Origin of the sequence: Vibrio sp. St2 (assembly GCF_947311885.1) — a bacterium.
Lineage (GTDB): Bacteria > Pseudomonadota > Gammaproteobacteria > Enterobacterales > Vibrionaceae > Vibrio > Vibrio coralliilyticus.
The window spans coordinates 1-230,686 of sequence record NZ_CAMZNA010000001.1 but is presented as its reverse complement, the minus strand read 5'-3'; the positions used below and the strand labels follow the sequence as shown (position 1 = coordinate 230,686).

General features: G+C 45.9%; 204 protein-coding genes, 1 tRNA gene, 2 pseudogenes and 2 riboswitches (1 of these 209 cut by a window edge). Of the genes and pseudogenes, 96 read left to right on the top strand and 111 right to left on the bottom strand.

All coding sequences use genetic code 11. The features are described from left to right. Together nrdB and yfaE are read left to right on the top strand one after the other, a co-directional pair. On the top strand, positions 1–320 hold the 3' end of the coding sequence (gene nrdB / locus QMA41_RS01035; protein ID WP_006962487.1) for a class Ia ribonucleoside-diphosphate reductase subunit beta. 814 nt of this gene lie to the left of the window's left edge; only the last 320 of its 1,134 coding nucleotides appear in the window; the start codon falls outside the window, past its left edge; it ends in the stop codon at positions 318–320. Further along, positions 320–598 (top strand): class I ribonucleotide reductase maintenance protein YfaE, encoded by a 279-nt coding sequence (yfaE, locus tag QMA41_RS01030; protein ID WP_006962489.1) that lies wholly within the window; start codon positions 320–322, stop codon positions 596–598. The genes nrdB and yfaE overlap by 1 nt, the downstream gene beginning before the upstream one ends. 52 nt (positions 599–650) lie before the next feature. Here the strand turns inward: yfaE and QMA41_RS01025 are convergent, their stop codons facing one another. Beyond that, positions 651–902 (bottom strand): hypothetical protein, encoded by a 252-nt coding sequence (locus QMA41_RS01025; RefSeq protein ID WP_006962492.1) that lies wholly within the window; start codon positions 900–902, stop codon positions 651–653. Between the two features lie 232 nt (positions 903–1,134). Next, the gene (locus QMA41_RS01020) at positions 1,135–2,376 is read right to left on the bottom strand and encodes a CinA family nicotinamide mononucleotide deamidase-related protein (protein WP_281628597.1); all 1,242 of its coding nucleotides are present in this window, start codon (positions 2,374–2,376) and stop codon (positions 1,135–1,137) included. 193 nt (positions 2,377–2,569) lie between these two features. On the opposite strand from QMA41_RS01020, the gene QMA41_RS01015 reads away from it, so the two are divergent. Next, positions 2,570–3,466 carry a DUF3943 domain-containing protein gene (locus QMA41_RS01015; protein WP_006962496.1) on the top strand — a complete coding sequence of 299 codons (897 nt, stop codon included), beginning with the start codon at positions 2,570–2,572 and terminating at the stop codon, positions 3,464–3,466. Positions 3,467–3,649: 183 nt separating this feature from the next. Then, positions 3,650–4,162, top strand: a complete 513-nt coding sequence (locus tag QMA41_RS01010; protein WP_019275135.1) for an ACT domain-containing protein — start codon at positions 3,650–3,652, stop codon at positions 4,160–4,162. 39 nt (positions 4,163–4,201) lie between these two features. Here QMA41_RS01010 and nspC read toward each other — a convergent pair whose 3' ends face one another. The 4 genes from nspC to QMA41_RS00990 form a co-directional block, all read right to left on the bottom strand. Next, entirely contained in the window at positions 4,202–5,335 is a 1,134-nt protein-coding gene (gene nspC, locus QMA41_RS01005) for a carboxynorspermidine decarboxylase (RefSeq protein ID WP_281628596.1), read from the bottom strand. 97 nt (positions 5,336–5,432) lie between these two features. After that, the gene (locus QMA41_RS01000; RefSeq protein ID WP_006962502.1) at positions 5,433–6,677 is read right to left on the bottom strand and encodes a carboxynorspermidine synthase; all 1,245 of its coding nucleotides are present in this window, start codon (positions 6,675–6,677) and stop codon (positions 5,433–5,435) included. A gap of 18 nt (positions 6,678–6,695) precedes the next feature. Then, positions 6,696–9,593, bottom strand: coding sequence for a pyridoxal phosphate-dependent class III aminotransferase (locus QMA41_RS00995; RefSeq protein ID WP_281628595.1), 2,898 nt, complete (start codon positions 9,591–9,593; stop codon positions 6,696–6,698). Between the two features lie 513 nt (positions 9,594–10,106). Beyond that, positions 10,107–15,425 carry a cadherin domain-containing protein gene (locus QMA41_RS00990; protein WP_281628594.1) on the bottom strand — a complete coding sequence of 1,773 codons (5,319 nt, stop codon included), beginning with the start codon at positions 15,423–15,425 and terminating at the stop codon, positions 10,107–10,109. Between the two features lie 307 nt (positions 15,426–15,732). On the opposite strand from QMA41_RS00990, the gene QMA41_RS00985 reads away from it, so the two are divergent. Together QMA41_RS00985 and QMA41_RS00980 are read left to right on the top strand one after the other, a co-directional pair. Further along, complete coding sequence (locus tag QMA41_RS00985; protein ID WP_021456791.1) at positions 15,733–17,046, top strand: TolC family outer membrane protein; 1,314 nt, start codon at positions 15,733–15,735, stop codon at positions 17,044–17,046. A gap of 2 nt (positions 17,047–17,048) precedes the next feature. Next, a complete protein-coding gene (locus QMA41_RS00980; RefSeq protein ID WP_021456792.1) occupies positions 17,049–17,666 on the top strand; it encodes an OmpA family protein in 618 nt (205 codons plus the stop codon). 57 nt (positions 17,667–17,723) lie between these two features. On the opposite strand, the gene nhaA is transcribed toward QMA41_RS00980, so the two are convergent. The 5 genes from nhaA to QMA41_RS00955 form a co-directional block, all read right to left on the bottom strand. Beyond that, positions 17,724–18,905: a Na+/H+ antiporter NhaA gene (gene nhaA, locus QMA41_RS00975; protein ID WP_281628593.1), complete on the bottom strand. Its 1,182-nt coding sequence runs from the start codon at positions 18,903–18,905 to the stop codon at positions 17,724–17,726. A 254-nt stretch (positions 18,906–19,159) separates the two neighbouring features. Beyond that, positions 19,160–20,185 carry a lipocalin-like domain-containing protein gene (locus tag QMA41_RS00970; protein ID WP_281629150.1) on the bottom strand — a complete coding sequence of 342 codons (1,026 nt, stop codon included), beginning with the start codon at positions 20,183–20,185 and terminating at the stop codon, positions 19,160–19,162. Between the two features lie 100 nt (positions 20,186–20,285). Further along, positions 20,286–22,739 (bottom strand): FtsX-like permease family protein, encoded by a 2,454-nt coding sequence (locus tag QMA41_RS00965; protein WP_006962514.1) that lies wholly within the window; start codon positions 22,737–22,739, stop codon positions 20,286–20,288. Further along, positions 22,720–23,391, bottom strand: coding sequence for an ABC transporter ATP-binding protein (locus QMA41_RS00960; RefSeq protein ID WP_006962515.1), 672 nt, complete (start codon positions 23,389–23,391; stop codon positions 22,720–22,722). The genes QMA41_RS00965 and QMA41_RS00960 overlap by 20 nt, the downstream gene beginning before the upstream one ends. Before the next feature lie 123 nt (positions 23,392–23,514). Beyond that, positions 23,515–24,891: an MATE family efflux transporter gene (locus tag QMA41_RS00955; protein ID WP_038158925.1), complete on the bottom strand. Its 1,377-nt coding sequence runs from the start codon at positions 24,889–24,891 to the stop codon at positions 23,515–23,517. A 103-nt stretch (positions 24,892–24,994) separates the two neighbouring features. Between QMA41_RS00955 and QMA41_RS00950 the strand changes: the two genes are divergently transcribed. After that, positions 24,995–26,431 (top strand): DUF2867 domain-containing protein, encoded by a 1,437-nt coding sequence (locus tag QMA41_RS00950; RefSeq protein ID WP_281628592.1) that lies wholly within the window; start codon positions 24,995–24,997, stop codon positions 26,429–26,431. 35 nt (positions 26,432–26,466) lie between these two features. Here the strand turns inward: QMA41_RS00950 and QMA41_RS00945 are convergent, their stop codons facing one another. From QMA41_RS00945 to rsuA, 3 genes are all read right to left on the bottom strand, one after another. Beyond that, entirely contained in the window at positions 26,467–27,126 is a 660-nt protein-coding gene (locus QMA41_RS00945; protein ID WP_281628591.1) for a DUF2913 family protein, read from the bottom strand. Beyond that, positions 27,126–28,331, bottom strand: coding sequence for a Bcr/CflA family multidrug efflux MFS transporter (locus tag QMA41_RS00940; protein ID WP_006962519.1), 1,206 nt, complete (start codon positions 28,329–28,331; stop codon positions 27,126–27,128). Before QMA41_RS00940 ends, QMA41_RS00945 begins: the two co-directional genes overlap by 1 nt. A 159-nt stretch (positions 28,332–28,490) precedes the next feature. Continuing rightward, positions 28,491–29,192 carry a 16S rRNA pseudouridine(516) synthase RsuA gene (gene rsuA / locus QMA41_RS00935; RefSeq protein WP_038158914.1) on the bottom strand — a complete coding sequence of 234 codons (702 nt, stop codon included), beginning with the start codon at positions 29,190–29,192 and terminating at the stop codon, positions 28,491–28,493. 73 nt (positions 29,193–29,265) lie between these two features. Here rsuA and QMA41_RS00930 point away from each other — a divergent pair, with 73 nt between their 5' ends. The 6 genes from QMA41_RS00930 (at position 29,266) to QMA41_RS00905 (ending at position 35,663) form a co-directional block, all read left to right on the top strand. Then, positions 29,266–31,005, top strand: a complete 1,740-nt coding sequence (locus QMA41_RS00930) for a DEAD/DEAH box helicase (RefSeq protein WP_281628590.1) — start codon at positions 29,266–29,268, stop codon at positions 31,003–31,005. A gap of 354 nt (positions 31,006–31,359) precedes the next feature. Next, complete coding sequence (locus QMA41_RS00925) at positions 31,360–31,758, top strand: PepSY domain-containing protein (RefSeq protein WP_019275441.1); 399 nt, start codon at positions 31,360–31,362, stop codon at positions 31,756–31,758. 12 nt (positions 31,759–31,770) lie between these two features. After that, a complete protein-coding gene (locus QMA41_RS00920) occupies positions 31,771–32,430 on the top strand; it encodes a response regulator transcription factor (protein ID WP_021456799.1) in 660 nt (219 codons plus the stop codon). Continuing rightward, positions 32,420–33,763 (top strand): ATP-binding protein, encoded by a 1,344-nt coding sequence (locus QMA41_RS00915; protein ID WP_281628589.1) that lies wholly within the window; start codon positions 32,420–32,422, stop codon positions 33,761–33,763. Before QMA41_RS00920 ends, QMA41_RS00915 begins: the two co-directional genes overlap by 11 nt. A gap of 253 nt (positions 33,764–34,016) precedes the next feature. Then, a complete protein-coding gene (locus tag QMA41_RS00910) occupies positions 34,017–34,760 on the top strand; it encodes a DUF481 domain-containing protein (RefSeq protein ID WP_031342848.1) in 744 nt (247 codons plus the stop codon). A gap of 99 nt (positions 34,761–34,859) precedes the next feature. After that, positions 34,860–35,663 (top strand): N-acetylmuramoyl-L-alanine amidase-like domain-containing protein, encoded by an 804-nt coding sequence (locus QMA41_RS00905; RefSeq protein WP_281628588.1) that lies wholly within the window; start codon positions 34,860–34,862, stop codon positions 35,661–35,663. A gap of 53 nt (positions 35,664–35,716) precedes the next feature. On the opposite strand, the gene QMA41_RS00900 is transcribed toward QMA41_RS00905, so the two are convergent. The 8 genes from QMA41_RS00900 to QMA41_RS00865 all read right to left on the bottom strand — a co-directional run bounded on the left by QMA41_RS00900 (position 35,717) and on the right by QMA41_RS00865 (position 44,536). Then, positions 35,717–36,169, bottom strand: coding sequence for a hypothetical protein (locus QMA41_RS00900; protein ID WP_006962528.1), 453 nt, complete (start codon positions 36,167–36,169; stop codon positions 35,717–35,719). Next, a complete protein-coding gene (locus tag QMA41_RS00895; protein ID WP_281628587.1) occupies positions 36,162–36,851 on the bottom strand; it encodes a winged helix-turn-helix domain-containing protein in 690 nt (229 codons plus the stop codon). Before QMA41_RS00895 ends, QMA41_RS00900 begins: the two co-directional genes overlap by 8 nt. 3 nt (positions 36,852–36,854) lie before the next feature. Further along, positions 36,855–39,923, bottom strand: a complete 3,069-nt coding sequence (locus tag QMA41_RS00890; RefSeq protein ID WP_281628586.1) for an efflux RND transporter permease subunit — start codon at positions 39,921–39,923, stop codon at positions 36,855–36,857. After that, positions 39,910–41,112, bottom strand: a complete 1,203-nt coding sequence (locus tag QMA41_RS00885; RefSeq protein ID WP_281628585.1) for an efflux RND transporter periplasmic adaptor subunit — start codon at positions 41,110–41,112, stop codon at positions 39,910–39,912. The genes QMA41_RS00890 and QMA41_RS00885 overlap by 14 nt, the downstream gene beginning before the upstream one ends. A 191-nt stretch (positions 41,113–41,303) precedes the next feature. Next, on the bottom strand, positions 41,304–41,753 hold the full coding sequence (locus tag QMA41_RS00880; protein ID WP_006962532.1) for a hypothetical protein: 450 nt from the start codon (positions 41,751–41,753) through the stop codon (positions 41,304–41,306). After that, complete coding sequence (locus QMA41_RS00875) at positions 41,746–42,405, bottom strand: winged helix-turn-helix domain-containing protein (protein ID WP_021456804.1); 660 nt, start codon at positions 42,403–42,405, stop codon at positions 41,746–41,748. The genes QMA41_RS00880 and QMA41_RS00875 overlap by 8 nt, the downstream gene beginning before the upstream one ends. 109 nt (positions 42,406–42,514) lie before the next feature. Further along, the gene (locus QMA41_RS00870) at positions 42,515–43,789 is read right to left on the bottom strand and encodes an LssY C-terminal domain-containing protein (RefSeq protein ID WP_281628584.1); all 1,275 of its coding nucleotides are present in this window, start codon (positions 43,787–43,789) and stop codon (positions 42,515–42,517) included. An 18-nt stretch (positions 43,790–43,807) separates the two neighbouring features. After that, the gene (locus QMA41_RS00865) at positions 43,808–44,536 is read right to left on the bottom strand and encodes a glycosyltransferase (protein WP_281628583.1); all 729 of its coding nucleotides are present in this window, start codon (positions 44,534–44,536) and stop codon (positions 43,808–43,810) included. 339 nt (positions 44,537–44,875) lie between these two features. Between QMA41_RS00865 and rplY the strand changes: the two genes are divergently transcribed. From rplY to QMA41_RS00830, 7 genes are all read left to right on the top strand, one after another. After that, positions 44,876–45,154, top strand: a complete 279-nt coding sequence (rplY, locus tag QMA41_RS00860) for a 50S ribosomal protein L25 (protein ID WP_006962536.1) — start codon at positions 44,876–44,878, stop codon at positions 45,152–45,154. 410 nt (positions 45,155–45,564) lie between these two features. Then, positions 45,565–46,050: a DUF3015 family protein gene (locus QMA41_RS00855; protein WP_281628582.1), complete on the top strand. Its 486-nt coding sequence runs from the start codon at positions 45,565–45,567 to the stop codon at positions 46,048–46,050. A gap of 17 nt (positions 46,051–46,067) precedes the next feature. Next, complete coding sequence (locus tag QMA41_RS00850; RefSeq protein ID WP_281628581.1) at positions 46,068–47,906, top strand: DUF4105 domain-containing protein; 1,839 nt, start codon at positions 46,068–46,070, stop codon at positions 47,904–47,906. Between the two features lie 231 nt (positions 47,907–48,137). Continuing rightward, a complete protein-coding gene (locus QMA41_RS00845; protein ID WP_281628580.1) occupies positions 48,138–48,866 on the top strand; it encodes a GntR family transcriptional regulator in 729 nt (242 codons plus the stop codon). Positions 48,867–49,073: 207 nt separating this feature from the next. Continuing rightward, the gene (locus QMA41_RS00840) at positions 49,074–50,438 is read left to right on the top strand and encodes a PTS transporter subunit EIIC (protein ID WP_281628579.1); all 1,365 of its coding nucleotides are present in this window, start codon (positions 49,074–49,076) and stop codon (positions 50,436–50,438) included. A gap of 45 nt (positions 50,439–50,483) precedes the next feature. After that, positions 50,484–51,920, top strand: a complete 1,437-nt coding sequence (locus QMA41_RS00835; RefSeq protein WP_281628578.1) for a sucrose-6-phosphate hydrolase — start codon at positions 50,484–50,486, stop codon at positions 51,918–51,920. Positions 51,921–51,998: 78 nt separating this feature from the next. After that, the gene (locus tag QMA41_RS00830; protein WP_281628577.1) at positions 51,999–53,117 is read left to right on the top strand and encodes a carbohydrate porin; all 1,119 of its coding nucleotides are present in this window, start codon (positions 51,999–52,001) and stop codon (positions 53,115–53,117) included. Between the two features lie 202 nt (positions 53,118–53,319). Here QMA41_RS00830 and QMA41_RS00825 read toward each other — a convergent pair whose 3' ends face one another. Beyond that, positions 53,320–54,219, bottom strand: coding sequence for a LysR family transcriptional regulator (locus tag QMA41_RS00825; protein WP_281628576.1), 900 nt, complete (start codon positions 54,217–54,219; stop codon positions 53,320–53,322). A 107-nt stretch (positions 54,220–54,326) separates the two neighbouring features. On the opposite strand from QMA41_RS00825, the gene accD reads away from it, so the two are divergent. Beyond that, positions 54,327–55,193: an acetyl-CoA carboxylase, carboxyltransferase subunit beta gene (accD, locus tag QMA41_RS00820; protein ID WP_281628575.1), complete on the top strand. Its 867-nt coding sequence runs from the start codon at positions 54,327–54,329 to the stop codon at positions 55,191–55,193. 171 nt (positions 55,194–55,364) lie between these two features. Continuing rightward, complete coding sequence (locus tag QMA41_RS00815) at positions 55,365–56,696, top strand: MFS transporter (RefSeq protein ID WP_281628574.1); 1,332 nt, start codon at positions 55,365–55,367, stop codon at positions 56,694–56,696. A gap of 57 nt (positions 56,697–56,753) precedes the next feature. On the opposite strand, the gene rcnR is transcribed toward QMA41_RS00815, so the two are convergent. Continuing rightward, entirely contained in the window at positions 56,754–57,026 is a 273-nt protein-coding gene (gene rcnR, locus QMA41_RS00810; RefSeq protein ID WP_171347743.1) for a Ni(II)/Co(II)-binding transcriptional repressor RcnR, read from the bottom strand. Between the two features lie 181 nt (positions 57,027–57,207). On the opposite strand from rcnR, the gene QMA41_RS00805 reads away from it, so the two are divergent. Next, positions 57,208–57,645: a hypothetical protein gene (locus QMA41_RS00805; protein WP_021456815.1), complete on the top strand. Its 438-nt coding sequence runs from the start codon at positions 57,208–57,210 to the stop codon at positions 57,643–57,645. A gap of 30 nt (positions 57,646–57,675) precedes the next feature. Beyond that, positions 57,676–57,852 carry a DUF1289 domain-containing protein gene (locus tag QMA41_RS00800; protein WP_006962545.1) on the top strand — a complete coding sequence of 59 codons (177 nt, stop codon included), beginning with the start codon at positions 57,676–57,678 and terminating at the stop codon, positions 57,850–57,852. Positions 57,853–57,969: 117 nt separating this feature from the next. On the opposite strand, the gene QMA41_RS00795 is transcribed toward QMA41_RS00800, so the two are convergent. Further along, complete coding sequence (locus QMA41_RS00795) at positions 57,970–58,881, bottom strand: LysR family transcriptional regulator (protein WP_281628573.1); 912 nt, start codon at positions 58,879–58,881, stop codon at positions 57,970–57,972. 114 nt (positions 58,882–58,995) lie between these two features. On the opposite strand from QMA41_RS00795, the gene QMA41_RS00790 reads away from it, so the two are divergent. From QMA41_RS00790 to QMA41_RS00770, 5 genes are all read left to right on the top strand, one after another. Continuing rightward, a complete protein-coding gene (locus QMA41_RS00790) occupies positions 58,996–59,841 on the top strand; it encodes a type 1 glutamine amidotransferase domain-containing protein (RefSeq protein ID WP_281628572.1) in 846 nt (281 codons plus the stop codon). Positions 59,842–59,895: 54 nt separating this feature from the next. After that, the gene (locus QMA41_RS00785) at positions 59,896–60,762 is read left to right on the top strand and encodes an SDR family oxidoreductase (protein WP_281628571.1); all 867 of its coding nucleotides are present in this window, start codon (positions 59,896–59,898) and stop codon (positions 60,760–60,762) included. A gap of 313 nt (positions 60,763–61,075) precedes the next feature. After that, the gene (locus QMA41_RS00780) at positions 61,076–62,635 is read left to right on the top strand and encodes an ethylbenzene dehydrogenase-related protein (RefSeq protein WP_281628570.1); all 1,560 of its coding nucleotides are present in this window, start codon (positions 61,076–61,078) and stop codon (positions 62,633–62,635) included. Further along, positions 62,632–63,249 (top strand): DUF1566 domain-containing protein, encoded by a 618-nt coding sequence (locus QMA41_RS00775; protein WP_281628569.1) that lies wholly within the window; start codon positions 62,632–62,634, stop codon positions 63,247–63,249. The genes QMA41_RS00780 and QMA41_RS00775 overlap by 4 nt, the downstream gene beginning before the upstream one ends. Before the next feature lie 56 nt (positions 63,250–63,305). Then, entirely contained in the window at positions 63,306–65,666 is a 2,361-nt protein-coding gene (locus QMA41_RS00770) for a DNRLRE domain-containing protein (protein ID WP_281628568.1), read from the top strand. A 66-nt stretch (positions 65,667–65,732) separates the two neighbouring features. Here QMA41_RS00770 and QMA41_RS00765 read toward each other — a convergent pair whose 3' ends face one another. Continuing rightward, the gene (locus QMA41_RS00765) at positions 65,733–66,305 is read right to left on the bottom strand and encodes an NAD(P)H-dependent oxidoreductase (RefSeq protein WP_281628567.1); all 573 of its coding nucleotides are present in this window, start codon (positions 66,303–66,305) and stop codon (positions 65,733–65,735) included. After that, positions 66,305–66,703 (bottom strand): VOC family protein, encoded by a 399-nt coding sequence (locus QMA41_RS00760; protein ID WP_171347748.1) that lies wholly within the window; start codon positions 66,701–66,703, stop codon positions 66,305–66,307. The genes QMA41_RS00765 and QMA41_RS00760 overlap by 1 nt, the downstream gene beginning before the upstream one ends. A gap of 249 nt (positions 66,704–66,952) precedes the next feature. Next, positions 66,953–67,095, top strand: a riboswitch (FMN riboswitch). A gap of 93 nt (positions 67,096–67,188) precedes the next feature. On the opposite strand from QMA41_RS00760, the gene ribB reads away from it, so the two are divergent. From ribB to QMA41_RS00745, 3 genes are all read left to right on the top strand, one after another. After that, a complete protein-coding gene (gene ribB / locus QMA41_RS00755; RefSeq protein WP_281628566.1) occupies positions 67,189–67,848 on the top strand; it encodes a 3,4-dihydroxy-2-butanone-4-phosphate synthase in 660 nt (219 codons plus the stop codon). 18 nt (positions 67,849–67,866) lie between these two features. Then, a complete protein-coding gene (locus tag QMA41_RS00750; protein ID WP_281628565.1) occupies positions 67,867–68,580 on the top strand; it encodes a riboflavin synthase subunit alpha in 714 nt (237 codons plus the stop codon). A gap of 288 nt (positions 68,581–68,868) precedes the next feature. Beyond that, complete coding sequence (locus tag QMA41_RS00745; protein ID WP_021458701.1) at positions 68,869–69,834, top strand: hypothetical protein; 966 nt, start codon at positions 68,869–68,871, stop codon at positions 69,832–69,834. 35 nt (positions 69,835–69,869) lie between these two features. Here the strand turns inward: QMA41_RS00745 and QMA41_RS00740 are convergent, their stop codons facing one another. Both QMA41_RS00740 and QMA41_RS00735 read right to left on the bottom strand, forming a co-directional pair. Continuing rightward, on the bottom strand, positions 69,870–70,628 hold the full coding sequence (locus QMA41_RS00740) for a transporter substrate-binding domain-containing protein (protein ID WP_281628564.1): 759 nt from the start codon (positions 70,626–70,628) through the stop codon (positions 69,870–69,872). Positions 70,629–70,704: 76 nt separating this feature from the next. Beyond that, entirely contained in the window at positions 70,705–71,613 is a 909-nt protein-coding gene (locus QMA41_RS00735; protein ID WP_172850643.1) for a LysR family transcriptional regulator, read from the bottom strand. 132 nt (positions 71,614–71,745) lie between these two features. On the opposite strand from QMA41_RS00735, the gene QMA41_RS00730 reads away from it, so the two are divergent. Together QMA41_RS00730 and QMA41_RS00725 are read left to right on the top strand one after the other, a co-directional pair. Then, on the top strand, positions 71,746–72,801 hold the full coding sequence (locus QMA41_RS00730) for an HlyD family secretion protein (RefSeq protein WP_038511004.1): 1,056 nt from the start codon (positions 71,746–71,748) through the stop codon (positions 72,799–72,801). A 3-nt stretch (positions 72,802–72,804) separates the two neighbouring features. Next, positions 72,805–74,355: a DHA2 family efflux MFS transporter permease subunit gene (locus QMA41_RS00725; RefSeq protein ID WP_038511001.1), complete on the top strand. Its 1,551-nt coding sequence runs from the start codon at positions 72,805–72,807 to the stop codon at positions 74,353–74,355. 33 nt (positions 74,356–74,388) lie between these two features. Here QMA41_RS00725 and QMA41_RS00720 read toward each other — a convergent pair whose 3' ends face one another. The 13 genes from QMA41_RS00720 to QMA41_RS00660 all read right to left on the bottom strand — a co-directional run bounded on the left by QMA41_RS00720 (position 74,389) and on the right by QMA41_RS00660 (position 81,762). Then, on the bottom strand, positions 74,389–74,724 hold the full coding sequence (locus QMA41_RS00720) for a hypothetical protein (RefSeq protein WP_281628563.1): 336 nt from the start codon (positions 74,722–74,724) through the stop codon (positions 74,389–74,391). A 1-nt stretch (position 74,725) separates the two neighbouring features. Further along, on the bottom strand, positions 74,726–75,109 hold the full coding sequence (locus QMA41_RS00715; RefSeq protein ID WP_281628562.1) for a DUF4345 domain-containing protein: 384 nt from the start codon (positions 75,107–75,109) through the stop codon (positions 74,726–74,728). 27 nt (positions 75,110–75,136) lie between these two features. Then, on the bottom strand, positions 75,137–75,568 hold the full coding sequence (locus tag QMA41_RS00710) for a hypothetical protein (protein ID WP_281628561.1): 432 nt from the start codon (positions 75,566–75,568) through the stop codon (positions 75,137–75,139). 15 nt (positions 75,569–75,583) lie between these two features. Next, positions 75,584–75,979: an NUDIX domain-containing protein gene (locus tag QMA41_RS00705; protein WP_281628560.1), complete on the bottom strand. Its 396-nt coding sequence runs from the start codon at positions 75,977–75,979 to the stop codon at positions 75,584–75,586. 35 nt (positions 75,980–76,014) lie between these two features. Beyond that, positions 76,015–76,521 carry a peptide deformylase gene (gene def, locus QMA41_RS00700; protein WP_006962566.1) on the bottom strand — a complete coding sequence of 169 codons (507 nt, stop codon included), beginning with the start codon at positions 76,519–76,521 and terminating at the stop codon, positions 76,015–76,017. A 148-nt stretch (positions 76,522–76,669) separates the two neighbouring features. Then, positions 76,670–77,101, bottom strand: coding sequence for a GNAT family N-acetyltransferase (locus QMA41_RS00695; protein ID WP_021458371.1), 432 nt, complete (start codon positions 77,099–77,101; stop codon positions 76,670–76,672). Between the two features lie 105 nt (positions 77,102–77,206). After that, positions 77,207–77,581, bottom strand: a complete 375-nt coding sequence (locus QMA41_RS00690; protein ID WP_021458372.1) for an MmcQ/YjbR family DNA-binding protein — start codon at positions 77,579–77,581, stop codon at positions 77,207–77,209. A gap of 31 nt (positions 77,582–77,612) precedes the next feature. After that, positions 77,613–78,152, bottom strand: coding sequence for an AAA family ATPase (locus QMA41_RS00685; RefSeq protein ID WP_281628559.1), 540 nt, complete (start codon positions 78,150–78,152; stop codon positions 77,613–77,615). A 178-nt stretch (positions 78,153–78,330) separates the two neighbouring features. Further along, positions 78,331–79,533, bottom strand: a complete 1,203-nt coding sequence (gene lamB / locus QMA41_RS00680) for a maltoporin LamB (RefSeq protein WP_064487556.1) — start codon at positions 79,531–79,533, stop codon at positions 78,331–78,333. Positions 79,534–79,842: 309 nt separating this feature from the next. Then, the gene (gene bluB / locus QMA41_RS00675) at positions 79,843–80,487 is read right to left on the bottom strand and encodes a 5,6-dimethylbenzimidazole synthase (RefSeq protein WP_171352776.1); all 645 of its coding nucleotides are present in this window, start codon (positions 80,485–80,487) and stop codon (positions 79,843–79,845) included. Between the two features lie 90 nt (positions 80,488–80,577). After that, complete coding sequence (locus tag QMA41_RS00670) at positions 80,578–80,970, bottom strand: hypothetical protein (protein WP_281628558.1); 393 nt, start codon at positions 80,968–80,970, stop codon at positions 80,578–80,580. A 13-nt stretch (positions 80,971–80,983) separates the two neighbouring features. After that, a complete protein-coding gene (locus QMA41_RS00665) occupies positions 80,984–81,358 on the bottom strand; it encodes a hypothetical protein (RefSeq protein WP_281628557.1) in 375 nt (124 codons plus the stop codon). Positions 81,359–81,402: 44 nt separating this feature from the next. Continuing rightward, positions 81,403–81,762 carry a VOC family protein gene (locus QMA41_RS00660; RefSeq protein ID WP_281628556.1) on the bottom strand — a complete coding sequence of 120 codons (360 nt, stop codon included), beginning with the start codon at positions 81,760–81,762 and terminating at the stop codon, positions 81,403–81,405. A 288-nt stretch (positions 81,763–82,050) separates the two neighbouring features. Here QMA41_RS00660 and QMA41_RS00655 point away from each other — a divergent pair, with 288 nt between their 5' ends. Then, positions 82,051–82,908, top strand: coding sequence for a DUF2608 domain-containing protein (locus QMA41_RS00655; RefSeq protein WP_281628555.1), 858 nt, complete (start codon positions 82,051–82,053; stop codon positions 82,906–82,908). Between the two features lie 196 nt (positions 82,909–83,104). Here the strand turns inward: QMA41_RS00655 and QMA41_RS00650 are convergent, their stop codons facing one another. The 4 genes from QMA41_RS00650 to QMA41_RS00635 all read right to left on the bottom strand — a co-directional run bounded on the left by QMA41_RS00650 (position 83,105) and on the right by QMA41_RS00635 (position 86,073). After that, on the bottom strand, positions 83,105–83,635 hold the full coding sequence (locus QMA41_RS00650) for a GNAT family N-acetyltransferase (protein WP_281628554.1): 531 nt from the start codon (positions 83,633–83,635) through the stop codon (positions 83,105–83,107). Positions 83,636–83,669: 34 nt separating this feature from the next. Next, positions 83,670–84,209, bottom strand: a complete 540-nt coding sequence (locus QMA41_RS00645) for a GNAT family protein (protein ID WP_281628553.1) — start codon at positions 84,207–84,209, stop codon at positions 83,670–83,672. Between the two features lie 229 nt (positions 84,210–84,438). Then, complete coding sequence (locus QMA41_RS00640) at positions 84,439–85,368, bottom strand: hypothetical protein (protein ID WP_043008367.1); 930 nt, start codon at positions 85,366–85,368, stop codon at positions 84,439–84,441. Positions 85,369–85,554: 186 nt separating this feature from the next. Further along, positions 85,555–86,073, bottom strand: a complete 519-nt coding sequence (locus tag QMA41_RS00635) for a hypothetical protein (protein ID WP_281628552.1) — start codon at positions 86,071–86,073, stop codon at positions 85,555–85,557. 266 nt (positions 86,074–86,339) lie between these two features. Between QMA41_RS00635 and QMA41_RS00630 the strand changes: the two genes are divergently transcribed. Further along, positions 86,340–87,305, top strand: a complete 966-nt coding sequence (locus tag QMA41_RS00630; protein ID WP_281628551.1) for an integron integrase — start codon at positions 86,340–86,342, stop codon at positions 87,303–87,305. 1 nt (position 87,306) lies between these two features. Here QMA41_RS00630 and QMA41_RS00625 read toward each other — a convergent pair whose 3' ends face one another. The 4 genes from QMA41_RS00625 to QMA41_RS00610 form a co-directional block, all read right to left on the bottom strand. Further along, positions 87,307–87,696, bottom strand: coding sequence for a ribosome recycling factor family protein (locus QMA41_RS00625; RefSeq protein WP_064487564.1), 390 nt, complete (start codon positions 87,694–87,696; stop codon positions 87,307–87,309). Positions 87,697–87,746: 50 nt separating this feature from the next. Next, on the bottom strand, positions 87,747–89,525 hold the full coding sequence (locus tag QMA41_RS00620) for a bifunctional diguanylate cyclase/phosphodiesterase (RefSeq protein ID WP_019274575.1): 1,779 nt from the start codon (positions 89,523–89,525) through the stop codon (positions 87,747–87,749). 140 nt (positions 89,526–89,665) lie between these two features. After that, positions 89,666–90,403 (bottom strand): chromosome partitioning protein ParA, encoded by a 738-nt coding sequence (locus QMA41_RS00615; RefSeq protein WP_065741641.1) that lies wholly within the window; start codon positions 90,401–90,403, stop codon positions 89,666–89,668. 18 nt (positions 90,404–90,421) lie between these two features. Then, positions 90,422–90,580: a hypothetical protein gene (locus QMA41_RS00610; RefSeq protein ID WP_019274576.1), complete on the bottom strand. Its 159-nt coding sequence runs from the start codon at positions 90,578–90,580 to the stop codon at positions 90,422–90,424. Between the two features lie 284 nt (positions 90,581–90,864). Between QMA41_RS00610 and QMA41_RS00605 the strand changes: the two genes are divergently transcribed. Beyond that, positions 90,865–91,203: a 50S ribosome-binding protein YggL gene (locus tag QMA41_RS00605; RefSeq protein WP_019274577.1), complete on the top strand. Its 339-nt coding sequence runs from the start codon at positions 90,865–90,867 to the stop codon at positions 91,201–91,203. A gap of 45 nt (positions 91,204–91,248) precedes the next feature. On the opposite strand, the gene QMA41_RS00600 is transcribed toward QMA41_RS00605, so the two are convergent. Continuing rightward, positions 91,249–91,491, bottom strand: a complete 243-nt coding sequence (locus tag QMA41_RS00600) for a hypothetical protein (protein ID WP_019274578.1) — start codon at positions 91,489–91,491, stop codon at positions 91,249–91,251. 449 nt (positions 91,492–91,940) lie between these two features. Here QMA41_RS00600 and QMA41_RS00595 point away from each other — a divergent pair, with 449 nt between their 5' ends. After that, complete coding sequence (locus QMA41_RS00595; protein ID WP_281628550.1) at positions 91,941–93,491, top strand: carboxypeptidase-like regulatory domain-containing protein; 1,551 nt, start codon at positions 91,941–91,943, stop codon at positions 93,489–93,491. A gap of 283 nt (positions 93,492–93,774) precedes the next feature. After that, positions 93,775–93,879, top strand: a riboswitch (glycine riboswitch). Between the two features lie 109 nt (positions 93,880–93,988). Continuing rightward, a complete protein-coding gene (locus QMA41_RS00590) occupies positions 93,989–95,362 on the top strand; it encodes a sodium:alanine symporter family protein (RefSeq protein WP_281628549.1) in 1,374 nt (457 codons plus the stop codon). 32 nt (positions 95,363–95,394) lie between these two features. Here the strand turns inward: QMA41_RS00590 and QMA41_RS00585 are convergent, their stop codons facing one another. Further along, positions 95,395–96,009 (bottom strand): LysE family translocator, encoded by a 615-nt coding sequence (locus tag QMA41_RS00585; protein WP_281629149.1) that lies wholly within the window; start codon positions 96,007–96,009, stop codon positions 95,395–95,397. Between the two features lie 266 nt (positions 96,010–96,275). On the opposite strand from QMA41_RS00585, the gene QMA41_RS00580 reads away from it, so the two are divergent. Next, a complete protein-coding gene (locus tag QMA41_RS00580) occupies positions 96,276–97,760 on the top strand; it encodes a carboxypeptidase M32 (RefSeq protein WP_281628548.1) in 1,485 nt (494 codons plus the stop codon). A gap of 31 nt (positions 97,761–97,791) precedes the next feature. Here the strand turns inward: QMA41_RS00580 and QMA41_RS00575 are convergent, their stop codons facing one another. Further along, the gene (locus QMA41_RS00575; protein ID WP_281628547.1) at positions 97,792–98,349 is read right to left on the bottom strand and encodes a thiamine phosphate synthase; all 558 of its coding nucleotides are present in this window, start codon (positions 98,347–98,349) and stop codon (positions 97,792–97,794) included. 179 nt (positions 98,350–98,528) lie between these two features. Here QMA41_RS00575 and QMA41_RS00570 point away from each other — a divergent pair, with 179 nt between their 5' ends. From QMA41_RS00570 to QMA41_RS00560, 3 genes are all read left to right on the top strand, one after another. After that, on the top strand, positions 98,529–99,401 hold the full coding sequence (locus QMA41_RS00570; RefSeq protein WP_095572656.1) for a LysR family transcriptional regulator: 873 nt from the start codon (positions 98,529–98,531) through the stop codon (positions 99,399–99,401). Between the two features lie 79 nt (positions 99,402–99,480). Next, a complete protein-coding gene (locus QMA41_RS00565; protein ID WP_281628546.1) occupies positions 99,481–100,404 on the top strand; it encodes an AEC family transporter in 924 nt (307 codons plus the stop codon). Between the two features lie 172 nt (positions 100,405–100,576). After that, positions 100,577–101,887 (top strand): hypothetical protein, encoded by a 1,311-nt coding sequence (locus QMA41_RS00560; protein ID WP_006962597.1) that lies wholly within the window; start codon positions 100,577–100,579, stop codon positions 101,885–101,887. Between the two features lie 42 nt (positions 101,888–101,929). Here the strand turns inward: QMA41_RS00560 and QMA41_RS00555 are convergent, their stop codons facing one another. The 6 genes from QMA41_RS00555 to QMA41_RS00530 form a co-directional block, all read right to left on the bottom strand. Continuing rightward, positions 101,930–102,661 carry a DUF3726 domain-containing protein gene (locus tag QMA41_RS00555; RefSeq protein ID WP_019275076.1) on the bottom strand — a complete coding sequence of 244 codons (732 nt, stop codon included), beginning with the start codon at positions 102,659–102,661 and terminating at the stop codon, positions 101,930–101,932. Then, a complete protein-coding gene (locus QMA41_RS00550) occupies positions 102,658–104,394 on the bottom strand; it encodes a hypothetical protein (RefSeq protein WP_281628545.1) in 1,737 nt (578 codons plus the stop codon). Before QMA41_RS00550 ends, QMA41_RS00555 begins: the two co-directional genes overlap by 4 nt. A gap of 93 nt (positions 104,395–104,487) precedes the next feature. Continuing rightward, positions 104,488–106,089, bottom strand: coding sequence for a BCCT family transporter (locus QMA41_RS00545; protein WP_281628544.1), 1,602 nt, complete (start codon positions 106,087–106,089; stop codon positions 104,488–104,490). A gap of 114 nt (positions 106,090–106,203) precedes the next feature. Continuing rightward, a complete protein-coding gene (locus QMA41_RS00540) occupies positions 106,204–107,193 on the bottom strand; it encodes a membrane dipeptidase (protein WP_045984795.1) in 990 nt (329 codons plus the stop codon). 66 nt (positions 107,194–107,259) lie between these two features. Beyond that, complete coding sequence (locus QMA41_RS00535) at positions 107,260–108,720, bottom strand: aldehyde dehydrogenase family protein (RefSeq protein WP_038162947.1); 1,461 nt, start codon at positions 108,718–108,720, stop codon at positions 107,260–107,262. Between the two features lie 64 nt (positions 108,721–108,784). Continuing rightward, complete coding sequence (locus tag QMA41_RS00530; RefSeq protein WP_064487605.1) at positions 108,785–109,183, bottom strand: RidA family protein; 399 nt, start codon at positions 109,181–109,183, stop codon at positions 108,785–108,787. A gap of 155 nt (positions 109,184–109,338) precedes the next feature. Between QMA41_RS00530 and QMA41_RS00525 the strand changes: the two genes are divergently transcribed. Next, on the top strand, positions 109,339–110,235 hold the full coding sequence (locus QMA41_RS00525; protein ID WP_006962604.1) for a LysR family transcriptional regulator: 897 nt from the start codon (positions 109,339–109,341) through the stop codon (positions 110,233–110,235). Between the two features lie 172 nt (positions 110,236–110,407). On the opposite strand, the gene QMA41_RS00520 is transcribed toward QMA41_RS00525, so the two are convergent. Next, a complete protein-coding gene (locus QMA41_RS00520) occupies positions 110,408–111,502 on the bottom strand; it encodes a hypothetical protein (protein WP_281628543.1) in 1,095 nt (364 codons plus the stop codon). 671 nt (positions 111,503–112,173) lie between these two features. Between QMA41_RS00520 and QMA41_RS00515 the strand changes: the two genes are divergently transcribed. The 3 genes from QMA41_RS00515 to QMA41_RS00505 are packed head-to-tail and all read left to right on the top strand — an operon-like array spanning position 112,174 to position 114,937. Further along, entirely contained in the window at positions 112,174–112,995 is an 822-nt protein-coding gene (locus tag QMA41_RS00515; RefSeq protein WP_281628542.1) for a hypothetical protein, read from the top strand. A gap of 5 nt (positions 112,996–113,000) precedes the next feature. Next, positions 113,001–114,191: a YcaO-like family protein gene (locus QMA41_RS00510; RefSeq protein ID WP_281628541.1), complete on the top strand. Its 1,191-nt coding sequence runs from the start codon at positions 113,001–113,003 to the stop codon at positions 114,189–114,191. Between the two features lie 14 nt (positions 114,192–114,205). Next, positions 114,206–114,937 (top strand): SagB/ThcOx family dehydrogenase, encoded by a 732-nt coding sequence (locus tag QMA41_RS00505; protein WP_281628540.1) that lies wholly within the window; start codon positions 114,206–114,208, stop codon positions 114,935–114,937. A gap of 133 nt (positions 114,938–115,070) precedes the next feature. On the opposite strand, the gene QMA41_RS00500 is transcribed toward QMA41_RS00505, so the two are convergent. The 4 genes from QMA41_RS00500 to hisD form a co-directional block, all read right to left on the bottom strand. Continuing rightward, complete coding sequence (locus tag QMA41_RS00500) at positions 115,071–115,793, bottom strand: alpha/beta hydrolase (RefSeq protein ID WP_281628539.1); 723 nt, start codon at positions 115,791–115,793, stop codon at positions 115,071–115,073. A 10-nt stretch (positions 115,794–115,803) separates the two neighbouring features. Next, positions 115,804–116,799: a cupin gene (locus tag QMA41_RS00495; RefSeq protein ID WP_006962610.1), complete on the bottom strand. Its 996-nt coding sequence runs from the start codon at positions 116,797–116,799 to the stop codon at positions 115,804–115,806. An 86-nt stretch (positions 116,800–116,885) separates the two neighbouring features. Then, positions 116,886–117,620: an SDR family oxidoreductase gene (locus QMA41_RS00490; RefSeq protein WP_021456832.1), complete on the bottom strand. Its 735-nt coding sequence runs from the start codon at positions 117,618–117,620 to the stop codon at positions 116,886–116,888. A 1-nt stretch (position 117,621) separates the two neighbouring features. Beyond that, the gene (hisD, locus tag QMA41_RS00485) at positions 117,622–118,914 is read right to left on the bottom strand and encodes a histidinol dehydrogenase (protein WP_019277691.1); all 1,293 of its coding nucleotides are present in this window, start codon (positions 118,912–118,914) and stop codon (positions 117,622–117,624) included. 289 nt (positions 118,915–119,203) lie between these two features. On the opposite strand from hisD, the gene QMA41_RS00480 reads away from it, so the two are divergent. From QMA41_RS00480 to QMA41_RS00435, 10 genes are all read left to right on the top strand, one after another. Continuing rightward, entirely contained in the window at positions 119,204–119,953 is a 750-nt protein-coding gene (locus QMA41_RS00480) for an aldolase/citrate lyase family protein (RefSeq protein ID WP_281628538.1), read from the top strand. A gap of 149 nt (positions 119,954–120,102) precedes the next feature. Continuing rightward, a complete protein-coding gene (locus tag QMA41_RS00475) occupies positions 120,103–121,062 on the top strand; it encodes a substrate-binding domain-containing protein (protein ID WP_239876066.1) in 960 nt (319 codons plus the stop codon). 252 nt (positions 121,063–121,314) lie between these two features. Then, complete coding sequence (locus tag QMA41_RS00470) at positions 121,315–122,310, top strand: TRAP transporter substrate-binding protein (RefSeq protein ID WP_038510893.1); 996 nt, start codon at positions 121,315–121,317, stop codon at positions 122,308–122,310. A 63-nt stretch (positions 122,311–122,373) separates the two neighbouring features. Further along, on the top strand, positions 122,374–122,937 hold the full coding sequence (locus QMA41_RS00465; protein ID WP_281628537.1) for a TRAP transporter small permease: 564 nt from the start codon (positions 122,374–122,376) through the stop codon (positions 122,935–122,937). Further along, positions 122,934–124,214, top strand: a complete 1,281-nt coding sequence (locus QMA41_RS00460) for a TRAP transporter large permease (protein ID WP_277683723.1) — start codon at positions 122,934–122,936, stop codon at positions 124,212–124,214. The genes QMA41_RS00465 and QMA41_RS00460 overlap by 4 nt, the downstream gene beginning before the upstream one ends. Positions 124,215–124,675: 461 nt before the next feature. Next, the gene (locus QMA41_RS00455; RefSeq protein WP_006962615.1) at positions 124,676–125,650 is read left to right on the top strand and encodes an ester cyclase; all 975 of its coding nucleotides are present in this window, start codon (positions 124,676–124,678) and stop codon (positions 125,648–125,650) included. Between the two features lie 39 nt (positions 125,651–125,689). Further along, positions 125,690–126,685 (top strand): ester cyclase, encoded by a 996-nt coding sequence (locus QMA41_RS00450; RefSeq protein WP_281628536.1) that lies wholly within the window; start codon positions 125,690–125,692, stop codon positions 126,683–126,685. Further along, complete coding sequence (locus QMA41_RS00445; protein WP_198561159.1) at positions 126,678–128,417, top strand: sodium/solute symporter; 1,740 nt, start codon at positions 126,678–126,680, stop codon at positions 128,415–128,417. The genes QMA41_RS00450 and QMA41_RS00445 overlap by 8 nt, the downstream gene beginning before the upstream one ends. Before the next feature lie 127 nt (positions 128,418–128,544). Next, positions 128,545–129,552, top strand: coding sequence for a LacI family DNA-binding transcriptional regulator (locus QMA41_RS00440; RefSeq protein ID WP_198561160.1), 1,008 nt, complete (start codon positions 128,545–128,547; stop codon positions 129,550–129,552). Between the two features lie 48 nt (positions 129,553–129,600). Then, the gene (locus QMA41_RS00435; RefSeq protein ID WP_281628535.1) at positions 129,601–130,557 is read left to right on the top strand and encodes an AEC family transporter; all 957 of its coding nucleotides are present in this window, start codon (positions 129,601–129,603) and stop codon (positions 130,555–130,557) included. Here the strand turns inward: QMA41_RS00435 and QMA41_RS00430 are convergent. The 5 genes from QMA41_RS00430 to QMA41_RS00410 are packed head-to-tail and all read right to left on the bottom strand — an operon-like array spanning position 130,531 to position 138,273. After that, a complete protein-coding gene (locus QMA41_RS00430; protein ID WP_281628534.1) occupies positions 130,531–131,817 on the bottom strand; it encodes a HAMP domain-containing sensor histidine kinase in 1,287 nt (428 codons plus the stop codon). The two genes, QMA41_RS00435 and QMA41_RS00430, sit on opposite strands and share 27 nt — an antisense overlap. After that, entirely contained in the window at positions 131,814–132,497 is a 684-nt protein-coding gene (locus QMA41_RS00425) for a response regulator transcription factor (protein ID WP_281628533.1), read from the bottom strand. Before QMA41_RS00425 ends, QMA41_RS00430 begins: the two co-directional genes overlap by 4 nt. Before the next feature lie 40 nt (positions 132,498–132,537). Continuing rightward, the gene (locus QMA41_RS00420) at positions 132,538–135,699 is read right to left on the bottom strand and encodes an efflux RND transporter permease subunit (protein WP_281628532.1); all 3,162 of its coding nucleotides are present in this window, start codon (positions 135,697–135,699) and stop codon (positions 132,538–132,540) included. Between the two features lies 1 nt (position 135,700). Further along, positions 135,701–136,885, bottom strand: coding sequence for an efflux RND transporter periplasmic adaptor subunit (locus tag QMA41_RS00415; RefSeq protein WP_281628531.1), 1,185 nt, complete (start codon positions 136,883–136,885; stop codon positions 135,701–135,703). After that, on the bottom strand, positions 136,882–138,273 hold the full coding sequence (locus QMA41_RS00410) for a TolC family protein (protein WP_281628530.1): 1,392 nt from the start codon (positions 138,271–138,273) through the stop codon (positions 136,882–136,884). The genes QMA41_RS00415 and QMA41_RS00410 overlap by 4 nt, the downstream gene beginning before the upstream one ends. Before the next feature lie 198 nt (positions 138,274–138,471). On the opposite strand from QMA41_RS00410, the gene QMA41_RS00405 reads away from it, so the two are divergent. From QMA41_RS00405 to QMA41_RS00395, 3 genes are read left to right on the top strand one after another with little or no spacing between them, the layout of a single operon-like run. Then, positions 138,472–139,551: a cytochrome c peroxidase gene (locus QMA41_RS00405; protein WP_281628529.1), complete on the top strand. Its 1,080-nt coding sequence runs from the start codon at positions 138,472–138,474 to the stop codon at positions 139,549–139,551. Then, positions 139,544–141,904, top strand: a complete 2,361-nt coding sequence (locus tag QMA41_RS00400) for an ATP-binding protein (RefSeq protein WP_281628528.1) — start codon at positions 139,544–139,546, stop codon at positions 141,902–141,904. The genes QMA41_RS00405 and QMA41_RS00400 overlap by 8 nt, the downstream gene beginning before the upstream one ends. A 14-nt stretch (positions 141,905–141,918) precedes the next feature. Next, on the top strand, positions 141,919–143,787 hold the full coding sequence (locus QMA41_RS00395; protein WP_281628527.1) for a response regulator: 1,869 nt from the start codon (positions 141,919–141,921) through the stop codon (positions 143,785–143,787). A gap of 25 nt (positions 143,788–143,812) precedes the next feature. On the opposite strand, the gene QMA41_RS00390 is transcribed toward QMA41_RS00395, so the two are convergent. Both QMA41_RS00390 and QMA41_RS00385 read right to left on the bottom strand, forming a co-directional pair. Beyond that, a complete protein-coding gene (locus tag QMA41_RS00390; protein ID WP_281628526.1) occupies positions 143,813–145,393 on the bottom strand; it encodes an ATP-binding cassette domain-containing protein in 1,581 nt (526 codons plus the stop codon). A gap of 301 nt (positions 145,394–145,694) precedes the next feature. Then, positions 145,695–146,063: a response regulator gene (locus tag QMA41_RS00385; RefSeq protein WP_006962629.1), complete on the bottom strand. Its 369-nt coding sequence runs from the start codon at positions 146,061–146,063 to the stop codon at positions 145,695–145,697. A 482-nt stretch (positions 146,064–146,545) separates the two neighbouring features. Between QMA41_RS00385 and QMA41_RS00380 the strand changes: the two genes are divergently transcribed. From QMA41_RS00380 to QMA41_RS00355, 6 genes and pseudogenes are all read left to right on the top strand, one after another. Continuing rightward, positions 146,546–147,643 (top strand): acetylneuraminate cytidylyltransferase, encoded by a 1,098-nt coding sequence (locus tag QMA41_RS00380; protein ID WP_281628525.1) that lies wholly within the window; start codon positions 146,546–146,548, stop codon positions 147,641–147,643. After that, entirely contained in the window at positions 147,640–148,899 is a 1,260-nt protein-coding gene (locus QMA41_RS00375) for a DegT/DnrJ/EryC1/StrS family aminotransferase (protein WP_281628524.1), read from the top strand. Before QMA41_RS00380 ends, QMA41_RS00375 begins: the two co-directional genes overlap by 4 nt. Beyond that, positions 148,889–149,776 (top strand): phytanoyl-CoA dioxygenase family protein, encoded by an 888-nt coding sequence (locus QMA41_RS00370; protein ID WP_281628523.1) that lies wholly within the window; start codon positions 148,889–148,891, stop codon positions 149,774–149,776. The genes QMA41_RS00375 and QMA41_RS00370 overlap by 11 nt, the downstream gene beginning before the upstream one ends. Next, positions 149,770–150,948, top strand: coding sequence for an MFS transporter (locus tag QMA41_RS00365; RefSeq protein WP_281628522.1), 1,179 nt, complete (start codon positions 149,770–149,772; stop codon positions 150,946–150,948). The genes QMA41_RS00370 and QMA41_RS00365 overlap by 7 nt, the downstream gene beginning before the upstream one ends. 9 nt (positions 150,949–150,957) lie before the next feature. Further along, positions 150,958–151,797, top strand: a complete 840-nt coding sequence (locus QMA41_RS00360) for a glycosyltransferase (protein ID WP_281628521.1) — start codon at positions 150,958–150,960, stop codon at positions 151,795–151,797. A gap of 236 nt (positions 151,798–152,033) precedes the next feature. After that, positions 152,034–153,158 (top strand): annotated as a pseudogene (locus QMA41_RS00355) (nucleoside-diphosphate sugar epimerase/dehydratase); the annotation flags it as partial. A gap of 47 nt (positions 153,159–153,205) precedes the next feature. On the opposite strand, the gene iolG reads toward QMA41_RS00355, so the two are convergent. The 10 genes from iolG to iolE (QMA41_RS00305) form a co-directional block, all read right to left on the bottom strand. Continuing rightward, positions 153,206–154,189 (bottom strand): inositol 2-dehydrogenase, encoded by a 984-nt coding sequence (iolG, locus tag QMA41_RS00350; protein WP_281628520.1) that lies wholly within the window; start codon positions 154,187–154,189, stop codon positions 153,206–153,208. Positions 154,190–154,333: 144 nt separating this feature from the next. Next, entirely contained in the window at positions 154,334–155,164 is an 831-nt protein-coding gene (gene iolB, locus QMA41_RS00345; protein ID WP_281628519.1) for a 5-deoxy-glucuronate isomerase, read from the bottom strand. Between the two features lie 145 nt (positions 155,165–155,309). Next, complete coding sequence (locus QMA41_RS00340; RefSeq protein ID WP_172846818.1) at positions 155,310–156,143, bottom strand: sugar phosphate isomerase/epimerase family protein; 834 nt, start codon at positions 156,141–156,143, stop codon at positions 155,310–155,312. Between the two features lie 72 nt (positions 156,144–156,215). Continuing rightward, positions 156,216–157,061: a MurR/RpiR family transcriptional regulator gene (locus QMA41_RS00335; protein ID WP_006962640.1), complete on the bottom strand. Its 846-nt coding sequence runs from the start codon at positions 157,059–157,061 to the stop codon at positions 156,216–156,218. 93 nt (positions 157,062–157,154) lie between these two features. After that, positions 157,155–157,982, bottom strand: coding sequence for a class II fructose-bisphosphate aldolase (locus tag QMA41_RS00330; RefSeq protein ID WP_006962641.1), 828 nt, complete (start codon positions 157,980–157,982; stop codon positions 157,155–157,157). A 9-nt stretch (positions 157,983–157,991) separates the two neighbouring features. After that, on the bottom strand, positions 157,992–158,864 hold the full coding sequence (locus QMA41_RS00325) for a 5-deoxy-glucuronate isomerase (RefSeq protein WP_006962643.1): 873 nt from the start codon (positions 158,862–158,864) through the stop codon (positions 157,992–157,994). A gap of 119 nt (positions 158,865–158,983) precedes the next feature. Further along, on the bottom strand, positions 158,984–159,976 hold the full coding sequence (gene iolC, locus QMA41_RS00320; protein ID WP_065741587.1) for a 5-dehydro-2-deoxygluconokinase: 993 nt from the start codon (positions 159,974–159,976) through the stop codon (positions 158,984–158,986). A gap of 26 nt (positions 159,977–160,002) precedes the next feature. After that, positions 160,003–161,178, bottom strand: coding sequence for a Gfo/Idh/MocA family oxidoreductase (locus QMA41_RS00315; protein ID WP_281628518.1), 1,176 nt, complete (start codon positions 161,176–161,178; stop codon positions 160,003–160,005). A 61-nt stretch (positions 161,179–161,239) separates the two neighbouring features. Then, positions 161,240–163,111: a 3D-(3,5/4)-trihydroxycyclohexane-1,2-dione acylhydrolase (decyclizing) gene (gene iolD, locus QMA41_RS00310; RefSeq protein ID WP_006962649.1), complete on the bottom strand. Its 1,872-nt coding sequence runs from the start codon at positions 163,109–163,111 to the stop codon at positions 161,240–161,242. 148 nt (positions 163,112–163,259) lie between these two features. Further along, entirely contained in the window at positions 163,260–164,153 is an 894-nt protein-coding gene (gene iolE, locus QMA41_RS00305; protein WP_006962651.1) for a myo-inosose-2 dehydratase, read from the bottom strand. A 576-nt stretch (positions 164,154–164,729) separates the two neighbouring features. Between iolE (QMA41_RS00305) and QMA41_RS00300 the strand changes: the two genes are divergently transcribed. The 3 genes from QMA41_RS00300 (at position 164,730) to QMA41_RS00290 (ending at position 168,331) form a co-directional block, all read left to right on the top strand. After that, the gene (locus QMA41_RS00300) at positions 164,730–166,178 is read left to right on the top strand and encodes a sugar porter family MFS transporter (protein WP_281628517.1); all 1,449 of its coding nucleotides are present in this window, start codon (positions 164,730–164,732) and stop codon (positions 166,176–166,178) included. 57 nt (positions 166,179–166,235) lie between these two features. After that, positions 166,236–167,135: a LysR family transcriptional regulator gene (locus QMA41_RS00295; protein ID WP_281628516.1), complete on the top strand. Its 900-nt coding sequence runs from the start codon at positions 166,236–166,238 to the stop codon at positions 167,133–167,135. Between the two features lie 110 nt (positions 167,136–167,245). Next, positions 167,246–168,331 (top strand): AarF/UbiB family protein, encoded by a 1,086-nt coding sequence (locus QMA41_RS00290; RefSeq protein WP_281628515.1) that lies wholly within the window; start codon positions 167,246–167,248, stop codon positions 168,329–168,331. Positions 168,332–168,375: 44 nt separating this feature from the next. Here QMA41_RS00290 and QMA41_RS00285 read toward each other — a convergent pair whose 3' ends face one another. After that, the gene (locus QMA41_RS00285; RefSeq protein WP_281628514.1) at positions 168,376–169,125 is read right to left on the bottom strand and encodes a sulfite exporter TauE/SafE family protein; all 750 of its coding nucleotides are present in this window, start codon (positions 169,123–169,125) and stop codon (positions 168,376–168,378) included. 233 nt (positions 169,126–169,358) lie between these two features. Here QMA41_RS00285 and QMA41_RS00280 point away from each other — a divergent pair, with 233 nt between their 5' ends. Genes QMA41_RS00280 through QMA41_RS00270 form a run of 3 tightly spaced genes read left to right on the top strand, consistent with a single transcriptional unit; the run spans position 169,359 to position 171,896 of the window. Further along, entirely contained in the window at positions 169,359–170,573 is a 1,215-nt protein-coding gene (locus tag QMA41_RS00280) for an acetyl-CoA C-acetyltransferase (RefSeq protein ID WP_281628513.1), read from the top strand. A gap of 1 nt (position 170,574) precedes the next feature. Next, entirely contained in the window at positions 170,575–171,228 is a 654-nt protein-coding gene (locus tag QMA41_RS00275) for a CoA transferase subunit A (protein ID WP_095560362.1), read from the top strand. After that, on the top strand, positions 171,225–171,896 hold the full coding sequence (locus QMA41_RS00270) for a 3-oxoacid CoA-transferase subunit B (protein ID WP_045984834.1): 672 nt from the start codon (positions 171,225–171,227) through the stop codon (positions 171,894–171,896). Before QMA41_RS00275 ends, QMA41_RS00270 begins: the two co-directional genes overlap by 4 nt. A gap of 66 nt (positions 171,897–171,962) precedes the next feature. Here QMA41_RS00270 and QMA41_RS00265 read toward each other — a convergent pair whose 3' ends face one another. Both QMA41_RS00265 and QMA41_RS00260 read right to left on the bottom strand, forming a co-directional pair. Next, positions 171,963–172,505 (bottom strand): outer membrane beta-barrel protein, encoded by a 543-nt coding sequence (locus QMA41_RS00265; protein WP_095664801.1) that lies wholly within the window; start codon positions 172,503–172,505, stop codon positions 171,963–171,965. Positions 172,506–172,623: 118 nt separating this feature from the next. Beyond that, entirely contained in the window at positions 172,624–173,160 is a 537-nt protein-coding gene (locus tag QMA41_RS00260) for a TetR/AcrR family transcriptional regulator (protein WP_281628512.1), read from the bottom strand. 117 nt (positions 173,161–173,277) lie between these two features. Between QMA41_RS00260 and QMA41_RS00255 the strand changes: the two genes are divergently transcribed. Both QMA41_RS00255 and QMA41_RS00250 read left to right on the top strand, forming a co-directional pair. Next, complete coding sequence (locus QMA41_RS00255) at positions 173,278–173,472, top strand: hypothetical protein (RefSeq protein ID WP_082314101.1); 195 nt, start codon at positions 173,278–173,280, stop codon at positions 173,470–173,472. After that, positions 173,472–173,975: a DUF2867 domain-containing protein gene (locus tag QMA41_RS00250; RefSeq protein WP_172847011.1), complete on the top strand. Its 504-nt coding sequence runs from the start codon at positions 173,472–173,474 to the stop codon at positions 173,973–173,975. The genes QMA41_RS00255 and QMA41_RS00250 overlap by 1 nt, the downstream gene beginning before the upstream one ends. A gap of 89 nt (positions 173,976–174,064) precedes the next feature. On the opposite strand, the gene QMA41_RS00245 is transcribed toward QMA41_RS00250, so the two are convergent. The 4 genes from QMA41_RS00245 to iolC (QMA41_RS00230) are packed head-to-tail and all read right to left on the bottom strand — an operon-like array spanning position 174,065 to position 180,272. Further along, positions 174,065–175,576, bottom strand: a complete 1,512-nt coding sequence (locus tag QMA41_RS00245) for a CoA-acylating methylmalonate-semialdehyde dehydrogenase (RefSeq protein WP_281628511.1) — start codon at positions 175,574–175,576, stop codon at positions 174,065–174,067. Positions 175,577–175,597: 21 nt separating this feature from the next. Beyond that, positions 175,598–176,494 carry a myo-inosose-2 dehydratase gene (iolE, locus tag QMA41_RS00240; protein ID WP_281628510.1) on the bottom strand — a complete coding sequence of 299 codons (897 nt, stop codon included), beginning with the start codon at positions 176,492–176,494 and terminating at the stop codon, positions 175,598–175,600. A gap of 10 nt (positions 176,495–176,504) precedes the next feature. Further along, positions 176,505–178,352: a 3D-(3,5/4)-trihydroxycyclohexane-1,2-dione acylhydrolase (decyclizing) gene (iolD, locus tag QMA41_RS00235; RefSeq protein ID WP_281628509.1), complete on the bottom strand. Its 1,848-nt coding sequence runs from the start codon at positions 178,350–178,352 to the stop codon at positions 176,505–176,507. Positions 178,353–178,355: 3 nt separating this feature from the next. Next, positions 178,356–180,272: a 5-dehydro-2-deoxygluconokinase gene (gene iolC / locus QMA41_RS00230; RefSeq protein ID WP_043008496.1), complete on the bottom strand. Its 1,917-nt coding sequence runs from the start codon at positions 180,270–180,272 to the stop codon at positions 178,356–178,358. 616 nt (positions 180,273–180,888) lie between these two features. Here iolC (QMA41_RS00230) and QMA41_RS00225 point away from each other — a divergent pair. The 5 genes from QMA41_RS00225 to dld all read left to right on the top strand — a co-directional run bounded on the left by QMA41_RS00225 (position 180,889) and on the right by dld (position 187,710). Next, positions 180,889–181,899: a sugar ABC transporter substrate-binding protein gene (locus tag QMA41_RS00225; protein ID WP_227495657.1), complete on the top strand. Its 1,011-nt coding sequence runs from the start codon at positions 180,889–180,891 to the stop codon at positions 181,897–181,899. Between the two features lie 54 nt (positions 181,900–181,953). Beyond that, positions 181,954–183,447 (top strand): sugar ABC transporter ATP-binding protein, encoded by a 1,494-nt coding sequence (locus tag QMA41_RS00220; RefSeq protein WP_006962669.1) that lies wholly within the window; start codon positions 181,954–181,956, stop codon positions 183,445–183,447. Between the two features lie 80 nt (positions 183,448–183,527). Then, the gene (locus QMA41_RS00215; protein WP_006962670.1) at positions 183,528–184,547 is read left to right on the top strand and encodes an ABC transporter permease; all 1,020 of its coding nucleotides are present in this window, start codon (positions 183,528–183,530) and stop codon (positions 184,545–184,547) included. A 267-nt stretch (positions 184,548–184,814) separates the two neighbouring features. Then, positions 184,815–185,648, top strand: coding sequence for a MurR/RpiR family transcriptional regulator (locus QMA41_RS00210; protein WP_281628508.1), 834 nt, complete (start codon positions 184,815–184,817; stop codon positions 185,646–185,648). A 352-nt stretch (positions 185,649–186,000) separates the two neighbouring features. Continuing rightward, a complete protein-coding gene (dld, locus tag QMA41_RS00205; protein WP_281628507.1) occupies positions 186,001–187,710 on the top strand; it encodes a D-lactate dehydrogenase in 1,710 nt (569 codons plus the stop codon). A gap of 39 nt (positions 187,711–187,749) precedes the next feature. On the opposite strand, the gene QMA41_RS00200 is transcribed toward dld, so the two are convergent. Both QMA41_RS00200 and QMA41_RS00195 read right to left on the bottom strand, forming a co-directional pair. Continuing rightward, complete coding sequence (locus QMA41_RS00200; RefSeq protein WP_281628506.1) at positions 187,750–188,793, bottom strand: hypothetical protein; 1,044 nt, start codon at positions 188,791–188,793, stop codon at positions 187,750–187,752. Positions 188,794–189,062: 269 nt separating this feature from the next. After that, positions 189,063–190,019 (bottom strand): LysR family transcriptional regulator, encoded by a 957-nt coding sequence (locus QMA41_RS00195; protein ID WP_080749067.1) that lies wholly within the window; start codon positions 190,017–190,019, stop codon positions 189,063–189,065. A 104-nt stretch (positions 190,020–190,123) separates the two neighbouring features. Here QMA41_RS00195 and QMA41_RS00190 point away from each other — a divergent pair, with 104 nt between their 5' ends. Together QMA41_RS00190 and QMA41_RS00185 are read left to right on the top strand one after the other, a co-directional pair. Then, positions 190,124–191,464, top strand: a complete 1,341-nt coding sequence (locus QMA41_RS00190) for an MATE family efflux transporter (RefSeq protein WP_281628505.1) — start codon at positions 190,124–190,126, stop codon at positions 191,462–191,464. A gap of 36 nt (positions 191,465–191,500) precedes the next feature. After that, a complete protein-coding gene (locus QMA41_RS00185; protein WP_281628504.1) occupies positions 191,501–191,962 on the top strand; it encodes a hypothetical protein in 462 nt (153 codons plus the stop codon). Here the strand turns inward: QMA41_RS00185 and QMA41_RS00180 are convergent. Beyond that, positions 191,959–192,957 (bottom strand): LacI family DNA-binding transcriptional regulator, encoded by a 999-nt coding sequence (locus QMA41_RS00180; protein ID WP_281628503.1) that lies wholly within the window; start codon positions 192,955–192,957, stop codon positions 191,959–191,961. The two genes, QMA41_RS00185 and QMA41_RS00180, sit on opposite strands and share 4 nt — an antisense overlap. Positions 192,958–193,151: 194 nt before the next feature. On the opposite strand from QMA41_RS00180, the gene QMA41_RS00175 reads away from it, so the two are divergent. Continuing rightward, the gene (locus tag QMA41_RS00175) at positions 193,152–194,081 is read left to right on the top strand and encodes an aminoimidazole riboside kinase (protein ID WP_281628502.1); all 930 of its coding nucleotides are present in this window, start codon (positions 193,152–193,154) and stop codon (positions 194,079–194,081) included. A 98-nt stretch (positions 194,082–194,179) separates the two neighbouring features. Here QMA41_RS00175 and QMA41_RS00170 read toward each other — a convergent pair whose 3' ends face one another. The 3 genes from QMA41_RS00170 to QMA41_RS00160 form a co-directional block, all read right to left on the bottom strand. Beyond that, on the bottom strand, positions 194,180–195,385 hold the full coding sequence (locus QMA41_RS00170; protein ID WP_277683689.1) for an HDOD domain-containing protein: 1,206 nt from the start codon (positions 195,383–195,385) through the stop codon (positions 194,180–194,182). A 195-nt stretch (positions 195,386–195,580) separates the two neighbouring features. After that, on the bottom strand, positions 195,581–195,886 hold the full coding sequence (locus QMA41_RS00165; protein ID WP_038510775.1) for an NIPSNAP family protein: 306 nt from the start codon (positions 195,884–195,886) through the stop codon (positions 195,581–195,583). A 49-nt stretch (positions 195,887–195,935) separates the two neighbouring features. Beyond that, on the bottom strand, positions 195,936–197,489 hold the full coding sequence (locus QMA41_RS00160; RefSeq protein WP_038163097.1) for a methyl-accepting chemotaxis protein: 1,554 nt from the start codon (positions 197,487–197,489) through the stop codon (positions 195,936–195,938). A 442-nt stretch (positions 197,490–197,931) separates the two neighbouring features. Between QMA41_RS00160 and QMA41_RS00155 the strand changes: the two genes are divergently transcribed. Then, entirely contained in the window at positions 197,932–198,597 is a 666-nt protein-coding gene (locus QMA41_RS00155) for a YopT-type cysteine protease domain-containing protein (RefSeq protein ID WP_281628501.1), read from the top strand. A gap of 131 nt (positions 198,598–198,728) precedes the next feature. On the opposite strand, the gene QMA41_RS00150 is transcribed toward QMA41_RS00155, so the two are convergent. The 3 genes from QMA41_RS00150 to QMA41_RS00140 all read right to left on the bottom strand — a co-directional run bounded on the left by QMA41_RS00150 (position 198,729) and on the right by QMA41_RS00140 (position 203,251). After that, complete coding sequence (locus QMA41_RS00150) at positions 198,729–200,348, bottom strand: glycoside hydrolase family 32 protein (protein WP_281628500.1); 1,620 nt, start codon at positions 200,346–200,348, stop codon at positions 198,729–198,731. 227 nt (positions 200,349–200,575) lie between these two features. Further along, positions 200,576–201,955 carry a carbohydrate porin gene (locus QMA41_RS00145; protein ID WP_172846197.1) on the bottom strand — a complete coding sequence of 460 codons (1,380 nt, stop codon included), beginning with the start codon at positions 201,953–201,955 and terminating at the stop codon, positions 200,576–200,578. 306 nt (positions 201,956–202,261) lie between these two features. Further along, complete coding sequence (locus QMA41_RS00140) at positions 202,262–203,251, bottom strand: LacI family DNA-binding transcriptional regulator (protein WP_281628499.1); 990 nt, start codon at positions 203,249–203,251, stop codon at positions 202,262–202,264. A gap of 238 nt (positions 203,252–203,489) precedes the next feature. On the opposite strand from QMA41_RS00140, the gene QMA41_RS00135 reads away from it, so the two are divergent. Then, entirely contained in the window at positions 203,490–204,929 is a 1,440-nt protein-coding gene (locus QMA41_RS00135) for a sucrose-specific PTS transporter subunit IIBC (protein WP_019276257.1), read from the top strand. Between the two features lie 68 nt (positions 204,930–204,997). Here the strand turns inward: QMA41_RS00135 and QMA41_RS00130 are convergent, their stop codons facing one another. Genes QMA41_RS00130 through QMA41_RS00120 form a run of 3 tightly spaced genes read right to left on the bottom strand, consistent with a single transcriptional unit; the run spans position 204,998 to position 206,565 of the window. Then, positions 204,998–205,231: a hypothetical protein gene (locus tag QMA41_RS00130; protein WP_038163104.1), complete on the bottom strand. Its 234-nt coding sequence runs from the start codon at positions 205,229–205,231 to the stop codon at positions 204,998–205,000. A 2-nt stretch (positions 205,232–205,233) separates the two neighbouring features. Continuing rightward, positions 205,234–205,854: an isochorismatase family protein gene (locus QMA41_RS00125; protein WP_065741555.1), complete on the bottom strand. Its 621-nt coding sequence runs from the start codon at positions 205,852–205,854 to the stop codon at positions 205,234–205,236. Positions 205,855–205,884: 30 nt separating this feature from the next. Further along, positions 205,885–206,565 carry a pirin family protein gene (locus QMA41_RS00120; protein ID WP_172846195.1) on the bottom strand — a complete coding sequence of 227 codons (681 nt, stop codon included), beginning with the start codon at positions 206,563–206,565 and terminating at the stop codon, positions 205,885–205,887. Between the two features lie 106 nt (positions 206,566–206,671). Here QMA41_RS00120 and QMA41_RS00115 point away from each other — a divergent pair, with 106 nt between their 5' ends. The 6 genes from QMA41_RS00115 (at position 206,672) to QMA41_RS00090 (ending at position 210,483) form a co-directional block, all read left to right on the top strand. Continuing rightward, entirely contained in the window at positions 206,672–207,550 is an 879-nt protein-coding gene (locus tag QMA41_RS00115; protein ID WP_281628498.1) for a LysR family transcriptional regulator, read from the top strand. 274 nt (positions 207,551–207,824) lie between these two features. Continuing rightward, positions 207,825–208,331 (top strand): XRE family transcriptional regulator, encoded by a 507-nt coding sequence (locus QMA41_RS00110; RefSeq protein ID WP_021456021.1) that lies wholly within the window; start codon positions 207,825–207,827, stop codon positions 208,329–208,331. A 73-nt stretch (positions 208,332–208,404) separates the two neighbouring features. Then, entirely contained in the window at positions 208,405–208,638 is a 234-nt protein-coding gene (locus QMA41_RS00105; RefSeq protein ID WP_129542190.1) for a hypothetical protein, read from the top strand. Between the two features lie 3 nt (positions 208,639–208,641). Beyond that, positions 208,642–209,274, top strand: a complete 633-nt coding sequence (locus QMA41_RS00100) for a queuosine precursor transporter (RefSeq protein ID WP_006962692.1) — start codon at positions 208,642–208,644, stop codon at positions 209,272–209,274. Continuing rightward, complete coding sequence (locus QMA41_RS00095; RefSeq protein ID WP_281628497.1) at positions 209,252–209,980, top strand: metallophosphoesterase; 729 nt, start codon at positions 209,252–209,254, stop codon at positions 209,978–209,980. Before QMA41_RS00100 ends, QMA41_RS00095 begins: the two co-directional genes overlap by 23 nt. Beyond that, positions 209,977–210,483, top strand: coding sequence for a DUF2165 domain-containing protein (locus QMA41_RS00090; RefSeq protein ID WP_019277034.1), 507 nt, complete (start codon positions 209,977–209,979; stop codon positions 210,481–210,483). Before QMA41_RS00095 ends, QMA41_RS00090 begins: the two co-directional genes overlap by 4 nt. Before the next feature lie 67 nt (positions 210,484–210,550). Here QMA41_RS00090 and QMA41_RS00085 read toward each other — a convergent pair. Continuing rightward, positions 210,551–210,685, bottom strand: a pseudogene (locus QMA41_RS00085) (hypothetical protein); the annotation flags it as partial. Positions 210,686–211,059: 374 nt separating this feature from the next. Between QMA41_RS00085 and QMA41_RS00080 the strand changes: the two are divergent. Then, a complete protein-coding gene (locus QMA41_RS00080; RefSeq protein ID WP_281628496.1) occupies positions 211,060–212,568 on the top strand; it encodes a DUF3360 domain-containing protein in 1,509 nt (502 codons plus the stop codon). Positions 212,569–212,890: 322 nt separating this feature from the next. Further along, positions 212,891–214,159, top strand: a complete 1,269-nt coding sequence (locus QMA41_RS00075; RefSeq protein ID WP_281628495.1) for a phospholipase D-like domain-containing protein — start codon at positions 212,891–212,893, stop codon at positions 214,157–214,159. 467 nt (positions 214,160–214,626) lie between these two features. Here QMA41_RS00075 and QMA41_RS00070 read toward each other — a convergent pair whose 3' ends face one another. Beyond that, positions 214,627–214,899, bottom strand: coding sequence for a hypothetical protein (locus QMA41_RS00070; protein ID WP_281628494.1), 273 nt, complete (start codon positions 214,897–214,899; stop codon positions 214,627–214,629). On the opposite strand from QMA41_RS00070, the gene QMA41_RS00065 reads away from it, so the two are divergent. Together QMA41_RS00065 and QMA41_RS00060 are read left to right on the top strand one after the other, a co-directional pair. Continuing rightward, positions 214,890–215,825 carry a retron St85 family effector protein gene (locus tag QMA41_RS00065; RefSeq protein WP_281628493.1) on the top strand — a complete coding sequence of 312 codons (936 nt, stop codon included), beginning with the start codon at positions 214,890–214,892 and terminating at the stop codon, positions 215,823–215,825. The genes QMA41_RS00070 and QMA41_RS00065 overlap by 10 nt on opposite strands. A gap of 1 nt (position 215,826) precedes the next feature. Then, positions 215,827–216,792: a retron St85 family RNA-directed DNA polymerase gene (locus QMA41_RS00060; protein ID WP_281628492.1), complete on the top strand. Its 966-nt coding sequence runs from the start codon at positions 215,827–215,829 to the stop codon at positions 216,790–216,792. 279 nt (positions 216,793–217,071) lie between these two features. On the opposite strand, the gene pheT is transcribed toward QMA41_RS00060, so the two are convergent. The 7 genes from pheT to QMA41_RS00025 form a co-directional block, all read right to left on the bottom strand. After that, positions 217,072–219,477, bottom strand: a complete 2,406-nt coding sequence (pheT, locus tag QMA41_RS00055; protein WP_281628491.1) for a phenylalanine--tRNA ligase subunit beta — start codon at positions 219,475–219,477, stop codon at positions 217,072–217,074. A gap of 18 nt (positions 219,478–219,495) precedes the next feature. After that, on the bottom strand, positions 219,496–220,479 hold the full coding sequence (gene pheS / locus QMA41_RS00050; RefSeq protein WP_006962705.1) for a phenylalanine--tRNA ligase subunit alpha: 984 nt from the start codon (positions 220,477–220,479) through the stop codon (positions 219,496–219,498). Between the two features lie 220 nt (positions 220,480–220,699). After that, a complete protein-coding gene (locus QMA41_RS00045; RefSeq protein ID WP_281628490.1) occupies positions 220,700–221,842 on the bottom strand; it encodes a GGDEF domain-containing protein in 1,143 nt (380 codons plus the stop codon). Positions 221,843–222,033: 191 nt separating this feature from the next. Continuing rightward, entirely contained in the window at positions 222,034–223,215 is a 1,182-nt protein-coding gene (locus QMA41_RS00040; RefSeq protein ID WP_281628489.1) for a hypothetical protein, read from the bottom strand. Between the two features lie 8 nt (positions 223,216–223,223). Beyond that, positions 223,224–224,024 carry an outer membrane lipoprotein-sorting protein gene (locus QMA41_RS00035; RefSeq protein WP_281628488.1) on the bottom strand — a complete coding sequence of 267 codons (801 nt, stop codon included), beginning with the start codon at positions 224,022–224,024 and terminating at the stop codon, positions 223,224–223,226. An 11-nt stretch (positions 224,025–224,035) separates the two neighbouring features. After that, a complete protein-coding gene (locus QMA41_RS00030; protein ID WP_281628487.1) occupies positions 224,036–226,426 on the bottom strand; it encodes an MMPL family transporter in 2,391 nt (796 codons plus the stop codon). A gap of 181 nt (positions 226,427–226,607) precedes the next feature. After that, positions 226,608–227,396: a TetR/AcrR family transcriptional regulator gene (locus tag QMA41_RS00025; protein WP_006962710.1), complete on the bottom strand. Its 789-nt coding sequence runs from the start codon at positions 227,394–227,396 to the stop codon at positions 226,608–226,610. Positions 227,397–227,625: 229 nt separating this feature from the next. Between QMA41_RS00025 and QMA41_RS00020 the strand changes: the two genes are divergently transcribed. Further along, positions 227,626–228,717, top strand: a complete 1,092-nt coding sequence (locus tag QMA41_RS00020; RefSeq protein ID WP_281628486.1) for a PQQ-dependent sugar dehydrogenase — start codon at positions 227,626–227,628, stop codon at positions 228,715–228,717. Between the two features lie 30 nt (positions 228,718–228,747). On the opposite strand, the gene QMA41_RS00015 is transcribed toward QMA41_RS00020, so the two are convergent. Beyond that, on the bottom strand, positions 228,748–229,326 hold the full coding sequence (locus tag QMA41_RS00015) for a TetR/AcrR family transcriptional regulator (RefSeq protein ID WP_043008548.1): 579 nt from the start codon (positions 229,324–229,326) through the stop codon (positions 228,748–228,750). Between the two features lie 135 nt (positions 229,327–229,461). Here QMA41_RS00015 and QMA41_RS00010 point away from each other — a divergent pair, with 135 nt between their 5' ends. Continuing rightward, positions 229,462–230,502 (top strand): alkene reductase, encoded by a 1,041-nt coding sequence (locus QMA41_RS00010; protein WP_281628485.1) that lies wholly within the window; start codon positions 229,462–229,464, stop codon positions 230,500–230,502. A gap of 105 nt (positions 230,503–230,607) precedes the next feature. Here the strand turns inward: QMA41_RS00010 and QMA41_RS00005 are convergent. Continuing rightward, positions 230,608–230,683 (bottom strand) — tRNA-Gly (locus QMA41_RS00005). Between the last annotated feature and the right edge of the window lie 3 nt (positions 230,684–230,686).

The window sequence follows — 230,686 nt, the reverse complement described above, 5'->3', positions numbered from 1 at the left end:
AGTGTTTTGACCTGTTTAAAGATGCGGCTGAGCAAGAAAAAGAATGGGCGGAATACCTGTTTAAAGATGGTTCAATGATTGGCCTGAACAAAGATATCCTTTGCCAGTATGTTGAGTACATCACTAACATCCGTATGCAGGCAGTAGGACTGGATGCCGCTTACCCAGAGGCAACATCTAACCCGATTCCATGGATTAACGCTTGGTTATCTTCAGATAACGTACAAGTAGCACCACAGGAAGCAGAGATCTCCTCTTACCTTGTTGGTCAGATTGACAGCGATGTACAAGCGGACGACTTCAAGGACTTCGAACTGTAATGCCCAACATAAAAATCAACGGTATTACTGCGATTCAGTCTAATCCTTCAAACACCATCCTAGAGACGATGGAACAAGCGGGGATTGAACCTGAATATAACTGCCGAGATGGCCACTGTGGTGCATGCCGCTGTAAGCTCGTCAAAGGTGAAGTAGAATATGTTGGTTTTGCGATGGCGTACACTCAGAGTGATGAAATTTTGCCTTGCATCTGTAAAGCAAAGTCAGACATTGAAATTGAAGATGTCAACTATTCCCTGAAGGAAAAACGCGCATAAATATGCAAATTATAAAAAGCCCGGCTAGCATTGCCGGGTTTTATTTTATTATTTAGGCACGAATCTGAATACCGGATAAGAACTCATCGGCGGTCAACATAGACACTGCTTTGTCGGCAATCTCTCGCCCATCATCGTCAAATAGGGACAAGCGATAGCCTAATGAATTTTCTTGATTTTTTTCTTCCGGAGCATGAAGCCACATAGAGATAACGTCCTGTTTATCATCACTAAGTGCTTCTCCCAAAACAACTTTCTGACTCGCCACCTGATACCAAACCATTATTTTTGAATGATGGAACATGCTAACCTCCCTGAGCAAAACCTGCGACGAACTATCATTTTAAGCACAATTGCAACAAATGCACGTTGCAATTAGGAGACAAAGTTGGCATCTATTTAAAATCATCCATTTAAGCTATAGATGATTTTCTTCTAAGAAATAATTATGAAAGCATGCGAGTAATAAGAAACATATTCATTCACTTATTACTGCATGCCACTCGGTAGGAGTTTGACAGATATTCGGCTCTGTTCTAGCCAGAAATAACGCTTTGAGGGACATACATTTCTTTGTCCCGAGTTAGTGAACTGTAGTTAGGAAACATGGTTTTTCCTGACAAATAACGCCTTAACATGTCCGCAGCGACCGTTGTAATAATCGTAGTTTGATCTGCCCTTGAGAAGTGACGATTAAAGGTCAACGTCTGCCCCCACTCACCTTCTCTTGCAGAAATCGCTACTGAGAATGTGCGTTCTTTAACTTTTCCCGTTGCAATCGCTACATCGGTCGCACATTTATCTTTCGTGGCTCCAGCTAAAGCAAATACAGCCGCTAAGTCATCGTTATCGCTATTACCGACATCGACTTTATTGCCCAGAACCCAGCCATGTCCGCAGTAGTCTGCCGCTTCTTCGTTGGAGTGAAGCCATAATGATAAGTTACCGTGTGTAGACTGTTCTGCTGTTGAAATTGACCATTTCTTCTCGAGAATCAAATGACCAACATTGTCTTGCATGGATTCATCAACACTCACTACGTTACTTTCAATCAAGTTGTAGACTAGCTGGAGTAACTTAACGCGATTGTCCAAGTCATCCTTAGGACCAAACAGCTTGACCTCAATGTAAGGCATGTAGGAGCGGTAACCTAAAAAGTAACCTTCTGGAAGTTGTACTTTATCCAGCTTATCTGAAAGCGCAGATTCAGAAGTGCCAAAGGTATGTAGCTTACTGCATTCATAACCAACAACATCACTGTGATTTTGCTTGAGGTGCGGAATAATTTGCGCTTCAACCATCAACTTAAATTCACTCGGTACGCCAGGCGTAAAGTAAAAATCACAATCATTGAAATTCACTAAAAATCCGCAGGCCGTGCCCACTGGGTTGTCTAGCATGAGTGAGCCTTTCGGAAGCATCGCTTGCTTGCGGTTGCTTTCCGGCATAGGAAGCCCTCTTGCGGCGAAAAACTGCTCCAGCCTTTCTAACCACTCAGGGTAAAGCTCCAGCTCAGTCTCTGAAGCCTGAGCTGCCGCTTCGGCACTCAGGTCATCCGATGTTGGGCCAAGTCCACCATTCACAATCACTACATCGCAGTTGAAGCTCAGCATCATCAGCTCTTCCACCAACGCTGACTGACTGTCACCAACGGTTGAACGTTTCGACAGAGAAAAACCGTGCTGAAAAAATTTTTCAGACAACCACGCCGCATTGGTATCAACGATATCGCCGTGAAGCACCTCTTCACCGGTACTTAACATCGCTATTTTCAACATAATTATTTTCCTTTTCAGGAAACCTCTGGTCCTGAGTCACAAACATGAACAATCAAACTGATCATTTTCATTGTTTGAGTGTTTTTTAGAAACTAAGTTTCTTAATTAGGACAATTTCCGGTTTCCATTCCTCTTGCTTTGGTGGATAATTGTGAGCCTGATCATTATTAGAAATAGACTGTGGAGTTTATCCGTGTACAAAAAACACATCACCGCTTTGATGTTGTCGGCTTCTGCTTGCGCCAATGCCAATACCTACGATTCTCCGAAACACATTGAGTTTTCATACACCGTAGATAACACCGAAAACTACAGTCTTTTCAGCAACTCTTATTCTTATAAGCCTAGCAATAGTTATGCCTTAGGTTTAACTGAAAGCGAATTAAAACTGGAAGAGCCTGAGTTGCCTAAATACCTCACCGTACAAAGTGAGAAAGATTGGGACTACCTCAAAGGCCAAACTTACACGATTTTGGGTCTTAGTGTTGCGACCGTAGGCCTGATGACTCTCCTTCCAGAATCTATTACAAAATGGGATGAAGAAGACCGCGATTTGAGTGGCTTAGGCACAAAGTGGAAGGATAACGTAACCTCAGGGCCGGTTTGGGACCGAGATGACCATTTCCTAAACTATGTGATGCACCCTTACTTTGGTGGTGTTTACTATACAGCAGCCCGTCACGCTGGCTTCAATGAATTCGAATCTTTCCTGTATTCTGCAACTCTGTCGACCTTCTTCTGGGAGTATGGTGTTGAGGCTTTTGCTGAAGTACCTTCTTGGCAGGATCTGTTCATTACGCCTTTCTTCGGGGCTGTTGTGGGTGAGATGATGTTTGAGGCTGAACAAGAAATCGTTGCGACTGGTGGTGAAGTCTGGGGCTCTCAAACCATGGGTGATGTAACCTTATTCTTCCTTAACCCTGTTGGCCACATCCACGGGTGGGTAAGCGATGCTTGGGGCGGTAGCGCAGATTTCCAATACAACAGTAAACCTTGGTTTGGTAACCAAGACGCAGCGAAGTTTGCAATGGATGCTGGCGCTAGCTATGACAGCGTATTTTATGGTGTCGAGATGAAAATCAGTTTTTAATCTGACACTTGAGCAAAAAAAGCGGCAGCGAATTGCCGCTTTTTTTGTGTCTGCCATACCATAATGGTCAAGACAATCCGCTATCAGGTCAAAAACTTGACCTGAATCAAACCTAACTTCCGCCCTACTCCTACACTAAATTTAGCCCTATAAAAAGAATTGCTTGCATTCAGGAGGCCCGTTATGAATAGCACTTTTATCGTCAATTTCGTCGGTAAAGCGACACCTGCCACAATCAAGCAGCTGGCGGCTATCACTCATGAAAATGGAGGGAAGTGGCTGATCAGTAAAGTGAACTTTATCGAAGATCAAGTCGCGGCAGTCATCAAAGTCGAATTGCCAGAGGAAAAAGCGGAGTACGTTAAAGAAGCGTTTCGCAGCCATGACGACCTGCTGGTCCAGTTTGTCGATTCAGATAGCCACACACACAATGCCGATGCCATATATCAGGTCCGATTAGACTCCAATGACCGAGCTGGCATTGTTAATGAAATTACGCATGTTTTGGACAATCAAGGCATCAATATTCTGGATATGGACTGCCAACGAGTGTTCATCGCAGGTGGTGGAGGTGTGAGTTCCAGCTTGTTCACGGCAAATATCGCATTGAAATTACCGACCGAAGTTCAGATAGACGATGTAGCCAAAGAACTCGAAGCTCTCAGTGAAGATACACGAGTGATGGTTGAGGTGTAACAAAAAGAGCAGCTTATTCGGCTGCTCTTTTTCATTGGACTACTCGACGCTCCACTGAGAGAGCGAGCGTTTGAAGTCTGAATAATCAAACTCATTTAACTTCTGAATTTCACCGCCTGAGCGTTCACAGTACACGGAAGGCATTCTTAAGCCGTTAAACCAGTTAAGCTTCACCATTGTATAGCCCGCACTATCTAAGATATGAAGACGCTGACCTATTTCCAAAGGTTTATCAAAGCTAGCTTCACAGAACTGATCACCCGCCAAGCATGAACAAGAACCAATCACATACTCATGCTCACCTTTATCCACAGCTTCTAGAATAGAAGCTGGTTCATTGTAAATCAGCGTATCCAAGCGGTGTGCTTCAGTTGCAGAATCTACAATCGCGGTTTTTTTAACGTTCTCAACAATATCCACCACGGTCACAACCAAGTCTGTTGTCTTGGTAATGATAGCTTCACCTGGCTCAAGGTACATCTGAACACCGTGCTTCTCAGAAAACGCTTTAAGCGCTAAGCCAAGTTTTTCGATGTCGTATCCCGGCCATGTGAAAAACACACCTCCGCCCATACTGACCCAGTCAAGCTTATCCAAGTAGTGGCCAAACTGCTCAGAAATAGAGTCCAGCAGATCGATAAACGCATCGACGTCTTTGTTCTCACAATTCATGTGGAACATCACACCATCAATATCTTCAAAGACTTCTGGATCAATATGGTCCGCTTGCACACCAAGACGAGAAAACTGACGCGCTGGATTCGCTAAATCTTGCCCAGCATAACTCACACCTGGGTTAAGGCGTAAACCAAGTGAAACCTTTCCTTCTACAATGTGTCGATACGCAGCCAATTGATTTTGTGAGTTAAAAATCATTTTGTCGCAAATATCAGCCACATCACGTACATCATCCTCACTGTATCCGACACTGTACGCGTGAGTTTCACCACCAAAAGTTTCATGCCCCAGTTTAACCTCAAATGGACCAGAGCTCGTTGTGCCATCTAAGTAAGGCTTGATGATGTCGAAAACACCCCATGTAGAAAAACACTTCAACGCCAATACCAGCTTCACACCCGAGATTTCTTTGAGTTGCTTAGCTTTTTCTAGATTTTCGACCAACTTATCTTCATTGATCATAAAGTGTGGTGTTTTCAGTTCGTTTTTTTGCATTTTATATTCTGACCTAATTACTACCGTAAAAATCGAACAAAGCCGACACTAGTGCATCGGCTTAATCTTATAAATCCAAATTAAGAACAATAAGTGCTTACTTTAGTTTGTGGATAACAGGTTGACCCGGCTCTAGTTCCTGAACATGCCAATCAAGACCAATGCTTGGCATAGTCTCAAGGAATGGGTCTGGATTTAGCTGTTCCATATTGAACACACCTTTATCCGCCCACTCACCACGGAAGAACTGAAGTGCAGCGGTGATCGCTGGTACACCTGTGGTGTAAGAAATTGCTTGATGCTCAACGTCTTCGTACGCGACTTCATGATCAGCGTTATTGTAGATAAATACGCTACGCTGCTTGCCATCTTTCGTACCCTGAACCCAAGTACCGATACAAGTTTTACCTGTATAACCCGGAGCAAGAGAAGTTGGGTCTGGCAACAGTGCTTTAAGTACATGTAGAGGCTGTACAACCGTACCATCGTGAAGCGTCAGCGGATCTGGGCTTAGTAAGCCGATGTCACGCATGCAGTTGAAGTAGTTTAGGTATTTGTCACCAAAGCCCATCCAGAACTCGATACGTTTAGCTGGAATGAACTCTTGCATAGAACGAACTTCATCGTGCGCCATAGAGTACACTTTGTGCTTGCCCACTAGCGGGAATTCAAACTCAAGCATGCGCGAATGACACGGAACCTGTTTCCACTCTTCATTTTCCCAGTAGAAAGAATCACCTTGGATTTCTAACATGTTGGTTTCTGGGTCGAAGTTGGTTGCGAACTTCTTACCGTGATCGCCAGCATTCACGTCCATTACATCAATGGTGTCGATTTCATCAAACAGATGCTTCACTGCGTAAGCTGCAAATACCGAAACCACGCCCGGATCGAAACCAGCACCCAAAATACCTGTGATGCCCGCTTCAGCAAACTTCTCACGGTAGCCCCACTGCCAATCGTAAGCTTGAGGAACTTGCTGGCCTTCAGAACATAGATCAACAGCAACAGAGGTATCTAGGTAGTTCACTTTTGCTTGGTAACATGCTTCCATGATCGTCATGTTAACCCAAGGAGGGCCTGCGTTAATGACAAGGTCAGGCTGAACTTCTTTAATAAGAGCAACTAATGCATCAACGTCATCCGCATCAACAGCACGCGCTTCCAGTTTCTTCGATGGATCTTTCAGGTTGTTTTTCTTCTGAATAGATTCGATGATTTTTTCACACTTGCTCACGGTACGCGATGCAATGGTGATGTCACCCAGTACTTCGTTGTTTTGCGCAGCTTTATGTGCAACTACCCAGCCAACGCCGCCTGCACCAATCTGTAGAATTGCCATAGTTTTCCGTTACCTTAATTACGCCAGCTCAGCAGCTAGCTTATTGATTTTAATTAGTAAAGATTCAAAATCAGCCATCGTCAGGCACGGATTAAGAATCGTAAATTTCAATGCGGTTTTACCATCAACAATGGTTTCACCTAATACCGCTACGCCACGAGTCAACGCTTCTAGTCTTACAACTTTGTTCAGCTCGTCCAGATCCGCTACTTGAGCATTTGCTACGCGGAATAACACGGTCGACAATGATGGCTCAGCCAACAATTCTAGGTTGCCGTCGCTACGAACGAGGTCCGCCACTTGCTGAGTTTGTTCGAGAAGATGGTCATACATTGCACCCAATGTATCTGGACCAACATTCTGCATCGTCATAAAGACTTTCAATGCGTCGAATCGCTTCGTCGTCGCAATCGACTTATCTACCAAGTTAGGCAACTCATCATGCTCACGGTTGAGGTAATCCGCATGATGCAGCAGATACTTGAAGTTGTGTTTTTGTTTAAGTAACAAAGCCCCACAACTGATCGTTTGGTAGAACAGCTTGTGGAAGTCAACGCTGACTGAGTCTGCGCGCTCAATACCCGCTAGACGTTCTTTGTGGCGGCTTAAAATCAGTGCACCACCGTAAGCACCATCAACATGCATCCACATCTGGTGTTTTTGCGCTGCATCGGCAATCACATTCAAATCATCAATTGCACCATGGTCAGTGGTTCCTGCCGTCCCAACGATGGCAAATGGAATCAACCCTTGAGATTTCGCCTCGCTAATCACTTCATCAAGATGAGCGACATCCATCGTGCCGTTGCTATGAGCATCAACGGTCAGCACCGCTTTCTCGCCTAACCCCATCCAAGATGCAGATTTCTGAACCGTGAAATGAGATTTCTTCGAGCAAATAATACGCAGTTTGTCGGCGTAATCCGGCAATCCAAATTTCTGAATAGAGTGCCCTGACAGCTTGTCTGCAATGCAGTCACGAGCCAGCATTAAACCCATTTGATTACTTTGGGTACCACCACTGGTAAATATGCCATCAGCCTGTTTGCCAAGCTCGTATTTCTCACACAGCCAATCCACCACTTTCTGCTCAACATAAGTCGCAGAAGAGGCTTGATCCCAGGAGTCCATTGACTGGTTTAGAGAGGCAATCATCGCTTCTGCTGCCACTGCAGACATTAACGGCGGGGTATGAAGATGAGCGATACAGTCAGGATGCTGAGTGAAAATAGCATTCTTTGCGACTAGTTCAGCGGTATCCGTGATCACATCCGTCAGGCTGGCATTTTTGTTGTTTAGATCAACGGCATTAATCGCCTGTTCTAACTGCTTTGGGTCAAGCCCTGAATAAGGCGCATCGACTTGTTCAAAGACCTGTTTCATTGCCGCTGTTGTGTGGTTCATGACTTTGCTGAACTCATCACTACCAGACTCACCGGTATGAATGAAATGCTGTTTCCATTGTTGATTGGTGTCTTGTGGCTCAACATGGCTCCCACCAGCAACCAGAATCGCATCTTCCAGCACTCGAAGTGCAAAATCGATCTGCTCAAAGGTGATGATCAATGGTGGTAGGAATCGAATCACAGAACCATCACGCCCGCCTTTTTCAACCATCAGTCCGCGTTCAAGGGCAGCTCTCTGAATCGCCAAGGTTAATTCACCATCAGCGACTGGCTCACCAAACTTATTGCGCTCTGTACCGGGTTTGCGGATTTCCACACCAAGCATTAGTCCTTTGCCACGAACTTCAGCGATACAGTTGACGCGTTTCTGAATCGACTCGAGCCCTAAACGCAAGTACTGACCAGCAACATTCGCGTGCTCAACAAGATTATCTCGCTCGATGATTTCCAATGCTTTAGCACCAGACACCATAGCCAGCTGATTGCCACGGAAAGTGCCCGTGTGCTCACCTGGCAGCCAAGTATCATGTTTCTTATTGATGACCAGGAGCGACATTGGCATACCGCCACCAATCGCTTTCGATAAGCAAAGAATGTCTGGCACAATGCCCGCTTCTTCAAACGCAAAGTTGTAGCCTGATTTACCTACCCCACACTGAATCTCATCAAAGATCAGCAAGATACCGTGCTCATCGCAGATACGACGTAATTCTTTCAACCAAAACGCAGGAGCAGGTACAACACCGCCCTCGCCCTGAACAGGCTCAACAACAATAGCGGCTGGTTTCATGATTCCAGCTTCATCGTCATTGAGTAGGCGTTCAATATAGCGAATACCCGCTCTGGCGCCTTCGTCGCCGCCCAAACCAAACGGGCAGCGCAGACTGTATGGGAAAGGCATAAAATGTACGTCCGACATTAGGCCTGTGCGACGTGCTTTTGTCCCTAGATTACCCATCATGCCCATCGTGCCGTTTGTCATGCCATGATAAGCACCACGGAAAGCAAACATGGTATTACGACCTGTGGTTTGCTTTGCGAGTTTGATTGCGGCTTCTACAGCATCCGCACCTGAAGGGCCACAGAACTGGAGTACACAGTTATCACTCAGCTCTTGAGGAAGAAAATTCTTCACCGAGCGAATGAAATTCGTTTTTGCTTCTGTTGCGATATCCAGTGTCTGATAAGGAAGACCAGAGTCGAGCTGATCTTTGAGTGCTTGGTTGATTTCTGGATGGTTGTAACCCAGAGCCAACGTACCCGCACCGGCAAGACAATCTAAAAATATTTGACCGCGAGTGTCTTCAACCAGTGCGCCATAAGCTTGTTTGATCGCAATAGGAAGACGACGAGGATAAGAACGTACCGCAGATTCGTGCTCGGCCTGATCTTGTAATACCAGATCAGGTGTCAGATCATAAACGCCTTCTACAGCAGGAATCTGGGTGGAAAATGGTGTTGCGATAACAGTGTCGCTCACTGCATTATCGACTTCAAAGGCTGTGCTCATGATTTAATCCCTTTGAAATGTAATTCTCCTGCCATACGTGAAATGCAAATAGCAGGTACAGTTATCCATTTCGTGTTAGCAACTCAAATAGCGCGTACACGAAATCGCTCCATCATTTCGATGGACTACATGTTCAATAGGTAAATCAAGGTTCAGTAATGCTACTGTTTTGCAAAACAGGGCATTTAGGAAGAACTAAGCTGATTAATGGTTGTTTGTTATGTGAGTTCAATGTTGGGTTTCCCATAAACATGCCGCTACAGCGACAACAGTATCCCGTCTATCGACAAAAGGACTTGCCGATACCTACCCTACGGAGTGTTCACTCAGCCTGAATGCTCACTACGCGTATCCCCCAGAATGTCTTTTTGCGACTCACCTCCGAGATTGCGCGCGAAGTTATCACAAAATGAAAACGGTTCGCAACATTTTTTAATTTTTGGCTTTCCGATTATTTATCAACGTATCAAAAAGGCTGACTTAAAGTCAGCCTTTTTGTCATTTAACGCCTAATTATGCTGCGTCCGTTTTTAGTATTTGGGTTAGCATATTGAACTCATCGGTAATCGCGTCATTGACAATCAAACCCGCATCCTCAAACGAAGAAGTCACACCTTCCATAACAATGGTTTGTTCCTTTCCTTCATCTGTAACTGTCAATACAACATCATCTTCATCGACGGTTACTTCTATCTTATCAATCAAGTCCGCGACTTCGACATTATCGTCGTCATCCAAAATATCAGTAAGGTCGATTAAATCGCTGCCTAATTCAAAGTTATCGACAACATCCGTCCCACTATCCAGTGTTGAATCGAGCCAAGTAAAGACGTTGTCATCACTGTCACCAAGCATCATTTGATTGCCCAGTTGAGAGGTTAGTTCATCTCCCTGCTCAGCAGACAAGACTTCATATTCAGGTGAGTCTGATACATCAATTGTCACCGTGGCTTCATTACTCACAGCGAGATCTGAATCCACAGCCACATAGTCGAACGTAACGTCTTCGGTAATATCCTGAGTACCGGAAATATATCTTAACTCCCAGTTACCACCTGTTGATGACAGCTCCATTTGCACGATAGGGTTATCTGGCGACGAATAACTAAAATCATAAAGGATCTGGCTATTCCCTACATCGCCTTCATCTTTCTGATACTGCTCAACATGCGTGGTTCCATCTTCAAATGTATAGGTAACTTCAACATAAACATCGCTATTGGTATTGAACTCCGCACCCATACCATCTAACCCAAACGTAACAACATCTAGTGGATTTTCACTGAAGTCGATAATTAAGGTTTCTTGGTTGTTCATGCCGTTACCATCAGTATCCCCTATACCCCAACCTACATGCGGAACTCCTCCTGTGTATTGTTTTAGAGGTTTGTCGTTGTTGTCAGTGATGCTGATTCCAATCGTATTACCGTTCTCCAATGTAATAAGACGCTCTGTGTCGCTAACATATTCACCCCAATTGTAAAAACCATCCTCATCTAAAACGATGTCTTCAGAATCACCACTGTAACCAATTTCAAACGGGTCACCTACGCCTGGTACATAAGTGATGTTATCCGGGTTAAACAATTTATCGATATCAACTGCATCTCCTATTGAATGGAGGTCAGCTTCGGTGAGCACTCGTGTTTCACCAAATTCATCTGTATATAGTAAGGTTCCGTACTGTGGGAGTGATGTGATCATCACATTGAGCTGAACATCATTAAAGTCGTCATCCTCATCAGAGATGTGGTCTAACGCCTCATCATCTGAATCAAACACTATAGGGACAATAATTGCGTCACCGGCATCAACATCAAAATCTTCCGCCACTGGAATTTCATTCACATTGAGTTCGGAAAGAACAACGTCAATATCCGTGGCTTTCTGCGTGCCAAATCCATCAACTTCCGTCGCCGTTATGACGAGGTTATGAACGTTTGCCAATGCTTCGAAATTATTGGTAAATGCCAAGACGCCAGCGGATGTGAGCGAGATTGCTCCTGAACTTGGGTTGATGACAAAGAGAGGTTCATTTGAATCGTTAAATACATTGGTTTTGATGCTGTAGGTAACCGCTTCACCATCAGCATCCGTTGCAGAAACTGTACCTATAACGTATTCATCATTATTGTTTTCAAAATACGAGAAGGAGTATTGATCACCATCATTTGGATCAAATACAGGAGCGTTGTCATCTAAATTTATTTCCTCCAGTGTGACATTGACATCTGTAGCCTTCACTTCACCAAGACCCGCGACTTCAGTAGCGGTTACGACAAGGTTATGGACATTAGTCGCCAACTCATAATCGTTGGTAAAAGCGATTACCCCGGCGACAGTCAAACTGATCTCACCAGTCCCCGAATCAATCTCAAATAGAGCTTCATCTGCATCGTTGAACACGTTGGTTTTAATGCTGTAGGTTATCGCTTCTCCATCAGCATCGGTTGCACTTACTGTACCGATAACATAGGCATCAGTAGAGTTTTCGTCATAGCTAAAATAGTATTCGTCTTGCTCATTGGTGTTTTGGAATACTGGTTCATTATCATCAAGATTGAGCTCGGTTAACTGAACAGGAACATCGGTGGTTTTAACTTCACCTAATCCCTCATCTTCCGTAGCAGTGACAACGATATTATGCACATTCGCGGCCAGCTCATAGTCATTCGTGAATGCAGCAACACCCGCTGCCGTTAGACTGATTTCGCCACTGTTCGCATCGATTTCAAACAAGGGTTCATCGGCATCATTTAGCACATTTGTGGTAATGCTATAGGTGACATTCTCACCATCGGCGTCAATAGCGACCACCGTGCCAAGCACGTCACCGTCTGCTGAGTTTTCGTTATAACTGAACGCATAGCTCTCTGTTGGTTCTTCTCCGTCATAGAAGACAGGAGCATTGTCATCAAGATTGAGCTCGGTTAACTGGACTGGAACATCAGTGGTTTTGACTTCACCTAACCCTTCATCTTCCGTCGCAGTCACCACGATATTATGCACATTCGCGGCCAGCTCATAGTCGTTGGTAAAGGCAGCAACACCCGCTGCAGTGAGGCTGATTTCACCACTGTTTGCATCGATTTCAAACAAGGGTTCATCGGCATCATTTAGTACATTTGTGGTGATGCTATAGGTGACATTCTCACCATCGGCGTCAATGGCAACCACCGTGCCAAGCACGTCAGCGTCCGCTGAGTTTTCGTTATAGCTGAACGCATAGCTCTCTGTTGGCTCTTCTCCGTCATAGAAGACCGGCGCATTGTCATCTAAGTTAAGCTCGGTTAACTGAACAGGAACATCAGTGGTTTTGACTTCGCCTAACCCCTCATCTTCCGTCGCAGTCACCACGATATTGTGCACATTCGCGGCTAGCTCATAGTCATTCGTGAACGCAGCGACACCCGCTGCTGTGAGGCTGATTTCACCACTGTTCGCATCGATTTCAAACAAGGGTTCATCGGCATCATTTAGTACATTTGTGGTGATGCTATAGGTGACATTCTCACCATCAGCATCAATGGCAACCACTGTGCCGAGCACATCACCATCTGCTGAGTTTTCGTTGTAGCTGAATGCATAACTCTCTGTTGGCTCTTCTCCGTCATAGAAAACGGGCGCATTATCATCAAGATTGAGCTCGGTTAACTGGACTGGAACATCGGTGGTTTTGACTTCACCTAATCCTTCATCTTCCGTTGCGGTCACCACGATATTGTGCACATTCGCGGCAAGCTCATAGTCATTCGTGAACGCAGCAACTCCCGCTGCCGTTAGACTGATTTCGCCACTGTTCGCATCGATTTCAAACAAGGGTTCATCGGCATCATTTAGTACATTTGTAGTGATGCTATAGGTGACATTCTCACCATCAGCATCAATGGCAACCACTGTGCCGAGCACGTCACCGTCTGCTGAGTTTTCGTTATAACTGAACGCATAACTCTCTGTTGGATCTTCTCCGTCATAGAAGACCGGAGCATTGTCATCCAGATTTAATTCAGAAAGATTAACCGTGACATCCGTAGATTTGACTTCACCAAAGCCTTCATCTTCGGTTGCGGTAACCGTAATACTATGTTCGTTTGCCGCCAGCTCATAGTCATTGGTAAAGGCAGCAACGCCTGCGGCCGTTAAGCTAATCTCACCTGAGATAGAATCGATCTCGAACAAAGGTTCGTCAGCATCATTAAAGACATTGGCAGATATACTGAATGTAATGTTCTCTCCATCAGCATCACTTGCGCTCACTGTTCCGAGGACATCTGCATCTACAGAGTTTTCATTGTACTCAAAGTTGTATTCACCTGACTCATCAGTGTCGGCGAAAACAGGAGCATTATCATCAAGATCCAGTTCTTCTAGGTTAACGGTCACATCCGTAGACTTAATGGTACCAAGTCCATCATCTTCCGTCGCAGTGACAATGATTTCATGGATGTTAGCTTCAAGTTCAAAATCGTTGGTAAACGCTGCTACACCTGCAGCGGTTAAGCTGATTTCACCTGTGGCTGAATCGATCTCGAACAGAGGTTCATCTGATTCATTAAGAACATTCGTTTTAATGCTGTACGTTACGTTTTCCCCGTCCCCATCATTTGCAGAGACTGTACCGATCACATCCTCATCCAATGAATTTTCATTGTACTGAAATGAGTATTCACCGCCTTCATCAGTACCTTCAAAGATAGGCTCGTTATCATCTTCATTGAGCTCATTGAAGAACACGTCAACATCAACTGACTGAGGCTCTCCAATACCATCTCCTTCCGTCACCGTAACCACTATTTGATGAGCGTTTTCCAGCAATTCGAAATCATTAACGTAAGAGGCGGCCCCTGCATCGGTAAGACTTATTTCACCTGTATCTGGATCAATCTGGAATAAGTCTTCACCTTCACCATTCTGGATATTTGTTGAGATACTAAAAATGAGAACGTCATTATCGGGGTCAACAGCCGCTACTTGTCCAAGAACGGCGCCTGATAACGAGTTTTCTGGGATGTCAAACGAGTAGACACCATCTTCAAAAGCAAACGTCGACACGTCACCATCGCTTTGAGTTTGGATATCATTGGTAGCCACAAATTGAGGCAGGTCGTTGGTACCATTGATAGTAACGGTCACGCTACCGACAGTGCCATCTGCGGATTCTATTGGGAATACGTCAACGAGAGAGTCGCCTATATTCAATTCATCAAACGCACTATTGGCAACATAGGTCCAGTTACCATCGGCATCAATAGAGAAAGTTCCGTTTTCTCCTGCAACATCTTCTTGAACGATAAATGTAGGCACGTCTGTTTCAGTTGCTTCAATTGACCCGTTAACCACCCACGCTGCATCTGTTTCAAAAACAGTAACCGAGTCATCACCAACAAATATGGCCTGCGCTACTACGTCTAATAGCGTTAGGCTCTGAGTTTCAGATAAGCCTTGAGACTCCAAGCCAGAGGTATCAAACTCTGTCTCCGCTAGGGTTTCTGCACCCGTTCTTTCAATATCACCGGACCCTGTTGGGCTTGAACCGTTTTGCCCACCAGCTGCAGTAGCAAAATCTTCGTTTTGAGTAGGGTCGACACCTTGTTCAATTTGTTCGAAAATGGACGCAATTTCATTATCCAAATTAATATCGAACGTTTCACCATCATCAGTAACAAGTTGTGCATCAATGTCCGTTGCCGCTGTGGCCCCCTGACCCACGACAACAATTACTTCTCCTGGCCCAGGCACTTCGCCCGGTATAAGCTCTCTTAACTGGCCATTAATATCAATAACAACGGTCGTGTTCGCCATCAAAAATGGCGCTAGTGTTTTGGCATTCATAAGCAGATCCCCGCCCTCAAATACGCGCAAAACCCCTACCCCAATTTTAGAGTTTTTTAAAGCGCGCATTTCTACATGCTATAAACCTTAGTTGTCGCATTATTGATAAACCAGTTAATAACAAAAAAGTCCATACGAAAGTTTATAAGATCCAGATAAAGTTCGATTTTTTATTTTCGAAAAGATTCTCAAATTGCAAGCGACTCTACTAAGCTTCCATTAGAGTGTTCGTGCCCAAAGCCCTACACCTGAATAACACCTAATTACACTCTCCTTTTTACTAACAAGGAAATTAAAGGAGGCTCCCTTGAACTTGAAAAGAACTATTCTGGCAAGCTGCATTATCGCAATGAGCTTTAGTAGCTACAGTCAGACACTCGAGCAAGCGGTGGCAATTACACTAGCGACTAACCCTGAACTGAAAAGCTCCTTCAATGAGTACAAGAGTGCCTTAAAACAAGCGGATGCTTCCGGAGGTGCGTACCTTCCGAGCATCGATCTTGACGCAGGCATTGGTTACGAAGAGATCAACCCAGCAGAATCTACAGGACGTGCGGATACCGACCTGACACGGAAAGAGGCAACAATAAGCCTGACTCAATTGATCTGGGATGGTAACGCTACACTCAACGACATGGACCGAACCGCCGCTGAAGCCGAATCTATCAGACTTCAACTCTGGGCAGACGCCTCAGATCTAGCGTTGCAGGTTACTCAGGTTTATCTTGATGCAGTAAAAGCTACGGAGGTCCTCGCTCTTTCTGAAAGTAACCTCGCCGTACACAAAGATATTTATCGAGATATTAAGCGTCGTGCAGACTCTGGGATCGGTTCAACAGCAGACGTATCCCAAGTCGAAGCTCGTATCGCTAAAGCACATGGCAACTTACTTGCAGCTCAGAACAACCTTGTTGATACTCACACACAATTCAGAAGGCTGGTCGGGCAAAGCCCGCTTGGCTTAATCTACCCACGTGCGGATGAGTCAAGATTGCCTCTTTCTCTGGAAGAAGCCTTGGATACTGCTTTTGATAGACACCCTGTTATACAGGTTTCTAAAGTCGATGTAGATTCAGCTCGTTATCAATACAAGCAATCAAAAGGCAGCTACTTCCCAACAATTTCAATCGAAGCAAGTCAGACTTGGCGAGATGACGCAGGAGGTGACGTAGGCAGCAGTGACGAAGCATTAGCTATGCTCAGACTCAGCTACAACCTATACAATGGTGGTTCAGATAGTGACTTATCCGAGCGCGCCGCGTATCAATTAAACAAAGCAAAAGACTTGCGCAGTAACGCTTATCGGCAGGTAGAAGAAAGCTTAAGGCTTTCTTGGAGTGCACTTGACCTTACCTTGCAACAGAAAAACTTCTTGGCTGACCACGTTGATTCAGCCTCTGAAACAGTCATTGCCTACGAAAAACAATATCGAATTGGCCAACGTACGTTGCTCGATTTGCTGAACACTGAGAATGAGCTCTTCGAAGCTAGGAAAGATTACCTTGACGCCCACTACGCCGAGCAGTACGCAAAGTATCGTGTGATGAACGCTACAGGTAACCTGCTGGACGCCCTGTTAGTTGACGTTCCAGTGGAATGGGCACAACGAGTGGAGTATTGATTATGTTGAAGAAAACCTTACTCTCGCTCTCCGTTTTAAGCATGGCAATGTCAACCACATTGACGGCGAACGAGGATGAATACGAATATATAGAAACGCCGACTGCCAACCAGGTATCGGACCTAACTGACGACGATAGAGATGGTGTAGTCAATGCTAGGGATATATGTCCTGGCACACCAGTCAATGCTCAAGTAGACAATGACGGATGCGGTACATCGATAAGAGAAGAAGAAGAGCTCCAGCTAAGGATTCTTTTTGCCAACGACTCTTACGAGATTAACCCTATCTTTTCTGATCAAATCCAGACCATGGCAGAGTTTTTGGCCAAATATAAATCAGCCTCAATTCAGATTCAGGGCTACGCCAGTAAAATTGGCACACCTGAGTATAACCTAGAGCTATCCAAGAACCGGGCTCACGCTGTACAGGATGAGCTCTTATACTTCGGAACTGAGCCAGAACGAGTAACCATTGTAGGCTATGGTGAAACTCGATTGGAAGCTGATGGAGATGATGAAACTTCTCATGCATTAAACCGGAGAGTTACGGCGACCGTTGTCGGATTAACAGAAAAAGTGGTCGACGAATGGACCATCTTTACAATCATTGAAAAATAGTTCATCCAAACAAAAAACGCTCCTATCTTAGGAGCGTTTTTTATTTAATGTTCTTAATTATTGGTTTGCTTCAGTCGCTGGCTTATCTGCCAGCACTGTCTTTTTTGGTAAAGAAATGTGCAGTAACACGTATCCTATAATCGCTGCTGTCGTCGAGCCCATCAGGATGCCCAGTCTCGCATAGGTATCAAACTCAGCGTTAACCGGACCAAAGGCCAGCGAAGAGATGAAAATCGACATGGTGAAGCCGATACCACACAACACTGAAACTGCGAAAATATGTCTAAATGTAATACCTTCAGGCAATTTGGCTACACCTGACTTAACCGCAATCCAGCTAAAGCTGAAGATACCCAGAGGCTTACCAACTAACAACCCTAATGCAATACCCAGTGGTAGCATCGAAGTCAGCCCTTCCATCGAGATCCCCTCAAGAGAGATACCGGCGTTGGCAAACGCAAACACTGGAAGAATACCAAAAGCAACGTATGGGTGCAGTGCATGTTCCATGTGCTTCAGCGGAGAACCCTCACCTTTGTTTCCTTTAAGAGGAATCGCAAAACCTATCACTACACCAGCTAGTGTTGCGTGCACTCCCGATTTCAGAACCGCGAACCAGAGTATCGCACCGACTATCATATAGGGGAGCAATTTGGTGACCTTCTTCGAGTTGAGTATGAACAAAGCTGCGGTCATGGCAAATCCGACGGCTAAAGCTGAAGTCGACAGGTCTCCTGTGTAGAACAGAGCGATAATGACAACAACACCTAAGTCATCAATGATTGCCAGCGCAAGTAGGAATACTTTCAGGCTGACAGGGACACGCTTACCTAGCAACGCCATGATACCAAGTGCAAATGCGATGTCTGTAGCAGCAGGAATCGCCCAGCCTTGAATTGCCTCAGCGTTGCTGTAGTTGAATGCGACATAAACCAATGCCGGAGCTAACATACCACCAACAGCAGCAATAGCAGGGAAAATAGCAGTTTCGCGGGATTTAAGCGCGCCTTCTAGAAGTTCACGTTTTACTTCCAAACCGATGAGAAGGAAGAATACAGCCATTAGGCCGTCATTGATCCAGTGAGATACAGACATGCCAAACACATAAGAATGCAATATTGCCTGATAAGATTCGTTCAGTGGCGTGTTGGCAATGGTCATTGCGATTGCAGCAGCGATTACTAAAAGAATCCCCCCTGCTGACTCCATTTTGAAGAAATCGCGAATAATATCACTCATGATATCGTCCTTATATTTATTATGTTAATAAACGATTAACAAAGAATAGAGTTGAGTTTATATATATCGAATCTTAAGGAAAAATCGCTTGTTTGGATGTTTAACTTCGGAATTTTCGATATAAAAATTCTAATGCAACGTTTATTCCTTACGTAAGTATAGGTAAATTCAGAGAATTACCAACACAAACAAAAACGCAGTTTCTCATTAAATGAGAAACTGCGTTTTTAGTCACTTAGCACCGCTTTTTTAATTTAGTAACCTGTCAACTGCATGAAACCTTTCGCTTGATGGCTACCCGAAGTTTGAACTGGCCCTTCCCAATACGGAACAACAAATGGCAACCAAAGCTCCTGGTTAAGCACTTGAGTTGTAAGGTTAATATCGTACTCAGGGATTTTGATATCCCATTGCAACGGGATACGTTTGCCATTATTGAACAACGTAGATTCATGGGGGTCAATCGACATATCCTCGGCTGACAGTTTCACTGCCTTACCGTCTTTACGGGACAAGGTACCAAACAGATATGGCAACTGTTGGGCATGACGATAGCGACTGATAGAGAGTGTGGTCTCATTATCTAGATGGATTACAAACCAGTCCCAGCCCTTTTGGCCCTCTGCCATCAATCCACTGCCCCATTCTTTACTCATCCAAGCTTCCCCCTCAACAGGAATCAACTTGCGCGAACCCAGTTGAAGCATCCCTTTCACTTTCAGAAACGGATTGGTGAGGTTATAGGAAGCAATTGGCAGTAAATCGTGTTTTTCGACGTACCCTTTGTCGCCCGGTAATACATAAGGGCCGTGAGCAATAGTTTGAAGCTGGACATTAAAGCTATCGCTTGCAGCACTTAGTTGCCCTGGGAATGGCGTTTTGCCAAGCGAACGCCAAAACCAATTATCAATCCAAATACGAAACGGTCGATTCGTCATACCTGCCTGGCCGATTCCACCTCTCGCGAGCCGCTGTTCTTTCCAGACCTTATCTTTATTGGAGACCACCACGTGAGAGATGTAGAGTTGAGGGCTTTGCCATCCAATACCGTCTCTATCATCCATTGAGACTCGAAAGTAGCTCCATTGGATACCATATTCATCACCATTTTGATCTTTCACATTCGCGAAGAAATGCCACCACTCATGCTGATATTCATTATGGAATCGAAAATCCACTGGAATCTTAACAGGGTTATTGGGCAGGACGGGTTCAAACACCTGAGTCGGCTCTGACTGCATCACGTGATTCACCGAGCTGTTTTTCGCCGTCTGAGGCATAACATAATATCTAAGATAAGCTGCCCAAACGATCACACCTACCACGATGAGCAATAGCAAAGCTCTCACAAGGATTTTCGCGTGAATGGACTTCCTCATTTTACAATGCGTCCCTTAGTGATTTCATTGGTGTGTTTCGAATCATCCTCAATACTGGCAAAGCACCAGCCAGCATCAGCGAGCCCATCGCCATCAAACTGGTGTGAAGATATTCTTCAGGGATTAACTGAAGCTCAAGTGTCCAGCCAAAAGACTGCTTAATGACGATATCTACCACTAAATTAGCCAGAGCCAAGCCAAGCGGTAACGCAATTAGAATCGATATTGCCCCGAAGACAAACAGTTGTAGACCACCCATAACAACCAATTCTTTACCAGACATCCCTAGGCAACGCAGCAACGAGACATGACGTTGACGTGATACCTCACCAGCGACCGTGGCAAAGAAAATACCAAATACTGCGATGATCAAGGTGATATTTCCTAGTGTATCGGCTATGGAGAAGGTCCGGTCAAACACCCTCATCGCCTGCTTATGAATATGGCTATTGTCGAAAATCCTTTCCGAATTCAAACGGAACACCGACTCCATTCGCCTTTTAAGACCAACAGAATTAACGCCATCTTTCAATACAGCACCTAAAGCAACGGTACCTCCGCCAGCGAAGGCATACAGCCAATTACGGTGTGAAAGCAGAACTTGATTATAGGGGTTACCATAATCGTAGTAGACACCGACCACCTGCCAGCCTTTACCAAGCTTGCCAGATAAATCGATAGAGTCGCCCGGGCGAATACCTAGTTTCAGTGCCATCGATTCACTGATCATCACACCTTTAGAGTGATGTAAGTGATACCAGTAGTTAGGAATGCCCAGCTTCACGGTTAAGGAGTCCAACTCCCCTTCTGAGGCACCTGTACTGACAACCTGAAGAACTCCTTTATTAGAGTTGACCTCTTTCTCCCAGCGCCACCAAACAGAATCAACTTCCGGCTGTTTAGACAACCAACCGCTCATACGAGCCGCAGCACTGTTATTCGGGTAAATGTACAAGTCAGCGGCTAAACGTTGGCTCAGCCATTTGTCGGTTGTATCACGGAAGCTACCAACCATGGTTTCAACACCAATGTTGGCTGCCATTGCCAACATAAACGCCATGGTCGCTACACCTCGGTAACTCATGCTGGCTGCCGCGTCAGCAAAGAACCAGCGTGTTTTCACCCATTTAAGCGAATAAGAAAGACTGTCAAATACCTTCCAGATTAGGAACGGAGTAAACAACGCTACACTCAGTAGCATCAAAGCAACAATCGCAAAGCCAGATTCCTGTGTTTGCGGCGCCTGATAAATGGCGATTGCTGCCACACATAACGCGCAAGCTAGCAAAGCTTGGATCGTAAACTCAGTGCCCGCAAAACGAACTAAAGATAAACGTGCTGTTAATCGAATCGGCTGTGAACGCAGCAAACGCACCAAAGGCCAGGCACAAGCAACAAAAGCACCAATGATCGTCATGTATAGGCTGTATATACTGGATTTCCAGCTCCACGAGATCAACAAGCCAACATTAGCGTCATAAAGGTCGCCCAAACTGGCCGAAACAGCAGGAATAAGCTGATTAGCAAGCAAAATGCCGAGCACGTTACCACACAACCAGCTAATCGTGATCAACACCAAAAGCTCTAAACAGAGTGCCTTAGCCAGCTGCCAACCAGAAACGCCGGTTTGACGCATCGCACCGACTAACGGCTGCCTTTGAGTCAACGAAAGTGACATCGCTTGATAGAAGATAAATAGACCAACGAGAAACGCCAGCATCCCCATAGCGCTTAAGTTCATGTGGAAGGCTTGCGTCAGTGATTCAAGCTCGGCACGTGAATTACGCATAATGCTCATGCCGTTGGGTAAGTACTCTTTAAGGCGTGCTAGTTTTTCCGGTGGCATTTCACCACAAGCAATGACTGAAATCCCGGAACTACGCTCTAACATTCTAAGCAAAGAAATATCGGCGATAATCCGAGTACCATTCAATCGGTCTTGGGTATCAACAACAATCGGCCCTAATTTACTGCCATCACTGAGTGGGATAAAGTCATTGTCCTGCCATTTCATATGCGCGGCGAGATCGGAACTGACCAAAATCGGATATGGGCTGTTCATTAATTGCAGAGAAGAGAAATCTTTCAGAATCGTCGCGGGCCTGAATTGCAACATAGCCACGGGATCGACACCAACTAGCATCAGATCCGTCCCATTGGCCATGTTTACTCGTAGGCTTTCAAATGGTGCGCACTGGTTGAACCCATCGCGACGAAGCTGGACATAGAAGCCCTGAGGAATCTTATTGGTGATGTGTTTAGGACGAATGCGGTAAGGAAGAGGATTGGAAAAAAGTTTTTCACCGTGTTCGTAGCTTTGCCTCGCATGATCGTTAATAGAGGTCACACCCACCAAAAGGGACACACCTAACGTAAGACCGAGCCAGACAAGAAGGATTTGAAAAGGGTAGCGTCTGTAATGGCCGAGTAGTGCTTTAACTACGGGCCATAACATGAAGCTGCCCTCCTTGAAGACGCACTCGACCTTCCATGTGTTCCGCCACCCGCTCACTGTGTGTCACCAGTAATAATGTACACTCTAACTGGCGAGTCAACGTAGTAAGAAGTCGCATCACTGCTTCGGCATTTCTCTCATCAAGGCTGCCGGTTGGCTCATCGGCAAGGAGAATTTTGGGCTCCATATAAAGCGCACGGGCAATAGCGGCTCGTTGCTGCTGGCCACCCGAGACTTCTTCAGGGTAACGACCCAGCAATGGCATTAAATCTAATGCAGAGAGAATTTGACGCCATAGACCTTTGTCTTCGGGGAGCCCCTTAAGCTGGCGACAAAAACGAATATTATCAGCGACGTTGAGCGTTGGAAGTAAGTTAAATTGCTGAAAGATAAGGCCAATGTTGTTGCGACGATATGCAGTACGTTTGGTTTCGGCAATTTCATGCATAGAGAAATTCGGAAACCAAATTTCGCCAGAATCTACCGTATCCAACCCCGCGATCAAATTCAGTAACGTACTCTTTCCTGAACCACTTTCACCCATCAGAGCGACTTGTTCGCCTTGTTCTAATGACAACTCAGCACCTTGCAAGACAGGGTGAAATTCACCACCATCTACATAGCCTTTACATAGGTCTGTTAGCTGAAGCATTAAAAGTCTCGCAATCGTTCAAAATTGGACTGTGAATCTACACTAAAACCACGCTGGGAGGAAGTATTTTGGATACTAGATCACAAGATATGCATCCAAACACATCACCTGGACGATTCATGTCTAATTTTCGATCAAATTTTTCATCCAACGCTGTGTTTTCATCCTATATAGCGAACCGCCCCACTTGATGACCTCTTCGGTCAAGAATAGTAGGAAAACCCATTCAGGTTCCCATCCTAGGCCAATGGCTGCGAACGCTGCGAGCGGAATACCAATCAGCCACTGGGCAATCAAGTCTTGGTAGAGGCAGAACTTCACATCACCACCAGCTCTTAGTACACCGACAATCACCATCATAGGAATTGAGCGTAAAATAATGCCGAAGCACAGAATAACCATGAACTTCTCAGCCAAAGCACGAGTCTCATCAGTCAATGCACTAAAAGCATCAAGCACAAGTCCCTGACATAAGTACAAAATCAGAGCGACAACAATGCCTACAATCAAGCTCAGTATGGTCATGCCAATCGCCTGATAATAGACTGCCTCATAATTCTTGGCGCCAATCTGGTTACCCACTAGCACAGCAGCGGCATTGGACATTCCGATCAAGAGTGCCAAAGCGATCGACTCAACCGGCGACATGACCGACAGCGCAGCCAATCCCTGAACTCCGGACTGCCCCATGATCGCGTGATAGGCAAACAACCCACCAGCCCAAGCGAGAAAGTTAAACGTGGTGGGTAAAGAAAGTTTCAAAAAACGTACAACCCTTTCCCATTGGATTACCGCTTTAAGATCTTTAGCTCCGAAAGCCAGCAAGTGCTTTTTTGCGTAGATGTAGCCAAATAGTGTTGCAACTTCAATCGCTCCACTTAGCACTGTGGCGATTGCGGCACCTTTGATCCCCATCGCGGGAAAACCCAGCTTACCGAAGATAAGTACCCAGTTAAGAAAAATATTGGACACAATACCAATACCACTGAAGAAGGTACTGATGCCAGGTTTGTGCATTGAACGAAGACCAACAGACATGCTGGCAACACACGCGACAGCAAACATAGTGACCGCTGTAATCACCAAATACTGACTACCTAACTGATTTACTTCCTGAGATTCAGTGGTCAGAGCCATGATTTCACTTGGAAACAAAACAAAAATCGCTACAGTAAACACAGCAAAAATCATTGATACCAACCAAGTCAGGGCAGTACTTTCTTTGACGCCCTGACGGTCAGCTGCACCCCAATATTGGGCTGTAAGCAGCGCTCCGCCTGTCGTCACGCCTACTAGCATAATCGTTGTAACAAAGGTTGCTCTGGCCGCAACGCCCACTGCTGCAATTTCTGCTTCACCTAATTGGCCAAGCATCAACACGTCCACTAAACCACGGCTTGAGAACATGATACTTTGCAACGTAATGGGTAAGGCGATGGCGATCATTCGTCGCAAAAACTCACCGCGCGTATGGAATAGAACCTGTGAGATCGTGCTCAATTACTCACCTCAATCGACAACACTATGATAGGAAGGGAAAAAATATACCGTTTATTATATGATCAGCCTTGCGCATAAACCATATTATTAATAAGGGGTCGAGATGAAAAAAGTGCTAGTACTGGGCGCATCCGGCTATGTGGGCTCGCAGTTGCTGCTTCAACTATGTAACAAAGGCTACCATGTGACGGCAGCGGCTCGACAAATTGAATATTTGAAAGCCCGAGTCACTCCCCACCCTAACCTTGAATTGATTTATCTCGATCTCGCTGACCAAGAGACAACACAGCGCATTGTTCCAGAATATGAAGTCGTCTATTTCTTGGTTCACGGAATGGCGCACGGCCATGACTTCCTTGAGTATGAAATATCCCTTGCTGAAAACTTCAAATCGGCACTAAAAAAGAGCAGTCATACTAAACACGTCATCTATCTCAGCGCAATTCAACCTCAGACTGGCAATTCAGAACACCTTAAAGCGCGCCGAATGACGGGCGACATTATTCGCAAAGCGGGAATACCCGTCACTGAGCTACGAGCGGGGGTCATCATAGGCCCCGGCTCAGCGGCTTTTGAGATCATGAGAGACTTTGTCTACAACATGCCTCTACTCGTCACTCCGAAATGGGTAGACTCGAAAGCCAACCCTATCGCGCTGGAAAACCTCAACCACTATTTGTTGTCGCTTATTGAGGAATCCCCTACCAGTCATGCGCTATACGAAGTGGGAGGACCGGATACTCTCAGCTATCGTGAGCAATTCGAGACCATCAGCACTGTAATTCGAAAGCCCATCAAGCTCTGGTCAACATCATTACTGACGCCTCAACTCGCATCGCGCTGGCTAGGTATTGTTACTTCTGTTCCTGCCAGTATTGGGGCTGCTCTGCTATCTGGCTTAGAGCACGATTTTATTGCCAACTCCGACGACATTCGCCAACGCTACCCTCAAGCACTTGTCAGCTACGAACAAATGGTCAGAAAAAGCATCGACGAAGAAGGTCATTTTGTTCGCAGCGAAGTCTGGGGATTCGACCCTGCAGCTCTAAAGCGCTGGCAAGCTGGCTATGGCTATTACCCAAAACAAACAGGTGCCAGTATAAAAACGGATTTAAGTTCAGAACAACTGTGGGAAATAGTCAAACAAATTGGCAGCAGGAAAGAGGGTTACTTTTTTGCCAACCTAATGTGGCGTACAAGGGAATGGCTCGATCTATTTTTTGGCGGAGGGCGACCTGTGCGGCGCTCCCCTACCGGGCCAGAGTTGCAAGTGGGTGACTATATTGACTCTTGGAAAGTGATTCGCTGCGAAAAAGAGCAATTTCTGTCACTGCTGTTTGGTATGAAAGGCCCCGGCCTAGGACGCTTGGAGTTTTCATTGGAAGACTTGGGCAGCAAACGCAAACTGACTGTCCAAGCCTGGTGGCACCCACAAGGGTTAAGAGGCTTACTATACTGGTTCGCGATGATGCCTGCACATCTATTTATCTTTAAAGGCATGGTGAAAGCCATTGTCCGAAAAGCAAAAGAGCTTCCATAATGGAAGCTCTTTTCAAATAAAATAAACACTGCAAGCTAAACTTGATAACCGATTGGAATCTCAGCTAAATGATTTCCTTGGTTGCCTGGATAAACCAGATATTCCCCATGGTACTTAACGTTTGATTTGTAGTCGGTAATCTTATGTAGCATGAATCCTGCGGCTGATGCTTTTTCAACAAACTGCGCGTGGTTACCACGAACAAACCAACTCATTGGTTTAATAAGAGTTTCCCCGTCAAAACAGTCGTCACACTGGTTGGTACATAGTGCGAAAGAGTTTGGGCCTTCAGTAAAAATCTGAACTTTACCGCAGTTAAGAAGCGGCTCTGCCGTTGACACTTCCCAACCGCCTTCTTCCATCTGGTCGAGAAATGCATTAATTTCACTGTCTTTAATCACTCGCTCCGCTTCCCCTTGAGGGAAAAACTCAGCGTAGAACTTAGAAATACGCTGGAATGTGAACATCAACCCGGCTTCGTTACCTTTCGAGCGCCCCGCTTTTTGCCAACAAGTGAGATCATCAACCACACAACGATGAAAACGCTGTGACTTGAGAGCACGGGTTACCCAACGCACCAGATAATGATTGTTTGCCACAGGTGCATCCACGGCTTTACCTGATTTATGATCGGCGGCCAATTCTTCTAGAGCAGTATTGACCAAGTTTTGTATTTCAACAGTGTACTGAGACATTACGCCTTTCTTCCAAATATCCAGTAAAATGCGGCGGACAGAATTGAACACGCCGTCATAACAGTAATCATTGGCCAAGTCGCCCCATCAGGCAACATAGCAACGACAACGCCAATCACAGAACCCGTGCCAAAACGCAGCGTTCCTGCCAATGAAGAAGCCGTACCCGCCATAGCTGGGTATCCACTGAGTAATAAACCCATGGTGTTACTACCAATTGTCGACAAGGTACCAATGAAAAGGACCACGAAAGGTACAGTGCCCCACAGCCCTAGGTCAAGCATCCAACCAACAAATAACCCCAATCCAGCGACAAGTTGAACCAACAGAGCAAATCTGAGCATGGCATGGGAGCCGACCTTCTTCACCAGACGGCCATTAATCATGGTCATAATGATCATCGCGACGATGTTTAACGCAAACAAATAACCAAAGTGATTCGGCTGTACACCATAAATATCAATGTAGACGAACGAACCTGCGGTCAGAAACGCAAACATACCGGCAAAAGAAAATGCGCCAGATAAAATCAAACCCATAGCGACTGAATTCTTACACAAGCGGAAATAGTTACGTATCGTCGTACCAAAGCGAAGGGGCTGTTTGTTCTCTTCGCTCAACGTTTCTGGAATTTTCCAGAAAACCAAAGCGATCACCACCGCAGCAAACGCGGCCAGAATCCAGAAAATCGCGCGCCAGCCAAACCAAACTGCAATATAGCCCCCAATCATAGGAGCTATCAAAGGAGCAATCGTAATAACTAAGGTCACAAACGACATTGCGCGAGAAAAATCCTCTCGATCAAACATATCGCGAACCACAGCCTGAATGATGACAGCCGCTGCTGCGCCCGCAAAACCTTGAGCTGTGCGTACCCAAGTCAACGCCTCAATACCGGTCGTAGTTGCGCTGACGACGGAAGCAAGACCAAAAAACAAAACGCCTAAGATCAGAACGGGCCTACGGCCATAACTGTCAGCGAGTGGACCATGGATCAACTGGCCAATGGCAAAACCTGCGGTATACGCGGTTAAGGTAATTTGCACTGCCCCGTCTGCAACGCCTAGGTCACGGGCGATGGTCGGCATCGCTGGCAAATACATGTCGATGGCTAGTGGCGTCAGTGCGCCGATGGCACCCAGAACAAGAAAAAGAAGAAAAGTGATTTGGGGTGCTTTGGTTTGCTCTAATGCAGTATCAGACATAAATCTCCTACTCGGTTGCGTTAGATATGCAGCTTCCGTGCTGCAACCAAACAGAAAAGAGAGACTCGCATCCACGAGTCTGTAGCCGATCTATATTGAGCGATATCTCTATAAAAGACTAGTTCCTAATTGGAACTAAACTATTTCCAATTTAGATGATTAGTTCCAGACTGATTCAATTTCTTCTTGCGTCAGATAGCGATATTCGCCTGGTTCCAGCTCGTCATCTAGAACGATATTACCGATACGTTCACGGTGTAGGTGCTCCACCTTGTTACCCAGTGCGGCAAACATGCGTTTCACCTGATGGTATTTACCTTCGGTGATGGTCAGCAATACTTCTTTTTCTTCTTCATCAACGATTTCCAGTTTCGCTGGTAACGTCGCCGCCTTTTCATTACGAAGCTCGATGCCCTGTTCAAACTGTGCCACGTAATCAGCCCCAATCGGGTCAACCAGCCAAACGCGGTAAGTCTTTTCGCATTTGTGCTTTGGCGAAGTAATGCGGTGTGACCACTGACCATCATCGGTGATCAACACTAAACCCGTTGTATCTACATCTAAGCGCCCTGCAAAATGAAGATCTTCCATCTTCACTTCGTCGAGTAGCATGAAGGCTGTTTGATTAAATCCATCTTCATGCGAACAGACAAAACCATCGGGTTTGAACAACATGATGTAACGAGGACCCGGTTTCTGAATCTCACGTCCTTGCCATTCGACAATACAGTCGTCCGTCACTTTCACCGCACCACTTTTCTGCACGATATCGTTGACGGTGACATCACCACTTTTAATGATTTTTGTTGCTTCTTTACGTGTCGCACCCAGTGCATCACACAAGTATTTATCTAAACGCATGAATACCTCATCTCAATCAGGTGAGGTATTATAGAGCCACTAGACTAAATAGTTGAGCTATTTCACACAATTTATGTATACACTCCGACCTTACCAAGCCGACTCGGTGAAAGCCGTTATTCACTATTTCCGTAAACACTCCAGCCCAGCCGTCCTTGTACTACCAACTGGAGCAGGAAAAAGTCTGGTTATTGCTGAACTCGCCAGACTGGCTAAAGGTCGTGTATTGGTCATGGCGCACGTCAAAGAGCTGGTTGAACAAAACCACGCTAAATACGAAGGGTACGATCTCAAAGGGTCAATCTACTCTGCGGGTTTAGGCCGTAAAGAAACCGACCAACAAGTGGTGTTTGCGTCAGTGCAGTCGGTGGTCAGGAATCTCGATGATTTCAAAAACCAATTCTCGCTACTCGTGATTGACGAGTGCCACCGCGTTCCGGATAACAAAAACACTAGCTACCAGAAAGTTATTTCTCACCTGCGTGAGTTAAATCCCGGTATCAAAGTGCTCGGTTTGACCGCCACGCCTTATCGGCTTGGCATGGGTTGGATTTACCAATATCACACGCGCGGCCTAGTCAGAACAGAGGAACCAAGATTCTTTCGAGACTGCATTTTCGAGCTACCTATTCGTTACTTGCTTGATGAAAAGTTCCTCACCCCTGCTCGCATGATGGACGCCCCCGTACTGAGCTATGACTTCTCACAGCTCAAACCCGCAACCACAGGTCGCTATAAAGAGGCGGAGCTGGACATGGTGATTGACAAGGCCAAACGGGCGACGCCTCAAATTGTCGAGCAAATCATTCATCTTGCTAAAGACAAACAAGGCATCATGGTTTTCGCGGCAACGGTTAGACATGCTCAAGAAATTTATGGTTTGCTCCCAGAAGGCCAAACTGCTCTTGTGATTGGCGATACCCCAACACCTGAACGCGACACTATCATCCAAGATTTTAAAGACCGTAAAATTAAGTACTTGGTTAATGTCTCTGTGTTAACCACAGGATTTGATGCCCCTCATGTCGACCTGATAGCAATTTTGCGACCAACAGAATCAATCAGCTTGTATCAACAGATCGTTGGACGAGGGCTGCGTCTTTCTCCGGGCAAAGAAGAGTGTCTGGTATTGGATTATGCAGGTAACAGCTACGATCTCTATCAGCCTGAAGTGGGTGATGCCAAACCTGACTCCGACAGCGAAATCATTACCATCCCCTGCCCGGCTTGTGGCTTCAACAACAACTTCTGGGGAAAGCTGGATAACAATGGCTTCTTAATTGAGCATTACGGTCGAAAATGTCAGGGCTTTTTCGAAGACGAAAAGACTGGTGAACGAGAGCATTGTAATTATCGTTTCCGCGCCAAATACTGCGGGGAATGCGGCGCAGACAATGACATTGCTGCGCGAATTTGTCACGAATGCGATGCCACCTTAGTGGATCCTGACAAGAAGCTTAAAGAGGCGTTAAACTTAAAAGACGCCTTGGTATTCGAGTGCCTGTCGATGGATTTGAGTGTTCACAAAGATGACAAAGGCAAAAGCAGCCTCAAGGTCTCTTATGTGGGGGAAAACCAAGCTCAGGTGCACGAATTCTGGTCTTTAACGACCAAGAAGCAAAAGCAGACATTCAAAGATATGTTTGTTCGGCCTCATCTCGCTGACAAACATCGTCCGTTTGACGATGCTTCTCCGACCAAGGTGGTCAATAATCAGCATCGTTTTAGGCCACCTCAGTTCGTGATCGCGCGTAAAGCTGGGCGATTTTGGAAAATGCGTGACAAAATTTTTGAGGATGAGCTAACCAACTAGGGTCTGTTGACCTTTTGCGGTTAAATTTTGTTCGAGATAAAAGCGTTTTAGTCGCGGCGAGAGGTTTGTCGCCTAGTGACCTAAGCAAAACACCTCTCAACAAAGAGTAAAACGCTTTTAGCCGAACCCTCTGGGCAGCGTTTGTGGTTCCTTTCTACTGCGTTATCGGCGTATCAGGTAGGGCAACTACATTTCAAATCCTCTGCCTTGTATAAAGAACCCACAAACTGCTGCAAAAATCAGCTCAAAAGGTCAACAAACCCTAAGCACACTATCAGCTCACTCTTAATATTCACTTTGTATTCAGAAAAGATTCATTATACTGAGTCATAGAATTTCCGAGAAGGTAACGCTATGTTTCATAAGCAGTTAATTTGCTCCCTTGCTGTCACGTTTTGTATGGTGCTTGCTTACCCTACCTACGCTGACAGACACGATGATAAAGATGGCCATGCTCTGGTACAGGATGTCCATAAAGCAGGGACAGAAATTGAATTTGAAGAAGATCAGGACGAGGTCTACGACGCTGTTCGTAAAGGCTATATTCGCCCATTCTCCGATCTTTACGCTGCGGTGGAACAAGACCTTCACGGACGCATTATCAAAGTCGAACTTGAAGAAGACGATGATATTTGGATTTACGAACTAAAGTTAAATTACAACAACAACATCATCAAAGTTGAGTACAACGCCAAAACGCTGGAAATGATGCTCATCAAAGGTCGCAATTTCAAACAAGCCCTTAAGAATTAGAAGAAGAACGTCATGAAAATACTTGTAGTGGAAGATGAACCTCGCCTTGGGGAACAAATCATAGAAGCCCTTGAACAGAATGGTTGGGTACCTGAACTGTCAGCAGATGGCATTGATGCACTCTATCGTGCGACGTCCGAAGAATGGGATGCTATTGTACTCGACCTTGGCCTGCCAAAGCTTGATGGTTTGACCGTCCTAAAAGGTATCCGAGATGAAAACATCAACACGCCCGTCATTATTCTGAGCGCGCGTGATACCCTAACTCAACGCGTTGAAGGCCTTAATGCAGGTGCAGACGACTACCAGACCAAACCGTTCGAAATGGTTGAACTGATCGCACGAATTCGCGCCCAGCTTCGCCGCGCATCAGGTAACGCGTCTCCTGTGATGCAAGTGGGAAGCCTAAGCTTAGACACCCGCTCTTCTAAAGTCATGTGGCAAGGCCAAGCAATTGACCTAACCGCACTAGAATATAAAGTCGTTGCTTACTTTATGCATAACCCAGAAAAGGTAATCTCGCGAACCGAGTTGGTAGAACACATCTACAAACAAGACTTTGACCGCGACTCCAACACCATCGAAGTGTTTATCGGGCGTATACGCAAGAAAATCGCACCTAAAGTGATCAAAACCGTCCGAGGACTGGGATACCAGCTTAATGCCGAATAAAAAAGCGCATTTACTTAAAAAGCTCAGCCTTAAAAGCCGCCTCGTTCTGGCGGCGGTTGTTTGGTTGACCGCGATGATCATCGCCGCCGGTGTCATGGTCCCTTCTCAGGTGTATGTCTACATGGAAGATGATGCCAAGGCACAATTGGCAACTTACATGGACGAGATTGCCGCGACAATTGAAGCGGACGAGAAAGGCAATGTGACCATCGGCACTCCCCTTTCGGACCCGCGCTTCAACCGCCCCTACAGTGGCCTATACTGGTCCGCCAAAACGGATAAAGATTTACTACGTTCTCGTTCTCTCTGGGACAAAGCACTGACCGAAAAAGGCGATCACGATCTGATAGGTGCACGGGATGAGAAGCTCATCTATATCGAATCGACACTCTATTACCCTGATTACGATGGCCCCATCGAAGTCACCATTGGTATTGACGAACAACCGATAGAAGACACAGTACGCAGCTTAATGGGCCAACTTTGGGTCATACTTGCACTACTTTACCTTGGCGTCCTGACACTCATTGTTATTCAGGTACAGTGGTCTCTGAGCCCATTGACCAAGATGCACAAAGAGCTCTCTCAACTTCGTTCAGGTAAGAAGACCCAGCTCGAAGAAGATTATCCACGCGAAGTCGCGCCTGTCGTGTCGGATTTGAATGCTCTTGTGTTCCACTATCAGGAGCTGTTAGAACGTGCTCGTCACCATGCGGGTAATTTGTCTCATGCACTAAAGACCCCTCTTTCAGTGTTAAAGAATGAAGTTGCCAACCAAGACCAACAAACCAAGCAGCAACTGCAACCTTCGCTCGATCAAATTCAAAGCCAGATAGATTATCACTTAGGCCGTGCCCGAATGGCTGGCTCTAAAAACATTCTTTCTGTGAAATCCTGCCCGTCTGAGCGCGTTGATGCAATCTCAATGGCTTTCGATAAAGTCTATGCGGAGCGCGGTATCACACTGATCAATGAGCTTGACTCTAACTTGGTCACTGCAGTCGAAGAAACTGACCTTGACGAAATGGTCGGTAATATTCTGGAAAATGCTTATAAATGGTCTGACAGCATCATCCGTGTTCATGCTACTGCCAATAGCGAAGACGCCGAAACCATCGACATCATCATTGAAGATGACGGCCAAGGTATCCCCGAGGAGAAACTCAAACAGGTTATTAAACGTGGCGTACGCTTAGATGAGACAACCCCAGGAACAGGTTTAGGCTTGAATATCGTCAGCGAAATGGCCCACAGTTATCGCGGTAAGTTAACGTTAGATCGCAGTTCGATGGGTGGGCTAAAAGCTATCTTATCGATGAAAACGACTCACTAAAAAACTCTCAACAAAACGCTACTAAACAAAGCAGGCATTTTTGCCTGCTTTTCTATTTCAGATAAAACGTTTCATTAAACTTCATTCAATCTTCTTGACCAAGTAACAATACCGTCCAGAACACCAGCGAACTTCCTTTGACAACATTTGAGAAGGCTAAAACTAAGTCAATCATGATTTATGATGATTCAGTTAACATTTGCGGGCATGCAAACATAATGAGCAAACATTGTACAAAGTCCGCTTTATTCAAATGAAAACAAAATCAATGATTGCTCTGGCTGTTGCTCTGGCTACGAGTGCAGCACACGCAGAGGAAGAAGAGACACTTCCTCAAGACCCTTTTTCGGCTCAGACAAAACTGGGCTTTATCTATACCGAAAATACCAGTTCATCGCTGTCTTACAATACTGCGTTGATTTTAGGCTATAGCAAAGATCAATGGGAACACAAAGGTGGTTTTGAAAGCTACTATACGGACGCCGACAACGCCGACGATGGTGCCAACCGCTACACCATTAATGCGGGGTCAACCTATGACTATACCGAAACCAGCTTCTTAAGAGCAGCTACTCGTTTTGAAAACGACCTATACGGCACATATCGCAAACAATGGGTCTTAATGAGTGGCCTCGGTTTCTATTTACATAATACCGATACAGCCAAACTGTCTGTATCACTCGGTCCGGGTTACCGAATCTCTGAACGTCAACCAACCGATAGTGAATTCCCCTCCTTACGCAACTACGAAGTCATCGCGACCTCAACATTGGATGGCTCCGTATCGTTTTCAGAAACATTTTCTGTCGGTGCAGTTATGGACGTAGCGCACGGTGAGGAGAATACTCACTACAACACCAAAGCTTACGTAAAGAACATCCTGATGGGCAGTTTGGCGCTGGTTTTCGATGTGGAATACATCTACAACACCACCGTTGCTGACGATCAATCTAATGATGAAATCTACTCGACGATGAGTCTTAGTTACGATTTTTAAGGTTATTTCATTTATTAATTAGCTTTGCGGTCAGGTAGGTTTGAGTTAAGAAACAACGTCAAAACTCATAAAAGCAAGAGGCTACACAAGGATGATTGTATGAGAAAAGCCCTCGTAGTGTTGTCAATTACTGCCACCACCATTGCCGGTGGCAGCCTTTTCTCCAGTTACTTGCGAATGGAGAAGGACAAACGCGTAGATGAACAAGAGATTCTGACAACGATTCAGAACGACAACCAACTCAGCACACCTGATCGCATCGTTCAAACCTCCGGTATGTTTATCGGAGTCGACTATGAAGCAAATACACTTACTTCCATCAATTCAGATAAAGAAGTGTTGGTTAAAAACTTCAACCACGTCGATTGCTTTACTCTGCTCGACTACGTTACTTCCCTCGCCTTTTCAGACTCCTTCGGCCAGTTCGATAAGAATCTTAAGCTAGCGCGTTACTTATACGGTAACGTAGACTTTCTCATGCGCCGTCATTTCTTTTCTGATTGGTTGGAAAACAGCCCATTTAATGTTCAAGACATAACGCTTGATCTTGATAGCCGAGCAGTCACGACCGTTAAGCACATTAATCAAAAAACACCTGAAGGTGAACGTTGGATCCCTTCTGTTCCGATAAAAGACAAGAACATCAGTTTTATCCCACGAGAATTTGTCGATGATTCTTTAATTAAAGAACTGAAAAGCGGTGACTTAATCGGTATATACAGCCATAAACGCGGACTAGACGTCTCTCATACAGGTATCTTCGTCGAAAATGGTGACAAACCCATTTTCCGCCACGCCTCCTCCATCGAAGGTAAAGTCGTCGACACGCCAATGCTGGAATATCTGAAAAGCAAACCCGGTATCATCGTTTATCGGTTCTCCACAAGCACTTCTTCAAGTTAAAAAAAAACGGCAACTTAACAAGTTGCCGTTTTTTGTCTGCGATTAACGCCGATTTAGTAAGTCATATGCAATATGACTTTATGCCCCACAAGTGCCGCATTGTTTTCCCCCAATTTGGCCACTTTCATGTGACCGTCAAAGGAACCAGGTCTGACGAACAGTTGCTCGATAATACCCTTACGTAACGGTTCTATATCTAGCGGTTGATGTTCTTCCATCGCAAAAAACACACCATCACTATCAAGCTCGTATCGGCCTGAACCGGTATATCCAACACGACTTTTAGGCAATACCGCGTAAACGTCGTAGCTGCTGTTCTCTTTAAGAGTCAGTTCAATTCTCATTGGTAGCGTGGTAGCAAAATCATCATCCGGATCAGTGGATGACACGTGTGCTACCGTGTGGCTAATCATATGACGGTTAAGCTGGTTGTCATCAATGTACGAAACCGCAGCCCCGACAGCAACGCCCGCAATAAGCGGAACAATGGCTAATAACTTATTCACAACTGATGACTCCACTATTTGAACTGAAACTCAAAGAGCGACCTTGGCCGTCCACTAATAACGTTAGTTCGCCAAAATCGTATAAAGTCGAGTTCTGGTAATGCACCTTCGCTCCGTTGTTTTCCGGCGTAAACCAGCAAGAGGCAAACTCTTGCTGCTCAAAAGATGCATAAGCCAATGGTGAGCTCGAATTTTCGATGATTGAGTAGCTGGCGACTGCACCGAAAACAAACAATCCAGTTGTAATAAGCTGGGAGCGGTATTTCGCCAAACGACTGCGTAGCGTTTCTTTGGGTTCCTGAGGGACAGGTATTTCTACCACCTCAGGAATGACTGCTTCAACTTGCTCAACTTCGTTTGCTGGCTGATAGGCATCGACCCGACCCACAAATTCATAGCCAGTACCACGAACCGTGCGGATGATTTCACCAGCGCGATCTTCCAGCGCTCGGCGACAGTTGGAGATACAGTGCAATAAACTACTGCTCTCTACTACGATGCCACGCTTTAGCCACACTTCATGCATTAATTCATGCTTTGTCAGTGTTTCACCGGTGCGCTCGATCATATAGTTCAGTAGCGCTATCTCATTGATTCCTATCGGATGACGAACATTACTTCCCTGACTGTGAATATAACCTTGCTCAACATCGAGAATATGGCTTTCATTAATCAGTAACATGCTTTACCCCTCAACGAGCTGCTTACGCAATACGCTTTTTTCGCGAAGCTTTGCTACCGCTACATAAGCCATTGGTACAAAGAACAGCGAGAAGAAAGTACCAATCGTCAAACCGCCGACCAGAACCAGACCAATGTTTACTCGACCTAGCGAACCCGGACCTTCAGCCAGAGCAAGAGGAAGCGAACCAATGATCATCGTCAGAGACGTCATCAGGATAGGACGTAGACGAGAGCGTGCACTCATCAACGCCGCTTCCATCACTTCCACACCTTCCTTACGCTTTAGGTTGGCAAATTCCACCATCAGGATGCCATGCTTGGTCACCAAACCAACCAGAGTCAGCAAACCAATCTTAGAGTACAGGTTCAGGCTTTGACCAAAGACACTTAACGTCAGTATCGCACCAACCAGACACAGAGGAACGGTGATCAGAATAACCAATGGGTCTACAAAGCTCTCAAACTGAGCAGCAAGGATCAGGAAGATAAAGATCAGCGCCAGACCAAACAGCATCTGCATACCCGCTGATGAGTCGTTAAGTTCTTTAATCACGCCGTCGTATTCGTAGCTTTGCCCCGCTTTCAGTAACTCAGGAAGCTTCTCATCAAGGAATGCTTGAACATCATCCGCGCTGTAACCTGGTACCAAGTCTGCAGTAATCTCTGCAGCGTCTTTACCGCCGTAGGTTTTAATATTTGATTCTGCCGTCACAGGCTTAATCGATACGAACTGAGACAGTGGCAACCTTTGACCAGATTCAGAGCTAACGTATAACTTATCTAGAACTTTAAAGTCACCTAACGCTTGGCGGTTTACCTGTACCTGAATTGGGTAGGTAAATCCGTCATCTGCTTGCAGATCGGCAGCCTTCACAGAGCCCAAGAAAGTAGAGATTGCATTGGTTACGTTACCGTAATCAACGCCCGACAATACAATCGCATTGCGGTCAATCGACATATCAAATCGTAGCTGGTCACGGTGCGTTGAGTTATCAACGTTCGACAGTCCTGGGTAATCCTCAAGTAACTCAACGACTTTCGCTGCAGTATCAGACAGCTCGTCTAGGTCACGGTTAACGGTTGTCACTTGAAGAATCAGATTATCTGCCACATCAAGGTTGTCAGCAGAACGTACAGAGAAAGACGTCGTATACGCCGAGATAGTTTCCTTCGCTTTAGCAATCATCTCATTGATGATTTCGTCAGCGCTCTTATTACGTTCTTCCCACGGCTTCAGCAACACGTGGTTAGTCGGTGCAGTTTCAATGTAAGCAAGATTAGCTTCAATCTCTTTGTTACCTTCAAACACTGCGTTGATTTGGTCAGCGTTATCCAAGTCGTATAGACGACCAGCACCAGCAGGGCCATGAGAAGTCACTTCAATGAAACCAGTATCTTCTGTAGGCAGAAGAACTTTTGGCATAAACCATACAGCAACAACAGACAAAATAGTCAGCACTGCAGTACCCGCTAAAACCTGACGTGGACGCTTGAACCATGCATTCAGGTACACCATATACTTGTCAGTCATGGCGTTCAGTTTGGTTTCTACCCACTGGAACCACCTTGGTGACGTTGTCACTGATTTCAGCATGTAGGCACTCATCATCGGAGACAGAGTTAATGCTACGAATCCTGAGATGATGACTGATGCTGCTAGCGTAAAGGCAAACTGTTGGAACAGATCCGCCGTCAAACCTGACATCAAACCAATCGGCAAGTACACCACAGCCAGCGTTAAGGTCATTGCGATGACAGGGAAAACAATCTCTTTACAGCTCTTAAGTGCTGCTTCAAATGGTGAAAGACCTTCTTCAATATGTCGGTAGCAGTTTTCCACCACAACGATAGCATCATCAACCACCAGACCAATCGCAAGAATAATAGCCAAAATAGTCAACACGTTGATGCTAAAGCCTAGCATTGCCATTACACCAAACACGCCGATCACACAGACAGGTATGGTTATCAGAGGAATCGCTGCAACGCGCAGTGAACCTAAGAACAAAACTACAATTGCCGATACCAGAACAATCGCTTCAACCAACGTCATAAACCCTTGGTCAATCGCTTCTTCGATAAAGTCAGCCTGGTTGTAGACCATCTTCATCTCAACATTGTCCGGTACTTCCATGGTTTCCATGGCCGCTTTTACGCGGTTCGCAACCGTAACTGGGTTCTCAGATTTAAGTGGTAACACCTGAAGAGACATCGCCATATCGCCATCAACATGAAGCATGCTTGGCTCAAGGCTCTCCTCACCCATTTGAACGTCAGCCACATCATTAACACGAACGATGTTGCCATTGTCGACACGGATAACGAGGTCACGCACATCTTCAATAGACGTTACCTGATTGACAGGGTTGATTGAGAAGTCACGAACTTCACCTTTAATCGTACCTGCAGTAAACGTCGCATTATAAGTGCTCAGCGTACCTACTACGTCAGAAGCACTGACATTCAGAGCCGCCATACGCTCAGGTTGCAACCAAACACGAATAGCGCGGTTGGAACCACCATATGGCCCCCACACACCACCAACACCCAGTACGTTTTTGAACTGAGGAGCAATCTGCTGACTGATGAAGTCAAACAGCTCTTGCTTCTCCATCTCACCACGGTTAACGAATGTGATAATGTTACTTGGCATTGCCGTGTCAGAAGAGTCATCCGTTACTGTCGGTTTGTCTGTCATCGCTGGCGGGAAGTCAGAGATACCATCCACCTTGCTGCGCAGATTGTTCATCAGGCTTGCGTACTCAACTTCACTGACCCCATCTTCAAATTGGATCTTGAGAGAACAGCTGCCTTCCTGACAATCCGTTGTCATCGTTTTGATCTTATCGAGACCTGTGACTGCAGTGATGAGTTCTTCTGCCACATTTTGTGACATAAACTCAGCACTCGCCCCGGTAATTGAAGCGCTTACTGTAGCCGATGCAGTCTGGCGCTCTGGAAAATATTGAATCGCAAGTTTTTGGTAGGAGACTATCCCCAGTAGAACAATCGCAATGCTCAGCACTGAGGCGAGCACTGGATGTTTAATACATATTTCAGGCAGCTTCATTCGTTACCTCCGCTGGCTTTTCGTTTGCCGGCTCAGCTACCTTTTTTTCTTCTTTTTCTACTTCGGTCGGAAGTTCAGTGGCAGGTTTCTCTGCCTCCGCTTCTTTGACTGGCTGAGCAGGTAAAGTGCGTGACGGCAAAGTCACTGGTGATTTAGTGTTTTGAACAGATACAGGAGCCTCGTGATTGAGGTTTTGTCGGCCTGTTACAACAACGGTTTCGCCTAGCTTGAGACCAGATTCAATCGTCACGTAACCATTATTGGTGTTTTCACCAAGCTCGACTGGACGCTTGATCGCTTTGTTGTCTTCAACGACCCAAACGAAACGCTGGTCTCCGTCAGCGCCAATAGACGTCTGAGAAACCACTAGATGTGAGTTTGCCTCACCAATCGTTTGAGAAACCTTGGCGAACATACCCGGAACTAGAGCATTTTCTGGGTTATCAAAATGCGCGTGAATTTCTACACGGCCAGAACTTTCATCAACAAGTGGAGCGATATAGTTTACCTTGCCAGTGAACGTCTGGTCTTGGTATGCATCGACGGTTAGAGAGACTGCCTGGCCAAGCTTCGCTTTGCCGACTTCTGATTGGCTGATTGAGTAATGCACTTCAACCGGGTCAAGTTTAATCAGGCTAACCAAGGCCGTTGCTGCTTCAACACGGCTACCAACAGAATGAGTAAAGTTCGTCAGCTGACCATCAAATGGCGCAACCAACTGGTAGTTCTGCATGTCAGTTTTCTTCTGACGGAAATCAGCACGCGCAAGGTTTGCTTGTTGCTTAAGTTCTTCTACATCCTGAGCAGACATGGAATCTGGTTGTTTCTTTAGCAATGCCAACACTCGGTCTAGCTTAGACTCAGCTAATGCCAGTGAGCTCTCTGCTTTATCGAGTTCAGCTTTAGCTTGGTCATCATCAAGTTGAGCGATTAACTCACCTTTCTTAACCACATCACCATCGCTGAATTTTAACGACTTAAGTTTTTCACCAGCACTGAACGTCAGCGCGGCGGAATCTGTTGCTTTAATTTTGCCAACTTCGTTAAGTGAAGCTGCACTTGATTGCTCGGCAACTACTTCGACGGTTACCGGAGTCGCAGGAACTTGATCTTCTGCTATCACGTTAACAGCATAAACGGAGCTAGCAGTGCATAAAATAGACAGCGGCAGAGCCTTAGAATTTTTCATGATTTGTCTCTAATTGATGAAACTTGCCGCTTGTTATACCTAAGATTTTCCTTGCTAAGTTAGGGCTTTGTCAGGTGGATGATATTTAATCATGAACCATTATTAAAAAACCTCAAAACCATGTTTTTAAAAGAAAAAACGCACAAAAAAAGCCAGCATCTAAATGCTGGCTTTTGCACTATTTTTGAACATTATTGTTCAGCAGTGACAAACAGGTAGGAGTATCTTGGTGCAACCAGAATCGTTTGCTCCTTACCGATACGAATGACTTTCAACTCTTCCATTGAATGCATTCCTCGTTGACTGAACATAGTCTCCATAATGTTCAACTTTTTACCCTCTGGCACAACTTGCTCAGCGGAGATTGGCATCAGTGACAAACCATATGAGTCAAAGTCATAATGCCCTGTGGTATTAAACCCAACCAGATTCCCAGTCAAGAAATACAGTTCGTATTGGCCAGAACGTTTCAGGTTCAGTGACGCACGCATTTTAACCAGCTCACTACCTTCTCGCTTGGGTATAACTATTTGCGTATGACTTTCAAAGTTCTGATTCATGGTCGGTGAGTTGACGTAAGCTGCCACTCCACCAATCGCTAAACCCGCTAACACGCTGGTGATCGTCATCGTCTTATTCACAAATCACCTCCACTTCTTCAGGTAGGTAACTGACTGACGTTCCATCCTGATCAACCAAGATCACCTGATTACCGGTCTGGAAAGCACGGACATTAGCCAATGTAATAGGTTCGTCTGTCTGAACCGTACACCCTAAGTAACGGGTTTCAGTATAGTCAGCTTCAACCCAAGGCGTACGTAGAGTAGAAACAAGCAGATATCCCGCCAAAGCGCTCAGGCTAAACATAACCAGATAGCGCGCATTGCGCTTTTTCAATACCGTTGAAGATACATCGGAGAGAACTTCGCTTTCCGCCGAAGAAGATAAAACAGAGTTGTCAGCTAAAGCCTCTGGTTCGTAATCCCTGACTTCACCGTTAAATTGATAACCAACACCACGAATCGTACTGATGATTTCGCTGTTTTTATCTTGAAGCGCTTTTCGGCAGCTTGATACGCAGTGCAGCAAGCTGCTCTCTTCAACAATAACGCCTTTTTTATGCCAGACCTGTTCCAGAAGTTCTGATTTAGAGAGGGGCTTATGGGGGTGCTCAATCATGTATTGAAGTAGTGCAACTTCGTTACCACCAAGCATAGTTTTTTGACCGGAATCAGCGTCTTCCACTGAACCAGCAAGCAAGTTGAGAATATGATTATTATTAATTATCAGCATCGTAATAGACTGAATATAGGTACTTTCTATACCTTAACCATATCTTAAAACTTATAAAAAAGAAAAACTCAACCGATTAAGACTGAGTTTTCGTTAGGCTTTTTGTTATCTAGCTTCCAGTCTGAGGGATTATTGTTTCTTGAATGACCAATATCTGACCGTCAGTAAAATAGTCATGTTGATCATCAATTGCGGTAGGTGCAGATAGCGGCTGAAAAGCGATTGCTTGCTGCGGCAATACCGACTTTACCTGTTGGGCAAGTTTATCCCGCTCTTTATCCACATTTGGTTCAATACTGTGCAGTACAGTGAAAATGCCCGAATAGGCAGTGAATTTTAATCCGTTGTCATAGCTTATTGCTCCGAGCCACATCGTCTGATGACTTTGTGGGTCCACTCCCCCTTTCCACCAGCGAATGTGGCTTCGTTGAACCAAATCTCCGGGAAGCTGGAATGCCAAATTTTGAGGGGTTTGGTTCCAAAATAAATCAGACACTGGCGGAGTCTGGTTATTAATCAAATCTAAATATACGGATGGGTCAATGTCATGACGTGAAAATGTTTGATTCTCAATCCAGCCAAGCTGCAACATCAACTCACGTGGTGAGTCGCCAAAATAGAGCACGTTGATAGCCTGTGCATCGAATACCGATGATTTCCCTGGGTACGCTTTGAACTTCAGCGCAGTGGGTGCAATTTTTGGAACCGGCCCTGTCTGCTCAACAAAGTCATCGGACATATGGAAAAAGTGCGTGTAGTTGGCGTACAGCATCGCACCCAGCAGAAACAACGAGAATTTAGGCAACATCAAACGCCACTTTAAGCGTTTACCAATAAACAGAAAAACCAGACTGGCAGCAACGGCAATGAGGCTGGCTTGGTGCTCAACAATGACGGCTTTGACTTCAGCGATCATTGGAAATTTATCGATGCCATAAGCGAGCAGATAGCCCCACATCACAAACTGGCCTACCCCCAGCACCAGCCCAATAGAAGAAAAAACGCTAAATCGCACCCAGGTAATCTTATTGGTGCCCGCAATAAACGGCACAACCCATGCTACAGGCCCAAGTAGACGAGCAAACGCTAATACCGCGTTACCTCGCTTTGCCATTAGATGACGACATCGGGCTATCGGGCGTCTGGTCTTAGGCTGCCACTTAATCAACTTTTTCTGAGCAGGCACGCCTACTTTTCGCCCAATGAAATAACTCGCCTGATCGCCAAGAAAGCCACCAAGCAGTACCGCGAAGACGCCAGTAATAACCCCCTGATGCAACTGATAACCCGCTGCGATCAGAAAAGGTTCTCCCGGCACAAATAGATTGGGGCCTATTAACGCATCCAGTAAGGCCCCAATAAACAGGCTAGCTCCTTCAAACATAACCAAAGTCCCTGAGTATTACTGCTCTTTATAGTGGCCGAACTTGTATTCCATCTCGTTATTGCGCATTTCACCAAAGAAAAAACGACGAACATTGGCTTTAAAGTAAGTCATACCCATTTTGAAAATACCATCTTGATCTAAGCGGCGAGGATCAAAGCCGAACGTCAGATTCAAGAAGCGGAACCGCCATGTTTTGCTGGCACGCTTCACATAGTCACAGTCTTCACACAATACGATTAGCTCATCAAAGCCATTCAGTTGTTCATGTACGCGTTTGGTCGAGAAAATACACGCCCCAACCGCTGTGGGGAAAATAAACTGCGTCGTAAACAGACCTAAATTAAACAAACCGTAACCCAGCTTGTGTACCACAGGCAGATCTTTGGCGCCCATATACACACCAGCTACCTCAAGCTGCTTTTCTTCCAGCTGGCTGACGGCGTTAGCTAAAAAGTTTGGCGCTAGTCGTACATCCGCATCGAGAAACAACAAACGCTCATGCTTTGCCATAGACGCGCCCGTATTACGCCCTAGGCTCACACCACGAGTATCCATCTTATGCACGGTCAATGCAGGTAAAGAAGCCTCATACGCGCTCGCCACTTCTCTAGTCGCGTCTTCGCTGTCTGAATCAACGAGAATCACTTCAAAATCGCGATGTGTCTGCTTGCTCAAATCTTCCATCAAACGCCCAATGCGTTTTTCTTCATTCAAGGTAATGACAACAATACTTACTGGTCCCATAACGAACTCCTCAATCTATCATTCACGATATGAACAATACCGTCGTGAGACTTAATCAAGCGTGAGAAGAATGTTCAGATTCGGTTCATATTGAACGCTTGTTTAGCTATAAAAATGTAAGTATCTTGTGCCCGCCTCAAACAACGGTAAGCGACTGAAAATATTTACTCAAAAGATAGCCAGTTAAACGGGTTTTCTATTGCGGGAAAATCGAGAGAGTGATAGTATCCGCGCTCGCTTGAAGAGTTACTACCAATTACTCGAAAGCGTTTACCACATTCACGCGAGGTCGCATCGCAGAATGTGACGTTATTTTTTTCATATTTGAGAGTAAATACTATGAAATTTGAAGCAGTAGTACGTACTGAACTAGGTAAAGGTGCGAGCCGCCGCCTACGTCACGCTGGTCAATTCCCTGCTATCGTTTACGGTGGTGAGGCTGCGCCAGTATCTATCGTTCTTAACCACGACGACGTTGTTAACCAAATGGACAAGCCTGAGTTCTACGAAGGTATCGTTCTAGTGATCGACGGCGCTGAAGTTAAAGTTAAGCCACAAGACGTTCAACGTCACGCTTACAAGCCAAAAGTTGAGCACATGGACTTCATCCGCATCTAATTCCCTACCAAGGAATTAAATCGGATTAAATCCAACCTTTTGCATAAAGAATATCGGCCTTACCAACCGAGACTTCTAAAAATTCGAAACCCCGATGCTACCAACATCGGGGTTTCACCGTTTTTGGGCTGGAGAAAAGCCTCTACCCTCCTGCAAATCATGTAACCACTAAACTCTAATTGGCCTACTTACATTTAAACTGTCTACCTCAGCATGTCGTTGATCTGCAGGTTCACAGACACGCTGCTAGGTATGTACCTTTTTGTAGATAAACTCTCAAACAGAGACGTAAAACCCTCCCAAAGGAAACTTCTTTTCACTTTTTTGTTTTTTTGCATCTAGAGTATAAAAACAAGCGATTAGTTTTTAATTTGCTCGACTCTTGCCAGCTTAAATAAGGGGAGTTTATTTTGAAATACAGAATCCTAGCTTTGCTGTTAAGCATTTTTGCTTACCTACCACATGCTAATGCTTCACTAGATGGCATCTATAAAGGATGTGGTTTAGGGCACTGGGTTGCCAACGGCTATGCTAGCGGCTGGCTTGCCGTTACTACCAACGTTACGTGGGACTTAGGTACTACCGCATCTATCTCTTATTATTCAACCCCAGGTTCGTGCTCGGGCCCATTTTATGCTGCTGCACAGTTTATCGACAGAACCTACCCGGAACTGGAACAAGAAACGGTTCAAGGTGAAGGTGAGCATATGCTTGCGATGCTGAATATCCTTGAATGCGGACAAAAAGAGCAAAAGATAGTCCGTCAGGGCATCCGAAGTGATTTTGCAAAAGTGCTGGCAAATGATAACTATGCTGAAATGCCTCACCATGAGAAGGCTGACAGCTATTACCGAATTGTGGCAAAACATGCTTCACAGCAGTGCGCGGCATCTTAGCCCATGTTAGCAAACAGATGATACGCGCTGGCGTGTCGTCTTGTTTGGGCATATTGCTCTCTATAACACTACTGTCCTCCTGGCCAGCATCGGGGTCAGCTTCACTGAGTGAAAAGCAGATAAATCAGTGGTCCAAACTGCTGCACTTTAAAGATGGCAGCAGTACCATCTCCAGCCCAGACTTTTTCCTTTCCGAAAACGGCAGTGTTGATGCAGAAGCCGAATTGATCGCTACTCTCAGCGCTTTTATGACACCTTCAGCAATGGCACACTGCCGCTACCCTGCCCGTTACATCTGGGTTAAAGACAACTTCGGTGCTGATTTAGCCCTGTCTTTACAAGATTGCGAAGACTATCAACAATGGATTCAGCACAGCAAAACCGAGTCGGTCAGTCTTGTTTATGTAACGGGATACCTAGGAAACCCCGCCTCCTTTTTTGGTCACCTGATGATGAAATTTAACCGCCAGGGCGACAATCAAACGGATATCGAACTACTCGATACAGGTATCAACTTCGGCGCGAATGCGCACCCTGACGACAACCCTGTGAAGTATGTACTGTATGGTATTTTTGGTGGTTACAGTGCCACTTATACCACTGCAACTTACTATCTTCATACTGGTAATTATGCTGAGAATGAGCAACGGGAGCTGTGGGAATATGAACTCAGCCTGACCAAACAAGAAGTGGCGCTAATACAGGCACACCTGTTTGAGCTGCAGGATGTTGATTTCAACTATTACTTCCTTAGCGACAACTGCTCTACTGCGTTTAAGGACATTTTGAGTATTGTGCTGGATCAGCCCCTAGATACCGGGATTCAGCCGTGGGACATGCCCATTGATATATTCCACGCTCTTCCGGACGCTAAGCATCATGGGCAACCTTTAGTGAAAAAGGTCAATCAACGTCAGTCTAAGTACAGCCGTATTCAAAATAAGTACCTCGCCTTAAGTAATTCAGAAAGGCAGCGAGCACTCATCATTGCCAAAGACATTTCAAAGCTGGAATCTTTTATGCAGTCGAATGATTTTTCTGAGTATGAAAAAGCCAAGGTTCTAGATGTATTAACCGAGTACACAGAATTGTTGTTAGTCACAAAAAATGAAGCTAACAACAACTACAAGGAACAGAAGCGAGAGTTGTTGCTGGCGAGGCTACAGTTGGATAGCTTTAGTGTGGACTGGCCGGAGAGCAAGGCCAAGCCACCCCATTTAGCTCAGCTACCCATCAATCTTGGTATGGGTGCAGGTTATAGTGACAGCTACAAAGGATATGTCAGTCTGCGGGGTTATGGTGCTTATTATGATTTTCTGTCTATTGATGTTGCTCGACTAAAAGATTCTGCTCTTACGGTTTTGGACACTGAGCTGCACATAACCGATGACAAGGTCCGTCTTAAAAAGCTGGATTTGCTTAATGTAGCTTCACTCAACACCAATGATGTGGATTTGTTTGAAAACGATCGCTTAGCATGGCAATTGGCTCTCTCAATTGAACATAGCGAATGCCACGATGAAGAGTGTTATCGCCCATACTTCAAAGGTTACTTAGGTCTAGCTGAACGCCGGTTTAGCAGCCTTTCAGCTTACTCTATGATTGGTGGACAAGTCGATTTCACCTACTTTGATGACTCTGAATTTCAACTTCCGACAGGGGTGCTTTATAGCTGGTCTGATAGCTGGAAAACACACCTGAGAGTGGTTCCTTCAATTGGTTGGGATGGTAATGGCTGGGACTTTATTTTTTACGGGGACGCACGCTACAGCCTCAGCAATAAAGCAGACATTCGTATAAACATCGAGAAAAGTTACGACAAGTTAGTAGGTGTTCATTACAATCGATACTTTTAAGTTACTCTTCCCATGTACCCAACGCGTATGTATGAAAGCAAGGGACAGGGTTGCTAATAAGAAAGCATCATTAGAATAAAATCGCAAACTAACCCAATTATCACGTCCGTTTTCGTCATATGCCTACTTTCTGCCTGTTAGAATACAAGTCATTTTCTCTCACCAGGTAGACTTGGTATTCCCTCGTACCTTAAGTAAGATGCCCCTACCCCCCTTAGTTTTTATGGAATTATGACTGAGTTATTTGAGCAAAAAAATTTGCAGCCGTTATACATTCAAGTCGCGGGAGAATTAAAGCGCGAGATTGATAAAGGCACTTATCCAGCAGGCAGTAAGCTACCGTCTGAGAATCAGTTGGTGGAGCTGTTGAAAGTCAGCCGTGTTACGGTGCGTAAAGCGTTGCAACAGCTCAATGATGGCGGTTATATCTTTTCCGAAAAGGGCAAAGGCAGCTTTGTTAAATCCAATAAGCTGCGTCATGACTTCTTATCTATGTCTGGATTGGCGCAAGAGGCAGCTGGTGCGGGTCTAGAAGCGACCAATATTGTCGATGCCTTTGAGGTGCAGCCTGCAGACGAGCTTGTCGCTCAAAAACTCAATATCGCTGTTGGTGATCCCGTTAATTTTGCTCGTCGTTTAAGACTGGTTAACGACCAAGTCGTCTCATTTGAAGAGTTCTACATCCCACGAGTACTACTTCCCAACCTAACAAAAGACGATCTCAAGGGATCAAAGTTCGAATATTTGAGTCGTCACGGTATTGAGATGGTCAAGACGCAACAGAAACTGTTACCCGCGTTGCCCGACGTGACAGTTCAGCAATTTTTGGATGTTGGAGAGCTTGACCCTATCTTGATCAACCACTCTCAGAACTTCTATGAAGAGCAGAAAATATACGAATACTCAACGGTTTATTATAAGTCTAGTCTGTATGACTTTGAGATAACCGCCCGAGTTTAGAGCATGTCGAATAGCCCACGTTTGTGGGCTATTTTTTTATCTATAGGTTTTTGAAGGTAAGCAATCTTATGCATTTCAGGTAAACAACAAGTGTGACGAATAACAAAAAACGACAACCAAAAATACAACCTGTATCTTACCTGTATTATCATAAATACAAGTTAAATACAGGTTGTTATTTCTTTGCACTCTTTGGAGACGAAATTTATGGCGCGAGATGCGAAAGTTGTAGCGGATAGAGTCATGTCCTTACTGGGAGGTGAGGGCAATATCGTACAACTGAATCACTGTGCAACACGACTGCGTGTTGTGGCCAAGGATGATGAAAAAGTCAACGCTGAAGGACTCAGCGCAACGGAAGGCGTACACGGGTACTTTTTCCAAAATGGTCAGCACCAGGTGATCTTGGGTACGGGCTTTGTGGGTAAGGTTTTTGCCACCATGAAAGGCAATGAAGCTATTGAAGAAACGCCACAAGCAGAAGAGAAAAATGACAAAGTAAGCACCTTCCAAACGGTAACTCGTACTTTTTCTGACATCTTCGTCGCCATTATTCCAGCCCTAGTTGCGACCGGTTTGCTTATGGGGCTGCGTGGGTTGTTGGTTAACGGTTTCGGGATTGAGCTCTCTCCACAGCTTAATACGTTGTCTCAAGTTTTAACCGATACTGCGTTCATCTTTATCCCAGTATTGGTGACTTGGTCGGCGATGCGCGTGTTTGGTGGTAATCCAGTGCTCGGTATTGTTTTGGGCTTGATGCTGGTGGCTCCGCAACTAGCTAGTAAATGGGATGTCGCTTTCGGTAACGCAGAAGCGATGATGATTCCGTTTATGGGCTTTGAGATTGCGGTAACTGGTTTACAGAGTTCAATTCTTCCAGCGGTGTTTATGGGTTGGTTCGCTGCTCTAGTTGAGAGTACATCACGCAAATATATCCCTGAAGTATTGGACCTCATTCTGACACCATTTATCACTCTGTTGGTCTCTTTGATCGCAGGCTTAGTATTCGTTGGTCCAATCCTACTCGGTATTGAGAAGCTGATTACCGAAGCTGTGCTCTATTTCTTACAAATCCCATACGGCATTGGTGGCTTGATCTACGGCGGCGCGATTCAATTCATGGCGGTAACAGGTATGCACCACACCATCGTGCCTATCACTATCGCGATGGTGACAGACACAGGCTTTGACTACATCAACCCATTGGGTACGGCAGCTATTGCAGGTCAATTCGGTGCTGCAATGGCTGTAATGTCAATGCAGACAGACAAGGTTAAACGCACGGGAATGTTTGGTGCCGCACTGCCAGCTCTATTTGGCATTACTGAGCCAGCCATGTTCGCGATTACCTTACCTCGCGTAAAACCTTTCTTATACGGCTGTGTTGGTGGTGCGCTAGGTGGCTGTTTGGGCGCAATTGCGGGTATCGGCTCAGCGGGTACGGGCGCAACCATGCTACCGGGTGTTCTGCTTTACCTTGGCGGCGGTCTAGGAATGTATGTTCTTGTTATGTTGGTGGGTGCGGCTTCGGCTTTCGCGCTAACAAAGCTGCTTTACAAAGAGCCTAAATAATTTTTCACCACTAATTTGAGTGAAGATCTTTTTCTTGGAGTTGTTATGGATTTTTCTAATCGTCAAAACCGCTTTGTCCGAATTCACGAGGTGAGCGAGGAGTATTTGGCGGATATTGAGCACAAAACACAAACTGACCCGTTTTATCCGAGCTACCACATTGCACCAAAGCACGGCTTGTTGAATGACCCGAATGGTTTGAGTTACTTCAATGGCGAGCACCACATTTTCTATCAGTGGTTCCCGCTTGGCCCAGTACATGGTTTGAAGCACTGGTACCACGTATCGACCAAAGATTTCGTGAACTTTACTGACCGCGGTATCGCGATGTACCCAGACCAAGATTACGACCATCATGGTTGTTATACCGGTGTCGGTGTACCACACGACGATCAGCTATACCTTTTCTACACAGCGAACTTGAAAAAAAAGAATGACCAACGTCATCCGACCCAAGTTCTCGCGATTATGGACAAGCAAGGTAACGTGGAAAAGAAAGGTATCGTAGTTGACTTCGATCCGAGTGCGTATACCGCAGAGATTCGTGACCCAGTGTTGGTGTGTCGTGACAACGAGTATCACATGCTTATTGGCGCTCAAGGTCATAACGAAAAGGGTACTCTCGCTTACTACCGCGGTAGCGATATTGATGACTACCATCACCAAGGTGATATCGATGTGGGGCTAGAAGATTTTGGCTACATGTGGGAGTGTCCGAACTACTATGAGACGGATGAAAATGGGGTTTATATCTTCTCGCCACAGGGCGTGAGCTCAGACAATAAATATGACCTTAAAAACGTCTTTTCTGTGGTTTATATGGTGGGTGAGCCTATTGATTTTGAATCGAAAGTATTTAAAAACCAAGGCTATCGAGAGCTAGACAAAGGCTTTGATTTCTATGCACCACAAACGTATCTCGATAACCAACAACGTCGCATTCTTATTGGTTGGTTAGGTAACTCAAAGAGCGACTATCCGACGGATAAAAACGGCTGGGCGCATATGCTCACGCTACCACGTGAGTTGATCATCGATGGCGACTACCTAATTCAAAAACCATTGAAAGAGCTTGAAGCACTGCGCCAAAGTTCGATTGATGTCGAGGACTCTGAAGCTCTAGAGCTAACGTCACGAGCATTCGAGTTGGAGTTGAATGTAAATGAGTCTTTCACTTTGACTCTGGCTAACCAGAAAGGTGAGCAGATGGTGTTCCGAGGCGATCAAGATGAGTTAATTCTAGACCGTACTCAAGTCTCTCACCTACATGCAGAAGCATACGGCACGGTTCGCTATGCTCATCGTCTAGAGCAAGCGCAAACCATCCGCGTCTTTGTCGATAACTCAGCGATTGAAATTTTTGCTGACAACGGCAAGACAGTGTTCACCTCTCGAATCTTCATTGATGAGTTGTCTCTAGTCACTCTCAATAATGCAAGTGGCACACTGCATTACATGTCTGCGATACAGGCTACTCGCTAGCCACTAATAAATTATTCCAAAACAAAAAAAAGGCCCTCATCGGGGAGGGCCTCTTATTGCCAAAATATAGGGTTTAACATGAAAAATACATTGAAAATGTCGCTTGCTGCGGCTGCAGTAATGGCCGCAACGACAGCGAACGCTGGAATCAGCATTGTTGATACTGAAGAAGGCAACTTCTCGGTTGGTGGTAATGTGGAGTTGAACTTCAACTACCAAGATCGTGAATCACACATTAGTGACGACAGTGAGTTTAACCAAGACGGCCGCGTTCTAATCGAATTTGCTGGCGAAAAGTATACGAGCAAAGGTCACTTTGTGGGTGTGAAAGCGCAACCGCTGTTTGAGAGCACAGGCAATATTGCATTGGATGATGCATACTTTGAGTTTGGTAAAAAAGATGGCTGGGCAATTAAGGCGGGGCGATTTGAAGCTTACGACATGTTCCCTGTTGGCCTTGATGTATTCCTAGAATACTCAGGTGATACAGCGAATGACCTGTATTCAGATGGAGCTGCATATTCATACCAAGCAAAAGAAGCCCGTGGCCGTGGCGCTGACGGACAAATCATGTATAGCCAAACATTTGGTGATCTCTACATTGAAGTTGGCGCTATGCTTGGAGATCGTTCTAATTTGTTCGATGACGGCCTTGACGGCAAGTACCACGGTAAAGAGATCGAATCGAGCAAAGATTCCTTTCTAGTTCGCCCAGTTGTGGCTTACCAAATGGGTGATTTCAAGGTAGCTGCTTCGGTTGAAACTAACCTCGTTTCTAACGCAATTGTCGCTGATGGCGTGGATATCTCAGATCGTACCGGTTATGGCTTAACAGGTAACTGGACGAGCGGTGATTGGACTGTAAATGCCAACGTTGCGTATTTGGATGCCGTTGACGAAAACAATTTATCAGCAGGCGTTAATGCACTGTGGAATAACTTTGGATTGGGTTACATTCACTCGATAAATAAGTATGAAGATAAAGAGTTTTCTTCGTGGGCTGAAGGCGACGTAAATGTATCAACATGGTATGCATCATACGCTTTCCGTGATGTACTGGAGGTACAAGATTTTTCGATTCTTCTAGGTACATACTACACAACCGTCGACAACAAGTTGGATCAGCAGTCGGACGCATCTGCGTTTGCTGAAGAAGATGATTTCGGTGCTCGTGTACGTCTGTTCTACGAATTCTAATTTAACGTCGTTACGAGAGGCAAAATCATATGAACAAGGTTTGGCGGACTGAAGGTGTGTCCCCCTGCCCTTCATAGTCTCTCAGCTTGGGAACGCCAATGTTTGGATAACCTATGATTTGCGGGGTTCCCTTGCTTGCACTCATGACCAGATTATTTTCAGCCAGCCAAAATCGAATACATCATGCGAATTAGAACGCCGTTCAGCTACCAAAATTCGCATGCTGCTTAATATGCTCAATAAACATAGGAATCTTATTGGCTACGTGTTTTCTTGATGCGTAAAAGGCATATAGAACCAAGTCATCGGGTTGGTACTCCATTTCTATGATCTTTAAAGCACCTGAGTTGATTTCAGCTTGGCACGTTTCAACTGGCAGTATCGCAAGCCCTAACCCAGATATCGCGCCCGTTTTCGCCATATGACCACTGTTGACCTTAAACGAAGATCGTACTTTCTGAGTACTAAGTTCGCCGCTATCTTTTTTGAAAACCCACGGAGTTCCGTTTATTGCGGTCAGGCTGCTGATGCATGGAATGTGTTGTAAATCAGTCGTCTGAAAAGGTGTCGGGTACCGCTCTAGCAGTTTAGGAGAACCGACAACAACACTCGGCCAGCGCTTAATCTCTCTCGCAACCAGATTTGAATCTTCAAGACGTCCGCGATGGAATTTCAAGATAATATCAAACCCATCGAACAAATCTTCTTTAGGGCTGATGCTCGTATCACAACACAATGAGATGGATGGGTACTGCTCGCAAAAGCTGACCACTGCATTCGCTAATGGCGGTGAGTCTGGCATCAATACCCTAAGCTGCCCAACAGCTTCTTGAGAGTGGCGAGTGACCTCTTCAAGTGCATCGTTCAATTTGCTCATTAACGGCTGCGTCAGTAAATATAGGTGTTCTCCCGCGTTTGTCGGAGCTATTTTTCGAGTCGTCCTGTCAAATAGTCGTGTATCAAGTCGCTCTTCGAGCATACTGATGTGGCGACTGACGTTGGAAGTTGGCAACTGGAGAAACTCGGATGCACGTTTAAAGCTCATGTTTTCATATACAGAGTGAAAACTTGTCAGCCATTGCTGTTCAATTTTCTCAAGCACGATCGATTATCCCATTATGTTGGATTTACTAACTCATTAATCACACTTTATTGCCTAATTTGGGTTTATACAATGCATGAACTGGATTAAACAACTAAAGGTGACTCATGAGTTGGCTTGAACAGCTAATACATAAAAAGAATATTATCCGTGCCCGAAAATCAGAAATACCGCAAGGCTTATGGAAAACATGCCCTCAGTGCAATCAAGTTCTTTACTACAAAACGCTGGAAATTCACTTGGACGTCTGCCCTCACTGTAATCACCACATGAGAATGAAAGCACGCTGCCGACTTGATAGCTTCTTAGATGCAGGGGAAAAGGTTGAAATTGCGAGTCATCATGAACCAAGAGATACGCTGGGCTTTAAAGATCAAAAACGGTACAAAGACCGTATTGCTTTGGCTCAAAAAGAGTCAGGCGAAAGAGATGCGTTAATCGCAATGAAAGGTGAGCTTATGGGCCTACCTGTTGTAGCCTGCGCCTTTGAGTTTTCATTTATGGCCGGCTCGATGGGTTCCGTGGTGGGTGCGCGGTTTGTTCAAGCTGTTAACACTGCGATAGAGAACAACTGCGGTTTGGTTTGCTTTTCGGCTTGTGGCGGCGCTCGGATGCAAGAGTCCTTGATGGCGTTAATGCAAATGGCTAAAACCAGTGCAGCATTGAAACAACTCTCAAATGCTAAATTACCCTACATTTCAATACTCACTGACCAAACTTACGGTGGTGTCTCCGCAAGCTTAGCGATGCTTGGAGACATTAATATTGGCGAACCAAAGGCAAGAGTCGGCTTTGCTGGGCGTCGCGTAATTGAACAAACCGTACGTGAGACATTGCCCGAAGATTTCCAGCAAAGTGAGTTTCTTTTGGATCATGGAGCAATCGATATGATTATCGATAGACGTGATATGAGAAAACGAGTAGCAAGACTACTATCTATGCTGACAAATACACCATTTACTATGGATGAATAACGGCCACTCAACTGGAAAGCGGTTTCATCGCAAGACAAGTTCTGAACGCGCTTTCCTTCACTTACGGGTTAAACGTGGCAATAATCTAATTAAATCAAGCACAAAACCTTTACCATTGAGCCTCAAAAGGTATATACATAATCTTAAGATCATCAAAATGTTGAATACTTCATGACGCTCCGAGAAATTCTTCAAATCCGTAATGTCCGCAGCTTCTTAATCTTTCGGAGCAGTTACTTTGCGCGTTTTTACTACCCTGTATTCACCCTACTCTATCTCGATTATGGCTTAACCCTATCTCAGTTCGCGATGCTTAACGTCGTTTGGGCGGCGACCATTGTTCTTGCAGAAGTCCCATCTGGCGCTTTTGCTGATACCTTGGGGCGAAAAAAGCTGGTGGTGCTATCTTCGGTGGTCATGTTTATAGAGATCGCCATGATCGCTTTCGTGCCAACGGGTAACCCAACTATTGTCTTCTTTGTCTTTTTGATTAACCGAGTGTTGAGCGGCTTAGCGATGGCATTGGCGAGTGGCGCCGACGAGGCTTTGGCTTACGACACACTCAAAGAACAAGGGAAAGAGGATGTCTGGCCGCAAGTGCTCCAGATCCAACTGCGTATTTCCTCCAGCGTGGGGATTTTGGTCACCCTAATCGGCGCAGCCATGTATGACGTGAACTTTATGGCATCTGTGTTTAACTTCCTTGGCCTCGACACTCCAGAAAAGACGCAAGACATCATGCGTATTCCGGTCTATGCCACTCTGTTCGTTGCGCTTATCGCCTTTTATGCCGCAATAAATATGGAAGAAGACAACAGTGCATTGCCTGTGCACGACAGTAAATTTGCCACCACAATCGCCAGCCTCAAATTAACCCTAAATACGGGTAAGTGGGTACTTTCCACCCCTTACGTGTTATTCATATTGCTCTACTACAGCTTGTTTGAGCATACATCGCGGATGTTCTTAACGATGAACAGCCAATACTATCGCGCAATAGATATTCCGATTATCTATTTCGGTTTGATCGGCGCGGGGATAAGCGTCTTGCAAATATTACTGGCTGGGCAAAGTCGTAAACTAGCAGAACGTATCGCCCCCAAAAGGTTTATTGCGATCATGGGCTTAGCAAGCATGGCGACGTACTATTGGATCAGCCTAGGGTGGTCAATCTATGGGGTAATTCCTGCCCTGTTACTCATCTTTATTATCATGACGATGAACATCTTCATTAGTTATCACCTCAATAAAAAGACGGAATCACACAACAGAGCGACGGTGTTGAGCTTTAAAGGTTTAATGTTCAACCTAGGATACAGCTCAATCGGCATTCTGTATGCATACTACTATAAGCTGGTGTCTCAGAGCTATACCGAGCAGGAGATAGAACAGCACATCGACTTCATCGCGTCACTCTCTTCATTTTTCTATTACTTTACGTTTCTGTTCATCGCAATCAGCGCTTTTTTCTATGTCAAACATAGGAAGAAGGCGATTTTCTGAAGAGGAATGTAACGAGCAGCCTCGGTTTAAAGCTTCAATGGGATCGTTTGAGCAAGATTATTTGATGTAGGAATCCAAAACTTTCAACACGATCTCCATATCTTCTTCTCTCTGCTTAGTATCTTCTTCACGCACAACATGCTCCTGTAGATGGCCTTTGATCACTTCACGCATCAGGCCATTCACCGCCCCACGAATCGCTGCTATTTGCTGGAGCACATTCTGGCACTCATTCTCTTCATCCAACATTTTTTTTAAGCCGTTTACCTGACCTTGTATCTTGCTAACCCGTGCCTTGAGCTTCTTTTGATCTTTCGCTATGTGTGACATGGCTTACTCACTCCCTTTATTCAGTGGCGAGATTCTACCTGATAATGTAGCACTCACATTATACTAGGGGGTAGTATTTTTATACTATGGGGGAGTATAGTTTATTTCAGATACAAAGGCTCTCCGCCATAACGCACTGAGCTTTGTATCTGCTATCGAAGTAAAACAAGAGAATCAACCGATGAAAGATGTGAAAGGTGTCTTCCGTAACCTTGAGAAAATGCTCCAGCAAGCAAGCTGGTTTGATGACGGATGGGAAATTTACAATCGCGGAAATTACCTTCAGCTTTACAAAGAAAATTGGTTCAATCACAACCAAGGCGGTGTCCATTTTGAGACCTTCATCGAAGCACCGCAGATCAAGCAAAAACAGTTTCCGGTATGCGTTCACGCTGAGGAAGATTGCCCATCTCAATCTGAATTTATTCGCCAGTTAAAGGAGCTAGAAGGTGAGCGAATCCAAGGCTGGAAAGGTTATAAAGCTCTGGATAATAGCTATGGTATTTGCCAGCGTACGCTGCCTCTGAACTTTAAAAACCTCGAACAGAGGCTCTTTGAAGAGTTCAATCGCCTTCGAATGCTGGAAGCCAGCATTGAGAAAGTACTACAGAGGCTATGACCGAACCGCTACATTTAAGTAAGGGATGATATGAAGAAACAAAAAAGCCCGTGTATTGATGTGTGTGACTTCTCAGGTCCAAAAGGTTGGTGTTTGGGGTGTGCTCGAACACGTGAAGAGTGTCAAAACTGGAAAACAATGAAGCCTTACGCCATCAACACTCTTCAAAGAGAATTGAAAAAGAGAATGACCAAAATAAATCAGTGAATCCCCCCATTTAAGATGGCCTTCCTATTGAGAGGCCACCTGAATCATAAAACCTCTCTATCGCGTACCAGTTTTACTGTCACGACATGCAAACTAACGATCAGCCGCGTTCATTAGTCATTCTGCTGCTGCGGTAATCTCCGCAACTTGCTCTCTAAACCATCGGTTAGCCTGATCGTCTTTATTTTTGATATGCCAGTACATTTTCATGGCGTAGCTTTCAAGCTCAACAGGGGGCGTAAAAGACGACACATTAAACTTACCTGCAATCAAATCGACAAACGTTCTGGGCGCGGTCAGGATCGCATCGCTTGATTCGACAATGTATGGTGCGCTAGAGAAGTTCGCGACCTTGTATTGCATCACTCGTGATAGCCCTAAACCTTCAAGTGCATCATCAACCATGCCGCGATTATCATTGCCTGTGCTAGCGAGAACATGGGGGTACTGGCAAAAGTCCTTAGCCTTTATCTTTGAATTTAACAATGGGTGTCCTGCTCTCACTACCGAAACGAAATCATCTCGATAAAGCGTCCTCACCATTAAGTTAGGGTGGGTTGAGTCTATAACACTAATCGCAAAATCCACTTCCCCACTCTCTATCTGACTAGCCAATGCTCGTTTTTCAATTTTCCTGAAAACAATCCGGATATTCGGTGCTATTCGCCCAAAATGACGGCTTAAATGGGGGGCGAGGATATGTTCAACCAGATCACTAGTGGCGATGTAAAAAGTTCGATCAGACGTCAAGGGCTCAAATACTTCTTGGAAAAGAATGTTTCTCTCAAAGTCGTTCAGCCAACGCCCTAAGGATGTTTGCAGTGACTCCGCTCTAGGCGTTAACACCATTTTATTACCTTGGCGAATAACTAGAGAGTCATTAAAACTGTGACGCAGCTTTTTAAGCGTATGACTCACGGCCGATTGCGTTAATCCTGCCCGCTCTCCTGCTTGGGTAAGATTTTTGGTTTCAAAGATAATTTGCAAAAGCCTAAGCTGGCTCAGTTCAATATCCGAAATATTTGACATTCACAACACCCCATTAAAAACACTCATGACTAGATTACCTTAATTAATTTCATTAATGAATGGGACAGACATATTCTTATCTCGAATCCAACGTAATCTAATTGAGGGAACAACATGAAAACACCAAAGCTTCTTACCCTAGCAGCCTTAATCGCAAGCCCTGTAAGCATGGCTGACAATATCTTAGTCGTTCTATCTGACGTATCTGAGATGAAGTTAAAAGGTGGCTACGACTACCAGACTGGTTTCTATCTCAATGAGCTGATGGAACCGGTAAAAATCTTTTTGGACGCAGGGCACACACTGACATTCGCATCACCAACAGGACAAGCACCAACGCTTGATCCCGTTTCGGATACTCCTGGCCACTTCTTAGATGAAAGTAAGGCCAACTACGAAGCACACAAAGCATTACTGAACAAACTCCAACTAACAAATTCCGAGCTAAGCCCAGTACTGAGCTTCTCACGCGTTGAACAAATTGGGATTGAAAACTACGACGCAGTGTTTGTACCTGGTGGTCACGCACCATTAGGCGATTTGGTTGCCAACGATCAGTTAGGTGATTTTTTACGCTACTTCAATGCTGAGTCAAAACCTACTGGGCTGGTTTGCCATGGCCCTGTGGCTCTTCTTTCGTCACTAGACAACAGCAAAGAATTCGAAACGCAAATGAAGAGTGGTTCTGAAGCAGAACCAGCCAAAGGTTGGATCTATGACGACTACAACATGACCACATTCAGCAACTCTGAAGAAACAGTAGCTACTCAGTATTACCTAGGAGGCGATGAGTTGTACTACTGGCCGCAGGACGCGTTAATAAAAGCAGGCGGTAACTACTCTCGTGGCGCAGAAGACTGGCAGCCACATATTGTTGTCGACCGAGAGCTAGTCACAGGTCAGAACAACAAATCATCGACAGGTGTCGCTTTAGCCATGTTAGAGCTACTGGACAAGTAAGTCGTTCATTATTCAGTCCACAACTTACACAATCTATATATTAGGAACCATATTATGACTCAGACAGTACTTATTACAGGTGTCAATTCAGGCTTCGGTTACCTGACCGCAAATACACTTAGTGACAATGGCTACACCGTTATTGGGACAATGCGCGACCCACAAGGCCGCAATGCTTCCATCGCCAACGAGTTTGCAGCGAAAGGAGTAATGATCGTCGACATTGATGTTACCGATGATGAAAGCGTGACTCGAGGTGTGCAGCATGCCCTAGAAAAAACAGGAGCAATAGACATCCTCATAAACAATGCAGGTGTCGGAACTCTGGGTTGGCAGGAAAGCTTCACCATCGACGACTTCAAGAAAGTGTTTGATATCAATGTCTTTGGTGTTCAAAGACTAACGCGAGCTGTTTTGCCTTATATGAAAAAACAGCAGCAAGGCACTCTTATTCAGGTATCCAGCATTTTGGGTAAGTTCGTTTTGCCTTTCCTGGGCTCTTATAACGCTTCAAAGCATGCGGTTGAAGGTCTGGTCGAAAACTACCGCGCCGAGCTCACTCAGTTTGGAATTCAATCGCTGATTGTTCAACCAGGCGGGTTTGGCACAGACTTCGGCGCCAATTTGCTTAAGTCGAGTGACACAGCCGTTTCACAAAGTTATGGCGAACATGCCAATGCACCAGAGCAGATGTGGGCAGGGACTGAGCAAAGCCACGATGCAGAAGACGCTCCAAACCCTCAAATGGTTGCTGATGCAATATTGAAACTGATAGAAACCAAACCGGAAGAGCGTACTTTTAGAACGGTTGTTGACGGAACAGGTTTAAACCCAGTGATAGGCGAGATTAACGCCTCAACAGAAAAAGCCATGCAGACGATCTACACCGCGTATGGTATGGAAAACCTTCTCCAACCATAAACAAACCGCTGATCTCACTGCCTAAAATGGAAGGCGCCGGAACGAAAGTTCTGGCGTCCTTTGATAGGTTGTCCCATCAAGCGCATAGTAAGTTATTGATACTAGATAAGCAATGAGCTAAAAGATTCCAAGCATGGAAATCGTGGTGTTGGCCGCCTATTTGAGTGATAGCATTGACTGGTTCCCCATCGCCCAATTGTTACAACGACAAGAAATTCATATTAAACATTATTCATATGTGATTCATATCCTATCCTTTTGAATCATTTGCTTTAAAGTTGGCTCACCCTTATCAACTTGCTCAATCTGGTTAATGAAACGGACACTACTTTGGGTCGTGCTGCATGGCTTTGCCATGCTGTGTGTTCTGATGAATCTTTTAACAGGCTTTCGCATTGCAACAGTAAGCCATCCGCAATGGCTTTTCTTCTCGGTGTGGCTTCCTCAAGGGCAATTGCATTCCATCCACATCTATTCCGGTATTGCGTTAAGTGCTTTGGCGCTCTCATATTGTATTTATCGTTGGAGGCTCAAGCCGAGTGTTAAATCGAGCCAGCGTCGAGGCATCAACGCATTTAATCAACGCTTCGTTAAAGTCAGCTACCTCCTCTTCCCTGCATTAATCTTGACAGGGTGGCTGCTGCTTGGCGGTTACGCAGGTGAAGCAAGCAAGCTTCACTTTTATCTTGCACACGGGGCACTACTTTACGTATTTCTGCACGCTGGCGGTTACTTTCTCCAATATGGTGTGGCGGCATTTCTCACTATCTTTTCAACTCGAATAACCAAGCATGAAATATTGCAAATATTAGCAGTATTAACGCTTACCCTTCTCCCTTGGGCGGGCATCTTTCTGACTTCCTCTTTAGTACTGACGGCCACCCCCCTTCCTTCAGAGCAAGTTATCAACATTGATGGCATCGCCGAAGAGCCCATTTGGCAAAATACACCATCGACCTATGTAGAAACCTATGGTGGAGAAGGGTTTGAAAATGGTCATACTCGCATCGGCATCAAAGCGCTCCACAACCAGCAGGATATTTTCTTCCACATCACTTGGGATGATCCAACCGAAAGTCTGGATCACCTCCCTCTGGTTAAAACAGACAAAGGTTGGCAAGTCCAAGAAAACGGCTTTTATCACTTCGACGAAAAGCAATTCTATGAAGACAAACTTGCAATCATGATCTCCAATACATGCAACCTAGGCGCCGATGGAACCGCTCACCTTGGGCCTAAGCCACTAGAGGGAAAACCTGCCAATTGGCACGGCAAAGGTTATCACTATTCGCCAGATAACAACCTTCGTGATCTATGGCATTGGAAGGCTGTACGAACCAATGGCATGTATCAGGCGGATGACAATTCGTTCACTATTCCTCAGCAAGTTGACCCAGCTAAGAGGCGCTATACCGCAGGCTATATCACTGACGGCAAAGAGTCTGGGGCTTACGTCATGAATTGGCAGTGGTATTCACCTAATGGCGTCACCCCGAAACGACTACCTAATACAGACCTAACCGGCTCTTTTTCGTCTATCAACCAATCTACGAATCACGGTCCTTACCTGAGCTGGCACGACACTAAGGTTTACTCACATAACATTGACCAATCTCCCCTCAAGACGTCCCTTCCTTCGGTATTACACAACTCCAATCAGTTTGAAGGTGACCGAGGTGATGTCCGTGCATTTGGGCAGTGGAACAACGGAGCATGGTCACTCGAAATCGCTCGAAAATTAGATACAGGATCAGCTCAGGACATTGCAATACGTGATGGTGTATGCCTTTGGGTTGCCGCTTTTGACCATTCCCAAATAGCACACACGCGACATGCTCAAGGCATACGTTTAGCACTTGAGGTAACACAATGATCAAACGACTGTCGATACTCGCTACTTTGATTGCAAGCTTAGTAGTCATCGCTTACTTCAACCCTATTGAGCAAGAAGAACCACAACCATCACGATGGCAAAAGATAACTATGGGAGGTCAACCCATCGATATCTGGAGTGGGCCTTGGAGCTGCGTATTGGATAAGAAAACGGGATTACTCTGGGAAGTAAAAACAGACTCTCAAAACATCCATGATTCGTATTGGTCGTACTCATGGTTTGATGGCTCGCGAGGTGTCCCAGATCGCGGCGATTGTTTCTTTGACGATGGTCGCTGCGACAGTTTCGACCATGTCACTCGAACCAACGCCGAATCCTTGTGTGGACGCAGTGATTGGCGAGTCCCCACAACGGACGAGCTCTCCACACTGATTAACCTCTCGGTTCCAAATGGGCAGTCCAAAATCAGTGGCGGATTTTTTCCTAGGGTGCGCAAAGGTGATTACTGGACAGCAGACCATTCGATTCCTTTAAGCGGCTTTTACTCTCGTCTGGGTGAAGGGGCAAACGCCGTTGACTTTCGTGATGGGCAACTGAAAACCCTTCCCTATCGAAATGCCGCCTTTTTAATCTTGGTCACTCAAGCCCGATAGTCGAATTTTCATGGTCATTTTAGACCGACTCTAACCCATAAACTATGGACTTAATTATGATTCGAAGGATTGCAACACTGTCACTTTTAGCCGTAGCCGGGCTCACCAGCCTGAATGCGGGAGCCGCGACACAATATCATCGAGTAGTCTGGGACGGTGACCCTGCGCGAGAAGCGGTCATTGGATTCTCTCCTAACGGCGAGAGTGAACAACCCTATGTGCAATATGGAACATCAACCGATGAAGCCACATGGCTAAGCAAACAACCTAGCTACGATCATGTATTTGCTGGCGACTTACTCAGCTATTTTGTCCGATTGGATAACCTGACGCCGGATTCCCCCGTTTACTATCGTGTCTGTGACCAACAAGGTTGTGGTGAGCGCTTTTGGTTCCGCACCGCTCCTATAGACAATAGTGAGTTTGTCATGATCGCTGGGGGCGATACTCGCACAGGGTGGACCAACCGAAGAATGGGGAATCAGCTAGTAGCGAAGGTTCGCCCCTTATTCATTCTTCACGGCGGCGATTACACCAGCCAAAACAGCGCGTCGCAAATGGCTCAGTACTTAGAAGATTGGGCATTGACCTTTTCCAGTGACCAGATAGATGGCAAAGCGTACAAACGTACCTACCCATTCATTCCAACCCACGGCAACCACGAAGATTACGATTACTCAACGCTGTGTAAAGTGTTCGGAGTCGATGCTGACGGTAATGGCGAGTGTAATCCTTTTGATACCTACAATGTTGTTAACATTTCGCCATTACTTCGCGTCTACACGCTGAACAGCCAATTTCGCAAAAGTGGCTGGTCAAGCTATGCCTCCCAAATGAACGAATGGCTAGAACAAGATTTGGCCACTCATGGCGAAGAGAACATCTGGCGCGTGGCACAATACCACAGACCAATGTTTCCTCACGTTTCATCCAAGTCTGATAGCCCCGATCTGTTTAGCTGGTGGGCAGAGTTGTTTTACCAGCACAGTATGAATCTCGTTGTCGAATCAGATAGTCACTTAACCAAAGCGACCCGAGAACTAAAACCGGACGGTAACAACTTTGTTAGTTCGCCAACCGGAGGAACAGTATACATCGGTGAAGGCAGTTGGGGGGCAGCAGCCCGCTCTGCTAATGACCCTAAAAGCTGGACTCTAGACGCAGCAAGTATTCAGCAAGTAAAAGTCATTCAAGTATTGAAAGACTCCATGACCGTCCGAACTGCGCAGTTTGATACTTCAGCTTCAACGCTGACAAGAGAGGAGAGAGAAGCGGATAGCCTCCGTTTACCAGAGAACGTGAATTGGTGGTCACTCAACGAAGTCGGAGAAACGATGGAATTGGTTCAATCCGCGGATCGTCTCTCGATACTTAAAAATCAAGATCCTGATACATCTCCTTCGTTCATTCGCTTATCCGCCACACAAGATGTTTTTGTCGCACAATCACAGCCAGACACTAACTTTGATGGACACGAAGATGGCTTGCTCGCCGATGCATCTGATTCTACCTACGGCCGAACTATGAGCCTAATGGCCTTTGACGTTTCATCCATTCCAACTTGTGTCGATATAGCCGGTGTTAAGCTTGAATTGCAAGTCACCAACAAATCTTATGGAGAGTATGGAGTTCATGTCACTGCAGAGGAGTGGAAAGACTCATCGGCGACCTGGAATTCAGTGGATGGTGAACAAATCGCCGGAAGAACACTGACTCAATTCATACCATCATCAACGGGAACGGTCGATGTTGATCTAACCGACAGCCACCTACTCGACTTATGGAAGCATGATGGCAATTTTGGCCTAGTCATCGCGTCAGCCGGTACGACAGATGGCCTTGACTTTGATTCAAGCGAAACAGGTACACCACCAGCACTAGTCGTGAGCTACAACGAACGCAAAGACTGTGAGACACCTGTTAACTCATTATCGTTACCAACCAGCGACGATACCTTTATCGCCTCCAACAAAGCTTCAGACAACTTCAACAATCATGCAGACGGCTTACTTGCTGACTTGCTTGATACCAAATACGGAAAAACCAATGCGTTGATGAAGTTTGATGTCTCTGCATTACCTGAAGGCCTTGAAATCGATTCAGTGATATTGGCATTACACGTGACCAATGCTTCGACTGGCAATTTTGAATTGTATCGCGTCAATCAAAATTGGAATGAGCAGACGGCGACCTGGCAATCGATTTACGATAATGGCGGTTCTGGCGACTACCTAACCACCTTCTCACCAAAAGAGACTGGTGTTTACCGTATCGATTTGACCAACTCGGACTTACTTCAATCTTGGCTTAACGGAGAAAACACTGGGCTTATCATTGTACCCAAGAGCCTCAATGGTCTTGATATCAGCTCCCGCGAACTGGGAATGGGCCCCGTGTTAACAGTCACTTATCATTAGCGACTACGAATAGCTCGGCTTCAATCTGGGCGAAAGTTTCAACGCCCAGATTGAACGCTTTCACAGTTATTGTACGCTGACGTCTTTCTCACGAATTTGCTGGCTGTTGATATGAGCTACCGCTTTTCTAGCAGCCGATTCTATATGCGTAAGATCAGCTTCCGTTTGAATAGAGAGATATTGGTGGCCTCTGAAATCTAAATCAAAATACCGAGCGGTCATCACAAATGGTTCAATAAAACACGATGGACAAGTAGATTGATAGCCCGTAGAAATGACCGACATGCTTTTTCCTGCCCATCGCCGACCTAAAAGCTTGTCGTTCTCCGTCAAGTCCGACAACCTGTCAAAAACCACTTTCATCTGAGCTGACATCGAATACCAGTACACAGGGGACGCCCAAACTATATGGTCTGCATCCACCAATGTACGCATCAACTCAAGAAAATCATCGGATTCGTTCTGATGTTTGTAGTCGTAATATGTGATGTCATAATCTGACAAGTCAAACATGCGCCCCCCGGAAACCGCAGCAACAGCTTCAGCGAATTGATGTGTATTGCCATCTGCCTTTGACGAGCCAAGTACAATCGCGATTCGCATATCTCGATCTAATTTTACATGCTCTAAATTGCCCATTACGCCTCCCAAACCTGACGCTGCAATACAACGCGGTAACCATCGATGTCTTCAAAAGTACATCCAACGTTTTCCCAATAAGGATTGAATGAGGTCACTTTCTGAAAACCCGCATCGAGCATATTCTGACAGCAACGCTTCCAATCACTTTCGTCGGGTACGTAAAACACCAGCAAATTATCCTGACTTGGTGCAGGCCCTACATGGCTGCCGTAGTGGTGTGTAAATTCTAAATGATAGGGATGAGCTGGATGACCGATGATGGTTCCACTAAAGCCTTCATGGTCGGTAAAGCTGCTCAGCAATTCAAAGCCTAAGCCGTTAATATACATATTGGTGAGAGTATCTAGATCGTTCGTTGGTCGAGCGACACGCAATGTTGAGTTCCTTGGGATCATAGTTGCTCCTTATCAAAATCCTGTGCTCAGCGATGGCCCATCTCTGGGCCTCCTTGAAACTAAGAAAACGCAGGATAAAACCTCAACCTAACTTGAGATCAAGAACCAATTTCTTAGATGCACCTTGTTTACGAAAGAGTCCAAATTGCTCACTCGGCCTCTAAAGACTCTGTGTCACTTTTCCATTCCCTGCAATCCCGAAATGCACTATGCTAAGGCCGCCCATAACAATGGGTACTTAATACATATATTTATTCTCAGGGCGGGGCGAAATTCCCCACCGGCGGTATATCTTTAACAAGATGAGCCCGCGAGCGCTCGATTCGTCGAGGTCAGCAGATCTGGTGAGATGCCAGAGCCGACGGTTATAGTCCGGATGAGAGAGAATTGATGCACACCAGATGTTCCATTGCGAAACGCTGGTGCATTTTGCGTTGTCTTCTATCCCATATTGCCCTGATTCTGGTAAACGATAAGGAAACACCATGAATCAGACATCTTTACTTGCCGAATTTGGCACTCCTATCGACCGCGTCAACGCGGCTCTTGATGCTCTAAAGCGCGGACAAGGCGTTTTATTACTTGATGATGAAAACAGAGAAAATGAAGGTGACTTAATTTACTCTGCTGAACATCTCACACCCCAGCAAATGGCACTAATGATTCGAGAATGCAGCGGGATTGTCTGCCTGTGCTTAACGGATGACAAAGCCACTCAACTCGATTTACCGCCTATGGTTAGCCGTAACGACAGTGCGAATCAGACGGCATTCACAGTTTCAATTGAAGCTAAAAAAGGCGTTACCACCGGCGTCTCAGCCCATGACCGCGTCACCACTATCCAGACCGCTATTGCGCCAGATGCAAAGCCGCAGGAGTTGGCGCGCCCTGGGCATGTATTTCCCTTACGTGCACGCTCTGGTGGCGTTTTAAGTCGCCGCGGCCACACAGAAGGAACGGTCGACTTAATGACTCTAGCGGGCTTAGCTCCTTCTGGCGTTCTATGTGAAGTAACAAACCCTGATGGCACGATGGCTCGCACTCCACAGATTGTTGAGTTCGCACGAGAGCATGGGATGCCGGTATTAACGATCGAAGACATCGTCGCCTATCGACTACAAAACACCAGCGCTTTAGCCAGCTGATCGTAAGGAGTAACGCCTATGTTTACAGGAATTGTCTCCTCCATCGCGACGATCCAACGGATTGACGATCGCGGAGGAATTCGAACCTTTGAGCTTGAGTTTGTCGATGACTTTTGTAAGGACTTAACCATCGGAGCAAGTGTAGCCGTTGACGGTGTCTGCTTAACGGTCACAAACCAAATCAGTGACACCCGAGCGTCTTTTGATGTTGTCCTACCGAGCATTCAGATCACGACTCTCGGTAGCGAGCAGGTCGGCTCACTCGTCAATGTGGAACGGGCTGCCAAAGACGGCGCCGAGATTGGTGGTCATCCTTTGTCCGGGCATATCGATGCGCAAGCTCCGGTTGTCTTAATCGAAGCAATAGACAGCAATTATCGTCTGCGTTTTGGGCTCCCTGAAAGCTTGAGCTCTTATGTGTTTGCAAAAGGATACATCGCCATCAATGGTGCCAGCTTGACTGTGTCCGCTGTCGATCATCAAGCTCAGTGGTTTGAAGTCTGGCTTATTCCCGAGACCCGACGACAGACGACGCTGGGTAGCAAGTTGGTTGGCGACCGAGTTAACATTGAAATTGACCGTGGAACTCAAGTGGTTGTCGATACCATCAAAGCATCTGTCGCTGAGACCTTAGGGCCTTTACTGCCTCACTTTGAGCAGTTTCTCGCTGCGCAAGGCAGCAGTCTCACCGCTCTGACTCATACAACAGCACATCCTCTGCAACGCTCTTAAGCTTTGTGCCGCGCCATCGCTTAGCAACGGCGCGGTATTATTACTGGTTTATCAACAGTCCTGCCCTGCTCTTTTAAGTTACACACTCACATCCACCTCACTCTCTAGCAGTAGATCAGAACCGGCAAGAAAAGGCGCAACATTGGAGGTTAGAGACAATCTATTTAGACAAAGGTGAAGTCTAGAAATTAAACACTATGATACAGATCACTTATGAATATTGAGCTTTCTATAATAATTAACTTTCAATATTAATCTAAATTCATATAACACCAAGGAGGGATTCAAATGAAAAGAGGAATCCTAGTCGCCGCTTGCCTTGCCAGCCTAACCGCATGCAGCAGCTCAAACCAACTGACCGTTTTTGACGGACTAACCTACACCGCCAAAAACGAAGGAGGGATTAACGACCCAATACGTTTCTATCCTCTGCAAACCACTCAAATAAGCCTCGATGGCCAGCTCACTTATCAGATTGGAGATTTATGCTATTCAGACAGAAATCGTTCACCAATGACTTCGAACTGTTTTAACCACTCATCGAGGAACAACCCTGTTAACGCAACCGTTATCAAGCATGAATATAAATCGGATAGCAAAGGGCCAATCGCAATTTCAGCTCTTTCCTTTAACCTAAATCAAGCCCTTACAGACGCTACTTTTAATTTGGCTACCTGTAACGAAAAAGAGTGCCAAAATGCGCTCACTTCGAGTAGTAAGAGTATAAATAAAGCCGCCAATACTCTTCAGGCAGAATTGAATAGAACAAACGTAAGGGTCTACAACTGGAGTGATACTATCAAGCATTCCGCCGACAGCGGTTCGGAAAGCCTAAAAGCCTCAGGAGAATCCGCCACTCAGGGGATCACTATCGTTAATGGTTACAGCATCAATGAACTCAAGATATCATGTATCAACAGCAAAGCGATTACTGCAAGCAAATCGGATCATTTGAAAGTCGTCACTAAAACCATTGCCGCTGATTCTATTTCTTTCATCAACACCCAATCAAAAATATCAGAACTTGCCGCGACGTTGGATGCCAAAGAAATTGCGCAAGATTTAAAAGGGTTTTCGAAAGAGTTGCTCGCTTTAGAACTTTCATTAAAGTCCGCCAGTACAATTTCTAGCATGGGAATGCTACATAAAACAGGTACTGTCGTAGGCCCAGCAAACAACTCCAAAGCTTCGACTTACCTTGCAGTGCTAACCGATCTGGAAGATTTAAGGGAACATTTTCCAGAGTGCGAATAATGATACCAGTGATCTGTCAGTTCTAAATTGACAGATCACTCCCCAATCGATGACATGTAAGCCTCATAATCTTGACCATGAGTAAGATAAATTTGTTTTAGTTCACCAGACTGGATAAGTTGTGGCATATGGGTATCAAACATCTCAATGAGCTTGTTTGATGACTCGGTGTTAGAAAATACGACGTAAAGTTTCTCCCCTTTCTTGGCAACTTCAGTAACAAACGCGTCTGTCGCTAACAATTCTGAGCTAGCCATGCTTGATGGATAATCTATTAAAGCGCTCACTCTGCCCTTTTTTAGAAGTTTCATCCCTTGCTCGACGCTGTCTACCTCTACCAATTCAAGCGGAATATCTTTAAGGAAGCCCTTCTCAAAGTCATAACCCCGAACCCAAGCGACCTTCTTATTTACCAATGATGAAAGCTGCTGCTCTTCCCAATCAAGCGAGCCTCGAGCAAACACAACAATTACATCTTCTTCCACACTAAGGTGCCATTGTGGATATAGAAACGCATCCGCGTTTGGATAAAAGTAATCGCCTAAATAAGCGCTGGCTTCCTGTTTTCGGACAAGATGCTTGGCTCGTTTCCATGGCAATACTTCTAGGGTAAGGGGAACATTCAAAGGTTGGAAAACGGCTTTAACAATCTCCCAGTAAAGGCCTGTGCCGTCGCTATTGGTGTATCCAAGCCATTCCTGACTAACTATTTTAATTCGCTTACTATCACTGGCATAGGAAACTGAAGTAACCATCAGTAGTACCACACTAACAAGCCAAGACTTCAACCTCATTCCCAGACCTTACCTTTATCAACCCTTCTAAATAGAGTCTAGTCCAGCAGATATAACAGAGGCTTGCGAATTTGGCTCACCCGCGTGCAGCAAGGTCTTTGCTGAATGCCTCTAATAAAAAGTCGATAAAGACCTTTTTACGCTTCGGCATGAGTTGCCTATCTGCGTAGACCAAACTCACAAGCACTTCTGGCATTTGATACTCAGGAAGCAGTTGAATAAGTCGCCCGCTGGCAAAGTGCTCTCGGCAAATGAATTCAGGTAATACTGCGATGCCAAGCCCGTCCAGACAGGCTTTCAGACAAGCGGTAATGGTGTTGACTCGTAATCGGTGTGGCAGGCCAATTTGCAATGAGTCTCCGTCTTCCGGGATCAAATGCCATTTAGGTAACCTCACCGCGCGGTTATACACCTCAACCATTTGATGCGGTGGAATTAAGTCACGATGAGACTCAATTTCTCCGTGCTCCTCAAGGTACTCTGGGCTGGCAACCAATACACGCTGTGATTTCGTCAGTGGACGAGAAACCAAAGCAGAGTCTTCTAATTCACCAATTTGCGCGTACAAATCAATGCCTTCAGCGATGATGTCGACTTCTCGATTCGACAGTTCGAGGTTTATGGTGACGCTTGGGTATTCTTTGAGAAAAGCGTTGATGTATGAGCCCATGATTTGATGACCCAGCTCAACAGGCAACACCACATTTAATGGCCCGCGAATCAAATCCTGATTGGCAGACACTTCGAGCTCAGCCTGATTCATAATCTCCAGCATTTGCAGGCTGGATTGATAAAACCGCTCACCTTCCGGTGTTAACACTAAACTTCTCGTTGAACGCGTGATCAAGCGCACACCTAGATGCTTTTCCAGCTCAACTAACTTTCGGCTCACAGTTGACTTGGTCATATTTAGTGCATCCGCCGCATGAGTAAAACTCCCACAATCAACAACTTGTGCGAAAACCGTAATCGCATTCAAATCCATCTCATCACCTCACGCCTTCATTAGTTAAATTCTTGCAACAGTGTTTCTCTTTTTTCCTATCTTATCAATCAATCCAAATCATTTACAATTTGTAACATCCGCCGCAGACGAAAACTGAATACGAGAAAAATAATGACGAATACACATACCGAGACTAAGCCAGCGAAATCTAGAAAAGCCCCTCTTATCGCGACAGCCATTATGCTGTCACTGGGTTTGCTGGGCGGTGGGTACTGGTTTGGATACGGTCAGTATTTCGAATCCACCGACAATGCCTACCTTCAGGGAGAGATCACCACTATTAGCCCTAAAGTGGCTGGCTACATTGAACACTCTTTTGTCAGTGACAACCAAAAAGTTAAAAAGGGCGATCTGTTAGTCCAAATTGATGACCGTGACTACCGCACTGCTCTCGAACAAGCGAAAGCACACCTCACCGTCACACAATCCAGCGTTGAGAATTTGAAAGCACAGCAAACCTTGCAGCAAAGTCAAATCCATCAAGCAGAAAGCCGCGTAGATTCAGCAAAAGCAGAATATGACCGCGCCGTTCAACAAGTTCAACGCTCGCGTAGCCTTCTTAAGCGCAATTACGCGTCGCAAGATGAAGTTGACAACATGTTGGCTCAACAAAAAGTCACTCAGGCAGAGCTGGATGAAGCGAAAGCGAGTCTGGTTGCCGCTCACGATCAACTCGCGGTCATCGATAGCGACATTAAACAAGCTCAAGCCTCCATTGTTGAGTCCCAAACCGCCGTCGAGCAAGCCCAGCTCAACCTTGACTACACCAAAATCTACGCGCCGGTAGACGGTATCGTGGGCAAACGTAGTGTACGTGAGGGTCTGTTGGTTCAGGCTGGCACACCATTAATGAGCTTGGTGCCGACGAGTGACGTCTGGATAGAGGCGAATTTCAAAGAGACTCAATTGAGCGGCATTCATCAGGGACAAAAAGTTGAGATAGAGCTGGATGCATTTCCGGGGCAACCATTAGAAGGCGTCGTCGACAGCTTTTCGCCTGCAACTGGCGCCAAGTTTGCTCTATTACCTCCGGAGAACGCGACAGGTAACTTCACCAAGATTGTTCAGCGCGTACCAGTTAAGATCACCATCCCTGACCAACAAGCATTGAAAGGCCGACTCCTACCGGGGTTATCGGTTGTGGCAACCATCGATACCAGAGGTTAATCCATGTCGGAAGCAACCTTAAACGCACCTGCCGTTCAAGAGAATGAAGTGTCAACACGCCACTGGATCGCTTTATTTGGTGGCTTGATTGGCGCCTTCATGGCCATTCTCGACATTCAGATCACCAACTCGTCGCTGAAAGACATACAAGGTGCACTGTCTGCGACTCTGGATGAGAGCTCATGGATTTCGACATCCTATTTAGTCGCGGAGATGATTGCTATCCCACTCAGTGGCTGGTTGTCTAAAGCCCTAGGCAAGCGTCGTTACCTCACTTGGACTACAGCAATCTTCACACTGTCATCACTGCTTTGTTCCTTCTCATGGAACATGACCTCGATGATCGTCTTCCGCGCAATGCAAGGGTTTAGTGGCGGTGCATTAATTCCTCTCGCCTTCTCTCTGGTTATTCAGCTACTGCCGATTAACAAGCGAGCCGTTGGTATGGCGTTGTTCGGTGTTACCGCTACGTTTGCACCGTCCATTGGTCCAACGTTTGGTGGCTGGCTAACGGAAAATCTTTCCTGGCACTACATCTTTTATATCAACATTCCACCAGCGCTTCTGGTGATTACAATGATTCGCTATGGTTTGGATGACGAGAAGCTGAATCTAAATACCCTAAAAAAAGCAGATTGGTTCGGCATTGCGACTATGGCGTTAGGTTTGGGTTGTCTGGAAGTAGTATTGGAAGAAGGAAACCGTGAAGAGTGGTTCAGCTCCAGCTTTATCATCACGCTAAGCATTATCTCCGCCGTGAGTTTAGTGTACTTCGTTATCAATGAGTTACAGCACAAGAAACCACTAGTGAACTTGAGATTACTGCGTGATGGGCAATTTGCCATGTCGTGTATTGCTTATCTGATTTTGGGCATGGCCTTGCTAGGTTCAATCTATGTGCTGCCTCTGTACCTAACTCAGATCCAGCAATACAACGCGATGGAGATTGGTGAAGTCTTGATGTGGATGGGCTTTCCTCAGCTCTTGATCTTTCCGCTGGTTCCGAAACTGACTCAAATCATCAAACCTAAGTACTTAGTTACCTTTGGCTTCGCGATGTTCGGCTTGAGTTGCTACGTCAATACTCACATGACGATAGATTTTGGTGGTCACCAGCTCATTCTGTCGATGATTCTACGTGCAATTGGCAGCCCGTTCATTATGGTGCCGTTATCTCTGGTCGCGATGAAAAACATCAGCAAGCTAGACACTCCAGATGCCTCAACACTGACCAATGTTATGCGTAACCTTGGCGGTGCTTTTAGTATTGCTATCATTGCGACCTTGCTCGACAACAAGACCCGTGAACACCTCGCACATATTAAAGAATCTCTGCCGTCGGTGAGTACATTAGGTTGGGACACGCTGCACCAGCAGCAAGCCTTCTTTATGCAATCTGGAAGTGACGCCGCAACAGCCATGATGCAAGCTGAAGCCAGTTTACTCAGTACCATGCAACGCGACGCCGCGATCATGGCCTACAACGATGTCTTCTTGATGATGACAGCTTTTCTAGCGTTAGCAGCGGTACTCATTCTTAATATGAAGAACTAAATTCATAGCGAAGGTACAAATCTGGGCGCGACGTTACCAAGTCACTTCACGCCCATTTTCCACCACGAAGCCTGAACTTAGAATCGTTGTCATAACCAATACGTTTTTGGGCTCGACAGAAAAACTCTCTGATAAGGCTTTTGCCAACCCCAACTGTAGCGCGCTCACTGACTTTTCTGACCAGACTGACGGTAAGAAAAGGTTGGCAATGATTTGGTACGGCCTCCCCTCTTGTTGCTCCGCCAGAACAAAATTAATGGTCATATCTGTAGTAGGCTGCTCAGAAAAACTACCCCAGCGCTCAATAACTTCAACGGTCTCTGCTTTGGAAATCAAATCCGGCGAGATTGTACAGTGTGCTATTGGCATATCAGTCCCCTGTTTTTTCCGATTTAAACAGATATAGGGCAAGCAGCGACACTCCAACCTCTAACATGAGATAGAAATGCATTGTACTGTTTGTTTCACCATCGCTTACCAAGCCGATGATTCTCCCTGTCGCCATACTTCCATTAACAAAAATGATGGCCAGCAAGCCTGTACTGTGTGTTGACGGATTTTGCGAAAGTAGGAATAGGACAAGTGCGACACCGACAGACATACCCCCATAGGTTGCCCGCATATCAACCAGCATGGATGCAGAAGTCACATATCCACCAGTCGCTTGGCTAAGCATACTGTTCGGGGCAATAGCGAACGCCAGACCATAGAAAAAGAATACGGCAGAAGTCAGTAGAATGAGGCCTTTTGACATAGGGAAGATTCCTCTACCTCTAAAACACTAGTTTGGCTTAACCTGAGCGAGCTTGAGATATGAGTGTAGCTCACCGTTTTTGTATTCGATGGCGGAATGGATATTGACGGCTTGGCAGCCTACCACAGCAAATGTGTAGCAGTTATCCGCTTTATAAATTTCCACATGCAGAATACCCTCGTGCAGTTGCCAATGACCTTGAGTCGGAAATCGGTCAAACAAACGGTACTCTTCTAATGTTCCATCAGCGTTAAAGACGACTTCCGTTATGTAGCCGCCAGTGCAGGATTTGATCCAATGCGTATCTTGAATATCACAAAGAGTGAGCTGCCGTTTTTTATCTAGCCACGCTTCATAGCGGTCACAAGCCTGCACCGTTTCGTCTATATTTTTAAGCTCACGCAGCTCTTCATGGGATTCACGCCAGAAGAGAGGTAACAATGCCTCAGCTTGGTTCATAGTCCCCCCTCCTAACTAACAAAGATGATGATTCACTCGTTTGAATTCTTCTATCGCTCGCTTATCTGCCTCAATCGAAACTGAATCTGATTCAAGCTTTTCCCAACTTACGCTCTCTGCTTCCAATGCTTTAATCTCACCTTGCCACCCAGTCACCACGTAATAATGCAGAAGCTGTAACTCAGAGGTGGGATGGTAAAGAGAACACAAGTAATGGTATTGATTTGCAGTAATATCTAATTCTTCTTTTAGCTCACGGCACAGGGCTTGTGGCTGAGTTTCGCCATCTTCTATATGTCCACCAGGAATACAGGTTAAGCCAGGGTCACTCGCTTTATGTATCGATCTCTTTTCCAGAAGTACCTGGTTGTTATCCACTAAAAGAAATGACACACATTCAAAAGGCTGCATTAAGTACACTCCCTGTATTTATCATTTTGTCATGTTTAGCTTGCCATTGTTTTGATGTGTTTTTTCACTTTTTTCAATGCCATACGCTGCTTTAATGGAGAAAGATAGTCGATAAACAGATTACCTGCCAAGTGATCGATTTCATGCTGCATGACAATCGCAAGAAAATCATCACTTTCAATCCTCACAGGTTCGCCGTGTCTATCTAGAGCTTCAACGACAACGGATGTGTAACGCTCAACATCAGCATAATAATCCGGGACGGATAAACACCCTTCTTGTCCCATCGCTCGATTCTTACCCTCTACTACTTCTGGATTCACTAATATCAGTGGCTGATCTCGGCTCTCCGACAGATCAATAATCACGATAGCCTCACGGTGGCCCACTTGAGTTGCCGCCAAACCAATTCCATTACTTGTCGCGTAGAGCGTTTCCAGCATGTCATCGATTAGGGTCTGAACGGATTGAATGTCCGATACTTTTTCAGCTTTTATCTTTAGCTTTGGGTCTGGTGCGGTAAGAATCTTTAAAACAGCCATTAGGTTCCTTATATGAAAATTAAATTGCGTAAATAACCTATCACTTAGGCTATATAAGTCACTGTAAATAATGAATATATACGGAAACGCTCAAAGTTATTAGCTTTGAGCGTTTCTTCTAACAGATTGAGTGACGACAAACCGAGACTTAGAGCGTCATATGCAAAATTGGAAATGGTTTTCCCATATCATCAACAGGCGAGCGCGACTCAACATGGAACCCCATGTGTTTATAAAAGTCGACCGCCATTGGGTTTTGCTCATTCACATCTACTTTGTTTACACCGAGATGTTCAATGGCATATTGCAATAATGCTTTCCCTATTCCCTTGCCTCTCGCGGCGTCTAACACAAATAGCATTTCTACTTTTGCTTCATGAACACCCACAAAGCCGAGAATATTGCCGGTTTCGTTTTTTATACACTTCAGTGTGACGGCCGGAAAAGCTTGTTCAATGATAATAGGTTTAAAAAACTCAATATCTTCTTCTGTTATGAAGTCATGAGTCGCTCGGACTGAGTTTTCCCAAACATCCAGCATCTCTGCGAAATTTTCAGGAAGCACATTTTCTACATTCATAATGAGTCACTTAATTCGTAAGTTGTATCCATGTGCAGCCGCGAATGCGGATCCTAGCAACCGAAAGGAACAATGTATAGATTGAAGAAAAGAAATAACAGGATGCTAACGATTCGCTTCCAAGTTCAACCCAAGTTCACTTTGCTTACGTTTACTCAAACCTGACGCCACCAACCGATAAGACTCGCGCAAGTAGTACTCTAGTTCTTCATCGAGTTCACCTGACGTTTCTACTTGCTGAATCCATTTCATTCCTCGGTTCGCAAAGTAAGGCGCAGGAATATACCCGTCATGCTCGCTGAGAAAATCAAAATTTAGCGGGGAGGTTTTAAACGTAAAGGCGGGTTTGTCCGATTTGCCCCAACCGCCTACGGCAAATACCTTTCCTCCCACCTTCCAAACATGAGAATCCCCCCATTGCACAATATGGGTAGTCGCGGGAAGCTCAGAACAAAACTGATTAAACTGCTCGTAAGTCATGCTTATCTCTTCAGTCACTTATAGATTGAGGTTAACGAGAGCTTAGCGCATCAAGAACAAATCGTGATCGTTGCTCAACGCTACCTGTCGGTACTTCCGTTAAGGTGTAGCCAAACAATTGATACGCTTCGCGCATTTTTTCATAAGTGGCCACGGCTTCGGCAAAGTCTTGCTTCCTTTCCGCATCGTTGGCAAATATCTCTTTCCAAGGAGGGAAAACAAACACCTGTAGATTGTGCCTAAGTTGATTGCAGTGCTGTGTGAGACTCTCAGTGAGGGCCAAGTCCTCTAATAAGCTGTAACCGTAACTATCAACAATACTTCGATCGAAAAATACGAACTCTTCCCCAGCACCAATTCGACGATATTTGTCTATTTCTGCTGAAACCATGACGTCACGAAAAGCAGTTTTATCCAACCATGGAAGGGCATTGTCACCGCTCTCTACCTGTTGTTGAATCACTCGTCGACCAACTTCATCGGCGGTCTTGAACCCCAGATTTTGCAGGTGTTCAATTACCGATGTTTTCCCTGATCCGGGCCCACCTGTAAATACAATAAAACGTTCCATTGAATTCCTATTAGCTGAAAGGATAAATCTTATTTTATTGCGACTTAGCGAAAAACTAATGGTACAGCAATGATGTGATATTAAGAAAGAAGTAAGATTTGGGAAGAGCTACTTTGAAGAGTTTAGGCGGGATAACTCTATCCCGCCCAGCAAGAAAAGTCAGTCGATTACGAAGCGTCTACCACCAAGCTTCTACCTGCATACCAACACTGATTTCTGTGTCTTTACCAGTACCAAAAGCATTATCATTTTCTGCATCATTCAGGTACGTAGCGAATACTCGAATCTCAGGTCGAGACCAAAAACCCGCTTTAGGTACCCAAGCCTGTGCAACAGTAAACTTGCTACCTGCACTGTCTACGTTATTGATCTTTTCTGAGAAACCACCAATTTCCAGAATGGTACGCATTCTATCTGTCCATTTGTATAGCGGACGAACTACCACGCTGAGTGTGGAATCATCCGTTGCAGTACCATCAACATCTGTGGCTGCGGCATAACGGATAGAGTGACCAAATTCAATTTTGTCTCCAACAGAAACAACACCCCAGTTGATCAGGCGGTAACCTTTCGCATCATTGTTTGCAGCATCACGCACCAGACCATTACCATGACCAAATGTCGTCATTTGCTCCGCGTAACCAGAGTTCGCTAACTGAAGGATTGTTTTATTAAAGCCATTATCTAATGATTGTTGAAGGCTTGCCGTAAACATCAGGCTGTTGTCGGCATCCAGTGATTGACCACTACGTTCGTTACCTGCGTGATAATCCAAGCCGACTTCCAGATCAGCGTTTTCCCACATTGGGATACCAGCGTATCGAACATCGGCAATAACAGCCGTCGTTTCCTGACCATCATCTAAGTCACCAGCCACAGTATCTTGTAGAAGCGCAACGGACAGCTTACCCGGCCCCATATTAATATGTTCAACACCACCACCGATACCACTAACGTCCCAGTAGTAGTTATCCACGATATGAACGTCGTGACGCTGATAGTAACGTTCACCCGCCCAGATAGTGATGTCTTTATCTTCAAATAAACCTGTTGCCTGAACGTTCAGCTGTGCTACCTCAACACTGCGATCTTTGGAGTTTTGGTCTTGCCCTTCCCAGTATTTAAGCATCGAGTCAACAACGAATGACACATCGTCCTCTGCGTACACTTCTTTTTTCAGGCCAAACTCCCCATACAGATCATCTTCGTTACCAAGACGACCTACCTTGTTCACTTCCCACTTGCTGTTGGAACCGCCCTCGTTACTCAGCCCGACACCACCACGCATGTAGCCGTAAAATTCGACGGGAGAAGTGGCGGCTAATGTACTGGTCGACAGGATAGCAACGGAAAGTGCGCTGGCAATAGGTAATAGTTTCATAATCCTTTCCTTGTAGCGTTAAAGCTCAATTGATTCACTCAAGTTTGTATATTTTATGATTTATGGGAACAATCCCATGGGATCGATCCCATCCTGAAGTGATAATTTAATCAAGGAAAGCAATCAGCACGATTATTGTGATCAGCATAACTATTAGGCTTATTAATAAGTGAGCTAGTTATCGGTTTGACAACCGAGTAAAGCGCTCATAATTTGTTCAAGGACAAATCAAGGGGAGATGGAGGAATTTGGAGTGCTAGGCCATATAAAGCCTTGAATAAGTATACAGAATTAAAATGAGGCGGCCACTTACTGTGACCACTTTTCTTTATGAATCAGCTGGTTGAGCTCTTCTCGCTTGAGCCAGCCAAACTCTTCAAGCTCGGGCTTATCATTAAATTTCGACACGTAACCTAGACACAAATAGCCGATAATATCCTTGTCTTCAGGAATACCCAGCACGCTTCTAAGCACGTCATCATGAATAATGCTAACCCAACCAAGGCCAATGTTTTCTGCTCTGGCTGCCAGCCACATATTCTGAATGGCGCAAACCGTACTATAGAGATCCATTTCAGGCTTAATTGTCCGCCCTATGACCACAGGGCCATTGCGTTCTCTGTCACATGTGACGCATATTCCAAGCGGTGCTTCCAGGATGCCTTCAAGTTTGAAGCTACGATATTGTTCACGTTTCTCTTCGGAGAATTGCTCGGCTGATTCGACCCTAGCCTTCTCATATCCCTGCTTGATCGCCTTCTTGGTTTCCTCTTCGGTGACAAGAATGAAGTCCCAAGGCTGCATAAAACCAACACTAGGGGCATGATGCCCAGCGGTAAGAATTCTCAGCAACACATCTTCTGGAATTGCTTTAGAAATGAAATCGCGACGTACATCCCGACGGGAAAAAATCACTTTATAAAGTGCATCTCTTTCTTCTTCATTAATGAACATACGTGCTCTCCCTCAAAAAGTGAGAATTGTATTAGTAATGCTAGGGAACGCCAAGAGACGAGCGCGCTTAATCAGAATTAATTGGAAGGTTCAGGTTGTTTCGTCGTCATATGGCAGATCTTCTGGATCTACACCGATGTAGTCAGGTTCAACGTATTCAGGAAGCTGAACCGCACGTATCGAGTTTTGCCCCATGAGTAGAGCCTTACATACTCGATGCATACCATCCATTATCCTTCCCTGATGACACAATATGATTGGATAGGATAAATCCACATAGTTAATTAAAGCAGCATGTTCCAGAACACTTCGGCAAGTCGGTTTCGCCCCACCGAGTTCATACCAAAACTCTTCATCCAGCTCACTAATATCAGAGATAGGCACTTCTATAATGGGAAGCTTTTTAGTAATTTCGATTAACCTAAGAACATCCCACGCCAATAAGCCCTGCTCAGATTGGCGAAAATGATATTGTTGGCGCATAGAGATTCCTTATCTAAGCCATTAAATAGAAAAAGAGCAGAACACTCACTGTTCCAAATACAATCCACGAAAGGTGTCTGCCCTTCGAGCCCCAAAGAGCCACAGCACAGTGGATAGCAAATGTGATCGCGATTATTTTTACGACTGTCGATTGACTAAACCCAGGCTGAGTGAGGCTGAAAACAGTGGCAGCAAACCCTATCCAAGCGACAGAGGTTAGGTGCCAAGCGAAACGTAAAGTGCGTTTGGTAAAGTCATCGCTCCCAAAAAGCTTAGGCAAATTGTCTCGTTTGAATAGCCGCATCAGGATATAGCGTTCACCAAGGTAGGAATGAATGAACGAAATGGCAATCAGAAGTAAAGCGGACACGTATAAGGTAAGTTCCATTTCTTAACCCTTAACCAAAAAATAAATGCTGATACAACAACTCATTATTCAGCCAAATCGACTTGTACGATGGAGAAGCTATTCTTGTTGCAGTCTACGATATGAGTCATCAATCCACCCCAGAACTGGTTTTCAGGTGGGCCCGTAAATTCAACGTCTCTTGCTGTTAAGGTCTCGTAGAAGCTACGGATGTTTTTGACTTCCAGGCTAAAGCCTAAAAATCGCCCCGCTTCAAACTCACCGCTTTCTTCTCCCTCTAGCAACACCTGAACGTTCTCCAACTGGTAACCGATGAACCCTTCTTCTGGTGAACCGAACACCTTGTTGAGTCCAAGTTTTTCCGTGTAGAACTTTTCTGACTCTATTAAACAACGACATGGGATTCTCATTGTGTTGATTTTCACTTTTCACGCACCTTGTGTTGGCTTCTCACCATTAAGCTAAACCATTTCCCTTCAAACGCAAAACAACTAACGCTACAGAATATAACGCTTTGTGTTGATTAATGGTTTGCGCACTTGTTCCTTCGCTTCTTTGCCAGAAAACCTCCTCTAGTGTGATGCCGATCTAGTTTGAAAATTAGATTCGATCGACAATCTGCGATATGTTTTGCAATGTTATAACATAACCATTATATTACTTGGCGTTCATCAGGTCGCCAAAGAAGAACCAATCTAAGGAAGACTTTCCATATGATGCTAAAAAAAGTAGCAGCACTTTGTGCGCTTTCATTTGCAAGCAGTGCAATGGCAGACGTAGTCGTGAAGGAAACAACCAAGTTTAAGGATGTGGCTGCGAAAGTAAATCAGTTAACGAAACAAGGTGAGAAACCGCTGATTGTTATTGATATCGATAACACTCTTCTGACCTCTACTTCTGATATCGGTGGCGACATTTGGTACCAATGGCAACGAGGTAAGCTGGATGTAAAACCTGCGGAAGGCGATAAAGTTGACTGTCTTTTCCAAGATTCTATTGGCCTACTCTACGAATTAGTGCCAATGAAAATCATTGAAGAGGACGTGCCAGCAACGGTAAGCGGTTGGCAGGACAAGGGGCTAACCGTCATGGCTCTGACATCCCGTTCACCAAACTATCGTTATGCGACTGAGCGTGAAATGATTCGCAACCAATACGACATGACACGTACCGCACTTAAAGAGAAGGGTTCTGACCAGCTTCCTGTTTACATTGATAACCCTAAGCGTCCTCTGAGCTACATCAACGGCATCATGATGACGACAGGTATGAACAAGGGCACCATGCTGGATTATATTCTGGATAAAACAGGCCAGAGCTTCAGCAGTGTCGTATTTATTGATGACAGTAAGAAAAACATCGTGAACATGGAAGAAGCATATAAAGATGACGCTTCTGTCGACATGACGATTTTCCACTACACCAAAGTTGAAGAAGATCGTATCGCTGCAAATGGTGCCGTTCTAACGAAAGAGCAAGCCAACAAAATGGCAAGTGACTGGAAAGAGCTCAACCAAGTGCTGGATAAGATCGCACCAGCCCGAATTGGCGATACTTGCCTAGGCCAGTAATGACTTGTTGGTGAAAACCGAACTTAAAGATTGTTGCGTGTGTCTGTGCTCTTAAAAGTTAGCTCAAGGGCAAATTGGGGGCCCCACTGCGGACTTGACAGATAACGGACTCATGCAACGCCCTCTTAGAGCGATACCAAGATTGGTATCGCTTTTTTCGTCAAGCTAAGGCCAGTTTAGCTTGACCTCAAAATGGCTATAAATGTGTTTTCACATAGATTAAGGTGTTATCCAAATCACCACTAGGCAGTCGTCTGCCATTGGCCAAGCAAGCTTCAAAGTGATAACCGCACCGCGTTGCCACGGCCTGGCTTTTAATATTTGACTCAGCCATTTTTAATTCCAGTCTCCTTGCAGAGCGAACGCAGAATGCGTATCGCTCAACCAGACTAACAGCTTCTGTGACGTAGCCTTTTCCTGTCTTTGAGGTGCATAGCCAATATCCGACCTCGAAATAAGGGACACAGTTATCTCTGACAATAAAGCCTATTGCACCGATAAACTGCCCAGTCGCTTTTTCGATGATGTTGAACCAAAACTCATCCACAAACTGCTCAAAGTTCACTAACGCAGTTTTGGTGTTTTCTTCGATATCGGCCAGTGTTAATGAATCCGTGACCCAAGGGAGAAAAGGAGCAAACTCCTCTTTGCTATCTTCAATAACAGTAAACATGGATTCTGAATATTCTAAAGAAGGCGGGGTTAATTTAATCCTTTGTGTTTCCATAAAAGCCACCATTAAACATGTAAATAGTAATTGGTTAACTTATTGAGTGGAGTTTTTGCCACTCTGAACGCAATACTCCGTATTTGACTGAGTCATAATACTCGCCATTGAAGTATCTTACTTTTCGCAATCGAGCCTCTTGCTGAAAACCGAGCTTGAGTGCAAGTGACATCATGCGAGGGTTCCCGGACCACGTTGTCATCCCAACTCGCTCTATTTGCTTATTTTTAAACAAATAAGTAACCCAAAGAGGAATTGCAGTCGCTGCTATTCCTTTTCCCCAAAAAGCAGAGTCGTAAACGACAATTCCAGCTTCGAGCCAGCGTGTTTCTTCACATTCCCAATAACAAGTCACAGTGCCAACAGGGGCATCATTTACCGTCACCAATTGAAGATCTTCACCTTTTATCATTCGTTGAAAAAACCCTCTTTCAAACTGTTCAAGTGAAGGATGCGAATATGGGAAATAGGGTCCATTGAACTTTGTCCATTCATCGTTGGATACCACAAGAGCATGAATGGTTTCCAGCTCATCCGGCTTAGCGGGCCTAATATTGATCACGGCATCTGACACAAAATTTCCTTCTTAATTTTACGGGTCCACCTTCTGGCAGAGAGTCTGGTGGCTATATAGGCAGCACTTTATCGTTGTTTCTAATTCAGAGCAAAAGATTGCAGCTCAGTTTTATCGATGTTTCATCACCCGACATTAACAATGCTAAAAATCTCGTACTCCGAAAAGTCAGTGCAGGGCTGACAATCAAAAAGAGCGCCCATTGGCGCTCTCTCGAGAAGTTCAAAGCTTACTCTGTAAACGTGGCATTCAGTTTCACTTTATAGTGAGCATAAATGTTTGATGAGTAGTGCCTTGCAACTAGTTTTATCTTCAGCTTTTCTACATCAACCGGTTGTTCCAAAGCAACAGATTGTCGGCCTGGGAATTTCAGATAGCTTGGATAAACGCGGTTACCATTTTCATCATGAACGAATGCAACAACAGATTGATTTCGAGCGTTGTCATTTGTTTCAACGACCAACTCTAAAGACTTCACTTTCTTATTGTAAGTCGGGGTAATTTCAATCCAATCCGTCACTGCCTGACCAAAACGGACATACATTGATGTTCCTGCCGAGTGTGTTTCGTCAAAATCAATCACAGGGTCATGGTCAGGAAAGCTGTTTACGTCGTTCGGTTTGCTGTTACCAAAATACTCTTGAATTAAGCTAAAGCTGTCTCCGTCATAATCTGTATTAGCATCGAGTCCAACTGAGTTATAAGTTTTCTTCCACCATGTCGGTAGATGATCGTTGTCTATACGCGAGCTTTCGCCAAAGTTAAAACGAAAATTCCCTTCAAATCGCTGACTCGATTGAGAAAAATCTGCATTATACAAAGAGATAACAGCTCGATAATTATCCTGCCAGTAAGCGATAGGCGTAGCAAATGTGTGCTCACCAATACCGGCACGACAGTCTAGATAGTGCAGTAACGTACTCGCACTATCGTAAATACTAATCTTACAATCCATTGAAGACGGCTGGTTGTTGTCATAGCCTAACGTTGCCAAGTGGCGTCTGTCTGCAGGTAGTGAAAGGTTAACAGGGATATTCAAGCGCTGACCTTTATATAGCGTCTGACTTACTTGAGTATTGAACGTTTCCAAGTGAGGATTAGTATTCGCAACAGCGACGAATGAGAGAAAGGGAAGAGCCAACAGAAGTTTTGTTTTCATTACATCAACCTATAGCCATTTGTTATTAATAACCCAAAATCAATTAACGAATGCTATTGATCACAGGTAAGGTATGTAAATACTCAATTGAAGAAACCAATTGATTTACAAATAGCTATAGGTTGTTACATCGTAAAATGTGACAGGTTTAATCTATAACGCGCTCTCCATTTGAATGAAAAGCTCTTAGGCAACTTCTGTCTCTTCTTGGCTCTGCTCATCTAATGGCTCAATCTCAGCATCTCTTAGCTTTTGAATGAGAACAGGCAGATCATTACGATAAAAACTTGCATTGTAACCTTGAGCAGCAGATGGTAGAGACTGAACAAACTGACACAATGGCTCGCAAGGCGCAGTGACGTCATCACTATCATTAGGGACAAGCAACACCTTTTCATTAACCGTCAATAACACGCTTTCTAATGACTGTTCGTAATGTTCTACATTTTCAGGCGTTATCGGCTGAAAAACAAAAAAATAGTTCGGCAATCGAATCATCGTACTCTCATCCTGCTTCGATAAGGCACCAGAAAACACCCATTGCTGAGCTTCTGATTTGAATCGCCTTTTCATTTTTTCGACACGCACGGTCAGTGTTTTTTTCGCGTCTTGGGCTTCCTTTTTCCGTTTAGCTTCAAAATAGAAGTACAAGGCAAAGAGGGTTAATAGAACAAAAAGGAGCGCGATAAGAATAAAGAAAGGCATGATAATTTGCTTAGAATTGGTGCTGAGTAGCTGAAAAATAAAAGGAATTATACAAAATGATTCCTTTCTTAACCAAAGGTAATTAGCAATTTAGTGAAATCAGAAACATTCCGTGCAGATTGAGCTTTATGTTAAGCATCAACTTCCCTTTCAAAAGTTACCCTAGATAACTCAACATAATTAATCCTAAAGTCATACTTTTGTTGTCGGGAAACACGCTATAAATGAACGCATCTACACAATGCCTAGAAAGATGATGAAGCGTTATGCCTGAGAAAAGTCCTTTTCTTAGAGAAGTATGTGAGCACATGAGACTAAGTGGTTACAGTATTCGAACGGAAAAATCGTACCTGTACTGGATTCGGTCTTATATTTTCTATCACAAAAAACGTCACCCTATGCAAATGGGATCAGAGGAAGTCATTCAATTTCTGTCCTATTTAGCCAACTCTCGCAATGTGGCAATCAATACACAAAAAGTAGCGCTAAATGCTCTGGTTTACCTTTATCAAGCCTTCCTCAAAATTGAACTGGGAGAATTGGGCTTTCGCCACGCAACCAAGCAAAGGCAGTTACCCGTTGTAATAACACCAAATGAAGTCAAGCAGGTTCTTTCTCATCTAAACGGAAAGGAAAAGCTTATCGTCGAGCTGCTTTATGGAAGTGGATTACGAATTTCAGAATGTTTAAGGCTGAGAGTTCAAGATATCGATTTGAGTAATCTATCCATTACAGTTAGAGATGGAAAAGGAAAAAAGGACAGGCAGACATTACTTAGTAAACAGTGTGTCGATGTCCTGAAACTGTTGATTGAACAGGCCGAGCAAGTTCAAATTGCCGACAACAAACACGGGATCGGCCCCTCACTCCCCTACGCAATCCATAAAAAATATCCGAACGCATTTCGTAAACTCGCTTGGATGTTTATTTTCCCCTCTCCTTCTATTTCGCATAGTCAATACAATAGTGATCATCCTTCTCGTCATCACCTTCATAGCAGTGTGATTAGAAAAGCGTTGAGTCGTGCCGTCGCAAAAACGACCATCAATAAAAAGGTAACTTGCCACACGTTTCGTCATAGCTTTGCAACACACCTATTGCAGGCAGGAAGAGACATTCGCAGTGTTCAAGAACTGCTGGGTCACAATGACGTAAAGACGACACAGATCTACACCCATGTTATCGGTCAACACTATGCAGGAACCACCAGCCCTCTAGATAACCTGAACTAAGTTATAAGATTTCAGACTCAAATCTAGCGGTACGAGCTTCTGAGAGTGAACAACCAGTGCGTTCCATCAACTCGGTGAGCGTGATTGTCGGGTCGGCAAGCAGTATGCGCTTAAGGCGCTCTTCAGTGGATTCACGTGGTTTAACACTTTGACTGATTTGTACATTCAACTTGCTTAGCACAAAGTCGAATTCTGTAGATTGCTCAGATAGATTATTAAACAGGTCGAGTAGCGCCTCGGGTTGACCAATCAGTTGCCAGTTTCTCGAACGACGAACACGCTTGAGCTCACAATCGTGCTGTTTAGCGACAATACGCAACTGCTTGTTCGCGTCACCACCAATTCTGTGAATAAGCGAAGGGAGAGATACAACAAGGTTTTCTGACGGCATTGCAGGGCTCAGTTAACGAACAACCGAGATACTCTACCTGACAATCCACTTCATGCCGAGGCTTTACTGGAGTCAGAGCTGACATTAAAGAGCGAAAAGAACTCTTTACCTGAAAGAGGCTGGGAGAAAAGGTAGCCCTGATACTCATCGCAGTTTTCCTGACGCAGTACCTCTAGCTGCTGTTCGTCTTCAACACCTTCTGCAATTACCTTAATATTCAGGCTATGCCCCATCTGGACGATAGTTCTGAGTAACATTCGATCCGCTTCATGAATCGCGCATTCATCGACAAAGCACTTATCAATTTTAAGTACATCAACGGGGAGCTGTTTTAAGTAACGCAAACAGGAATACTCCACCCCAAAATCATCAATCGCCACAGAGATACCCAATGCTCTCAACTGCCCACAAATATCGGTCACTGCATCTGGGTCACTCATCAAAGCAGATTCGGTAATTTCGATCTGAAGTAGATGTGAAGGTAAACGAACTTCACGCAAAATTTCACAAATCACTTTAAACAGGTCAGTGTGATCGAACTGCACGTTTGAGACATTGACGGACACGCACAAATCAACACCAGCATCATGCCACTCTTTGATCTGATTACACGCCTCTCGTAAAACCCAGTGCCCAAGGGGAACGATCTGAGCCGTTTTCTCAGCCACTGGAATAAATTCAGCAGGAGTGATTGAACCTAGCTGAGGATGTTTCCAACGGACCAGCGCCTCTGCCCCCACCACTTCTGAAGTCGTCGCCGACACTTTAGGTTGGTAATACAAGGAAAACTGGTTTTTAGCCAGCGCGTTTTTAATTTCAGTTTCAATTTGATGCTGCCTAATCGTTTCACCAAGCAACTCATCATCAAACCAACACACAGAACCAGCGCCTTCAGAGCGAGCTTTAAATAAAGCAAAATCGGCATTTTTAACCCACACATCGAGATTATCGACTGCGTCTCTGGCGAATGCTACACCGATACAAAACCCGAGCCTGTGGGAGGTACTGTTTACATTAAAAAGCGTCTTTTTGTGTCGAAGTAGGATTTCAATCGTCTCATCTAAAACTAACTCTACATCATGAGACTCAGCGATTAACACAAACTCATCGCCTCCTAGACGATAGAGTTTTCCATAGCCTCCAATTAGCTCATTGATATGGTTGGCAAACGCCACAAGTAATATGTCACCATGACGATATCCCAAACGATCATTAACGTTTTTGAACCCATCCAGCCCTATGTGAAGTAAGCCAAAGTACTCAGCGTTGTCCTTGTTCACTTGTTTGATATCGCAATAGAAAGCATGGAGATTTGGCAATTTGGTCAGATAGTCCGTCACACTCTCTTGTTTATAAGCCATGGCCTGTTCACGCACTTTGACGTAAAAATACGCCATGATGGTCGCAAACACCGTGATGACACTGACTTCTGTCGCCACCTTTATAAATACCTGTAAATCTGTCGCAGTCAGCTGGTAAAGATAACCATTAACTAAAGCTCCACCGACAGCAATTGGCCATAAGGTTCCTGGGAAAAGTACGATGTAGCACAGAGGGATGAGTATTAAGCTGTCTCTCACTGGGTCAATTTCAAATGGCTGAACCAACCCACCAATCATGAACATAGCCACAGCGGAGAATGCAAATAGATGGCGTAAAGTAAGGTCCTTGGCAATCAAAGCCAAGGTCATTAGTACGGGAAAAATGAAGAATATTCGAGACCAGATATGGTCCTGATTTACCAGTCCATAAGAAACAACCCCTACCGCGCAAAGAAAGGCAAGGTTCGCAATGATTTGTACCCACTCTGTACCATTGTTCTTCTGCACGCCGCTTCCTTAACTGCTTGACCACGTATATTGAGATGAGTCGTCTATTCATTAAAATTAGTAACAAATCCAATAATTGCCTACTTTTGGCATAAAAAAACCTCCCCGAGGGGAGGTTTCATATGAATCTAAATACCGCGTTACTGCAAACCTAATTCGTCTGTAAGTGCCTTCATTTGTTTGAGATCCATCTGATGCACTCTGATCATCTGATTGACTTGACTTAAGCGTGAATTCGCTTCATCTTGCTTATCACATGAGTCAGATTTTGCATCCCATGACGTACCTGATAGGTACAAATCACAATCTTTTTTCAGCTGTTTGACTTTAGGTTCGAGCTCTTCACGTTCTTTTTCTAATGCTTCCAGTTCTTGCTTAACTTTGAGCTCTTGTTGGAATAACTCTCGTGACCGCTCAAACATCGTTGCTTGCATATCAGCTTGTCGATTCAGTTGATTATTCTCTCGGTTCGCTTCAGCAATCTTCTGCTTCTGCTGATTCAGTTGTTCCTCAAGAGATAAATTGACTTTTTCCAGCTCAGAAACCTCTGAACGTAGGGCTGCCAATGCATCTTCGTGCGCTTTCTGCTGCTCCTCAATTGCTTGTTGCAACTTAGCTGCAATTTCATCATCCACTTTCGCCACTTTATCTTCGACTTCGACAACCAGCTGTTTTTTGTCTTCTACAAGTAACTGATATTTTTCTTCCAGCCCATTGTAGGCACTTTGCCATTTATCAGCCGTGACGACGGAACCAACTAACCCACCCAGCGCTAGCCCTAAGACACCAGCAATAATGATGTATAAATAGCTGCGTTTATCTCTTTCTTCGATAACCACCACATCATCATTGTTATCCATTTCAGACTCGTTGTTCACTTCTTTGCTCCTACAGATTTAGCGCATGAGTTCAGTCACCACCAACGTGGCGGTATAAAGGAAGAAGCCTGATAGTAGAGTAACGACGACGTATTTTTGCAGCTTTTCGTTGGTTCGATATCGGATCAGAACAAACGCTAATGCCACCAAAAAAACAATCGCAATCAATCTTGTCATACCATCTCCTTAGCCAGACTCTGCGCGAACCTCAATGGTCTGTTAACTCGTTCATTTATACCATTTTTTAAGAGCATTGGGTCAGAGTTAGGTTTGTTTTATATTCATTTGATTTAATTATATACACTCCCAACTCTGCTTCCTCCACCTCCATGCCGAATAATCGTAACAAAACGCGACCTTTCCCAAACAACATTAAAATTTTGGACCTATTACAGAATTATATTTGGGCTTGTACGGAATTTGGGGTATAAGGAGCTAACTCGAAAGTCTGAGGCAAAATAATGAAACCATATAAGTTAGAAAATAAGAAACGTCGTATCCAGAAGAAGCTATTTTTGGGTGAGTTCGCGATGCTTGGATTCGAAGTTAGCTGTGAAACAACGATCACTGACTTTGATAGCTACGACGCGTTTGTTGACGAGTTCATTGATTACATCGATGCGCTTGGCTTGAGCTTTGGTGGCGGTGGCCTTGAGTTGTTCGAAGGCTTTATTTGTCACTCAGAAAGATACCAAAGCGTAACAGAAGAGCAGCAAGCAAAAGTCGCAGAATGGTTGGATGCGCGCGCTGATGTGAAATCAGTACAGGTGAGCGAGCTGGTTGACGCGAATTACTTCTAAGCTTTGCAATAGCGCCCTACTCAGGGCGCTATTACTATGTCATATCTATTTCACTTCCAAACCTAGATTGTATTGCGCCAAGCATCGGGTGACGTAACTAACTTTCAAAAATGCAGCTATTACGATGGTACTGATATGCGCGGCGATTTGAGCATTCAGGCTGAAGGCGTTAGCGTATGGATAGGAAATCAGCACGCTGACCACCAGTGCGAGAAAAGTGACGACCAGTCCAATATTTGAAACAGTCAAAAGTGTTTTGAATGTAGTGCGAGTTGGTTGAGCAAACATAGAGACCTCACTAGATTATTTTGTTTTTCTCTCTACACTGCATTCTTCTTGCCAACTTTAAAAAATTCATATAATCAATACATTAGAAATAAAGCCAACAAAAATAGTGTCAATAAGACACCACAATAACAAAGTCATAATGACACATAAAAGTCATTTTGTAGAAGTTAAGATCAAAACCCTCTACATACTCAATTCAACATAATCAAATCAGTCAACTCCGAATCATTTCAGGCAATTAAAATGATTCATATATCATTTAGTATAAATACTCAAAACACTATTGATATGATGATTGTTTTATATGTAGTATGACTTCTTCAGAGCGACGAGATTCAATTTTTTCGCCTGCTCTGATGTTCATCGAGAACTTAAGTTAGCTCGTAGTCAACTTGTTGTAAGTCTCATTCCACCATGAATTACTACTTCATTAGTGAGGAGAGACCTCCATGCGATATTTAGCATTACTCGCTGCCCTACTTTCATTAGGTACAAATGCATCACCCAATTTTCCTGATTTATCCGATTATCAAAAAATCGACAAGGTATCAGGAACAACGTCACTTTCGCGTAACGTCGGCGTCATCGGAAACCAAGTTATTTTTAAAGATTTTGGCGTTTGGAAATTTGGTCCAAAGCTTCCGGTTACCGGGAGTGGATATACCGATAAGTACGTCTACAACACCGACCGCTTTATTGCTATCGGTTCCAACTCTGAGCACAAAGTTTGGCTGTACGAGCGCGAGAACGCATTCAAACCAAACTGGACGTTATCTAGCACAATCGAATTGCCGGACGACGTTGATCCACAACTTTCTCAATTTGGTGAGTCTGTTTACCTTGATGACCAGCTACTCACAATTTCCGATCCCAAGCAAAGAAGCATTTACATATACCTCAGAAACTCTGGTGAATGGCAACTGGTCGATAAGCTAGACGTCAATAGCTTCCCCGACCCTACTTATCGGTCTTTAGGGTTTACTGTTCGCCGTTATGCGAACGAGTTGTACATCAGCGAATCTTCGGCAGAACGTATCTTCATATTCCGAAGTAGAGATCTTAATACCTGGCACCTAGGTGATGTCATTGAGTCGCCGGATAAGACCCCAACTCAATCCAGTCAGTTTGGTTTCGCCTTTGACGTGAATAAACACTTTTTAGTCGTGAGCAGCTACACAACGTCGTACGTGCATGTCTTCATGAGACGTCATCCCTACGAATCTTGGAGCCTTCAGCAAACGATCAAGCAAGCGGATATCGATACCGAAACAGGGTATTTCGGTCATGACGTGGAGCTAGATCGTACCACCTTCATGATTGGTGATGACGCACTAGGGAAAGTTTATCGTTTCGATATCCAAAAAGGTAAAGAGTTGTCCTGGCAGTTAGCTAACATCTTTCAGACTGGAGACGGGAGCAGCAGGTACGGATCCAGTTTTGGGTTTGAATCAGGCACTCTATTGATTGGCGATATTAGTAATTCACACCTATTTACTCGCCCTACTTCAAAAGTGAATATTGAAGGATATGTGTATTCTCAGAATGGTATTCCTGTTCAAAACGCAGATGTAAGAGGCTACTTCTCCAGCGCTAAAACAGACACAAATGGCGCATACACCATACCTGTTCCAAGAGGTTGGAGTGGCAGCCTTTACGCGGAAAAATTTGCTGGGGCGACTTACAATAGTCAATCCATTGATCTCAATCGAACATATCGAGATGTCACGCTCGAAGACTTAACGATTTCAGAACCGATTATGTTTTCGACCACCATTACGATCTCAGGAAGCTGCCGCGATACTGAAATGTACATAGAGGAAATTCCTAGAGGAGATCAAGACAATGTCTTTAGTCGATTTATTCAATTTGATCTTCGCTATGGCACGAGCAGCACTTTAACACCTATCTCTGAAGTGTGTGACGTTACCCCTTCGCAAATTGAGTATGATTTCGTGGATGAAAATTCCATTTTTAGCATCCGTACTCAAAACAAAGAATAAGTTTTAACTAAGAGCCTTTGAAGCTTTCAAAGGCTCTAATTATCCTCATTTCCCCCATTTTGTTATTCATGCAAAAAACTAATTGAATTACACAAAAATAATGATAGAGTTCACACGTTGGTAGCAACCAGTGCTATCAACCAACTTTTGCTCACTTTACGAGCAATCGTTCCAATGAAGACTGCAGGAGAGTGGTTATTTACCAAATTTTAACATTTGGACAAAATAACCTACCGAAGAAGTAAATCTTTCAGGTGCTGTGAAAACGGCGAGGACTGTAGTTGGAGGAACCTCTGGAGAGAACCGTTAAATCGGTCGCCGAAGGAGCAAGCTCCATACTAATAATGTGTGTAGTGAAACTCTCAGGCAAAAGGACAGAGGAGTGAAAAGAACAACCTAGCTATGATCGCTTTTCTGCCTGTAGCGTTTGTTGAGACTCGTCGTCTCTACCCTTTCACTCTTCTCCTTAGTAATGCTTTATCAATTAAGGGGAAATCATGGATAACCTTCAATCTTTACTTAAAACTATCGACAGCTTTGTCTGGGGTCCACCACTGCTTATCCTGTTAGTGGGAACCGGTGTCTACTTTACTTTTCGCTTAGGCTTACTTCAGTTTCGACACTTACCGACTGCACTGAAAATGGTTTTCAGCAAAGATGATTCCAAAAAACCAGGTGATGTTTCAAGCTTCGCCGCTCTTTGTACCGCGCTTTCTGCCACCATTGGTACAGGCAACATTGTTGGTGTCGCAACCGCAATAAAACTTGGTGGCCCGGGTGCACTGTTCTGGATGTGGCTTGCTGCGCTGTTCGGAATGGCGACCAAATATGCAGAATGCTTATTAGCCGTTAAATACCGCAAGGTAGATGACAAAGGCCAGATGGTTGGTGGACCAATGTACTACCTCCAATATGGGGTGGGTTCTCGTACGCTCGCATCGCTATTCGCCTTCTTCGCTTTGGGTGTTGCCTGCTTCGGTATTGGTACTTTCCCTCAGGTAAACGCGATTCTAGACGCTAGCCAGATCTCTTTTGGCTTGCCGCGAGAAGCATCCGCAGTGGTACTGACGCTACTAGTGGCGTTTGTCACGCTGGGTGGTATTCAGTCAATTGCTAAAGTTGCTGGCAAAGTCGTTCCAACGATGGCGCTGTTCTACGTATTGGCTTGTTTGAGCGTGATTGTCATCAATAGCGATCAACTGTTCAATGCTATCGAGCTGGTTCTGGTGTCTGCTTTCACACAAACGGCGGCAACAGGTGGCTTCCTTGGTGCGAGCATCATGCTAGCCATCCAGTCGGGTATTGCTCGTGGTGTTTTCTCTAACGAATCGGGTCTTGGCAGTGCTCCCATGGCAGCAGCGGCTGCAAAAACCGATTCGTGTGTGAGACAAGGTCTGATTTCGATGACAGGTACCTTCTTCGATACCATCATCATTTGTACGATGACAGGTCTTGCACTGATCCTGACTGGTGCATGGCAAAGTGACTTTGCTGGTGCAGCGATGACGACTCACGCTTTTGCTGTTGGCCTGAATGCCGAAACGCTTGGCCCTATTCTGGTCTCTGTTGGCTTGATCTTCTTCGCCTTCACAACCATTCTGGGTTGGAACTACTATGGTGAGCGCTGTGTCGTATTCTTGTTCGGTACCAAAGCCGTTCTGCCATACAAGGTTATCTTCCTTGCTTTGGTGGCATCAGGTGCTTTCCTACACCTCGATATGATTTGGATTATCGCCGATATCGTTAACGGCTTGATGGCGGTACCTAACCTGATCGGTTTGATCTTGCTCCGTCATGTCGTGATTGAAGAGACAAAAGCGTATTTCTCAGCCGCTGTCGACAACTTAAAGCAACCTCAGATGCAGAGCTAACCAATAAAAACAGCGGCTTAAGCCGCTGTTTTTTACTCTTCCACCATAAGTTTCACACCTAAGCCAACGAGAACCACTCCCGTTGTTGTTTCCATCCGGCGCATAAACTTAGGGCTTTTAAGTAGGTTCTTCGCTGAGTTCAAAGTACCCGCTAAGCCACACTGCCAAATCATGGCAATCACAAAGTGGATAGCTGCCATCAAACTGGACTGCAAAAATGCTGAACCCTCGGGGTTAATAAACTGAGGCAAGAACGCGAGATAGAAAACTGCTGTTTTCGGGTTGAGAATATTTGACAGAAAGCCTTCTCGAAGAGAGCGTTTCATGTCCAGGTTGTGCGTATGAGACTCCATATTCGACAGAGCCATATCTCCTTTCCAAACCTCTCTTAAAGTCGTTGCCCCAAGCCAAATCAGATAAGCAGCACCAACCATCTTTACTGCATTAAACAGTTCTGCCGACTGAGCCAAAATGGCGGAGATACCAATTGCAGAAAACGTCGCGTGGACAAACAGACCTAAACAAATACCTAGACTGGTGGCAACGCCATCTTTCATTCCACCTCGGGAAGAATTGCGTAGCACCAGCGCAGTGTCTAGCCCCGGTGTTAGCGTTAAAATGGTAATGGCGATCAGAAACGCTTCCATATTGTTAATCACATCTACTCCTTTCTATGCCTCTTCTCGAATTCATCGAGGTCATTTGATAACCCTCTTCTATCATCAAAACGTCAGTGAATAAACAACGAGGCGGAATTCTTTTTCGCCATACCAATAACATTTAAATCACTAAATGCTAGAAATAGTGTGATTTAACTGAGACCCCATCCAAAGGATGCAACCGGATAGTGCTTGGTCTGACTACGCGAGGTTGATACACTTTCCTTCTCCTAAATAGTCACGGAAGGCGACCCATGAGCGCATTCGAAAAACTCAAAGCACATTCTAAAAAAATATCTCATTTCAGCCACCTTGCTTCTATTTGTGGTTGGGACCAAGCAGCGGTTATGCCTAGCGGCGGTAACCAAGCTCGCTCTGAAGCCATGGCGGAACTCTCGGTTCATATTCACGGCCTTCATACTCAACCTCAACTGGCAGACTGGTTTGCAGAAGCCGAAGGTGAAGCACTCAACACAGATGACAAGGCGACACTTCGTGAGTTGAAACGCCAGTGGCAGCAAGCCAACCTTCTCCCAGAAGAATTGGTGCAAGCTAAGTCCCTCGCAGGTTCCAAGTGTGAACATGCATGGCGAACACAACGTGGTGACAATGACTGGGTTGGGTTCGAGAAGAACTGGGCTGAGGTAGTGAAACTTTCTCAGGAAGAAGCGCAAATCCGAGCAGAAGCAAACGGACTCACTCCATACGATGCCATGTTGGATATCTACGAGCCCGGCACCAGCTCCGCTTCCCTAGACGCCTTGTTCAGCAATGTGAAAAGCTGGTTGCCAGAACTTATCGATGAAGTGATTGAAAAACAGTCTTCTGAGCAGTTTATTCAACCTGAAGGTAAATTCGCGACAGACAAGCAGAAAGCACTTGGCCTCGAAGTGATGAAGCTACTGCAGTTCGACTTTGAGCATGGTCGTCTGGATGAGAGTGTGCACCCATTCTGTGGCGGTGTACCATCGGATGTACGTATTACGACTCGCTACGACGAAAACGAGTTCGTTCAATCGCTGATGGGTATTGTACACGAAACGGGTCACGCTCGTTATGAACAAGGACTACCAAAACCTCTTGCTGGATTACCTTCTGGTGAAGCTCGCTCTATGGGTATTCACGAGTCACAATCGCTATTTTTTGAAATGCAGGTCGGGCGCAGCGACGCCTTTATCGCTCATCTGGCAGGTTTTGCCGCCAAGCATTTCGATGGCCATAACCCAGCGCTATTCTCGCAGGAAAACTTCCACAAACTATACACCCGCGTGAAAAAAGACTTCATTCGTGTTGATGCCGACGAGCTTACCTACCCTGCTCACGTTATTTTACGCTACGAGATTGAGCGCGACCTGATCAACGGTAAGATCAAACACACTGACGTCCCTGAATTGTGGAATGAAAAAATGCAGGCTTACCTTGGATTGTCGACCAAAGACAACTTCAAGAACGGTTGTATGCAAGACATCCACTGGACCGACGGCGCATTTGGCTACTTCCCATCTTACACATTAGGGGCCATGTATGCCGCGCAGTTTATGGCAGCAATGAAGCAAACAGTTGATGTTGATACAGCCATTCAAGCTGGCGATTTAACGCCAATCTTTAGCTGGCTATCAGACAATATCTGGAGCAAGGGAAGCTTACTCACAACAGATCAGTTAGTGAAGCAAGCAACAGGTGACACTCTCAACGCGCAATTCTTTAAAGATCACCTCAAGAATCGCTATTTAGGCTAAACGCTAAGGCTGGTGAATTCACCAGCCTTTTTCATTTCTCAACCTTCCAAAAGCCTGAAATCCCAGCAACGCCGTGCGCACCGTAGCTTTGTGCATGTTCTACGTTATGGGTACTTTGCCCACCGAGGGCAAAGGTTGGCATGTTCGCCAATTTGGATAGCTCCGCAAAGCGCTGCCAACCAATCGGAGTGGCATCAGGATGAGAGTTCGTCGCTTCCACTGGCGAAATAGTAATGAAATCACACCCTGCTTTATTCGCCAGCTCAATCTCCTGCTCATTGTGACACGATGCCGCCAGATATTGCGCGCCGCTGTGACGAACTGACTGAATCAAAGCCATATCTGAGAGGTCTTTTGAGGTAAGGTGCACGCCATGAAAAGGAGCTACGTCCGTGCCGTCATAGGAAGCAGAATTGACCAACACAATCCCTTTCACGGAGGGGCCAATTGCTTGCTTTAGAAACGATAAACTGTATGACTTGGCTCGTACCTGGCACAAACTGTCAACGCCTTGCAAAACAAGTAATTGCGCCAACTCATCTAGACTCTTCTCATTACGGGTAATGGCGTACTTTGTAGGTAACAACATTGGCGACTCTTTTCTCTTCAACAAATTTTGCGAAACAGCCGAAATGTTACTACTTGTTCGTTTTGGTTTCACTATCATCTGAGTCAGCCACATAAACCTACTCGCAAGTTCAGACAATATCTCAATCAGCTATGTTATTCTCAAAGTCGTTTTGGGTTAGAGTTTGGAGTACTTTATTTATGTCCATCAAAGCGTTGAAAACCTTGCGGGCGATTATTGCCCACGGCAGTTTTTCTGCAGCAGGTGACAAAATAGGTTTAACGCAGGCGGCGGTCAGTACCCAAATGAAACAACTTGAAACGGAACTTGATACCAAGCTGTTTGAGAAGATCGGTCGCAATTTGGTTCTTACTCGTGATGGCGAAAAAGTCATGCAACGAGCGGAGCAAATTTTATCAATGTATGATTCTCTCGGCGACGGTTTAGGTCAAAACGGCCTCTACAGCGGCGAGCTACTGGTAGGGGCAGTATTTAGCGTTCAGGTTGGCGCTCTTGGCCCTGCCCTAGCTTCAATTCGTCGGCAATATCCCAAGCTCTCGATTAAAGTATTTCGAGGTATGTCAGTCGATTTGGCTGAGCGGGTTGAGACCGGAGAATTGGACGCGGTTTTAATTACTGAACCACAACGGAAGATACCGACTGGTTTTAGCTGGACGACCATAGAGCAAGAACCTTTTTACGTTGTGGCTCATAAGGATACAGCCGAAACTTCCGATAGCGATTTACTCAAAAACCACCCATTTATAAAGCTGGACGCGCGAGCTTGGGCTGGCACTATGATTGATAACGAACTCAAACGTAGGAATTTGATCACAGATACTGTGATGGAACTGGATTCCCTCCAAGCGTCGTTGATCATGGTGCAGGAAAAACTGGGAGTTACCGTTATGGCTTTAGGAGAAGCCAGAGCGAACAAGCTAAGAGAAGAATACAAACTCGTTCCATTTGGTGTACCAAGGCTGCACCGCAATATGGGGTTATACCAGAGAGAACATCACAGCAGAAAAGAGCTAGTTCAAGTCTTGCTCGATGAGTTGTTACCCATAAATTAATTTTACGTTTTTGTTAAAAATCCATAATTATTTTTTCGCCTTCTTTCTTTGTACTCTTGAATGAAGAAAGGAGAAAAATATGTCAGTTGCTATCTCGGCCTTACTGCAGGTCATGTTCATCATATTATTGGGTTATTTGATTCGTCGCTTAATGCGTTTTAACGATTCATTCTGGGACGAATTGGCCAAGTTGACCTATTTTCTCCTCACTCCTGCTTTATTAATCTACTCGCTTGGCAACAAGCCATTGGATGATCTGCCATGGTTCAGCATTGCCAGCGTCTTGGTTGTCGTCCTTCTTACCTGCAGTGTTTTACTCATCGTCTGGCAACGCTATGTGCGCTCTGTTGACTCAGCGTCTTTTACGTCAATATTTCAAGGAGGCGTGCGCTTTAATAGTTTTGTGGCGTTGGCCATCGTCTACAACTTGTTTGGGGAGTCTGGCATCGTTGCAGCCGCTATATCGATGTCAGTAATCATCATCACCGTAAACGTGCTGTGTCTTTTGGTGTTTTCTTTTTATGGTCAGGAAGTGAAAAGCTGGAAATCGGTATTTGTTAGCCTATCGCGCAATCCCCTTATTCTTGGTTGCGTGATTGGATTAACGGTTAATCTAAGCCCGCTGTCTCTATCCGATGAAATCAATGTAACCCTTGGTTTGTTAGGCAAATGTGCACTACCGTTAGCGCTGCTTGCCATTGGCGCGGCCCTGAAAACAGACCACAATGAATCATTCAAAGAAATGGTCGTCGTTGCTTCTGTGATGCAGTTGCTTATTAAACCAGCAATGACTTTTGTGTTCGCGCTTTCGCTTGGGCTTGAAGGCATGATACTCGCGATTGTTACCATCATGATGGCAGTTCCCACCGCCCCTTCCGCTTACATTCTTGCAAAACAGCTCGGCGGTAATAGCCTCGCTATGGCATCTATCATTGCTCACCAGACTTTTCTTGCCATCTTTACACTGCCTGTAACGTTTTATATTCTCAGCACTTATGGATAAAGAGTGGTTATTCCTTGAAACTTAGTGGTCGTACCTCTAATGAGAAAGTTTCAACCAAAAGTCGAAGATCACCGAGTTCATTTTCGGTAATGTAGTTAATACATCCCCAAGCCTCGGCTATGTCTGTTCAAAGATGACCCGGTGCGTTCAACATCGTTAAGTGGAGGTTTCTATGCAAGTCAAACTACTTAAACGTCTCATCAAAGACAAAATCTTTGGTAATACTTCTAATACTGCGCGCGGTGTTCAGGTTGCACAAATGGCGGATGCTCGCATGGGCGCCATGTACATGTTAGCGAGTACAGAAATTACTAAAGTTGCCAAAATTTCGAATGCACACTTTTTTAGTGCATTTGTTGTAGGCACCGAACCCTTCACAGACTTCAAAGATGCTGCCATGGGCCTACTCAACAACACTGAGACCATGACTAAGCTCAAAAATAGCAAAGCAGCGAAAAAGATTTCGAAAGCCGCTTCAAAAGTCGCGGAAGTCACCACTTCAATGAAGAATGGTATCAAAGACCTTTTGTCTGATTTTTTCCGCACCTTGCTCAACAAAGTCAGCCATGTTTATGGTGATTTACTGCATGGTCTGGAGTGGCTAGCCGAGGTTGGGAGCTGGCTGATCAGTAAATTTGCCGGTAATTTCGCGGATCTGATTCCTGGTTGGGGGCATGTAAGAAGTGCTTCTTCTCTTTATTCAGCAGTCAAAAAGTCAGTTCTGAAATCGAAAGACCTCATTACTCAAATCTATAAAGGTCGTGGTGTCGAGCTACTGGGCGGCCACCCTAGCATTATATCCAAAGCGTTGGCTCGCCACTCTGCTACTGGCGCTCTGGGTGGCATAAAAAGCGTCGCGCTTAGCGTCGCTGGGATCGCGGGAGCCACTGCGGCCGGTATTGGTTCTATCATCAGCCTTATCGTTGCTGTTTTAGAACGTATTATCAAATTGGTCGACTTTTTTGTTCAGCGCGCCCTACTCGACAAAGTCCTCAAACGTGCCAAAAAAGAATGGCACAATCGCACCGCCAATGGCAGCTTGGTCAGTGATCACAAGATGTTTTCTGAGTGGTTTCAGAATGCGGTGGTGACTACTCCAATTGTTGCCGCACTCGTTATGGGCAGTGGTTTTGTCGGCCACCCAATGAAGTTTGCACAATTGCTTACGCCTAAGTTAGATGCTGTTTCTCAGGGCGAGTATGATAAAGCCGTAGTTTACATTGATAAGCTTAAATCACTCTCGACTAAATACGTTCAGGAGTACGTCGGCAGTTACAAAATTGATTTCTCCAGCACCGATGGCGTGGTTAATGCTCGACTGAATGAACTCAAGGAAGGTAAAGGCATACTGGATGGACACGAATTCGCAGTGAAACCCGCCGCGGTAAAACCAGCAGTCGCCTCCCGCAGTTCATTGGCGAAAAGCAATCTCTCACTCTCACAACTTGCGTCTTTACATGGCATGCCACCATTGGATGTGTGATTGAATGAAAAAGCCAAGGTTTTAACCTTGGCTTTTTCAGTATTAGACCAGCTCTCCGGCACCCTGCCTTGAACGTTCGCTATTCTCGACCAGAAACACAGTCGCGGTCTGCTTTAGTAATTCCCATTCTTCGTCTTCAACGAAAATACCCTCTCGCCATGAGGACTGCTGTGCATCGACGAGCTCCTTAGCGTCAACATACACGTTGTAGCCTTGCGAACTAGCACTGACATCAAAATCACTTACCGCTAATTCAATCGTCATCGAGTGTTCACTTTCTATTGAACCACGGCTCTCCTCTGAGAAATACAGTTCCGGTGCAACTTGGCCTCGATTTAACACGTACAATACATTTTTAGGGCTGGTGCCATTGGTCCAGCGGGCACGACACGCGATACCTTTAGCTGCCAACTTCACTAACTCGCTATACGCCAGCCAACGGTTATGGCACTGCTTAAGCTCAATAGTAATGGTTTTAGACTGGGCCATTTTCTCCAGCGCAAAGTCCAACAAGGCAGGTAAGTGACAAGCCACACTGCTATTGTGCAAATCCACCTCTAGGCTCTCATCAGAACGTTGTGAAATCGACACCGCGCAGTCAGAGTCTAAACCGAGAAAACGACTGGCATTATTAAAGTGACGAACACCATGCAGCCCCGCCATTTGTAAATCGGCCACCATATTGGCAATAACATCCGCTTCACCACACATACGACGTGCGCCTAAGAACGCTTTATTGACTGCTGCAACCAGCTCATTGTGTGACACGATCATAATGCGTTACCCCCTTGAACCTTGTTCGACTGACGACTCTGGATCTCACTTTCGGTTGGCATCAAAGGGAAAATCCAATTATCGTTGTGCTGCTCTGAGCCGATTTCGTCCAGCAAAGGCGCACCTTGAAAAAAGGTCACCCGTACCCAGCGATCTGAGCGGGGATCAAATTTCGTCGCACCAAAGAAAGCCAGCTTACAGCGCAGCAAGTGCATAGGCAGTGCATCTTTACGTAACACGTTCATCTGAATATCGCCCATCTGGCGATGGCCCAAGGTCCAGACTCGACGCGCCACAGAGCGATATTGAGGGTGTTGTAATAGAAACTGAGCCAGTGACATCTCACTCGGCTGCTGAGAGGCTGCGGTAAACAGGCGGTTGACCTGACGACCAATATCGAGCGGCAGCTCTCGGTCTTCACCGGATTCCTCCCCACGAACCCCAAGTCTCGGTTCTTCTTTATCCTGAGAGCGATACCAGAACCAATAGTTGTTTTCTGCCAGCGAGTAATCGGCGTCAATCGCCCAGCGATATTTATCGTTTAACACATTAAGCAAATCACCAACGCTTTTGCCGGTAGCAACAGACAACGTTTCGTCGGTGTTCATTTGCTCTTCAAAACGGTTAACCAGTTCTGGGTAAAGCTCAATCAAACAAGAAGTGACAATCTCTTGAGTTTCCAAACTGTAGGTCGTCAAACCCTCCATCACACTCTGCCAGTTGGGCTGCTGTGAGGTGATGTTCGCCAGATCTTTATGAATCAGAGTCAGCTCAGCAATCGCCTGTTGATTCAACGTATCCTGATGCGGATTGATGGTCACTACCTGATATAAATGTTTGATGGCTTTATTCAATAGCTGACTCAAAGGTTCAAGCATCTCCGAATCGCATGGGCATGCTAGAACCTGCGCTAAAGCACTTTCGCGCGCCGTCATCCATTGATCAACGATACATGGGTGATTAATCAAATAAGGCGCCATACCCAACCCAGTGGCATTGCCGACGCCAAGATAGCGTTGCAGCCCTCGGTCTAGCTCAACTGCATTATTGCCACCTTGCTGACGTGCAAGGTAATGCACCCAATCGAGACTGAACTCACGTAGCAGGTACACAGCACACATCTGTGCACTGAAGGACAGACTGAAGTCCGGATTGTTCTCCAGTAGCTTGAAGTCCGCAATCCCAAACTTACCGTTGCCATACACGGCTGTTGTTCTGAGGATATAACCCACCTGTGCCAGCTCTTCGCCTTGTGGTTGAAGGCCTTTAGCCAGCGCCGAGACAATATGTTCGAACACTCTTACACTTTTATTTGCTCTTGCCAACACCAGCACATTGTTTGGATTGCGCCCTGCTTCCTGAAGCGGAACATTGGCACGCAACTGTTCAAGCAAACTCACATCAACATCACCGTAAACCAAGGCAAATGTGACATCCCACCTTTCCGCGATGACTCTGTCATTGCGCTCTTCGTCTGCAATCTGATCACAAAACACCACGAGATGATAAACATGGTGTGGGGTGTTAAGTCGGTAAATGACATGGCCAAACCCTCGCGGGCAAAGTTGCCAATCATGACGGCTCACCTGCCATTGTTGTCTAGCCATTTTACGAATCAGACTGCGTACAAAACTGATTCGATTTTGGTGCATAGCTCCTAGCCTTTCTGGCGCCATGACCACCTCTGCATTGCGCAGCGATGTTTCAGTGTAAGTAGAACGATGTGCATCCATTTTGCTCACCACCTGTTGTTATTGTAAGAATGGTTGGAGTGTGCGGACAATTTCCGCACACTGTTCACGTTATTAGTCGTTAATAAGTCGTCACTAGTACCCTTGCGCCTTCGCCATCTTGATTGCGATTTGTGGCGCATTCCAAAGTGATGGCAGCAGTATCAATGACACCGGAACCGCAGTAATCACGATAAAAGACTGCAATGCGGAGATTCCGCCTGAACCCAGTGAAATCAGAATCAGCGCCGTCACACCCATGGCGACACCCCAGAATGTACGAACGATGGCATTAGGCTCGGTTTCTCCACTGATCACCACGCTGATGGTGTACGTCATGGAGTCACCGGTTGTAACGATGAAGATCGTCGTCAGGATAAGGAACAACACTGACACCACCATAGGTAACGGTAGTTGTTGAGTGACCGCCAATAGTGCACCTGGCAGGTTGAAACCTTCGAAGGCTTTACTGACACTGCCCGGCTCGGCAATTTCAAATGCCAGACCTGTACCACCAACAATGGTGAACCAGAAACAAGTCGCCAGTGGTGCCACAATGCTAATGGTCGAGATTAACTGGCGGATACTGCGACCGCGAGAAATGCGCGCAATAAAGATCGCCATCATAGGTCCATAGCCAAGGAACCAGCCCCAGAAAAAGACCGTCCACCAGCTAAGCCAGCCTTCATCCCCTCGATAGGTCGCCATTGGGATGAAGTTATCGAGCATGCTGCCCACACCCTGAATGTAGCCGTTAAAGATAAAATTCGTTGGGCCAAATAGCAGAATGTAGATCATCAGAGCGATAGCCAAAATTACGTTGTAACGGCTAAGCATCTGCATTCCACGATTCAGACCACTCAGTGCAGACAAAGTATAAAGTGCGATGGCAAACAGAATAATGATCAGCTGAGTGGTAAAGCCGTCGGGAATATCAAACAATGCGTTTAACGCGTAGCTAACCTGTAGACCTAAGAAGCCAATTGGACCTATCGTCCCTGCAGCAACCGCGATGATGCAGCACGCATCAATGATCGCACCCGTATGACCTTTTAATGCACGTTCACCAAGAACCGGATAGAGAAGAATACGAGGTTTCAGCGGCAGACCTTTATCGTAATGAAGATGCATCACCACAATAGCTGTCAGGCTGCCAACAATGGCCCATGCAAGGAATCCCCAGTGCATAAAGGATTGCGACAGTGAGTTAACGGCTAACTGTTGAGGGTTATCTTGTGGGCCGTAGAGTGGTGGTGGGCTAACGTAATGGGCGATTGGCTCTGCCGCAGCCCAGAACACACCACCACCAGCGAGTAAGGTACAGAAGATGATCGCAGTCCAGCGGAAAGTATCCATTTCGGGTTTGGTTGTGCCACCGAGTATCACCTTACCTGTTCGCCCTGCAGCGAGCCCAAGGCCAATAAGAAAGGTGAGAAGCAGTAGCAACTGCCAGTATGGACCAAACACTTTCACTGACCAGCCAAATCCTGCATTGACCAGATTAGACAGCAGTTCGCCATCATAGAGCGCTAAAGCAACAAACAGAGCGATGAACCCACCGCTATACCAGAAAGCGGGATTGCTCAGCCCAAGCTTGTCAGGCGAATTTTCATTGGCAGACGTATTGCGCTTAGCTTGTGATTTGTCAGATGCCAAGTTCATTGCGGCAGCTTTCATGCTATTGGTTAAATCAGACATATGCTGACTCCAGAAGTTTTTCGGTAGTGGCCATCAGGCCAGCTACACGAGTGTATTCAACGACCCACCTTGTTTTAGTTGTTGTGGTGGGCTGCTCCATGTTTGGGTTAAGGTTTATGAAATAGGCTCAAGTCCTTCTTTCAGAAAGTTAAACCAGTTATCACCCAGTATTTGTCCCGCCTCGGACTCACTGAATCCATGACGAATTAATCCGTTGTAGATGTTCTCCATCCCTTTACTTCCGCTAAACCACGGCAGCGCATCCGGCCAGCCCGAATTGCTTGCAGAGCCTTCGCCATAATCCATCGCCTTAGACCAGCGCCCATTGCGCATCCACTCCAACACTTGTTGTGGTTGGTTGAGGCATAGATCGCTGCCAATACCAAGGTGTTCAACACCGAATAGCTCGGCCGTTTTCGCCACCATCTGGCAGAAGTCTTCTAGTGAACATTGGCTGCCGTTTGGCAAGTGAAATGGGTAGAGGCTGAAGCCAATCAAGCCACCACGCTCGGTCAGCGCTTTAATCACTGTGTTGGATTTGTTACGAAGCGCATCGTGAGCAAAGCTCGGGTTCGCATGGCTAATGCAAATCGGGCGGGAAGAAAGGTCAATCGCTTCCAGCGTCGAACGTTCCGCGCTGTGGGACATATCAATGATCATCCCCACTCGGTTCATTTCTGCGATGGCTTGCTTACCAAAGCGAGTAATGCCCGTATCGTTTGCCTCATAGCACCCGGTCGCAAGCAAACTTTGGTTGTTGTAGGTCAGCTGCATAATCAGCAAACCTTGGCGGCGCATCACCTCAATCAGGCCAATTTCATCGTCAATTGGCGAGCAGTTTTGCGCACCAAAGAAGATACCGACCTTGCCTTGTCGCTTAGCGGTTTCCACATCGGCCATTGAGTAGATGGGCATGATGAGATCGGAGTTTTGTTCAAAACGTAAATTCCACTCAGCAAATCTGCTCAGGGTTTCACGTGCATTTTCGTGATAAACAATGGTCGCATGTACTGCGGTGATTCCACTGGCCTTGAGAGTTTGGAAATACTCTCTGTCCCAGTTGCAGTACTGAAGTCCATCAATGATGATTCGTTGTTGGTACATAACCATTCCTCAATAATTCTTAGAACCGCTCTATGTCGGGCAGCGCAGCGGCTGCCCAATGCAGACTTAGTACGGACGTTGATAGGCCGTTTTCACTACGGTGTAGAACTCTTTGGCATACTGACCCTGCTCGCGAGGACCAAAGCTAGACTCTTTACGGCCACCAAATGGAACGTGGTAGTCTGTCCCTGCGGTTGGTAGGTTGACCATCACACAGCCGGTTTGCGCTTGTTGTTTGAAGATGGCACTCGTGCGCAGGCTTTGCGTCACAATCCCGCCAGTCAGACCAAAGCGAGTATCGTTGGTGACGGCAATCGCTTCATCCAAGTCAGCAACTCGAATCACGCTCGCCATTGGCGCAAACACTTCTTCCTGATTCACTTCCCAGCTGTTTTGCGTGTTGAGGAATAACGTTGGCGACATGTAGTAGCCATCGTGTTTGAGGTTCAAACGCTCGCCACCAAACGCAAGTTCAGCACCACTTTGACGCGCTTTTTCAATCCACTCGAAGTTTGCCTCTAGCTGATTGCCATCGACGACAGGGCCCATAAAGATGCCTTCTTCCAACGCATGGCCTACCTTAAGTTCGCTCATGCGTTTGATCAGCGCTTCTACGTAAGCGTCATGGATCCCGTCCATCACCACTAAACGTGAAGAGGCTGTACACTTCTGACCCGCACCGGAGAATGAACCCGCGATGGTTGCTTCAACTGCAATTTGAATGTCTGCATCATCGGCAACAACTAGGGCGTTTTTGCTGCCCATTTCAAGCTGGCAGCGAACAAAGTTTGGTGCTGTTGCCGCCGCCACTTTGCGCCCTGTATCGACGGAGCCAGTAAAGCTCACACCATTCACGTCTGTTGAATTAATCAGTGTGTTACCAACTTGAGAACCGCTACCCAATACCAAGTTAAATGTGCCTGCTGGCAACCCTTGGCGATGAATAATTTCAGTCAGTGCAACGGCACTGGCTGGCGTCAAGTTGGCAGGTTTCCAAACAACGCTGTTACCAAACGCCAGCGCTGGCGCTATCTTCCAAGCAGCGGTTGCAGTCGGGAAGTTCCAAGGAGAAATAATGGCGATAACGCCTACGGCTTCGCGAGTCACTTCAACAGAGACCCCTGGACGGACGGAGGCAGCGTTATCGCCAATCTGACGCAACACTTCAGCAGCGAAATATTGGAAGAACTGGCCTGCACGGTAGATTTCACCGCGACCTTCAGCAAACGGCTTGCCTTCTTCACTCGATAGTAGCTTTCCTAGCTCATCGCAACGGGCAATCAGTTCATCACCAATCGCTTGCAGTACCGCCTGCTTGCGCTCGATGGGTGTTTTTTCCCACTCAGGTTGAGCCTGCTTGGCCGCCTGAATAGCTTGTTGAACCTGAGCTTCACTTGCCTGAGCAAAATCACCCAGATTCTCGCTGATGTCGGATGGGTTAATGTTGGCAACGGTATTGATGCCTGATTGCCATTCGCCGCCAATGTAGAGCGATTTTTCGGCCTGAACGTTGTTTAATGATGTCATGATTGCTTCCTTTGTTCTTGCTGACGGCTTTACTCGCCATCAGGCAGTTATTCGTAATAAGGGGTTACTGGGCTTGGTTCGCAGAAGCGTAAACGACAAACTCCACCAACATCTCTTCTCTTGCCAGGCCAGCAACGACCATGGCAGCGCGATTTGGGTACGGCGCGTTGAAGTACTCGGCGTAAACTTGATTAACCGTTTTGAGATATTCGCGGTCAGTCACGTAAATCAGCACTTGTAGAACAGAGTCCAGTGACTCGCCTGCGCATTCTAGGGTGTGCACCAAGTTGTTAAATGTCTGACGGGTTTGCGCTTCAATACCCCCTTCCACGACAGCACCAGTGGCATCAATCGGGATTTGCGCGGTATAGAGAGTGCCATTATTAACAATCGCCCATTCCAGAGGAGCCTTTGAGGCGAACAGTGATGTTTTGACTGGGTGTTTTTGAGTTTGAGTATTCACGTGCCTTCAACCTTTTGTAACAAAATTGTTTCGCAACAGTTAAATCTTGCACTTTGACAGACGATAAATCGAACGGTAAATTTCTTACATTCGATAAAAAAAACTTATCACCTTACTGAGACTATGGTGAATAAAGGGATGGTAAGGAGTCCGAGTTGAGCATCAAATTTCAACAATTAAAGCATTTTGTGATGGTGGTCGAAGAAGGCGGTTTTCGCGCAGCATCACATCGCGCCAACCGTTCTCAGGCCGCATTATCCACATCAATAAAAGAGCTGGAAAAGATATTGGGACAAGCATTATTCGAAGCGGGTAACAAAGCCAAGTTAACCCCATTTGGTGAAATCTGCTTGCCGAAGATCGTTCAGTTTCTCAATATCTACACAGCGCTAGACAATGATTTGCGAGCTGCTGCAGCTGGCCAGCAAGGAAGGGTAAAAATTGCCAGTGTTCCCTCTGTCGCCGCTAAACTCATTCCGAGCGTTTTAGGGGCATTCTGCGAGCAACACCCAAACGTAGAAGTCAGTTTGATCGATGACAATGCCGCAGGGGTCGAAGCGAGATTACTCTCTGGCGAGGTTGATTTAGCACTGGGAAACCCGTCTCATCTCGATGATGACAACATGACGTTCACACCTTTATTATCGGACCCGATTGGTGTGGTGTGTTTGAGTGATAATCCGATTGCGACTAGCCGAGAAGGCATTGAGTGGCAAACATTGCTCAAGCAGCCATTTATTCGTAACGGGACCTGCACTTTGCTTGATCCGACGCCTGCCCGAGCTCTAAGTCAGCAAGCCCTCTACTCGGTAGAGAACATTACCTCGCTGTTTTCCGTATTAGAACTGGGCATCGGTGTCACAACCCTGCCGAAATTGGCCTTCCCTACCAATGAAACCAGATTGGTATGGATACCACTTATCGACCCGCCATTGGAAAGACAAATCGGTATCTTCACACTCAGCGACCGCACTATTTCTCCGCAGGCACAAGCGTTTCACGATTTATGTGTGGAGTACTTAAACTATCAGGACGATCACAGTCGGGTGTGAGCAAGATGAGCAATCTCTGATCTCTTAAATTTGCTTTTAGACAAGGTTACACACTGATACTAGACCGTTGGGAAAGTTAGATAATTACGTTGATAAGAGAAACCAATAGTTAGGTATCCCAAATAAAAGGGTACGTTTTACACGTACCCATATGAATCAATAAAGCATAGGTTTAACGACTCACGCCAGTTGGAGTGATATCTTCTGGTGTAAGATCTTCGATATAGCCATTCTCATCAACAGATAAGAAGAAGGAGTTATCGCTAAACTTGCCTGTAAGCATATAACCATCGCCACTTGGGCGCTCTAGAACACTATTGGCGTAATCATCAAACTCATCATAAGCATAGGTTTGATCTATACCAATTACCCCATCGGTATCAAAGGTTAGCAGCCAAGAGTCCCCATTTTTCATACCCGCAGCTAGAATGTTGTTTTGGCTCCCTTGCGATAAACCATTAATGATATTTCCCTCATAGTTTATCGACCAAATCATGTTGTAGTCTTCATCAAGTTTTGTAACGAAGGAATCGTGAGCTACATAAAGCTGTGATTGACTGATAATGATATCCGTAAACCCATTAGAGGCAGCAGGTTCCTCATAAACCAGCTCTGAGTAGCATTCGCCGGCAGAAAATGATGTCGCATATATAACGCCTCTTGAATCAGAATAGCCCACAGAAATAGCGATACCATCTTGATAAGCAGAACTATTTAGTGTGACACCTTCACCAACCTCAATGGTACAAGTTTGCATTTCCCCGCTAGCAGAATAATGCGCGACAAAGCCATTTCCTTCGCTCGGATATTGACCTGTAATGATCACACCATCAGCACCATCTGATTCTAAAGAACGATATTCCGCGTTCTCAGAAGTGACTCGGTCAATCTCAACCCCATCTTTACTTATCAGAAGTAACTGAGAGTCAAGGTTGTGATGCGAGGATAGTGCTAGGTAGTATATTCCGCCAGACTCGACAATATCCATACCTTGGTAATAGCTGCTTTGCTCAAATGATTTTAGCCAACTTACCTCGCCATTTTCATCGATCTTTGAGGTAAAGTCATAGATGGGATGACGTCGGTGGTTCGTATCTTGCTGCATACTCGGTAAAGGTGCACGTCCTTCACCAGTTGTCATCATAAAACCATCAGAGTCTAGGTTAGAAAACCCACCATAGGTAAGACTCAAATACTTAGACCATTGATTGTCGGCCTGCGCAGCTGTAGCAAACAGGAAGGATAAAGCCAATATAGTACGTTTCATTATTTTCCTTATGAGGTTTGTTGTCCCAAAAAATATCTTTCCATAGGCATAATATTTTTATAGCACTCATTATAAAACCTGTGATTAGTTGTTAAAAAATAAATAAGGATACTAATACTAGTATCATAGAAATTATCTTTATCTAAATATGAAGATTAAAAATTAATGTTAATTACAAACATCTATAGCTTTCAAAAATAAAAACGCAAATAAAATAAGCAAAACAAATAATTAAAATCGAATTTAAATTTAAAGAAATATAAAATCCAAATACTCAAAAATCACCAATAAACAATGTAAATATTATTCATAGATATGCTAGTAACAAAAATAAATATAATGCTAAAAACAAAAAAATTATTATTAACAGTGATATTTTGCATATAAATCGAGTTATTAAAATCAACCCTAAGTTAATAGATTTATTTTATTGACTCCAATCCTATTAGAATGATTTTATTCACCCGATGTTTAATCATCGCAACATAACCTTATTAATTTTTGGAGAAAAACAATGACTACTATTGAAAAACTAAATAAGAAGAAAAAAAACACAGAAGTTAAAACTAAGAAAGTAACGAAGAAAGCAGCAGGTATGTGCTGCACATGTGTTTGCTAAATATTAGTTAATATTTAATTACTTAGCTGCCCTAAGATATAAAGGCTTTATAATGAAACTCAGTCGAAACGTAAATTTTATCTCTACGAAGAATGAGGTAACTCATTTATACTATATGGGCAGCTCACTTTATTTTGAAACAGGAAGCATTCCATCTAATGAACTAAATGCTTTTATTGAAGAACTTCAAAACGTTGCTTTGGATGATATAGATATTGATTCACTATGCGACATCCGATCAGGCATGATATGTTCGCTTTACGACTATGGTCTATTTGAAGGAAATATTTGCAAGTCCCTGCAAGAACTTGAGTTAGTAGAAAACAAAATCTTAAACAAAGTCTACTTCCAGAGCTTCCTACCCGATGAAGAAGAACTTGAGACGCTACGCGCTCACAACTCCATCGAAGTACTCCCAAACTCACATAGCTTGAGTCAGTTAGATGAGAAAGCTATACTCCTCATTGCGGTCAGTCAACATCAATATAAACACCTAGAGCATCTACATGAAACGCTTTCGACACCATGGGCGGCCATAATCTATGACCATTTCGGTTTTAGTATTACCCCTGTATTCGGATTGAGTATGGGGCCTTGTTATAATTGCTACCGTATGCTTTTCCTATCCAACCTGTCTTCAATTGATGAACATAATAGGATCGAGCATTATTTCAGTGAGAGAAAACAAAAGTTCAAAATATCAAAAAGTACATTAAGGCAGGGAGAATCCACACTGAAATTATGGATTGAGCGTTTACTTTCAGGAAAACCTTACGGCGACTATGATCATGCAATACTGTTTGATGCTCAAAACCTTGATTTTGAAAAAGTTAGAATACCTAATATCAACATGTGTAACTTCTGCTTTGAGTGATAACTATGTTTTATCCAAACTTAAAAAGCCAAGCCTTCTTAGACAAATTAAGCAAGGTATGTTCAAACAAGTTAGGCATAATTCCCTCTGCCGAGAAACTCAAATTTGAGAACGGACTATACATAACTCGATGTCATTCAAATTCTGGTATCAGTCTACTAACAGGAAGGAAAAATGACATTGTCTCATGTGGCAATGATGCCAGTCTAAATCTGTCAGCAGTGAAAGTTGCTGCCGAATACTTTGAGCGTTATTGCTGGTATAGCCTTTCTATTTATCGGGGTAAAGCACCCAAAAGTTGGGAACAGATGATCAATGAAGGAAATTTCGCGTCGCCACCTAACGAAATCATAAATGCTTTTTCAGAAAACCAGTACTCCGAGCCTATATTTCCTCTTAAAAAATTGGGACCAGGAGAGCCTATTTATTGGTTAAAGACGACTGACCTTGATAATCAAAGCACTTATTTGCCGGCACAGATTTTCGTCCCTCAAAAACCAGAAGAAGATAAGTATTGGAGTCCTAATTCTAATGGAGTAGCTTTTCACATAGAAAAAGATGAAGCTTTTTTGAACAGTTTACTAGAACTCGTAGAGCGAGACGCTTTTCTTCATGTTTGGTGGGCTAAGTTAAGTCCAGCGGTGATTTCACAAGAAGACAACCGGTTTGTTTTGGATATCACTGGACGTATTGGAGTTCCTTGTGTTGCTGTAGTGGAGATTTATCGCCAGCATATATTGATAGGTACAAGCGCGGACTTCAATAAAAACAAAGCTATAGACAAGGCCTCTTCAGAAGTTGAGCAGCTAAAAATCGTATCTGCACTTCACGATAATACAGAAAATGTTGAAGAAGCTAGCGGTATAAAGTCCTTTGAAGATAGCCTCAACTATTACAAGGAAGAAAATCTCCATCTAACCAACTTTCTTACTCAAGGTGTTTCAGCTACAGAAGAAATGAGAGCAGGCATCAGCACCTTGTCTGAGCTTATCAATCGATTGAAAGAGCTAAATATACGTATCTATACCGCTGACCTTACCACTCCAGAAGTCGCCGCTATGGGGGGAATAGTACTCAAGTCGTATTCTCCGGATTTGATCTCCTTGAACCACGATGATCGGTGTCGACCACTGGCAGCGATAAAGAGAATTACAGGGTGTTGCGCAGCTGAGCGCGAGCCGCATCCATTTCTTTGACGAGAAACGCACTTATGCCCATCATTAAGCAAAAGAACAGATTTGAACGAAAACTAACGCGTAGTATTCCACAATGGTACATTGATACTTGTCTCCGAAGCCAGTTTACTAATCAGGAATCTGTGAACCGCTTTGAGGCGTTTTATGAATCTGCATCAGGACAAATATTTGAATTGCCTGAAGCATTAACTATAGAAAACGATGCCAGCCCGCTTTTACGCCTTTTTTCAGATCGAAATAGCCATCGTTCCTACTCAGGTTCAACTCTGCAACTGAGCGAACTGTTGTTTTTCCATCGTTCAATTTTTCGTACTCGCAGCTACCCTTCAGCAGGCGGACTTTATAAGGTAACTCCTTACTATATCGTCAATCGAGTCGATGGTTTGGAACCAGGCGTATACCACTTACCTAATCATCATGAACCGACACCATCACGCCTTTACGCACTTACTGAACATGATAAGAGTGTAGATAAAACCTACTCTTTCGATAACCTGTCTGATGCTGCCTTTATCCTATTTCTCACGGCTGAACACTCTGCTATCACTGAGAAATATGGTGATAGAGGATGGCGTTATGCATTCTTAGAAGCAGGACATATTGGACAAAACGTAAGTCTCCTTGCAACAGAGCGGGGCTGGAAACATTGCTGTATAGGAGGTGGTATGGAGGACACATTGTGCCAATGGCTGGGAACCACTATTCAGCATCAGGCTCCCTTATACAGTGTGGCAGTAGGCCTCTAGAGCAGACCATTGCAAACATACCTAGATGAATCGGCCCAATTTGCTGATGTTCACTCAGTAACGGTAACATTTCCTCGGCAGAGCTAACTCGTATATAAAAAAACAAACCCCGCCAAAATCAGCGGGGCTAGGACTAAAACCATTTTAGCTGATTGAGTGTCAGCCAGTCGGATACGCGCCGCGCTACAGCGTCCGGCAGCTCCATGCTGGAGAGATGACCGCAGTTTGGTAGTACGTGCAACGTCACATCTGGGATGTGCTTGGCCATCAGTAAGTGATTGTCGATAGGACACAGCAAATCGTCTTTGCCGGTAATGACGAGGGTTGGCACCGAGATGTCTGCCAGAAGTGGCCGAGCGTCGGGCCTTGTCGCCAAAGCATCAGCGTGAGCTTGAAAAGCTTCTAGGCCGACATTGAGCGCCATTTGCTCAATTCTCGCCGTCAGATCCAGCTCGTTAACACGACTTGGATGAATCAACACCGACATCAACACCTCAGGCGTAATCTGATCAAATTCACCTTTTAACGCCCTTTTAACCAGTGCGTAGCGTTTCTCTGAGACTTCCGGTTTTTCATCCGCCGAGTTGGTGTCCATCAAAATCAAACCTTTGACTCGCTCCGGAGCCTGACGATACACCTCAAACGCCAAAATGCCCCCCATGGATAAACCACCAAGCACAAACTCTTGTGGGGCTTTAGCCAACACATCAGCCGCTAGTTGTTCCATGGTAGGCAAGGCACTCAGTGAAACGCACTCAGGCGCTACCCATTGAGGCAGTGCCTGATTCACATCTTCAAACAGTGCACCATCACACAGTAACCCGGGTAACCAGATCAAAGGCAGTGGTTGTGTCATGTTGCACTCCTTACAGTTTGGCTGGCTTGTCAGAGCCGAGTACACAGTATGTGAAGCTGTTACCACGCAAGTTCGTCAGTGAGTATGAGGCACCTTCCGGTACGCTAAATACATCACCTCGGGTCAGGATCAGGCTGGCTTGTTCGCCTTGATGGGTCACAACCACTTCGGTATCACCATCAAAGTTAATCAGTACCTGCTTATCATCACGGCTATGCTGAGGAATGGAGCCACCCTCTGTGAGTTCATACGCCATGATGCTGACCTCATCTTCACTTTTTACGTGGAAATCGTAATCAGCCAGCGGATGACCAGTTAGCGCGTATTGTTTGACGTTTGGCGCTGAAAAGTCACTTTCAATCGGGCGGTAGTCGTTCTTTAGCGCCACGAAAGGCATCATCTGCTCAGCGGTGTAGCTATCAAACGAAGCCATCTCTTCTTTGGTTAGCAATGGCATCAGTTCAGACTCTTGTGGAACCGCATCACCGTCAATAGTATCGACCAAAGTGCCGTCCGCTTTTAAGTACAAGCCATAGCCCTGACTGTCTTTGATAACGTTAGGGTGCCAAATCACACCACCGCCTGAATCATCGCCACCCAGTACCGAGTACATGAAACCATAATCGCGGCCGACAACTTCAAAGCCACGGAAAAGGTTGGTCGGAATTGAAATCACATCGCCATGAGAGAGCACCGCTTCATGTTCACCATCATTACCCCAGTAAAAGCGGAATTGACCTTTAAACACGACGAACAGCTCAGCAGTACGGTGTGAATGGAGTGAATTCTTAATACCCGGCGGCTGACCTGCTGCGCCGATATTGAAGCCTGCTGTTTCGCGGATGTGAACATGCTGACGGCTGCTTTCAGCGACGCCTGCGCCTATGATGCAGAAGTTGTCTTTCAGGTCACTGCCCGGAGTACGCGCATCGATAAACGCACTGGTTCCCGGTATCAGCTCCATGTAACGAACAAGATTGTCGTTAATACGATTTTGTAGAGTCATAGATAATCCTAATTGTTCTTTCTTTTCTTGGGTCTAGCCATTGACCTTGTTAGCGCTTTGCTTAGCTGGCTCTCAGATCAATGAGATCAGGAACCAAGAGGTCTGCCACCGTCGACGGCAATCGTGTTGCCCGTTGAGAACGTCAGCACTTCCGCGGCGGCGTAGACTGCATTTGCCACCTCTTCATCACTGGCAAGACGTTTGAGCGGTGTCGACTGCTCCTGCTGATTGCGCCAGCTGTCATCGAGCCCTTTAACAAACTCGGTGTCCACCAACCCCGGAGCAACCGCAAGGACGCGAATATCCGGTGAAAGCGCTCTTGCCAATGAGCGAGTCATATTCTCTGCCGCGGATTTACTCGCGCAATAAGCAATATTGCTGCCCATCGCAGTTTGCGCGGCGATGGAAGTAATGTTCACCACGCAACCTTTGGCCTCACGCAGCAAAGATTCACAGGCGCGAACCATGGCAAACGGCGCGCGAACATTGACTTGGAAGATTTGGTCAAACAGCTCGTCGTTCAAACCACTCAAATCTGAATGCGCGACAAACTTTGTCATACCAGCGCAATTGACCAGTAAATCCAGTTGGCCGTTAATTTCATTGACCTGACTGGCTAACGAGTCTATTGCTTGCGAATCCGACACATTGAGCTGAAAAGCTAAGTGACCTTCACCTGATAACTCTGACAATACTTTGTGCGCCGACTGTTGATTGCTGTTGTACGTTAAGACAACTCGGTAGCCGGAATCGGCCAGCTTGTGACATATGGCGGCTCCTAGACCGCCACTGCCGCCTGTAACTAAGGCAAGTTTCGACATATTAAGCCTCTTCTACTTTGCCTTTGTAACGACGTACACGAATATCCGCCTGCTCTTTGTGCCCAGCAAAACCTTCCAGTGCACACAAGCGAGAACAGTATTCGCCCACCTTCAGAGATGCCGCTTCAGTGACACGCTGATACGTACAAGTCTTGATGAATTTACCTACCCACAGACCACCGGTGTAGCGAGCCGCTTTCTTTGTCGGAAGCGTATGGTTCGTACCGATACATTTGTCACCGTAAGAAACGTTGGTCTCGCGACCTAAGAACAGCGCACCATAGTTGGACATGTTGTCGAGGAAATACTTTGGATCTTCCGTCATCACCTGAACATGTTCTGAGGCGATGTCATCTGCAACTTCAACCATTTCTTCATAGCTGTCACACACGATCACCTGACCGTAATCTGCCCATGCTTTGCCTGCGACTTCCGCCGTTGGCAGAATCGTCAACTGGCGCTCAATCTCTTTGATCGTTTCCTCGGCAAACGTCTCGCTGTTTGTTAGAAGAACAGCCGGAGAGTTATAGCCATGCTCGGCCTGACCCAATAAGTCTGCTGCTGCCAGTTCTGGGTCACAGCCCTTTTCATCAGCAATAACCAGCGTTTCTGTTGGACCAGCAAACAAATCGATACCCACGCGACCAAACAACTGACGCTTGGCTTCAGCAACAAACGCGTTACCTGGGCCAACAATCATATCTACAGGGGCAATTGTCTCAGTACCCAGTGCCATTGCACCTACCGCCTGAACGCCACCAAAACAGTAAATCTCATCAGCGCCAGCCATCGCCATCGCCGCAACGATTGCCACATTTGGCTGGCCGTTAAATGGCGGTGCACAAGCAATCACTCGTTTTACACCTGCCACTTTTGCAGTGAGTACACTCATGTGAGCAGACGCGACTAGCGGGTACTTACCGCCTGGGATGTAACAGCCTACGCTGTTAACCGGAATATTCTTATGACCCAGAACCACACCCGGCATAGTTTCAACTTCAACATCTTTCATTGAATCGCGCTGAATTTGAGCAAAGTTACGTACTTGCTCCTGAGCGAATTCAATATCGTGGCGAGTTGACTCATCTAACGCGTCAACACATGCCTGAATCTGGTCTGGTGTTAAACGAAACTGCTCTGGTGACCAGTTATCAAATTTTTCTGAAAGCTCGCGTACGGCGCTGTCACCTTTCGATTCAATATCAGCAAGAATGTTCTCTACGATCTGACGCACTTTCGCGTCATTTGATGCTGATGCTTCTTCAGTGATTCCGTTCTTTAAAATGCGTGCCATGCGATTTTCTCCTTGAGGGTTTAGACTGACAATTGCTTCTTTGTAATTTTGGATACGAATGCAAAATTAGATTAAACACAATCTTAACAACTTTCAAGATAATCGTACGCAAGCCCAAAAAACTCTCTAATCGCTTGTTTTAATAAGAATTAGAGGCATAAAAAAGCATCATAGACACAATCAATCAATGATTTAATAATCAAAAACGGTATTTGTATCACATAAAATTCACTGATCATTTACATTTGTTCGTGCTAGTTTTTGCATACCTTTGCAATGGAGTGTCTTCATGACTAATTTCAAATCTACGCTAACCCAGCCTTCCTTACTGGGAACATTTGTTAAAACCCCTCACCCCCACATCATCGAAGTGCTAGCACTGTCTGAATTGTCCTTCATCATTCTCGATGCCGAGCACGCTCCGTTTGACCGTCAGTCTCTCGACCTGTGTATCCTTGCTGCCCGTGCTAATCAGTTACCCTGTCTGGTTCGAGTTCAAGACAGCCAGCCTGCCACCATTCTTAATGCTTTGGATTGTGGCGCGACAGGTGTTCAGATCCCACATGTCTGCAATGCAAAACAAGCAGAAAAAATCGTTAAGATATGTCACTACGGTGAAGGGGGACGCGGCTATGCGGGTTCCAGCCGCGCTGCAAGCTACGCAACCAAGCCTATGGCTCAACATCTGGCTGACAGTAAAGCGAATACTGTGGTCGTGGCTCAGATAGAAGATCCCGAAGGAGTAGACAATGTGGAAGCCATCGCTCGCGTCGATGGTATAGATGCCCTGTTTATTGGTCAGGTCGACCTCACCGTGGCGTATGGCGCTAAAAGCGTAAACGACGATCAGGTGCGACAAGCAAGCATCAGAATTATTGAAGCCGCCAAAGCCTGTGGCAAGCCCGTCGGTATGTTCGTTGCCACAGCGCAACAAGCAAAAGACTGGGGCGAGCTTGGCGTTAACTTCTTTGGTGTGGGGTCGGAGCATAAAATGATCATTGATGGCTTCAGGCAAGAAAGAAATGTGATGAATTCCTGAGTTTTATCCGATATTTAATCGCTATCAATGCACAGCGCTAGACAGAGAAATCCCCTAACCCATAAACTCTGGCAGATAAAAGGGTCAGCAAACCCACGGAAAGGAGTATCACCATTAAAGCGAAAGTAACTTCGATAGACGTCGCGAAAATGCTCGGCGTCTCTCAGTCGACCGTATCAAGAGCGTTCAGCCCGACCGCTAGCATCAGCGAGAAGAAACGTAAGATGGTGATGGATGCCGCCGCTAAGCTCGGTTACACCCCCAACGCGATTGCTCGTAGCCTGATCTCAAATCGCTCTGGTCTTGTTGCCATCGCGTTAGACAGTGAGTCAAACCCGATGTATGACCTGCAATCACGTGCGTTAGCAATGGAAATCCAAAAACGTGGCGGTCAGGTGGTTCTGTGTCCAATCGACAAAGACGACCTTGATCTGGCGATTTCCCGTGCGATTGAGTATCAGGTTGATGGCCTGATCATCGCCACCAGCCGTCTGACTTCACGTGCTTTTGCCCAGTGCGAAAAATTTGGTGTTCACCTAAGTCTTATCAACCGTTATACCAATGGCATCAATGCTAACTGTGCCGGTGTCGACAACCGTCAAGCCGGCCAAGAAGCGGCCGAGTATTTGGTGAAAAAAGGCTATAAACAACTGGCGTATGTCAGTGGCGATTCAGGTTCAATGACCAGCGAAGAGCGCTGGCTTGGCTTTTCATCAAAGCTCAAAGAGTTAGGTGTTCCAACCCCTGTATTTATTCAAGCTAAATACTGCTTCGATGCGGGGATGGAAGCCGCAACAGAGATTCAGTCACACGCGGTGAAGCCGGAAGCGATTTTCTGCGCCAACGACATCATCGCTCTGGGTTTGATGGATGGACTAAGAAAAGCAGGCGCATCGATACCGGAAGATTATGCAGTAATGGGCGTCGATAACATCCCGATGTCTGGCTGGCCAGCTTACGACTTAACGACGGTCGCCCAACCTGTCGACAAGATCGTAAGTCGCGCTGTCGAAGATTTAATGGATCGTATCAACAACAATACCGACGCGTCTGGCGACTACCTACTTGAACAGGGCACTCTGATTGAGCGCGGTAGCACCACTCGTTAACACACTATTCGACTCCACTAAGCCTTGTCTCCATGACGAGGCTTTTTTATGTGACCCCCACTGTATTTTCGTCATTTTTTACTGAATTCCGTATCAAGTTGCGCATCTTGTTATTGACTTGTTAATTGCATGTTTTATTTTTGGATTCGTATGCAAAAGGATATGAATTGCTCAACACGTTAATAAAACAAACAAGCCTGTATGATCTCAAAAATGAATGATCAAAGGTCATACCAGATACAAGGAAGAACAATGAAAAAAGCAATCATCACATCATTAACCGCTTTTGGCCTAACCATTAGCAGCATGAATACGTTTGCAAGCAATGTCATCCGTCTCGGCCATGACAGCCAGGAAACATCACCTGTTCACCAAGCAATGCTCTACTTCGAACAAGAGTTGGAGTCTCGTTCAAACGGTGAACTGGAAGTAGAGATTTACCCTGCGCGCCAACTTGGTGATGTACGCGAAACAACAGAATTGGTTCAGCAAGGTAACCTGCAAATGACATTTGGAGCCTCAGTTCTCCTCGCGCCTTATGTACCAGAATTCAACGTTCTTGACACCTTCTACCTGTTTGACAGTGAAGAGCAGGCACACCGAGCGCTAGACAGCGATAAAATCGGCCAGCCTCTGCTGAAAGCAATGGAGTCAAAAGGTTTTCACGGTTTAGGCTTTATGGAGCTAGGCTTCCGTAATGTCACCAACAACAAAGCCCCAATCAACACACTCGACGATCTTCAGGGCCTGAAAATTCGTTCAGCACCTAATCCAAGTCAAATCAACGCTTGGAAATCCATTGGTTCAGCGCCAACGCCACTGTCTTGGGGTGAGATTTTCACCTCGCTACAGCAGGGTCTGATCAATGCTCAGGAAAGCTCTATTTACTCCATTTATGCTGAGCGTTTTTATGAAGCGCAAAACTACTTGTCGCTAACCAACCACATCTACAGCAACTATGTGTTGTTTATGAATAAGTCCTTCTGGGATTCACTACCTGCAGACCAGCAAGCACTTATCAATGACATCACCAAAGAAACCATCGCTAAACAACGTGTTTTAGCGGCGCAGCAGAATCAGGATGTGATTGAAGACCTGAAAGCGAAAGGCATGACAGTGAATGAAGTACCAGAAGCAGTGCGCGAGCAGATGAAGAACAAAATGAACGCTGCCGTTTACCAAGACTTGCGCAGCAAGACAGGTGAACAGTTGTTTGACAGCGTTATCGCTGAAATTGACCGCCTGTAATTCTCACTCTGTGTTTCCGGGGAGCCGAGACTCTTCGGAAACGAACTGCTTTGGGAGGTGAACATGAAGTGGTTTCGCTTACTGGATAAATATTTTGAACCTAGCCTGATTGTCATTGCCATTTCGACCATGACGGCTCTTCTCTGCTTGCAAATCGCTTTGCGCCTGTTTGACGCCACAATTGCTTGGGCTGAAGAGCTGTCACGATACCTGTTTGTGTGGGCGATGTACCTCAGCATCAGCTACTGCATCAAACATGACCGACATATCCGAATTCGCGTATTCGTCGATAAATTACCCGGGGTTTTGCCCAAAATCAGCCTGATCATTTCAGACGTCATCTATCTGGTATTCAGCAGTGTCGTGGCCTGGTTTGGTTTTAAGGTCATTAACCGCAGCCTTCAGCTTGGGCAGATTGCGCCAGCAATGGAGATCCCCGTGGCCTGCTTGTATGCCTCAGTGCTGGTGTGTGCGATTCTCAGTATCCTGCGTTTAATCGTCAGTATTTATCAGCGCCTCTGTGGGCTGTCGGCACCCTCTCAGCCAACGCACTTTTGCAGTGATAGGTATCGCCAATTAAAAGCGAAATACAAAGCATCTAATCGAATGCAGGAGCTTAACGCATGACATCTGCACTCTTATTCGGCAGCTTCGGACTGCTACTCTTAATCGGCGTACCGGTCGGCATTGCACTGGCAACCGCCAGTATGATAGCGATCATGAGCCTGCCTTTCCTGAACGTAGAGTTCTTAGTTCAAGGGTTGGTTACTGGCCTTGACTCTTTCCCCCTACTGGCAGTGGTTCTGTTCACTCTGGCGGGTAACCTGATGAGTCAGGGCGGTATATCCAAACGTCTTCTTCATGTCGCCGAAGTCTTTTTCGGTCACTTCACCGGCGGGCTGGGTATTGTTGCCATTGTTGCCTGTATGTTCTTCGCATCGATTTCAGGTACCGGTTCCGCTACCGTTGCTGCCATCGGCCTGACGATGATCCCATCGATGGTAAAAAAAGGCTATGACCGCAGCTTCGCTGGTGCTCTGATTGCGTCTTCAGGAGGAATCGGGGTGATCATTCCACCTTCGGTTGTGATGATTGTTTACGCGATTACCGCGGAAGTGTCTGTCACCAAAATGTTCATGGCGGGAATAATCCCAGGTCTGGTGGTCGGGCTGGTCTTGATTGGCTACTGTGTGATGGTATCCAAAGTACGCGGCTATTCGGGGAATGATAAAAAGGCCAGCTGGAGTGAGCGATTGTCAGCACTCAAAGACGCAAGCTGGGCCATGCTACTGCCTGTGATCATTCTGGGTGGCATCTACTCTGGTATCTTCACACCCACCGAATCAGCCGCCATTGGCGTGTTGTATGGCTTGTTCTTCGGCATGTTTGTTTACAAAGAGCTGAACGTCAAACAGGTCGTCAAAATCATCTTAGAATCTTCTCTGTTAGTGGGAGCAGTATTGGTGATCGTCGGCGCTTCGGTAACCTTTGGTCGAATTCTGACCTTGGAGCGCCTGCCCACAGAAATCGCTCAGTTCATTCTGACCATTACCGAGAACAAGCTACTGATTTTACTGTGTATCAACATCCTGTTGCTGTTGGTTGGCACCTTTATGGAGACATTAGCGGCCATCGTGATTCTGACCCCTATCCTGCTGCCGATAACCTCCGCACTGGGCATGGATCCTGTTCACTTTGGTATTGTGATGATTGTTAACCTAGCGATTGGATTTGTCACGCCACCACTCGGAGCCAACCTATTTATGGCCAGTCAGGTCGGCAAAGTACCGATTGAATCGTTATCCAAAGCCATCATTGGCTGGATTGGCGCAATGATTGTTGCACTCATGCTGATCACTTTCATACCCGCCATTTCCTTATCCTTGCCGGAATTGCTGTCATAGCAGCAGAGACATATTAAGCCACCTCGTGTTACCACTGGGTGGCTTTCTCAGCCCTCAAAGCATTCGTATGCAATAGTATTGAAATGAGAGCTCTCAGGGTAAAAACTGCGCGCCAAAGTGCTTAATTATTCGCCTAATCAACCCCTTTCCACAATATGGTAATGAGCTTTCCTCGCTGACTTTTGATATTTCAATCATTAAATAGCAAAACAATCCACTGCCCTGTTATTGGCCTGCTCTATCTTTGAACACAAGCCAGCCATCTCCTTTTTCAATCGCCAAGTTGAAATCAAATTGGCGTATTTACTCTGAACACTTTTCGAACACTTGTTAAAAACCCGATCTTAAGCACGATATTAAAACATCACAAGAACAATCTATTGACAAAAATGCAACACAACTTCATTTTGGATACGTAACCAAAAACAAAGTAAACAAGAATTAAACTCAGGAGGTGATTTATGGCTATGGTTGGCTTTGACGAAAAATGGCGTGATTTTCCCGATTATATTTTGGGAATTACAAAAGAGATTTGGGAAGACCGTGGCCTAAATACCCTTGAGCACTATTACTCACCCGATATTGTTGTGCGTACGCCTTTGTCTATTGTGCAAGGTAACGACGACGTCATCAGCGCGACGATGGCTACACTGGCTGAGTTCCCGGATCGTACGCTTTACGGAGAAGATGTCATCTGGTCTGGCTCACCTGAACAAGGCATGTTGTCCTCTCACCGTATCATTTCGACTGCCACACACAGCAGCGATGGGTTCTATGGCAAAGCAACGAACAGCAAGTTACGTTTTCGCATCATCGCCGACTGCCATGCGATCAACAATCAAATTAACGATGAGTGGCTAGTACGCGACCAAGCCGACATCGCCAGACAGCTCGGCATGACGTCCGAAGAGTTCGCCCGAAAACAAATTGATTTCGAAGGTGGCGTAGAAAAAGCCTCCTTCCCTTTTACTCCAGATGTCGATATGCAGGGCCCTTACACGGGTGTTGGCAATGACAATCAATATGGTCAGCAATACGAAGCCATTCTAAATAGCATCATGAATGCTGAGTTTTCCGCCATCCCACGTGAATACGACCGAGCTTGTATCGGTGAGTACAGTGGCGGCCGTACCGCCCTATCACACAGCGAAATTGATCATTTCTGGATTTCACTGCGCTCTTCATTCCCAAATGCCGAGTTCAAAGTTCACCATCGCATTGGTCGAGAAGATCCAATGATGTCTCCACGCGCCGCCATTCGCTGGTCTCTACATGGTAAGCACGAAGGTTATGGCGCATTTGGCAAGCCGACAGGTAAAGACGTTTACATCATGGGCATCAGCCACGCTGAGTTTGGCCCATGGGGACTGCGTCGCGAGTTTACGCTGATCGACGAAACCGCGATCTGGAAGCAGATTCTGCTTCAGCAAGGCTAAGCCGCCCAGTTATAAACCCACATTCAGTAAGGAAGCAAAATGTCACTCAATATCATTGAACAGTTCTACCAACAGTACTTCAACGCTAAGCTTAGTGAGCAGGCAAGTGTTGCCCAGCAAGCGTTGAACCCAGACGTCAAATGGTGTGTCGCGCACCCAGTCAATGACCTGAACGGCCCAGAGGCTGCACACACTTCGTTTCTATCACCTTTGGTAACGGCAATGCCTGACGTTGAGCGACGCCCGATGATCGTGATGAACGGCGAATTTGAAGGCCGTACTTGGTACAACTCAACGGGTTACTTTGTTGGCACTTTTGAGCAACCACTGTTCGGCATTCCAGCAACGGGAAAAACCCTGTATCTCAGATACACAGAGATGGTGTGCGTCGAAAATGATCAGATCACTGAATCTTACATGATCCCAGATTTTATCGATGCCATGAACCAATCGCGTGTGAACCCTCTGCGCAAAAGCTTAGGTCACGACGGTTTAATCCCTTCACCCGCAACGGCAGATGGCATTCAAAACTCTGACGTATGTGAAGAACACAGCGCAAAAAGTGGTCAGCTTGTGCATGACATGCTGGCATGTCTTGGTCGTTTTGATGGCAAAGATCTCTACTCAATGGATCTGGAAAACTACTGGCATAAAGACTTTATGTGGTATGGCCCAGCAGGTATCGGTACCACACGCGGCATCAAAGGTTTCCGCAACCACCACCAAGCTCCATTTGTCTTCGCCTTCCCCGATCGAAGTGTTGATATTGAGCTCAATTTTTTGGCTCAAAATGACTACGTATCCACTGGAGGTTGGCCTCACATGCATGGTACTCATACTGGTCACAGCGGCTGGTTAGGCCTTGCACCAACAGGAAAAAACATAGAACTTCGCGTCATGGATATCTGGCGACGAGAAGGTGACTTGCTGAAAGAAAACTGGGTAGCAATTGATATCGTTCATATCTTGCTCCAACTTGGTTATGACGTTTTCGGCCAAATGAAAGAACAATTAGAAGGACCTAATTATGCATGAGTTTGGTGTACTTAACTGGACCATTCTTGGCGGTTACATTGCCCTCACCTTATTGTTGGGGGCTGTGGTCGGCAAGAAAGTGACCTCGGCGAGCCAGTTCGCTCTCGGTGATAAAAATATCCCATGGTGGGCAATCGGTATTTCTGTAGTCTGTACCTATGTCAGCGCGATGTCGTTCTTGGGCGGTCCGGCATGGTCCTACAAAGAAGGCTTGTCGGTTATCGCAATTCACCTTAACTACCCGTTGGTGATCTTCTTCATCGTTGCTGTATTTATGCCATTCTTTTACAACAACGGTCTGACTTCTATCTACGAATATCAGGAAAGACGTTTCGGCAAGGCGTCACGTGTGACTTTATCATTCATTTTCCTGATTAAGCAGGCGTTAAGCTCTGCTGCAGTACTGTACGCGACAGCGATAATACTGGAGTTCATCACAGGTATAGACGTGGTGTACTGCATCATGATCGTTACTGCCATTGCGCTGATTTATACCGTCATGGGCGGCATCGCCGCCGTTATCTGGACTGATGTGATTCAAGCCGTGATTCTTTTCATTGGTGCCTTCATCATTATCGAAGCCGTGTGGAATGGCATGCCAGAGCCGATGACCGACGTGATGGCCGAGCTAAAAGCCAAAGGCATGACAGATGCTCTGCAAACCAGCATGGATTTGAGTCAGGTGACGACTATCTGGGCTGGGGTGATCGCCATGACGATGTTCCACACAACGGTCTACGGTGGCAGCCAGATGATGGTTCAACGCTGTATGGCAGCGAAAAGCATGGGTGATGCGAAGAAAGCCATGCTGATGATGGGTTACGTCGCCTTCTTCATCTACTTCGTGTTCATTCTACTTGGCGTTCTGTTCAATGCGTACTATGACGGTAAAGAGTTTGAAAACGGCAATACTATTATTCTTCACTACGCCAGTGAGTATGGCATGCCGGGTCTTATGGGCATCATTGCGGCAGCGATTCTGGCAGCAAGTATGTCGAGCCTTGATTCAGCATTCAACTCGATGGCAACGGTATCCGTAGCGGACTTTTACAAACGTTTTTACAAGCAGAACGAATCTGAAGAGCACTACCTGAAAGCATCTCGCATCTTTACTGTCGCGTGGGCGATTCTGGTCATCATTCCCGCTCTGATGTTCGCGACCAGCACAGGCTCGGTGCTTGAAGTGTTGAGTAAAGCAGGTTCTTATTTCGTGGGTGCGAGCTTCTGTATGTTTGTACTGGGTTTCTACTCAAAGCACATCACAGAAAAAGGCCTGCTTATCGGTGTTTTCGCCAGCTTTATCGCCATCTGGTATGTCGCGGTAGCTACTGATATCGCTTGGCCTTGGTACTGCGTGATTGGTGTCGTGGTCAACGCTGTTGTGGCTTATGCGGCAAGCTTGCTTCTGACAGGAAAACAGGAAGAGATGCACCTATACACCATCAAAGGACAACAGGCGGAATACGCTCGTCTGAACAAGCCTGTCAAAGAAGACGGCTGGTACGTTATCCCTGGAAAGATTGATACACCATGTTATGGCTTGCTGGTCATGTTTGTCTTCTCATTGATTCTGCTGTGGGGCATTAACGCTTTTACCGATAATGCACCAATGCTTATTAATTTTGTTCGTGGCTGCTCAATTGTGGTTGCAATCAGTGTTGTCGCTTACGCTGTCTATTCACTACGAGGCTCTAAAACGGCCAAACCGGAGCAGATTGAAACAGCTGAATAGTTCTGGGTTGTACCCAATCAAAGTGAAAAAGCCTTACTTTGACTATAGTAAGGCTTTTTCCTTTTATGACTACGTACCTATTTATGTTAGGCTTGCTGTGAATTTCTTACCAAATGAATGATGGTCCATGAACTCAACTAAGCAGACGGTGACTTCGAAAGATGTCGCAAAACTCGCCGGCGTTTCTCAATCGACCGTTTCACGCGTTTTTATCCCTGGCAGTTCAGTGTCAGAGAAAACGAAACAGAAAGTCTACGAAGCGGCGAAAGCGCTCAATTACCGCCCTAACGCGTTTGCACGTAGTCTGACAACCAACGAATCAAAGCTGATTGGCTTGGTTTTTCCTGATGCTGATTATCCAATTCATATGAAAACCCTGCAGCTCATTTCATCAGAACTGCAAAAACTGGGTTACTCAGCAGTTTTGATTCCGTGGCAAGTTGACGACAAAGAAAATCATTCTATCCCGAATATATTCCAGTACCGGGTAGACGGCGTGATTGCGGCTTCTGCCACATTTAACAAAAGCCTCTATGAAGAGTGTGAAGAGTTTAATATTCCCATCGTTCAGTACGCGCGCGTGGTGGAAGGAACCAAAAGCAGTTATGTGATCAGCGACAACTACGAAGCAGGACAGCAAGCCGCTCAGTTGTTAGTGGAATGTGGTGTGAAACATCCCGTTTATCTGACTGGAGAAGTACCTACGTTTACCAATGATGAGCGGCACAAAGGCTTCAGTAGTGAGTTTGAAGATTTAACCGGTACGCTCGCTCAGGTTGTTGAAGCAAACTATGACTATACTGCTGCGCTTGACGATATTCGCCAGCTGCTAAAAAAGAATGATCGCCCCGATGCGGTGTTCTGTGCAACGGATAATCTCGCGATGGCATTAATGGACGTGGCTCGCTACGAATTCAACTTACGTATTCCACAAGACTTGCAGGTAATCGGTTTCGATAACATCCCCCAGACTGAATGGCTGAGTTATCAGTTAACGACGTTCAGGCAAGACTTCAAACGTCTGGCAAGAGAAAGTGTCAAAATTGTGGTAGACCAAATCAACGAGCAAAACACCAGTATGGTTAAAATGATGGTGCCGGTGAAACTGCTCGAGCGAAACACCACCAGCCGTTAAACTAAAAGCGGGTAACTTTACTCCAACCAACTCACTTTCAGGGCATGTATGGACGCATTACTTCAGCAATTGAGTTTCTCACTGTCGATTACCGGCCCTATTTGTTTGATGCTGTTGTTAGGTGTGTTTTTCAAACGCATCGGCCTGATTAACGACAATTTCATAGAAGTCGCCTCGAAATTAGTGTTTCAGGTGACTCTACCAACGATGTTGTTCCTCAGTATTGTCGTATCTGAACATAACTTCACTGCTGCCAGCCGCTTCCTTGGATTTGCCGCGTTTGCGAGCATTACCTTTTTTGTCTTTACCACCGTCTCTGTCGCACTGTTATTCAAGTCTTCTCCTGACAAAGGCGTCATCACGCAAGGCGGCTATCGCGCCAACACGGGCATCATTGGCATTGCTTACGTGGCGAATGCGTTTGGAGAACAAGGGATCGCACTCGCTGCACTGTATGTCGCCATCACCACTTTCATTTACAACGTTCAGGCGGTTATCTGCTTAGCACCCAAAGGAGGAACTTCCCCCACCAAAGCCGCTAAAGTGATGCTGAGAACGCTAACCAAAAATCCACTGATCATTGCCATTGTCTCTGGCGTGGTATTCTATCTGCTTTCTATACCTGTCCCAACGGTCGCTGTTGATGCGGGTAATTACCTGGCGAAAATGACCCTACCACTGGCTTTGTTGTGCACCGGCGGCTCACTGGATTTGAGTAAGATGAGAAAAGAAAAAGGGCCAGCGTGGTTTGCCAGTAGCTACAAGCTGGTACTGGCTCCTTTGCTGATCACCAGCGCTGCCTATTGGTATGGCTTTAGAGGGCTAGAGCTTGCGATCCTGTTTTTTATGAACGCCTCACCTGTTGCAGCAGCAAGCTATGTAATGACCCGCTCAATGGGCGGAAACTCGGTACTGGCTGCTAACATTGTTGCCATGACGACGGTCATCTCAACTCTCACCTGTACCGCAGGACTAGTCCTACTTGTTAACATCGGGCTTATTTAAGTCAGCGTCATCAGTTAGAGAAAAATGTAGTTCAACACGGCGACCTGAATTGGTTGCGCTATTGTCGTAATACCAGCCGTACTGGCTGATTAAGCGCTCGGTTAGCTCAAGACCTAGCCCAAAACCCAACTCCTCTTCCCCATCACCTTGGGATACGTTGTGATTGGTGATAACCAGTCGACTTCCAGACTGCTCGATAATCACTTCCCCCTGATAAGTATGCTGAAACGCATTGCGAACCAAATTAGTTATGATGATTCGACACAGCCCGTGCGGTAATGAATGCTGCGTGGCGTCTACTTTGATACTCACTTTGACCTCTTTTCCTTGCAGTAAGTATTCGAGTTCATGATCGATCTCAGTAATGAGGTCACCAATCACGAGATCACTGAATGGCAGTGTCTTTTCTTCTTGTCGGTTGAGCCACAATAGCGTTTCAGTCAAATCTGTCATTGTGTACCCTGCACGCTCAATGCGTTCCAACACTTCAAGCTGCTTGTCCTCATCCAACTTCTTGAGGATCATCTTTTTCAGTAGTTCTGAATTGGTACGAGTAACAGCTATCGGCGTTCTTAGTTCATGACTAGCATAACCCAAAAAGCGCTGCTCTCGTTCAAGACCTTCCTGTACACAGCTCAGACTGGATCTGATGATTTCTGCCAATGTGTTGAGCTCACTGTAGTCAAACCCCGGAATTGGCTGGCTGAGCTTTTCTTTATCCAAGGATTTCGCCCAGTCTTTAAGCTCCTCTACGGGAGTTGAAACACTGCGAATAAAGGCAATGAGTATCAAAGAAAACGCTAAGATTGCAGCGATGGCAACAAACACGATGTAGATAAACTGGGGCATTTCACCCGGAGAAAATTCATTATCGAGAAACAACACCGACGCGTACCTGACGTCTCCTTTGTGCTCCATTTTCATTGCGAAATAGCCCGCTTTAGGCGATTCAATAAGAGGGACTCCGACAACTTTTTTAAGTACTTCATTGAGAACCAGTTCGTTTGGATTCAGGTTGTCTTGAATTGGCTGAGGTAAGTCTTGCCATCGTCTTGCCACTGTCAGGTCATTGATTTTCACTGGAGTGTTATCCGTCAATTCAACTTGGTACGCCTGCGTTCGCATGAACCCTGTCATAGCCATATCCAAACCTGAAAAGAAGTAACTTACCGCAACACCAGACATCGCTATAATCGTCAACGACCCTGTCAGTAGCATGGCAAACAAAAAATAAAGCCTCAGGCTACGTCTTATTTTCATTGAGAACTCTCTTGTTTCAATGCAAAGCCACGTCCTGTGATCGTATGAATCAATTTGGTTTCAAAACGGCTATCGACGGCTTTTCTAAGATTAAACATATGCACCTTTAGGCTATTACTGTCTGGTTGCTCATCTCCCCACACACTCTGCATCAATTTTTCACGAGAGACAGTATTTGGACTCGCCCTAACCAAAGTCTCAAGTAGCTTGAATCCGATTGGAGAGAGCTTTAATGACTCACTAGATCGGGTGGCGGTCTGAGTCTGCAAGTCAACTTCGAGATCGGAAACAGAAAGCTTAGTGACCTGCCCGCTGCGCCGACGAGACAAAACCTGCGCTCGAATAATCAGCTCTTCCATAGCAAAAGGCTTCACCAAATAGTCATCCGCTCCTTTCGAAAAGCCTGTTAACTTGTCATCAAGGGTATCTTTTGCCGTCAACATCAGAACAGGCACGTCAATCCCTTGCTCTCTGAGCCTTGCACACACTTCCAGGCCATTCATTTTTGGCAGGTTCAAATCTAGAATCACCGTGTCGTACTGGCCTTGTTGAATCAGGTTTAATCCGGACAAGCCATTTGCAGCGTGGTCACACTGAATATCTTCCAGAGTGAGGTAGTCAACAATCGCCTTAGCTAAATCCAGATCATCTTCGACCAGTAACAGCTGCAAGTTTTCCATGACTACCTCTTACTCTATGAAACTACTATTAACTTAGACGTTAAACGCTTTGAGCGAGCTTTTTCTCACCCAACAGCGCTGCCTTCACTTTGTTAAGACCATTATGAATATCACATTGGATCAGTAGAAGTGATGGGGTCAGCACCAATGTAATCATTGTCGCGAACAAAATACCGTAGCCTAATGCAGCGGCAGCTGGAATTAGGAACTGCGCTTGCATCGAGGTTTCGCTCAGCAATGGTGCCAAACCAGCAAAGGTCGTGACTGAAGTCAGCAACACTGCCCTGAGTCTGCTGCTGCATGACTCAACAATCGCTTCACTCACCGGAACGTTATGCTTTCGCGTCAGTTCATTGAAGCGTGATACTAGCAATAAGCTGTCATTGACCACGACACCACTCAAGGCAAGGATACCATTTAGCGACAGGATACTGATCGTCAGATCATTCAGCCAGTGACCTAAGATTGCTCCAACTATACCAAACGGAATCGCTACCATAATGATGAGCGGTTGAACGTAAGACTTTAATGGTATCGCCAGCAACGCAAAGATTATTATCAACGCCATAATAAAGGTCGATTGCATTGAATCTGTCGACTCTTGCTGCTGCTCCGCTTCCCCAGTAAAGTCAATTTTAAGCGTTGGGTATTCCGATTTAAGCTGTGGAACCAGTGTTTTCTCCAACTGAGCCACCAGCTCATTCGACGACACCACATCTTTATCTACCACCGCAGTCAAATAAACAGCACGTAAGTTGTCGATACGTGTAATTTCCGCTTGCTGATAGTCGGAATAGACATTCGCGACCGATAACATTGGCACTACTTTTCCATCTGGAGTGCGGACACTCGATTGCTGAATATCCGCCAGCGTTTGACGATCACCTTCTGGATAGCGAACTCGAACTTTGACTTCGTCTTTCCCACGCTGGAAGCGCTGAACAATATCACCACCGAAGGATTGTAATACCTGCTTCGCGAGGCTCGAAGTATCCATCCCTAGCGCACGCCCCTGCTCGGTCAGCTCAAAACGGTATTGCGGCTCACCAAGATCTAAGTTGTCATCAATTCCGCTCACACCCGGTGTCTGTTCCAGAGCCTGTTTAAATGTATTACCTGCCTGAGTTAGGATCGTGTCGTCGCTAGCTTTGAGCTCTACTTTAAAGTTATCGACCATTTCCATTGAAGAGAGAACTTTAAGCTTCTTCATCCCTTCCATCTGCCCGGACATCTGCAACCACAAGTCAGCAAACTCACCTGAACTATAAGTCGCATCCGTAGAAAGTTCTACTTGGACAGTTCCAGTGCGGTCTTCATCGGCAATTACCTGAAGGCTAGTAATGTAAGATGTTTTCTGATCGCTGCTCTCGCTACTCGCTCTCAACTGCTGATCTGCTTTAAGCGCATTGGCTTCCAGTTCAAGAAGATTTGTTTGAGTCTGACCAAAGCTGGAATCGTTATACATACTTATTTCTGCACTAACGGTATCGCCTGCAATATCAGGGAAGAAAGCGATTCTCACCGCTCCGGTCAGTGGCATACCAATCACGAGAATGAACAGAGCGATAAAGGCCATGACCACAGCATAACGGAACTTTAACGCCTGCTTAATCACCTGTTTGTACACTTTATGATTGAACCACTCCAACCCGTTGTCCGCGCCTTGTTGAATGCGGTTCCAGATGCCTTTCTTATCACTTCGATGGGTATTGATATGGGCAAGATGCGACGGAAGAATGAACTTGGATTCAACCAATGATAGTAGCAAACAGATGGTAACCACAGTGGCAAACTGAGCATAAATCTGCCCCATTTTTCCATCAACCGCCGCAATTGAAAGAAACGCCACAACGGTTGTCAGCACGCCAAACACGGTCGGCGCCGCCACCTTTAATGTTCCGACAATCGTGCTATTGAGCGAGTCACCCTCTTTACGTCGTGTCGAATAAATACTTTCCCCGACGACCACGGCGTCATCTACGACAATTCCCAGTGCCATGATAAAGCCAAACGTGGTCATCTCGTTGATGGTTAAACCGACAAAAGAATCGGTCATAAAGAACAATGTGCCGAAGAATACGAACGGTAAACTCGCCGCAACCCAAAATGCGACACGAATGTTCAAAAATAGCGCCAGTACGATGAACACTAGAGCAATACCTGTGAGGGCATTTTTGGCCAGAAGAGACAATCGCTCTTTGATCAGCGTACTTTTGTCATACCAAGTCTCAACACTAACATTGTCTGGTAGCAGATTACTGCTACGCCACTGTTCTACCACTTGTTTGGCTTGCTCTACGATTTGCACAACGTCGCTGTACTCATCCATGACAATCTGAATGCCCATCGCGTTGCTTTGGTTGTATCGTGACAGGCTGAAAGTGTCTTCCTCAAAGGTATCCGTGACACGGGCAATATCGCCTAGCGTAATTTGGCTCCCGTCGGAATGGGTGAGAACAGGGATCGCTTTAAAGTCTTCAATCTCGTAAGCCTGCTCAGAGACCTTAAGACGTACTGTTTTCTCATCATTGCGCAAACTAGTTGAAATACTAGTGGATGACTCCGCATTGATCGCATCCGATACATCGGTGAGTGTTAAACCATAGGCTTGCAATCGACTTTCATTGACCTCGACCGAAATCATAGGATCAATTTCTGCTTTGATCTCCAGATCACGAATCGCACTTTCAGCAAGCAAATCGGCTTTAAGCTGCTCCGCTAAGTCCTGCAATGTAGCGCGGTCCGCGTCGCCATAAAGTTGAACCCATAAAGCGTGGTCCTGCATCCGAGCCTTATCAATCACAGGGTTGTCGGCTTCCGCTGGTAAATTGTTGATGGCATCTACTTTGGTCTTCACGTCAGTCAGCAAAGCATCGAGACTATAGTTGGTCTCTTTTTCAATGGAAACGTGGCTACCCGATGCGCTGGAAGTCGACGTAATGCGCTTTATGCCGGCGACCGTTTCCAGAGCTTCTTCAATCTTTATCGATATCCCCTCTTCTGCCTGGATAGGATCACCACTGTCATAATTGACAGATACAGTCACGATGTCCGGTTCTAGACTTGGGAAGGCTTCCTTGCGTAATGAATTGACCGAGAACAGGCCGACAATAATCACCCCTAACATGAGCAGGTTAGCGGCAACCGGATTTTGCGCGAACCAAGCGATCAAGCCTTTTGGCGTTTTGGATTGATGCTCCATATTACCCCTCCTCCGTTGGCGTAACTTTCATACCTGGTTTGAAATTACTCAGCGGCCTGACAACCACTTGAGCCCTTTCTTCAGCCAAACTCGGAGTGACGTACACTTTGCCATCGCGACCAAACAGTTTGCTGGCGTTCGATTTGTGCAGCAAACCTTGCTCATCTACCGTCCAGATTTCGCCCTGCTGAGATATCGCTGACGCTGGCACTTCCCAAAGACCATTAACTTCAGCTCCACTCAGTATTGCTTTAACAAAGGTCCCCGGATAGAGAGGCGACTCGGCTTCGAGAGGTTTATCTACAACCACAACCAGTGAGCGCTGGCGTGTGTCCTGAGTGACATGTTGGAACTTTCTCTCAACCTGACCAATCCATTGGTGAGCACCGCTACTGTCAGTCAATGTCACCTGCCAGTCCCCCATATCGTTGGAGGTTGGCAGATTCGCCCATTGCTGCTCTGACAGTGGCACTTCCACTTCAACACGTTCAATACTGTATAAAGTGGCGACTGCGCCGCCCGCACTCAAATAGCTCCCCGGCTGAACATCTCTGCTCACGACTAGCGCCGTAAAAGGCGCACGTATTACCGTGTCTTTTAGGTCTTTTTCTGCTTTGTTTAACGCCTGCTTTGCATTGGCTAATTTTGCTTCAGCGCTGGCAAGTTGAGGCTCTCTAAGGACCAGGGGTGAGTTCGGCTCGCCACTCAGGCCTGAACGCTGCCATTCCGATTTAGCCTGCTCTCCTTCTCGCTGCTCTTCCAACAACTCAAGCTCAGCCGTTGCAACATCAGATTTGGCCTGAGCTAACGCCTGCTGATATGACGTATCATCCAGCTTTGCCAGTATCGTACCTTTAGTGACTACTTTTCCTGTCTCAAAGTCATCAGACAAGGTGCTCACTCGCCCACTGACTTCACTGGCATAGTTAAGTTGATAACGAGACCGAGTTTCTCCATAACCCACAACCTGAGCCTGATAGCTTGCACTGGTTGTCATCTGCACTGCAACTTGCTGGAGGTTTAAGCTTTCTTTCACCAATGGCTGCTGCAAAGTTTCCGTTGTTTGTTGCTCAGACTGGCTATTCTCGTTCGCCTGAGCCATGTGACTACCGTTATAGCCAATGGCGGCAAAGATGCTTCCGGCAGCAACAAGAGTCACCGCTAGAGTGATGGCATTTTTTTTCATGATGATACTCCCAAGCCCAGAGCTAGGCCTAAATCGATTCGGTTTAATAAACGTTGATAAGTGGCATTAACCAGTTGTGCTTCGGTGTCGTAGGTCTGCTGCTGAACGGACAGTAAATTAAAGATGTCGACCAGACCTTTTCGATATTTCTCTTCGTAACTGACAAAGCTACGCTTCGAACTTGTGAAGGCTTGATTAAGATGCAATTGCTGCTGTTCAAGCGAATACTCCTGCCCAACAGCGTTTTCCACTTCATTGATCGCTGTGAGCAAGGTTTCCTGATAAGCCCAATAGCTTTGCTCTGTGGTGAGTTGAGCAATTTCGGCCTGAGATTTAAGCTTTCCGCCCTGAAAAAGTGGCGCCGATAGTTGTCCGAGTAGGCTCCACAATGGATCCGTTAGCAAGGCTTCGCTGGGTGACTGGGCAATATCCGTTAAACTTGCCGTTAAGCTGAACGATGGCAGCATAGCTTTGTAAGCAGCGTCGGTACGAAGGGCTTCAGCTTCGATATTGTAGAAAGCTTGCTGTAGGTCTGGTCGGCCTGCCATATTCTGCTGAGTAAGAGAATCGAGAGGGTTGACGACTTGTGGAAACGTCATCGCTACCTCTGGCTGCTGCAACTCGGGTTGCCATTGCCCGGTTAGGAGTTGGAGGCTACGTCTGCTCTGTTCTAGGTTTTCCTCATACTTAGCGACAGTTGAGCGCGTCGACGCCGTGCTGGTTTTCGCGTTATCTAAGTCTTCCAGACTGCCTAATCCCACCTGATAGCGCTCTAATACCAACACCTCGTTGTTTTCCAATACATCCAGCCTTCTCAGCTCAATATCAAGTAATTGCTGATTGACGCTGATTTCCAACCAATTGCGCATGATATTGGCCGCCAGCAAATCTTTGGCTGATTGCAGGCTTGCCTGAGAGGCCGCAACATCTTTTCGTGCTGCCTCGCTGCTATCTGCCAGTTTTTGCCATAGATCCAGCTCCCAGCTCACGGTCACTTCGCCGGTATAGCTGTCGTCGGTATCTTCTTTGGATTGACCTGTAAAGCTGGCATTCGCCGTAGGTAGCTGGTCTGCCACCGTGACTCCTTGCTGAGCATAAGCAATTTTCAGCGCGATAACGCTTTGCTGCAAACTAGGGCTATGAGCAAACGCGGCGTGTAAGTATTGATCAAGCTCGGGGACAGAAATCAGATCCGTCAGTTGAGTCGGTTGGCTTATGTCGTCAGCTTCAAGTGAAAGTTGTCGCTCGGCTACCACCTGCGCCAGCAGTTGCTCAACAGACTGAGCACTATTCTGCTCAGCCTGTGTGGCAAAGTCGGCATCGGTCCCCGTCGCACAGCCCATAACGCCTGCCAGCGTCAGAGCAAGAATGGAATATCGCAATGTCATCGTTGTCTTCTCCCGCTAATCTGCAAGCACGGTAACAAACGATGGGGTTAACGCCGGGTTAAGGCATTTCTAATACCCCTAAAGTAGTATTCTATACTTCTTTTTGCTTTGACATTGCTTCAAGAATAGTGCGCAACTAGATTTATATTAAGAACAAACTCACGGAAGGTGCTAAGTGCCTGTAAGAGTGGACATAAGATGGAAAAGAAAACGTTATTGTGGATAGGGCTCTTTATCACGGCTGCCTCTATTGGCCTTCTACTCTATGAAGGCTTCAGCTCATCACATTCAAAACACAATGACGCAGAGCATGATCACGCCTCAGAACCCGACCACCATGACTCACACCAGCACGACCATAAACACAGTGAAACAGAACAAAACAAACGCTACGGCTTGGTCTCTCCCATTCCAGAACACCCAGAGTTTGACCGTACTCAAGCCAAGATCGGTTGGGTGCTTTTTCGCGACCCTAACCTTTCATCTAACAAAAAGGTCAGTTGCGAGAGCTGCCATAATCTACGCACTAACGGCGCTGAAACGACGGCGGTTTCTACTGGAGTAGAAGGCCTTGGAACCCGTAACTCCCCTACGATATTTAATGCGAGCCTGAATTACCGTTTTTTCTGGGACGGTCGGGTAAACAGCCTCCATGAGCAGCTTGATGGCCCCATTCATGACCCGGTTGAGATGGACTCAAATTGGTCAAAAATTACCGAATACGTCAGCCAGTCTCCTATCTACCAACAATATTTTTTGCAGGCAGAGCTTCCTATTACAGAACACAACATTAAGACAGCTCTGGTTGAGTTTATGAATGCCCTCAGCACACCAAACTCCCCGTTTGATCAATATTTAGCAGGCGATGAAAACGCACTCAGCCCTGAAGCGAAACTCGGATGGCAAACCTTTCAGAAAGAAGGGTGTGTTCGTTGTCATCAGGGCAGCAACATCGGCGGCGGTATGGTCATGCGATTTGGCTACTTTGGCCAGTCGACTACTGGAGAAAATCGCAGCTCTGATAAAGGACGGTTCAACACTACTCAGGATGAGAACGATCTTTACCTCTTTCGTGTCGCCAGCCTAAGAAACGTCGCCCTGACGCCACCCTACTTCCACGATGGAAAGACACAGCACCTCTCAGAAGCAATTAAAATCATGGGTGAAAGCCAGTTAGGAAAAACGTTTGACGACGAAACCATCGCCCATCTCGAAGCTTTCCTGAATTCGTTAAGTGGAGATAGACCAGCCATCTTGCAGGAGTTTGAAAATGAATAAAATCAGGCTCGCCTTTGCAGCATTTATTCTCATTTTTATCGCCATGTGTTCATACGTCTATATGGCCTATGGCGAATTGAACAAATTGGCCAAATACGATGAGCAAGTACGAACCATGGGACATGAAGTGATTGAACTGCGTGATGAAGTAATTGGTGCTTCCATCCGCGGTATTTCTGACCCTTATCAAATGGCCAATCAACTTGTGGAACTCGAAAGAGAGCTGACGGAATTTCAGAAACGACATCAACAAGCAGACTTGCATTCAACGCTTTTTCAGAACTTACCTACCCAAACGCTACTCAATAATTTCCATTCATCTGCCATGAGTTTGGCGGGCACACTCGATCAAACCATCGGCTTAATCGTTGCTCGTGAATTTGTTTTACACTCCCTAAAGAACAAATTGATGGATGGAGGCGGCTTTAGATCCGACAACCAATCACTTGAGCAAATTATTTCCCATATGCTGGATGAAAACGCAATCGGTGCCGATGAAGAAGTCACGCGATTTGCTCAAACTTTTGTTCAGGTCAATGCACAACGAGAGCGGCTGTTATCCACCTTGCTGTCACACGACAGTGTTGTGTTCCTTGAACAAGCGGAGTTCGGCCTCACTGCGACATCAGCTCGACTTAGAGACACTACCTCCCAAGTCTTGATTGGTGCTGCCATACTGTTTGTTGCTTTGGCAACGTTTGGCTTTATTGCCCGCATCGCCGAACTCAACCGTAACAATAATGCGTATCAGGTCGCCACTGAAAACGCCGAAAAAGCCAATGAAGCGAAGTCTATTTTTCTCGCCACCATGAGCCACGAACTGCGAACACCCATGAACGGTGTATTAGGTATCGCACAAATCATCAAAGATGAATCTCAAGAGCTGGAAACCAAGAAACAGGCTCAAATCCTTATCGATTCAGGTCAACACCTGATGACCATACTCAATGACATACTTGATTTCTCCAAGGTCGAGCAAGGAAAACTGGAGCTTGAGATTCATCCTTTCTCCATAGGCGAATTAGTACTCAGTCTGGAAAAAACACTAGGCCCCCAAGCCGTCAACAAAGGCCTACAACTAGTCACCCGCAACAAAGTGCCCGCCAATATCGAGCTGCATGGCGACCCTGCACGAACTCGGCAGATTCTGTTTAACCTAGTCGGCAACGCGATCAAATTTACCCAAACGGGTAAGATTGAAATCGAATTCGCACTCGACACGTCGACGCCGCCCAATGTCTGTATTAGCGTCACCGATAGCGGCATAGGAATAGAACGAGAGAAGCTCGATACCATTTTTACTCCATTTGAGCAAGCTGAACTCTCCACGACGCGTAAATTTGGTGGTACTGGGCTCGGTTTATCTATTGTTAAGCGGTTGGTCGAAATGATGGGCGGCAAAGTGTCCGTTTTTAGCCAGCCAAATGTGGGAACACAATTCACCCTCACTATCCCATTTGAACTCAAAGAGTTGGAAATAAGCGAAGCTCAAGTGCAATCCTCAGATGAGCTTTCCTTACTTGATAACTTCACCGTTCTGCTGGTCGAAGACAACCGAGTTAATGCTATGGTAGCGAGGAAGTTCTGCGAGTCTATGGGGCTATTGGTTGATCATGCCAATGACGGGCTAGAGGCAATCAGCCGTCTTAAGCATTCCAATTATGATCTGATCATTATGGATAACCACATGCCAAACATGAATGGTCTGGATGCGATTGAACATATACGAACCAAACTCAGGCTCAGCACCGTCATTTTTGCTTGTACTGCCGACGTTTTCAAAGAAGCACACGATGAATTCATCGCCCGAGGCGCCGATTTTGTCCTGACTAAACCTCTACAAAAGAGCAGTCTACAAAACGCATTAAGTCAGTTTTCACGTCAGTTTTCCACCCACCGAGAAGTGGCTGAAGCCGTGAAACAGTTACCTCAAAACGCAAACAACAACATATCGACTCTAATCCGCTTCCCCGTTGATAAGTTGCCGCTTACAGAAGAGGAAATCTCACAGAGCCCGCTGATCAATCAGCTTGAGCTTCAGGATAGAGAGAAAGTTGAATTGCTCGAATCATTAATATTTGAGTTGGATACTAAAACCGACTCTCTGATCGAACTACATTCCAATACAACGCCAACCGAACTTCACGCTATTCTGCATGCCATCAAAGGTATCGCTCTCGAGTTCTCGATGGGAGAAGTTCTCCTGTTGACGAAAAAGACAGAAGACATTGCAAGACAAGGGGAAATTCCTGAAATCGAGCTGCTGCAAAAACTAGTCAACCGACTGATGGTGAATAGCCACGAAGCCAGCCGATTGATAACCCGATTAAATCCGCACAACAAGACTGGCTAAGGTAAAGCAACGTTATGAAATGGACCTTCACGAAAAGTCGATACGAACTACACGCCGTTCTTGCCCTACTCGCAGGATTGTTCTTGTACCTTGATTTAATAATGCCAGCTGAAGTGGCATCAGGCCTCCCCTACATCGCCATAATCCTACTCTCCATGGCATTGAGAAACCAACATTCTATCGTTGCTTGGGCGATTATCTGTACCTTACTCACTCTCGTGGGCCATTACGTAACGTCCGCTGGGAACGCTGTTTGGAGTGAGATAGCGAATCGTCTGCTCGCAATTTCTGCAATCTGGGTCGTCACGATAGTATCGCTGGCTATCAAGGATCGAGAGCAGAAGCTATCAAAGCTTCAAACCGAACTGGTTGTTTCTGATTTTCGTTCAACACAGGGATTTGTCGCAGAGTATGCCCGTGATGCTATTGTGGTAACAGACCCAAAAGGGTACACAACATGGGTCAACGAGGGCTTTGTGCAGTTGACGGGTTACCAACTGGACGAGATAAAAGGTAAAAAGCCAGGTGATATTCTCCAAGGACCAAACACCAATATCAAGCAAGTCCAAGCACTGTCAGATGCCATCAAACAAGCGAAGCAAATCGATTGTGAGCTTATTAATTACAGCAAGGATGGTAGTGAATACTGGATTGACATCTCGATTGCTCCTGTATTTAAAGATGGAGAACTCACGCGCTTTGTGGCTGTCGAGAGGGATATTACTGAACGAAAACAATTAGAAGAGCGACTTAAGAAAGAGATTCAATTGGCGAAGTCAGCTATGGAAAACAAGTCACGCTTCATGCGGCTGATTAATCATGAACTCAAAGTCTATAGCAACAGTATCGTTATACCGCTAAAACAAATCGAACGCAGCGATGACCTTTCACAGATCAAATCATTAGCCACTCGACTTAAACATTCCGGTGATTTACTCCACGCTTCGATCAAACATATTCTCACCCTGTCAGCAACAGATGTCGATTCTCTGGCAAGCAAAGCGGAAGAGATTAAATTGGCCGAGCACTTGCAATCATTGAGCAAAAAGTTAACACCGCTCGCCAACGGTAACGACGTCAACTTCTCTACTCAATTTAACGTCAACGACAGCAAGCAATATCTGCTTGATGGGAACTTACTCAACCAAACCGTGTGTTTCTTCGCCCTCACAACGATTAACCAAGCCCCAGGAGGAGACGTTGAAGTGAGCGCAGAAGTGATTGACGATAGAGACTCGGAATCTCTAATTGTACAGATACGTTCTACCGACAAGGGGGTTAGCTGTCGTTTGATGTCTGAACTGCCAGGAAGCCCATTGCAGCGTCATGGATTAATGGAAGGCATCTGTGCCGGTTTCCACAAAGTTGAAGCTCTCATTTGCCAAAATGGCGGAAATATTCAATTAAGTTATACCCCGGAAGGGCATTCACTTATATCAATCAGAGTGCCGCTGACACATACAGAGAATGAAACACCAGATAAGGCTTCGAACGGTACTCGTATATTGATCGCGGAAGATAACCAAGTGAATGCACTGATTTTATCGAAATTCCTCAAAGGATTGGGTTATTACAATATTGATCGTGCAAAAGACGGGCAGGAAGCCGTAGAGATGGCACTAGCAGGCAATTATGAATACATCTTTATGGATAATCACATGCCACGACTCACAGGGTTGGAAGCGACCAAACTGATTATTCAGTTTCACAACATTCCAACCACAATAATTGCCTGTACGGCTGACACAACTAACGCCGCAAGGCAGCAGTTCTATCAATACGGAGCGAAAGAAGTACTGCTTAAACCCGTTAAAAAAGATGCGCTGTATGCTGCAATGGAGACTTCCTCTCAATCAAATGACCAAAGTGTTGGAAATGGTTAGGGGCCACAGTGTGCCCCTACCTGCCTTACACGGCTTTAATTTCTAACGTTTTGTTGATTCCGGCTTCATCGACAAAATCTTGATCATGACTGACCAAAATAAAAGGGCCTGGGTACGTAGATATTGCTTTGGCCAGCCGTTGCTTTGAATCGATATCGAGATGATTGTCTGGTTCATCAAGCAAAAGTAACGGCGAACAAGATTGGTGGCTCACCATTAATACCGCTAGCTTCATTTTTTCTCCACCACTCAGCGCTGAGACCATCTTGTAAACACTGTCTCTGCGAAAGCCAACCCCAGCTAACAAAGTCCGAGCGTCACTCTCTGACAGCTTGGGGCAAGAATTGCGTAACGTATCCAACATACTTATATTCGGACAAAGCAAACTAAAATGTTGATCTAGATAGACAGTCTTTACATTACATTTAATCCCTTGTTCAAGGCTTCCCGCTGGTGAACTCAGTGCTTTCAATAAAGTCGATTTCCCACAGCCATTATTGCCAGATAGGTGTATCCGATCCTGTGTTTCCACTCTTATGCTCACGGTTTGCCAACGACTTTTATCTAAGCTGAAATCCGCAATAGAAGCTAGATTGTGTCTCTTGTCCACTTGAGTATGGGCAAGATAAAAACTCTGCTCCTTCCCGTCTTCCTGCCAGCTCTTTAACGTCTCCAGCTTGTGTTGGTTCCGCTTCAACTGATTATTTTGATTCGTGATAGCAGCAGAGCGAGTGACTTGCGCGCTGTCTTTCATTGCGTCCATTAGAATTTTTGGCTGACTGCCTGATCTTCTTGCGCGATTGCCCATCGCCTCTCGCTGCTGGGCTTTTTCGGCATTGAGCTGGATCTGACGCTCAATCTTCTTCTTTTCTGATTTGAGGTTGTCAATCTTGCTGCTTAAAGCCTGTTTCTCTACGTCATATTGGCGCTGGAATTCATCATAGCCACCTCGATAGCTTTTCAAACCTAATGGTGAGAGGTGACAGATAACATCCGCACAACGCAGTAACGCTCTATCATGACTGACCAATAGAATCTTACCGGGGAATGCTTTGAGTTTATTTATCAACCACTGCTTTCCTTGGGTATCGAGATGATTAGTTGGCTCATCAAGCAACAAAATATCCGGACTTTGCTCAAACAAATAATAGAGCTGAAGCTTAGCTAATTGTCCTCCACTTAGGTGGCAACAAAAGTCATCCAATGACAGCGCAATGCTCAACTGAGCCATAAGCTCGATTGCTCGCTGCTCTACCTCCCAGTCATCGCTAAGGCGGTCAAAATCTTCCTGCCGCGTGCTTCCTTGCTCTATCGCTCTCAGAGCCTGACGTTTGTCATCGATGCCAAGGTATTGCGCAATGGTCATATCACTGACTAACAACTCTGAAGGTAGCTGAGAGTACGTAGCAATCCTCCCTTGACGTTCGACATTGCCAGCATCAGGCAAGCAGTCCCCCGTCAAGATGGAAAGCAACACCGACTTACCACTACCATTTTTTCCAGTTAGGCCAGTAATACGATGATTCAACGATAGATTGATCGAACGAAATAACCATTCACCCGTTTCGAGCTGATGTGAAATTTGAGATGCAATTAATGCAGGCATATCGCCTCCTTTTTAATTCAAAAAGGGGTCGCCATTGTGCGGTGATATGGCCGAGCGTATAAAATGCCGAGATAATCCAGATAAACTGGCAAGAACCACCATTGGTGGATTTTAGAAAGGTACTAAGATTGCGGCAACGCCCACTAACCCCGAGTGTCCAAAGTATTGTTTATATTGGATGTCAGGAAGTTAGCTGTTCATTTAGGCATTGGCTCCTAGTAAAGTGATGCGCGAATTATAACCAGCTTTGTTCAAACGTTGCAATACGGTGAAGCGGATAGTGCCAAACAAAAGATAAGATCTAAAAGGTCGCAAACACCCTTTCTAGATCACTGCTGAGATTGTTTTTGTTTATAGACGTTACTGCACCTAAAAACTTGGCAGCCTGCAGGCTGCTTTCCGCAGAGGCATGTGTATAGCCACTCGACATAGCAATAACCGCAGTATCCGGATGATGACTCTTAAGGTGCTGTATCACCTCGTAACCATCCATTTCCGGCATAAACACATCGGTCAAAACAACATCAAAGTGATTTTCAGCCAAGAGCTGAGGGACCTCTGAACTATGAGTACAAATTTCTACTTCAAACTTGTCAGCAAATCGCTGCTCCATAAAGCTTTCTATCAGCGCAGCGATCGTGGGCGAGTCGTCTACAATCAACAGTTTCATTTTATTTCCTAGCCAAGATAACTCTGGGTTATCAATTTTTTCTATCTGTATGAGTTAAGACCTATTTCCGTTACTTATCAATATATCTTGCTTGTTGTTTCGAGTAACAACGAACAGTAAAGCTAAATCACTTGGAAATGTTGGTATCAAACGATTCACCAAACCCTAGCGATTCTTGCCAACATAAAACCAGTTTGTCAGCTTCAACCATCAACTCATTAAGCATTACAATTCATATTAATCAGTTATTTCTCATCACTAAATATCTCAAGAAAAAGTAATAACAAAGAGTATTAGCTCTAATGAAAATGCTTTGAATACTGCATAAATCAGACTAATTAAGAATAAAAAATGTTCATTTGTGATTTTCTTTCCACAAATGTTAATCCCATGTTATCAAATAAATGCTAGTGTCTTGGTGTTATTTTTTGTCGCGAAATTAAACCACATCCATCTCCACGACTTAGAAATGGGACCAAACTATGGACAGCTACGTCACTGAAAACCTCAACAAGCGTATTGAAACTCGGCTACCGCGGCTAAACAAAGTGGTTTTTGTCATCAAAGGAGAAAAAGGAAAAGGTCTTGGGCACTGCTACCGTGCATGGACGATTGCGCAATCCTTACCCAGTTTCATTGAATCCAAGTTTGTACTGACTCCAAATAGCTCCCTTGGTTTATCCTTTTGCGAGCAAAAAAACATCTCACAATACCAACTAGCGGCAAGCGACGACGACTTATTGAACATCATCGCCCAAGCAAAGCCTGATCTGATTATTAATGATGTCCTCAATACATCCGAAGCGTATGTGAGTACGCTGAAAAAGCTCAACACTCCAATCATCAATTTTGAGGATCTCGGCACTGGTGGAGTACATGCAGACTGCGTCATTAATGCCGTCTATCCGAAAACCGGTCTGGGCCAAGAGCTGTCTGGCCATGATTATGTTGATATAAGAAAAGAGTTTTTTCTGCACCGGAAAATCAGCAACACCTTAAGCCCTTCGGTGCGTAGCATTCTGCTGACTTTTGGTGGCGAAGACCCAAGCAATCTAACCCAAAAAACCTTGGAAGTCATCGCCCACAACGACTACCTCTGCCAATTGAACTATATCATCGCTTTAGGCGGCTCTTATCAACAGCCAAAAGAAGTCATACGGTTCATACAGGAAAAATCACTTAACGCGGAAGTGTTTATCGGCCAGGACATCGCACCGCTGATGGCTCAGGTGGACATGGCGATTACCGCCAATTGCCGAACTGTCTTTGAAGCCGCTTTTATGCGCTTACCTACCGTGGTGATCTCGGCCAATGCGAGAGAGTGTCTTCATACCTTCTATCGAGATGCCCTTTTTCCATACTGCGGAAATGGCCAACTGGTGGATCATTCTGTTATTGAACGTCAGATCTTACGACTCGCCACCAACAATCAGCTAAGGCGCACTATCTCCAACCGACTCCAGACATTCGATCTGAGCAACGGCATGAACAGAATCATCAATCAAATTATCCAGCTGCTCAATCGCAGCTCTTCTATTTGCAACACCGAATATCAACACATTACAGAGAAAGCATTATGAATGAGCAACACACAACAACATTCCCCAAGTGGCCTGCATTTCACCCCGATTCTCTTCGAGATGTTATAGAGCCACTGAAGTCTGGTGAGGTCAATTACTGGACTGGAAACAAAGGGCGAGAATTCGAAGACGCCTTTGCGAAGTGGTGCGGCTCTGAGTTTGCCATCAGTTGCTCGTCTGGTACCTCTGCTCTACACACCATCATTAGTGCGATGGATATTGGCCCGGGCGATGAAATCATCGTGCCCTCTTACAGTTTTATCGCCTCTTCCTATGCGGTTTTACAGGCTGGTGCCATCCCGATTTTCTGTGATGTAAGCGCCGATCACACAATCAATCCGGACAAAATTGAAGCTTTGGTGACTAAGCGTACCCGCGCGATTATTGTCGTTCACTTGTATGGTGTGGTCTGCGATATGCAACCAATTATGGAAATCGCTGAACGCTATCAAATTAAGGTGATTGAAGATGCCGCGCAGTGCATTGGTGGCCAATATTACGGCCAGAAAGTCGGTACATTGGGTCATGCGGCGGCCTTTAGTTTTTGTCAAAGCAAGCATTTCACCACTGGCGGTGAAGGTGGAATGATTACCACCAATGATGAGAACCTAGCGTGGGAATGTCGCTCGTTTAGAGACCATGGTTTCGACGTTAAACACAAGCTGGCGTTACTGGAGATGGAAGAAAAGGAAAAATACATCCATCACCGTGTTGGCTACAACTATCGAATGACCGAAATTCAGTCGATTATCGGCCTCAACGAGTTGAAGCGTTTTGACGACTGGAACCTACTCAACCGACGCAAAAATGCCTTCATTTATCGCGAATGTTTATCTCAGTGCCAATACATTGAAAGCCTGCCGCTGGATACTCCAGACAGACAAAATGCTTACTGGCTATTCCCTATTGTTTTCGACCAGTCATTTGATGAGCAACGTACTGAGTCCGTCTACAAGAAGCTGGTCGAGAGAGGTATTCCAGTAACCAAAGTGCTGTGGCCTGAAGCATACCGTGAAAAAGCCTACACCGATTTGATTGGTTTCGGTAAAGCCAACTTCCCATTTCACTCAAGCGAATACACCGACCCTCAATCGGTTCAGTATGACAATCAGATATGCCCAATGGCGTATTCACTTTCTAAGCGCACACTCAACCTGCACCTCCACCCAACCTGGAATGCAGAGCACATTGAAAAATGCGCATCAACACTACTCGACGTATTGGCAGAAATTCACGGAGACAATCATGGAAAGTAAAAATGCCCGTTACTGGGATGAGAAGAGAGCGCAGCTTGCAGAACAAGGCTATACCGTGATCGAATCCGTTGTCCCGCAGGAGTTATGCCAGTCATCCATAGAAGCGATCTGCTCTTTTATGGAAGTTGATCTCAACAATAGAGACACCTGGTACAAACAGGACCCAATCAATGACACGGGTTCCGTCCCGATGCATCATCACCCAGCGTTTTGGCAGGTTCGTCAACATCCAGACGTTTATCAGGCCTTCGCTCAGCTTCTAAATGAAGAACAATTGTGGGTCACCATGGATCGCGCTTCTTTTAAACCACCGTGCCGTTATGACCTACCGCAATATGGCAATGATTCGAATCGAATGCATTGGGATTATGATTTCCGTCAAATGGATACTCCTGTCTACCAAGGGTTGATTTACCTGACCGATACAGAAAAGGAACAAGGTGCGTTTGGTGGTCTGCCACAAGTGTATCGCCAGATTATCGACAACACGTTCCACGATCCAAGCCTGTTTGATCAATTCACCATTAATGGATTGTATCTGGAGGATGTCTACCCTTTCACCGAGCAAGACGTCACGAAGATAGATGCCCCTGCTGGCAGTTTAGTCATCTTTGACAGCCGTTTACCGCATGGCAACGTTTGTACTCACCATCTCAACCCTCGCCTTGTTCAGTTTATTGCTATGTACAAAGCCGACAGCCAAGAGCACGTGCCCCCAGTGCTGTACCAATCACGAGAAGAGCGCGTGAATTGCTACCAAAACGCTCGTCCACCAGCGTGGCTACGTGGCTGGCGCGGTCAGCTCGATCCTGAACCCTTTACGCCACTCGAACTCACTCCTCTTGGCAGAAAATTGGTAGGACTAGAGTCATGGTAAAGCCAAGTCACTCAAGGCAGCCGAGTTGGTTGGCAGTTACTATGCCCGCTCTGTGCCTGTTCTTTGCGTTAGGCTTGAACATTGGCAGTTGGGCATCGCGACTCGCGGACCTGAAAATCGCCATGGGCATTACTGACATGGAGCTCGGTTTTTTCCTTCTCGCGACAAGTCTTGGTGCGATCTCCGCTTTTCCGCTCACCATCTGGCTACTGCGCCATGTAGGTGCGCGAAAAATGGCACTGCTACTAGGAAGTATTGCCGCTTGTTTGCTCCCTTTAATCATGAACAACACTTCCTATCACTTAGGTTTGGTTTTGATGTTTATTGAGGGCATATGCTGCGCAGGGCTTAATGCCGCGATTAACACTTACGGTAGTGACATCGAACGTAAACACGACATTAAATGCATGTCCCGCTTGCATGCTGTGTTCAGCTTAGGATTGGCGGCAGCGGCTTTGATTTCAATGGGTCTGATTCGCTTTGTTTCGTCCGAACTGATTGTTCATGGCGCCGTCATTTGTGTATCGCTTCTGACGTTGTTTGCCGTTGCATATCGAACCTCAGAACAGTGCAGCACTTCCGATTCAGACGACAAACAGCCTGAACCAAAACTGATCAACAAAACAACCTTAGTGCTTGGCATCATCGTCCTGAGTGCAACCATCATTGAGGGCTCAATGAATGATTGGAGCGCGATCTATCTCAAAGATGTGATTGACGTCAGCCCCTCACTCGCCCCTTCGGGTGTATTGGTGTTCTCCGCTGCGATGTTTATTGGCCGACTCTTTGCTGACAGCCTGCGCTCGCAATACAACGACGCCATCCTGATTGCCTTTGCCGGACTTATCGTCAGCTTTTCACTCGCAACAGGCGTGTGGCTGTCTGGGCTTTACGCTTCATGGATATCATTCGCTATTGTCGGCTTAACCGTCTCTTTGGTTTCACCCATCATTTACGCTTCAGCGGCTGCCATTGGCCCCGGGTGTTTATCGCTAATTTCCACCTTTGGTTCCATTGGCGGTTTAGCGGGTCCACCGACTATCGGTTTCATCGCCACGCATTTTGGCCTGACCAGCGGCATGTATTTCGTCGCCGTCAGCGGCTTAGTCATTGGTATTGCGGCCTTAAAGCTTGCCAAGCATCAGCACACACCTCAATACGCATCACTTTAGGAAAACAGCATGTTAATCAGTATCATCATTCCGACTTACAACTGCGCGAACCTTCTAGAGAAGACGCTCGAATCACTTTGCCAACAGTCATTACAAACCGAGTGCTTCGAAGTCATCGTTGCTGATGATGGCTCGTCAGATAATACCGAAGAGCTGGTCAAAAGCTTTTCTTCTCGGTTGAACATCGGTTACTGCTTTCAGCCCGATTTAGGATTCCGAGCGGCGAGCGCACGCAACCTTGGCAGCCAGCAAGCGGTTGGCGAATACCTATTTTATTTGGACAGCGGCGTAGTCCTAGAACGGCATGCACTGCAAATACATCTTGCCGAAATGGAAAGAAACCCAGATCACATCCAGATTGGATTCTGCCACGGTTTTGAAGAGCATTTCGTCGCAAACAATACCTTCTCTCAGTTACTCGATAGCAACGATTTCAACACGCTGTTCAACTCGTTAACGCAACATGACTCGAACTTGGATTGCCGACAGCGACTGCTCAATCAAATCGGACATATGAGAGGCTTCGACACTCATCCGTGGCTGTTTTTCTGGGGCGGACATCTATTTGGTAAAACTTCTGATTTTATTGAAGCCGGCGGTTTTGATGAGAACTTTACCCATTGGGGCGGCGAAGATGTCGAACTGGGACTGAGGCTATTTAACGCCGGACATAAGTTTACGCTTCTGTTGGATGCAAAGGCCTACCACATCCCACATCCAAAAGCAGAAACTGCCGGCTCAGAAGCAACACATAACAACTGCCATTACATCCACGATAAGCACCAGTTACCGATTACAGAACGTATGTTGGCGGAGAGTTGGGAAGACATCGTCAGGAGCGTTAGTTAATCAGGGCAATCAAACCCATGAGCCGCCCAAAACCTTCTTAACATTATCGGGCGTAAATCATTGCTATTGAGTGAAATCAGGAAGCGACCATGACAAGTGTATGTGATATTTCAAGCAGAGAGCCATTACAATCTGCGGCGATGTCTGCTGAAGGCGTTGCCAAACTAGACCTTAGAACCGGAGGACAGCAAGAGCCTATTATCGTAAAGCATTCGCCTACAATGAATGATCCTAGCCTGAACATCGCCGCTTTACTCGGGCGTGAGGCGATCACTTCAAACCAGCAGCTACTCGCAAAAAACATTACCGGCAAGAATGTCATGGTGACAGGCGCTGGCGGCTCGATTGGCTCGGAATTGTGCCGACAAGTGCTCAAGCAAAACCCCAAAAGCCTGATTCTGTTTGAGCTGAATGAATATAACCTCTATCAAATTGATCAAGAGTTAAGTGGCGGCGCGAAAAACAGCACAAGCACAGTAAAAATTATTCCAATACTGGGCTCAGTCCAAACCGAGCAACGCCTGATAGCGCTCATGAAAAACCACAAAGTGGATACCATCTACCACACCGCCGCTTATAAGCATGTTCCATTGGTCGAAGACAATATCATCGCAGGCATCCAGAATAATGTGTTTGGTACGTTATCGTGTGCTCAGGCCGCGATTGAGGCTAAGGTAGAAAACTTTACCCTTATCTCCACGGATAAGGCGGTCAGACCGACCAATATCATGGGCGCCAGTAAACGACTGGCTGAATTGGTTCTGCAAGCCTTAGCGGACAAAAAAACCGCGACTACCTTTACCATTGTCCGATTTGGCAATGTCCTTGGTTCATCGGGTTCGGTTGTTCCACTATTTAAAAAGCAGATCGAAGCAGGCGGCCCAATCACTATTACCCACCCAGAAATCGTCCGCTATTTCATGCTCACTCAAGAAGCAGCGGAACTAGTCATTCAAGCCAGCGCTATGGGCCACAATGGACAGGTGTTTGTGCTGGATATGGGCGAGCCGGTCAAGATCGTTGAGCTGGCACGTAAGATGATTCAATTATCGGGTAAGAAAGAAGGTTTACTGGGCAACACGCATCACGATGAAATTGCTATCCAGTTCATTGGTCTTCGTCCGGGCGAGAAACTGTATGAAGAGTTACTGATTGGCGGCAACGTAGAAGAAACCTGCCACCATAAAATCATGACGGCCATGGAAGAGAAGCTCAATTGGCAGGAGATGGCGTTAGTCTTAAACGAGCTTGAACGTAACTGCAACGAACATGATGTGGTCGCCATCAAGCAGACACTTCTGTCAGCACCAACGGGCTACCAAACCGCTAACGTTCACAAAGAAACCAGCGACGTTTGCTAACGAGGTAAAACGAACCGGAAACCTAAATGGGCTTCCGGTTGAATTTCTTATAGTGAAACGGTCTTTTTGCTACGCAGTGATTCCAGCGCCGCATCAGCCAGTCTGAGTGCATATTCGCCATCATCACCTGAACACTCAGGCTCAGCGCCATTGAGCACATCAACAAAGTGTTGCCATTCCGCGATGTAAGCCTCTTTGTATCGCTCTAGGAAGAAATGCATTGGCTTGGCTGATTGCCTGCCCTGCTCGCTAATCTGGCTGACCAAGTTTTCATTTTGGTTTGCCGCCTGAAGCATGCCAAACTCACCATGAAGCTCGATACGTTGATCATAACCATACCCTGAGCGGCGACTGTTCTGGATCGTTGCCATTGCACCGGAAGGAAATTCCAACACCAAAACACCAGTGTCGATATCACCCGCAGCTCCGATTTCTGGGTTCACTTTACAGCTGCCATGCGCTGTAATGGAAACAGGGTCTTCCCCAAGAATAAAACGCGCCATGTCTAAGTCGTGAATCGTCATGTCGCGGAACATGCCTCCAGACACCTTCACATAATCAGCGCCCGGTGGTTCTGGGTCACGAGACGTTATGGTCAGTGTCGCAGGCTCACCAATTGCTCCCTGATTCAATTTGTTTTTCAGTGTTCTGAATTGAGGATCGTAACGTCGGTTAAAACCGACTAGCATCGGAACTTGATGCTGCTTAACCACCGCTAAACAGTCTCTGACTCGGCTCAAATCAAGATCGATCGGTTTCTCACAGAAAATGGCTTTCCCTGCTTTTGCCGCCAGTTCGATCAAATCTGCGTGTGTATCCGTTGCAGAACAAATACACACCGCATCAATCTCACTGTCTTGCATGGCTTCTTCGATACTCTGTCGCTTAGCGCCATACTGCTGACACAGCATATTGGCATTAACGTCATAGGGGTCGATGACAGAAAACAAACGGGTTTCCGGGTGATTGGCAATGTTAACAGCATGCACTTGTCCAATCCGCCCTGCTCCAAACAGTGCGATATTAAACATTCTGTACTCCTTACAGATTAGGTAGGAAAGAGGCCCACTGGCATATCTCAGTGGGCATAAATGTGCGTGATTGGGGGTGACGCACTTTTCAGGAGCGCTTATGTACGCTCAAACTTTAGCGATATAAGTTCTTACTCAGGCTAATCACTCAGTATCTGAACTCTTTGCGTATTGTTCAGAATTGATCCAAGCGTGGTCTTTTTCCCATGTGAACAACCACTTTCGGGTTGGGCCCGCCATCACATTGAGGTAGTAGCTGTTATAGCCCGCCATTGTCGCTACTGGGTGGTAACCTTTTGGCACCATAACCACGTCTTTGTTATAAACCGCCATACACTCATCCAGCTCGCGATCATCGGTATACACGCGCTGCATACAGAACCCTTGCTCAGGATCGAGTCGGTGGTAGTAGGTTTCTTCGAGATAAGTTTCCTCAGGCTCTGCATCTTGATCGTGTTTATGACTCGGATACGAACTGGTGCAGCCTTCATCGGTGTACACCTCAACCACTAACAAGCTGTCTGCTTCTTTGTCATCAGGAAGAATATTGTGCACATAGCGCTGATTCTGTCCCTGACCGCGATGTTCCGCATCAATATCTTGCGGAGCGATCAAACGAGTTGGGTAATTCCCCTTCCCCGGCGCCTGACATACGGCCAGCTCTAGCTGTGTATTTGCCACAACCTGCACGGTTTCTTTTGGTGCCACATACACAGCGTAAGGTTTGGTTTTCTCAAACGGAGACATACGCTGACCGATGTTTTCAAAACTCTGGCTATCGGTAGAAATGGTCGCTTTGCCAGCGACCAATACCAGGCAGAGCTCATCCGCATTAGCATCCAGTTGTATCGAATCACCAGCGTTCAACTCGTAAACCTTAAAGCCAACGTATTGCCAGCCAGCCGATTGCGGCGTAATAGACTGCACAAGCCCTTGTGCGCCATCGGGCTGATATTTGGAAAGCAGATACGACATTGCGAGACACTCCATTCTTCACAAGAAAACGAATTTTCCATTACACTATCAAATGAAATGATTATTTCATCTATATTTTAGTTTGAAATATTCATTTTGTGGACTGAGTAACAAATAGCCAAACGTGGTTCAAATACTGAAACGACTAGCTCGTTAAAAGTAAGCCCTTCATACGCTCTAACATCGCCGACGCAACATCGTGATGATCATGCTCCCATAGCTGATCATTTAGGAACTCGCCGGAATAAAATCCGTCATAGCCAGTGGCACGAATAGCATCAAGATATTCCTCGAGCGGGATATCGCCATCACCAGGTAAATAACCACGCAGTAGCCTTTCGTCAGGCCATTCTTGATTAGGTTCAGGACGTTTGCCATCGGAAATGTGGACGTTATAAATCAGGGATGAATCCAGCGAGGCGAACTCTTCTGGTGATGCGCCACGGCAGGCCCAGAAATGCCAAGTATCGAGCACAAAACCAAAATTGTCTCTAGCCACCGCATCATGCAGTTTGAGGCAATCGCTGAGTTTAGCGATGGGTGTCCATGCCGCACCTTCGTATTGAAAGCGGATGCCAAAATCTCGGCCAATATCGGTAATAGAACGTATGTTTCGTGCCGTCAGTTGAATATTGTCTTCGACGCTAAGCCCGTTCAGCCCTTCAAAGGCGTTAAGCTGAATGGTTGGCGCACCAATATCGGCTGCAAACTGACACAAGGTTTCTGTCTCTTTCCACAATGTTTTCTGCTGGCTTTTGTCGGTTGTTTCAACACCACCAATAATATCAATCGCACTGGGCGTGATACCAAACTGGTCAAGGCGAGATTTAAACTGCTCAGCGGTAAATCCGGCATGAATATAACGCCAGAGTTTTTCCGTGTGGATTTCTAATCCCTGATATCCGGTTTCTTTGGCAAGGCGGATATCGGACAGGATGTTACTGTGCAACGAGCACATGCCATGAAGTGCAAAACGCATAAGAGCTCCTTATTGGGAGTCTGAAAGATTTTGGGCCACACAGAGGATAGTGACCCTTCGATTAAGTGAGAATTAACCGATTTCCCGACACATCAGGCTGACTGCCAGAGTTTGTGCCAGATACATGGAGCTACTGAGCGAGCGGAAGCCCATGACTTCCCCTTCCTTCACTTCAAAACAAACATCGTACTTGCTGCCATTTTCCGTCATTTGGTTGTCGGTAATAGCAACGATAGGCACCTGCTTCTCGTGCGCATTTTCCACCAATTCACTGGTTTCCGGCGCATAAGGCGTGAACGTGACACACAACAGGACATCTTTTTTGTTCATACGCTTTGTCAGAGGTTTCAGCATACCGCCATGATCATCGATTAAGACCACGTTATTGTCTGACTTCATCAGTGCGTACCAGAGATAGAATGCAACCGGATAAGCGCGGCGCATGCCTTGAATGTAGATGGTTTCTGCTTCATCAAGCAGAGAGACCGCTTTTTCGAGTTTTTGTGGAGAAACAGCTATTTGTAACTGCTCAATAGCTTCAACATTGGCATGGCCAAAGTCTTGGAACACTGCCGCTGGCGAGTCCGATGCCATATCATCGTGCTCACGAGCCTGTCGCACACGCTCTTTATAATCACGCGGGCGATTCAGGTATTGCTCGCGGAACAACGCCTGCATCTGGCTAAAGCCTGAGAAACCCATAGTATTGGCAAAACGGCTCAGAGTAGAGAGCGGCACGTTCGCTTGCTCGGCAATGGTCGCCATAGTTTCGACGGCCACCAGCATCGGCTGGGCCATCACAAAATCCGCTACCTGCTGTAAACGCTGGCTGAGCCTATCGTAGCGCTTTACCACGCGATCACGTAGTGTATCTAAATCCGCAGGAACCAATTCCAACTGGCTGTTTTCCACTGTCATACCCTGCACTTCTCCTCGAAAAGCTTTTCTAATTCAAATAATAACTGATTGGTGCACGACTGAATACATCAAGCTATCTATTCTGGAAATACTTTAAGCCAGAATTTCAAAATTTCGGATTGCTTCTTGTCTTACCGCAGGTATGACTTTCTGCATAAAGTACAAGCGATCGAACTTATCCGGCTCCTGATTGAGCAAGTCGCGCAGTCCATGACCAAATGCCTGCCTCAAGCAAGTGCCTATGTTAAATTTGGCGACGCGGCTCTGCTTAAGCTTGAGCATGTCCACTTCACGAATACCGCTGGTGCCGTGAATCACCAGTGGAATATCAACTTGCGCAGCAATTTGGTCAAGTAAGCCAAAATCTATCTCGCAGACAGGCTGAGTAAGGCGGTGAATATTACCGACCGATATCGCGACACAATCCGCTTCACTTTCTTCAGCAAATCGCTGAGCATCTTGCGGGCTGGTGTATATCGACTTAATGTGATCACGGCCTTCCTCATAAGGCACTGAACCGATTTCACCTTCAACACTCGCTCCCAAGGCATGAGCAACACGCGCGACATTACGCGTACGACGGATGTTCTCATCCAATGTTAATTGCGAGCCATCAAACATAACTGAGCTAAAGCCAGCTTTGAGTGCACGGAAAACAATCTCTTCCTCGTAAGTGTGGTCAAGATGCAAACAAACTGGTGCACTGCTTTGCTTAGCGAGATTGAGAAACATAGATGCTGCGGTTTCAACACCGTAAAAATCCACCACGTCTTTGTTACACGCCAGAATGACCGAGCGATTGGTTTCCTCAGTGGCTTCAACAACCGCTTTGGCGTCTTCATAACCAAAAACGTTAAAACAAGGAACAGCAAAATCCCCTGCCGCCGCTTCCGGCAGCAAATCCTTTAAATTAACCAGCATAAAAGCTCCCTATTTGAATTTGGCGATCATGTCCTTGATGCCCGGAATGGTTTCAACCTGATACTCATGATGCGGATCAAAGTGTTGAATCAGAGACTTAGATGTCTTACCCACGATGATCGTGAAGTAATACATTTCGTACCCAGGGGCAGCAACACTCGGGTGATAGCCTTTGTCTATCGCTATGACAGAGCCAGTACGCACGTGGTAAACCGGGCCAAAGTCATCCTCATGTTCATATAGAAACTGAGCACCGAATCCGAAGTCCGGATTAAAGCGGAACTGATACACCTCTTCATAAAGGGTTTCTTTGCTGCCATCTTCTTTAACGCGGTCTTCATCGTGTTTATGTGGGGGGAAACCCGACCAACCACCAGCGCCAACCGTAAACAACTCACTCACCAGTAGGCGACCACGCTTGTCCGCATTGCTCTGCCCTAGTACGTGCTTGATCTTACGATGTGTTTTTGTATCGTCGGACCCGTATTGAACGATGTCGACATCGTTTTGACGGACACAGAAAGGAGACAGTGTCTCTTCAAATCGGCCACCTGCGATCATAATATCTGCATGATCACTGACACACTCAAGTTTGGCTGTCATACCCACAGGCACGTAGACGGATTCAGGGTTACCTGTCCAGACGGATTCACGCTGACCAATATTGTCGAAAGCGTGCGTTTGCCCGTTTTGTTCAGTGACAGTGACACTACAAGTGCCTCCAGCCAGAACGACAACCGTTTCGTAGTCGTCTAACATGTAATCGAACGTTTCACCCTGAGCAAGGCGAACGTGATTGAAATAACACAACGGCGTAGTGTCATCATTGACATCGATAATCGCTTCATTGTGGTTATCGAAAGGTGGAATATGCTTTCCCATTGTTCTTCCTTTAATACTGACTGACCAAAAGAAAGCCGGGCCACGATGGTAGGTAGTCGGTGATCATTATTGATCACACTGGCCCGGCAAGACCTAAGACGCTAGTGGCATTCCGACACTTAACGTTGTTCTCTGGTCTCAATAAAATTAAACAGCGCTTCTCTGGTTGGCATGGCTTCCGTACAGCTGGTGCCACTGACATTGATCGCTGCAGCCGCAGAACCATGTTTGACCGCTTGTTCCAGCTCACCGCCGTTGACCAGTGTCCAGATGACACCGCCAGCGAAAGAGTCACCCGAACCAAATGGCTTGGTCACTTCGACTGGGAAAATCCCTTGCTCGAAGTAACGGCCATCGCGGCCATAGACTTTTGAGCCGAGTTCTCCGGCTTTGATGATGACCACCTGAGTTGAGCCCGTCAGGAACCGCTGCGCGGTTGCGTCATCATCTTTATTACCCGGTGCGACAACGGTTTCCATCATGTCGAACTCTTCACGGTTACCAATCACGATGTCTGACAGTTGAGATGCAATACCAAAATAGATAGAAGCATCGACGTCTGTGCGCCATGAATATGGGCGGTAATCTACATCCAGTACCACCAAGGTGCCGCTGGATCTTGCATACTGCATTGCGAGCAACGTCGCCTCTCGGCTCGGGCTTTGTGCCAACGCCGTTCCTGTGACAATCAACACCTTAGAACTGGCAATATAGTCAGCGTCAATTTGCTCTGGTTTGAGCGTCAGATCCGACGCGTTGTTACGATAAATCAGCACGTCGCAGTCGGAAGGTTTCATCTCGGTGAATGCAACTGAAGTCCGTGAGCCAGAATCATCCGTCATCATGCCGTTCAGATTGATCCCCAAACCACTCATATAGTGTTTGACGTAATCACCAAACGAGTCTTTGGCCACACAGCCAATGAAACCGACTTTGCCTCCGAGCTTGTTTACCGCAACCGCAATGTTAGCTGCAGAGCCACCCACGAACTTGTTGAATCCAGAAATATCCTGAATATCAGTATTCAGCTCGCGCGCGTAGAGATCCACACCAGCTCGTCCCAGCACGATGGCATCGAGTTGACGATCGTGTTCGATAGCAATCTTGGTCATACCGTTCCCTCTCTGTGATCTCTGGACTATTTGTAGTCAACCCAAGTGGCACTCTGGTCAGCGGATTCAACACACTTCTCACACAGACGAACACCTTCGATACCCGCATCAATGCCCGGATACCACAGGTTTGCCAGAGTTTCCTGATCATCGTTATTCGCCGCCTGAAACGCGAGAGCAAAACGGTGGTAAAGGTTCGCCCAAGACTCGAAGTAACCTTCCGCATGACCACCGCCAATGCGGTTCGAGGCCACGCCCTCTGCGTCGTTATGCAGGTAACCCATACCACGGTCTAATAGACGTGGTGGCTCACCCTGAATTTCATACTTAAGCTGGTTTGGATGTTCATCCCACCACTCAATGGATGCTTTTTCGCCAACGATGCGAATCTTCTGCTGATGCATAGCCCCCGAGTTAACTGCAGACGCCCACAATGTACCTACTGCACCGCCTTCAAATTCCATCATTACATGAGCGTTATCTTCCAGAGGAGCACGTGATTCGATGAAGCTTTGGCGCATACAAGCCAGACGTTTGACCTCCAGTCCTGTGATCATTTCACACAGGTAAAAAGCGTGGGTACCAATGTCACCAATCACGTAGGTAGGGCCCGAGACTTCAGGGCTAACACGCCACTTTAAGCCAGGGTCATTCTTTTCATGCTCAATGTTGTGGAAACCATGCGCAAAGGTCATGTTTACAACACGTATCTCACCCAAATCACCACGTTGAACCATCTCACGCGCCTGCTGGACCATAGGGAAGCCCGTATAGCCGTACATAACTCCAAGTACGCGGTTGTTCTGCGCTGCGATGGTTTTCAGTTCTTCGGCTTCAGCCACAGTAAAGGTGATAGGTTTTTCGCACACCACGTGCAGATTGGCTTCCAGCGCCGCTTTACAGATCTCGTAATGAGTCGAATTCGGCGTTGCGATTGATACCGCCTGAATACCATCCTCTCTCTGCGCTTCGGCGGCAAACATCTCTTTATAGCTTGAGTAGCAACGATCGCTATCCAGACCTAAATTGGTGCCGAAATCACGACAACGCTCGGCATCCAAATCGAATGCACCCGCAACTAACTTAAATAAGCCATCGCGCTGCGCAGCATTACGGTGAGAATAACCAATCTGGCTACCACGCCCGCCACCGACCATTGCCCAGCGAATAGGTTGTTCAAATCGACGCTCTTCATTAAACATGTTTCAATTCCTTCTTAACGCCACACTTTTCAGTGCGGCTTAACAATGCACTAATAACTTTTTAGACGCCACGACGTTGATTGACTCGGCCTTCTTCCCACTCCGCCACAATGCTGGCGGTCTCTTCGCTGCGAGTTACTTCTGGTAGTCCAACTTCCCACCAACAGTCGCATTTAGACCAAGTTGCAGGAGAGATAGGATCGATATCGACCACAATGACGTAGGTGCGATCCGCTTCTTTAGCGCGCTGGAACGCAGCATCAAACTCAGTAATGTCGGTCAGTTTCTCGCTGATCGCGCCTTGCGCTTCCGCATGCTTAGCGAAGTCCACACGTGCCAGCTCACCATCAGGGCGTCGACAATCTTCCAGTAAGTTATTGAATGACTGGTTACCTGTGTTGGTTTGCAGTTTATTGATCACAGCGAATCCGCCGTTGTCACACACAACCACAATCATCTTGTGACCCGTCAGAACGGACGAGTAGATATCTGAGTTCTGGATTAGGTAGGAGCCATCACCGACAAGCACGACTACGTCGTTGTCTGGATTTGCGACTTTCGCACCCCAGCCCCCTGCGATTTCGTATCCCATGCAAGAGAAACCAAATTCAATGTCAAACTTGCCAATCTGGTAGTTCTGCCAGTTCATAGCCAGCTCAGCAGGTAAACCTCCTGCCGCAGTCAGAACGGTGTCACCGGGTTGCATGGATTTGTTGAGCTTGCCAATCACTTCTGCATAAGAAGACATGCCTGGTAGCAAGTCGCCTTCTTGAGGGTTAGTACGGCGTTGAACGACCGCTTTCCACTCGTCGGCTTGCGCTTTAGCCGTCGACGCCCAGTCATCACTACTGCGCCAGTCTCCCAGCAGTTGTGACAGCTGCGCCATGCCACGTTGCGCATCACATTTTACCGCCAGTGCTCGATGCTTAATCGCATCAAAACGGGCGACATTCATCGCGATAAGCTTCATGTCTGGATTACGGAAAACGCTCCACGACCCGGTAGTAAAATCTTGAAGACGCGTACCGATTGCCAGCACCACATCAGCATGTGCAGCCATGTAGTTGGCTGAATCTGAACCGGTCACGCCGATTGGACCAGCGTTCAGTGGGTTGTCCTGCAGCATAGTTGCGCGGCCTGCTATCGTCTCAACAACCGGAATATTATGCTTTTCAGCGAACGCTTTTAGCTCATCGGTTGCCAGTGAGTAGTGAACGCCACCGCCAGAAATAATCAGCGGCTTCTCCGCCTTCATCAGCGCAGCCTTTGCGTCCTCTAAATCTGCTAACTCAGGCTCAGGACGGCGGATACGGTGGATTTTTTCTTCAAAGAACACTTCAGGGAAATCGTACGCTACTCCCTGAATATCTTGAGGTAAGCTTAGGAATGCTGGGCCACACGTTTCCGGATCTAACATAGTGTCGATCGCTTGCGGCAGAGTATGAATCAACTGCGAAGGTGATACGATTCGATCCCAGTAACGAGTTAACGGTTTGAAAGCGTCATTACAGGTGATGGATGGGTCATAAAAGTTTTCTGGCTGCTGTAAAACAGGGTCTGGCAGACGACTGACATACGCGTCTCCTGAGATAAGTAGAACTGGCAGACGGTTAGTATGGGCTATCCCTGCTGCTGTCACCATATTGGTTGCTCCTGGGCCAATAGATGACGTTGCAATACCGATGCGGCGGCGCTGATTAGCCTTGGCGTAGGCAATAGCCGCTGTTGCCATCGACTGCTCATTCTGGCCGCGCCAAGTAGGAATTTTGTCTTCAATATTCTTTAGCTGCTGACCAAAGCAAGTCACATTACCGTGGCCAAAAATGGCAAATGCACAACCAAACAACTGCTCGACTTTACCGTCAACTTCAATTTTCTGTGCAGCCAGATATTGTGCCAGTGCTTCTGCTACCGTAAGACGTATGGTTTTCATTATTGTCTGTCCTTAGTTTTGTCCCTAAGCCTCGTTAAGCCACTCGTTTGAGGCTCAGGGGCGACCTTTAATTCACATTGATATTTGATGCGCATTTAAGCAAAGCGTCCCTACTTTACGCGTGCTTCCTGCATGACGTTGTTAGCCGTTATAAACCGTATTTTTCTGCATAACCTGAGATATTTTCGTAGGCGGTTTTTGCAAATGTGAGCGGATGTGCTTTGGCTGGATCTTGTTCAGCTTCCACCAGCAACCAGCCTTCATAGTTGCGCGCTTTGAGGGCAGCAAAGACATCGTCATAATTAACATCACCTGTACCTGGGACGGTAAAGACGCCATCAAGCACAGCATTGAGGAAAGATTTATCGGCGTCACGAGCCGTTTTCATCACGCCAAGACGCAAATCTTTAAAGTGCATATGGCCAATGCGATGTCCCCAACGCTCAATCATGGTAACTGGATTGCCTCCGCCATAAGTCACATGTCCGGTGTCTAACGTTAGGAATACTTCCGGCCCCGTCAGCTCCATCAGTAGGTTGATGTCATCTTCCGTTTCACAGATAGTGCCAACATGATGGTGGAAGGACAGCTTGATATCGTGCTCTTCTAAAAGATACTTCGCCACTTTGGTCAGCTTTTCACCGTACGTTTTCCATTCTTCCATGCTGAGGATGACACGCTGTGAGAGCGGAGTATCGATATCGCCATGAACACTGTTGCTCACTTCTCCATACACCATCGCTTTACAACCAGCGGCTTTAAGCAAGCGAATGTGCTGTTGCATAGCATCGATTTCTTCATCCGCTGTAAGCGTCATTAGGTTACCGCTGTACCACCCTGATGCGAGAACCAAATTATGCTTCTCTAAAAGTGGGATCAGCACTTCTGGCTCTCGCGGGTACTTTGTTCCCAGCTCCGTACCGGTAAAGCCCGCTTGCGCCATTTCACTCAAACATGTTTCCAATGGGATTTCTCCCCCCAACTCAGGCATATCATCGTTGGTCCAGGTCAGTGGGCTAATTCCGTATTGCACCTTACTCATGTTTGTACTCCAAAGATTTAAGTTTTCGAAAAACGGATTGAATCAGAGCGCTAAAGCGGTGTTTTTTGAAAAATGCTTTTCATCTCTCGTTCAATCGCACCAATTCGTTGAGTTGCTGCTTACTATAAAACAACACTCATGATATGAAAAATATTTTTCAAACAATAAAAAACCTTTACAAACTGCTGAAAAAACCTGCTAACAGTAATCACAACAAGGCCTCAGACATAAAATTGACCTCGCTCACATTTGAATATAAATACAATATAATCAAATACTTAAAATCAAACACGACCATTGAAAAATATTTTCCACAATTTGATTTGTGTAACAGTTTTCCGGAAAACACGTCAACTGCACTTCCCGAACAACTTTTGAACGACTAGGATAAAAAACCGAAACAATGAAAAATTCTTATCATTAACAAACCCAACATAGCTGCAACATTTTAATAAGTCGTCAAAGACACTCAGCAGCCAACTGGAATTGCCATTACGTGAACAAACATCCAAACCCAGCTCACACTGTTCGATGGTAGAGCGAGAGACGGGTTCTCATATAAAGGAGTAGAGAAACATGTCATCGAGTCATTCGACGGATAAGAGTCAACGAAACTTTGCCTACATTATTAAAATCTGCTGTGTCGCCGCGTTAGGTGGGATCCTTTTCGGTTACGACACTGCGGTCATATCTGGTGCCATTGGGCCCATTACAAATTACTTTGGCCTAACACCTGCGCAAACAGGCTGGGCGGTTTCCAGCGTGGTACTAGGCAGTATTGTTGGCGCGGTCAGTGCAGGCTGGTTCTCTCTCAAATATGGCCGTCGTAAAACTTTATTCTTGGCCGCTATATTGTTTGCTATATCAGCCGTTGGCTCAGCACTCGCCCCTACTTTCACTTTCTATACCGTATTAAGAATTGTTGGCGGCGTCGCAGTTGGTTTGGCCGCCGTTGTCTCTCCCATGTACATGTCTGAAGTCGCACCAAAGGATTTTCGCGGCCGTGCAGTGAGTATGTTTCAACAATCCGTTGTTGTCGGCCAAACAGTGGTGTTCTACGTCAACTTTGTGATTGCCAAAGGCATGACAGAAATGTGGCTTCAGGATCTGGGTTGGCGCTGGATGCTGGGTTCAGAGATCATTCCCGCAATCATATTTGGCGCTCTACTTTTCACCATTCCAGAATCCCCACGCTGGTTAGTGCTAAAAGGTCAGAAAGACAGAGCAAAACAGGTCCTTACCCGCATTTCTGATGCAGAACATGCGCAGCGCGTAATCAATGAAATTGAAGACTCTTTGATGGCGAGTCGTGTGGTGAAGAAAAGCCAGGTGAGCCTTAAGTCTCCCCTCATGCTGTCAATCGTTGCTGTAGGTACCTTTGTTGCCGCGGCGCAGCAGTTCACTGGGATCAACGTCATCATGTACTACACCCCTGAGATCTTAAAACCCATTGTTGGCGGCACAGAAAACGCACTATTCCAAACCACCTTTATTGGCTTAGTGTTTATTCTCGGCAATGCACTCGGTATGTACCTGATCGATAAAGTGGGAAGATTACCGTTAATGAAATGGGGTACGCTTGGCTGCGCGCTCAGCATGACTTATGTCGGTTTTGTGGTTTACAACCAATCTGAAGGTTACTCTGCGCTGTTTGCTCTTTGCTTGTATGTGGTCTCTTATGCGACCTCGTGGGGCTGTGCGTGCTGGACGATGATTTCAGAGATTTTCCCGAATAGTATCCGCTCAAGAGCAATGGCGATCGCCGTCGGCGCTCAGTGGTGTGCAGGCTTTGTCGTCACGCAATCATTCCCAATGCTCAATGAAAATGCCTTCCTCAGAGAGCAGTTTAATGGCGGGTTCAGCTTCTGGTTATTTGCTGCTCTCTCTATGATCTGCATGTATTTTGTGGTCAGATATGTACCAGAAACCAAAGGTGTTGCGCTGGAAAAAATGGAAGAAGTGATGGCTCAGAAGCTTGGCAAAGCCAAACCCTCCACCAATCAACAGGAAAGCGCACACGTATAAAAATAATGGAAATACCGCGAGCACTCAGGTGCTCGCTTTGGCACATAAGGAAGTCGCATGCTGGATAAAATGGCCTTTTTTGTATACGTAATCCGCACCGGATCCATCTCCGCTGCATCGCGTCATTTTAATCTCAGTGTTTCCGCTGGCAGTCGCTGGTTGCAAGAACTCGAAAATCATTTTGGCGTGCCACTTTGCCACCGCTCCAACCGACTTCTTACCGCAACACAGGCAGGCCAGACTCTATTCGATGAGTTTTCACCACTGGTCGATAACGCTGAGCGCATCAGCCGTAAGTTGGAAGACTTTCAGGCCAGCGACAAAGGCCATATCAATATTGCCGTTACACCCGTTTACGCCAATCATTTTCTGATCGATAAAATCGCCGACTACATGACTGAAAACCCAGACGTAACTTTCAATTTGAATGTCACTCCCTGGGCTTTAGATCATGCCAGTGAGTGTGATTTGATGATCAGCGCCAATGCCTCATTTCAGGGGTATCGTGAAAAAGACCTGCTGCTTGTAAAGCGTGAAGTGATGCAATGCCCATTTATCGTTGTCGCTTCACCGGATTACCTACAGCGCCACGGTGAACCTCAGCACCCTCAGGACCTCACTCAACATCATTGCTTGTTCGCAAGGACATTAACCGGCAGTAACGACTGGATATTTCGACAAGACGCGGAAACCTTACAAATGAAGGTTCCGAAAAGTGTCGAAGTCAACGACAGCGATCTTCTCTTGAAAGCGGCGCTCAAAAGTACCGGAATCGCCTATCTTCCCCAGTTTGTTGTCGAAGAAGCAATATCAAACAAGTCTTTAGTTCCTTTAATGGAAGATTACGAAACCAGTATCTGGAGCCTTAATCTCTACTATCATCCTCCCCAAAAAGCCTCACCACTCGTGACTCGCTTCAAAGATTTCCTGCTCAGGAGTATAGACTCCTCCCTATAAGGCTTAAGTAAGCGTTATAGCTCACCCTAAAAACATTCATATCAGTAGGATGTTTTTTGTACAGCCTCGCGTTTTAATCCTCCTGATAACAAAAAAGAGAAGGAATACACATGAACGCGAGACAAAAAGCTCAACAAGACTTCGACCTCAGTGGCGAGCCGCTTATCGTTGGCGACAAAAGCCGTTGCCCATTGCCACCTGAAATACTTATCGAGCTGACCTATGAGTCACCCTATGTAGTTAAGATTGTTGACTCAGGCCTAACCGCTGAGGTCTTCCACCTGCGTATCAACGGCCGCGACTACAACATGAAAAAACGCCGCCCAGCCGCTAAGGTGAAAAACTTAGATGGCCAGTATTCATTTTTGAATGAAGTCCAACGCAGGCAGCGTTTCCAACAATTACGTGAAGACCCGGCCACATCCGCTTTGTTTCAGAATATAGTACCCACTTTGTACGCCGACTATCTCCTTGGGTTTATGATTTCACCTTGGATAGAAGGCGAACATGTGCAGATGCTCACTCCGTTGATCATCAAGCAATTGTTCAATACTCTGGAAGCGTGTGAGCAGCATGGTCTGATGGAGTGGGACTTGTGCAGTGGCAATCTGCTGGTGGATAAAGTAGGCAAGCTATGGCTATTCGATTTTGGTTATATGTACCCGTTTGATCCACTCTCTGAACTCAACAGCAATGGATTGAGCGACCCGCTTTTCCACTTTGTAGAACGCTTTGAGACGCGTTTTTTCTTTGGCTGGTTACTAGAACAAAATCTTAGCTCGGCACATCAGTTATCTCTTTATGAAAGCGTCAAGCAACTCGGGCTTGAAAGCTACCAGCGAAAGATTCAGTGGCTAACCTCGAAGGCTGCTTTACCCGAAGTTATTACTCACTTTCAAACCATTGCTCAGCGATGGAAAGCAGCATTGGATAACGAACAAGCGCTCAGTCAACAGTTCAAGCTTGAAGCGTTTCGCTCTTACGTTTTGGATATTGAAGATGATTTGCACGGCCAATCTTGTACACCAGCAACACTGAAAAAAATCGATGTTGTGCAAAAAGAAATCGAGCATGGTTATGAGTATCTGGCTGAACATGGCGGCCTGTTTTATGGTAACGCCGATAAAAGCCAACAAGAGTTATTGGAAGATTACGCGAAAAAGTACCAGCTTGCGCTTAACTACCAGATAAAATAACCGGTGAATACCTTGCCCCATCGACTTAATAGTGATGGGGCTGTTTATCCAAGGATTCCATCCCAACACAGTTTTACACCTGACAAAAACAGGAACAGATAGCACAGCTGATAAATTCTTTGTTGGCTGACTCTGTGGAGTAAGAATACCCCCAGCTTAACCCCGACTGGCGCTATTGGAATCAGCACTAAGGCGGTCAACAAATTCGTCTTATCAAACTCGCCTAATGCGGCGTAAGGGATCAACTTGAAAAGATTAATAATCGCAAAAAGCACCGCCATTGTTGCAATAAGGCGTACCTTTTCTAACTGTAAGGGCAGAAGATAAATGCTTGCTGGCCCACCTCCGGCGTGAATCGCCGTGCTGGAGAAGCCACTCAATGAACTCCAGAACCAAGCACTGACTTTACCCGGTGTTTCATTTGACGAACGGCCACCCAACCAGTGTTGCAAACAAAAGCCAAGCGACAGTAACCCAATGGTCAATTTCAAGCCGGTTTCAGGCGTCACACTGAGAAATACCCACGCCAAACCAACACCCAGAATAGCGCCAGGCAACATTGTCTTAAGTACGGCATAGTCGGCATTTCGGTAGTGCTGTTTAACCGCAAACGCATCCATAACCACCAAAATAGGCAGCAATATTGCCGCTGCTTGGGTGGGTGAAATCACCAAGGCCATTAAAGGCACGGCGATAATACCTAAAGCGCCGCCTAGCCCACCCTTGCCAATCCCGTAGATCAATACTGCGGGAATCGCCGTGGCGTAAAACCATGGGTCAGTCACTAGCGTCATTCCAATACTCCGGTGTCGGTGGCGATACAGGTTTCAACAGCAGAAATAGACATAGAAATGCTCTTATCTCATTAATTTTCAATACATTAATGAGTAAGTCACCAATCAACAGTGAACTGTTCCACATTGTTGTTTTGCATATTTGCAAAGTCGCTTTGAATTCCTGGGGATAACACCTTGGCGATGGCTTTCCATAGACTATAGCCATCGAATTCAGGCAAAAGGATTGAGAAATGAAACGTGTCTTTATCGTCGCAGCTAAGCGTACACCGATTGGAAGCTTTAATGGATCGTTAGCACCACTGTCAGCGGTTGAGCTCGGCGCACATGCTATCCAAAGCGCCATTGCACAAGCGAATCTCTCCGCCGAATTGGTTGACGAAGTCATCATGGGTAATGTACTGACCGCTGGGACAGGCATGGGGCCAGGAAGACAAACGGCCATCAAAGCTGGCATCCCAGAGTCTGTCCCTGCTTACACCATCAATATGATTTGCGGCAGCGGCCTGAAAGCGGTGATGGATGGCGCCAGCCATATTCGTGCTGGCGATGCAGAAGTGGTGATCGCAGGCGGTATGGAAAGCATGTCTAACGCAGCGTTTATTACCAGCGGACAGATTCGCAGAGGCTACCGCATGGGCCACCAAACCCTCGAAGACTCAATCATCAAGGATGGCCTGACCGATGCGTTTCATCACTATCACATGGGTATTACGGCGGAAAACGTGGCTAAACACCTCGACATCAGCCGCGAAGCACAGGATGAATTTGCCCTGTCTAGCCAAAACAAAGCGGCGGCAGCGATTGAACAAGGTCACTTTAAGGCTGAGATAGAACCCATCACAGTGATTCAACGTCGTGTTCAGACTGAAGTCTCTCAAGACGAATATCCAAAAGCTAATGCGACAATAGAAGGCCTAGCGAAATTAAGAGCCGCTTTCGACCCAGAAGGGACGGTAACCGCAGGCAACGCTTCAGGAATCAACGATGGTGCTTCGGCTGTCATTCTTGTTAACCAAGAAACACTAGAACGTTATAACCTCAAACCGTTAGCTGAGATTGTCGAATATGGTCAGGGTGCGTTGAAACCTGAAGTCATGGGTCTTGGCCCAGTCACCGCAATCAATAATACCCTCGAAAAAGCACAGCTTAGCCTGAGTGACATCGATGTATTCGAACTCAATGAAGCCTTCGCTGCTCAAGCATTAGGGGTAATAAAAGAGCTTAGCCACCAGCACAACGTCGAGCCGCAATGGCTTCTCAACAACAGCAACCTAAGTGGCGGTGCAATTGCTTTAGGTCACCCCATCGGAGCTTCTGGTAACCGAATTCTCACTACTCTTGTCTATCAACTAGAAAGAAACAACAAGCAAATGGGTTTGGCCTCACTGTGTATCGGCGGCGGTATGGGCGCGGCAGTGATCTTAAAACGTTGTGAGGAACAATAATATGAAGAAACGTATTTCAGCCGATCAGATAGGCCAGCACTTGCGCGATGGCATGACGATTATGATCGGCGGCTTTATGGGTACAGGTGCGCCTGAAAAACTCATCGATCTACTGATTGAAAATGATATTCGTGATATTACCTTGATCAGCACAGATACGGCCTTGCCAGGTGTTGGCACCAGTCGCCTGATTGCCGAGCAGCGCGTATCCAAACTGTACGCGTCTCACATTGGGCTCAACCCTGAAACTGGTCGCCAGATGAACGATGGCGTACTCGATGTTGAATTGGTTCCTCAAGGTACGCTAGCAGAAAGAATCCGTTGCGGAGGCGCTGGTCTGGGTGGCGTTTTGACACCAACGGGATTGGGAACTCTTGTTGCAGAAAGTAAGCAGCTTATCGAAGTGGATGGCCAGCAGTTCCTACTTGAAAAGCCCCTCAAAGCTGACCTTGCCCTGATTCGCGGCTCAAAAGTCGACCTCAGAGGTAATGTTTTCTACAGCAAAACAACCCAAAACTTTAACCCCTTAATGGCAACTGCCGCTGAGTGCGTGATTGTCGAAGCTGAACAATTGGTCGAGATTGGGGACATTCAGCCAGAAGCCGTTCATACCCCGAGCTTGTATGTCGATCATATTTTTGTGGGAGAAGCCTGATGAGTAACAACGAAAAGCACCTTATCCGTAAACGTATTGCCTCCCGTGTTGCTCAAGAGCTGAAAGACGGTGATATCGTTAACCTTGGCATAGGTTTGCCGACTCTGGTTGCTAACGAAGTCGACAAAGACATCGAAATCTTGATGCAAGCAGAGAACGGCCTACTGGGTATTGATGAGCTAGCCGATGAAAATAATCAGGACCCAGACTTAGTCAACGCTGGAGCACAACCGATCACCGCTATCGAAGGCGCGTGCTATTTCAATAGTGCTGACTCCTTCGCCATTATCCGAGGCGGACACGTTGATGCGACAGTGCTGGGCGCACTTCAGGTGGATCAACAAGGTAATCTGGCTAACTGGATTATTCCGGGAAAAATGGTTCCGGGAATGGGTGGCGCAATGGATTTGGTTGTCGGCGCGAAAAAGGTCATTGTGGCAATGGAGCACACTGCAAAAGGCAAGCCCAAGCTTTTGAAGCACTGTACCCTGCCGCTCACGGCGATGAATCAGGTCAATTTGATTGTGACCGAGCTAGGCGTCTTTACCATCACACCACAAGGTATTGAAATCATTGAGATAGCCCCAGACACTGACCTGGATTATGTGCAGTCAGTCACAGCAGCCGAGCTAATCGTCTCTCCTAACCTCAAAGCCATGCCTTGCTAAACGATCAAAAACGGGAATAGCACTTCCATGCTACTCCCGTTCGCTCTCTTTTGAATCTCGGCGAGATCAGAACTTAATATTCATACCTGCAAAGACCACATCGGATTCAAAATCATCAGCCAGAACAAACTTTCTGTACTCTAGGTTCAGGCCAACAGTACTAAAAAAAATCAGTTCAGTACCCGCTCCATAGTATGGATGTAATCCCGTGTGAGAATCGGTTCGTTCCGTTCCACCTGAAGGCGTATACGTTTTCTCAACATCAGAATAATTCGCGCCACCAACAACATAGAGATTGAGGAAAGAGACAGGCGATACGCCTGCTTTCAAGCCCGCAAAACCAGTAGAGTATTTCACTTCTTGCTTGGTCGTCCCCAAAACGGTTGTGACGATGTTGCTTGTCATACCATCAACCGCGGCATAACCGACTTCCGCAGCGAAGTTCGGGTGGAATTGATACGCGTAATCAATTTTTCCCGCAAAACCCGAGTCACTCCAGTCATTAGGACCATCTGTACCGCCGCCCCCAATTCCAAAGCCGATTTGATGATTCCCCGCGAACGCCGTTGAAGACAGCAATAATGGCAAGAGTAAAAGCGCTTTTTTCATAGTTGAGTATTCACCATAGACACTAAACAGAGCTGGAAAATACGACAACCTTTCAATAAGTTATATATCGTTTTTGTAAGGCTTTGTCAGAAGAATGTATCAAGCTCTGCCATTGCGCCTACTCCTCGACTACGCCAATATTCAATATAGTGCGGTATTTGCCTTCAAGTTCTTTCAGGGCAGCTTCTAAAGTGGGTTCTGGTTTGCTCAAGTGAGTAATCAGAGTCATAAAGTAGCAGTCCATAATCAGCGGCATTTTCTCTGCTACATTGACCGGCAGGTTCGAGTTTGCAAACACCGCATCATTATAAGACTGGTAGTAGTCCATATCCCAGATGACTTCTTTAAGCAGCGCTCGGCTCAGATTCACATTGGAAAAGTAATAACCGTAATAGGTTGTCGCAAACTGCATCCCCATTTCCATTGCGTCGTTCACAGGGTTGGCCAAGCCTTGCTGCGCAAGCTGAGTGAGCTGGTTGAGCATACCTTCACGCAATATCGCGAGCTTGTTTTCAAAGTGGCTAAAGACCGTACCATCTGCCACTCCCGCTTGCCTAGCTATCTGACGCGTAGACGTTTCCTGATACCCCTGCGTTTCAAACAATTCCCATGCCGCGCTAAGAATCCGCTCTCTCGTTTGTTCTCTTTTTCCCATGCTCTTTTCACCCAAAATATTGCTGCTAGATCATACCTCTACCCAGATGAGTTGACAAATTGAGCGCGCTCATTTATTAATTGAGCACGCTCAATTTTGTGATTTGGAAATACTGCAATGGAAGAAAACCTCAAGAAAGTCGTAACTCTATTAGGCCAGTGGTTGGTATTTATGCCGAGCTTGTTTTGCTTCTCCTACGTATTAAGGCCGATAATGATGGCGCTGTTGATCCCGGGAGGCCTTTTGTTTCTCGCTCTCATTGGAGGCTCGGAAGTAAGAGACGCGTTGAAACAGATGATGCAGGAGAGATGATGAAAACACTCGCAAGCAGTGAGCTCCCAGCACAAAGTGCACTGGCTGGGCGCTTAAAGAAACGGGGCTTTTGTGACGCATTGAGCTTTGAGATCCCAGACCAACAGCGCTCTCCCAGTCAGGTTTACGTGGATGTATTCGGCCACCTTCCAAACATCGTTGAAACACTGATGGCGCTGAGAAACCGTTTGGTCGCTCCGTTAGGCTTTGCTGCGGCAGCAGAAAAGATGACGTTACGGGTCGAAGATTTACGGCAGGGACAAGACATCGGATTACATCAGGTCGAATTACTCTCAGACACAGAGATCATTTGCACCAGTGAGGACAAACATATGCAAGTCTCCCTTTCAGTAGTCAAGCTCGCTCCGGGGCGGTTCACGCTCTCCACTTTAGTCAATACTCGGACATGGATTGGTTACGCCTACTTGATAGCGATCATTCCTGTTCATAAGTTGATCGCCGCTGCTAGCATTCGTGCAATGCTTAAAAGGGTCAACATTTAGGGTCTGTTTACCCCACTCTCAGGCATTTGAACATAAAAAATCCCAGCGATTTATGCTGGGATTTTTCGTCAATAAGTCGGAGCAGTCACTTAGTCCATGGTCGGCATAGTAAAGGCACTCGCATGTTGTTCGAGCCTCACGCCCGTAGGCCAGCGGCTTGTTACCGTCTTCATTCGGGTGTAGAAACGAACGCCATCATTGCCATGGACATTGAGTGGGCCAAACACCGAACGCTTCCAACCGCCGAAGCTGTGGAACGCCATAGGTACTGGAATAGGCACGTTCACCCCAACCATGCCAGCCAGAACGTCTTCACCAAACTGACGAGCCGTTTCACCATCACGGGTAAATATTGCAGTTCCATTGCCGTATTCGTGACGATTGATCAGGTCTAGTGCCGTCTCGTAGTCTTCAACTCGCACTACCGACAAGACCGGGCCAAAGATTTCTTCTTTGTAGATCGTCATGTCTGGTGAAACATTGTCGATCAGCGTCGGGCCAACAAAGTAACCTGTTTCGTGTCCTTCCACCACAAAATCACGACCATCAACCACTAGCTTGGCGCCCTGTTGTTCACCTGATGTGATGTAGTCGCAAATCTTCGCTTTGTGCGGTGCTGAGATCACAGGTCCCATGTCATTTTCTCGCCCATCTACGATCCCCGGCCCGACACGCATTTGCGCAATTTTCTCTTCAAGCTGGGCGATGAGCTTGTCACCAGTTTCATCGCCAACCACAACCGCCACTGACAACGCCATGCAACGTTCTCCTGCGGCACCAAAGGCCGCCCCCATGATCGCGTTTGCTGCCATATCAAGGTCTGCATCCGGCATTAGCACGCAATGGTTCTTCGCTCCCCCTAACGCCTGACAGCGCTTACCGTGCGCAGATGCGGTGCTGTAGATATACTCGGCAATTGGCGTCGAACCAACAAAACTGACGGCTTGAACTCTAGGGTCTGTAAGCAGTACGTCCACCGCTTCCTTATCGCCATTTACGACGTTAAACACCCCGTCAGGCAACCCTGCTTCTTTAAGTAGTTCAGCCATAATCAGCGCCATACTCGGGTCTTTTTCCGATGGCTTAAGGACGAAGGTGTTACCTGTCGCGAGGGCAACTGGGAACATCCACATTGGTACCATAGCTGGGAAATTAAACGGCGTGATACCCGCACAAACCCCCAAAGGTTGCATCAGTGAGTGGCTGTCGACACCCGTCCCGACGTTGGCTGAATGCTCCCCTTTTTGAAGATGTGGTATGCCACATGCGAACTCAACCACTTCCAGACCTCGCGTCACCTCTCCAACAGCGTCTGAATAGACTTTACCGTGCTCGTTGGAGATCATTCGCGCCAAACGATCCATGTTTTGTTCAAGTAGTGCTTTGAATTTGAACATCACACGGGCACGCTTGAGAGGCGGTGTCTTCGCCCATAGAGGGAAAGCCCTCTCAGCTACAGCAATCGCTTCGGCGGTTTCCGCTGCCGAACTTAACACGACTTGGCGACTTTGCTCGCCTGTCGCAGGGTTAAATACAGGTGCGAAGCGACCTGTATGACTCTCGCTTAGTTGACCATTAATAAAATTCTGAACCGTTTCCATTTATCGAGCTCCTTCCCTGCTCTACTGGTTAAACAAACCAGCATCAGAGGCAAATTGATGTAAATTTTTGAATCCTAATTTGGCGTAAGTCAGCGGATGCGCCACCGACGGATCTTGCTCTGCTTCCACCACTAACCAGCCTTGGTAACCGTTTTCTGCCAGCAATTTAAGTACGGGCGGGAAATCCACACCACCGTCACCAGGCACGGTAAATACGCCATCCAATACCGCATCAAGAAAGCTGGTCTTACGGTTCTTGACGTCTGCCAGAACATCAAGACGCACATCCTTGGTGTGAACATGGTTGATGCGATGAGCCCAGCGCCGAGCAACAGCAAGCGGATCCGCACCAGCAAAAGTGAGATGTCCGGTATCCAAAAGCAGCCCAACTTCCTTATCGGTGTGCATCATTAGATTGTCGATGTCTTGTGCCGACTCGATAACCGTTCCCATATGGTGGTGATAGGCAATTTGAACGCCCTGACTTTGGGTGTATCTGGCAAACTCAGACAGTTTTTCACCATACTCCTGCCATTTGTCTTCCGGGAAATGAGGACGTAAATGCGCTGATGTTGTTTGATCGCCATGAATGCAGCCAGTCACTTCGGCAAACACCATCACTTTCGCACCGAGTTCTCGCAGTAACGTCAGATGCGGCTGCGCGGCTTCAATCTCTTCTTCAACGCTACGAGTCAACAACTCGCCAGAGTACCAGCCAGAGACTAATTGCAACTCATGTCCGGCTAAGATTGGCCCAAGTTGACTCGCTTCACGCGGGAATTTGTTACCTAGTTCAAATCCGGCAAAACCCGCCAGTTTTCCTTCCGACAAACACGTTTCAAGTGGTGTTTCAGCCCCAAGAGACGGCAAGTCATCGTTCGTCCACGTTAGTGGATTAATTCCTAGTTGTACTGTCATGATTGTTCCCTTAGATAACCTGATCTTTCTTGGCTGCTTCGTAGCGTTTACGCGCTTCTCTTACTGGCTCACGAACTGAAACTTCTGGCACAGCGACCTCCCACCATGAACCACCAGATTCAGTGGTACTGAGCGGATCGGTATCCAGCGTGATGACATACGTACTCTCCGCCGCTTTCGCGCGAATCAACGCCTGTTCCAGTTCAGCGATGTTGCCCACTTTTTCTGCGCTAGCGCCAAGTGAGCGCGCGTGTCCGGCGAAGTCGGTCTTCGGTGCCCCCGCCTCAACAGTATTGCAATCTTGAAGGAGATTATTGAAACCCGCACCGCCACAAGCTTGCTGAAGGCGGTTAATACAGCCATAACCGCGGTTATCTAACACCACCACAACCAGCTTCTGACCCAACATCACCGAGGTGGCGATTTCTGAGTTAAGCATCAGATACGAGCCATCACCCACCATGACGAAAACCTCTGAATCAGGCTTCGCCATTTTGACGCCAAGCCCACCAGCGATTTCATACCCCATGCACGAAAAACCATACTCAAGGTGGTAGCCCTTGTCGTAACGTGTCCGCCACAATTTATGCAACTCACCCGGCAGGCCGCCTGCCGCGCAGACAACAATGTCTTTCTCTTGCGCGGCACGGTTAACAGCGCCGATAACTTCCGCATCGGTAGGTAACTCGCTTTGGCGGTCAGTCATCGCAATCTCGACGGTTTCATTCCATTTCAATCGCAGTGATTCCGCTTTGCTCTTCCAGTTAGGGCAAATGTTCCAACCAATCAGACCACTACTGAGCTGTGGCAAGGTACGTTTGGCGTCTGCAACCAGAGGGGCGCTGTAGTGCTTGGTCGCATCGAATCCATTGACGTTGAGTGAAACAATTTTGGCATCAGAGCGGAATAACGCACGAGAGCTGGAAGTGAAGTCCTGCAAGCGAGTCCCGACAGCGATGACAACGTCTGCCTCACTGGCGAGTGTATTGACGGCTTCTGATCCCGTAACTCCAATCGACCCCAGATTACTCGGGTGATCCCAGGCCAATGCGCCTTTGCCTGCTTGTGTTTCACCGACGGGCAAACCAAAGGCTTCGACAAAGTCGCTGAACTCCTGGATTGCTTCTGCGTAATGGATGCCTCCACCCGCGATCACCAGTGGCTGCTTAGCCTGCGCTATGGTCTCAATAGCAAGTTGGAGTTCATGCTCATCTGCCCCTGGTCGGCGTATCCGATGGACTTTTTCTGCAAAGAAATGTTCAGGGTAATCAAACGCCATAGTCTGCACATCCTGAGGAAGAGAAAGCGTCACAGGGCCACATTCAATCGGATCGGTCAATACTCGCATTGCCTGAGGTAAGCTATTCAACAATTGCTCAGGGCGAGTAATGCGATCAAAAAAACGGCTCACAGGCTTAAAGCAATCGTTAGGTGTGATGGTGGCGTCACTCCAGTCTTCAACTTGTTGAAGGACAGGATCCGGTTCGCGAGTCGCAAACGTATCACCCGGTAAAAGCAAGACGGGTAAACGGTTAACGTGAGCCAAAGCCGCAGCGGTTACCATGTTCAACGCCCCCGGACCAACCGAAGTCGTTGCTGCCATCATGCGGCGGCGATTGTTGGCTTTTGCAAAGGCAATCGCAATGTGCGCCATTGCTTGTTCATTGTGCGCGCGATAGGTCGGCAGTTCATCGTTCACATGGAACAACGCCTCTCCTAAGCCTGCAACATTGCCATGGCCAAAGATGGCAAACACGCCCTCAAATATCGGTTGCAGCTGACCATCAATTTCCACTTTCTGCGCCTGCATAAACTTCACCAGCGCTTGTGCCATGGTCAGTCGGATTGTATTCGCCATTCTTTAACCCTCCTGACCACGTTCACGCCACAGACTTATCAGATTGTGGTAATTACGTTTAATCTGGTCGATGAGCGTTTGATCATCAATCTCATTAGCTAACCAGGCTCGAGATGGCTGACCAAAGATGGTTCGCCCTACCGCAAAACCTTTGACCACATTATTCTGCGCAGCTTGCTTGAAGCCTTCACGCAACACCTCTTCCGGCGCATCTAACCCGAGTAACACAACGCCTCGACAATGCGAATCGCGCTCGTTGATCAATGCCTCAGCCGCTTGCCAGCTTTCTGTTTGCATTGGTGGAAGTTTCCACCAGTCAGGTTTCACACCGAGGTTATAGAAGCGCTGCATGGCGCGAAGGTAAAGGGCGTCATCGCGCTCCATGTCAGCGGGTAGAATAACTTCTAAAAGCATTTCATGGCCGGATTTGCAGCAGGCAGTGTAGACTTCCTGCACCTGTTTTTCCTGCTCCAAACGCAACGCATGATTGTCTTCCGGATGGAAGAACACCAAACACTTAACGACATGCTCAAGTGGCCAGTCAATCAATTGTGAACCGATGTTGCCGTGCTCAAGCTCTAGTGGGCGCGATCCCGGTAGCTCGACCGGACGCCCTATCCACCAACCGCTGCCTGTAACCTGATTCAATACCGATTGACCGAAAGAGCCATCGCACAATAAACCAGCTTTACCTTGCAAGTCGGCCTCACACGCCACTTCCTGACTGGCTTTATAGATCAGTTCTTTAAGGGGAGAAATCCGACTGATATCAGCACCGACTGAGCGCGCCATATCGACAAACTGAATACGGTGATCGAACGCCAGTACACACAACTCATCCCACTCTTTGTCTCGCGTTGTTACTCGATGAAGGTGATTGAGGTGTGAGTCAAGATCCGGACGCGGTACCTCTTCAGCTCGCGCCAGATAATCATCCAGCTCCTCTTTACTTGGCATTGCTGGCGCACAGCCGTGTCTTGAAACCACCAGCGCGCCACATGCATTTGCATACGCACAAGACTGCTGCCAACTCTCACCATTGAGGTAGCCACGCAATAACCCAGACATAAACGCATCCCCAGCTCCGAGTACATTGAGCACTTCTACTCTTACGCCGCGAGCGTTGATACCACCGTCAAGATCCTCTGGTAGCTCACCACTAAATACAGAACAGCCAAGTGGCCCTCGTTTGCAGACCAGTTCCGCATCCGATACTTCACGTACACTCTTCAACGCTTGCAAAGTATCTTCAGACCCTCCAGCAATATGGAATTCTTCTTCTGTACCGACAATAAGGTCGAATAATCCCAGCACCTCTTTAAGTGATGCTGTAACGTTTTCTGACTCAATATAACGTGTTTCACCATCACCAATTGAAGTCAGCCCCCACAATACTGGTCGGTAGTCGATATCCAGCGCTGTTTTTACACCATGTTTGCGAGCATATTTCAGCGCTGTTAGCACTGCTTCCCTTGTTTGAGGATGAGACAAATGCGTACCTGTAATCGCTAGACAACGGGCTGAAGCGATATATTCCTCGCTTACATCGTCAGACGTTATTGCCATGTCTGCGCAGTTGTCGCGATAAAAAATCAGTGGAAACGTGTCCTCATCTTTGATCCCTAAAATCACCAGCGCGGTCAGGCGTTGCTGATCGGTGATCAGGTGGCTGGTGTCTACTCCGAGCCTTTGCAGCTCTTCACGCACGAATCGGCCCATATGTTCATCACCAACACGCGCTAGCATAGATGACTTCAAGCCCTGACGCGCCGTACCGTAGGCAACATTGCCCGATGACCCACCGAGATACTTTGCGAACGACCCCATGTCTTCTAGACGGGCACCAATCTGTTGCCCATACAGGTCAACGGCCACACGTCCCATACATATAAGATCGAGTTTCTTATCGATGGCCTTCATTTGGTTACTCCTTTAATACTTTGCTGGTTTTAACCGGGGACACCAACCCGGTTTCCAACTATCGCCGAATAAGGTTATTTGTGTTTCACAACCTTTATACGAAACATTTATTTCATTTTCAATGAAAAATGAAATGCAAAATCCAGACTGTGATCCATGGCCATTTTTTACTCAAATCCATTCTTTTCATTTCTAAGATACACATAAAATGAAAAATATTTATCAAAATACCACTCAATATTTTCCGCTGAAACAAAAATTCCACAAATGAAAGACTCAATTAACACAAATATCAGAAACAGGTCACAAAAAAATTTTACTTATTAAAAATCAATAATTTAATATTGAACAGCATATTGAAATGTAAATTTCAGTGAGATCGCGATAACAGTTTTAACAATTGAGAAACAATTCAACTGGTCAGAATTCAAACATCCACATATAGTTTCTCACCGACACCAATAAAAAATATTTTTCAAACCAATGAAGTATGTTTTGCAAGTTTGAAAAGATAACGATTGAAACAGCTGAATAGGACTCACAGCCGCATTCAAGCAAAAATGAAATGAAAATTTCATTATGTGTGGAACGCGGTTGAACAAGAACGAAGGAGGCAATGATGCCATCATTACATCAAGGACTTACCATGCTGCTGACCAAGGTGAAACAACTCGCCACTACCTCTAAAACCTTACTTAAAGGCCTACTCGTGACTTCTGGGTTACTTCTACTGACAGCTTGTGGTCAGGAAGAAGCCAAGTCGGACGTCACACGGGTCGGCGTTGCCATTCCCAACTTTGATGACACCTTCATGGTGTACATGAAAGATGCAATGGACAAATACGCGCAACAATTTGACGGCAAAGTTGAACTTACCTTTGTCGATGCTAAGGAAGATACAGCGAAGCAGTTGGGTCAGGTGGAAAACTTTATCGTCCAGCAAATGGACGCAATTATTCTCGTCCCTGTAAACACAGACGCAACTCAACCAATGACCGACCGCATCCTTGATGCCGGTATTAAGCTGGTGTATCTCAACCGACGTCCTTCTTACCTGCCGGAAAGCGTTTTCTACGTTGGCTCTGAAGAGCTGAAGTTCGGCGAAACGCAGGCGGAATACGCCGCCAACATTAAAGACGGTGGCAACGTGGGTATCCTGATGGGGATGCTGACTCAGGAAGCCGCCATCATGCGAACTAAGGGTGTGGAAGATTTCTTCCAAGACAAACCAAATTTCGATGTGGTTCGTAAGCAAACAGGTCTATGGCAGCGCGCTCAAGGGATGACCGTTATGGAAAACTGGCTCAACTCTGGCGACCAGTTAGACATTATCTTGGCTAACAACGATGACATGGCACTGGGTGCAATTCAGGCTCTACGTGCAGCGGGCAAACTTGATGACACCTTAGTCGTTGGTGTCGACGCTACGCCAGATGGTCTGATCGCAGTTAAGAATGGTTCTCTGAATGCGACGGTATTCCAAGACGGTGGTGGTCAGGCTCGTGGCGCGATTGATGCCGCAGTTGATGCCGTTAAAGGTAAACAGCACGATCAAATTACTTGGATCCCAGCAGAGCTGGTCACACAGGACAACCTAGCCGCGTTCGAAGCGAAACAAAAAGGTTAATGGAATAACAGCGCTCTGCACCTTCAGTGCAGAGCACTTTTTGGAGTAGTAGTTATGAGTCAAGTTTTACTCGAAATGCGTGGTATCACCAAAACCTTCCCTGGTGTTAAAGCATTAGACAACGTGCAGCTTACCCTTAAACAAGGCCGCGTCATGGCATTGATGGGGGAAAACGGAGCTGGCAAGTCAACCCTGATGAAGGTGATGTTCGGTATTTATCAGCGTGACAGTGGCACCATTCGCTACAAAGGAGAAGCCGTCGAGTTCTCGGGCGCAAAAGAAGCGCTGGAATCAGGTATCTCTATGATCCATCAGGAGCTTTCTCCTATCTTATATCGCAGTATTGCAGAGAACATCTGGCTGGGACGCGAACCGCTTAAGGGGCCGTTAAAGCTAATTGACCACGATAAGATGTACCGCGATACCGAAGAGCTGCTGAAAAAGCTCGATCTGGATTTAGATCCGCGAACTCCTATGACTGAACTAACGGTGGCAACGATGCAGATGGTTGAAATAGCCAAAGCCATCTCCTACCACTCAGAAATCATCATCATGGATGAGCCGACTTCCGCTCTAACCGACAAAGAAGTCGACCATCTGTTTGAAATCATTGAAATGTTGAAAAGTCGTGGCTGCGCTATCGTCTACATCAGCCACAAAATGGATGAAATTTTCCGCATCTGCGACGACATTACCGTCTTCCGCGATGGCTGCTTTATTGGTGAACGAGAAGCCAAAGAGACCAATAACGAAGAACTGGTGCAGATGATGGTGGGTCGAGATCTTGGTGACGTATTCCCACCTCCGACAGCCAAACCGGGCAAAACTCGTCTTGAAGTGCGAGATCTCTCCGTTGAAGGCGCCTTCAGCAACATTAACTTTGACCTTCACGAAGGCGAAATTCTTGGCATAGCAGGGCTGGTGGGTGCAGGTCGTACTGAACTGATTGAAACTCTGTTTGGTGTTCGCGAGAAAGACACCGGAGTGATTCGCATCAACGGCAATGAAGTGGAAATCAAAACCCCACAAGACGCAATCAGCCACAAGATGGCTTTCCTAACCGAAGATCGTCGCCATTCAGGCTTATATCTGATGCTCGATATCTTTGCGAATACATCCATTGCCCATCTCGATGCGTACCGCAACAAAGTGGTGAATGTACTTGATGTCCGCAAGATGCGTTCAGACAGCGAAGACCACTGTAAAAAGCTCAGAGTTAAAACCCCCGGCATGTACGAAACCATCGACAACCTCAGTGGCGGTAACCAACAAAAAGTGCTGCTTGCCCGTTGGATGCTAACCAAGCCTGACATTTTGTTCCTCGATGAGCCTACACGCGGCATTGATGTTGGTGCTAAGTCTGAAATTTACAAACTCATGCGTCTGCTTACCGGTATGGGTAAGAGTTTGGTGATGATTTCCTCCGAGCTGCCTGAAGTGATGGGGATGAGTGACCGCATTCTGGTCATGCATGAAGGTCAGTTAAAAGGTGCAATTGAAGGGCAAGAAGCAACGCAGCAGAAAATCATGTCTATGGCGCTCAATTAAGGTCTCAGATCGTCATTCATTTATCAGGATTTGTTCACCTGCCTGGCAGGTGATTAAGAAGTAATTCAAGGAATGCAGTTATGATTGCAAAACTGATTAAGGCTACCTCAACCGAAGGCGAGCCAAACAAAAATTTCAAACGTCTTGTCTCTAAGTACGCGATTTACATTGTCTTTGTTGCCATGTGTATCGTGATGACGATTTTATCTCCGGTATTTTTGACCGTGGCGAACCTGCTCAATGTAGTCACTCAAATGGCCAGTATCGGTCTGCTAGCGTTGGGCGTGACCATCATCATTATCACTCGTGGTATCGACCTTTCATCCGGCTCAGTGCTGGCCGTCGCAGCGGTGGTATCGGCCAGTATGGCGCAAACACTTGACTGGAGTATGCGCATGTATCCGAACATGCCAGAGTTTCCAGTGATCGTGCCCATCATCGCAGCATTAGCGGTAGGTGCATTGTGTGGCTACATTAACGGTGCCTTGATCGCGTACACAGGTATTCCGCCATTCATTGCAACGCTAGGGATGATGATCGTCGCGCGTGGCGCTGCCCTGCTCTACTCTGACGGTCGCCCGGTCAGTAGCCTGATTGAGTCCTATCAGTGGATTGGACAAGGCAACATTGCTGGGCTTCCTGTACCTGTGGTGATCTTCATCGTCATGGCTTTTGTCTCCTACATACTGCTCAACTACACCCGTTTCGGTAAGTACGCTTACGCGATTGGCGGCAACGAAACCGCCGCTTACGTCTCGGGTATCAACGTCAATAAATACAAAATTCTGGTTTACACTTACGCCGGCCTTCTGGCGGGTATCGCAGCCTTGATTCTGGCTGCTCGCATCAACTCGGGTCAACCGGGTCTTGGGGTCATGTATGAGCTGGATGCGATTGCCGCTGCAACCGTTGGTGGTGTATCCCATGCAGGCGGTATCGGTACAATTCAGGGCACCATCATAGGCACTATGATCATGGGTGTGCTTCAAAACGGGCTCGATTTGCTCAATGTTTCTGCGTACTGGCAGCAAATCGTCAAAGGCTTAGTCATCATTTTTGCTGTGATGTTCGATATGAAACGTCACAAGAAAAGCAAATAACGTTTTGTAGGGCTGAAGCTATTGTCCTTTCACGAATATCTTGTCTGACGCTGCGCTCACAACGTCAGACCTGATATGGCAATAGCTTCTGGGGATTACCCTGTTTGCGCCGCTTTACGTTGCGGCGCTTTTTTCTTCTCGCATCCAGCTTCTGACCATTTTTGGAAGCCATCACAAACCTCGTTCTGAAACAAATATTTCACGACTTTCGAATTTAAGGTATCTTTACGGAAGATTTATTTCAGATTCCGAACCTAGGAGAGTGACATGAAAGCGGCCAGTTCGCTCGGAGAGCTGCAGGATCAGATCCGCAATAATTACTCTGACCTGAGTAAGCGACTCCAGCAAGTAGCTAAGTATGTACTTGATAATTCTAACAGTGTTGCATTTGATACTGTTGCCGTTATTGCTCAGCAAGCCGAAGTACCTCCATCGACTCTAATTCGTTTTGCCAGTGCATTTGGCTTCAGCGGATTCAATGATATGAAACAACTGTTTCGTCGCAATCTGGTTGAGGAAACCACCAGCTATACCGATAGGGCCAGACTGTATAAACAGTTAGAGGGAGAGCCTCACCCACCAGAAACACCAAAAGACATTCTGGAGGAGTTTGCCCGCGCTAATTCTCAGGCAATGAATCACCTTGCCGCTCAAACCTCAGCTGAAAAACTGGAGCAGGCGGTTGATATCCTGCGTAATGCGGAGAATATTTATCTTATTGGGCTTAGACGCTCGTTTAGCGTCGCGTCATATCTGACTTACGCGCTGCGTCATCTGGATAAGCGCGCTTTCCTTATTGATGGCCTTGGCGGAATGTTCAAAGAACAACTGAGCATGATCGGCCCGAAAGATGCCATCGTGTCCATCAGTTTCAGCCCTTACGCGCAAGAAACCGTGATGCTAAGCGAAGTCGCCTCCAAAGCCGGTGCACATCAGATTGTGATTACCGATAGCCAAATCAGCCCGCTCGCAGCATTCAGCGACGTGTGTTTTGTGGTTAAAGAAGCCAAAGTGGATGCATTTCGTTCTCAGTCAGCGTCTTTGTGCCTAGCGCAAACTCTCGCGGTGTCCATGGCCTTCGGTCAGGCTGAAAAACTCTAGCCTTCTCAGCGGCAGTGGTCGATCACTACCGCTTATTTATTCTTGATACCTGCCAAGGTCAAATCATTGGGCCAAGTGAGGGTTTGATCACTTATTTTTTACAATTCAACGCCTCTAGCCCCTCACCTATTATATCATTTTTGGAAAAAGACAATGATACTTCTTCCAATAATAGGAGAATACCACTAACTTAAGTGATTGATATTTGGTGATTCAGCTTCCAAAGCGTGCTTTATTGACCAAGAAAACACACAAGTGTGAATTTCTGCTTCTGGTTCGAATTGAGTTTCGAATTTAAAATATGAAAAACCAGAAAATAACAAGTACGTCACAAAGGAAGCAAAGGGACGCCATGAGTAATCAAGCGCTAATTCAGACATTCATCGACATTGTCGGTCAAGACCATGTGTTAACCGATAACAAAAAAACCGAATATTACCGCTCAGGCTTCCGCTCGGGTAAAGGCAAAGCACTGGCCGTTTTGTTTCCCGGTTCATTAGTTGAACAGTGGCGTCTGCTTCAGGCCGCGGTAGAAGCGAACTGCATTGTGATCATGCAGGCCGCCAAAACCGGCCTAACTGAAGGGTCTGCACCAAGTGGTGACGATTACGACCGAGAAGTTGTGGTGATCAACATCATGCGTATTAACTCGCTGCATTTGATTGAAAACGGAAAACAGATCATCAGTTTACCGGGTGTGAGCCTTCACCAACTTGAGAAGAAGCTTAAATCCGTTAACCGTGCGCCTCATTCCGTAATTGGTTCTTCTTCAATTGGCGCAACAGTTGTTGGTGGCATTGCCAACAACTCCGGTGGTGCTCTAGTCAAACGCGGCCCTGCGTACACGGAATTAGCGCTGTTTGGTCAGGTCACCAAAGAAGGCAAACTGGAGTTGGTGAACCATTTGGGCATCGACGGCCTTGGGGACACGCCAGAAGAGATTCTGACCAATGTTGAACAAGGCAATTTTGACCCATCTAAAATTGTCCACAGTGATGCGATGGCATCAGACAAAGAGTACGAGGCTCGCGTTCGTGATGTCGATGCTGAAACGCCTTCCCGTTTTAATGCCGACTCCAGACGTCTGTTTGAAGCCAGTGGCTGTGCAGGTAAGCTCGCAGTGTTTGCAGTCCGTGTCGATACCAACCCCGTCGCTGAAAAAGAGCAGCTTTTCTACATCGGCTGTAGCGATCCAGCGAAGATGACAATGCTGCGCCGTGACATGCTGAGTGGCTTTAAACATTTGCCAGAAATGGGCGAATACATGCATCGCGACATTTTCAATCTGGCGGAAACTTACGGTAAAGATGTCTTCCTGTCGATTCATCACCTAGGCACTGACAAGTTGCCTAAGTTCTTTGCGCTAAAAGCAAAAGTTGAGTCGATCCTGAAACGCATTCCATTTGTGTCAAAAGATTTGCCGGATATTACGCTCTACTGGCTCACCAAACTGTTCCCACAGCACCTTCCTAAGCGCATGCTGGAATTCAGAGATAAATACGAGCACCACCTGATCCTAAAAATGAGTGATGGCGGTATCGATGAAGCGAAAGAGTACCTAGAGAACGTTTGGTCTAAACAGGACGGGTGTGAGTACTTTGTATGTAGTGCCGATGAAGGCAAAAGAGCTCTGCTTCACCGCTTTGCGGCTGCAGGCGCAGCGATTCGCTATGAAACCATCCACTCCAACGAAGTCGAAGACATTCTGGCGCTGGATATTGCCCTGCGCCGAAACGATATTGATTGGGTAGAACAACTTCCTGAAGAGATCACCAAAGACTTGGTTATGGGCCTCTACTACGGCCACTTCATGTGTCATGTTTTCCATCAGGATTACATCTTCAGAAAAGGCGCGGATACGAAGAAGATCAAACAGAAAATGCTTGAGCTTCTGACTCAGAAAGGCGCCAAATACCCAGCAGAGCATAACGTAGGCCACCTCTATGAAGCAGAAAAACAGCTTCAGGAGTTTTACCACTCATTGGATCCAACCAATACCTTTAACCCGGGTATCGGTAAAATGAGTAAGTACAAACGTAACTGCAGTTGCTGTGGTGGTTAACAGAAAAGAAAACGGAGCTCATTGAGCTCCGTTTTACGATTAATTCTTCACAAACATACCTGAACCACTCAAGGCTTGGTGCTTCTCCAAATCGTCTTCCTGATAAAAGCCTGTGTGATAAACCGCCATCTGAGATTGCCCACTGGCACTTTTCACAAAACCAATCAGAATGCCGTGTTCACCTTCAAATGGCTTGGTACCAGACTGTCTCAGGTAAGCTTTGCACGCCTCAACGCCAGACGCTTCAAGCTTAGTTTCAAAACGTATAATTTGGTTGTCATTGTACGTGGCAAACCCCGTCGGCTCAGTTTTACAGTACTCGACGCCATTGTCTTCAATGAAAGCGGTGACCATCAATGGGCCATTGTTGACTTGGGTAAATTTGTAACGGTTATAGGCGTTAGGCTGATTGTAAGCATCAATGCTTTTCCATTCTGTATCTGGTAGAGAAGCCAAAACATCGATCAGTTTTTCAGTTTCAACTTGTTGATACCAAACATTAAAGCCTTCTCCTTGGATACCAGAGTCTTCCGAAGTCATCCGAAAGCCATAATCCAGTGTATTAAACTCATAATCATCTAAGTGAATTGACTGAATTTGCGCCTTTTGCACAGCAGAAAGATCTTTTCGCCACTCACCAAAAATCCAGCCTAAGTTCGACAATTTAGCGTTGCGTAATGAGCTACTAAGCACCTCACCACTTGGTTTCACTTGCTTAGAAGCATATTCCATTGCATCACTCACTGTTGACTGAGCGACTTCATACCCAGCCGACACTTCTACTTTGTGGTAATCGTTTGAAGCATCCACACTCACCGACTGGCTCCAAAACTGTTGCTCACCTGTATAGTGATAACCAATGCCTATCCCCATGTAACGCGGTGATGTATCACTGGCACGTAGAATATCGTCACTTCCATTTCCTAGTGTCGCAACATAGATCCCCATAGGATAAACAACACGGCTTTGACCACCATTAATATTATTTTTGCCAGTGCTTCCAGCATCGCCAGAACCACCACCGCCACAACCAACAAGTAACGTAGTTAGTACCGAAACCGAAATCGCCGCTCTTTTAAACATAAGTTTTCCCACTCATCACATACTCAACTGAGACGTATGCACACCAGAACATCATGGAATCTGACGTGTATAAATCGATGGAGGGAAGTATCCGCACGGATGTCGTTAAATCAAAAAACGTTTCAACACTAAACTTAACAGCACATTTTTTTACATCTAACACACTGAATAATAGGAAGAACAACGAGGCGTCTTACAGAGCGTATTTAGCAATTTTTACACCACAGAGAGGGAGAAGAACACCCACTCCACTGATTAGAATGGTGAGTTCAACCCAAGGTCACGTCTGCTTGGCTCCAACCAAATTTGTCGCACAGCACTTTGAGTTGGTTCAGCTCATTTTGAGTCTGTTCGACCAACCAATTAAGGATTTCACTGATCATGGGAGAATGATTGCGTTGATAACAGTAGTATTGCCAGTCGCTATGTTGAAGTGAAAGCTGTTCAGGGCATTTGAGAAACTCACGCTTGAGTTCAGGTAATACCAACAGCAGATCCGTCACTGTCACTCCCTGGCCGGATAGGCAGGCACTTAGCGCTAAATCCAAGCTGAAGAACACAGTATCCCTGCCCTTTTTCGCCCCTTTCAGATCAGCGTTGCTTAACCAGTTTTTCCAATCCTGATGATCAAGGGTGGCATGCAGATGTGGCAACGTCAGAACGTCACTTAACTGAATATGTTGCTTAGAGAGGGATTCAGCGTAAACCGGCGCCATAAACTCATCACGAAGAAAGGTCACATCTGAGCGATTCTGGTATCGCTCACGCTTTCGCGTGTTCACGATCAGCAGATCGCAGTCTTCAGAATCAAGCGGTGGATCTTCTTCAATCGATGGGATGATAACAATTTCGTGTTCAGGATATCGCTCGTTGAGCATCGCAACCTTAGGCATCAGAATACGCGTGGCGTAACTGAGCGCACTTTTTATCACAATACGCTTCTTATTCGGCACCGCCCACTGAGCAATCAAGCTGTCTAGCGCAACGTAGTTTTTGCGCAGCACTTCATAGAGATCTTTCCCTTGCGTCGTTAACTCAATCGCTCGGTGCTTTCGGATCACTAGAGATGCTTTTAGCTCATCTTCAAGTTGCTTTATCTGACGACTGACTGCACTTTGGGTAACGTTAAGCTCATCAGCCGCTTTGGTAAAGCTCATAAGGCGCGCCACAGATTCAAACACTTTCAATCCGTTGTGTGAATAAGGGAGACGGTTATAAGGGGACATAATTCACTCGCATGATCTGAACTCATGTAAGAGTGGCATAAATGTCATTTGAAGGCCAGCCAGCAAACTCGTACCTTATTGTGATAACGATCACGAGGCACACAATGAAAAAAATTCTCTCTCTGGCATTTCCACTGATAATTTCGCAGCTCATCGCAATGGCACTGGTTCTGACTGATGTCTGGATGATGTCGCGACTCAGTGTGTCTGCGCTGGCAGCCGGAGGATTGGGGGCATCCATCTACAGTTTTGTCTTTATTGTGGCGAGCAGCACCGTGGGTTGTGTGGCGAACTTAATTGCGATTGCTTATGGTCAGCGTATTGCGAGGCCAGAATACGGCAATCAGCAAATCCGCTTGGCGGTAAAAGGGGCTGTGCTACTGACGGTGATCCTGTCTGCGATCTTAACTTTATGCTTTGCTTATGCGCCGCAACTGCTGGCACTGGCGAAACAGCCTCAAGAGCTCGCTGGCCCGGCCATGGAATACCTAGACGCATTAAAATGGGCCATGCTTCCGTCCCTGATGCTACTGGTGCTGCGCGGCTTAACCAGTGCGCTTGGTAATGTTCGCTCGATCATGGTGATGTCATTACTCACCGTTGCGCTCAACGTACCTATCAGCTATTTGCTTGCTTTCCAGCTAGGGCTCGGCTTAGCTGGACTTGGGGCGGGTACCGCTTTAGCAGCGTTCATTGTGATGCTGGGCTACGGCTACTGGGTGTTTAAGCGCCCTGAATACAAGCCGTTTGCGCCGTGGAAAAATACAGAAGAATACTCGCTATCATTGCTTAAACCTTTACTGGCGATGGGCCTGCCTATTGCACTGGCTGCGCTGCTTGAACACGGCCTGATTTACGGTGGCACCTTGATGGCAGGCACCATCAGTATCGCCGCGCTCGCATTGCACCAAATTTTGCTGCAATGCCTGAGCTTCACCTGGAACATCAACTTTGGCTTCTCGCAAGCCGCAGCAATTTTGGTCGGTCAGGACTACGGTGCGGAAGACTATGATGGTATTAAGCGCACAGCACTGCGCAGCTTTGGCCTGACGACAGTACTCAGCGTAGTGCTGGCAGGCGTGTTTATGTTGTGGCCTGAGCTGATTGGCTCCATTTTCAATCTGGATACTGAGCTTTCAACACTTCTCGTCGCTGTACTTTGGGTAGTCGCGCTCTCTTTCATTGTTGATGCATGGCAGCTACTGGCGATTAACCTGCTTCGCGGTATGAAGATCGTCGTTGGCCCAACTGTAGTGACTGCTGTTGGCTACTGGCTGTTTGGTCTGCCTGCTGCATGGCTGCTACTACCAGACTTTGGTTTAGGCGGCATCTGGGGCGGTATCGGTATTGGTCTAGGCGTCACAGGTGTGTTGCTACTTGTTCAGCTTCTGCTGGCGATTAAGAAGCAACGCAATACAGATTCTCTTGCCGTAGCCATGGGTTAGTCGGTAGTATCGCTTCGACCATGAGTGAGAGAAGCGATGACAGACCTCGATATTGAATTTGAACATATTTTTCTGGAAGTAAAAGCCGAACGCTGGCACAGCATCGAGCGATTCTATTTCAGCTACTTTTGCTTCCGGGAAAATTACCTCACCAAGAAAGGTAAGCCTGATTGGGAGCTCGCCCGCCAGCACTGCCCTCGTTCTCGCTCCCTCACCATCATTAAGCACGCTGAGCTTGAGCCGCTGGTTCCGCACGAAGTGATCACCGGAGAAATCAAACGTTACTGGCGTGATGGTTTAATCACACCAAGAGCATTACGCCGTATTCTCGACAGCCTACTGGATTACGCGACCATTACCAAAGCAGAAAAGAACGCCTTAAAACAAGCAGGTCTTCTCAACGCAATGCCAGCCTTTTGGTATCAATCCAAAGACAAATCACCGATATCAAGGTTCACAGCCGCAAATATCGAGATGCAAGACCAATCAAGAGATTAGCGCCTACGATGAATTCTGGCGGGCAACACCGTAATTCCTGTTTTCATCTCCGGCTGCTTTAGAATGGCTTGTCCGTAATCAAATAGTGTCTGAGCAATCAGATCGCAGTCCTGTTCAACCGAGTCAATTTTCACAGGTAAGCAATCCAGAATGTCGTAGTTATCGAAGGTCGCCAAGCGAATATCTTCGTCCAGCACGTTCTTCTCGGTCAAAAAACGCAAAACCCCTTCCAACAATGAATACGAGGCGGTATACACGGCTTTAGGTAGACGCCCTAGATCTTCTACAGCCAGTGCCATGAGCTCGTAGCCTGACTCAGGTTGATAATCCTTGGTATACACGTAGCGATCATCAAAACGCACACCTGCATCCTTAAGCCCGAGCTGATAGCCCTTAAAACGATCTCGGCTCGTAGACAAGTTAAGCTGACCACCGATATACACGCACTCTTCACCACTTAAGGCTAATTGAGCCACCACTTCCTTTGTCGCTTTTTCAGCATTGGTTTTGATATTGATGAAATGGCTATCTTCTAATATACGGTCAAAGAAAATTACTGGAGTGCTTGGACTGATAGGTTGATAGAAGGTGTCATCCATCATGCAAGTTGCCACTAGCAGGACATCCACCTGCCGTTCAATCAGGCTCTTTACTGCCTGCTGTTCCTGTTCATGATCATCGTCGGACGAGGCGATAAGTAGCTGATAACCATTATTCCGACACAGTATTTCCAACCGTTTAGCAATGTTCGCAAAACCCATGTTCGCTAAATCCGGAATGACTAAGCCTACGGTATAGGTCTGCTTAGACTTGAGCGCTCTGGCGTAGATACTCGGCTTGTAATGATACTGTTCAGCAATAGCCTGTACTTTCTCCACCGTGTCTTCATGAATACGGTGCTTTTTTGCGTGTCCATTGAGCACAAAACTCACTGTTGACTTGGAAACACCCGCCAATGCTGCGATGTCTGCCAACTTTAGTTTTTTACCTGCCATTATTCTCTTTTCCTACTCGATGTCTTTATCAGCCTGCCTTGCTGTTAGCTCAATCAACGCCACTGCGCTCTCATGTTTAGACTCTGACAATGATCACAATTTGATCTTTATCGTGATGAATGATCTCTGCAAACCTAGATCGCTAAACCGTTTTAGCTATACAATCAGCTTAATTTAGTTAAGTAAGAGATGCAATGATGAAAAACAGAGTTTGGGTAACAGGAGATGCAGTTGTAGACCTGATTCCAGATAGCGAGTCCAGCTACTTGAAATGCCCAGGTGGCGCGCCTGCTAATGTGGCAGTCGCCATCGCCAGATTGGGCGGTGATGCTGCTTTTATTGGTCGTGTCGGGCAAGATCCCCTCGGCCGTTTTATGCAACAGACACTCAAGCAAGAGCAAGTCGATACGCAGATGATGATACTCGACGAAGCACAGCGCACTTCAACCGTTATTGTTGACCTTGATGATTCTGGTGAGCGAAGCTTTACCTTTATGGTCAAGCCTAGTGCAGACCAATTCCTTGAAACCAGTGACCTACCGACCTTCACTCAAGGCCAGTGGCTGCACGTATGCTCAATTGCGCTAGCGAACGAGCCAAGTCGCAGCAGCACACTGGAAGCGATGCGTCAGATTAAAGCCGCAGGGGGATATGTAAGTTTTGACCCTAACTTAAGAGAAGAGGTATGGGCAAACCCAGAAGAACTAAAACCTGTCGTACGTGAAGCAATTGCCCTGGCCGATGTCGTCAAGTTTTCGGATGATGAGCTGCTGTTTTTGACAGGCAGCGATACCCTTGAACAAGGCGTGGAAGCACTAAAACCGTTTAAAAATACACTAGTCTTAATCACTCAGGGGGCGAAAGGTGCGTTAGTCCTGTTTGAAAAAACACAACAGCTTATTGCTAGCCAAGCAGTATCACCCGTTGATACTACAGGTGCAGGCGATGCTTTTGTCGGAGGCTTGCTCGCTAAGTTGTCTCAATATAATGACTGGCAACAGCTTGAGGTCATTAATTCTGCGGTAAAATGGGCTAATGGCTGTGGCGCACTTGCTACTACTCAGAAAGGCGCTATGACTGCTCTACCTTCCTATCAGGCTCTAGAGGAATATATTCAGAGGTAATTGGAAGGAAATTCTGGAGAAGAAGGCAGAGAGTTCTGCCTTTTTCTCGTAACTCACCTACGCGGAAACTCAACAATTCAGGGAACACTTCATTACCCTCACATCTCGCTCACCCATGCATTTGAATTGGTGATGCAATCCATGACGGTTTCTTCATGGAGCTCAACATCTTTCAGTAAAGACTCCAAAAGTTTCCAATTAGAACTTTCTATCGCTTCTGCTATCGAGAGTAGAGAACCTAATACCCCCTTTCTATGTATGAGGGCATCGGTGATCACATCAGATAATGATAAAGACGAAACAATGTCTTCCAATGCCATATCTAGCAAACCTTCAACAAGTGAGAGCATTCCACAGAGATAAGCAGAATCTGCTAAATGAGGCTGATTAATGTTAGCCGCTAACTCTTCCAATAGTTTTGCTCTTGTGAGTAAATTCCTGAGAATAATGTTAGGTTTACTAGGCGAAAGCGCCGACAACGTTGTGTAGGTAACATACTTTCTTATTCTGTCATTGCCTAGATATGCTAAAGCTTGCTGTGTACTTTCTATAGATCTATTGAGTCTGGAATCATTGTTAACAAAATTTAGAAGCTGGACCGATAAGATTGGGTTTCTTTCTATGACTTGATTGACCTTATGAACTTCAATGTCTCTTTTTGCAACAAGGGCTGAAAGCTTAAAAATATCAACGGCAGACGCAGACAGTTTTTTGGTTTTTATCAGCTCTGGTTTTTGATAAAAATACCCTTGAAAGTAGTCGAAACCACACTGACAAGCTTGTTGGAATTCAGTGTTATCCTCTATTTTTTCCGCAATAAACTGAATGTTGGAATGCTGAAAATCACGAATGATTCCAGCGCATTCTTTCATTGAAAGCGCTCTAAGATCTAATTTAATAAAATCAATGAGTTTATAAAATCGGTCCCATTCAGGAGAAGGTTCAAAATCATCCAGTGCCACAAGGTAATTTTTTTGTTTTAACTCACTCACAGCATTGAAAAGCTCGTCAGTTGGGCTGCATGATTCGAGGATTTCTACAACGATATCATTTGAAGAGAAATCAAAGGGTACACCTTCTATCAGATCTTTGTATTCAAAATTCACAAAGCCTTGTTTGTTGTCTAAGTTTTTCTTTTGAAAGGTAAGAAATTGCTCAGAAAGAAGGCGCATGGTGACTCTTTTTGCATTTTCTGATTGGAACGCATTTGTATCACTTTCTCTGTATAGCAATTCGTAGGCGAATAATTCCTTATTCTTATCGATGATAGGCTGCCTAGCGACAATTGATAGCTTGCTACTCATAGTATTACCTGACGTTATTTAATTAGAATTCTTATCGGTTTGCTAAAAAACTATAGTACAGAGCCATTGCAATTGTGCGATTTGAAGGGCAGTAAGTCAGAAAGTGAGATACCGCTTAATCTCTTCATTGGTTATTTTTAGCGCAACAAAAAACGGCGCCCAAAGGCGCCGTTAGAAACAACAAAACAATACATTTTATTCAAACACAGGTCGGAAGAAACTTCTCTCGTAGCTGATGACGCAGTCTGTCTCTTCGGCGAACTTAAATGCTTTCATACACGCTTCGTCTTGGAAAGATTTATTACGATACTCATCATAGGCCGTCAGGCTTTCAAAAGTGAACAATGCAAGTGCAATATTGCTAGCACCTTCCGAAGGCAGAAAGTAGCCATTGTGCTGGCCACCAAATTTCTCTACCAGAGGGATCCACATTTTGGCGTACTCCTCAAACTCTTTGACCTTCTTCGGGTTAATAACATATCGAATGTAACAGGTGACCATTTCTCTACTCCTTGATTTGAATCCATGCCCTAATGTCTGGCTAATTAACTTACGCCTTAAAGCGGTCAATCGCCAGTGTCAGATCCGTGGCCTGACTCGCCACTACAGTGGCAGACTGCGCGTTTTCGGACACAGCGCCTACGTTAGCGTAAGTCAGGTCACGAATAGTATTAACGTTACGAGCGATCTCTTCTGAGACCGTGCTTTGCTGTTCCACTGCCAACGCAATTTGCGTGCTGCTGTCGAGGATGTGTTTCATCTCTTCCATAATCGCTTTGATATGACTGAGGGCCTGCTCTGACATGTCTACGCTATCTGCCCCTTTATTGCTGCATGACTGAATCGTAGAAACCACCGTTTGAGTCTGCTGTTGTACCGCGCTGATAATATCGGAGATTTCCGCAGTTGAACGCTGAGTCTTTCCTGCGAGTGTTCTAACTTCATCAGCAACTACAGCAAAGCCCCGTCCCTGCTCCCCTGCTCGTGCGGCTTCAATCGCAGCATTGAGAGCTAAGAGGTTCGTCTGCTCTGCAATTTCACCAATCACATTCAACACACTGCTGATCTGATCAGACAGTGCCAGCAAATGATTCACCTCACCGCGGGCAGTGGCTAAGTCTTCTGAAAGCGATGAAATGGTATCGCGTGTTTCCACAATATCATTAAAGCCAAGCTGAGCTGTGTCGTAACTTCTCTGAGTGTTATCCGCAGCGCTTTCCGTTGTGCTGGCGACGTCTTTGATTGTCTCACCCATTTCAGTTACCGCCGCCGCAACACTATCAGTTTCAATCTGCTGCTGGCTTAACGCCTGTTCGGTATCCACGCTGCTTTGTTGTAACTGAGTAGAAGCGGCTCCCAGCTCATTGACGCTGCCTTGCACACGAGAGATCAGCCCCTGAATACTAGCCAGAAGGCTATTAAGCTGCCCTGCCATTTCTGCGATTTCATCTTTTCGGTCGGTATTGGCTTTAAGAGTCAGGTCATGTGTATTGGCAATAGTCGACATCATATCGCTCAGCTGCTGGATGTTGCTCTGAACACTGCGGATAAGGAAGTACGAGCCCAATAATAGTAACCCGGCAACAAAGATGACAGAGCCAGCAATGAAACGCTCAATACTAGCCTGAGCGCGTTCAATTTCTGCATCTAGTGTCGATTCAATACCATGGAAGATAGTAAAGATGTCAGTGAACAGCCCTTTCATCTCATGCTTGAGGTGTTCAACTTGCGCAGCATCAGAATCATAACTCACCGCTAACATTTCCAGATCTTTGCGGTACAAAGTAATTTTCTTACTTAAGGTAGGAAGTTGGCGAACAACGATGCCAAGTGCATCAAGATCATTGGAAAGCATGCTTGATAGGGTCTGGAAGTCCGCATACTCGGCCTTGAACTCTTCGAGTTTACTGGCATCTGGCGTGTCTAAAAACTCATATTCGATACGATTCATCTCTAATAGTGAGACTTCCATATCTTTTACTTCAATTAGGGTTTTCTCAAGCTTGAGCAGTTTGAGGTTACTCAGCTCAGTAATGGTTACAATGGCAATAAGCGCAAGAATAGAGAGGCCGGTAAGGCCAAATAGTTTTGTTTTTATGGTCATGGTCTTTCTCAATGAAGCAGGCTTGCAATAACTACTTATTTTTATAATGGTTTTTGCGCTTTGTAACATGTTGTTACAACCATGTCACCCTTACATTGGCGCAAATTTTCTTTTTCTTAATAGTTGTCTATTGTTTGATTCTTAATCTACGGCTTAAAGAGGCAAATATCGTCATTTAAGATGCAATCAGTAGCACAACAAAACGGGTATTCAACCTCCCAAACAACAAGACATTGGCTGCGTTCTGAGCTCAAAACGTATATTTATCAAACATCCCATCACTATATTGTTCAGAAAATAGGTATGACCACACAATGAAAGCACTATAGGAATTGATCGAGTTATATACGCACTCAAAGATTAAAGAGTGAGCAATTCAACGGCGCAGGCGGATGTATTAATGCTCACCTGAGCTGCGGCTCTTACGAGAAGGTCCAAAACTATGAGTATGACATTGTATGAAGCGAATCGTTTTCAGCCAGATATCTGCAAGTCTCTGACAACAGAGTGGCTTGGTGAAATGATGAAGGGCTCGCACTATGGAAAGCTCTGGTGTACTCACGCCAACGGAGCGACAGAAAATGGAGAGTTTTATCAACGGCATCACCTTGATCAGGCACAGTTGGAATGCACTCAACAAATTCAGTCGATGAAAAACATTCAGACCTTGTTATCCAAGACACCGTTTATTCAGAAACATCCTGCGGAAGCTATGAGCTTATTATCAGCGCGTGGCGCTGCAATTGAGTCTCTCTCAACTCAGAAAACACAAAAGGTGATGCTGTCGCGAGTGAGAAACATGAAAGTGGTCCGCTCAACAAACCAAATTGATATCAATGGGTTGAAGGCTGAATTTTCCAAACTGGATAGCAATAAGCGCTTTTATCTGATTTCAGTGCGCGCGAGCGGTGGTTCACACGCCATTGCGGTAGCGTCGAGTAAAGCCAAGGGCTTTTTCAGCCCATCGGGTTACCTCTATTACTACGATCCAAATCTGAAGAAAGTTGTGAGATGGCGCAGACGCACCGATTTAAAACGCTTTCTGGATAAGTCGTTACTGTCAGATTACCGCTCAATCAATGGCATCTGGCAGGTTGCGCCTGTGTAAACGATACGAATAAAAAAAGGCTACTCAATTGAGTAGCCTTTTAAAATCTTACTCGCTTGGCTCTTCGCCAAATATAGCTTCAATGTCTGAATACCGGTTACGCCAACTCACCGCCGCAGTCAGTTACCTAATCAAGCAAATGGCGGTCGTGCTGCTTTGAGTGTTTTTAATCTGGCGGTCTGACAACCATGCAACAATGAAATACCTGTCGCTGCCTGCTCAACGAAAACTCGTGATGTCATCACTGCCTGACCATGGTTGACAAAAACTTCTATTGAGGAAGTATCGGCAAGAATGCGCAGCTGAATCTTGTCTGTATCGATCTTGAGTTCTCTTTGAGTATCTACCGCTCGATTCAGTGTCTGGCTGCGATCCAGTATAAGTGTTTGGCGATCTTCATCTGCGTACAAGACAACTTTGTGCTGGCTACTTTCAAACAAATTCAGGCTCTGCCCCCACTCCAGCTCAACTTCAAGATCGAACGAGTTACGCTCCAAGCGATACGGCTCATCGGTTAACTCAATGTGGCGTTGGCTATGAACGAGTTCTTCGAGTTCCTTAACAGGCCATTGGTACAGCCGTCCGTTTTGGTAACTGAGCTCACGCATACAAGTGAGCTGATGCACCCAACCATTTTCGCTGCTTGGTTGGTCAACTTCATCAGGTAACCCCATCCAGCCACACATCACCCGCCGGCCATCCGGTGTTTCAAGTGTCTGGGGAGCGTAAAAATCGAAACCGTAATCCAGATGTTCAAACTGCGACAAGGACAAACCATTTTCCAAACAAGCTTTAGCAATCCCGTTGTGATGAGGAATGGTGTTGTGCTTAGAGAAAGATTCAATCCCTTGTGGCCCGATGACGACAAACATCTGCCCATCGAGTTCAAACATGTCAGGACACTCCCACATGTAGCCAAAGTCCCCCAGCTCTTCACCATAAAGCGCATCAAACTTCCAGGCCCTAAGATCTGTTGAGGTGTAAACAGCCAGGCGTCCTTTTAGGTCCGTAGTTTGTGCACCTAACAACATAAACCATTGGTTTTGATGTCGGACGATTTTAGGGTCGCGAATGTGTGCGGTAACTCCATCGGGTAACTCGCTGATAACCGGCCCATGTTTATCGAAGTTCACGCCATCTTTGGATGTGGCAAGACACTGAGTTGTGTGACGTTCGCGATTCTCGCCAATACGAACATTACCCGTATAGAACAGCATCAACTCAGAGCCATGACTGAGTGCGTGCCCAGAGAAGACACCATGGCTATCAAACCAATCAGATGGTGTGAGCGCAACTGGTTGCCACTGCCATTCAATCAAGTTTTTGCTGATTAAATGTGCCCAGTATTTGTCTTTGTGGGTACAGCCATGGGGATACCATTGATAAAACAAGTGATACTGCCCGTCATGGTAAACAAAACCATTAGGATCGTTAAGTAACCCCTGTGGCGGAGAAATGTGCCAATCGGGTCGAAACGGACAGTTAACCGCGTCGAGCGCGTGTTCAAGCTCCAACCTTTGTTTTTCGCCGATACGCTGTCCTACAGACAGCAGATCCGCGGGACTTAATGAGTCTGGAATTGGGAACTCTACTTGATATTCATCTAGTACAATTTTGATTTGAGAACCTGACACAGTGCTCGCCACTCGCGAACAATCTCTGATTGCAAATATCAATCGACCTTGCGGCATCAGAACTCTTGTTATGTTTGTCTCACCACCACACTGGGTGATCAGGCTTTCAACCGACATCTTTAAAACCTAAAAGTTGGGAACGTTTGCAAAATACACTATTTGTTCTATTTGAACAAGATCAGTAGATACTCGCCTTCACTATTCAGGTGGTGACAGAGTGTATAGAAACGAAAATAAATACGCTGAATCCGGTGAGATTCAGAAATTGAAAATGGCTTCCGGCACTAAGCTAACACCTGACCGGAAGCCTTTTTATCGAGCAAGGATTCTTTGAAAACTCAGGGCTAGAACCAAGTTTCCATTTGTAGAGCAAACAAGGTTTCACCACCTTGTCCCATTGTGCTGGCACCTGAATCCAAGCTTACTGAGTAGTTGTCCAGATCTTCACTCCAGTCAACGTAACTTACAGCAAAGCGAATTTCAGGGCGGTCAAAGAATCCAGCTGACGTCGCCAGCTTCACAGTCGGAGCCACCGTTAACTTGTAGAAGCTACCGTCTGCTTTTTCCACGCTGTTATCTAGATCCATGTACTGGTAGGAGCCTTCATAAACCATCTCAAAGTTCGAATTTAGCTCTTGAGCCAATCGAACGTTAACAGATGCCCATAGGAATTCATCGTTATCTTTAACACGATCTTTGCTCATCTCAGCCATAAATGCAGGTGCGATGCGCCAGTTATCGGAGAATTTAGTGACGCCATAACTAAAGATTCGAACTGCCTGAGCATCATCATTCAGATCACCATCAGAGCCAATACCTTTGAGTGATGCACCAAGGCCCTGGCCAATCAATACACCAGACTTCGAGAAGCCCTCGCTGACACCGAAAAAGTCATTGCCATGGTAGGCTAACATTGCATGCAGGCCGTCTTCTGCTCGCACCGTGGGTGACGATGAGCTGGTTGAGCGGTCTGCATTATCGTTTGATTTCATCGCGTTGAGCATTAACTGCCATGAGCCAAAGTAGTTGTTCATAGTCGCAACATAGTTCTCCACATCAGTGCTTGAACTATCGATTTCGCCAAAATCGCGGCCATAAAGAGAGAAGTTTGCTTTCCAGTCCTCACCTAGTTTCACGTCATACAGACCGGCGCCCGTACCAGAGAGAAATACGATGTCAGAATCAAAGAAATGGATATCGAAATTGTCTCTATCAAATCTCTTACCCGCCCAGATTTTCGCATCTTCAAACGCACCGCTAAACCAGGTTAAATCAGAGAACTCTGTGTACACCTGTCGAACGTTTAGCTGACTATCGCTTGCTGTCCATTCATTGTTAGTTTCGACACTGTCTGCCAGCATGATTTTGTAATACGCTTTTGAACCATCTTCGGCCACGCGATTATGAACAAGGTTGGCTTCCAGATAGTTATCATCTTCAAGGCCAAGACGTCCAACCGGAGCACCTAAGGTTCCTGCCGCCGTCATGTATGGGCCACTTCCTGTCGCACCATTCAGGCTATCATTAATCAACAATCCTGCTCGCGCATAACCGTGGAACTCAAAGCTTCCGGCAGATTTTTCAGCCTCTTTTGCTACTTGCTCTGTTTGAGCTAGGCGGCTTTCTAGTTCCGAGATCCTTGCTTCAAGAGAAGCCATATCGTCTTGAGAAAAGGCATTAGGTGTGATTGCCAGAGTGACAGCACACGCAAGTAAAGACTTCATATTGTTCATTCTAATTCTCCATTGAGTAAATAACTTGGATTCAGCAGCAAACGTTCCCAGTTAATTCACAACCAATGCGAACCGTCGAATTTTAGGTCTATAAACCTCAATACTCGTTCTCGATTTATTTACTTCACCTCAGTGATAGTGAGTGGACTATAAATACATTTTCGGTAACGTTCCCGAAAATAATTATAAAAACAGAATACTCATCACGAATATCTATAGAAGTGTGATCTTATATAATGAGAGGATTTTCATATGTGGGAATAAAAACGCCTGAAACGAACTTCAGGCGTGGAAAGGCTAGCAGGTTTCGCGCTGTATATTCTGAAAAGTCAGTACAACTTTACTCATCACCTGAGGTTTACCCTCAATCAATTCAAGCAGCACATCCGCACCACTTTCTCCAGCTTTATCAAATGGATAGCTAAACGTCGATAAACTTGGAGAAACAACAAAACCAAGCTCATCATTACCTACTCCCAGTATTTTAACTTGCTCACCAACCACTATGTTTTCTTCCTGCAGTGCTTTAATTGCACCAATGGCAATTCGGTCAGTTGCACAAAAAACACCATCAACCTGAGGATATTCTTTGATAAGACGCCGCATATTGGCGTAACCAGATTCAATGCTGAACTCTCCGTGACAATGGAACAATAAATCTTGTTCACTGTGCATCGTAAGCGCTTGCTTCAATCCATCAGAACGCTGTTTATCTACGGCGAGGTCTGAATCCGCTACTCCAATAAATCCGATATTTTCGCATCCAGCATTGAGCAAGCGCTTTCCTGCTTCGTACCCTACACGCAGATCATCATGGACAATACTCGGGATATTAAATAGTGAACCATCCTGGCCAATTAGAACAATCGGAGCTCTTGACTGAGAAATGGCTTCAACCAACTGAGTGTCAATGTGTGTCGCATACAGAACAATACCCTCCACTCGCTTTTGATTAAATAAACGAATGAACTCGATCTCTTTCGAGTCGGATTGCTGAGTGCTGGCCAGCAAAACATGCTTTCCTGCCTTTTCAAATATGCGGCTTAGGCCATCAACACCTTGAGACGTGGCATTAGATGAGACTCGCGGCACAATGACACCCACCAAATTGGTTTTCTGTGATTTGAGATCTTTCGCCACTTGATTGACCACATAGCCCACTTCGTCGACAGCTTTCATGACTTTCAACTTGGTCGCTTCTTTTACACCATACTCGTTGTTGATCACACGAGAGACTGTGGATTTAGATACTCCGGCCAGTCTGGCGACATCGTGCAGGCTTGCCATGTCTATGCCTTCATTAAGTTATTGGGAATGTTTGCAAAAGTTACCAGAATCTGACGGAATTTCCACTTCGCCCAATCGGTTTAGCAAAAAAGTTTAGCCGATCCAACTCACATTACCTTTTATTAACCTTTGACTGACACTGACAGATAGAGAAGAATTCATTTTGCAAACGTTCCCAGAAAAACTTACTGCCTTTTTGAACTATAAATTATTAGCAAAATAATAATCGGGGTTTGGAATGAATTATCCAAAAATTGCCAGAGAGCTGCTGGAGTTACTTGGAGGTAAAGACAACCTTCAAGCACTCGCCCACTGCGCGACGCGACTGCGCCTTGCACTGAAAGACGATTCAATCATTAATGAAGAAGCGATCAGCAACTTAGATGGCGTCAAAGGCCAATTCAAAGTTGCTGGACAATATCAAATCATTTTTGGTTCAGGCATTGTGAATCAGGTACACGCTGAAATGGCGAAGCTGACGGGCATGGCAGACATGTCGACCAACGATGTGGCCAGTGCGGGTGCACAAAAACAGAATATCATTCAGCGTGCAGTGAAAGGTTTATCCGACATTTTTGTACCTATCATCCCTGCAATTGTTGCTGGTGGTCTGTTGATGGGTCTGTTCAACGTACTGACAGCGAAAGGCCTCTTCATTGACGGTCAATCTCTGATTGATGCCAATCCGGGGCTTGCTGATCTCGCTAGCATGATCAACACATTCGCTAACGCACCTTTTGTTTACCTTCCTGTTTTATTAGCGTTTTCTGCCAGTAAGAAATTTGGTGGAAACCCGTTCCTCGGGGCTGCTCTGGGTATGCTGATGGTGCATCCAGACCTGCTGAACGGCTGGGGATTCGGTGGAGCAAGCGTAGCTGGGACGATTCCGACATGGAACATCTTTGGTTTCGAAATCCAAAAAGTCGGTTATCAAGGTTCAGTTCTACCTGTATTGGTTTCTGCCTTCATCCTTGCCAAGGTTGAAAATGGCCTACGCAAGGTGATTCCTTCTGTGCTGGATAACCTCCTAACGCCGATGCTGGCGATTTTTATCACAGGTTTCCTGACCTTTACATTGGTTGGTCCAATCACGCGTGATATTGGTTTCCTGCTTGGCGATGGTCTGAACTGGCTATACGATTCTGCTGGTTTCATTGGCGGCGCACTGTTCGGCTTCATCTACGCACCGTTTGTGATTACCGGCATGCACCATAGCTTTATCGCAATTGAAACTCAGTTGCTCGCCGATATTGCAGTCACTGGCGGCACCTTTATTTTCCCTATCGCTGCCATGTCTAACATCGCACAAGGTGCTGCAGCATTGGCGGTTGGCTTTACCACTAAGGACAATAAACTTAAAGGAATTGCAATGCCTTCGGGTGTCACTGCTCTACTGGGTATTACCGAGCCAGCCATGTTTGGTGTCAATCTTAAACTGCGTTACCCGTTTATAGCAGCGATTATCGGAGCGGCATCGGCCAGTGCATTTATTACTTTGTTTAACGTCAAAGCTCAGGCATTAGGTGCTGCAGGTCTACCTGGCGTTATTTCGATTGTGCCTGACAAGATAGGCTACTATGTCACAGGCATGGCTATTTCATTCGTTATAGCGTTTGCTCTAACGCTAGTTCTTGGTGCTCGCTCCGGCCAAGAGTCAGGCAACGCTGCAACAACATAGCTGAGAGCAGTCCCCCGTAGCTAAAACATGTTTTTAGCTCACTCCTACCCCGCCTCAGGCGGGGTATTTTACTTTTTAGTACTCCCCACTCGAATGTGTAGCTTTATCAACATTGGTAACGCCAGATAGGACACTATAGGAACAATGATTCCAACTGAAACCAAAGTGATGACAAACGGATGCTCACTGACTTGGGCTTGTACCCAGGCAGGAATAAAAAACACCAATGGTAAAAGAATAATAAAAGTATATAACGCCACCCAATGACGATTGGGTGGCGAACCGTTACGCTCGCCACTCATGATTATCCCCTTGCGAAATAGCTGTTCATCACATAACCATATTTGGTGGTGTGCTCAGCCAAAACCTGACCTAACGCTTCGCCGTGCTCACTGCGCCAGTCGTTCATTAGCTCAGCCAGAACCGAAGCCCATGTCGTCACTTTCACACCAGCCTGAGTCAGTCGTTGTATCGTCACTTCCTGAACCGTTTTATTCCACGTGCCAGATGCATCAATCACTGCGTAGACATCGTAACCTTCTTCGACTGCTGACAGTGCAGGGAAAAGTAGGCATACATCCGTTACGATACCCGCCATGATGATCTTTTTGCGACCTGTTTTCTCAATCGCCTGTTTGAACGCTAAGCTATCCCAGGCATTGATTTGCCCTTCACGTTCGATCACTTCATCACCAAGTACTTGGGTAATTTCTGGCATCACAGGACCATTTGGACCTTCCGGTAAACTTGCCGTTACAACTGAAGGCAGTCCGATCGCTTTCGCTGTTCTGGTCAGGCCGACAATGTTGTTTTTCAGCACAGTCGGGTGTTCATCACCAAGCCCCACCATCAAGCCAGTCTGGTGGTCAATCATCGCTAATACGGAGTTGTCTGCTGTTAAGAATTCAGAGTATTTTGTAGTCATGGTCACTTCCTCACTATTGTGTCTATTTAATTAAAAAGATTCGGTAAAAATCAGGATAAGCTGACTGTCTTTATGAGCGACGAAATCCAGCTCTGTTGTTCTAACCAAAGTTCCGACCTCAATCGTTTCACCGTTGATTCGTGCTTCACCGCTGCTTAGGTAGGCCAAGACCTCACCGTTATGTGTTGTTTGGTAACCTTCTGTCGCCTGAACCATTTCGATCACCGTGTGGCTATCAAAGGTCTCCGTCTGGTTTTTACTTCCACCATAGATACGTGTTCGAACGTTGATTTCTGGGGTATAGGCTTTGTAACCTGCTGGTTCGCCTTTAGTTTCCGGTAGAACCCATAGTTGAATCAGTTGGTTGGGTTCGTCATCTGGGTTGACTTCGTTATGCGCAAACCCTTCGCCACCAGCTCGCTGCACTTGTGCTTCACCTGCGACCAAACCTTTACCATGTTCTAGTGATCCTCCATGGCTTACTCGACCTTTTGCCATCACACTGATGACATCAATTTCGTGATGAGGGTGCATACCTGTCTCACCATGTGGCAAAAAATTAGCGTCAGCAAGATAGACGAAGTTGCCAATCCCATTCGCTGTTTCGGGACGTTTGCGCGCACCAAACACACGGTAATCTGTCACTACCTGTTTCTCTTTAAGCCCAGCGAATCCGCCTTGTGGTAATTGGTCTAATGTCAAAATTTCCATCGCTCAATCCTTGGTTATCTCGTTAAGTGATGAAGCTAGATTAGTTTGTTACCTAAAATTGATATATATTCATTCAGATACAACACTGTTCAATATTTGATAACAAATGACTGACCTTAATGATCTGATGGTGTTCGCGACAGTAGTAGAGAGAGGTAGCTTTACTCAGGCAGCGGAAGCACTGAATACACCGAAATCCAACATCAGCCGTAAAATTACTCGGTTAGAGTCACAATTAGGTGTGCGACTACTAGAACGCTCAACGAGAACACTGCATCTGACTGAAATCGGTCAGCGCTACTATCAATATTGCAAACGAATCAAAGAAGAATATGAAGCCGCAGGCAGTGCGGTGGAATCTATGCTGGAGAAGCCTCAAGGCCGCCTTAGGGTGTGTACATCTCTTGGTGTTGGCCAGTCATTACTAGGCGACCACCTTGCCGAGTACTGTCGACATTATCCGGATGTTGAACTCGATCTCAGCCTAACGAATCGACGTGTTGATCTCATTGAGGAAGGCTACGACCTAGCATTCCGAGTTGGGGATCTGCCAGACTCGGGGCTGATCGCTAAGAAGTTGTGTTCCATTAATCTTCGCCTTTATGCCGCTCCAAGTTTTGCAAAACACAGGGTCAACACGCCCAGTGACCTGCTAAAACATCCACTGATGCTGATGAGCGCAAAAGAGCGCAGCCCCGACTGGCATCTAAGTTGCGGAGTAGAAAAAACGGCATTGAGATTTGAACCTACTGTGCGCTGCGACGACTTTTCTATGCTGATGAGAATGGCGATAAAGGGCTTAGGAATCACAGAATTACCCGAGTACATGGCGGAGCATAAGCTTGCGGAAGGCACACTCATTAACATTCTCCCTGACTGGCAATTCGAACCTGTCGATTTGTATGCGCTCTACCCAAGTCATCGAGGTTCAACACCCAAAGTACGAGCATTGCTAACTCACCTTTCACAAGCTTTACCACACTGACATTTCAATTAATGAATGAAAAAAGCCCACCAAAAGGCGGGCTGTGATTCCAAATAAGAAAAATATAATTGGCAATAATATAATTATTTCCCGATTAAACAGGTGACGACTTTAATCAGCTCAATTAACTGATAATTAACTCTGGATTAATAGTCTAAAAACATTTAGATTCTCGGGAAACAAATAAAAATTACACATTAGAATAAAATAAATCAAAGAAATTTATTTTAATGAATTACAAGCATGAATTAAATCACGTTTGGTTGACTAGTAGATGATAGATAAGATAATAAGGCTTATTACAGAAAGTAAGCATGACACAGGTGGTGTGAAATTCCTCGCTCAGGAAATGGGCATTAAGTATAGCACGCTGTACAGCCTATATTCCGGCAAGAATAGTAACCCCACAATCGATACGGTTGGAAAGATTTGTGATTACTACAACATTACTTTTTCTGACCTTTCTGATGAAGCAGCAGCACCTCATCATTTTGACTCGTTGCACCCTGAAATAGTCAGACTGTCCCAGCATGAAGGTGTCGATGTTTTCATTAAAAACAACCACCTTATTGACAGTTTACCAAAAAGTAGCCAGTTGATTTTTGAAAAGTTCACTCCCCCTTTGAAAAACAAAAATCATTATATTTGCCTCACAGAAACTGGTGAAATTGTCTTGAGAAAAGCCATTGAAGAAGATAATAAATTTCTATTTATCTCTTCAAATAGAATAATTCACAAGAATGATTATCCAATAATGCAACTAAAGAATGTCAAAATATAACTTCTTCAAAATAAGGAAAAAACGCTCTCGACTCTATTCTATCGATGGATTGGTAGGTTTTATAGACAAAGAGATGTTTCGACACGCTTATATTGATAAACACGACGTCGATCTTCACAACGGAAAATACTCTATTTCCGACAAGCGGATCCGCGCTATCAATGTAAAGGAAAAAACCATCGAAATGGAAATATCTGATATTCCAGTAACCGTGACGATGAAAAGCCTGCTTACACCTTCAATCAGACAAGAACTCGATATTAGTAATGAAAATTTTGTCGCCATCTATCACCAAATGGAGCAATAACCAATGAACGTACTAGAAAAGTCGACCATGCTCGCGACTCTAGGGCTGTTCTGTTTCCTAACTGCTTCAAACATGGCCGCAGCAAAAGCTGTTGAATTCTTCGGTATCCATCTTACGGCGGGATTCTTCACCTACCCGTTTGTTTACCTCTTCTCTTCAATCATCATGGCGACGCGTTCACCAGACGTGTACTTCAAATGTATTACCTTTGCCTATTTCGGTTATCTGTCGTTTATCAGCCTGATGTACATCGCAGCGATTCTGCCCGGCGTCAACGCCGAGTCGACTTACAACAAGAGTTTTGACCTAATCTACAATCTCAGTAATTACCGAATTTACTTATCCTCATTGTGTGCCTACTTCGTCTCAATGTTCCTGTTTGGTGTGCTATTTAACTCATTGAAGATTGAAAGCATCGCAATCAGAATCGCATTGGCCACGCTGATCGTGGCACTCGCTGATGTAAACCTCTTCCTCATCCTGGCTTTCTGGGGTGTTAAAGCAAGCAGCCTACTGATGGACATTATGTTCTGGGCGAGCATTAAAAAGCTGGTTGCACAGCTGGTTCTGCTGGGGCCAACCCTCTTAATAATTAACCTGATCAGGAACAAACATGAGTACTGTGTTTCAAATTAGCGATTGCCATTTGAGCGATGAGTCGAGCTTTCAAAACCTTGAGAAGGCGCTGAATGTTGCAAATGCTGATAGTGATTGCGACACAATTCTGCTGACCGGTGATATCTGCTGTGGTCCTAAATCAGGCGACTATACAAAGCTGCTGAGTTTTGTTTCCCAGCACGTTGATAGCAAAAAACAGGTTTATGCCATTGCAGGTAACCATGATGATATCGTTTTGATGAAAAATGAGCTGAAGGGCTCTTTGATTCAGGTGGTGGATCAATGTGAGATTGCAGGGCGCGATTTCATCTTCCTCGACTCAAGTCAGAAACCTATTGATGCTCAGCACCCTCTCGGCTCCGGCAGAATTGACAATCGCGGTATCGCTCACCTGAGAAAGCAAATCCGTAAGAAGAAAGACCCTATTGTGGTCGTACATCACCCAGTGATTCGTGTTGGCTCTGACTGGATGAAGGCTATCTGCCTTGAGAACGACCAACAGATATTCAACATCCTTAAGCAATCTGGCGTCAGAGAAGTTATTTGTGGTCATGGCCATGATCATATTACCTGCACCAAAGAAGGTGTTACGCAGTACATGGCGCCAGCAACCGCTTATGGATTTGATCACTCCATTCCTGAATACAATCGAAGTGAACGTATCGGAATGAACAAATTTACTATTTCAAAACAAACAATAACTGTAAATGAGGTTGTGCTATGAGATTAAGCTTGGTTCTCGATATTTCGAAAGCCGTTGTCGCGATGTATGTGGGGGTATTCTGCGTACTGGTCAGCTATAACAATGTGATTGACTACAATACAAACTTCCAATTTGTGCAGCACGTATTGGCTATGGACCAAATGAAGGCATTTTTTACAGGCGATAATCTGTATGGACGTGCGATCACTTCTCCGACACTTCACACTGTGTTTTACAATCTGATCATCGCACTTGAGTTCCTTGCGGGCGCTTTGTGCGTTATCGGCGCGGTAATTATGTTCTTCAAACGTGAAGCGGCTGGATTCTCCAAAGGTCAGGCTTTCTATGTAGCCGGTGTCACCGTCGCTTTAGGTGTGTGGTATTTCGGCTTCGGCGTTGTTGGCGCTGAGTGGTTCTCGATGTGGGCAAACTCATGGAATGGCCAGATGAAGGCATATACCTTCGCTATGTTTATCATTCTGACGTTGATTTATGTCCTGATGCCAAGACCAAATAACGACTAGTTCATTACTAATAGCAATAAAAAACCCTGCTGATTGAGCAGGGTTTTTTCTATCTAATCACAGATAATTAGTCGCATAGCGACGCACCAAACTTCTCAGATACGTGAGCAACGATAGCGTCAACCGCAGCAGCGATGTCGGCATCTTCTAGCGTACGCTCAACTGACTGTAGCGTCAGTGCGATTGCTAGGCTCTTCTTACCTTAAAATCTAACCTCTTCATACTTTAGGCTAACTCTACGACTAATGTCTAACTAACTGAGACTATTTGTTTTTTTCAGTTTGGTTTAAGGTACTAACAACTTCAATAATTGCGTTTATTTATAGGGTAACTTGTTCTTTATCTTTAACAGTGAACCTCAAGCTTTTTACACCAATACCAACGATATTCTTGCTTGTTTCCGACCCTATTCTTAGTCAGTCATCTTCACTTTTTAATAATAACCCAAGTTACACCTAATAGAGATTTGTCGCATGCTTTGTAGCAAACACTAACTACTCCGCTACCTCTTAATACCGGCAGTAAGTTACGTTTGTTGGAACAACACACCTCAGAGTGTGAATGAAAGGAATCAAAATGAGCAGTACTTTAGAGTCCGTACATATAAGAACAGATAAGCCTCAATCCAATGAGGATCAACTCACTTATGAACAACAACACAAACCAAGCTCTGAATTTGAGTCCCGAGAGCAGTATCTAGAGCACGAATTGCAAATCATGTCGCCTAAACGCTGGCGTCCAAACTTGCCGTTTAAAGATTATCGATTTGAGGTTGAAGACACCATCCCAGCAATGGCGGCGACCATTGGTAAAGTGGTAATGGTGGGCGCTATTGCAGCAACCTTTGCCGGAGCTCTAGGGCTAAACGAAGGGTTTATTCTAGAAAATGTTCGTTATGAATTACTGATAGCGTCAGTTTTCATCATTCTTTTCTCTGGCTTTTTGTTGCCAACCGCCAACCTCGCAGGTACACACGGACCACTTATCCCTTTGATTCCGATTGTTGTTGCCGCTGGTGGACACCCGATGGCCTTTGGCTTGCTGATTGGCGCGTTTGGCTTATTATTGGCCATCAGTAAAGGTGGCAGCATGTTGGCAAATCTCACCAGTAAAGGCGTGTGTGGCGGCTTATTGCTCTACCTAGGCTTTGTTGGGACCGTTTCTCAAGTCAAAAAGCTATTCGCTTGGGCAGAAGGAATTGGTATGAGCCACATCGCTTTCGTCGTGATCTTTTGTACCATTATCTTGTACGCGTTATTGGAACATTTCCGTAAGCGTTGGCTAGCAGTGCCTCTTAGCTGCTTGCTGGGTGGCACGTTAGCTTTTGCGATGGGCGCACCGTTTTCTTTCCAAACCGAGCCTGGTTTACCTAACATGAACCCTATGTATTGGTGGGGGGAGAATACAGGTTGGATGCTTGGCCTACCGACAATTGAACACTTCATGGTGGTACTACCGTTTGCGATTTTAGCAGTGGCTATGTGGTCACCAGACTTCTTAGGGCATCAGGTCTTTCAAAAAATCAGCTACCCAGAACGTACCGAAAAAGTACACATGAACATTGACGATACCATGACCACGGCTTCTATTCGTCAGACATTTGGTTCTCTCCTTGGTGGTACTAACTTTACCTCTTCATGGGGGACTTACATCGTACCAGCCGCAATTGCTAAACGCCCTATTCCTGCGGGTGCTTTGCTGACGGCTCTGTTTTGCATCATCGCTGCAATTTGGGGTTACCCGATGGATTTAGCTATCTGGCAACCTGTACTTTGTGTTGCGCTAATCGTTGGTGTATTCGTCCCATTGCTAGAAGCTGGAATGGAAATGACGCGCGAAGGGAAAACCACTCAATCTGCCGCAATCGTTGTATTTTCGTCAGCGCTAGTAAACCCTGCATTTGGTTGGTCGCTCACTATGCTGTTAGACAACTTAGGTTTAGTCGGTTGTAAAGAACGTAGCGGTGAATTGAGCAAAATGAGCCGTTGGGTGTTGCCTGGCATTATGTTTGTGGTACTAACAAGTGTGATGGCGTCGGTTGGGCTGCTACCAGGGATACCAGCGATTATCCCAAGCTTTCGCTAACCGTTAGACGCGAGTTGAAGCCAATGGGTATTTAACCTCTCGGTTATATCTGAAAAAACTAAGGCCTCGCTATTGCGAGGCCTTTGATTTTCTAAGGTGATGACCAGCTAACTCATTTTTGCCCAATGTGAGTTAACCGGAACAAAAGAGCAGGTCTCGATGAACGATATTCGCAATGCTTTAGTTAATGAAAAGGTAAAAAGAAATACCTGCCCCTCCTCACATGATAGACATTAATTACTTCGTTAGTGGCTTTACTCAATGAACTTGGTGTCCGATACTGCGGTACAGTTCAGATGATGTAAAGAGAGAACGACGGTATATGAATAAGGCACAAGGAAACCGCACATACCTTGCAAAAGATGTCTACCTCAAATGGAAAAAGCGAGTCGCCAAGGCTGATCAATCTATAACTATATATACTCCTTTTTTTGACAAACTGCTGGTCAACCTCCTAAAGCAAACCGAACTAGATAAAATGCACGTCACAATCGTGACTGACTTAAACCCGACGTCAATTTTAGAACAACCTAAACAACTTAAAACGCTAAAGCACTTGCTCTCAGAAGGTTTTAACGTGTTAAATGCACCGCGCTTGCATGCCAAAGTGCTACTTACTGACGATGCATACATCACCCTAGGCTCACAAAATTTCACCTCATATGCGCGAAAAAGCAAAGAGTGCACTGCCATCCCAGCCGCGTCGCTGGATAACACTAAGTTTGTCAAGACACTGCTTGAATGGCGAGAAGAGGCAGAACCCATCGATGAAGCTTTTGTGGACCTACTTCTGTCTGAGCTATCTAGCCAGTTCAAACAGTACAAAAAACTACTTAAAAACACTGAAACTCAGTTCGCACACCTTCATACTCAGCACGAGGAGCAAAAACGACGAAGCTTGTTTCGCCGTCTGGAAGCGATCGAGAAACAGTCGAGCATTAAACTAGCACAAGGTGAAGCATATGCATCCGTTGACATCATGTTCAATGGCTCAAGCCACTACTACAGCCTCGTCACAAAACCGGGTTACGATTTGACGCACTGGAAGGTCCACAAGCCAGGAGAAGGGACAAAGCCTTATGATTTTAAACGACTCCATATGTACCCATTTATTGTTGCAGACAGTGGTGCCATGGGCTTTGCCAGAATTGCAAAAACCCGGATTACCTACTTTAGAAAAACAGTCACATGGGTTGATAATTTGCTTAAAGTAGGGGATAAGCAGTTGGTGGTTACCATCAGTTTCCCCAAAAAAGATACTCATAAGCACAATGTCAAAGTCACTCTCAAACACTCCTACCTTGGGGGCTGTGACGCTTTTTTCCTCTTCACAGGGGATGCCTTTGAGCTTGTAGAAAAGCACTTCACCGAACAGAATAATGACAAACAGAAGGCATTTAAAGCCGACTTAGAGGCCAAAATCTTCAGTAATCAAGATGCACTCAATGCGTTCTTTGGTCGTTCCTTTACCAGTTTTACTTATCAAGAACTTGATATCGGAAACAAGAACATTAGAGATTATTTGAAGGGCTCACGTTACAGACTGAGCGTAATTGAGTATCAAGGAAACCCCATTTTGGTCATAAAGTAAATCAGTTAACTTTTCATAGATGAGCGCCTAGAGCAAAAAAAGTAAGGTACTCTTTCACTCACCGACCGAGTGGAAATACCATTACCTTAAAAGAAGGTATTGATATGTTTACGAAAATCGTTGATTTTGTAGGCTGAATCATAAAACTACTGGCTTAGGTTATGCCCTCTACGCTTTGAAGTTTTTGAATACTGCACTGAATCCGCAATTTACAAATTTAGCAAAATCACTGACTCGAAAGTGCCCTATTGTTAGCTACTGCTCAAGGAAAGGAATAGATCACCCCGTTAACCTTGCAATACGCAATTTATTGGTTGGGCAAAAAGCAATACTTGCCCCTGTCTACACGCTGAGTTTGAAAGGAACTGTATTCAGGGGATTGCCATAGTTAAAAGGCATTGGAATGTTACTGGTTAAGTCTATGTTTTGGATTAAAAAATTGATGTTTGAGATGGTTTCGTCTATATTTAATTTACTTTACGCGCTTGAAGCGTGACCAGCTTCATCTGGTGCATCACCAGAGCTTTAAATTGTGTTTTTTTATGAGCACGGTCACCACGAAAATCGGCAAGCCGATTTGTCGTGGCGCCCGTGCCCTTTAAGGTAAAGTTGCAGAAAGCCCCGTAATCAGGGGCTTTTTGTTTTTCAGGCGATCTATGTTTGTATGACTGAATTTGAAACCCATTTTGATAATTACCTAACGGCTTTGGATTATTCAAAGTTGCGTCTAATGAATGCACCAAACTTCTTGTTTTTGTGTGGTGGTCAAACAGGCACCTACGAAACAGGTCAGGATGGTGAGTCTAAATACTTTTCAATGAGGGGAGCAATTCTAGATACTATTGTGGCTAGCTACGCCTCTTTGAGTGACAAGGTTCAATGTGCTGAAGAATATCAAGATTGGCTAGAGCATGGACAGGTTAAGAACCTGATCGATTTTGAGCTGGCAATTGCCGATATGGCAGGTGCAATAGTTCTCATATTGGAAGGGCCTGGTGCATTTGCAGAACTAGGTAGCTTTAGTGTTTTGGAAACATTGTCAGAAAAGCTCATACTTGTAGTTAATACTAATATTGTAGAAGAGAATACATTTATTAACTATGGTCCCATCAAGTATTTGCAAGATAATAATAAAGTAGTGTTAAAGTATCAATGGGATGTGAGATATTATATCGGTGGTGTAAATCAAGATAAAGTTTCTTCAAAAGTTAATGCTAATAAAGAGACTACCTTGTCTGTATCCAATAGAATTACAAAAAAAATAGAGGAAGAAATTAGTAAGCTATCTACGGGTAGCCCTAAATTAGATTTAAGTAAAATTGGTCATGTTTGCTTTGTTGTTGGTGATTTGATATTTACTTTTGGTTCTCTACGTATTTCAGAAATAAACAATGCTCTAAAAGATCACTTTAAAGTGGAAAGTAACTACTCACTCGTAAGAACCTGCACTTATATACTAGAAAGGTTTGGTTTTATAAAAAAGGTTGATAGCGGTGATACTTATTATATCGCAACTAGTGAGAATAAAGGATTTATAAAGCATTATTATGATGCTGATTTAAAAGAGTTAATAGATAATAAAAATCGTACAGATTTCGTACAGGACTTGCTAGGCGTTATGGCTGTTCATGATGAAGATCGGTTAGCCTCTATTACGGAGAATTGATATGGCAAATCTATTGAAAGAAATATGTAGTAGTACAGATTTAAATATTCAAGATGTAATAAAAGGCCTAAATACAGCACCATTGGCATACAAAGTATATACAATCCCCAAAAGAACAAAGGGGGAGCGAGTTATTGCTCAGCCAAGCCCGTTTGTGAAGAAAGTTCAAAGAGCTGTCATTTCTGTTTTTCTATCAAAATATAATCCTTCTGAGGTCAGTACTGCTTATGTAGAAGGTAAATCTATAGTAGATAATGCTGAAGCACATAAAGATAATGACTGGATACTAAAATTAGACTTTAATAATTTTTTCCCATCATTAAAGCCTAATGATCTATTTTTATTTCTTGAGGGTGAAGGGGAAGTTATTGGAGAGTTTGACAAAAAAATACTTTCATCTTACTTGTTTAGACGAAACAACAAAAAATTAGAATTATCTATTGGAGCTCCATCATCGCCATTGGTTTCTAACTTAGTTATGAAGTCAATTGATAGTAAATTAGAGAAATACTGTAACGATAATGGTGTTGTTTACACTAGATATGCTGATGACCTAACTTTCTCAACTATGGACTTTGATAAAATTGACGAGTTGAAGAAATATATAACTGCTCTCTTGTCTGAGACTAAAAATCCTAAGTTGTCAATTAATGAATCTAAAACGAAAGTTATTGGTAGAGGGCGTTCTAGACGTGTGACAGGGATCGTGCTTACTCACGAAGATAAACTTTCTGTTGGTAGATATACTCGAAAAAAAATTAGAGCAATGGTGCATCACTACTATAATAAAACAATTAAAAAATCTGATATACCTTATTTGCATGGAATAGTTTCTCATATGATGAGTGTAGAGCCAGATTATTATAAAAAATTAGAAGAAAAATACGGTTCTGAATTTTTTATAAAGCTAGCTAAGGATTCTTATAAAATTGCTAAAGCAATTAAGCAGAATAATCTAGTAAAATAAGTAACAATATTTATATATCAGAAGAAAAAACAGTGGGGTCAGGTCTTGCCCTTTGCTATCCAAGGTTTTCTATACTTTGTTTAATTCAAAAGGAAGTACAGGATCAAATCTTTCCTTTTGCGCCTTGAAGTTTTTACGTACTTCAGTTAATCCGTCATTTGCTAAATTAGCAAGCCAGATAACACGTTTCTGTCCAATAATGAGTTAGCATCCGTTTCCTGATCTAACAAAAAGGCCTCGCAATGCGAGGCCTTTGATTTTCTATCTAATCAGTAGTGATTAGTCGCGTAGCGATGCACCAAACTTCTCAGATACGTGAGCAACGATAGCGTCAACCGCACCAGCGATGTCGGCATCTTCAAGCGTACGCTCTACAGATTGTAGTGTTAGCGCGATTGCTAGGCTCTTCTTACCTTCTTCAACGCCTTTACCAACGTAAACGTCGAATAGTTTCGCATCTTTCAGGAACTCACCACCTTGTTCTAGACACGCTGCAACGATGTCGCCAGAAGCTACTGCTTCATCAACAACTACTGCGATGTCACGACGGTTTGATGGGAACTTAGAAAGCTGTACGGCTTCTGGAATCACTTTAGTGTTGATTGCAGACCATTCCACTTCGAATACGATAGTACGGCCGTTTAGACCAAACTTACGCTCAAGCTCTGGGTGAACTGTACCGATTACACCTACTTGCTTACCATCAACGATGATTGCCGCAGATTGACCCGGGTGAAGTGCTGGGTTCGCTGCTTTGTCTTCAGCCGAAAGCGCAGCAAAAGAGTACGCGTTTTCGTTTGCAGTAAGCTCAAGAACCGCTTCTAGATCGCCTTTCAGATCAAAGAAATCAACAGTGTTGGTTTCGATATCCCAGTGCTCTTCGCTGCGAGTACCTGCGATAACACCTGCAAGCATAGGCTCTTGGCGCATACCGTTTTCAGCAGACTCACATGGGATGAAACGTAGGCCGTATTCGAATAGACGAACACGTGGCTGTTGACGTTTCTGGTTGTGAACCACAGTGTTTAGTAGACCTTGGATTAGGCCTAGACGCATTGCTGACATATCCGCAGAGATTGGGAATGGCAGGATTAACGGCTCAACACCTGGAACAACCAGCTTTTGTTGCTCTGGCTCAACGAAGCTGTAAGTGATCGCTTCTTGGTAACCACGGTCAACAAGTAGGTTACGAACGCGTTTTAGCGGAATGTTCGCTTCAACGTGGTCGTGCATCTTAAGTGCTGCCGCTGGGTTTTGGTTAGGAATGTTATCGTAACCGTAGATACGACCTACTTCTTCAATTAGGTCTTGCTCGATTGCGATATCAAAACGCCATGTCGGTGCTGTCGCTGTCCAACCAGTGTCAGTTGTTGATACTGTTAGGCCAAGACGCTCTAGGATTTCAACAACATCGCTGTCTGCAATGTGGTGACCTAGTAGGCTGTCTAGCTTAGTGCGACGTAGTGACACTGTATTTGCTTTTGGTAGGTCAGCTTCTGACTCTTCAGCAACAACAGGGGCTACTTCACCGCCACAGATCTCAACGAGAAGTTCTGTTGCACGCTCCATTGCGCTAGTTTGCAGTGCGAAATCGACACCACGCTCAAAACGCATAGAAGAATCTGTGTGTAGACCATAGCTACGTGCGCGACCACGGATGTGGTCTGGTGCGAAGAACGCACACTCAAGTAGTACGTCTTTAGTTTCAGTCGTTACACCAGACTCTTCACCACCAAAGATACCTGCGATAGCAAGGGCTTTGTTGTGGTCAGCTACCACTAGAGTATCAGCGTTTAACTCAGCTTCGTTGCCGTCTAGAAGAGTTAGCTTCTCGCCCTGCTCTGCCATACGAACTACGATACCGCCTTCAATCTTAGCAAGATCGAAGGCGTGCATTGGCTGGCCTTGCTCCAGAAGAATAAAGTTAGTGATGTCGACTACTGGGTCAATAGAGCGGATACCACAACGGCGCAGTTTCTCTTGCATCCAAAGTGGAGTTTCAGCTTGAACGTTTACGTTCTTAACCACACGGCCAAGGTAACGAGGACATGCAGCAGGTGCTTTCACTTCGATAGAAACAGTGTCGTCAATTGCTGGAGCAACAGGGTTAACTGCAGGCTCAGTCACGTCTGCACGGTTTAGTACACCAACTTCACGTGCCATACCACGGATACTGAAACAATCCGCGCGGTTAGCCGTTAGGTCTACGTCTACTGTTACGTCGTCAAGACCTAGGAATTCGCGGAAATCAGTACCGATTGCTGCGTCTTCTGCTAGTTCCATGATGCCATCTGATTCAACGTCAATGCCTAGCTCAGAGAATGAACACAACATGCCGTGTGATGGTTGACCACGTAGTTTTGCTTTTTTGATTTTGAAATCGCCTGGTAGAACAGCACCAACAGTCGCAACCGCAACTTTGATACCTAGGCGGCAGTTAGATGCGCCACAAACGATGTCTAGAAGTTCTTCAGCGCCAACATCTACTTTAGTTACGCGTAGTTTGTCAGCGTCTGGGTGTTGACCACACTCAACCACTTTACCTACTTTAACGCCAGTGAAAGAACCAGCAACAGGTAGTACGTCGTCTACTTCTAGACCCGCCATTGTGATTTGGTGTGTAAGTTCGTCAGTCGATACCGCAGGGTTTACCCACTCACGAAGCCAAGATTCGCTAAATTTCATAGTGATGGTTCCCCTGGATTACTTGAACTGTTTTAGGAAACGAAGGTCGTTCTCGAAGAACGCACGAAGATCGTTTACGCCGTAACGAAGCATAGTTAGACGCTCAACGCCCATACCAAATGCAAAGCCAGAGTATTTCTCAGGGTCGATGCCAACGCTGCGAAGTACGTTAGGGTGAACCATGCCACAACCCAGAACTTCAAGCCATTTGCCGTTTTTACCTTTCACGTCTACTTCAGCTGAAGGCTCAGTGAATGGGAAGTAAGAAGGACGGAAACGAACTTCCACTTCTTCTTCAAAGAAGTTACATAGGAAGTCGTGCAGGATGCCTTTAAGCTGTGCGAAGTTTACGTTCTCGTCTACTAGCATACCTTCCACTTGGTGGAACATTGGCGTGTGCGTTTGGTCGTAGTCGTTACGGTAAACACGACCCGGTGCGATGAAGCGGAATGGTGGTTTACCATTTTCCATCGTACGGATCTGAACGCCAGACGTGTGAGTACGTAGCATTAGATCTGGGTTAAAGAAGAACGTGTCGTGGTCAGTACGCGCTGGGTGATCTTCTGCGATGTTTAGTGCATCAAAGTTGTGGAATGCATCTTCAATCTCAGGACCAGACTCAGTGTTAAAGCCTAGCTCACCAAAGAATTGTTCAATACGCTCAACTGTACGAGTCACAGGGTGAAGACCACCGTTCTCGATACGACGACCCGGTAGAGTCACGTCGATAGTTTCTTCAGCCAGCTTCGCTTCTAGCTCTGCACGTTGCAGTGCGTCTTTGCGTGCGGCAATCGCTTGTTGAACTGCACCTTTTGCTTTGTTGATCTCTTGACCAGCAGTACGGCGCTCTTCTGGTGGTAGTTTACCTAGGCTTTGAAGTTGAGCCGTTAGCTCACCTTTCTTACCTAGATACTGAACACGCACTTCATCAAGTGCGACTAGCGAATCAGCAGCTTCAATTGCTGCGCCCGCATTAGCAATGATCTCTTCTAGATGTTGCATCGTTTCCTCATCTACCTATAGGTAGTTTCCATAAGGGTTCCCGCGAGGGATTTTTGGTATTTTCAAATAGCTGTACATAGTAACGAAAGCGAGGTCTAAATCCAATCTGAAATCGGGATTCGACCTCTCTTTGGGTAAAAAATCAGCTTAATGATTGTTCGAGTTCATTAAGCTCAGCTATTTGGGTCTGTATCGACGAGGAAACTGGGTGGATTAGACACTAGCGTGAAGTGTCATAAGCAGAGGAATGGAGCGGTTGCTCACACGTTGCAACACAGTTGCGTCCTTGAGATTTAGCTTTGTAGACCGCGTTATCTGCTCCTTTAATGAGATCGTTGAAATCTCTCATTTCATAGGTACGCTCTGCCACACCGACACTAATGCTGCCACACCAGATGTCATCACCCGCGGGCACACGCATTTCTGCAACAATTTGTCTTGTTTGCTCCGCCACATGCGCGCCTCCTTCTGCATCAGTATTGGGACAGATGACGAAGAACTCGTCCCCGCCAAGACGACACACCAGATCATCACTGCGAAATGAGTCATTTAGCGTCTGAGCTAACTCCACCAGCAAGCGATCACCAGCGTCGTGCCCCGCACTATCATTCACCTGTTTGAAGTTGTCAGCATCAATCATGATGCACACCAAAGGCTCTTGATTGAGGGTTGACTCATGCCAGTATGCTTTCAGTTTGCGAATCGCACAGCGTCGATTGGGAAGCTGAGTGAGTGGATCTGTTAAAGACAGCTCTTCAAGCTGCTTATTCGCTTTGGATAACTGCTTAGTCCGTTCTTTCACTTTATCTTCTAAGCACTGATTCAGTTCCAGCAGCTCTTTATTTCGGTCAGAAACCTGTTCGAACAAGCCATTAAGCGCTTTGAGAAGCGGCTCCGTCGAACTGTCTTGTTTTTTCTCTTCACGCTCATAAGCGGTCTTTGGATCCACCCCCGCCTGAACCTGTTTAACCTGACGAGACATATTCTGGTCGATGCCAAGGATATGGTAAGCCAACCAATGAATCAGAAAGTTAAACAACTGCTCAGAAGCTTTCTTGTTTTCATCACTGATGAACGCCTGCATGCTGATAATATCCGTCATAAAGGCACGGTGTATTTTGATATGGCCTTCAATATGAGCGGGGTGAAGCCCTACCGAATGCATGAGCGCTTCTTCTTCCTTGAAATGAAATTCTGCGTATCGAGATAATTCAAACAGCGCCATGCGAATGTCTTGTAATGACATATTATTCTTGGTGAGCAACTCTCCATATCGATTGATGATCTCGACTAGGTATTGGTGTTGTTCATCAACATCGTCTAAGCCGGTTTCGTAGCAGTTATCCCATTGAAATGACTTCATTCGCTAATAGCCTTCAGAATTATATTTATTACATTGCACTGTCAGCACGATGCATAAAAACCATAAATGATTTATGGATTTTACATAGGAATGTAGCGATGCTAAGGACTTAAATACAAAAAAGGGAGCTGGATCAGCCCCCTAGAGTTTGGAATAAAGATCACGTTTAAAAAGTGTTATTGAGCTCTCACTTAGAAGTAATACTCTAACGACACTTCAATGAAGTCATCCTTACGCGCGAAGTACAATAAGTCGTCAGGTGTGTCATTCTCAAACCACCAGCCATCGACTCGCCATTTAAGGTGATTGGTCAATCGACTCGAAGCCTCCAACTTAGCACTGAACACATCACTGTTATCCAGATCCTGAGTGAATCCGAGTAATATTTCGGTACCATCCTCATCGTTCAGCTCGAAACGTGAACCGATGAACACATCGTTTTGACCGGTACTTTGAGCATTGTTGCCTCGACTGTCATAGAGATACTCTGCGATAAGCCCAACATCCCAAACACTTTCCAATGCACCAACAATGGTGTATTCAAACCCTGAAACCAACCCAATGTGGTGATCAAAACTGTCACGATAAACGCTCTCGAGCTTCCATAGCCAGTCGCCGACAATGCCTTGAACATCCACGCCGACTTGCTTCGCCTGCGCGTAGTAAGGCTTCAAGTCAGTCCCTTGAAGACGGAAATACGGATCGCGGTTAGTCCCTTGAAAGTAGCTCAACCCTAAATCCCAATCTCCAAACATCTGGGTGTATCTCAGCGCATAATCAACGTGCTGCTCCTCATGAGAAGATTCATAAATCGCATCCTCTGAGACTGGCAATGTCGTCCTCAAACGCCCGTCTTGGCCTGCAAAGGTACGTTCACGGAAGTAAGGAAGGAGCATCGCGTCAAGAATTCCCCAATCTTTGACTGAAGTCAGGTGCAGCATGGGTTGCCCTAGCTTGTCTTCGCCGTCCACCGCTTCAATCGAATCGGTTTGATTCACCACATCGACCAGATGTGCAGACTCAGTAACACCCCAGAAAACCTTTCCGATCCCGGCACGCAGTTCGTAGTCATCCCAGTAGGTTAAATAAAGCGCTTCTCGAATATCGCCGTGACTTCGCTCATCATCTTCGCTGTCTAAACGATAAAAAGGCGTGAAGGTAAAATCTGAATTGTCATCAATCTCCCAATAAAATTCAGGCTGTAAGACGATTGAACTTTGACCTTTGCCTTGCCCCTGAAGTCCGTCGGAAAAGAATTGTCGATGCTCAAGGTTGACCTGACCTGAGAGTTCGAAACCATGGCAATGTAAGGCAGCTAGCGTCAGTGATACACAGGCCGCAAGGCGACCTGTTTTATTCCATATTTTGCTCATAGCGATCCTTATTTCACCCGTTTGAGGATATTCTTCTCAAAATCTCTTGCTCTCAAACCAGTCTGAAACTGGAGATCACTAGTAGTAAGCAACGTGCTCTTGCCTGTTTGATGATTCGTCATCGCCATGGTGTGGGCACGCCAGTATTTATCTAGATAAAGCTGGTAATCATCGAATTTAAGCGTTTTCAGCAGTGAACCTTTTCGGTCATAAAATTCAACCTGCATTGGTCGGTAATGCTCTTTGTCCAACCACACTTGCTGTTTGGTGTAACCCGAGTTTTTGTCTGTTGGTATCTGCTCGACAACGAAAGCGTTACTTCCACCGAACTCTTCATCACGGAGGTAAGTGAAGGTGTATTTCTCCAACTCAAACGAGCTTAAGTCTTCATAAGCAAATTCACTGCCCATAAACGGGCCGGATTTATTGCGTGAGGAAATCCGCTTAACTCGTTTAAGCGCTGGTAGATATAACCATTGGTCATCAGCATCGATAGTGTGCGAGTGGTTGAGAAATGCCGTTCCTTTGACGTCTCTTGGCTGGTCGAAAATCGTCAAACCTTTATCGCCGTCATCAGCCACTTCAAATGACTTCATACGCATTTCGCGAGTACTGCTCTCTCCTTGAGCATTTTTCAGTACCATTTGCATGGTTGCGATTGAGTCACCCCACCCTTCATCTCGCGCTTTGCGTTCGGTCGCAATTTCCAATCCTTTTTCAGCGTTGGCAAACGCCATAGATTGACCGCCGATTGTCAACAAAGCAGACAGCGCGACCGATGTGATCAATGAATAATTTGAACGTTTCATAGTGTATTCCCTTAACTTTGTGTCTGAGGAGCCGTTGTTGGCTGAGTTGAAGTGGCGGCTGTTGTCAGTGATTCGTTTTCCTGCGCGTAACTCGCGGTATCAAAGCGCATCAACAGCGCTGGTAGGAAAACAAAATCAACGACAAGAGCAATAAAGATCACCATGGCGCTTAGCTGGCCCATATCTGCATTAAGTCTGAACGTGGACATGGCCAGCACGGTGAACCCTGCAACCAGAACAATGGTGGTGATCCATAGAGCTCGGCCTACAGTGTGAAAGGCGTAGCGAACGGCTTGTTCGGCGTTTTGCCCTTGTTTACGTGCACGTTGATATTTCGAGAGAAAGTGGACCGCATCGTCAACAACAATACCCAATGTCAGCGTTACAACCACAGACAGACCTAGGTTTATCTCGCCAGAGATCAAGGCCCATAAGCCAAAGCCAATAACTGCCGGAGCCATGTTAGGTACAATACTGATCACACCAAGTCGCATTGATCTCAGTGCAAAAATCATCAAAGCTGAAATCAAGATCAGAGTGATAGGCAGTGTCGACAGCATGCTAGCCATATTGGTCTCACCAATGTGCGCAAACATCAGCGATGGACTTGAAGCCAACACGTCGTACTTCGAGCCGTTCGCCTTAAACCAGTCGTAGATTCGATTCTCTAAATCGACCAGTTCAACACTGCCCAAGTTGTCGATGGTCACCACCAGTTTGATCGACGATTTATCGACATTAATCTGGTTATTAAGGTCAAGGCCATATGGCAGCGACATTTCATACAACAGCAAATATTGGGCAGCGAGTTCCCTTTGCAGAGGCAGCTTGTAGTAACTGTCATCATCGCCATGCATGTTCTTGTTCAGGCGTTTATAGACATCGGAAAGCGTGGCGACGTGATCCGTTTCTGGCTGCATACGAAGCCAGTCAGTAAAGTTGCTAATCGTCTGAAGGAAAATAGGATCCGCAATCCCTTGAGACTCATGGGTTTTCACCGCAATACTGATGGTTGTCATGCCACTGATGCGCTCTTCCATGAAATCCGCAGCGCGGCGAAACTCATTGCGCGAATCAAAATACTTCACCGATTCATCATTCACCTTATTCAGTGGAATCAGTACTGCAGATACCGCAATGACAACAACAGAAATAGGCAGCAAGGCTTTACGATTATTCACTACCCAATCGCCAAGCTTATCCATCGAGTCACTGGTTTTCCCATTATCGGTCTCTTTTCGCTTCACTTTAATTGGCAGCAATTTGAGTAGCGCTGGCAACAAGCTGACTGACAGAAAACACGCCAACATCACACCGAGTGCTGCCAAGTTACCGAAATCTCTCAATACCGGTGAATCCGACATATTCATCATCAGGAAACCAATCGCTGTAGTCACTGAGGTGATGACGATCGGCATGAGGTTAATCGAAACACTGTGGTCAATCGCGTACTGCTTAGAATGGCCTTTTTGCATGCTCTGACGCATCGTTGCGATAACATGAACGCAGTCTGCGACAGCCAACGTCATCACTAAGGTGGGAATATTGACCGTAGCTGTACTAAGGAACATACCAGCCCAACCCGATAACCCCATGGTTGCGGCGACTGAGCCGATGATCACCACAAGCGTGGCTATCACACTCAGGAAGGAACGCAGCATGATGGTCAAAAACACCAGTATTACCAGCAACATGGCTGGCACTAATGTTGAGCTGTCATCCTGAGCGGCGACCATGAAAGCATGGTTCATTGCAATGATCCCCGCTTTATGGAACTCGACATGAGGATACAACTCACCATATTTGCTTAACAGTTCATCGACTCCGGCAACCACTTCGAGTGCTTCCGTCGTCTCATCAATTTCAGGTAACTGAACAGTGACATTCACCACTGTCACATCGCCTTTTTCAGAGATCAGGGCGTGCTTGACCACAGGTTCAGACAAAGCAATTGCCTTAACCTTTTCGATGCGTTCTGGCGTAAGAGGATAATCTTCCAATAGAAGATCCTCGACAATCAGGTCATCTTCAATGGCTTCGGTATGCTGATAATTGGCAATAGAGTCGACTCGGCTTGAATAAGGTACTAGCCAGGCATCTTGGGTAAGCTGTTGAATCAGTTCTAGAGTTTTTGGCTCAAAAACGTTGCCGCTTTGGGGGGAAATGATGATTGCGATGTTATCGGACTTGGCGAAAGTGGTTTGTATTTCCTCATAGGCGAGCAGTTGTTGGTTTTTTCCGTCAAAAAAGATGTTGTAGTCACCACGGAAATAGAGATTCTTTCCTCCAAAAGTGGCAGCGGTGACCAGTGCTAATGTCAGTAGGAGTACCCAACCGCTAAATCGGGTGGGTAAGGTTAACCACGGGTGTGGTTGATTTGGATTAGAGTTGGCTGATTTCATCACACTCTCCGTTTGTGACGTTTCGTCAAAAGTTGTTATTTAAAAACCAGCTAACACTGGCACTTAAGTAACAAAGCTCGTGTTTGAATGATTCAAACCTTATCGAGTGTCTTTTTTGACGATTCGTCATTTAGAGAGTCAAATAAAACCCATAACGGGCTTTATTTTAGGCTGAAGCAGATTAGCGTCCGACGGAGTTGAGATATTCGATCTCTTGACTAAATAGCTCCTGCTCTACTCGGCGCCAGGTTTTCTTGTAATCCCACTCACTAGAGAGAGGTTTCCAGTTCAACCCATCTAACAGCATATTCGCATTATGGAGCACTGAGAACGGGTCCTGTAGGCGATTGATACAATGGCTATTGGACGCATTTTGCGTAAGGGCATTTGACCCAAAAGCAATCGACCAATTGGCAAACACTATCGCATCTGAGCTGATACCTGGTGAGAACTTGAGGTCACCACTTTCAACCGCGTAGTTAACCAGTTGATCGGCGCCTTCTATCACTTGCTCTTCCAGCTCATTTAGCTCTTTAACACGTTCTGGCGACGCCTTCTCAAGTACAAAAGGATTTTTCGCCATTAGTGCACACATGGACAAAATCGGCTCCATGCGCGTATAGATACGGTAGCCTACATGCATCGCTATGATTTTTTCCCGTGTACAGCCTTCAAATTCTGCAGCGCGGGCGAATAACACAGCTTCGCTTTTCAGAGAATGAATACAAAGCGCAACAATCGCGTCTTCTTTACTACTAAAGTGATTATAAATCGTACCTTTCGAGTAAGGGCTTGCTGCCGTTAGCTTGTCCATGGTCAGGTTACTCCACCCTTCCTTTTGAACCAGCGCTTTCGCCAGCAGAATCAGCTCTATTTCTCTATCGGCAATGGCCTGTTGTTTCTTGGTTAACCCAAAACCACAACGGACGCCGTCTTTTTTATCACTCTTTTTACAGCTAAAGCCAAACATGATTATTTCGATCCGTACCCGTCTGTTACTCCTTAACTTTCTAATTGTAACACGAATCATAATACTGCGATAAACCACAATTATGACGATTCGTCATTTTTGACACTTCGTCATAATAGATCATATATTACTCAAATAAAAGATTTGTTCGTAAATACATACATAAAAACTATGAATTATTATCGTGCTACACTTTATGCACTTATCTGAACTGGAGAGACAATCCCACGTGTTCAAATACTTAGCTTTACCGCTTGCTACTTTTACATGCTGGATTAGTCCGGCATTGTCAGCGGACTACTCAACAGAAAAAATTGCTTCAGGTTTACTGGTTCCTTGGGGAATGACGTTTGCTGACGACAACACGTTGCTGGTCACCGAACGCAACGGCCATATTCTCTCGGTCGATATCGCTACAGGGAAAAGTACTCAGCTTATGGAAGATCCTGCTGGCCTTTATGCCAACGGTCAGGGAGGGTTGCTCGATATCGCGATGTCCCCTTTCGAACCGAACAAAGCGTATGTGACCTACAGTAAACGCACCGCTAGCGGTTCAGATACCACTCTTGCTACCTTCACATTTTCAGACGGTAAGCTCTCCGACTGGAAAAACATCCTTACGACAACGTCCAATTCCTCGACCAATCGCCACTATGGTAGTCGAGTGACCTTCGATGATCAGTACCTCTACATGAGTGTTGGCGATCGCGGAGAACGAGACAATGGACAGGACTTAAGTACCCATGCGGGTTCGATTCTCAGGTTGAACCCTGACGGTTCAGCAGCCGAAGACAACCCTTTCGCCGAGCAAAAAGGCGCGCAAAAGGAAATCTGGAGCTTTGGTCATCGTAATCCACAAGGCTTGTTTTACGATTCAGCAGCTGGCGCTTTGTGGTCGATAGAACATGGCCCAAGAGGCGGCGATGAAATAAACCTTATTCAACCGGGCTCAAACTATGGCTGGCCAATCACTTCTCACGGTAAAGAATACTGGGGGCCGATTAATGTCGGGGAATCTAAAGAAAAAGAGGGGATCGAGTCACCAGTAAAGGTTTATGTTCCTTCCATCGCTCCCTCAAGTTTGCTTTTGTATCGAGGTGAAAACTACCCTGAGCTTAACGGGAAGCTTCTCGCACCCGCTTTGAAACTGACCCATATTAATATCGTCACACTAGACAAAAACAATCAAGCAGTAGATGAAATTCGAATATTGTCAGAGCTTAACGAACGTATTCGCCATGTCATCGTCAGCCCTAAGGATGAACTCATCTTTAGTACTGATCAAGGCAATATATACCGCCTTGTTCCAACTCGCAGCTAAGAAAAAGGCCCGTTATTACGGGCCTTTTTCTTAAGCACTGATATGCTCCAGCAGTTCATCCTTGAGCTCACCTAATACCCCAGGTTTTGGCTGAGTGTGAGATAAAGTCCGCATGCCATAGATACCCATCACCAAAAACTGAGCTAACTGAGCTGGCGATTTTTTTTGAGATGCTTGACCCGCCTGCTGCGCCTGGGAAAGCTTCTCTTCAATAGACTGATGCCAGTCTTGAAGCATCATGCTGATAAGATGTTCCACTTCATCATCCTGCTGTGCCATCTCACTGAGTGATTTCTGCAGCAAACAATCTTTGATTTCTTCCGTTTCACACTCTTCGACCACCCAGCTTAGATATTTTTCAAAGCCAGCCATCACTGTTGGTTGAGAGTCAAACAAGGCCTGAAACTCTTGCGATTTATCATCACGATACTGTTCCAACGCCGCAATCAATAAGCCGCGCTTGTTCTCAAAGGCACAATAGATCGAACCGGGGTGCAGTCCAGTTACCTTTTTTAGGTCTTGCATGCTGGTCTTAGCGTACCCTTTAGCTACAAAAGCATCCATTGCAGAACGTAATACTTCTTCCCGATCAAATTCAGCGCTGCGCATTGGTTCTCTTATCTCAATTATCAATATGGATCGATTCTACTTTATTTTGAACAAGCATTCAAAAAAGTAGTTGAATGCTTGTTCAAATTAGACTAACTTGAATGGGCATTCAAGAAAAACCACAAAGGGAACGTCATGAATAACCTATTTGAACCATTAGCGCTGAACGATACCATTACATTGAACAACAGAATTGTGATGGCACCACTGACTCGTTGTATGGCTGATGACAGCCTAGTTCCAACTCAAGCGATGGTGGATTACTACGCTCGTCGAGCAGACACTGGCTTGATTATTAGTGAAGCGACCATCATTCGCCCAGATGGTCAGGGATATCCAAATACCCCTGGAATATTCAGTCAGGAGCAAATTGCTGGCTGGCGTAAGGTGACAGACGCGGTTCATGAGAAAGGCGGTAAGATTTTTGTCCAGCTGTGGCACACTGGCCGTGTTGCTCACCCTCATTTCTTCAATGGAGAATATGTACTTGCGCCTTCCGCAGTCAGCGTTGAAGGCAGCGTACCCCGCATGCGAGAGCTGACCTACACCACGCCTAAGCCAGCGACCCGAGAAGAGATTGAAGAACTTGTTGAAGATTATCGTCAGGCCGCTATTAACGCTCTAGAAGCAGGCTTTGACGGGGTTGAAATCCACGGAGCAAATGGCTATCTGATCGACCAATTCCTACATTATTCAAGCAATACTCGAGACGACGAATTTGGTGGCTCAGCTGAAAATATGACACGTTTCCCGTTGCAAGTGGTCGATGCAATCGTTGATGCCATTGGTAAAGATAGAACAGCACTACGACTCTCTCCGGGTGCTTACTTCAACATGGAGCCAGACAATCGCGATCGTCAGGTTTCAGATTACTTGCTCAAAGAACTCGAAAGCCGTGATCTAAGCTACCTTCACGTGGGAATTTTTGACGATAGCATGTCATTTGATTACCTAGATGGCACCGTTTCAGAATATATGCGTTCAAACTACAGTAAGACACTAATGGGGGTTGGTGGTTTTACACCAGAAACCGGAAATGCAGCTTTGGAGTCTGGCAAATTTGATTTGCTGGCAATTGGTCGCCCATTAATCGCCAACCCTGACTATGTCGAAAAAGTAAAATCAGGCTCTGTGTTGACCGAATACTCGGATGAAATGCTTGCCGAGCTTGTATAACCCATTCACGTTTGGTGAGTGAAAAATCAGCGGCTTTTTGCCGCTGATTTCTTATGTAATGAAGATACAAAAAAGCCCTGACCAAATGGTCAGGGCTTCGTAATTTGGAGCGACACACGAGGTTCGAACTCGTGACCTCAACCTTGGCAAGGTTGCGCTCTACCAACTGAGCTAGTGTCGCATA

Coding starts and splice junctions, on each gene's coding strand:
- QMA41_RS00285 (WP_281628514.1), bottom strand. CDS start 169,125: ATGACGCTAGTGACTGACCCATGGTTTTACGCCACGGCGATTCCCGCA.
- QMA41_RS00140 (WP_281628499.1), bottom strand. CDS start 203,251: ATGGCAAGCCTGCACGATGTCGCCAGACTGGCCGGAGTATCTAAATCC.
- QMA41_RS00710 (WP_281628561.1), bottom strand. CDS start 75,568: ATGAACCAAGCTGAGGCATTGTTACCTCTCTTCTGGCGTGAATCCCAT.
- QMA41_RS00110 (WP_021456021.1), top strand. CDS start 207,825: ATGATAGATAAGATAATAAGGCTTATTACAGAAAGTAAGCATGACACA.
- QMA41_RS00160 (WP_038163097.1), bottom strand. CDS start 197,489: ATGACCATAAAAACAAAACTATTTGGCCTTACCGGCCTCTCTATTCTT.
- QMA41_RS00400 (WP_281628528.1), top strand. CDS start 139,544: ATGAATAAAATCAGGCTCGCCTTTGCAGCATTTATTCTCATTTTTATC.
- QMA41_RS00865 (WP_281628583.1), bottom strand. CDS start 44,536: ATGGGACCAGTAAGTATTGTTGTCATTACCTTGAATGAAGAAAAACGC.
- QMA41_RS00775 (WP_281628569.1), top strand. CDS start 62,632: ATGATCAAACGACTGTCGATACTCGCTACTTTGATTGCAAGCTTAGTA.
- QMA41_RS00435 (WP_281628535.1), top strand. CDS start 129,601: ATGGACGCATTACTTCAGCAATTGAGTTTCTCACTGTCGATTACCGGC.
- QMA41_RS00500 (WP_281628539.1), bottom strand. CDS start 115,793: ATGACACAACCACTGCCTTTGATCTGGTTACCCGGGTTACTGTGTGAT.
- QMA41_RS00630 (WP_281628551.1), top strand. CDS start 86,340: ATGCCTGAGAAAAGTCCTTTTCTTAGAGAAGTATGTGAGCACATGAGA.
- iolB (WP_281628519.1), bottom strand. CDS start 155,164: ATGTCGTATCTGCTTTCCAAATATCAGCCCGATGGCGCACAAGGGCTT.
- QMA41_RS00745 (WP_021458701.1), top strand. CDS start 68,869: ATGAAAAGAGGAATCCTAGTCGCCGCTTGCCTTGCCAGCCTAACCGCA.
- QMA41_RS00260 (WP_281628512.1), bottom strand. CDS start 173,160: ATGGGAAAAAGAGAACAAACGAGAGAGCGGATTCTTAGCGCGGCATGG.
- QMA41_RS00805 (WP_021456815.1), top strand. CDS start 57,208: ATGAAAGATGTGAAAGGTGTCTTCCGTAACCTTGAGAAAATGCTCCAG.
- QMA41_RS00450 (WP_281628536.1), top strand. CDS start 125,690: ATGTCACTCAATATCATTGAACAGTTCTACCAACAGTACTTCAACGCT.
- QMA41_RS00670 (WP_281628558.1), bottom strand. CDS start 80,970: ATGCGCCAACAATATCATTTTCGCCAATCTGAGCAGGGCTTATTGGCG.
- bluB (WP_171352776.1), bottom strand. CDS start 80,487: ATGTTCATTAATGAAGAAGAAAGAGATGCACTTTATAAAGTGATTTTT.
- QMA41_RS00930 (WP_281628590.1), top strand. CDS start 29,266: ATGTATACACTCCGACCTTACCAAGCCGACTCGGTGAAAGCCGTTATT.
- QMA41_RS00690 (WP_021458372.1), bottom strand. CDS start 77,581: ATGACTTACGAGCAGTTTAATCAGTTTTGTTCTGAGCTTCCCGCGACT.
- QMA41_RS00095 (WP_281628497.1), top strand. CDS start 209,252: ATGAGTACTGTGTTTCAAATTAGCGATTGCCATTTGAGCGATGAGTCG.
- nspC (WP_281628596.1), bottom strand. CDS start 5,335: ATGCAAAAAAACGAACTGAAAACACCACACTTTATGATCAATGAAGAT.
- QMA41_RS00175 (WP_281628502.1), top strand. CDS start 193,152: ATGATGAAAAACAGAGTTTGGGTAACAGGAGATGCAGTTGTAGACCTG.
- QMA41_RS00885 (WP_281628585.1), bottom strand. CDS start 41,112: ATGAAAAATTCTAAGGCTCTGCCGCTGTCTATTTTATGCACTGCTAGC.
- QMA41_RS00360 (WP_281628521.1), top strand. CDS start 150,958: ATGTTAATCAGTATCATCATTCCGACTTACAACTGCGCGAACCTTCTA.
- QMA41_RS00125 (WP_065741555.1), bottom strand. CDS start 205,854: ATGACTACAAAATACTCTGAATTCTTAACAGCAGACAACTCCGTATTA.
- QMA41_RS00515 (WP_281628542.1), top strand. CDS start 112,174: ATGAAACTCAGTCGAAACGTAAATTTTATCTCTACGAAGAATGAGGTA.
- QMA41_RS00330 (WP_006962641.1), bottom strand. CDS start 157,982: ATGCTGGTTAATTTAAAGGATTTGCTGCCGGAAGCGGCGGCAGGGGAT.
- QMA41_RS01000 (WP_006962502.1), bottom strand. CDS start 6,677: ATGGCAATTCTACAGATTGGTGCAGGCGGCGTTGGCTGGGTAGTTGCA.
- QMA41_RS00470 (WP_038510893.1), top strand. CDS start 121,315: ATGAAAAAAGCAATCATCACATCATTAACCGCTTTTGGCCTAACCATT.
- QMA41_RS00475 (WP_239876066.1), top strand. CDS start 120,103: ATGCTCGGCGTCTCTCAGTCGACCGTATCAAGAGCGTTCAGCCCGACC.
- dld (WP_281628507.1), top strand. CDS start 186,001: ATGAGTAATCAAGCGCTAATTCAGACATTCATCGACATTGTCGGTCAA.
- QMA41_RS00040 (WP_281628489.1), bottom strand. CDS start 223,215: ATGAGCAAAATATGGAATAAAACAGGTCGCCTTGCGGCCTGTGTATCA.
- QMA41_RS00990 (WP_281628594.1), bottom strand. CDS start 15,425: ATGAATGCCAAAACACTAGCGCCATTTTTGATGGCGAACACGACCGTT.
- QMA41_RS00455 (WP_006962615.1), top strand. CDS start 124,676: ATGGCTATGGTTGGCTTTGACGAAAAATGGCGTGATTTTCCCGATTAT.
- rsuA (WP_038158914.1), bottom strand. CDS start 29,192: ATGCGTTTAGATAAATACTTGTGTGATGCACTGGGTGCGACACGTAAA.
- QMA41_RS00415 (WP_281628531.1), bottom strand. CDS start 136,885: ATGAAAAAAAATGCCATCACTCTAGCGGTGACTCTTGTTGCTGCCGGA.
- QMA41_RS00010 (WP_281628485.1), top strand. CDS start 229,462: ATGAATAACCTATTTGAACCATTAGCGCTGAACGATACCATTACATTG.
- QMA41_RS00625 (WP_064487564.1), bottom strand. CDS start 87,696: ATGCCGTCAGAAAACCTTGTTGTATCTCTCCCTTCGCTTATTCACAGA.
- QMA41_RS00170 (WP_277683689.1), bottom strand. CDS start 195,385: ATGAGTAGCAAGCTATCAATTGTCGCTAGGCAGCCTATCATCGATAAG.
- QMA41_RS00325 (WP_006962643.1), bottom strand. CDS start 158,864: ATGGGAAAGCATATTCCACCTTTCGATAACCACAATGAAGCGATTATC.
- QMA41_RS00200 (WP_281628506.1), bottom strand. CDS start 188,793: ATGTTTAAAAGAGCGGCGATTTCGGTTTCGGTACTAACTACGTTACTT.
- QMA41_RS00875 (WP_021456804.1), bottom strand. CDS start 42,405: ATGCTGATAATTAATAATAATCATATTCTCAACTTGCTTGCTGGTTCA.
- QMA41_RS00105 (WP_129542190.1), top strand. CDS start 208,405: ATGTTTCGACACGCTTATATTGATAAACACGACGTCGATCTTCACAAC.
- rplY (WP_006962536.1), top strand. CDS start 44,876: ATGAAATTTGAAGCAGTAGTACGTACTGAACTAGGTAAAGGTGCGAGC.
- iolC (WP_065741587.1), bottom strand. CDS start 159,976: ATGACCAAGATTGCTATCGAACACGATCGTCAACTCGATGCCATCGTG.
- QMA41_RS01020 (WP_281628597.1), bottom strand. CDS start 2,376: ATGTTGAAAATAGCGATGTTAAGTACCGGTGAAGAGGTGCTTCACGGC.
- QMA41_RS00090 (WP_019277034.1), top strand. CDS start 209,977: ATGAGATTAAGCTTGGTTCTCGATATTTCGAAAGCCGTTGTCGCGATG.
- pheS (WP_006962705.1), bottom strand. CDS start 220,479: ATGCAACATCTAGAAGAGATCATTGCTAATGCGGGCGCAGCAATTGAA.
- QMA41_RS00130 (WP_038163104.1), bottom strand. CDS start 205,231: ATGAGTGGCGAGCGTAACGGTTCGCCACCCAATCGTCATTGGGTGGCG.
- QMA41_RS00340 (WP_172846818.1), bottom strand. CDS start 156,143: ATGCGTTTTGCACTTCATGGCATGTGCTCGTTGCACAGTAACATCCTG.
- QMA41_RS00380 (WP_281628525.1), top strand. CDS start 146,546: ATGGACAGCTACGTCACTGAAAACCTCAACAAGCGTATTGAAACTCGG.
- QMA41_RS00585 (WP_281629149.1), bottom strand. CDS start 96,009: ATGGAAGCGTTTCTGATCGCCATTACCATTTTAACGCTAACACCGGGG.
- QMA41_RS00510 (WP_281628541.1), top strand. CDS start 113,001: ATGTTTTATCCAAACTTAAAAAGCCAAGCCTTCTTAGACAAATTAAGC.
- QMA41_RS00390 (WP_281628526.1), bottom strand. CDS start 145,393: ATGCCTGCATTAATTGCATCTCAAATTTCACATCAGCTCGAAACGGGT.
- QMA41_RS00730 (WP_038511004.1), top strand. CDS start 71,746: ATGACGAATACACATACCGAGACTAAGCCAGCGAAATCTAGAAAAGCC.
- QMA41_RS00665 (WP_281628557.1), bottom strand. CDS start 81,358: ATGGAACTTACCTTATACGTGTCCGCTTTACTTCTGATTGCCATTTCG.
- QMA41_RS00725 (WP_038511001.1), top strand. CDS start 72,805: ATGTCGGAAGCAACCTTAAACGCACCTGCCGTTCAAGAGAATGAAGTG.
- QMA41_RS00720 (WP_281628563.1), bottom strand. CDS start 74,724: ATGCCAATAGCACACTGTACAATCTCGCCGGATTTGATTTCCAAAGCA.
- QMA41_RS00100 (WP_006962692.1), top strand. CDS start 208,642: ATGAACGTACTAGAAAAGTCGACCATGCTCGCGACTCTAGGGCTGTTC.
- QMA41_RS00925 (WP_019275441.1), top strand. CDS start 31,360: ATGTTTCATAAGCAGTTAATTTGCTCCCTTGCTGTCACGTTTTGTATG.
- QMA41_RS00220 (WP_006962669.1), top strand. CDS start 181,954: ATGAGTCAAGTTTTACTCGAAATGCGTGGTATCACCAAAACCTTCCCT.
- QMA41_RS00965 (WP_006962514.1), bottom strand. CDS start 22,739: ATGTTATGGCCCGTAGTTAAAGCACTACTCGGCCATTACAGACGCTAC.
- QMA41_RS00290 (WP_281628515.1), top strand. CDS start 167,246: ATGAACGCGAGACAAAAAGCTCAACAAGACTTCGACCTCAGTGGCGAG.
- QMA41_RS00295 (WP_281628516.1), top strand. CDS start 166,236: ATGCTGGATAAAATGGCCTTTTTTGTATACGTAATCCGCACCGGATCC.
- QMA41_RS00600 (WP_019274578.1), bottom strand. CDS start 91,491: ATGTTTGCTCAACCAACTCGCACTACATTCAAAACACTTTTGACTGTT.
- QMA41_RS00685 (WP_281628559.1), bottom strand. CDS start 78,152: ATGGAACGTTTTATTGTATTTACAGGTGGGCCCGGATCAGGGAAAACA.
- QMA41_RS00080 (WP_281628496.1), top strand. CDS start 211,060: ATGAGCAGTACTTTAGAGTCCGTACATATAAGAACAGATAAGCCTCAA.
- QMA41_RS00495 (WP_006962610.1), bottom strand. CDS start 116,799: ATGACTCTACAAAATCGTATTAACGACAATCTTGTTCGTTACATGGAG.
- QMA41_RS00375 (WP_281628524.1), top strand. CDS start 147,640: ATGAATGAGCAACACACAACAACATTCCCCAAGTGGCCTGCATTTCAC.
- QMA41_RS01025 (WP_006962492.1), bottom strand. CDS start 902: ATGTTCCATCATTCAAAAATAATGGTTTGGTATCAGGTGGCGAGTCAG.
- lamB (WP_064487556.1), bottom strand. CDS start 79,533: ATGAAACTATTACCTATTGCCAGCGCACTTTCCGTTGCTATCCTGTCG.
- QMA41_RS00365 (WP_281628522.1), top strand. CDS start 149,770: ATGGTAAAGCCAAGTCACTCAAGGCAGCCGAGTTGGTTGGCAGTTACT.
- QMA41_RS00430 (WP_281628534.1), bottom strand. CDS start 131,817: ATGAAAATAAGACGTAGCCTGAGGCTTTATTTTTTGTTTGCCATGCTA.
- QMA41_RS00395 (WP_281628527.1), top strand. CDS start 141,919: ATGAAATGGACCTTCACGAAAAGTCGATACGAACTACACGCCGTTCTT.
- QMA41_RS00750 (WP_281628565.1), top strand. CDS start 67,867: ATGTTTACAGGAATTGTCTCCTCCATCGCGACGATCCAACGGATTGAC.
- QMA41_RS00605 (WP_019274577.1), top strand. CDS start 90,865: ATGAAACCATATAAGTTAGAAAATAAGAAACGTCGTATCCAGAAGAAG.
- QMA41_RS00185 (WP_281628504.1), top strand. CDS start 191,501: ATGACAGACCTCGATATTGAATTTGAACATATTTTTCTGGAAGTAAAA.
- QMA41_RS00440 (WP_198561160.1), top strand. CDS start 128,545: ATGAACTCAACTAAGCAGACGGTGACTTCGAAAGATGTCGCAAAACTC.
- iolD (WP_281628509.1), bottom strand. CDS start 178,352: ATGGCGAATACAATCCGACTGACCATGGCACAAGCGCTGGTGAAGTTT.
- QMA41_RS00940 (WP_006962519.1), bottom strand. CDS start 28,331: ATGTCTGATACTGCATTAGAGCAAACCAAAGCACCCCAAATCACTTTT.
- QMA41_RS00560 (WP_006962597.1), top strand. CDS start 100,577: ATGCAAGTCAAACTACTTAAACGTCTCATCAAAGACAAAATCTTTGGT.
- QMA41_RS00970 (WP_281629150.1), bottom strand. CDS start 20,185: ATGCCTCAGACGGCGAAAAACAGCTCGGTGAATCACGTGATGCAGTCA.
- QMA41_RS00735 (WP_172850643.1), bottom strand. CDS start 71,613: ATGGATTTGAATGCGATTACGGTTTTCGCACAAGTTGTTGATTGTGGG.
- QMA41_RS00565 (WP_281628546.1), top strand. CDS start 99,481: ATGTCAGTTGCTATCTCGGCCTTACTGCAGGTCATGTTCATCATATTA.
- QMA41_RS00995 (WP_281628595.1), bottom strand. CDS start 9,593: ATGAGCACAGCCTTTGAAGTCGATAATGCAGTGAGCGACACTGTTATC.
- QMA41_RS00920 (WP_021456799.1), top strand. CDS start 31,771: ATGAAAATACTTGTAGTGGAAGATGAACCTCGCCTTGGGGAACAAATC.
- QMA41_RS00060 (WP_281628492.1), top strand. CDS start 215,827: ATGGCAAATCTATTGAAAGAAATATGTAGTAGTACAGATTTAAATATT.
- QMA41_RS00155 (WP_281628501.1), top strand. CDS start 197,932: ATGAGTATGACATTGTATGAAGCGAATCGTTTTCAGCCAGATATCTGC.
- QMA41_RS00045 (WP_281628490.1), bottom strand. CDS start 221,842: ATGAAGTCATTTCAATGGGATAACTGCTACGAAACCGGCTTAGACGAT.
- QMA41_RS00120 (WP_172846195.1), bottom strand. CDS start 206,565: ATGGAAATTTTGACATTAGACCAATTACCACAAGGCGGATTCGCTGGG.
- QMA41_RS00265 (WP_095664801.1), bottom strand. CDS start 172,505: ATGAAAAAAGCGCTTTTACTCTTGCCATTATTGCTGTCTTCAACGGCG.
- QMA41_RS00575 (WP_281628547.1), bottom strand. CDS start 98,349: ATGTTGTTACCTACAAAGTACGCCATTACCCGTAATGAGAAGAGTCTA.
- QMA41_RS00480 (WP_281628538.1), top strand. CDS start 119,204: ATGACTAATTTCAAATCTACGCTAACCCAGCCTTCCTTACTGGGAACA.
- QMA41_RS00800 (WP_006962545.1), top strand. CDS start 57,676: ATGAAGAAACAAAAAAGCCCGTGTATTGATGTGTGTGACTTCTCAGGT.
- QMA41_RS00255 (WP_082314101.1), top strand. CDS start 173,278: ATGGAAGAAAACCTCAAGAAAGTCGTAACTCTATTAGGCCAGTGGTTG.
- QMA41_RS00590 (WP_281628549.1), top strand. CDS start 93,989: ATGGATAACCTTCAATCTTTACTTAAAACTATCGACAGCTTTGTCTGG.
- QMA41_RS00215 (WP_006962670.1), top strand. CDS start 183,528: ATGATTGCAAAACTGATTAAGGCTACCTCAACCGAAGGCGAGCCAAAC.
- nhaA (WP_281628593.1), bottom strand. CDS start 18,905: ATGAGTGATATTATTCGCGATTTCTTCAAAATGGAGTCAGCAGGGGGG.
- QMA41_RS00770 (WP_281628568.1), top strand. CDS start 63,306: ATGATTCGAAGGATTGCAACACTGTCACTTTTAGCCGTAGCCGGGCTC.
- QMA41_RS00245 (WP_281628511.1), bottom strand. CDS start 175,576: ATGGAAACGGTTCAGAATTTTATTAATGGTCAACTAAGCGAGAGTCAT.
- QMA41_RS00505 (WP_281628540.1), top strand. CDS start 114,206: ATGCCCATCATTAAGCAAAAGAACAGATTTGAACGAAAACTAACGCGT.
- QMA41_RS00870 (WP_281628584.1), bottom strand. CDS start 43,789: ATGTTTGAAGGAGCTAGCCTGTTTATTGGGGCCTTACTGGATGCGTTA.
- QMA41_RS00905 (WP_281628588.1), top strand. CDS start 34,860: ATGAGAAAAGCCCTCGTAGTGTTGTCAATTACTGCCACCACCATTGCC.
- QMA41_RS00910 (WP_031342848.1), top strand. CDS start 34,017: ATGAAAACAAAATCAATGATTGCTCTGGCTGTTGCTCTGGCTACGAGT.
- QMA41_RS00225 (WP_227495657.1), top strand. CDS start 180,889: ATGATGCCATCATTACATCAAGGACTTACCATGCTGCTGACCAAGGTG.
- QMA41_RS00655 (WP_281628555.1), top strand. CDS start 82,051: ATGATGCTAAAAAAAGTAGCAGCACTTTGTGCGCTTTCATTTGCAAGC.
- QMA41_RS00640 (WP_043008367.1), bottom strand. CDS start 85,368: ATGAAAACAAAACTTCTGTTGGCTCTTCCCTTTCTCTCATTCGTCGCT.
- iolG (WP_281628520.1), bottom strand. CDS start 154,189: ATGTTTAATATCGCACTGTTTGGAGCAGGGCGGATTGGACAAGTGCAT.
- QMA41_RS00250 (WP_172847011.1), top strand. CDS start 173,472: ATGAAAACACTCGCAAGCAGTGAGCTCCCAGCACAAAGTGCACTGGCT.
- QMA41_RS00610 (WP_019274576.1), bottom strand. CDS start 90,580: ATGACAAGATTGATTGCGATTGTTTTTTTGGTGGCATTAGCGTTTGTT.
- QMA41_RS00315 (WP_281628518.1), bottom strand. CDS start 161,178: ATGTTTAATGAAGAGCGTCGATTTGAACAACCTATTCGCTGGGCAATG.
- QMA41_RS00165 (WP_038510775.1), bottom strand. CDS start 195,886: ATGGTCACCTGTTACATTCGATATGTTATTAACCCGAAGAAGGTCAAA.
- QMA41_RS00150 (WP_281628500.1), bottom strand. CDS start 200,348: ATGTCGGTTGAAAGCCTGATCACCCAGTGTGGTGGTGAGACAAACATA.
- QMA41_RS00835 (WP_281628578.1), top strand. CDS start 50,484: ATGGATTTTTCTAATCGTCAAAACCGCTTTGTCCGAATTCACGAGGTG.
- QMA41_RS00465 (WP_281628537.1), top strand. CDS start 122,374: ATGAAGTGGTTTCGCTTACTGGATAAATATTTTGAACCTAGCCTGATT.
- QMA41_RS00830 (WP_281628577.1), top strand. CDS start 51,999: ATGAAAAATACATTGAAAATGTCGCTTGCTGCGGCTGCAGTAATGGCC.
- QMA41_RS00425 (WP_281628533.1), bottom strand. CDS start 132,497: ATGGAAAACTTGCAGCTGTTACTGGTCGAAGATGATCTGGATTTAGCT.
- QMA41_RS00890 (WP_281628586.1), bottom strand. CDS start 39,923: ATGAAGCTGCCTGAAATATGTATTAAACATCCAGTGCTCGCCTCAGTG.
- accD (WP_281628575.1), top strand. CDS start 54,327: ATGAGTTGGCTTGAACAGCTAATACATAAAAAGAATATTATCCGTGCC.
- QMA41_RS00520 (WP_281628543.1), bottom strand. CDS start 111,502: ATGAAACGTACTATATTGGCTTTATCCTTCCTGTTTGCTACAGCTGCG.
- QMA41_RS00420 (WP_281628532.1), bottom strand. CDS start 135,699: ATGGAGCATCAATCCAAAACGCCAAAAGGCTTGATCGCTTGGTTCGCG.
- QMA41_RS00845 (WP_281628580.1), top strand. CDS start 48,138: ATGACTGAGTTATTTGAGCAAAAAAATTTGCAGCCGTTATACATTCAA.
- QMA41_RS00785 (WP_281628571.1), top strand. CDS start 59,896: ATGACTCAGACAGTACTTATTACAGGTGTCAATTCAGGCTTCGGTTAC.
- QMA41_RS00980 (WP_021456792.1), top strand. CDS start 17,049: ATGTTGAAGAAAACCTTACTCTCGCTCTCCGTTTTAAGCATGGCAATG.
- QMA41_RS00075 (WP_281628495.1), top strand. CDS start 212,891: ATGAATAAGGCACAAGGAAACCGCACATACCTTGCAAAAGATGTCTAC.
- QMA41_RS00195 (WP_080749067.1), bottom strand. CDS start 190,019: ATGTCCCCTTATAACCGTCTCCCTTATTCACACAACGGATTGAAAGTG.
- QMA41_RS00580 (WP_281628548.1), top strand. CDS start 96,276: ATGAGCGCATTCGAAAAACTCAAAGCACATTCTAAAAAAATATCTCAT.
- QMA41_RS00635 (WP_281628552.1), bottom strand. CDS start 86,073: ATGCCTTTCTTTATTCTTATCGCGCTCCTTTTTGTTCTATTAACCCTC.
- QMA41_RS00275 (WP_095560362.1), top strand. CDS start 170,575: ATGAAGAAACGTATTTCAGCCGATCAGATAGGCCAGCACTTGCGCGAT.
- QMA41_RS00840 (WP_281628579.1), top strand. CDS start 49,074: ATGGCGCGAGATGCGAAAGTTGTAGCGGATAGAGTCATGTCCTTACTG.
- QMA41_RS00385 (WP_006962629.1), bottom strand. CDS start 146,063: ATGAAACTGTTGATTGTAGACGACTCGCCCACGATCGCTGCGCTGATA.
- QMA41_RS00705 (WP_281628560.1), bottom strand. CDS start 75,979: ATGCAGCCTTTTGAATGTGTGTCATTTCTTTTAGTGGATAACAACCAG.
- QMA41_RS00895 (WP_281628587.1), bottom strand. CDS start 36,851: ATGTTACTGATTAATGAAAGCCATATTCTCGATGTTGAGCAAGGTTAT.
- QMA41_RS00015 (WP_043008548.1), bottom strand. CDS start 229,326: ATGCGCAGCGCTGAATTTGATCGGGAAGAAGTATTACGTTCTGCAATG.
- QMA41_RS00190 (WP_281628505.1), top strand. CDS start 190,124: ATGAAAAAAATTCTCTCTCTGGCATTTCCACTGATAATTTCGCAGCTC.
- QMA41_RS00950 (WP_281628592.1), top strand. CDS start 24,995: ATGAAAAAAGTGCTAGTACTGGGCGCATCCGGCTATGTGGGCTCGCAG.
- QMA41_RS00760 (WP_171347748.1), bottom strand. CDS start 66,703: ATGATCCCAAGGAACTCAACATTGCGTGTCGCTCGACCAACGAACGAT.
- QMA41_RS00145 (WP_172846197.1), bottom strand. CDS start 201,955: ATGAAGTCTTTACTTGCGTGTGCTGTCACTCTGGCAATCACACCTAAT.
- QMA41_RS00115 (WP_281628498.1), top strand. CDS start 206,672: ATGACTGACCTTAATGATCTGATGGTGTTCGCGACAGTAGTAGAGAGA.
- QMA41_RS00490 (WP_021456832.1), bottom strand. CDS start 117,620: ATGTCGAAACTTGCCTTAGTTACAGGCGGCAGTGGCGGTCTAGGAGCC.
- QMA41_RS00410 (WP_281628530.1), bottom strand. CDS start 138,273: ATGACATTGCGATATTCCATTCTTGCTCTGACGCTGGCAGGCGTTATG.
- QMA41_RS00595 (WP_281628550.1), top strand. CDS start 91,941: ATGCGATATTTAGCATTACTCGCTGCCCTACTTTCATTAGGTACAAAT.
- QMA41_RS00790 (WP_281628572.1), top strand. CDS start 58,996: ATGAAAACACCAAAGCTTCTTACCCTAGCAGCCTTAATCGCAAGCCCT.
- QMA41_RS00025 (WP_006962710.1), bottom strand. CDS start 227,396: ATGTTTGGCTTTAGCTGTAAAAAGAGTGATAAAAAAGACGGCGTCCGT.
- iolD (WP_006962649.1), bottom strand. CDS start 163,111: ATGAAAACCATACGTCTTACGGTAGCAGAAGCACTGGCACAATATCTG.
- QMA41_RS00535 (WP_038162947.1), bottom strand. CDS start 108,720: ATGACATCATTAAACAACGTTCAGGCCGAAAAATCGCTCTACATTGGC.
- QMA41_RS00715 (WP_281628562.1), bottom strand. CDS start 75,109: ATGTCAAAAGGCCTCATTCTACTGACTTCTGCCGTATTCTTTTTCTAT.
- QMA41_RS00030 (WP_281628487.1), bottom strand. CDS start 226,426: ATGAAATCAGCCAACTCTAATCCAAATCAACCACACCCGTGGTTAACC.
- QMA41_RS00545 (WP_281628544.1), bottom strand. CDS start 106,089: ATGTCTGATTTAACCAATAGCATGAAAGCTGCCGCAATGAACTTGGCA.
- QMA41_RS00960 (WP_006962515.1), bottom strand. CDS start 23,391: ATGCTTCAGCTAACAGACCTATGTAAAGGCTATGTAGATGGTGGTGAA.
- QMA41_RS00405 (WP_281628529.1), top strand. CDS start 138,472: ATGGAAAAGAAAACGTTATTGTGGATAGGGCTCTTTATCACGGCTGCC.
- QMA41_RS00915 (WP_281628589.1), top strand. CDS start 32,420: ATGCCGAATAAAAAAGCGCATTTACTTAAAAAGCTCAGCCTTAAAAGC.
- QMA41_RS01010 (WP_019275135.1), top strand. CDS start 3,650: ATGAATAGCACTTTTATCGTCAATTTCGTCGGTAAAGCGACACCTGCC.
- QMA41_RS00765 (WP_281628567.1), bottom strand. CDS start 66,305: ATGGGCAATTTAGAGCATGTAAAATTAGATCGAGATATGCGAATCGCG.
- pheT (WP_281628491.1), bottom strand. CDS start 219,477: ATGAAATTTAGCGAATCTTGGCTTCGTGAGTGGGTAAACCCTGCGGTA.
- QMA41_RS00570 (WP_095572656.1), top strand. CDS start 98,529: ATGTCCATCAAAGCGTTGAAAACCTTGCGGGCGATTATTGCCCACGGC.
- QMA41_RS00740 (WP_281628564.1), bottom strand. CDS start 70,628: ATGAGGTTGAAGTCTTGGCTTGTTAGTGTGGTACTACTGATGGTTACT.
- QMA41_RS00815 (WP_281628574.1), top strand. CDS start 55,365: ATGACGCTCCGAGAAATTCTTCAAATCCGTAATGTCCGCAGCTTCTTA.
- iolE (WP_006962651.1), bottom strand. CDS start 164,153: ATGAGTAAGGTGCAATACGGAATTAGCCCACTGACCTGGACCAACGAT.
- QMA41_RS00335 (WP_006962640.1), bottom strand. CDS start 157,061: ATGACAGTGGAAAACAGCCAGTTGGAATTGGTTCCTGCGGATTTAGAT.
- iolE (WP_281628510.1), bottom strand. CDS start 176,494: ATGACAGTACAACTAGGAATTAATCCACTAACGTGGACGAACGATGAC.
- iolC (WP_043008496.1), bottom strand. CDS start 180,272: ATGAAGGCCATCGATAAGAAACTCGATCTTATATGTATGGGACGTGTG.
- QMA41_RS00210 (WP_281628508.1), top strand. CDS start 184,815: ATGAAAGCGGCCAGTTCGCTCGGAGAGCTGCAGGATCAGATCCGCAAT.
- QMA41_RS00555 (WP_019275076.1), bottom strand. CDS start 102,661: ATGATCGTGTCACACAATGAGCTGGTTGCAGCAGTCAATAAAGCGTTC.
- def (WP_006962566.1), bottom strand. CDS start 76,521: ATGGCTGTTTTAAAGATTCTTACCGCACCAGACCCAAAGCTAAAGATA.
- QMA41_RS00945 (WP_281628591.1), bottom strand. CDS start 27,126: ATGTCTCAGTACACTGTTGAAATACAAAACTTGGTCAATACTGCTCTA.
- QMA41_RS00540 (WP_045984795.1), bottom strand. CDS start 107,193: ATGTACCAACAACGAATCATCATTGATGGACTTCAGTACTGCAACTGG.
- QMA41_RS00445 (WP_198561159.1), top strand. CDS start 126,678: ATGCATGAGTTTGGTGTACTTAACTGGACCATTCTTGGCGGTTACATT.
- QMA41_RS00280 (WP_281628513.1), top strand. CDS start 169,359: ATGAAACGTGTCTTTATCGTCGCAGCTAAGCGTACACCGATTGGAAGC.
- yfaE (WP_006962489.1), top strand. CDS start 320: ATGCCCAACATAAAAATCAACGGTATTACTGCGATTCAGTCTAATCCT.
- QMA41_RS00550 (WP_281628545.1), bottom strand. CDS start 104,394: ATGGATGCACATCGTTCTACTTACACTGAAACATCGCTGCGCAATGCA.
- ribB (WP_281628566.1), top strand. CDS start 67,189: ATGAATCAGACATCTTTACTTGCCGAATTTGGCACTCCTATCGACCGC.
- QMA41_RS00300 (WP_281628517.1), top strand. CDS start 164,730: ATGTCATCGAGTCATTCGACGGATAAGAGTCAACGAAACTTTGCCTAC.
- QMA41_RS00370 (WP_281628523.1), top strand. CDS start 148,889: ATGGAAAGTAAAAATGCCCGTTACTGGGATGAGAAGAGAGCGCAGCTT.
- QMA41_RS00180 (WP_281628503.1), bottom strand. CDS start 192,957: ATGGCAGGTAAAAAACTAAAGTTGGCAGACATCGCAGCATTGGCGGGT.
- rcnR (WP_171347743.1), bottom strand. CDS start 57,026: ATGTCACACATAGCGAAAGATCAAAAGAAGCTCAAGGCACGGGTTAGC.
- QMA41_RS00795 (WP_281628573.1), bottom strand. CDS start 58,881: ATGTCAAATATTTCGGATATTGAACTGAGCCAGCTTAGGCTTTTGCAA.
- QMA41_RS00780 (WP_281628570.1), top strand. CDS start 61,076: ATGAAACGGACACTACTTTGGGTCGTGCTGCATGGCTTTGCCATGCTG.
- hisD (WP_019277691.1), bottom strand. CDS start 118,914: ATGGCACGCATTTTAAAGAACGGAATCACTGAAGAAGCATCAGCATCA.
- QMA41_RS00695 (WP_021458371.1), bottom strand. CDS start 77,101: ATGAATGTAGAAAATGTGCTTCCTGAAAATTTCGCAGAGATGCTGGAT.
- QMA41_RS00460 (WP_277683723.1), top strand. CDS start 122,934: ATGACATCTGCACTCTTATTCGGCAGCTTCGGACTGCTACTCTTAATC.
- QMA41_RS00035 (WP_281628488.1), bottom strand. CDS start 224,024: ATGAAACGTTCAAATTATTCATTGATCACATCGGTCGCGCTGTCTGCT.
- QMA41_RS00850 (WP_281628581.1), top strand. CDS start 46,068: ATGATACGCGCTGGCGTGTCGTCTTGTTTGGGCATATTGCTCTCTATA.
- QMA41_RS00065 (WP_281628493.1), top strand. CDS start 214,890: ATGAATGCACCAAACTTCTTGTTTTTGTGTGGTGGTCAAACAGGCACC.
- QMA41_RS00135 (WP_019276257.1), top strand. CDS start 203,490: ATGAATTATCCAAAAATTGCCAGAGAGCTGCTGGAGTTACTTGGAGGT.
- QMA41_RS00650 (WP_281628554.1), bottom strand. CDS start 83,635: ATGGAAACACAAAGGATTAAATTAACCCCGCCTTCTTTAGAATATTCA.